The following is a 228399-nucleotide window of genomic DNA, read 5'->3' as shown; positions in this document are numbered from 1 at the left end:
AGGCGTACAACCTCTTCCGCCGCACGAAGCTGGGCCGCGCGCTGGAGCCGGTCTGGTCGAACATGGCGCTGCACCGCCCCGCCGAGTTCAACCGCTCGCACATCCCGGCCTTCCTCGCCGACGAGACGCCCCGCGCCTACGTGAGCGTCTACCCCTTCGTGCGCTCCTACGACTGGTACCTGCTGCCCGACGAGGACCGCCGCCGCATGCTCGCCGACCACGGCAAGATGGCCCGCGGCTACCCGGACGTGCGTGCCAACACCGTCGCGTCGTTCTCCCTCGGCGACTACGAGTGGATCCTCGCCTTCGAGGCCGACGAGCTGTACCGCATCGTCGACCTCATGCGCCACCTGCGCGGCTCGGAGGCCCGGATGCACGTCCGCGAGGAGGTCCCGTTCTACACGGGCCGCCGCAAGGACGTCGCCGAGCTGGTCGCCGGTCTGGCCTGATCAGCGGAGCCGTCCGGCGCTCCCGGGCCCGCCCGGGGCCGCCGGACGCTCGGCGCGTGCGGCCGGCTGCGCGGGGGCGCGCGGCTCGGGTTCGGCGTGCGGCGCGCAGTCCGCGCGCCGCCCCGGCAGCCGCCCCTCCAGGAGGTACGCCTCCAGGTGACCGTTGACGCAGGGGTTCGGCCCGCCCGCGAGGCCGTGCGCCCCGGCGCCGCGTTCGGTGACCAGCACCGAGCCGGCGAGCCGGTCGCGCAGTTCCAGGGCCCCGCGGTACGGCGTGGCCGCGTCCCGCTCGGCGGCCAGGATCAGCGTCGGCGGCAGCTCGCCCGGCCCGGCCCCCACGTCGAGCGGCCGCTGCCGGGGCGCCGGCCAGTAGGCGCAGGGCAGGTTCGCCCACACGTTGTCCCAGGTCTCGAAGGGCGCCACCCGCGCGAGCCGTGTGTTGTCCCGGTCCCACACCCGCCAGTCGGTGGGCCACGGGGCGTCGTTGCACTCCACGGCCAGGTACACCGCCCGCGTGTTCTCCGCCTCGGCGGCCGCCTCCGGGTACTGCTGCGCCTGCTCGACCAGCGGCCCGGGATCGCCCCTGAGGTACGCCGACAGCGCGTGCGCCCGGTGCGGCCACTGGTCGTCGTAGTACCCGGCCTGCAGGAACGCCCCCTGCAGCTGGCCCGGGCCGACCTTCCCGCCGGCCGGTTCGGCGGCCAGCCGCGCGCTCGCCCGCTCGTAGCCGCGCTGCACCTCCCGGGCGGTCCTGCCCAGCCCGTACACGCGGTGGTGCCGGGCGATCCACTCCTTCACGTCCCGCCAGCGGCCCTCGAACGCGGCCGACTGGGCGAGGTTGTTGCGGTACCAGAGCCGCCCCGGGCGGGGGTCGACCACCGAGTCGAACACCATCCGCCGCACGTGCGAGGGGAACAGCGTCGCGTACAGGGCGCCGAAGTAGGTGCCGTAGGACGAGCCCAGGAACGTCAGCCGCTCCTCGCCGAGCGCGGCGCGCACCACGTCGAGGTCGCGGGCGTTGTTGAGCGAGTGGTAGTGCCGCAGCGCGTCCCCGGCCCGCTCGGCGCAGCCGCGCGCGTACGCCTTCGCCTGCGCGATGCGCTGCCTCTTGTACGCCTCCGAGGGGTGTGTGGGCGCCTGCGAGGGTCCCTGGAAGAACTGCTTCGGGTCCTTGCACGACAGCGGCGCCGACGGGCTCACCCCGCGCGGGGCGTAGCCGACGAGGTCGTAGGCGGCGGCGATCCGCTTCCACTCGGGGAGCAGGCCGATGAGCGGGAAGTACAGCCCGGTGGCGCCGGGGCCGCCGGGGTTGTGGACCAGGGCGCCCTGCCGGCGGACCTCCCGCCGGGTGCCGCCCGGGTCCTTGCGCGTGGCCAGGGCCCTGCTGACGGTGAGGCGGATCTGCTCGCCGTCCGGGCGGGCGTAGTCCAGCGGGACGCGCACGGTGCCGCACCGCATGCTGCCGGGCAGGTCCTGCGCGTCGGGGCACGGGCCGAAGTCGATCCCGGCGGCCCTGGCCCGGGCGGCGGCCAGCGCGGTACCACGCGTCTCCGCGGCCTCGGTCCCGGTTTCGGCGTCCGGGACGGCGGTGAGGGTGCCCAGCAGCAGGGTCCCCGCGGCCGAACAGAGCAGGGCGGCGGTTCTCATCGGGTGTCCCTTCGGTGCACGGTGGCGACCCAAGGGATGTTTCGTGCGGGGGCGGGGGAAGACAAGGACCGTCCGCCGGTGTCGCCGCGGGAGCCCCCGCGCGCCCCCGGTCGGTCAGTCGTGCCCCTCGCGGTGCGTGAACGCGGCGCGCAGGTCGGGTTCGCCGATCGCGCGGACCCCGCGCACGGCCACGGAGGTGAGGTACGTACGGTCGTCGGCGGTGCCGTCCGCGCTCCGGGTCAGCGCGCCGAGCAGCCGCCGCCCGGCCGGGGAGGCCCAGCGCGAGTACGGGTGCACCTCGATGCGCGCGATGGCCAGACAGCTCAGGGTCAGGGCCAGCGGCAGCGCGAACCAGAGCGCCACCAGGTGCCTCGGCATGTCCGGCGGGACCGGTGCCAGCAGCGCGACGACGCCCAGGCCGGACACGGCCACGGCCGCCCAGCGCACCTGCCGGACGGCCGCCGCGACCGTCGTGCGGTCGCTGTCGGGCACCGCCAGCCCCGCGCGCACCAGCCCGTCGGCGATCCCGCGCACCGCGTCCGCCGCCGCGGCGGAGGCCCGCACCGGCGCGATCCGGGACTGGCCCCCGGGCCCGATCGCCCCTATGACCGACCGCTCCATCTCGTCCCGCCCGCGCGGGTCGACGACCGTCGCCCAGCCGGTGTGGGCCAGCAGCAGGCGCCGCTGGCGCGCCATGGCGACGAGGGTCACGTCGGCCACCCGCCGGGGGCCGCCGGAGAGGAACGCGGCCTCGTACACCGTGAGTTCGCGGACCCGGCCACCGTCCGTGTCGCTGCCCGCGGCGCGCACGGCGGCCAGGCACAGGCGGGTGCACGCCGTGCCGGCCACGGCCCAGGCCGCCAGCAGGAAAAGAACCCAGAGCATATGTTGTTTGTATGTGACACGGTTGCGAAAGCACCATGCCCTGTTCACAACTTCGACGGAGTGTTGTCGGTATGTGACGTTCCGTTTACTGCCCCGGTGGCGGGCGGTAGGCGGGCGGCGGGAGCGTGAAGGTGGCGGAGGGCATGGGGGCCGGGGCGGCCGGGGGTGGGGCGTCGCCGGCGCCGGCCGTGTCGCGCGCCACCGCGTCGTAGTCGACGTACCCCGTGGCCTCCAGGACCTTGATGTGGTCGAGGACGGTCGCGTTGGCGTCGTCGGCGAGGGCGCGCACCAGGGAGTTGCGGGTGCTCGCGCGGACCTGGGCGACGACGGGGAACACCCTGCCGTGCGCCACGCGCAGGAGGGTGGCGAACTGCCGGTCGTACTCCGCGCCCCGGGCCGCGTCGAGCGTGGCCAGCCACTGCTTCTGCTGGGCGCTGGGCTCGTCGGGCAGGTCGAGGTTCAGCCGGGACGCCGTCTGAAGGACCCGCTCGTCCAGGTGCCGGTGCCCCTCGACGAGATGCCGGCCCGCCGTCCGGACCGCGGGCGTGGTCCCCTTCGTCCGGGCCTGCCGTCCCGCCGGTCCCTCCCACAGTCCGGCCAGCCGGACCTTGACGAGGAAGTCCTGGTCGAGGGCGGACAGGGGTCCGTAGCTCGTCTGCAGGGTCTGGGCGCTCAGTGTGTTCGCCGCCGTCCCGGGCCGGCCGGCGAACGACCAGAGCGGGATGAGCAGCGCGGCGAGCGTCGCGGCCAGGCACGTGACGATGAGCCCCGTGCCGCTGATGACGCCTCGGCCCTGGACAGGGGGTCGCGGTCGCATGGTGGTGTCTCCTGGTACGGCACCGCACGCCAGTGCGCTTCGGGTGCGGGGTCGACATCGTACTGCGCGGTCCGTGTCAACTGCCGTAAGGGGACGAATGGTTGCATCTGGGGCAGGCGTGGGCCGCGGTTCAGCGGCGCAGCAGCACCCTGCGGGTGGCGCGGGCCAGCCGCTGGGCGGGGCGGCGCGAGCGGGGCGCGGGGCCCGACCGCTCCAGCCACCACCGCCGCAGCTCCCGCAGGGCGGCGGCGTCCGCGGGCCGCGCCCCCGACAGCAGGTGCTCGGCGAAGGTGAGCGCGTCGCGCCGGTAGCCGCCGGTCATCGGCCGGGTCTGGGCGTAGTCGAGGAAGGCCGACCGGTACTCCCGCCCGAGGATCACCGGCAGCTCGGGCGCGACCTTCGCCACGACGTCCGCCCGCTTCGCGGCCAGCGCCCGCACCTGCACGCCGAGCCGCACCCGGTCGAACCCCTCGGGCGCCGGGGTGCCCGCGACCAGTGCCGACAGCAGCGCGGCCTGGGCGAGCCCCAGCCGCTCCCGTGCCTCCCCGGCGCGACCGGGGTGGGGCAGGCCGAAGACGCCCCGTGTCGCCTCGGCCGCCCCGGTCTCGGTGTCCCGCGACGAGGGGCTGCCCGCTGCGGGCCGCTCGCCGTCGTCGCCGCGGGTCTCGCTGTGCCGCCCGTGCGCCGGCCGCGCCCCGGACCCGTCTCGCGCGGACGCGTCGCCACGCTCCGGTCCCCGGCCGCCGGTCGCGGTCCCCGCCCGCAGCGCGGCGGCGCTCCCCGCCGCGCGGAGCCCGGTCTTCACCCGCTCCACCGCCCCGGCCTCCACGGCCCGGCGGATCGAGGCCAACTCGCCCTCCAGCTCGGCCGGTTCCGGGAAGTTCTCGTCCCGTTCCAGCAGGACGCCCGGAGGCGCCACGCGCGAGGCCAGATCGGTCAGGACGTCCAGGACCGGCCGGGGGACCGGGTGGGCGTGGCTGTCGTGCCAGACGCCGTCGCGTTCGAAACCGCCGGCGACATGGACGTAGGCGATGGCCTCCAGGGGGAGTTCGGCGAGGGCCTTCGCCGGGTCCTCGCCGCGGTTGACGTGGTTGGTGTGCAGGTTGGCCACGTCGATGAGGAGCCGGACGCCCGTGCGGTCGGCCAGCTCGTACAGGAACTGACCCTCCGTCATCTCCTCCCCGGGCCAGGAGAACAGCGCGGCGATGTTCTCGACGGCCAGCGGCACCGGCAGCGCCCGCTGTGCGATGCGCACGTTCTCGCAAAGCACGTCGAGGGCGTCCCGGGTGCGGGGCACGGGCAGCAGATGGCCCGCCTCCAGGTGCGGGGACGCCGTCAGGGCGCCGCCCGCCCGTACGAACGCGATGTGCTCGGTGACCAGCGGCGAACCGAGCGCCTCCACCCGCTCGGCCAGCGCGGCCAGACGGCCCTCGTCGGGCCGGTCCGCGCCCCCGAGGCCCAGGGAGACGCCGTGCGGCACCACGGTGACGCCGCGTTCGCGCAGCCGCTGCAGCGACTCGGGCAGATGTCCGGGGCAGACGTTCTCGGCCACGGCCTCGACCCAGTCGATCCCCGGCATGCGCTCCACGGCGTCCGCGATCTCCGGCCGCCACCCGATGCCCGTCCCCAGTCGCTCCATCGTCCCCCTCCTCCGCCCGTCCGGATCCTCGAACGTGAGGGGGGTATGGCCCAGCCGTCCGGCGGCCAACCCCGACCGGCCCGGCTTCAGAGCAAGATTTGAGGTTCGGCGCTTCCGCGGCCGGCTACAGCGGGCGCGCGGAGCGGTAGCTGAACAGCGACCAGAGGACGAACAGGCCGGTCACGATCATGATGATCGACCAGAACGGCTGGTACGGCAGCCACATGAAGTTCGCGATCAGCGCCAGACCGACCACGACCGCGCCCGCCACCCGGGCCCAGGGGGAGCCGGTGAACAGGGCGAACCCGGCCGCCACCACGAGCACGCCGACGATCAGGTGGATCCAGCCCCACGCGGTCAGGTCGAACTCGAAGACGTAGTCGCCGAAGCTCGTGTACACCTCGTCGTCGGCGATCGCCGCGATGCCCTGCAGCACCCCGAAGAGACCGAAGACGATCATCAGGGTGCCGCCGAGCGCGAGTCCCCCGGCCGCCCACGCGTCGCCGGCACCGCCGGAGTCCGGGCCGCCGGGCCGCCGGTCGCCGGGCGCGGGCGGAGCGGGGGGAGGGGGCGCGGCGCTGGTCATGGCTGCCTCCAGGGTCAGGGTGTCCGGTAACCCCACTGGAGCACCCGTCCGCCGCCGCCGCGCCCGCGACTGCTCCGAAAGGGTGACCGGGGAGCCGCCCCGCCCGGGGACCTACCGGCGCAGTGCCGGGTGGTCGGCGACCACGGTGCACGAGCCGGGTGCGATCTCCGTGAAACCGGCGTCGCGCACCAACGGCAGTCCGCTCGACGTCAGTTCGTCCCAGCGCGCCGGGTCGGCCGTCCGTACCGAGAGGGGGAAGCCCGCGTCGCGCCAGGCGGCCCGCTCCTCACCGGACAGCTCCCACCAGGCCAGCTGGGCGGCGTGACCGGCCTGGGCCATCGCCTTGCCGGCCGACATGCCGAGGCCCGGGTTCAGCCACAGCACCGGCGCGGCCGGGTCGGCGGCCACCGGGGGTTCCGGGTCGTCCAGGTCGGTGCCGGAGACCTGGAGCCGGGCCAGGTCCTTGGGCCAGCCGTCCAGCGGGACCGGCGGGAAGACCCGCACCTCGGCCGCCTTGCCGGTGACGGTGATGCCGGGCAGTGCGCCGGCCCGCCGCCACTCGGCGCCGCGGGCCCGCCGCACCACCTTGCGGATCCGGGCGTCCTGCCAGTCCCGCATGACCTGCGCCCACGCGCCGTCGCCCGCCGACCGCTCGTCGGCGAGGATCGTCAGCACGGCGCGGGCCGCGGTCTCCAGCGCGTCGGTGCGCGCCGGCGGGTCCGTCCGCTCGATCCGCACGACCAGCGGCAGCACGAACTGCGGTGCCGCGTCGCGCGCCGAGGGGTCGGACCGGAAGGGGCTGTCGCTCACGGGGGCCGGGTCTTCGCTCACGCGTCCCAGTGTGCCAGCCGGAAGATCGTGCGGACCGGGGCCCGCATCACCCAGCCCGGGCCGGGTGACCGGCGGGCGCTCGCCTCCCGTGCCTCACCTCGAGCAGTGCGCGTTGCCTCCTGTGCCTCCCCCTCCGAGCAATGCGCGTTCACCCGGAGCAGGCCGTGCGCTGCGCCTCCTGCCACTCGCAGACGGGGCACAGGGTGATGCCCTTGTAGGACTCCGGGTACTCCGTGGGTTCCCGGCACAGCACACACTCCGCGTACGGCGGCCCGTCCGCCTTGGGCGGCCTGGTCGCGTCGATCAGGCAGTAGTCGTCCTCGCTCATGCTTCCAGCGTAGGCCGGGCGCGGGGCGCCACCGGGCGGTCAGATGTCCCGGCGCTCCAGCGGCTTGGTCGCCGGTCCCTGGATCACCTTGCCGTCCGTGTCGAAACGGGAACCGTGGCAGGGGCACTCCCAGGCGCGCTCGGCGGCGTTGAAGTCGACCAGGCAGCCCAGGTGCGTGCAGCGGGCGGAGACCGCGTGGAGGGCCCCGTCGTCGTCCCGGTACACGGCGACGCGGTGACCGCCGGCGCGGACCACGGCACCCTCGCCCGGCGGCAGGGACTCCACCGGCGGCGAGGGCCGCAGCCGGTCGCCCACGAAGTGCCCGGCGACCTTGGCCTGGGTCTTGAGGAACGACGGCGCCTCCCGCAGGGCCGGCTTCACCCGGCGCGGGTCGTACAGCGCGCTCCACGCGCACTCCTCGCCGGTGATCTGCGCGGCGAGGAGACGGCCCGCCATCATGCCGCCGCTCATGCCCCAGCCGCCGAAGCCGGTGGCCACGTACGCGTGCCGGGCTCCCGCGTGCAGCGGGCCGACCATCGGCACGGTGTCCGTGGGGTCGATGTCCTGGGTGGCCCAGCGGTGGGTCACCTCCAGGTCAGGGAAGCGCTCGGTGGCCCAGGAGGTGAGGCGTTCGAACCGGGCCCGCGGGTCGCCGGTGCCGGGCGTGAAGTGCTCGCCGGTGACGATGAGCAGCCGCCGGCCCGCGCTCGCGTGGGGCGCCGTGCGCACCGAGCGGGTGCCCTCCTCGGGCGTGATGAACATGCCGTCCGGGTCCCGCTCCGCGGGGATCGTCCCGGCGACGACCAGTTCGCGGCGCGGGGAGAGGCGGGCGAAGAGCAGGGCGCGGTCGAAGATCGGGTAGTGCGTCGCGACGACCACGTCACGGGCCCGGACCGTCGCCCCGGTCGTGGTCGACAGCCGGCACGGCTCGCCCTCTTCCAGACCGAGGACGGTGGTGTCCTCGAAGATCCGCCCGCCGCGCCCGGCCAGGTCGGCGGCGAGGGCCAGCAGGTACTTGCGCGGGTGGAACTGGGCCTGGCCGGTGACCCGGACCGCGCCCGCCACCGGGAAGGGCAGCCCGGTCTCCGTCACGAACGAGGCGGGCAGCCCGGCCTCCGCCGCCGCCCGCGCCTCGGCGCGCAGCTCCTCGGTCCTGCCCTCGTCCGTCGCGTACGTGTACGCGTCCCTGGTCTCCCAGTCGCAGTCGACGCCGAGTTCCGCGGCGATCCCGGCGGCCCGCTCGATCGCCTCGGACTGGGAGCGGGCGTACAGCCGCGCCCCGTCGGGGCCGCGGGTGCGGCGGAGCTTGTCGTAGACGAGTGAGTGCAGGGCGGTGACCTTGGCGGTGGTGTGCCCGGTGACCCCGGCCGCCACCCGTCCGGCCTCCAGGACCGCCACGCTCCGCCCGGCCCGGGTCAGCTCCCACGCCGTGCACAGTCCGGCGATCCCGCCGCCGATCACCGCCACGTCGACGTCCAGGTCCTCGGACAGCGCCGGATGGCGGCCGTCCGGTGCCGTATCGAGCCAGTACGAGCTGCTGACCTGCTGCTTCTCGCTCATGCGGCACCGAGTACCCCGGCCGGCCGGCTTCAGTGTCGGGCGCGCCGCTTTACAGACGGAGCGGGCGGGACTAACGTACAACCAAATGGTTGTAGATGAGCTGAGCGACGAGACGGTGGACCGGCTGTTCCACGCCCTGGCCGACACCACGCGCCGGGACATACTGCGCCGCTGCGTGCGCGGGCGGCTGTCGGTGTCGCGGCTGGCCGAGGCCTATCCGATGAGCTTCGCGGCGGTGCAGAAGCACGTCGCGGTGCTGGAGCGGGCCGGCCTGGTCACCAAGCAGCGCAGCGGACGGGAGCAGCTCGTGCGCACCGACCCCGAAGCGGTGGGCCGCGCACGCCGGGCCCTCGACGAACTCGAGTCGGCATGGCGCGGACGGGTGGACCGGATGGCCCGGCTGCTGGCCGAGGACACCGGAGCCGGAGTCGAAGCCGAAGACCAAGTCCGAGCCCCGGAGAACGACATGACGGAAGGAACCGAGCGATGAGTGTCACCAGTGTCGACAAGGACCTCGACCGCCTCACCCTCACGGTGGTCGCCGACTTCGCCGCCCCGGTCGAGCGGGTGTGGCGGCTGTGGGCCGACCCCCGGCAGCTGGAGCGCTGGTGGGGTCCGCCGACCTACCCGGCGACGGTGGAGGAGCACGATCTGACGCCCGGCGGCGCGGTCACCTACTTCATGACCGGCCCCGAGGGCGACCGGCACCGCGGCTGGTGGCGGATCACCTCGGTCTCCGAGCCGACGTCGCTGGAGTTCACCGACGGCTTCGCCGACGACGACGGCAAGCCCAAGGACGACATGCCGACGATGTCCGTCACGGTGCGCCTGAGCGAGCACGGCGACGGCACGCGCATGGAGATGCGCTCCCTGTTCGACTCGCGCGAGCAGATGGAGCAGCTGGTCGCCATGGGCATGGAGGAAGGACTGAAGGAGGCCCTCGGCCAGATCGACGCCCTGCTGGCGGCCTGAACCACCCGGCCGCCCGACGGTCCCGGCCGGTCCCGGTCGGTCCTGGTCGGTCCCGTGACCGGGCCCTCTTCCGTCCCGTGTCTTCTCCGCGGCGGGGCACCGACCGGTGCTCCGACCGGTGCCCCGCCGCGGACGGGCCCGCACTACCGGTGCCAGGGGCCGGTCACCGCGAACGTGGTGCCGGGCGCGTAGCAGTTGACGTACATCGTGTCGCCGTCGGGCGAGAAGGTCACCCCGGCGAACTCACCCCACTCGGGCTCCTCCGGGGTGCCGGTGTTCTGCCGGTTGCGGGCCATCGCGTAGACCTCGCCGCGCCTGGTCACGCCGTACACGTGCTGGGCGCCGCCGCCGTCCTCGCAGACCATGAGGCCGCCGCTGGGCGCCAGGCAGATGTTGTCCGGGGACTCGCCCGGCAGCTGCACGTCGGTGTCCGCGCCGAAGACGATCACCAGGGTCAGCCGGCGGCGGTCCGGGTCGTAGCGCCAGATCTGCCCGTAGTGGTCGCCCGCCGAGCCCTCCGCGGAGCGCGCGAAGGACGACACGAAGTACACCGACCGGCCGCCCCAGTAGCAGCCCTCCAGCTTCTGGGCGTGGGTGATGCCCCCGCGGCCGAAGTCCTGGAGGCGGATCGGGGTCTGCGCGGCCTGCGGATCCGGTACGTCCACCCACTCGACGCGGTCGAACGAGGTGCCGGTCTCCTGGATCGAGGACAGGTCCGGCACGCCGGGCACGCGCATGGCCTGGAGCCGGCCGCCCGCGCGCAGCGAACCCCGGCCGCCCAGCGGCCGGTCCGGCAGGAAGCGGTAGAAGAGGCCGAAGGGCTTCTCGAAGGCGTCCTCGGTCTCGTACACCACGCCCCGCCGCGGGTCGACGGCGATCGCCTCGTGCTGGAAGCGGCCCATCGCGGTCAGCGGTACGGCTCCCGTGCGGTGCGGGTCGACCGGATCGACCTCGAAGATGAAGCCGTGGTCCTTGGTGTAGCCGTTGGTGCCCGCCTTGTCCTCGGTCTCCTCGCAGGTCAGCCAGGTGCCCCAAGGGGTGGGCCCGCCCGCGCAGTTGACCGCCGTACCGGCGATCGCGACGCGCTCCGACAGGACGCGGTTGCGCGCGTCCAGCGTCAGCGCCGTACAGCCGCCCTTGCCGGCCGGGTCGTAGGTGAGGCCCTCCACCGCGGGGACCGGGACCCGGCCACTGACCCGGTTCTCGTGGTTGCGGACCAGGTGGACCCGGCCGCCGCGGCCCCCGAAGGCCGCCATGCCGTCGTGGTTGGAGGGGACCGCGCCCTCGCCGGAGCGGAGCTGGTCGCCCTCGCGGGAGAGCACCCGGTAGCTGAAACCTTTCGGCAGGTCGAGCAGACCTCGGGGGTCGGGGAGGAGCGGGCCGTAGCCGTGGTGGCCGAGGCCCTGGGCGGCGGCCGTGCCGGCGAAGAGTTCCGGCAGGGCACCGGAGAACGCGATCCCGAGGCCCAGGGCGCCCGCACCGGCGAGCATCTGACGTCGTGTCGCGGAGGGAGCGGTTTCGGTCATGGGACAACCTTCCTGCTGGCGGACAGGGACGGTGATCCCGCTGTGTCTATCACCTGGTGCGGGCCACGGGAACCACGCGCGTAGCACGCGTCACTGCTCGACCGCGTGCCGCAGCGCCTCCATGGCCTTCCTCGCCTCTTCCGTGGCGCCCAGGGCGTCGTCGGCGGATGCCTGCGCGTCCTCCGGCGTCCGCGCGGCCTCCGCTGCCGCCGCTCCCTCCAGCGCCTCCGCACTCTCCAGTGCGTCTCCCTTTGCCAGTTCCTGCGCGCCCTCCAACTCCTGCGTGGCCTCCGCGCCTTCCGGCGCCCGCGCGTCGTCCCCGGCCGACGCCCGCGGGCCCGTCTCGCGGCCCCGCTCCAGGAAGCGCAGCAGCTCCACCGGGATGGGCAGCACCAGCGTGGAGTTCTTCTCCGCCGCCACGGCCATCACCGTCTGCAGCAGCCGGAGCTGGAGCGCCGAGGGCGTGTCCGCCATCTGGTGGGCGGCCTGGGCCAGCTTCTTCGAGGCCTGGTACTCGGCGTCCGCGTTGATCAGCCGGGCGCGCCGCTCGCGGTCCGCCTCCGCCTGGCGGGCCATGGAGCGCTTCATCGTGTCCGGCAGGGAGACGTCCTTGATCTCCACGCGGTCGATGGTGACGCCCCACTCCACGGCCGGGCTGTCGATCATCAGCTCCAGGCCCTGGTTGAGCTTCTCCCGGTTGGACAGCAGGTCGTCCAGCTCGCTCTTGCCGATGATCGAGCGAAGCGAGGTCTGGGCCATCTGCGAGACGGCGAAACGGTAGTCCTCGACGTTGACGACCGCCGCCGCCGGGTCGACGACCTTGAAGTACACCACCGCGTCCACCCGCACGGTCACGTTGTCGCGGGTGATGCCCTCCTGGGCCGGGACCGGCATGGTCACGATCTGCATGTTGACCTTGCGCATCCGGTCCACACCCGGGATGACGGTGGTGAATCCGGGCCGCCGCACGTCCCCGTACAGGCGCCCCAGCCGGAAGACGACCCCGCGTTCGTACTGCTTGACGACCCGGGCCGCCGCGGCCAGATACACCAGACCGCCGGCGCAGACCGCCGCCACCGCCCCGATCAGCTCTGCGACCATGCCGACCTCCTCTGCAGAGGTCTCGTTTCGTCTACTTCTGTAACGATATGCCCCGGATCGGGCTGGCGGCCATGCCTCCGGGACCGGGGCCGGACACGCGTGATCCGGGGCGCGCCGGCTGCGCGCCCCGGACCGGGGACCTCGGGGAGCGTCCTAGGGCGCCGAGACCGTCTCGCCGTCCGGTGCCGCCTGGGCCTGCGTGACCTTCACCGGTTCGGTGCCGGTCGCGCTGTGGCGTTCGGCCCAGCTCTCCAGAGCCGTGCGGCAGGCGTGGTCGAGGTGGTGCAGGCCCTTCAGGTCCAGCTCGACCGGGCGGTCCTGCGGCAGGCTCTCCAGGGCGTCCAGGATCTTGGGCAGCCGCAGGAAGGTCGCGTTGCCCGACAGGTACGCCTGGATGGGGCCGGCGCCCTTGTCTATGATCTCCAGCTTGACGTGCGAGGCCTCCCAGGCGGTCTTCACCACCGACAGGGCCAGACCGATCAGCACGCCCTCGAACATGTTCACCGCGACGATCGACACGGCGGTGACGACCAGGATGAGCGCCTCGCCCTTGTGGCCGCGCCACAGCGCCACCACCTGGCGGAAGGGGATCAGCTTCCAGCCCGCGTGCACCAGGATGCCGGCGAGGGCGGGAATCGGGATCAGGGCCAGCGCCCACGGCATCGCGGCGGCGAACAGCAGCAGCCACACACCGTGCAGCACCCTCGACGCCTTGGTCTTGGCGCCCGCGTTGACGTTGGCCGAGCTGCGGACGATCACCGCGGTCATCGGCAGCGCGCCGAGCAGCCCGCACACGGTGTTGCCCGCGCCCTGGGCGATCATCTCCTTGTCGTACTGGGTGCGCGGACCGTTGTGCAGCCGGTCCACGGCCGCCGCGCTGAACAGGCTCTCCGCGGAGGCGATCAGCGCGAACGCGATGATCGTGCCCCAGATGGCCGGGCCGGCCAGCTCGCCGAAGGCCCCGGCCCCGGGCGGCTGGATGACGCCGAGCAGGCCCTCCACCTCGACCGTGGCCACCTGAAGCCCGAAGACGAGCGTGGCGACCGTGGCCAGCACCACCGCCGCGAGGGCGCCCGGCACGGACCGCACCGCCTTCGGCATCCTCGCCCACAGCACGATGACGGCGATGGTGCCCGCGCCGATCGCCAGCGAGGTCAGGGCCCCGGTGTCGGTCAGGGCGTCGGCGAGGGCGCCCGGCAGTCCCGCGATCTTGCCGATGCCGCTCTCGGGGGCCTTCAGGCCGGCCGCCGCGTAGATCTGCCCGGCGATGATCACCAGACCGATGCCGCAGAGCATGCCCTCGACCACCGAGACGGAGATCGCCCTGAACCAGCGGCCTATCCCGAAGAAGCCCATGGCGAGCTGGAGGAGGCCGGCGAACAGCACGATCACCCCGAGCGCGGCGACGCCGAACTCGCTGACCGCCTCGAAGACCAGCACGGTCAGACCCGCGGCGGGCCCGGACACCTGGAGGCTGCTGCCCGGCATGAGACCGGTGAGGATGCCGCCCACGATGCCCGTGATCAGGCCGAGTTCGGCCGGGACGCCGGAGGCGACGGCCACCCCGACGCAGAGCGGCACGGCGACCAGGAAGACGACTATGGAGGCGAGGAAGTCCTGCCTCAGGTAGGGGAACTTCGACAGCACGGTCACCAGCCCCTTCAGAGCGTCTCGAACGTGTCGGACGCGGCGCGGTGTTCGCGCACGATGCCGGTGTGGACCTCGTAGTACCAGCCGTGCAGGCGCAGTCCGCCCGCGTCGAGGCGCTTCTCGACACACGGGTACGAGCGCAGCCGCAGCAGCTGGGTGAGGACGTGGTTCTGCACGGCCTCGGCGACCGTCGGGTCGGCCGGGTCCGAGCAGGCGGGCTGGTCGGCGGCGTGCGCGAGCCAGTCGCGCACGGCCGGTACGGAGGCGAGGTCGTCGCCGCGCACCACCGCGCCCACGGCGCCGCAGTGCGAGTGGCCGCAGACCACGATGTCCCGCACGCCGAGGACCTCCACGGCGTACTCGATCGTGGCCGCCTCGGAGGTGGGGTGGTCGAGGGTGTAGGGGGGAACGACGTTGCCCGCGGTGCGCAGCTCGAAGAGCTCGCCGGGGCGGGCACCGGTGATCAGGGCCGGGACGACCCTGGAGTCGGAGCAGGTGATGAACAGGACGTCGGGGGACTGGCCCTCGGCGAGGCGGGCGAACTCCTCAGGGCGCTGTCCGAACATGCGGGCGTTGTCGATGAGGGGCTGCATGAGTGTGTGACTCCTCCTGGCGCGCGTGGGGGCGCGTCGGACGGGCATGACAGAGGGTGGGGGGCTGCTCTGCTGCTCAGCAGCGGAAGACCTGCAGCGCCGCCGGGGTGTGCGAGGCCGGGGATCTCGGTGTGCCTCGGTGCGCGGCGCCGGGCCGGGCCGGTTCGTCCGCCGTCGGCTGGATGTGCCTCGGCAGCGGCCGATCGGGCGCGGAGGGCGCGAAGTCGGCGCTGTGGGACCGGTTCCGGTTCCGCGCGGGACCGGTCGGGTCCCCGCGGTGGCCGGCGCGGCAGGTGACGATCTCGTCGCGGAGCACTGTGCCGGAGATCGTGGTTCCGGAGCGCGCGGACGTCCCGGAGGGCTTGGTTCCGGGCTGGGCCTTGGCCTCGACTTGACTGGGCGTGTGCGCGGTTGCGAAGGAAGCCGTCGGTGCGAAGAACTGAAGGGCGAGCAGGAGGGCGGCGAGGAAGGTGAGCACGGTCCGTGCCGTCGCACCTCGGTACATGCGCCCCCCTTCAGCCGGCTCGCAGGTCTGGCGAAGACCAACAGTTGGTCAACGGCTGGTCAAGAAACACGTTAACCCTGCAACGTCGTTTGCAGGGTTAACTTAACGTTTCAAGCTGAAGAGAGCCTGAAAACCGTGGGTGGCTCGGCTGGAACCGGCCCCTTCCTCACGGCAGTTGGCGCGGTGTCGGGCCGATGTTCACGCCCGGTTCGCCAGGGCCCCCGCGTCGCGGGCGAGGGCGGTGAGCCGGGAGATCGCCCGGAAGTACTTCTTGCGGTAACCGCCCTTCAGCATCTCCTCGCTGAACAACCGGTCGAAGGGCAGACCCGAGGCCATCACGGGCACCTCGCGGTCGTAGAGCCGGTCGGCCAGCACGACCAGCCGGAGCGCCGTCGACTGGTCGGGAACCGCCCGCACCCCGGTGAGGCAGACGGCCCTGACCCCGTCGGTCAGCGCGCCGTACCGGCTGGGGTGGACCCGGGCCAGGTGCTCCAGCAGGGCCGGGAACGTGTCGAGGGAGGCGCCCTCGGTGGCGTGCGCCGTCTTGGTCACCAGCTCGTCGGAGTACGGCGGCGGAGCCTCCGGCAGGCCGCGGTGGCGGTAGTCCTCGCCGTCGATGCGCAGCGCGCGGAAGTGGGCCGACAGGCCCTGGATCTCGCGCAGGAAGTCGGCCGCCGCGAACCGGCCCTCGCCGAGCTTGCCGGGCAGCGTGTTGGAGGTGGCGGCGAGTGCGACGCCCGCGTCCACGAGCTTGCCCAGCAGGGTGGAGACGAGGACGGTGTCGCCGGGGTCGTCGAGCTCGAACTCGTCGATGCACAGCAGACGGTGGCCGGACAGGGTCTGCACCGTCTGCTGGAACCCGAGGGCGCCGACCAGGTTGGTCAGCTCCACGAAGGTGCCGAACGCCTTCAGCTCGGGCTCGGCCGGGGTGGCGTGCCAGAGGGAGGCCAGCAGGTGGGTCTTGCCGACGCCGTAGCCGCCGTCGAGGTAGACGCCGCGCGGTCCGGCGGGGGTCTTCTTCGCCGGTTTGCCGAAGCCGAACAGGCGCCGCCTGCCCGGGCCGGTGCCCGCGCCCAGGCCCCCGGCGAAGTCCTCCAGGACCCGGACGGCCTCCGACTGACTCGGCTGGCCAGCGTCCGGTATGTACGTGCCGAACCGTACGGAGTCGAACCGAGGGGGCGGCACCATCTCGGCGACGAGCCGGTCCGCGGGGACGTGCGGCTCGCGGGCGCACAGGGAGAGCGGGGCCGGGTCGGTCACCGGGCCGGTTCCGGAGGCGGCGGGGGAAGAGGACACGGTTCACCATGCTACGGGGCGTGGAACACTGCACGGCATGCGACGCCTGTTCCCTGTGACCGACGAAACAGCAGCTCCGGCCCCGGGCGGCACCCCCGCCGAGGCGGCCGGGGAGTGGAGCCTGGCCGGGCTGGCCGCCGCGTACGCCTATCCCGGGCCCGGTCCCGGGGGGCCGGTGCCGTGGCTGCGGGCGAACATGGTGTCCACCCTGGACGGCGCCGCCCAGCACGAGGGGCGTTCGCAGCCCATCTCCTGCGCCGCCGACATGCGCGTCTTCGGCACGCTGCGGGCGCTGGCCGACGTCGTGGTCGTCGGGGCGGAGACCGTGCGGCAGGAGGGGTACCGGCCGGCCCGGGCGCGCGCGGAGTTCGCGGCGATGCGGGAAGCGGCCGGGCAGCCGCCCGCGCCCGCGATCGCGGTGGTCACGGCCGGCCTGGACCTGGACTTCTCGCTCCCGCTGTTCACCTCGCCCCTGGTGCCCACCCTGATCCTCACCGGCGCCGGGGCCGACCCCGGCCGGGTCGCCGCCGCCGAGCGGGCCGGCGCGCGGGTGGTCACCGCCGGCGACGGCCTCGGCGTGGACCCCGCGAGGGCGGTCCGGGCCCTGGCCGGTCTCGGCCACACCCGGCTGCTGACCGAGGGCGGGCCCCGGCTGCTGGGGCAGATGGTCGCGGCCGGCGTCCTGGACGAACTGTGCCTCACGGTCTCGCCGATGCTCACGGCCGGCGACGCCCAGCGCATCGCCGGCGGCCCGGCCGTCCGGGTCCCGCAGCGCTTCTCGCTGCTGTCCGTGATCGAGGAGGACGGATTCCTGTTCACGCGGTACGGGCGGACCTGAGGTACTGAAGCGCGGGACCCGGGGTACAAGGTGTCGGCGGCCGGACGGCCGACCGGCCGGTACGTCCGGAAACGGGAGCGATGGTCGCCGTCGGCCCGTTCATCGACGGAATATGCCGTTCCGTTTGGGTCGCGGAGGGCACACTGGATCCGGCAGTACCCGTGCGAGCACGGGGCAGGACGGATTCCGCGGGGCCCCACGGCCCACGGAGGAGTGGGGCCGCGAGCCCCCGGAGCAGAAGGGGCGCCTGGTGTTCACAAGCGTTTTGATGATCGAGAAGGCCCTGACGTCCGCCGACGTGGAGTTCGTCACGACCTTGCACGGGGAGGAGGAGGTCTCCTTCCAGGTGCTGCTCCAGCCGCGCGGAGAGCAGGCCGACCGCCTGCTGCGGGCCATCGACGACGTCGCGCTCGGAGAACTCGACGAGGCCGTGCGGGAGGGGGAGACCCCGGAGGGCGAGGAGGCGCTGAGCGTGGGGCAGCGGGCGCTGGAGGTCTCGCTCGCGGCGCTGCGCGCGTCGGGCAGCGCGGCGGAGGGGCGCCTGATCGAGGACCATCCGCTGGACGCGCTGAAGTCCCTGGTGGAGGAGGTCGGCGCGGACGAGGTCATCGTGCTGACCGACCCCCACTACGTGGAGGAGTTCTTCCACCGCGACTGGGCCTCCAGAGCCCGGCACAAGGTGGGGGTGCCCGTGCTGAAGCTGTTCTCGCACAGCAAGGCGTAGCCCCGGGCCGCCGTGGCACGGCCCCGCGCGCTCCTGAAATAGGGTGGGGGCGCTACCTTTCGTCACCCGACCTTGGAGACACGCATGGCACCCGGCCTCCCTACCGCCATGGACCGACCGCACTTCATCGGGATCGGCGGGGCCGGGATGTCGGGGATCGCGAAGATCCTCGCACAGCGCGGGGCCGCGGTGGCGGGCAGTGACGCCAAGGAGTCGGCCACGGCCGAGGCGCTGCGGGCGCTGGGCGTGACCGTGCACATCGGGCACGCCGCCGGGCACCTGGCCGACGACGCCAGCTGCGTGGTCGTGTCCTCGGCGATCCGGCAGGACAACCCCGAGCTGGCCCGTGCCGCCGAGCTGGGCATCCCGGTCGTGCACCGGTCCGACGCGCTCGCCGCGCTGATGGACGGGCTGCGGCCCATCGCCGTCGCGGGGACGCACGGCAAGACCACCACGACCTCCATGCTGGCCGTGGCGCTGAGCGAGCTGGGCCTGCAGCCGTCCTACGCGATCGGCGGCGACCTGGACGCGCCCGGCTCCAACGCGCTGCACGGCGAGGGCGAGATCTTCGTCGCCGAGGCCGACGAGTCGGACCGCAGCTTCCACACGTACGCCCCCGAGGTCGCGATCGTCCTCAACGTGGAGCTGGACCACCACGCCAACTACGCCTCCATGGACGAGATCTACGAGTCCTTCGAGACGTTCGTGGACCGCGTGACCGAGGGCGGCACGCTGGTGATCTCCGCCGACCACGAGGGCGCGCGCGAGCTGACCCGGCGGGTCGCCGGACGCGGGGTGCGGGTGGTGACCTACGGCGAGGCCGAGGACGCCGGCGTGCGCGTCCTGTCGGTCGTGCCGCAGGGGCTGAAGAGCGAGGTCACCGTGGTGCTGGAGGGGCAGGAGCTGACCTTCGCGGTCTCCGTCCCCGGGCGGCACTACGCGCACAACGCGGTCGCGGCCCTGGCGGCGGGCGTGGCGCTCGGTGTCCCGGCGGCCGGGCTGGCCCGGGCGATCGCGGCGTACACCGGCGTGAAGCGGCGGCTGCAGCTGAAGGGCGAGGCCGCGGGTGTGCAGGTCATCGACTCCTACGCGCACCACCCCACCGAGATGACCGCCGACCTGGAGGCGATGCGCGCGGCCGCGGGCGAGTCGCGGATCCTGGTCGTCTTCCAGCCGCACCTGTTCTCGCGGACACAGGAGCTCGGCAAGGAGATGGGCCAGTCGCTGGCCCTCGCCGACGCCTCGGTCGTGCTGGACATCTACCCGGCCCGCGAGGACCCGATCCCGGGCGTCACGAGCGAGCTGATCATCGAGGCGGCCCGGGCGGCCGGCGCCGACGTGACGCCCGTGCACGACAAGGCGGACGTCCCCGCGGCCGTCGCGGGAATGGCGAAGCCCGGTGATCTCGTTCTCACCATGGGAGCGGGCGACGTCACCGACCTCGGCCCGCTGATCCTGGACCGTCTGTCGAACTGAGGGGCTGGAGGGCCATGCCGTACGACGTCGAGAAGCCGGACGAGCAGTGGCGCGCGGAGCTGACGCCGGGCGAGTACGCCGTGCTGCGGCAGGCGGCCACGGAGCCCGCCTTCACCGGTGAGTACACGGACACCAAGACCCGGGGCGTCTACTCCTGCCGTGCCTGCGGAGCGGAGCTGTTCACCTCGGACACGAAGTTCGAGTCCCACTGCGGCTGGCCGTCCTTCTTCGACCCGAAGGACACCGACGCGGTGGAGCTGATCGAGGACCGCTCGCACGGCATGGTGCGCACCGAGGTGCGGTGCGCACGCTGCGGCTCCCACCTCGGGCACGTCTTCGAGGGCGAGGGGTATCCGACGCCCACGGACCAGCGCTACTGCATCAACAGCATCGCGCTGCGGCTGACGCCCCGGGAGGGCTGACGAGGGCCGGGCGGCTCAGCGGACCGGGCACTCCTTCCGGGTGAGGGGCCTGGTGTCGCCCGCGGTGCGGCTGCACACCACACGCGGCTCGGAGGTGCCGTCGCCGGTGCGGCGGACCTCCTTGAGGACGATGCTGTGGCCGGTGCGGTCCCCGTACAGCGGGGCGCGGGTGAAGTCGATGGTGCCGGTGGCCATGCCCTCGATCGTGACGTTGCGCAGGTTCACCCAGGTCGAGGCGCGGCTCTGCGGCCGGTCGTCGCGGGTGGCCGCCCAGAACAGCGCCCGGGTCGCGTCATGGGCCAGGGCGGTCTGGCCGCTCGCCAGGGCGGGACTGTCGTAGCGCAGCCGGTGGCCCCGCAGTCCCGGCAGGTGCCGGGCCGCGTCCAGGTAGAAGGAGGTTCTGGTCGCGGCCGTGCGCAGTTCGGCCAGGGCCGCGTGGTAGAGGGTGACCTTCGGGGCGACGGAGTGGCCGCCGCCGGCGAAGTCCGCCTTGGACAGGTCGTCGCCCGTGAGGATCGCCAAGGGCTTTCCCGCGCAGCCGGGTTCGGTGCCCAGCCGGGTCATCAGGGGGTCGACGTCCTCCACCCGGCCCGCGAAGTAGATCACCGACGGCACCTCGCCGCCCCGGCAGATCTCCTGGGCGTGCGAGCGCAGTTCCGGTTTGCCGCCGCTGAGGGTGTAGCGGCGCTGCTTCAGCAGGGTGAAGCCCTGCCGTTGCAGCATCCGCTGGCCGTAGCGGGCCTGTTCGTCGGTGTAGAGGTCGTCGGTCCGCGCCGTGTCACGGGCCAGGACGAGCGCGTACTGCCGCCGCCCCGGTGTGCGCAACTGGGCGGCTATCAGGCCGAGTTGCCGCGTCTGCCATTCGTCCGTCGCGGCCAGGCTGAACCAGTTGGCGAACTCGCGGGGCAGATAGGTGGCGGAGTTGGTGCCGGAGACGACCGGCAGGCCCGCCTCCATCAGGATGCGCGTGGTCGCCCGGCTGGACTTCAGGTCGCGGCCGGTGCCGACGACCCCCACCACGGTCGGGTCGTGGGCGGCGTACGCGGCGATCGCCTCGGCCATCTGCTCCTGGTGGCCCAGGTCCACGCCGCCGTTGGCGAGCAGGACGCGCAGCTTCACGCCGGAGCTCTCGTTGATGACGGCCTGCGCCAGGTACACGCCGGCCAGTTCCTCGGCGCCCTTCACCAGTGAGGAGCCGGCCGCCGCGTCGGCGCTGAGCGGTCCGGCGTAGACGACGGTGACGTACTTGCCGGGGTGACGGGTGAGGACCTCCTCGTTCTGCCGGGCGATCCGGTCCTCCAGGCCGGTCACCGTCCAGGGCGTCCCGTCGCCGGCGGTGACGGCCGCGACCTCCTGCTCAGGCCTGGTCGCGGGCAGCCAGTCGGAGAAGCGGAGGCCACCGGTCGCTATGCCGATGCACTCCGTGCCGCCGCCGGACGTCTCCATGCGCCGGGTGTCCCGGTTTGCGGTCAGCAGGGACGCCGAGCAGTAACGGTCCTGCAGGGCGTCCGCCCGCATGACGGTCCCGGCGGTCAGCAGCGCGATCACCAGCACCAGGGTGTGCAGCGCCCACACCAGCCGGGCGAACGTCGGACGGGCCGAGGCCCGCCGGTGCGGGTGCCCCTCCTCGACCGGCCCGAGCTGGTCGGACGGCAGCGGGACCTTCATCACCCAGGGCAGCACGGACCGCTCCCGGCTGGGCGACTGCTCGGCCCGCAGGTTGTGCGCCCACTCCCGGTACCAGGTGCGCAGCCGCTCGCCGAACTTGGGCGGCTCGGCCTCCGGCACGGGCGCGGCCCGCACCACGCTGCGCTCCAGCCGCGGTACGTCCTGTGCGGGCACGGCGGCGACCACGAGCAGCGGGTCCAGCTCGCTGCGCCGGCTGCGGACGTCGCTGATCGCCCGGATCAGCTCGATACCGCCGTTGCGGGCGTCCGCGTGCGGCAGGAACAGCACCGGCGGCCGCGGCCGCTTGAAGCCGCGCAGGTCCCAGCTCCAGCGGCGGTGGTTGTCGCGCAGGTCCTCGCGCAGCGCCAGCACGCACAGCTGCAGGTGGAAGTCGCCGCCCGCCTTGAGCGCCTCGGCCACGCCGTACGCCCGGGCCGCGATCGCCTTCCAGGAGCGCACCGGCCGCAGCAGGGACACCTCGGTGGGCTGGTCCTGGTCCGCCGCCCTGAGGAAGGTCGTCGTCATGAACCAGCGGCTCTCCCGGCGCAGCCACAGGAAGATCGGCGCCCGCCCGGGCAGCACGTAGTTCAGGACGGTCAGCAGCAGCAGGAAGACGAGACCGGCCGACACGGCCACGTACCACTCGCTGCGCGCCAGGAGCGCGGCGAGCACGGTCACCAGGCTCGCCGGGAGGATGTGCGCCATGTCGAACAGCGGCAGGCCGGAGCGCCAGCGCGCGGTGTCGCTGGGCCGCCAGCGCTGCTCGGCCAGCTGGTTCAGCAGCCGCTGCCGCTGGTCCTGCCCGGCCTCGGGGCTGCCCTGGACGGGCGCCGGCCAGGTGTCGCCGAGGGCGGCGACCGCGTCCTCGACGGCGTGCACCAGCCGCAGCCGCGGGAAGGCGTAGCGCCGGTAGACCGCCTTCGGGCCGCCCCACTTCTTCGGGTCGCTCAGCGCCCGCACCATGGCCGCGGCCCGGCGCACCTCCGTGGCCCCCTCGTAGGCGTCCTGCGCCACCGCGCAGCGCGTGCCGTGCGCCTCCTGGCCCGTGTACAGCCGCCGTACCAGCCCGGCCACCGCGTCGTCGTCCTCGCCGCGCAGCGCGTGCACGACGAACACCGGCATGGGCGGTTCGGTGCTGGTCCGGAAGTCCTGGATGAGGACCTCCAGCTGGTTCTGCAGGTGCACCCCGGCGCCGGTGTCCGGCGCCCCGTCGTGCCCCCCGGGGCAGTTCGGCGGCATGCGATCGGTGCTCACCATGGGCAACCCCCGTTCACCTTCGGTGACTTACGAGGTTATCCGGTGCCGGTGAGGTGGGAGTGGGCGACGGACGAAGTTCCCGGAGCCGAGACCGAACCGGGACCCGGCGCGGCGGAGGGCCGTCCGCCGTCCCGGGCGGCCGGGGTGACGTACGACGAGTGCGGCAGTCCGCGCGAGCCGCCTCCCGGCACCGGCACGGATCCGCTCCCCGCGCCGCCGGACGCGCACGCCCCGCACCGGGCGGACGCGGTGCGGCCGACGGGCGGTTCGCCTACGCCGACGCGGTGCCGCCCGGGCCGTCGGCTGTCAAGGTGCCTCAGGGGGTGGCCGAGGAGCAACCGAGCGCCCCCGTACGGGAGTTCAGGGCTCCCGCGTGCTGGGCAGGGTCTCAGGGGCGTGGGCCGCGCCGCCCCGGAGGGGGAGCGGGCGGGGCCGTGCCGGCCGGCGAAGGGATGGGAAGCCATGACGTCACCGCTGCCCTCTGGGGAGACGCCGCCGCAGCCGGTGCCGAACCCTCCGGCATCGGTCGCGGTGTTCCTGGTCGTCACGATCGATCCCGGCGGGGAGAGCGCGGTACGGGAGCTGCTGGGCTCCCTCGCGGGCCTGGTGCGCTCCGTCGGCTTCCCCTGCCCCGACGGCGGCCTCGGCTGTGCCGCCGGGGTGGGATCCCGGGCGTGGGACCGGGTGCTCGGCGGCCCGCGACCCGCCGGACTGCATCCGTTCCGGGAACTGGCCGGGCCCCGGCACCACGCCCCCGCCACCCCCGGCGACCTGTTCTTCCACCTCAGGGCGGCCCGCCCGGACCTGTGCTTCGCCCTGGCCGCGGAACTGGTGCGGCGGCTGCGCGGCGGGGTCACCGTGCGGGACGAGACGCAGGCGTTCTCGTACTTCGACTCGCGCAACCTCCTCGGCTTCGTCGACGGCACCGAGAACCCCGTCGGGCAGGCCGCCGTCGACGCGGCACTCGTCGGGGACGAGGATCCGGCCTTCCGCGGCGGCAGTTACGCGCTCGTGCAGAAGTACCTGCACGACGTGGACTCCTGGGACGCGGTCGCCGTCGAGGCCCAGGAGAAGGTGATGGGCCGCACCAAGCTCACCAACCTCGAACTCGACGCGCCCGGCTCCCACAAGGACGTCAACACCGTCCTCGGACCGGACGGGACCGAGCAGCGGATCCTGCGCTCGGCGATGCCGTTCGGCAGGCCCGGGCACGGGGAGTTCGGCACCTACTTCGTCGCCTACGCGCGTACGCCGGAGGTCCCGGAGACGATGCTGCGCAGGATGTACCTGGGCGGCCCGGACTCGGGCCCCGACCCGCTGCTCGACTACTCACGGGCCGTCACCGGCGGCCTGTTCTTCGTACCGCCGGCGGACCTCCTGGCGGCCCTGCCCGGCAACTGACGTGCCGCAGGCAGCCCTTGAGGCACCGGCTCCGCCACGGGCGGCCCCTGAGGCGTCACTTCCGCCACGGGAAAGCCCGGGCTGCGCAGCACCCGTCTGCCCGCGTCCACCGCGAACACCTCGCACCGCTCCCGGCCCGCCGCCCACGGCACGCCCTCGGCGCCCAGCGCGAACGCCGCCGTCGCCACGGTGTCCGCCTCCGTCAGGGTGGGGGACACGACCGTCACGCTGAGCAGGCCCGTGGCGGGACGGCCGGTGCGGGCGTCGAGGATGTGGTCGCCGCGCTCGTAGCGCGCGGACGTCGCGACGGCCCGGTCCGTGAGGTCCACGACCGCGCACAGCCGGTCGGCGCGGTCGGGGTGCCGGACGCCGACGCGCCAGGGACCGCCGACGGCGATCACGTCGCCGCCCGCGTTGAGGCAGAAGCGGCGGGCCCCGGCCGCGGACAGCAGCTCCGCGCCCTTCTGCGCCGCCCAGCCCTTCACCACCGCGCACGGGTCGAGGCCGCGGCCGGGCCGGCGGACGTCGAACGCGCCGCCCGTCGCGATCCGGTACTCCTCGGCCAGGTCCAGGATCTCCCGCAGGTCCGGGCCAGGACCGGCGAGTTCGCCCCGGTCCAGCCGGGACACCTCGCTTTCCGCCCGGAACGGGCTGAACCGCGCGTCGGCCTCGCGCAGCCAGGCGAACAGGTCGTCCACCGGTGCCCCGGGGAAGTCCTCGTCGTCGACGCGGACCGACACGGGGAAGCCCATCACGTGCTCGACGCGCCGCATCCGCTCAGCTCTTCGCGTCGAGGGCGGCCTGGAGCGACTCCCGGTAGCCGTCGCTGGTGACCGTGGCGCCGGAGACCGTGTCGATGTCGGCGCTCTGCGCCCGCAGCGTCTCCTCGATCAGCCGCGGCACGGCCGCCGTGGTCTGCGGGTGGCCGGGCTGCCGGAGCATCCGCACCGAGGCGATCCGGTCGCCCTCGAAGGTGACCTCGACCTGCACCGGGCCCTTCTCGGTGTCGACCGCGGACCCCCGCACGACCGTGGCCGCCGTACCGCCCGACCCCGTGGACGACGAGGCCGAGGGCGTCGGCGCCACGGCCGCGGCCTCGGCGGGGGAGGACGGCGCACCGGCGCCGGGCGAGGGCGCGTACCGCCAGACCGGGATCAGACCCGCGGCGCTCAGCACCAGCACGGGCAGGGCTCGTTTCACGGCAGTCTCCTCGTCATCCGGCCAGGCTGAAGCGTTCGAAATGGATCTGCGACCGGGGCACCCCCAGCTCGCGCAGGCTGCGCAGCACGGCGTTCATCATCGGCGGCGGACCGCACAGGTAGACGTCCCGCTCGGCGATGTCCGGCACCAGCCGGGCCAGTTCCCCGGGCGCCAGCCGGTCCGGCACCGGCGGGCCCGTGACCAGGTGCAGCCCGGCGCCCCTGGCGAGGGCGAGGTCGCGCAGTTCGCCGTGCAGGACGGCGTCCCGCTCGGTGGCGACCCGGTGAATGACGACCGCGTGGCCGTCCAGCTCCTCCAGCAGGGCCCGGACCGGCGTGACACCGACGCCGCCCGCGATGAGCACGGCGTCCGGGCGGGTGCGGTGCAGGGCGGTGAAGGCACCGTAGGGGCCCTCGGCGAAGACGCGCGTGCCGGGCTTCAGGTGCCGCAGGGCCGCGCTGCCGTCGCCCGCGGCCTTGACGGTCAGCCGCAGGGTGCGGCCGTCCGGCGCGGCGGACAGCGAGAACGGGTTGGCCTGCCACCAGCGGTCCCTGGTCAGGAACCGCCACAGGAAGAACTGCCCGGCCCGGGCCGGGAGCCTGTCGAGGTCGCGGCCGGTGACGTGGACCGACACGACGTCGTCGTTCTCGGGGACGACCGCCGTCACACGGAGCCGGTGCCGGGCGTTGCGCCACAGCGGCAGCACCAGCCGGCCCGTGGCCACGCACGCGAGGGCCCCGCCCCACAGGGCGTACCAGTACGCCGTCGCCACGGGCGAGGAGGTGAACGTCGTCCCCGCCGCGACCTGGTGTGTGAACGCCAGCACCACCGCCACGTAGGTGTACAGGTGGACGAAGTGCCAGGTCTCGTAGGCCAGCCGGCGCCGGGCGGCGCGCGCCGAGAGCGCGCCGGTGACGACGACGATCGCCAGCGCGACGATCGCCCGCAGCACCCCCTCCACCGTCCCGGCGAGGTCCACCAGCTGGTCGACCGGGTCCAGGGACGAGGAGGCGGCGTAGCCGAAGACCAGGAACACGGCGTGGGCCAGCAGCAGCCAGAGCACCGCGAAGCCGTTCCAGCGGTGCCAGGACGTCAGCCGGTCCATGCCGATCCGCCGGTCGAACCACGGCAGCCGGGCCACCAGCAGCAGCTGGAACGCCATGAGCAGCGCCGCGTACAGCCCGGCCAGCCGGCCCAGCACGACGAGCGCGTTCGAGGCGAAACCGGCCTGCGCGAAGAACACGGCCACCACGGCCGCGTTGGCGAGCAGGACCGCGTACAGTCCGGTGCGGCCCACCACGCGGGGGCGCACCGCGGGGCGGGCCGCCGTGGGGGGAGGCGGGAGGGTCGTCACGGTCGGCAGCTCCTTGATCGGCTCCTGGGACACCGAGCTTGGCGCGGGGGAGCTGTCGGGAAGCTGTCACCGGACTTTCAAGTGGTTATCGATCCGGCGGGGAAGCGGTGGGCGGCCGGTGCGGCGCGGGAGCCGTGGCGCACTATGAGGGCGTGGAGAAAGTACGACTTCTCGTCGTCGACGACGATCCGCCCATCGCCGACCTCGTCGCGACCGTCGCCCGCTACGAAGGCTGGGAGGCGGTCACGGCGTACACCGGCGAGGACGCGCTGCGGCGGGCCGCCGAGTTCCACCCGGACATCGTGGTGCTCGACCTGATGCTGCCCGGCGTGGACGGCTTCGGCGTCCTGGACCGGCTGCGGGCCTCCGGCACGATGGTGCCGGTGGTGTTCCTCACCGCGCGCGACGGCGTCGCCGACCGGGTCGCCGGGCTCACCCGTGGCGGCGACGACTACCTCGTCAAGCCGTTCGCCGTGGAGGAGCTGATGGCCCGGCTGCGCACCGTGCTGCGGCGCAGCGCCGGACCGTCCTTCCAGCGGTCCGTGCTGCGGGTCGGCGACCTCACCATGGACGAGGACACCCGCGAGGTCCGGCGCGGCGGGACACTGCTGTCGCTGACCCCGACCGAGTACGAGGTGCTGCGCTACCTGATGCGCAAGTCGCCCACCGTGCTCACCAAGGCGCAGATCCTCGACCACGTGTGGGAGTACGGCTTCGGCGGCCGCTCCAACGTCGTCGAACTGGTCGTCAGCCGGCTGCGCCGCAAGCTCGACGACACCGGCGACGGCGCCGCGCCCCTCATCCACACCGTGCGCGGCTTCGGGTACGTGCTGCGACAGGCCTCCGGGTGATCACCCGGCTGAGGCGGGCCTACCGCAGGATGCGCCTGGGCACCCGGCTGGCCCTCGGCCTGGGCGCCCTGTCCCTGGTCGTGTTCGCCGTCGTCGGCACGGCCCTCACCACCGCCATGCGCGACTACCTGTCCGCCCAGCTCGACACCCAGCTCGCGCAGGCCCAGATCGCCCAGTCCAAGAGCATCGCCGACCACGGCACCCTCACCGGCAAGAAGTACTACAGCTGGTTCTACGCCGTGTACGACGTCTCCGGCGGCACGCCCGAGCTGCGCAGACCCGAGGACCCCGCCGATCTGCCCCGGGACGTCGACGACTTCACCGCCCTGGCCCGGGCGCAGACCACCGCGCGGACCGAGCTGCTGCGCACCGAGCACCTCAAAGGCGCCGGCACCTACCGGCTGCGCGCCTGCGAGGTCGAGCCCGGCGTGATCCTGGTCAGCGCGGCGCCCATGGACGACATCGAGGACACGGTCGGGCGGCTCGTCACCCTCCAGGCCGTCACGTTCGCGCTCGCCCTGCTCGCCCTGGTGGTCTTCGGCCGCCGGATGCTGCGCCGCGGCCTGAAACCGCTCAGCGACATGGCGTCCACCGCGCACGGCATCGCCTCCCACGACCTGACCGAGTCGGCGGCCCGGCTGCCGCTGCGCGCCGACGGCCGGGACGGCGGACCGGAGGTGGACGAACTGCGCACCGCCTTCAACACCATGCTGGAGCACATCGACGACTCCCTCGCCGTGCGCGCGGAGGCCGAGCAGCGGCTGCGCCGGTTCGTCGCCGACGCCTCCCACGAACTGCGCACCCCGCTGATGTCGGTGCGCGGCTACGCCGACCTCTTCCAGTACGCCGCCGCCAACGCTCCCGGGGAACGCGACCGGCACCTGGCCCGGCTGCGCGCCGAGGCCGCCCGCATGGGTGTCCTCCTGGACGACCTGCTGCTGCTCGCCCGGCTGGACGCGGCCGAGGTGGAGACCCCGCTGCGGCTGGAGGACGCCGACCTGGTGGAGCTGGTGCACCGGGCCGCGGACGCCTTCCGGGCCGGCCGCCCGGGCCATCCGCTGACGGTGGCGGCCGGTCCGCTTCCGGTGCGGCTGCGCATGGACCCGCTGCGCATCCGGCAGGTCGTCGACAACCTCCTCACCAACGCCGCCGTGCACACGCCCGCCGGCACGAAGGTGTCCGTGGAGGTGAGCACCGGGCCCGGCGTCGCCGAGGTGCGGGTCGCCGACACCGGCCCGGGCATCCCGCCGGGCGACCGGGACCGCGTCTTCGACCGCTTCTACCGTGTCGACAAGGCCCGCAGCCGCGACCGCGGCGGCAGCGGACTCGGCCTCGCGGTGGCGCGGTCCCTGGTCCGTGCGCACGGCGGCCGGATCGCACTCGACAGCGCACCCGGGGCGACGGTGTTCACCGTGCGCCTGCCGCTGAAGGACACGGGCCCCGCGGCCCGGTGACGTGCGCCCTCTAGACTCGACCGGCAACCGCCCGTACGACCACGGCCAACCTTTTCCGCCAACCCGAAGGGCTCCGGCGTCTTGATACGGATGGAATCAGTCACCAAGCGGTACCCGGACGGCACGGTGGCGGTCGACCGGCTCTCGCTGGAGATACCCGACCGCTCGATCACCGTCCTCGTCGGACCGTCGGGCTGCGGCAAGACGACCACCCTCCGGATGATCAACCGCATGATCGAACCCAGTGAGGGAACGATCCTCCTCGACGGCGAGGACATCCAGTCCCAGCCCGTCACCACCCTGCGCCGCTCCATGGGTTACGTCATCCAGAACGCGGGCCTCTTCCAGCACCGCACGATCGTCGACAACATCGCGACCGTGCCCCGCATGCTCGGCTGGGGCAAGCGCAAGGCGCGGGCCCGGGCCGCGGAGCTGATGGAGCGGGTGGGCCTCGACACGGCACTGGCCGAGCGGTACCCGTACCAGCTCTCCGGCGGCCAGCAGCAGCGCGTCGGCGTGGCCCGGGCGCTGGCCGCCGACCCGCCGGTGCTGCTCATGGACGAGCCGTTCTCGGCCGTCGACCCGGTGGTGCGCAAGGGCCTGCAGGACGAACTGCTGCGCCTGCAGGGCGAGCTGGGCAAGACGGTCGTCTTCGTCACCCACGACATCGACGAGGCGATCACACTCGGCACCACGGTCGCCGTGATGCGCGAAGGCGGCCACCTCGCCCAGTACGCACCGCCCGCCGAGCTGCTGTCCCGCCCGGCCGACGCCTTCGTCGAGGACTTCCTCGGCGCCGACCGCGGCATCCGCCGGCTGTCGTTCTTCCCGTCCGCCGGGCTCGAGTTGACCACCGGCCCGGTCGTCCCGGCCGACGCCACCGCCGAGCAGCTCACCGCCCCCGGCGTCCCCTGGCTCCTGGTCACCGACGCGGACGGCAGGCCCCTCGGCTGGGGCGAACCGCGCGACCTGACGGCGGGGGACATCAGGCCGTCCCGACTCCTGCCCCACGGGCGGCCGTTCGTGCCCGGCACCGACTCGCTGCGGACCGCACTGGACAGCGCCGTGCTCTCGCCGTCCGGCCACGCCGTCGCCGTCGACGCCGACGGGCGCGTGCGCGGGGTGGTCTCCCAGCAGACCATCGGCGAGGCCATCCGCAGCGCCCACGCGGCCCGGCGCGACGAGGACCGCCACGACGGTCGCCACGACGAGGACCGCGAAGGCGGTCGCGACGACGACCGCGACGACGAGAAGGTCGCCCGATGAGCGACTACCTCCACGACTTCTTCGACATCCCGAGCGACCTCCAGCACAGCTGGTTCGGCCTGATCGGGCTGCATCTGAGGGAGGCCCTGCTGCCGGTCGCGGCCGGACTGCTCCTCGCGCTGCCGCTCGCCCAGCTCTGCGTGCGCTTCCGCTGGCTGTACCCGCCGGTCCTCGGCATCACGACCGTGCTCTACGCCATCCCCTCCCTGGCGTTCTTCGTCGTCCTCATCGACTACACCGGGCAGACCGAACTGACGGTGATGATCCCGCTGGCCGTGTACAGCCTGGTGGTGCTCGTCCCGGCGATCGTCGACGGGGTGCGCTCGGTGCCGGAGGAGACCCTGGCCGCCGCCACCGCCATGGGCTTCGGGCCCGTACGCCGCTACTTCCAGGTGCAGTTGCCCATCGCGGTCCCGGCCATCATCGCCGGGCTGCGCGTGGCGACCGTGTCGAGCATCTCCCTGGTCAGCGTCGGCATGCTGATCGGCAACCAGGGCGCGCTCGGCAACCTGCTCCACGACGCGCAGATCTACAACCGGCCCGAACTCACCTGGAACTCCGTCCTCACCACCGCGCTCCTGGCGATCCTCGTCGACGCGCTGCTGGTCCTGCTCCGTCTGACCCTGACGCCCTGGATGCCGAGCGGCCGCCGCGAGCGGACCGCTCCGGGCGCACCCGCCCTCGAGGACGCGGCCCGGTGAACGTACTGAACTTCGTCCACGCCTTCTTCAGCGACAGCGCCCACTGGCACGGCTACGACGGCATCCCGGCCCGCCTCGGCGAGCATGTGCGCTACACCCTGCAGGCGCTGCTCCTGGCCGCCGCCATCGGCCTGCCGATCGGCCTGGTCACCGGGCACTACGGGCGCGGCGGCAACGCCCTGTCGCTGGTCGCCACCGCTGGGCGGGCGCTGCCCAGTTTCGGCCTGCTGGTGCTGATGACGACCCTGCTGGGCTTCGGCATGCTCCCGGTGATGATCCCGCTGGTCGTCCTCGCCGTCCCGCCGATCCTCGTCACCACCTACGAGGCGATGCGCTCGGTCGACCCCTCGCCGGTGGACGCCGCCCGCGGCATGGGCCTGCACGAGTCACGGATCCTGTTCCAGGTGGAACTCCCGGTCGCGCTGCCGCTGATCCTGAGCGGGCTGCGCTCGGCGGCCATCCAGATCGTGTCCACGGCGACCATCGCCGCGTACGTCAGCCTGGGCGGCCTCGGACGGTACATCGTCGACGGGCTCTACCAGCGCGACTACGAGAAGGTGGTGGGCGGGGCGACCCTCGTCGCCGTGCTCGCGCTGGTCACGCTCGCGCTGTTCTGGGCGGTGGGGCGGGCCGCCGTGTCGCCCGGCGTGCGCCGGCGATGACCCCCGGAGCGCCACAATCCGCAAAGGATCGAAGCCGATTGGTGACCAGGGCGGACTTGACTGATCGAGAAGGCGCTGGCTTGGATCGGTGGGTGATGACTACCGCGAAGAGCACCAGCAGGTCCAGTACCAGGCATCCCGGCGCGGCGGCGGTCGCGCTCGCCGCGGCGACGGCGCTCCTCGCGGGCTGTTCCTCCGGCGGCACCTCCGAGGACCCGCTCCAGGGCGGCGGCGCCGCGAAGGGCACCATCGTCGTCGGCTCCAACAACTTCGCCGAGAGCATCCTGCTCGCCGACATCTACGGCGAGGCCCTGAAGGCCAAGGGCATCGAGGTCGAGTACAAGCCCAACATCGGCAGCCGCGAGACCACGTACGGCCTGATGAAGAACGGCACGATCACCGTGCTGCCGGAGTACAACGGCTCCCTGCTGGCGTACCTCGACGCCAAGGCCAAGCCGAAGACGGTCGAGGAGACCACGAGCGCGATCAACGCCAAGCTGGACGCGAAGCTGGAGCTGCTGGAGCCGTCGGCCGCGCAGAACAAGGACTCCGTCACCCTGAACGCGCAGACCGCGAAGAAGTACGGCCTCACCGCGCAGTCCTCCATAGCGGACCTCGAGGACGTCGCCGGGGACCTGGTCTTCGGCGGTTCGCCGGAGTTCCAGACCCGCCACCAGGGCCTGGTGGGCCTGAAGTCGGTGTACGGGCTGGAGTTCAAGTCCTTCAAGTCCCTCGACGCGGGCGGGCCGCTGACCCAGGCCGCGCTGAAGCGGAACACCGTGCAGGCCGCCGACGTCTTCACGACCGACCCGACCATCGCCCGCGAGAAGTTCGTCGTCCTGAAGGACCCGGAGAACCTCTTCGGCTTCCAGAACGTGCAGCCGCTGGTCCGCAAGGGCGAGCTGCCCGAGAAGGGCGCCGAGGCGCTCGACGCGGTCTCCGCCAAGCTCGACACGGCCGCGCTGCGGGAACTGGACGCGCAGGTGCAGCTGGAGAAGAAGGACCCGCTGGACGTCGCCAGGGCGTGGCTGAAGTCGGCCGGCCTGGCCTGACCCGGCCGGCCCGCTCTGCTGCGCCCCGGCCGTAGGGAGTGCGGCGGTGCGGTTCTCCGTGGGGGGGAACCGCACCGCCGCGGACGCGGGTCAGCCCGACAGGACGTCGCCGAAGTACGCCAGGCCCGACGGTCCGCCCAGCGTCGCGCTGCCGAAGGACTTCGCGCCGGTGGCCGTGACGCCGGTGGAGGTGCCGCGCAGGACCCACACGGAGCCCGCGCCGTCGTTCTCGCCGCGGGCGCCGCTGATCAACTCGGCCCGGCCGTCCTTGTTGGTGTCGGTGAGGAAGACGGAGTGGCCGAAGTGGTCGTAGGACTCGGCGGTGCCGGGTATGCCGCTGGTGTCCTGCGAGAACGCCTTGGCGGCGCTGCCGGTCAGGCCGCCGGCCGAGCCGCGCAGGACCACCACCGACCCGGCGTCCGTCCTGCCGCTCAGGTCCTCGTTCGCCACGCCGGCCGCGATGTCGGCGTAGCCGTCGCCGTTGGTGTCGCCGGCGGCGAGGCTCCAGCCGAAGGCGTCGTTCTTCTCGGACGCGCCCGGCACGCCGGTCGTGTCCTGGGTGATGCGGACCGGAGTGCGGCTCGACAGGCCCGTCGAGGCGCCGTACGTCACCGTGATCGCGCCGCCGGGGCCGCCGTTGGGTTCGCCGGTCGACTTCTCCATGAAGTTGCCGGTGACGATGTCGCCGTGGCCGTCCTTGTCGACGTCGGCGATGACCGCGGCGTAGCCGCCGGCGACCTTGGGGCCTGCCGTCAGGCCGGAGGCGGAGCCCTTGTAGAGGACACCGCGGGTGCGTACGCCGCCGGTGATCTCCTCCTGGCCCAGTACGAGCAGGTCGGACCTGCCGTCGCCGGTGACGTCGCCCGCGGTGATCTGCTCGGTTCCGACGCCGGTCTGGTCCTGGGTGTCGATGCCGCTGAGGCCCGCGGCCACGCCGGTACGGGAGATCGGTCCCTTGAAGACGTTCAGGCCGGGAGCGGCGAGGTTCACCGCGGCCAGGTCGGTCGCCCCGTCGCCGTCGAAGTCGCCGGCGGCGACGGACCAGCCGAGCTCGTAGCGGTTCTCGGGGAGCGGCGAGCTGACGTCGGTGCCGCTCTTGACACCGGTCGCCCCGCCCCACAGCACCGTCAGCACGCCGTACTCGTCGGTCGAGCCGATCCGCTCGGCGTGGACGCCGACGACGATGTCCGTGTAGCCGTCGCCGTCCAGGTCGCCGGTGGTGACGCGGTCGCCGAAGTAGTCGCCGTTTTCCGGGACTCCGGGGATGCCGGCGGTGTCCTGGCTGATGATCTGCCGCTTGGTGGTGTCCAGGCCGCTCGCGGTGCCGTAGACCACGGCGACGTAGCCGGCGTTGCTCCGGCCGGCGACCTTGGCGAGGGGCGCGGTGATGACGGCGTCACGGTAGCCGTCGCCGTTGAAGTCGCCGGACAGGCCCGAGGGCGCGGCGGCCGCCGGGGTGGCGGGCAGGGCGGTGAGCAGGCCGGTGGTGAGGGTGGCGGCCAGCAGGAGGGTACGTCTGCGCAAGGCGGGTGCTCCAGGGAAGAGAGGCGTGCGGCCGTGCCGGCCATGGGCTCACCGGACGGCCGGTGATCACAGAGACCCGCGACGGCCCGCAAGGGTTGTACTGGGGTGCGGCCTGCGCAGCGGCTGGGTGCGGGGCTGCCCGGGCGTCGCGCCAGGTGCGGGCCGCGTCGGCTCGGGCCGTTACGGGGCGATCGCCCAGCCGAAGTCGGCGTTGCCCTGCAGGGACACGTCGGCGGCCGTGATGTTCTTGGCGCCCTGGGTGGTCAGGCCGGTGGAAGTGCCGCGCAGGTGGGTGACCATGCCGTAGCCGTTCTCGTAGGCGGTGCCCGCGACGAGGTCGGCCTTGCCGTTGCGGTCGAGGTCGACCAGGCGGACGGCCTTGCCGAAGGCGTCGCCGGCCTCCGCGGTGCCGGGCACGCCGGAGGTGTTCTGGCTGTAGCCCTTGGCGCCACTCGTGGTCAGGCCCGAGGCCGAGCCGAACAGCACGGTCACCATGCCCGCGTGGTGGGTCGAGCCGAGGGCCTCACCCGGAGCTCCCACCACGACGTCGGCGTACCGGTCACCGTTGATGTCGCCCACGCCGACCGCCGAGCCGAAGGCGTCGCCGCTCTCGCCCTCACCGGGGACGCCCGCGGTGTCCTGGTGGACGACGGTCGGCTTCTGCGCGGGGTCGGGGCCGTTCGGGCCGCCGTACCAGACGGTGATCTGGCCGCCCTTGTGGCCGCCGGGCTTGTCGGCGGAGGGGTCGGTGGGGTCGCCGAGGACGAGGTCGCCGTAGCCGTCGCCGTCGATGTCGGCGATCGCGCCGGGGAAGCCGTCGGCGCTCGGCAGTTCCGTCATGGTGTGCGTCATGCCGGTCCAGCGGAAGTAGTAGACCTTGCCGCCGGGGTCGCCGTCCACGGCGTGCGGGTAGACGCGCTCGGCAGCCCCGTCGCCCGTCAGGTCGCCTGCCGTCACGTCGTACAGAGTGCCGACCTCGCCGACGCGGGTGTTGCTGAGGGGGCCGCCCGCGCGGGTGAAGGGGCCGTTGTAGAGGCGGGTGTGCGTCCGGCCGGTGACCGTCACGTCGGTGTCGCCGTCACCGTCGAAGTCCCCGGTGGCGACGCCGTTGCCGAAGTTGGTGAACTCGGACAGCGTGGACGGCTGGGGCAGGCCCTTGCCGCCGTACAGGCCTGAGGGGCCGCCCCACAGCACGGTGGCCGAGCCGACACCGTCCCGGTCGCCGATGGCCTCGTTCGAAGCGCCGACGACCAGGTCGGAGTAGCCGTCGCGGTCGAGGTCGCCGGCGGCCAGGTTGGACCCGAACAGGTCGCCGCTCTCGGCCGCCCCCGGGACGGAGGCGGAGTTCTGGTGGATGACGGTCCTGCGGGTGGCCGACACGCCGGACGACGAGCCGTACAGGACGACGACGGCGCCCGCTTGCGCCTGCCCGCTCACCGTGGCGCTCGCGGCGCCGATCGCGACGTCGCGGTAGCCGTCGCCGTTGAAGTCGCCCTCCAGGCCGGAGACGGCCGCAGCGGAACCGGCCACGGCGACGAGCAGGCCGCCGGTGAGCGCGCCCACTGTCGCGGTCGCCAGGGTCGTACGGAGGTGTCTGCGCATGGAATCTCCTGCTGAGGGCGGGTGACCGCGGTGGTGGCCCTGGTGTTCCCATGGGCCTGAAGGGGTGACTGCGGTGCGGAGACTCGCGGGGAGAGGAGATGGTTGTAGGGCGACACGAAAAATTCGGCAGGCCCCGGTGGCACGGGGCGACGAGCGGCTGCGACCGGCACTTTCACGACAGACCCTAGGCCTGGACGGCCGAGGCGATCAGCTGGTCGATCAGGGCGATCAGTACGTCACGGCAGGACTCCCGGTCCCGCGCGTCGCACAGCAGCACCTGCACGTGCTCCGGTACCGCGAGCGCGTCCCGGATGTCCTCGGCCGGGTACGGGTGTTCGCCGTGGAAGCCGTTGACCCCGACGACGAACGGGATGCCCCGGCGTTCGAAGAAGTCGATCGCGGCGAAGCTGGACTCGGGTCTGCGGACGTCGACCAGCACCACGGCACCGAGCGCGCCGAGGGCCAGGTCGTTCCACATGAACCAGAACCGCTGCTGCCCCGGCGTACCGAACAGGTACAGCACCAGTTCCCGGCTGATGGTGATCCGGCCGAAGTCCAGGGCCACGGTCGTGGCCCGCTTCTCCTCGATGCCGTCGAGGTCGTCGACCCCCAGACCGGCCATGGTCAGGGGTTCCTCGGTGCGCAACGGAACGATCTCGCTCACCGACCCGACCATGGTGGTCTTGCCGACGCCGAAACCTCCGGCGATGAGGATCTTGACCGTGTCGGGTGCCGAAGACGCGTCCGTGGCAAGGTCAGAGCCGGCCAAGGCCGTCCCTCACTTTCTGCAGCAGGTCCAGGTCCGGGGTGGTACGGGAGACGAGGCGCGGCGGGCGGACGGTGATCCGGCCGGCCTCCAGCAGGTCGCAGAGCAGGATGACGACGACGCTGACCGGCAGGTCGAGCCGGGCGGCCAGTTCCGCCACGGCCACCGGTTCGGCGCACATCCGCAGGATCCGGGTGTGCTCGGGCTGCGGGCGGGCCGCGTCGGCGGGCGGCGGATCGACCGCGGTGACCGTCGAGATGAGAGTGAAGTCGGCACGGCTGGGCCGGGTCCGGCCGCCGGTCAGAGCGAACGGCCGGACGAGGCGGCCCGCCGAATCGCCTCCCCCCACCTCACACGCCTGGATCGACGGCGGGCCCGGCCGTGCCCCGCGGCGCCGCGCTGAGGTGCTCGCCGATCTTCTTCACCAGCATGTTCATCTGGTAGGCCACCACCCCCACGTCCGCGCCCGGCCCGGTCAGCACGACCAGATGGGCGCCGGGTCCGGCGGAGGTCAGGATCAGGTAGCTGTTGGCCATCTCGATGAGCGCCTGGCGCACCGGCCCGCCCCGGAAGTCCATGCTGACGCCCTTGCTGAGGCTCATCAGCCCGGACGCGGTCGCCGCCAGCCGTTCGGCGTCGTCGCGCAGGAAGCCGGTGGACTTGCTGACCACCAGGCCGTCCTCGGAGAGCACCACGGCCTGGTTCACGTCGGCGACCCGCTCCACGAGTCCGGTCAGCAGCTGGTCGAGCTGGGTGTGCGTGGCGGGGATGGGGCGTGTCATTGCGGTGTCCTTCGTCGGCGGTCGGCGGTCGGCGGTCAGCGGTCGGCGGGCGGAGTCGAGGGGACGGGGTCGGCGGCGTCCCGCCGTGGTGCGGCCGCCTCCTCGTCGTGCGGCGGCTCGGCGTCGTCGTCACGGGCCCGGAGCGTGCCGCGCTGGAAGCCGGCCAGGGAGGAGGCGGCGGCCTCGGCGGTGAAGTTGTCGGGGGAGCCGTCGTCGTGCGCGGGCGGAGCCTCCTCGCGCAGCTCCTCCACGAGGCTGGTCTGCGGCACGCGGCGGGGGAGCGGGGCGAGACCGTCCCGGCGGGGGGCGACCTCGCGCGCGGGAGCCGTGCGGGCCGCGAGGAGGGGGCGGGGCTCCCGGACGGAGCCGGCGGGGCGGTCGGCCGCGTCCTGCGCGCCGGACCGCCCGGCGTCCACCGCCGCGGACCCGTTCACCGGAGCCTGCCCGGACCCGGGGCCCGTGCCGTTCTTCGCGCCCGTGCCCGTGCCCGTGCCCGTGATGTCCGAACCGGCCGGGGTCATCGAGCCGTTGGCGCCGGCTCTGGCCTTCGCGTCCCGCGTCTCCCGGGCGCCCGGCGCCTCGCCGCCCGGGCTGTCCCGGACCACGATCTCGTGCGGTATCAGCACGATCGCCGTCGTCCCGCCGTACGGCGACGAGCGCAGGGTGACGGCGATGCCGTGCCGGTGGGCGAGCTGGGCGACGACGAACATGCCGAGGCGCAGGTCGTCGGCGAGCGCCACCACGTCGAACTGCGGCGGCACGGCGAGCTGCTGGTTGAAGGACTCGTAGTCCTCCTCCGACATGCCCAGGCCGCGGTCCTCGATCTCGACGGCCAGGCCCTTGGCCACCATCGCGGCCCGTACGGTGACGGGGCTCGGCGCGGGGGAGTACGCGGTCGCGTTGTCGATCAGCTCGGCCAGCAGGTGGATGACGTCGGCCACCGCGGGCGGGGCGACGTACACCTCGTCCTCGGTCTGCACGTCCACACGCTGGTACTCGGCGACCTCCCCGACCGCGCCGCGCAGGATGTCGATCAGCGCGACCGGCTCGCTCCAGCTGCGGCCGGGCCGTTCGCCGCTGACGATCACGAGGTTCTCCTCGTAGCGGCGCAACTGGCTGGCCGTGGAGTCCAGTTCGTACAGGCCCTTGAGGATGTCGGGGTCGGTGTGCTCGCGCTCCAGCGTGTCCAGCTTGCTGAGCTGGAGGTTGACCAGGTTCTGGCTCTGCCGGGCGATGCCCAGGATGACCTTCTGGAAACCGCGCCGGGTGTCGGCGAGTTCGACCGCGGTGTGCACGGCGGTGCGCTGGGCGGTGTTGAACGCCCGTGCCACCTGGCCGAGTTCGTCGTGGCCGTAGTCCAGCTCGGGCGTCGCCGACTCCGGGTCGACCTTCTCGCCCCGCTCCAGCCGCGCCACCACGTCGGGCAGCCGCTCCTGGGCGAGGCTCACGGCGGCCCGGCGCAGGCCGCGCAGCCGCCGGGACAGCGAGCGGGTGATCCGCCAGGACATGCCGACGCACAGCAGCAGCGCGAGCAGCCCGCCGGCGCTCAGCAGCGCCGCCTTCAGCAGCAGGGCGTCGGCCTTGTCGGCGCTGCGCTGCAGCAGGGCCGTCGTCTGCTGCTCGATGAGGTCCGTGTACTGCACGGACAGCTTGTCCATGGCGCTGTCCCAGCGCTGCCGCGACTCCGGCAGGGTGATCCGGTCGGCGTCGGCGCCGCCGCCCGCGTTGCGGGCGGCGAGCACCTGGTCCTCGACCGACTGCAGCGTCCGCCACTGCGGGCTCGCCAGGATCCGCTCGGTCTCCGCCTTGGCGTCGCCGGTCAGCTGGGGCACCACCTGGTCCTTCACCAGCCAGCGCCGGGTGTTCACGAGCTCCGTGAACTGCGTCCAGGCCGCGTCGTCCAGATGCCCGGACGGCCAGGCCAGGGTCAGCTGCGCGTCCTCACGGGAGACCAGCTCGGCCGCGTGCTCCAGCCCGATCAGCGGCCCGGCCTGCGAGGTGAGGTCGCCGTCGTCGACCTGGGACAGCTCCTGGAAGGCGTGGATCTGGTCGTCGATGATCGAGGAGTAGTGGTCCAGCGCCTGCTGCGCGGTGATGTCGGTGAGGTTGTCGACCTGGTCCCGGTAGTACTCCAGGCTGCCCACCGAGCCCAGCACCGAGTACATCCGGTCGGAGATCCGGGAGGGCGCCCTGTCGATCGCGTCCGCCTGCCCGACCAGCTTCGCGACGGCCTTGTCGGTCTCCTCGCGCTGGGCGTCGAGGGCGGCCCGGGAACCGCGCGGCGAGGCCAGCCAGGCCGCCGACAGGCTGCGCTCGCGCTGCAGGGCGAGCGCAGCGTCGGTTCCCATGGCGCCGGTCGACCGGCTCAGCTCGGTCTGGTCGCGCAGCCGCAGCCCCTCCGAGAACATCTGGATCGTCGTCACGCCCCACATGGCGGCGAGGGTGACGCTGGGCACCAGGGCCAGCAGCACCAGGGAGAGGCGGATGGATCCGAGACGGCGCCGGGCACCTGTCCGTCGAGACATCGTCGTCCTAGGGCGATCAGCGGGGGGCGAGGAACGGGGAGGGGGAGCGGTCGGGGAGGGCGGGGGACGGGCGCGGAAGGGGGGACGTGCCGGCCGCGGCACCTGGGATGCGCAGGATGTTATCCGTACAAGTGGACGTACGGGCCGGGCCCGGCCGAAACTTTGACGACACCGTCACGGCAAGGGTCCGTCACCGGGTCCCGGCGGCGGCGAACCGTGCCACGGCGGACACGTTCGCCTTGGTGACGAAGGCGGGCCCGGTCAGCACCGGGGCCGTTCCGCCGCCGCTGACGTTGCCGTTGGTGCGGTACAGCCACAGGGCGTCGACCGCGAGGTAGCCCTGCAGCCACGGCTGCTGGTCCACGGCGAACTGCACGTCCCCGCGCTGGACGGCCTTGACCAGGTCCTTGTTGAGGTCGAACGTGGCGACCTCGGCCTTGCTGCCGGCCTGCCCCACGGCCTTGACGGCGCTGAGCGCGAACTGGGCGCCGTTGGTCACGACTTCGTCGATGCTGGAGTCCTGCCGCAGCCGGGAGGCGACCGCGGCCGTCACCGCGTCCTGGTCGGTACCGTCCACGTACAGGTTCTCGGTGTCGCCGCCGAAGGTCTTCTTCACACCGGCGCAGCGGGCCTCCAGCGCGACGTTCCCGCGCTCGTGGACCACGCACAGGGCGTGCTTGGCCTTGAGGTCGTCCAGCTTGTCGCCGACGGCCCGGCCCGCGACGGACTCGTCCTGGCCGAAGTACTCCAGCAGCCCGCTCGGGCGCCAGGCGTCGATGCCGGAGTTGAGGCCGACGACGGGGATGCCGGCGGCCTTGGCCTGGGCGATCGGGCCGCGCATCGCCGCCGGTTTGGCCAGCGTCACCGCGATGCCGTCGACCTTGTCGCGGACCGCGTCGCGCACCAGGCCGGCCTGGGCGGCCGGGTCGGCGTCGCTGGTGTAGGTCAGGTCGATGCCGTCCTTGGCGGCCGCCGCCTCGGCGCCCTTGCGCACCAGGTCCCAGAAGGCGTCTCCCTGGCCGCCGTGGGTGACCAGGGCGACCCGCATCCCGCCTCCCGACCCGTCGGCCGCGTCCGCATCGTCCCCGGCCGTGCCGAGGGCGGAGCAGCCGGACACCAGCAGACACACGGCGGCGGCCAGGGCCGGGACCCGGGTGAGTCTCGCGGGGGTGTGCGACGGGACGGGAGTGTTCATGAGGAGCGGACCTCGCTGTGCGGCCGAGCAAGAGCAGGGTGAGAGTGCAGGCGGGGCCGCAGGACGTGCGCCGACCCGATGACTCTCGCTGGCCCGGAGCCAACCCTGTGTGACCACCGGTCGTCAAGTGAGCGGCCACTTGCCGTGAGTTGATGCTGCCGCATCGTGATGATCTGTCCGACCCGTCGAACAGCGGGCCGGAGGGGACGGGCCGCGCGTCGCCGTCCCGTCCCCTCCCGGATGCGCTGACCTCCGTGTTCCGTACCGTCCGCGCGGTTCGGCGGCGACACGGCGGACCCGCCGAAGCGGTGCTGCCGCGGGGCCGGTCAGGGCCGGTGCACCAGCGTGCCGGTCAGGGCCGGTGCACCGGTGTGCCGGCCGGGGCCGTCGCCGCCCTGGCCTCCTTCCGGCGCCGTCTGCGGCCGACCCGCGGCTCCTGGTCCGGGAGCCAGCCGAAGGCGAGGCAGCTGCCGGTGACGCCCAGGAGCATGCCGGCGAAGAAGCCGCCGAGGTTCGAGGTCAGCCAGGTGCCCAGCGAGACCAGCACCCCGATGACCGAATAGAACAGGCGTTGCGAGGGGTTGAAGAGGATCAGCAGGCCGCACAGCAGCATCACCACCGGGAGCAGGTAGCCCGCCAGGCCCTGCATGCCGACGTGCAGGACGACGTCCAGTGACGCCCTCAGGGTGAGCAGGACCTCCGCCCCGCCCAGGGTGAGCAGCAGCCCGCCCCAGAAGGGGCGACCGGCCCGCCACGCGCGGAAGGCGGGCCGCGGGCCGCGTCCGCCGCCGGGCATCAGCAACCCGACCCGCTGAAGCCCAGTTTCAGCCCGGGCAGCTTGAACACGCCCGCTGTCGTGGCGTAGTTGGTCTGCCGCAGGTCGGCGATGTGCACGGTGTCGGACTGCTGGCTGAACACGCCCTTCGGCCCGCGGCCCAGCGGCCCGGCCTTGTCGAGCGTGCCGGCGTCGTTGCCGATCTCGATGCCGGTGAACGCGGCGTCGCCGGACAGCTGCGTCGAGTCGGTCGTCAGATCGCTGGCGGTGACCTTCTGCGCGCCGCCGCCGGCCCTGATGACCAGGTTGGTGCCGCCGAGGTCGACGCTCTGGCACAGCTTGGTGAGGGTGGCGTTCTTGATCACGGAGGTGACGACCAGCACCTGGCCGCCGGTGTCCCCCGCGTTCGGACTGCCCTCGGCCATCTCGTCGAGGCCGCCGAACTGGGCGAAGCCGGTGCCGTCCAGCTCGGTGGCGGTGACCGTGAAGGGCATGCCGGAGATGGCGAACTGCACACCCAGTGCCCCCTGGGCGGTGAGGACCGCGAGGCCCGCGGCGGCCAGGGCGGCCGGCACCGCCATCACCGCGGCCCGGCGCGCCCGGACCCGCCCGCGCCGGGCGGGAGCGCCGCCGGGGTCCGGGGCGCCGGTGCCGTCCGGTCTCTCGGAGGTGTGCTCGGCGGAAGAGGCCATGTCTGCTCCCGATGCGGGTCAGTGCCTGTCGGTGCCTGTCGGTGCCTGTCGGTGCCTGTCGGTGCCTGTCGGTGCGGGTCGGTGCGGGTCGGTGCAGGTCGGTGCCTGTCGGTGCGGGGCGATGCCTGTCGGGGCGTGTCGGCGTGGATCGGAAGGCGATGGCCCGTTGCCCTGGCGCGGGCACCGGCCGCGTGCGCACGACGCCCCGCAACTCCCGGCGGTTGCAAGGGCTTTCTCATGACGCCGCAGTAGCCGACGAGGAAGTTACCGGGGGTTACATGAAGGGTCAAGGGAAGTGTGGACAAGAGGTGTCGATGGTGTGCCGAAGGTGAGCGGCCGCCGCGCGGAAACACTCAGCTCGCTCACAACTCCCGCGTACAGCCTTGACGTTGGCGGAACGCCGGCTCTACAACTCTCCTCGGTCCCCACCGGATCCGTGGCGCCGGATCCGCCCCGCGGCACGTCCGCGGACCCCGGACCGCCCGACCCGCAGGGGCGTCTCGGCACCCTCTGCGTCCGCACGCGCTTTCCCTCGCTCCGGGTACCACTCCGCACGGCTCGGCCGTACGTCCCGCAACCGCGCAACCGCGCAACCGCGCAACCGCGCAACCGCGCAACCGCGCGACTGCGCGACCGCCCGACCGCGCCACCAGCCACCCCCGCCCGGCCCGGCCGGAGGCCTGCCCCCTGCACGCCCCCGGCCGGTCACCGGCCTGCCGTCGCCGGCCCGTCACGTACGGAGAAGGCGTGCCGGGCAGGCGACGGCGGACACCGGGCGGCCCTCCCCCCCACCAGTGAAAGAGGTACACCCGCATGCGTACTCGCACCCTTCTCGGTCTCACCGCCGCCGTCGCCGCGCTGGGCCTCGCCGCCCCCGCCTCGGCGGCCGACACCCCCGTCCTGACCACCGCCGACGGCGCGGCCGTCGCGGTCGGCGACGTCCTCGACGCCTCCCTCGCCGACGGCACCGCCGCCACCTTCTACTCCAGCGCGACCGGCACCAGCGGCATCTCCTGCACCTCGTCGGCGTTCTCCGCCACCGTCACCGGCAACCCCGCCGCTCCCGGCACCGCCACCGAGTCCCTGACCTCGCACAGCTTCGACACCGCCGGCTGCAGCGCCAACGTCGTCGGAGTGACCGGCGTCAGCGGCATCACCGTCGACAACCTGCCGTACTCCACCAGCGTGTCCTCCGACGGCACCGTCTCCGTGACCCCGGCCGCCGGCTCCACCGTCCAGTCCACGGTCAAGCTGCGCACCCTGCTCGGCTCGATCACCTGCGTCTACCAGGCGCCCGGCCTGACCGGCACCGCGAGCAACGCCGACAACAGCATCTCCTTCACCAACCAGCAGTTCACCAAGGTGTCCGGCTCGTCGCTCTGCTTCGGCAGCGCCTTCTTCACCGCCAAGTACTCCCCGGTGACGAAGGGCGGCGTCCCGGTCCACGTCAACTGATGTCGTCCGACGCGTAGTTCAGCGCCGCCGCAGCCGAAGGAACAGGGCGGCGCCGCCGGTGAGCAGCAGCACCGCGGCGGCGCCGCCCGCGAGCAGCGGCGTGGACGGCCCGGAGGCGGGCGCGGACGTGGAGGCCAGGGGCGTGTGGTCGTCCCGCGGCCGCGCAGCCGGGGTACCCGGGACCCCGGTGGCCGTGCCCGGGGCCGCGCTGTCCGCGGCGGAGGGCGCCGGTGCGGCCTCCTCCTTCTCCGCGGTCCGCTGCTCCTTCCGGGCGGGCCGCTCACGCTCCGCGGGTTGCTCCTTCTCCGCGGGCTCCCGCTCCGGGAAGACCACGTCCGAACACGAGTAGTAGGTGTCCGGCGTACTGCTGTTCTGCCACACCGTGTAGAGCACGTGCCGCCCGGTGCGGTCGGAGGGCAGCGTCATCCGCAGCCGGTACGCCCCGTCCGTCAGCGCGGGGTCCGTCACCTCGGCGAACGGCTTCGTGGGCAGATCGGACCAGGACAGCGGCCCGGCCGGGTCGTAGCCGGGCTTCGTCAGATACATCCGGAACGTGCCCGTGTGCGGGATCGTCGAGACGTACCGCATGGTCAGCGTGGCGCCGGGCGACAGCCGGGTCGCGGGCCAGTCCGCCCGGGCGAGGTCCAGGCCCCGGTAGGCGGGCAGCCCCCCGCTGCACAGCTCCCCGTCAGGGACGGCCTGCCGGTCCCGGCCGTTGACGTTCGCCACCCGCAGGTTGTCCCAGGCCGTGAACGGCGTGCCGTTCGCCGCGACGGCGGCCCGGCACGCCGCCGAGCCCGCGCGCTCGCCGCCCTCGGGGGAGCAGGCCACCACCCGGCTCACCGGGTCCGTCGGGGCCCCGTGCGCCCGTGCCGGCCCGGCCGCCCACAGCGGCAGCAGCAGCGGCGTGACGAGGGCGGCCGCGAGTGCGGCGCGGTGTGCGGTCGTTCGAGGCATCGGCTCGCGTCTCCTCGGCCCGGCAGGGAGCGTTCGGTCATGCAGTACGGGAAACCGGGCCGGTGCGTTCACCCCGCCACGAGCCGTTCGAAAAGGGGGTATTCACGCCCGGCCCGCACGGTCATAGAGGGTGACCCCCCGGCTGGATCGAGGGTTTCCCCCGTATCCCCGTGACCTTGCCTTTGCCTATCGTTCGAGCACCGCTGACCCACCGGTAACCCCGAACGGGCCGGCGCCTGTTGTCCCGCGCCTGGCCGGCCACCGCGTCGCTCCTCGCTTTTCGAACCGCCCCCCTCCGCTTCGACGACGAAGCGACCCCACCGCCGCTCCTCCCAGCCCGGAGCGGCTACGAAAGGCAACGACCGTGCGTATCTCCCCAGAGTTCAGACGGAAGCTGATATCCGTCGCCGCCGTCTCCGCCGCCCTGCTGACCGCCGCCCCCGCCTCGGTCGCCGTCGCGCAGGAGACCGCCGACAGCCCCGCCGTGCCGGCCGCGCAGACCGAGGCCGCCCCGGGCGCCCCCGCCGAGCGGCTCATCGTCGGCTACAAGTCCGGCGCCAGCGAGGCGAAGTCCAACAAGGCGGCCGCCGCCGACGCCGCGTCCAAGGCCGCCAAGACCGGGGAGGACGTCGACTTCCAGCGCCGCCTCGGCACCGGTGCCGCCCTCGTCGAGCTGGGCTCCGACCCCACCCGGGCGTCCGTCTCCGACGTCGTCGCCGCGTACCAGGCCGACCCGCAGGTCGCCTACGTCGTGCCGGACCGCCTCAACAAGCCGACGGCCGTCACCCCCAACGACACCGAGTACAGCAAGCAGTGGGACCTGTTCGAGTCCACCGCGGGCATGAACGTCCCGGCCGCCTGGGACACCACGACCGGCACCGGCGTCACCGTCGCCGTCATCGACACCGGTTACGTCGCCCACTCCGACCTGGCCGCGAACATCGTCGGCGGCTACGACTTCATCTCCGACACCGCCGTCTCCGTCGACGGCAACGGCCGCGACAGCAACCCGGCCGACCCGGGCGACTGGTACAACACCGACGAGTGCGGCGCGGGCATCCCGGCGTCCGGCTCCTCCTGGCACGGCACGCACGTGGCCGGCACCATCGCCGCCGCCACCAACAACGGCAAGGGCGTCGCCGGCGTCGCCCACGGCGCGAAGATCTCCCCGGTCCGCGTGCTCGGCAAGTGCGGCGGCTACGACTCCGACATCATCGACGCCATCACCTGGGCCTCCGGCGGCACCGTCTCCGGCGTGCCCGCCAACAGCAACGTCGCCAAGGTCATCAACATGAGCCTCGGCGGGGGCGGCGCCTGCTCCACCGCCACCCAGAGCGCCATCAACGGCGCCGTGAACCGCGGCACCACGGTCGTCGTCGCGGCCGGCAACGAGAACCAGAACGCCTCCAACTCGTCCCCGGCGAACTGCGGCAACGTCATCACCGTCGCCGCGACCAACCGCGCGGGCAGCCGGGCCTCGTACTCCAACTACGGCTCGATCGTGGACATCTCCGCCCCCGGCGGCGAGACCCGCACCTCCACCGCCAACGGCATCCTCTCCACGCTGAACTCCGGCACGAAGACGCCGTCCACCGAGAACTACGCCTACTACCAGGGCACCAGCATGGCCACCCCGCACGTCGCGGGCCTCGCCGCGCTGATGAAGTCGGCCGACTCCGCCCTCACCCCGGCGCAGATCGAGTCGGCCATCAAGGCCAACGCCCGTCCCCTGCCCGGCACCTGCTCCGGCGGCTGCGGCGCCGGTCTCGCGGACGCCGCCAAGACGGTCCAGGCCGTGAAGGGCGGCTCGTCCACCGGCACGACCTTCTCCAGCACCGGCGCCGTCGCCATCCCGGACAACGGCGCCGCGATCGAGTCGCCGATCAGCGTCACCGGCCGCAGCGGCAACGCCCCCTCGGCCCTCCAGGTCGGCGTCGACATCACCCACACCTACCGCGGTGACCTCGTCATCGACCTGGTCGCGCCGGACGGTTCCACGTACCGCCTGAAGTCGGCCGGGTCCGACTCCGCCGACGACGTGAGGACCACCTACACGGTGAACGCCTCCAGCGAGGTCGCCAACGGCACCTGGAAGCTGCGCGTCCGCGACACCGCGGCGCTGGACACGGGCACGCTCAACAGCTGGAAGCTGACCTTCTGATCCTCTCGGACTCTCCAGCGGAGAACTGAACAGGGCAGGCCACGAACGGGCGGGCCGGCCGGTGCGGATGGGGCACCGGCCGGCCCGCCTTCACGTGTGCCCCGCACAACTCCCACCGTTAGATACCGAACGCGCTGTTTTCTTTCACCGGTTGCGCTGGTTTTGCCGGATGTGCGCCCGCACTCCGGCGCACCGGGGTGGCGAGCGCCGTCTGAGGGTGAGTTATCGTGTACGCGGGGTAAAAACAAACGGCATGACCCGTTCATTTCCGTCCCGGGAGAGTTCAGTCGATGGCGAGGCAGTTGCGAGCCGAGCAGACCCGCTCGACGATCATCACGGCCGCCGCCGACCTGTTCGACCGTCGCGGCTACGAATCGACCAGTCTCAGTGACATCGTGGAGCACGCCCACGTCACCAAGGGCGCCCTCTACTTCCACTTCGCGGCGAAGGAGGATCTCGCCCACGCGATCCTCGAACTGCAGTCACACACGGCCCGCCGGCTGGCCGCGGAGACCGACAGCCGCGGTCACACCTCCCTCGAGGCGCTGATGCGCCTCACCTTCGGCATCACCCGCATGTCCGTGGAGGACCCGGTCCTGCGCGCCGGCCTGCGGCTCGCCACCGGCGGGATCCGGCCCCGCCCGCCGCTGAGCCACCCCTTCACGGAGTGGCTGGACATCGTCACGGCCCGGCTCGTCGGCGCGGTCAAGGAGTCCGACGTCCACCCCGACGTCGACATCGACGTCGTGGCCCACTCCCTGGTCTGCTTCTTCGTCGGCACCCGGGTGGTGGGCCGCTCCCGCGAGCCCGTCGCCCGCCAGCCCCGCCGGACCGCCGAGATGTGGAACATACTCATCCGCGGCCTGGTCCCGGTCACCCGCCGCGCCCGCTACCTGAGCCTCGCGGCCCGTCTGGAGCGGGAGATCGCCCCGGTGTGACCGCTGCGCCGGGCCGCTCGGCCGGCGCGCGGGGCACGGGCGTTACCGTGAGGCCCATGCCCGACACCCCCTCCGCACCCGTCCTCCTCGGCGACCAGCCGGGCTCGTTCCCCCACAGCGTGCTGGCCGAGCGGCACCCCGCGATCATCCGGCAGGTGCGCGAGGCCTTCCCCTACGGACCCGCGCAGCAGCGCGCGCTCGACGGACTGCTCGCCGAATGCACCCGGGGCGTGATCGAGCCCCTCCCCGCCGGCGCGCACGACCGGGACCGCTGGGACGCCTGGGGGATGCGCGAGTACGCCGGCCGGTCCTGGTTCGAGGTGCCGTGGCTGTGGTCCGAGAGCTGGTTCTACCGCCGGCTGCTGCAGGCCGTCGGCTACTTCGGCCCCGGCCCCTGGCAGGGCATCGACCCGTTCCGCCCGTTCAAACTGGCCGAACTCGACTCCGCCGAGACCGACGGGGAACTGGCCGCGCTCGACGACCTCGCCGGGCTGCCCGACGGTGAACAGGCCCGGGCCCTGCTGCACGGCTCCCTCTGGGGCAACCGCGCCGACCTCGGCTTCCGCCTGTCCGCCGAGGGGGCCCGGCCGGCCGACGCCGCACCCGGGCTGGTCGCCGACGACAGCGAGCGGCTGTGGGCCCTGCTCGACGCCCCGGGCGAGGGGGCCGGGGCGCCGACGGTGTGCGTGGTCGCCGACAACGCCGGACGCGAACTCGTCCCCGACCTCCTGCTGATCGACCACCTCCTGACCAGCGGCCGCGTCGGGCAGGCGGTCCTGCACGTCAAGCCGTACCCGTACTACGTCTCCGACGCCACCACCGCCGACGTCCTCGACGCGCTGCGCCGCCTGACCGGTGCCGGGAAAGCGGCCGCCGGGTACGGGCGGCGGCTGTGGTCCGCCCTGGCCGACGGCCGGCTCGTGCTGCGCGCCCACCCGTTCTCCAGCGCCCCGCTGCCCTACGGGCGGATGCCGGACGACCTGCGCGCCGAGTTCGCCTCCGCCGCCCTGACCGTCGTCAAGGGAGACCTCAACTACCGCCGTCTGGTGGGCGACCGGCTCTGGCCGGCGACCACGCCGTTCGCCGACGTCACCGCGTACTTCCCCGGGCCGGTGGCGGCCCTGCGCACCCTGAAGTCCGAGGTGATCACCGGCCTGGACCCCCGGGTCGAGGCGGAACTGGTCGCGGCGGAGGACCAGCGCTGGCGCACCAGCGGCACACACGCGCTGATCCAGGTGCGGGACCCGCACCGGGGCGCCCGTCCGGCGCCCCGCTGAACCGGCGCAGGCGCGCCGGGACTTGGGCGTTCCTCCCGGTTCACGCGATGGTGTGATCATGTCCGGGCCCGCGGATGCCGCCGGAAGGCGCCGGGTAGGGCCGGGCCATGACGCAGCCGTTCGAACTCCCGCACTTCTACCTGCCGCACCCCGCGCGGCTGAACCCCCATCTCGACCAGGCCCGGGCCCACTCGGCCCGGTGGGCGCGCGAGATGGGCATGCTGGAGGGATCAGGCGTCTGGGAACGGGCCGACCTCGACGCGCACGACTACGGTCTGCTGTGCGCCTACACCCACCCCGACTGCGACGGCCCGGCCCTGTCCCTCATCACCGACTGGTACGTGTGGGTCTTCTTCTTCGACGACCACTTCCTGGAGAAGTACAAGCGCGGTCAGGACCGCGCCGCCGGCAAGGCGCACCTGGACCGGCTGCCGCTGTTCATGCCGCTGGACCCCGCCGCGGCCGTCCCCGAGCCGGAGAACCCGGTCGAGGCGGGCCTCGCCGACCTGTGGGCGCGTACGGTGCCGGCGATGTCGCGGGACTGGCGCCGCCGCTTCGCCGTGTCCACCGAGCACCTGCTGAACGAGTCGATGTGGGAGCTGTCCAACATCAACGAGGGGCGGATCGCCAACCCCGTCGAGTACATCGAGATGCGCCGCAAGGTCGGCGGCGCCCCCTGGTCGGCCGGGCTCGTGGAGTACGCCACGGCCGAAGTGCCCGCCGCCGTCGCCGGGTCCCGGCCGCTGAGGGTGCTGATGGAGACCTTCTCCGACGCCGTGCACCTGCGCAACGACCTGTTCTCCTACCAGCGCGAGGTCGAGGACGAGGGGGAGAACAGCAACGGCGTGCTCGTCCTGGAGACGTTCTTCGGCTGCACCACCCAGCAGGCCGCCGACACCGTCAACGACGTCCTCACCTCCCGCCTCCAGCAGTTCGAGCACACCGCCCTCACCGAAGTGCCCGCGCTGGCCCTGGAGAAGGGGCTGCGGCCGGACGAGGTCGCCGCCGTCGCGGCGTACACCAAGGGGCTGCAGGACTGGCAGTCCGGCGGCCACGAGTGGCACCTGCGCTCCAGCCGCTACATGAACGCCGGCGCCGCGCGCACCGACCGGCCCTGGCCGGGCTGTACCGGCCTCGGCACCTCCGCCGCCGACGTACGCGCCCTGCTCGCCCCGGCCGGGACCACGTCGGCGCCGCCCGGGCCTTCCGGGCCGTGGCGCAGACTGCGTGCGCACACACACGTGCCGTACCAGAAGGCCGGGCCCTCGCGGATCCCCGACATCCGCATGCCGTTCCCGCTGGAGCTCAGCCCGCACCTCGACGCCGCCCGCCGCAATCTGCGCGCCTGGGCGGCCCGGACGGGCCTCCTCGCCGAGGGCGTCTGGGACGAGGACAAGCTCCGGGCCTACGACCTCGCGCTCTGCTCGGCCGGAATCGACCCGGACGCGGACCCCGAGGCCCTGGACCTCAGCGCGCAGTGGCTCGCCTGGGGCACCTACGGCGACGACTACTACCCGCTGGTCCACGGTCACCGCCGCGACCTGGCCGCCGCCCGGCTGACCACCGCCCGCCTGTCCGCCTGCATGCCCGTCGCCGGGGAGGAGCCGCCGGTCCCGGTGAACGCCATGGAGCGCGGCCTCGCCGACCTGTGGCGGCGCACCACCCGGGACATGGGGCCCGGGGCGCGGCGCACGCTCAAGGAGGCGATCGACGCCATGACCGAGAGCTGGGTGTGGGAGCTGTCCAACCAGCTGCAGCACCGCATCCCCGACCCGGTCGACTACCTGGAGATGCGCCGGGCGACCTTCGGCTCCGACCTCACGCTGAGCCTGTGCCGGATGGGCCACGGCCCGGCCGTCCCGCCCGAGGTGTACCGCAGCGGCCCGGTCCGGTCCATGGAGAACGCCGCCGTCGACTTCGCCTGCCTGCTCAACGACGTCTTCTCGTACCAGAAGGAGATCGAGTACGAGGGCGAGATCCACAACGCGATCCTCGTCGTGCAGTCCTTCTTCGGCTGCGACCACCCGACCGGGCTCGGCATCGTGCACGACCTGATGAGCCGGCGCCTGCGGCAGTTCGAGCACGTCGTCGCGCACGAACTGCCCGTCCTGTACGACGACTTCCGGCTCACCGCCGAGGCGCGCGCCGCCATGGGGACGTACGTGGCCGACCTGCGCAACTGGATGTCCGGGATCCTGCACTGGCACCGGGAGGTGGACCGCTACAAGGACGCCTGGCTGTCCCGGCGCGCCCACGGCTTCCTGCCGGGCCGGGCGCCGGCCGTGCCCGTGCCCGCCCGGGGCTGAAGGGACCTTTTCCAGGGGCTGAAGGGGCCTTTTCCAGTCGGATCCACGCGGATCGTGACATCGCGGAACCTCCGGCGGCCCGCCGGGGCTCTTCCCGGGTGAGGGGAACGGACACCGCACGGAACAGACGACGCACCACACGCAGCACACGGGGGATTCCGCTCGCACCGCACCCGGTGGGCGACGGCCGGGCGCGGTGCGGGCCGCGCCCGCGTCCGCCCGCGTCCGCCCGCCCGGCCTCCGAGGCAGGTCCTGGCCCGCTCGGCCCGGCGTCAGTCTCACTCGTTCGTGGATCGTCGGGCGCCGGAGCGCCGGGTAGAGCACCTGCCGTGATCAGTTCCGCATCCGCCGGAGACGATCGGCACCACCCGGAGGCGAGCCATGGAACAGACCGCGCTGCGACCCAAGCCGATGCCGGGCCGGGAGCCCGACGGGGCGTCACCGGCCCCGGCCCCGCGGCCCTGCTCCCCGCGGCCCCGCCCGCACGCCGCCCGGCGGCGCGGCCGGCGCCTGGTCAACCTGCTGTTCGCCGCCTTCGTGGGCGTGGTCCTGATGCTGTCCGGGATCGGCCTCGGGGCGATGGGCGCCACGGTGATCGGACCCGGCGCGGTCGTCGACCCCCGCGGACGGCCGGCGCCGCCGTCCCGCCCCGCACCGCCTGCCACGCCGCCGGCGCCCGCCGCGACCCTCGGGGTGCAGGTCATGGACGCCGGGAAGCCGGGCGCCCTGGTGGTCGGGCTGCACGTGCCCGGGCCGGCGCAGGCGGCGGGGCTGGTGCGCGGCGACGTGCTGCTCGTCTTCGGCACGACCCGGATCGACACCGCGGCCGACCTGGTGCGCGCCGTCGCCCGTGCCCGCCCCGGCGCCGAGGTCCGGCTGACGGTGCGGCACCGCAGCGGCGGCTTCGAGCAGGTGACGGTCGTCCCGGCCGTCGCCGCGTGACCGGCGCCCGTCACCGCCTGCCGGGGACACGGGAGCACCGCCTCACGAGGCCACCCGGAAGTGGCTCGTCAGCCGCCCCGCGTCGTCCAGGACGTGGAAGGCGAACCCGGGCGGCGCGTCCCGGTCCGCGGCCCGGTCGCCCTCCCAGGGCAGCCGCAGCGTCCACGTGACCGCGGGGCCGACGGCCAGCGGCCGCCCGGCGAACGTGGTCACGGCGGGCGTGTGCGCGTGACCGGTGAGCAGACCGGCGATCTCGGGCCGCCGGGCCAGCAGCCCGGCCAGCCGCCCGGTGTCCCTCAGCCGGCAGGAGTCGGGCAGCGGGTGGTGCAGCGCCACCGGCGGGTGGTGGAAGGCGAGCAGGACCGGCAGGGTGCCGTCGAGTTCGTCGAGGGTCGCCTCGATCCAGGCGTGGGTCTCCTCGTCCAGCTCCCCGTCGTCGCTGCCCGGGACGCTGGAGTCGCACATCAGCACGGCCGCGTCGTCGAAGACGTGGGCGCTGTTGACCGGCCCCCCGGGCCCGGGCCGGCCCAGCAGCGCCTTGCGGTAGGGGCCGCGGCTGTCGTGGTTGCCCGGGCAGGTGAGCACCGGGAACGGGAGGTCGCCGTCACGCAGCCCCAGGACGCGGGCGGCCTCCTCGTACTCGGCCTCCGTGCCGTGGTCCGCGATGTCCCCGGTCACGAGCAGCGCGTCCACCCGGCCCGGCAGCTCCCGGAGCCGGTCGCACACCCGCCCGGCGCGCTCCGCCGCCCGCGCGCTCCCGTCCAGATGCAGATCGCTGATGTGCGCGAGTACGAGCACGGTCGTACGCCCTCTCGTTCGAACGGCTAATGGATGAAAAGCATCCAAGCATTAGCCCTGATGTCCGGGCAACTCTTCTCCATGAGCCGGGAGATGCGGGGAAAGCCCGCAGACGGCTCGCGCCGCCCCCTCCGGCCGGGCAGGATGCTGCCCGTAGCCCCTTCGTCCTGGGAGGCCCGGATGACCGGAAGCACGGCCGCGACCTTCACCGCCGACGACTACCGGGCCCGCATGGAGCGCGCCGCGCGGACCGCCGCCGAGGCCGGCCTCGCCGGACTGCTCGTGGCCCCGGGACCGGACCTGGTGTGGCTCACCGGCTACACGCCCCCCGCGGTCACCGAACGGCTCACCCTGCTGGTGCTGGCCGCGGGCCAGGACCCCGTCCTCGTCGTCCCCGCCCTGGAGGCCGCGGACGCGCGGCGGGCCGCCGGGGCGCCCGCCCTGACCCTGCGGGACTGGACCGACGGCAAGGACCCCTACGCCGCCACCGCCGCACTCCTCCATCCCGAGGGCCGCTTCGGCATCAGCGACAACGCCTGGGCCCTGCACCTGCTGGCCCTGGGCCAGGCCCTCCCCGGCAGCTCCTACGCCTCCCTCACCGAGTCCCTGCCGATGCTGCGGGCCGTCAAGGACGCGGCCGAACTGGACCTCATGGCGGCCGCGGGCGCCGCCGCCGACGCCACGTTCGAGGAGGTCCGCGCCCTGCCCTTCGCCGGCCGCCGCGAGCGCGAGGTCGCCGCCGACCTCGACCGGTGCCTGCGCCGGCACGGCCACGAGCAGGTCGACTTCACCATCGTCGCCTCCGGCCCCCACGGCGCCGACCCGCACCACGAGGCGGGCGACCGCGTCATCGAACGCGGCGACATGGTCGTCCTCGACTTCGGCGGGCTGAAGGACGGCTACGGATCCGACACCTCCCGCACCGTCCACGTCGGCGAACCCACCGACGAGGAGCGCCGCGTGCACGACGTGGTGCGCGCCGCCCAGGAGGCCGGCTTCCGCGCCGTACGGCCGGGCGCCGCCTGCCAGGACGTCGACCGGGCCGCCCGCCGGGTCGTCGCCGACGCCGGCTACGGCGAGTACTTCATCCACCGCACCGGACACGGCATCGGCGTCACCACCCACGAACCGCCCTACATGGTCGAGGGCGAGGAGCAGCCCCTCGTGCCCGGCATGTGCTTCTCCGTGGAACCCGGCATCTACCTGCCCGGCCGTTTCGGCGTGCGCATCGAGGACATCGTGACCGTCACCGAGGACGGCGGCCGGCGCCTGAACACCACGCCCCGCGAACTGGTCATAGTGGAGTGACGCCTCCGATGTCCCCACCACGCCTCCCGAACGGCAACGGCGCGACCATGACCCAGGCACCCACACCCACCCCCACCCCGACCGCGGACACCGTCCGCCGGCTGGTCCGATCCCTCCTGAAGGACGGCAGGGGCGGCGGCGACGGCAAGGACGCCGGAGCCGGCCGGGCGACCAGGCAGGGCACCGGCCCCGACGTCCGCCCCGCCGGCGAGGGATCCGCCACCTGGTGGGTCGGCACCCGCCATGTGCTGCGCCTCGCCCCCGACCGCGACGCCACCGTCCGCCAGCGCCGCGAGCTGCGGCTGCGCGACCTGGTCCGCCCGCACGTGCCGGTGGCGGTGCCGGCGAGCGTCGCCACCGGCGAGTGGGCGGCCGGGCTGGGCTACACGCTGGACACCAGGCTGCCCGGCGGCTCCGGCGAGCGCCACGACGTGTCCGCCGTCGGCGAGGCCGACCTGGCCGCACTGCTCACCGGCCTGCGCGAGGTGCCCGTCCGGCAGGCCGAGACCCTCGGCGTGCCGCGCGCCGCGCCGCGCTCCCTGGAGGCACTGCGCCGGGCCGCCGTACGGGCCGCCGAACGCCTCGCGGACGCCGACGAGTTCGACGCCGCCCGCATGAACCAGCTCACCCCGCCCGCCGCCTCGCAACTCGCCGCCCAGCCCGGCTCGGCGGTCCTCACCCATCACGCCCTCACCGCGGGCCACCTCGTCGTCAGCGCCGACGGGCGGGTGCGCGGCGTCCTCGGCTGGGGCGGCGCGGTCGTCGGCGACCCGGCCGAGGACATCGCGGGTCTCGCCCTCGCCGTCGGCTCACCCGCCGCCGTCCGCGCCGCCACCCTCGCCGGCTACGGCGCCCGCCCCTGCCTGCGCGGTCTGTGGCTCGCCCGCTGCGACACCGTCGTCCGCCTCGCCGAGGCGCTCCCGGGCCGGGACGCCGAACGGCTCACCCGGCTGCGGACCGGGCTGCGGCACGCCTGGGAGCCGATCCTGCTGGAGCGGGTGACGGACCTCGGCACCACCGACGAGCCCTTCTAGACGGCGCACCGGGCGCGCCTCACTCCTGCAGCAGCACCACTCCCGACTCCCCGGGCAGACGCACCACCCCGTCCGCCCCCGGTGCCCCCACCGGCTCCCACGCCGCCAGCACGCGCGCGTGCGGCACGCCCAGCGACAACTCGGCCGTGTCCTTGCCCAGGTTCACCGCCACCAGGACGTCCCCGCGCCGGTAGGCCAGCCAGCGGCCCTCCTCGTCGTAGGCGACCTTGGTGTCCGCGAGGTCCGGATCCGTCAGGTCGGGCTGCTGGTGGCGCAGGGCGAGCAGCGCGCGGTACCAGGCCAGCACGCGCGCGTGCGGCTCGCGTTCCGGTTCGGACCAGTCCAGGCAGGAGCGGTCCCGGGTCGCCGGGTCCTGCGGGTCGGGCACGTCCTCCTCCCGCCAGCCGTGCGCCGCGAACTCCCGCCGCCTGCCCCGCCGTACGGCGTCGGCCAGCTCCGGGTCGGTGTGGTCGGTGAAGAACTGCCAGGGCGTGCCCGCCGCCCACTCCTCGCCCATGAACAGCATCGGCGTGAAGGGCGCCGTCAGGACCAGGGTGGCCGCGCACGCCAGCAGCCCGGGGGAGACCAGGGCCGAAAGACGGTCCCCCTGGGCGCGGTTGCCGACCTGGTCGTGCGTCTGGCTGTAGCCGAGCAGCCGGTGCCCGGCGACCCGCGTACGGTCCAGGGGGCGTCCGTGGTGGCGTTCGCGGAAGCTGGAGTACGACCCGTCGTGGAAGTAGCCGCCCGTCAGCGTCTTGGCGAGGCCGCCCAGGGACGCGCGCGCGAAGTCGGCGTAGTAGCCCTGCGACTCGCCCGTCAGCACGGTGTGCAGGGCGTGGTGGAAGTCGTCGTTCCACTGCGCGTGCAGCCCGAGGCCGCCCTCGCCGCGGGCGGTGATGAGCCGCGGGTCGTTCAGATCCGACTCGGCGACCAGGAACAGCGGCCGGTCCACCTCGGCGGCCAGCGCGTCCACGGCCGTCGACAGCTCCTCCAGGAAGTGCAGCGCGCGGGTGTCCACCAGCGCGTGCACCGCGTCCAGGCGCAGCCCGTCGAGCCGGTAGTCCCGCAGCCACGCCAGCGCGCTGCCGATCAGGAACGCGCGCACCTCGTCCGAGCCGGGCGCGTCCAGGTTGACCGCCGCGCCCCAGGGCGTGTGGTGGGTGTCCGTGAGGTACGGCCCGAAGACGGGCAGGTAGTTGCCGGACGGCCCGAAGTGGTTGTGCACCACGTCGAGCACCACGCCCAGGCCGAGTCCGTGCGCCCGGTCGACGAAGCGTTTCAGCGCCTCGGGCCCGCCGTACGGCTCGTGCACCGCCCACAGCGATACGCCCTCGTAGCCCCAGCCGTGCGTGCCCGGGAACGGGCACACCGGCATCAACTGCACGTGCGTGACGCCCAGTTCGGCGAGATGGCCGAGCCGTTCGGCGGCCGCGTCCAGGGTGCCCTCGGGCGTGTACGTCCCCACGTGCAGTTCGTACAGCACCGCCCCGGGCAGCGGACGCCCCTGCCACGACGCGCGCCACGCGTACCGCTCGTGGTCGACGACCGCGCTCAGCCCGTCCGGGCCGTCCGGCTGCCGCCGCGAGCGCGGATCGGGCAGCACCGGGCCGTCGTCCAGCGCGAATCCGTACCGGGACCCGTCGTGCGCGTCCGCCTCACCCCACCACCACCCCGCCCGCTGCGGATCGCGCTCCAACGCGTGCGTGACGCCGTCGCACTGGAGCGTCACACGGCCGGCCTGTGGTGCCCACACCTCGAACTGCACGGACGGTTCCCCTTCGTCTGTTCACCGTGAGGTAGCTCGTCCATGGTGCGCCAAACGAGATCAATCCGCTGGAGCATCCACCCTTTTGCGGCGGGTGTCGCCGGGTACGCGCGCGTGGCGGCCGTTCTCCCGTTTTCTGGACAGCCCGGCCGCGCTGTCCGACAATCACCAGCGTGACGTCGTCCTTCGAGTTCAACACGTACCCCGCGCGGCTCTCCGACGCGGAGCGCGACAAGGTGCTGAAGGTCCTCCGCGACGGCGTCGCCCTGGGCCGCCTGTCCCACGACACGTTCGTCCACCGCATGGAACTGGCGCTCGCCGCGCGCCGGCCGGACGAACTCGCCGTGCTGACCGCCGACCTGCCCACGGAGAACCGCCTCTCCCGCCTGGTGTTCGGCACCGTCGAGGCCGTCTCCGGCTTCACCGTACGGCTGCGCCGGGCCTGGCAGGCCGAGCGGCTGCCCAAGCTGCTCCTGCCCCACGCGGCACAGGGCCACCCGCTGCGCATAGGCCGCGACCCCGCCAGCGGGCTGCGCCTCAACCACGAGACGGTTTCCCGCGTGCACGCCGAACTGCGCCACCAGGGCGGCCTGTGGGTCCTGCGCGACCTCGGCTCCACCAACGGCACCACGGTCAACGGACGGCGGGTCGTCGGCGCGGCCGTGGTCCGCGAGGGCGACCAGGTGGGTTTTGGGCGGATGCTGTTCCGGCTGTCGGCCGGCTGACCGGAAACCGATCCGCGCCTCGGCCCTGGCCTGCGGCTTACCGGAAGCCATGCGCCGCGAGGTGGCTCAAATGCCGTTGCCGCCCATGGTGTTGACGTAGCCCAGAAGTCGTGACTGACTGTGCGTACGCCATGCACTCCTGGTGAAGCGACGGCACCGCATTTCGGGGAGGTGTGCCCTGCCGCCCCTGCTCCGCTACCCGACCGTCGACGAACTGGGCGCCCGCGCCGCCGCGCTCGTCGCCCGCCGTCCCCGCGACGCCCGGCTGCGCCGGGTCGGCACGTCCCGCGCCGGCACCCCGCTGTGGCTGCTGTCCGTCGGGCACGGCACCCGTCAGGCCCTCGTGGTGGCCGGACCCCACGCCAACGAACCCGTCGGCGGTGCCACCGTGCTGCGCCTGGCCGAGCGTGCCCTGGCCGACCCGCGGCTCACCGAGGGCGCCGACGCCACCTGGAACCTGCTGCTGTGCCTCGACCCGGACGGGCTGCGCCGCAACGAGGGCTGGCTGAGCGGCCCGTACACCCTCGGCCAGTACTTCCGGAACTTCTTCCGGCCCGGCTTCCTGGAGCAGCCCGAGTGGCTGCCCGACGGAGCGGCCGCCGCCGCCCTGCCGGAGACCCGGGCCCTGCTCGCCGTCCAGGACGAACTGCGGCCGTTCCTCCAGTGCTCCCTGCACGGCGTCGACGTCGGCGGCGGCTTCGTGGAGCTCACCGACGACCTGCCCGGGATCGCGCCGCGCCTCGCGCACATCGCCGCCCGGCTCGGCATCCCCCGCGAACTCGGCGCCTACGACGCCCTGTACTGGCCCGTCCTCGGACCGGCCGTCTACCGCATCCCGCCGCCGCGCCGGGCCGACCTGGCCGCCGCCATCACGGAGGCCGCCGTCGAGTCGACGTGGTTCCACCCGTACCGGCACGGCACCGTCACCGCGGTCGTCGAGGCGCCCATGTGGGGCGTGGCGGCCGTCTCGGACGGCTCCCCGCCCGCCGACCGGGAGGCGGCGCTCCGGGCCGTCAGCCGCACCCTGCGCCACGACACGGGCCTGCTGCGGCACCTGCTGGCCCGGATCCGCCCGCAACTGGCCGCCGCGCCGGATGCGGCGCGCCTGCTCGCCCCGGTCGACGACTATTTACTGGTCTGCCCCGGCCTCGCCGACGCCTGGGACCCCGACGTCGTCGACGGCGCGGGCCACTCCCTGCCGGCGCTGAGCACCGGCCACCTGGCCGCGCTGCGCGTCTCCGGGCGGCGGCTGGCGCTGCGCACCGCGGGACTGCTGCACCAGCTCGTGCGGGCCGCCGGACCCGCCACCGCCGGGGCGCTGCCGGAGCTGGACCGGCTGATCGACGAGTGGTGCGCCGACTACCGCGACGGCTGCGGGGCGCGCTGGATCCCGGTGGCCCGGCAGGCCGAGTACCAGGCGCGGGTGGTGCTCTCCGCGTTCGAGCTGGCGCTGCGGCACACCCCGGAGCGCGCGCCGTCCGGCGATCCGGGGCGGGGCCCCGGGGCGGCCGTGCCGTAGCGGGGCGCGGGCGCTACTGGGTCTCCTCCCGCGCGTGCAGCGCCGCCGCGACGACCGTGCGGGACTGGTGCTCGACCTGGTTCTCCAACGGCACCCAGCGCGCGCGGAAACGCTGCGCGAAGGCGTCGCTCCAGGTCGCCACGAGTTCCTCCAGCTGCTTCGCCGCCCGGTCGTCGGTCCCGCGCAGCACCCGCCGCAGCATCGCCGCCGCCCGCAGCGGCACCCGCCGCGCGAACGCGTCCACGCTGCCGACGTACGCCATGGTGCGGTCGGCGGGCGGTGTGTGGACCAGGTCGGCGGCCAGCCCCGGCACCAGTTCGAGCCCCCACCGGGCCGCCCGCAGCAGCGGCCCGTCCAGGTCCGCGAGCCGGGGCAGCACCCGGTCGAGCACGCGTGTCACCTCCAGCGCGTCGCGCTGCAGCCGGCGCGCCAGCCGCCCGATCGCCGCCGCCGGAGCCGGATGCGGGGCCGGGTCGTCCACCAGGTCGCTCGCCCACATCGGCACCTCGACCACCGCGGTCAGGCCGCCGTAGCGGTGGGCGTGGAACCACGTGCTGTGCCGCGCGTCGTCCGGCAGGCTCGGGTAGGCCGGGCCGATCCCCGGCGCCGGCATGACGTGCACGCCCGGCCCGGACGCGGGCCAGCCCGCGGCGTCCGAGGCGCCGGTCTCGACCGGGATGTGCAGCTCGGCCGCGGACTTGGCGAACGGCTCGGCCAGGCCCGGCACGTCCTTGGTGAGCTGCACCCAGCTGCCGCCCAGGTCCGTGCCGTGCAGGGTCACCTGGAGGTAGGGCCGCAGCTCGTCGATGACGCCGGTCAGGGCGCGCGTCTCGGGCGGCAGCCGGTCCGGCGGCAGCACCGAGGGGGCCCACTCGGGCTGCTCCGGGCCCGCGGGCCGGAAGAAGCCCAGGTGGTAGTCGTACAGGCTGCGGGGCGCCGGCGTGACGTGCAGGCTCGCCCCGTCCGGGTCCGCGCACAGCAGGAAGTGCCAGGAGATGCCGTCGCGCAGCTCGCGCTGCTCCAGCACCCGCCGGGCGACGGCGAGCAGGGTGCAGGAGCCGGTCGGCTCGTTGGCGTGGGCGCCCGCGACCACCAGCACGGCGCGGCGGGCGCGGCCCACGGACAACAGGTGCAGCGGTCTGCCCGCCCGCGAGGCACCCACCTGCCGCAGGGTGCACACGCCGGGTCGCTGGGCGGTCAGCGCCCGGGCAGCGGCGACCTGCTCGGTCACCGTCGGGTAGCGCAGCTCCGGCAGGACACTCACCCCCGTCACATCCGCCCGAGTTCGCCTTCGCAGTACCCCACGGCCATGGTGCGGTGTCAAGGGCACGGCGGGGGAGGCGCCCGGGGGCGCCCGGAAGCACTGCCCGCCCGAGCGCCGCCGTCGCGGCCCCGACCGCCCGGGGGGACCCCCTGTTTGGGAGTGGGCCTTGTCCGGCAGGAGGTACGCCTGAGAGCCGGGGCTGCGCACCCGACCGCGAGGACCGCCCCCAGCCGGGCATCGGCCCCGCCTCCGCGAGGCGCAGCGCCCAGCAGCCGGGAGCTGGTCGTCTCCGGCGGTTGGTGCTGCCGCGCGCCGGGACCCGTGCGCGCGGCGGCGAGCACCGCCCCAGCGGTCGCTCGCCCTCGCGGCCGCTCACCCGCTCCGGCCTCACCTGCCTGGGAGGGACGCGGAGCAGCGGCTCGCGTCTGGGCAGCGGCCCTGTCCGGGAGGCGGTGTGCTCGCGCCCCCGGGTCGTGGACCGCCAGCGGTCGCTCGGCCTCAGGTGTCCCCCTCCAGTCTCTTCGGCTCCTGGCTCCCGGACAGTGCCCGGCAGCCAGGAGCTGGTCGTCTCCGAGGGCTGGTGCTGCCGCGCGCCGGGGACCCGTGCGCGCGCGGCGACGCGGACCGCCCCAGCGGTCGCTCGCCCTCTCGGCCGCCCGCCCGCTCTCCCCACACCGGCCCAGTGAACGCGGGGCAGTGCCCGGAGTCCGGGCACCGGCCCTCTCCGGAAGGCGGCGCGCCCGCGCGCCAGGGGGCGGTGCCCCGGACGTGGGGCAGGGCCGGGCCGCTCCAGCCTCGCCGGCCCGGGCGAAGCAAGGCGGTGCCCGGCCGCCAGCCCCCTCCGGTCAGCCAGGGTCCCGTGTCCCGCGCGCCGGGACCGTCCGCGCGGCCCGCCTCAGTCGCCCACCCTCTCCAGCAGAGCCACCGGCAGCCGCTCGAACAGGTCCTCCACGCGTGCGTGCCCCGTGAACTCCCGGGCCGGTTCCCGTACGTCCGCCCAGCGTCCCGGGGGCAGGGGCAGGCGGGTGTCCTGCCAGCCGCCCGTCTCCGTGAGGCGCAGGGACAGGCGGGTCACGGCCGTGATCACCTCGCCGGACCGGGCGAACGCCAGGCAGTGTGCGGCCGCCGGTCCCTGGGCCGGCAGAGGCTGGTACGTCGCCGTGTCGCCGAAGGCCCCCGGCCGGCGTGCTCGCAGCCCGAGCGCCGCCCGGGTCACCGCCGCCTTCTCCGCGGAGAGGCCGCCGGTCCGCTCGGGCGGGAAACCCACCGCCCGCCGGTTGTCCGGGTCGACCAGGGCCCGGGACTCGGCCTCCGTGCCCTGGTAGACGTCCGGGACGCCCGGCATCGTCAGCTGCACCAGGGCCGTGCCCAGCACGTTGGCCCGGATGTACGGCTCCAGCGACTCCCGGAACGTGGCGATCCGCTCACCCGGCGCCCCGCACGGCCCGGCCGCCACGAACCGCGCCACCGCCTCCTCGTACGGCGGCTCCTGCTCGGTCCAGCTCGTGTACATGCCCGCCTCGCGGACGTGCTTCAGCAGTGCTCCCTGCACCCGCTCCGCGTCCGCCGGGCCCAGCCCGAACACGGTCTGCCAGGCGGCCCACGCCAGCTGCCCGTCCGGCACGTCCTCGCCGGTGCGCGTCACCTCCGCGAGCACCTCGGCCCAGCGGTCCGGGCACTCGGTCAGCACGTGCAGCGCGGCCCGGACGTCGGCACTGCGCTTGGTGTCGTGCGTCGAGGCGACCGTGCCGGTGCCCGGCCAGTCACGCTGCAGGCGCGCGCAGTACGCGTGGAACTCCTCCGGCGGCAGCGCGGGGCCGCCCGGGTTACCGCCCACCTCGGTCGCCGACAGCAGCGGCACGTAGCGGTAGAACGCGGTGTCCTCCACCGACTTCGCGCGCAGCGCCGAGGAGGTCTGCGCGAACCGCGTGCGGAACTCCCGCTGCGCGGGCCCGTCCCCGTACCGCCCCAGCACCAGGTCCCGTACGACGTCCACCGCACCGGCCTCCTCGGGCACCGCGAACGCGAGCCGGGCCTCGGCGGCGGCCTCCTCGGTGACCACGGACGCGGCGTCGGTGGACTCGTAGGGCCGGTAGACCTCCAAGCGGACCAGCAGCTCCGTCAGCGCCGTGCGCAGCGCCCAGGGCGCGCGGTCGCGCAGGGCCGGCTCCGGCGAGGTCGCGCACAGCCGGGCCGCCACCCGCGTGAGCCGGTCGGTCTCGGTGGCCAGCTCGTGCGTGAGGACCATGTACGCGGCCCGCCGGACCGTGGCCTCCCACTGCCCGCCCCGGTCCGTCTGCGGGGCCGCGAAACGCCGGTAGCGGTCCACGAGGTCCGCGAACCCGGCCGGGTCCGTGAAGACCCCGTCCACGTGCCGCAGGGCGTCGTAGCCCGTGGTGCCCGCGACGGGCCAGGAGGCCGGCAGGTGCTCGCCGTCGGCGAGGATCTTCTCCACGACCGTCCAGCGGCCGCCGGTCGCCTCGTGCAGCCGCCGCAGATAGCCGTCGGGGTCGGCGAGCCCGTCCGGGTGGTCGACGCGCAGCCCGTCGATCACGCCCTCGTGCAGCAGCTCGAGGATCTTGTCGTGGGTGGCCTCGAACACCTCGGGGTCCTCCACCCGCACCCCGATCAGCTCGGAGATGCTGAAGAACCGCCGGTAGTTCAGCTCGGTCCGGGCCAGCCGCCACCACACCGGGCGGTACCACTGCGCGTCCAGCAGGTGCGGCAGCGGCAGGTCCTCGGTGCCCTCGCGCAGCGGGAAGGCGTGGTCGTGGTAGCGCAGCACGTCCCCGTCGACCCGCAGGTCGTCGAGGACCTCGCCCAGCGGCCCGCCGAGGACCGGCAGCAGCACCTGGCCGTCCTGGGCCTCCCAGTCGATGTCGAACCAGCGCGCGTACGGCGACTTGGGGCCCTCGCGCAGCGCCTCCCACAGGGCGCGGTTGTGCCGCGGTGACATGGCCATGTGGTTGGGGACGATGTCCACCACCAGGCCGAGCCCGTGCTCGCGCGCGGTGCGCGCCAGCGCCCGCAGCCCCTCCTCGCCGCCCAGCTCCTCGCGCACGCGCGCGTGGTCGACGACGTCGTAGCCGTGCGCCGAGCCCGGCACCGCCTCCAGCACGGGGGACAGGTGCAGGTGCGAGACGCCGAGCGAGGCCAGGTACGGCACGGCGGCGCCGGCTGCTGCGAACGGGAAGTCGGGCTGCAGCTGCAGCCGGTACGTGGCCGTGGGCACCACCGGGTCAGGACGCTCAGGTGTCATGGAGACGTACGTACCCGCCCCGTCGCCGTTCGTGCCCCTCGCGGCGTCCGGGTGCGCCGCGCGTCGCCCGGACGGGTGGCGCTGTCCGGACGACGCGGCGACGGCTCACCGGGGGAGGACCCCCGGGGCCCCCGGGGACCCGGGCACGGTCACACGGGCCGCTGGAGCACGGTCAGGCTCCGGTCCGTGAGGGTCAGCCGGGCTCCGGCCTGCAGTTTCGGGCCGGTGCCCGGCGGCACCCCGTCCTCGCGGGCGGTGTCGACGACGACCTGCCACTGCCGCCCGTGGTCGACCGGGACCACGAACTCCAGCGGCTTGGGCGAGGCGTTGAACATCAGCAGGAACGAGTCGTCCGTGATGCGCTCCCCGCGTGCGCCCGGCTCGGAGATCGCGTTGCCGTTGAGGAACACCGTCAGCGCCGAGGCCTGCGCCGAGTCCCAGTCGCGCTGGGTCATCTCCCGGCCCTCCGGTGTGAACCAGGCGATGTCGGAGAGGTCGTCGTGGGTGCCCTCCACGGGCCGACCGTGGAAGAAGCGCCGGCGGCGGAAGACCGGGTGGTCCCGGCGCAGCCACACCATCGCGCGCGTGAAGGCCAGCAGCTCCCGGCTCGGACCTCCCCCGGCACCCTCGGCGCCCACGTCCGGCTCCGGCCACTCCACCCAGGCCAGCTCGTTGTCCTGGCAGTAGGCGTTGTTGTTGCCGTGCTGGGTGCGGGCGAACTCGTCGCCGTGGCTCAGCATGGGCACGCCCTGGGACAGCATCAGCGTGGCGATGAAGTTGCGCATCTGCCGGGCGCGCAGCCGCAGCACGTCCGGGTCGTCGGTCTCGCCCTCGGCGCCGCAGTTCCACGACCGGTTGTGGCTCTCGCCGTCCCGGTTGTCCTCGCCGTTGGCCTCGTTGTGCTTCTCGTTGTAGGCCACCAGGTCGTGCATCGTGAAGCCGTCGTGGCAGGTCACGAAGTTGATCGAGGCCAGCGGGCGGCGCCCGTCGTCCTGGTAGAGGTCCGACGAGCCGGTCAGCCGCGAGGCGAACTCCGCGAGGGTGCGCTGCTCGCCGCGCCACAGGTCGCGCACGGTGTCCCGGTACTTGCCGTTCCACTCCGTCCACAGCGGCGGGAAGTTTCCCACCTGGTAGCCGCCCTCGCCCACGTCCCACGGCTCGGCGATCAGCTTCACCTGGGAGACCACCGGGTCCTGCTGCACCAGGTCGAAGAACGACGACAGCCGGTCCACCTCGTGGAACTGCCGGGCCAGCGTCGCGGCCAGGTCGAAGCGGAACCCGTCGACGTGCATGTCCGTGACCCAGTACCGCAGCGAGTCCATGATCAGCTGGAGCACGTGCGGGGACCGCATGAGCAGGGAGTTCCCGGTCCCTGTCGTGTCCATGTAGTAGCGGGGGTCCTCCGTCAGCCGGTAGTAGCGCTGGTTGTCCAGGCCCTTGAAGGACAGGGTCGGACCCAGGTGGTTGCCCTCGGCGGTGTGGTTGTAGACCACGTCGAGGATCACCTCGATCCCGGCCTCGTGCAGCGCCTTCACGGCCGACTTGAACTCCAGCACCTGCTGGCCCCGGTCGCCCCAGGACGCGTAGGCGTTGTGCGGGGCGAAGAAGCCGATGGTGTTGTAGCCCCAGTAGTTGTTCAGGCCCATGTCGACCAGGCGGTGGTCGTTCACGAACTGGTGTACGGGCATCAGCTCCAGCGCCGTGACCCCCAGCTCCGTGAGGTGCTCGATGATCGCCGGGTGCGCCAGGGCCGCGTAGGTGCCGCGCAGCTCCTCCGGAAGCCCGGGATGGCGCATGGTGAGGCCCTTGACGTGGGCCTCGTAGATCACCGTGTGGTGGTACTCGGTGCGCGGCCGCCGGTCGTCGCCCCAGTCGAAGTAGGGGTTGACCACGACCGACGTCATGGTGTGCGGCGCCGAGTCGAGATCGTTGCGCCGGTCGGGATCGTCGAAGTGGTAGCCGTAGACCTCCTCCCCCCAGCGGATCGAGCCGCTGATCGCACGCGCGTACGGGTCGAGCAGCAGCTTCGCGGAGTTGCAGCGCAGTCCGTGCTCCGGCGCGTACGGGCCGTGCACCCGGAGCCCGTACCGCTGTCCCGGCATGATGCCCGGCACGTACGCGTGCCGCACGAACGCGTCGCTCTCCCGGAGCTCGATCGCGGTCTCCGAGCCGTCGTCGTGCAGCAGACACAGCTCTACTCGGTCCGCGGCCTCCGTGAAGACCGCGAAGTTGGTACCGGCGCCGTCGTACGTGGCACCGAGTGGATACGCCTCTCCAGGCCAGACCTGCATGGATACGACTCTTTCAGGTGTACGGCGCCGGTGGGGACGCCTAGGTCCCGAGTCTCCCCGAAAGTGAGGGAACCTCCTATGACTTATCTCCCTCCTGCCGCAGGGCCAGTGCCTACGCGGTGTGCCGAAAATCCTGGGGCACCTACATCTTCCCGGGGCCGGTGGGGCGGCGGGGGAAAGACGTGCACGACACGGGGAGCGAGGCGGAGCGGTCCGCGCGGCCCGGGGACGGCGAGGACCGCTCGCGGTCGGCGGTCCTGCCGGGCCGGCGAGAGCCGCCGACGGGTACCCGGGCCCGCCGGCGGAGACCGGGGCCCGTCGGCGGAGACCGGGGGCCCGTCGGCGCCCCGGCGCGCCGATGCTGCGTTCCGTGACCGCCGGGGCGACACCCTCGCCACCCGGACGGTCACCCACCGTCGCGCCCGGCTCCTCCCGAAGATCATGAACATGACGTGGCTCGGCACCCGGCCGCCGGTGACCGACCCGAGCGCCCGCACGGCCGCCCGGCTCGGCCCCTGACCCGCCCTCCGCGTTCACCTGCCCACCTCGCTCCTCCCGCAGACAGTCATCTCGTCATGCCCGTGAACAGCGCAAGCAAGCCTCGCCCCCGCGTGGCGGCCCGCCGCCGTCCCGCCCGCCGCCTCGAACGGCAGCCGTCCGGCTCCCTCGCGCCCGGCGACCTCACCTCCCTGAATCCGCTGCCCCCGGCCGGGCCCGGGAGGCGGAACGGGCAGTGGCGGCGCCGCAGTTGAGAACGATGCTGTCCATCCGGCTGCACCGCCGACCGCTCCCGGAGTACCCTTCCTTGATCGTTGACAAGGGGAGTGCTCGGGGGAGTGGAAGGCGGTGCGCAGGTGGGCTCGGGAGGGCTGGAGCTGCCTCCTGGTGACGAGGGTCACGAGGGGAACTCCACAGACGTCCCGACCGGAGCCGTGTCACTGGCGCGGCCGATGGACGCGTCGGGCTCGATCGGTCCGGAGCTGGACTGGGACGCCGACGCCTGGCGCGAGGTGCGCACCCGCGCCCAGCGGGCCGGCCGGGCCTACATCTGGCTGAACCTGGTCGAGCAGCGGCTGCGCGCCTGCGTCGCCGCCGTGCTGCGCCCCGTCTACGAGCCCGTCCACGGCGAGGACTGGGTGGTGGCCGCCGCCGGACCGGCGGGCCAGGAGTGGGTCCAGCGCGCGGTCGCCGTCCGCGAGGTCAGCCGCCGCAAGGGCTACCTCCTCGACCCGGCCGACGACAACGTCCTGTCCTTCCTCACGCTGCCCCAGCTGCGCGAGCTGATGGTGCAGCACTGGCCCTGCTTCGAGCCCTACCTCGAAGACCGCCGGGACGTCGAACTCGCCCTGGACGAGCTGGAGGTGACCCGGAACGTCGTCTCCCGCAACCGGGCTCTGTCCGAGGCCGTGCTGAACCAGGCCGAGCGCGCCTCGGCCCGGCTGCTGGAGATGCTCGGCGCCGGCGGCGACGTGCCGTCCGCGCGCCGGCTGCCCGTGGACGCGGTCGAGGACCTGGTCGGCGACCGGTACGCCGACGTGGTCGCCGTCCACCCGGACCGGGTGCGGCTGATGCGGCAGTTCCCGGCCGAGGACATCTTCGGCGGCGCCCGCCGCCTGGACGCCATCGGCATCGGCCTGAACCTGCTCGTGCAGAACTTCTCCGGCCGCCGGCTGGTCCGGCTCGCCGAGTCCGGCTGCCGGGTCAGGCTGCTGTTCCTCAACCCCGCCTCCAGCGCGGTCAAACGGCGCGAGCGCGAACTCGGCATCAAACGCGGCGAACTCAGCCGCGCCGTGGAGATGAACATCCTCCACATGCGCCGGGTCCGCGCCCGGCTGCGCGATCCGGACGCCTTCGAGATCCAGGTCTTCGACGAGACGCCCCGCTTCACGGCGTACCTGGTCGACGGGGACGGCGCGGACGGCATCGCGGTCGTGCAGAACTACCTGCGCCGCACCCGGGGCATGGAGGCACCGGTCTTCGTGCTGCGCAACGGCAGCAAGGTGGTCAAGTCGGGCGAGGTCGACGAAAGCGGCCTCTTCCCCACGTATCGCGAGGAGTTCGAGGTGATGTGGGCGGATTCGCGCCCGGTGTCGTGAAGTGCGCCCCGGTGAGCGGCGGTTCCCGCGCCGCCGCGGGCACGAGCGGAACGCGGTCCTCTGGTTGTCAGTGGTGCGTGGGAAGGTGGAGACCACTGGGGGAACGCACCACGAGGAGGGGGACCGCCCATGAGCTGGCACCGGGAGCTGCTGATCGGCTTCGACCTGGAGACGACGGGCACGGATCCGCGCGAGGCGCGCATCGTCACGGGGGCCGTGATCGAGGTCAGGGGCGGGGAGCCGATGGGGCGCCGGGAGTGGCTGGCCGACCCCGGGGTGCCGATCCCCGAGGAAGCGGTGGCGGTGCACGGCATCAGCAACGAACGCGCGGCGGCGGAGGGCAGACCGGCCGACCAGGTGGCGGACGCCCTCGCGGACGTCCTCACCTCGTACTGGAAGGCGGGCGTGCCGGTCGTCGCCTACAACGCGACCTTCGACCTGACGCTCCTGACCGCCGAGCTGCGGCGCCACGGCCTGCCGTCCCTGCGGGACCGCCTGGGCGGCGCGGACCCGGCCCCGGTCATCGACCCGTACACGATCGACCGCTGGGTCGACCGCTACCGCCGCGGCAAGCGCAACCTGGAGGCGGTCTGCGCCGAGTACGGCTTCGTCCTCGACTCCGCCCACGACGCCATGGCCGACGCCCTCGCGGCGGCCCGCCTGGCCTGTGCGATAGCCGACCGCCACCCCAAGATCGCGAGCCTCGGCCCGGCGGCCCTGCACCACCGCCAGATCGAGTGGTACGCGCAGTGGGCGGCGGACTTCCAGAGCTTCCTGCGCGGCAAGGGCGACGCGACGGCCCTGGTCGACGGGGCGTGGCCGCTGCGGGAGTGGGCGGACCAGCGGATCTGACGGGCTGGAGGGAGCGGTCCCGGGCTTGCACCCCGACGTCGGTTGAGGCCCGGCGCACCACAGGGGGAGGGACGCCGCTCGCCCGGCTGCGGCAGCACCGGGCGGTGTCCTCCGTGACGGGCCGGTGTCCCCGGCCGCGGGTGCCGGTGGTCCCGCCTGCGGGTGCCGGTGTGCCCGGTCCCGCTTTCCCGTGCCCCTGGCCCCGTGTGCCGGTGCCCCACCCGCGTCCACGACCAGTTCGCCGCCGCACGGACGGCCGTGCGTGCCGCGTGCCGGTGTCCCCGCTGCCGACACCTACGCCGGTGCAGGCACCACTGAGGGTCGGAGTCCGGGAGGCACTGGTCGTGGCTCCCACCGGTTCCGGCAAGACGCTGGCCCGGCCGCGCCGCCCCGCCCCCGACCCGAACGGCCTCACCGAGCCGCCGCCGTACTTCCCGGCCCTCACGGGCCGGTCCTCGGCCCCCGCGTGCCGAGATCCCCGGCCCTCGCGCGCGGGTGCCCCCGGGCACACGTCCCCGTCCGCCCCGCCCTCACTCGCCCCCGTCCGCCCCGCCACCAGCCGGTTCGCGTCCGCCGCCGCCCTGCTCACGTACGCCGTCGCCCTGCCCCGTTCCGCCGCCGTTCATCATCAGTGCCAGCTCCACCCGCGAGCGCACGCCCAGCCGGCTGAAGATGTTCCGCAGGTGGTGGTCCACGGTGCGTGGGCTGAGCGACAGGCGCGTGGCCACCTCGCGGTTGGTGGCGCCCGACGCCACCAGCCCCGCCACGCTCTGCTGTTGAGGCGTCAGCCGCTCGAGAGCGCCGAGGTCGTCGCGGGCCGCGCTGTCCCCGGCGGCCCGCAGCTCGGACCGTGTCCGCTTCTCCCACAGCACCGCGCCGCAGCGCTCGAAGCCGACCAGGGCGGCCCGCAGCCGCCGCCGGGCCTCCAGGGGCCTGCGCCGGCGACGCAGCCACATACCGTAGGACAGCAGCGTGCGGGCGTGCTCGAACTGGCCCTCGGCCGCCTCGTGTTCCGCCAGGGCCCGCAGGTACAGCGCGTCGCAGTCCTCGTCCCGTGCGGTCAGGGCCCGGCAGCGGGTCAGCAGGGCCGGGGCCTGCGGATCGGCGCCCAGGGCGGCCCAGCCGGCGTACAGGTCCACCATGTCGGTGACGTCCTCGTCCAGCCCCGCCAGGACCGTCGCCTCCACGAGGCACGGCACCGCCAGCATCCACAGGCCGAAGTGCCCGCGCCTCGGGCCCGGCCGGAGCAGTGGGGCGAGACGGCTCGCGGCCTGTTCGGCCCGGCCGTGTCCCAGGTCGGCGCGGGCGCGCGCCCACTCCGCCAGGGTGCTGACCTGGACCAGCCCGTGCGGCCGGGCGACCGACAGGGCGGCGTCGGCGTGGTGCTCCGTGGCGGAGTCGGTGCCCACGAGGGAGAAGACCAGGGCCAGCAGGGCGTGGTGCTGCGCGGCGAGGTTGCGCCGGCCGAGCCGACGGGCGGCGCGCAGCCCCTCCTCGGCGTGGGCCCGGGCCTGCTGGTGGTAGCCGGCGCGCAGTTCGGCGTAGGCGAGGAACTCCAGGATGCGGTCGGCCGGCCCGGACGCGCCCCGGGTTCCGGCGGCCGCCAGGCCACGGCCGAGCAGGCGCCGCGCAGCGGTGATGTCACCCAGCACCAGCGCAGCCCGGCCCGCGAGCAGCAGGTCGTCCGGCTGCTGCAGGTGCGCCGCGGCGGTGAGCAGCGGCCGCAACTCCCCTGCCGCGCCGGCGAAGTCACCCAGCACGACATGGCGCATGCCCGCCCGGAAGAGGCTCCACGAGGCCGGCGCGGTGCCCGGGGCCGCGGCGCGTCCGGTCGGCGGCGTCTCGTCCGCGGGGCCTGCGGCGCAGCGCTGCACCGTCTGGAGGTAGGCCGTGAAGTCGCCCGCCGCCCAGGCGGCTTCGGCCGCCGCGGCGAGGGCGTGCTGCGTGCCCTCGGCGTCGTACGGCGCCGCCGACTCGGCCGCGAGGAGCAGGGTCTGGTGCGCGTCGGCCACCGGCCCGTCGCCCAACAGAAGCAGACCGCGCAGCAGTTCCGCCCTTGCGCGCAGTGGCGCGTCGTCACCGGCGGCGCCCCGGGCGGCCGCGGCCAGGGCGAGAGCCCGGCGGGTCCGCCCGCCGCGCCGGGCGCGCTCGGCGGCGTCCAGCAGCTGTGCGGCCCGGTCGGTGACCGTGCCGGCTGTCCGGTCGTACAGGTTCAACGCCACTTTCTGCCCTGCTTTTCGGGAGGTGACGGACGGTTCGGAGACATCACGCGGAGAATCGGATGGTCCTGGTGCAGAGGAGTACGCAGCCGGCGCGGCCGCTTCTCAACCGCTTTCTGTGCGTGAGCCGTGAGACCGGTGATTCCACCGATGCGCAGGAGAGGCCCGGGCTCCTACGCTGAGCGCGGCCGATCGCCCCGGGAGGGCCCGGGAGCCGGCCGCACGGTGTCCGTCCCGGAGACCCCCACGCTCCTGCCGCCGTACACGGCCCGGACCCCGGCACGATCCACGAACCACCGTCCTCCTCGGTCTCCAGACGACACGGTTCACCACCGGCGACACGTGTCACCGGCCGGCGGACCCGGCCTCGGGCCCGCCCGCGGTCCCGCCGTCGTCGGGGGAGACGAGGTGAGAGGAAACCGCTCATGCAGGCATCTCCCCAGCCGGTCACGCCCGCCCCCCGCAGCGGCCCCGTGCGGCACCGCCGCCGGTCCCGCGGCCCGCTCCTGGGCGCCCTCGCGTCCGCTGCGGCGCTGGCCGGCCTGGCGACCACGCTCACCGGCGGTGCGAACGCCGCCCCGAACCCCTTCGAGCGGGGCCCGGCCCCCACCGAGGCGAGCGTGACCGCCCCGCGCGGCCCCTTCGCCGTCTCCGAGACCAGGGTCTCCCGGGCCGCCGCGTCCGGATTCGGCGGCGGCACCGTCTACTTCCCGACCAGCACCGAGGAAGGCACGTTCGGCGCCGTGGCGATCGCCCCGGGATTCACCGCGCGCCAGTCCTCGATCGCCTGGCTGGGACCGCGGCTCGCCTCGCAGGGCTTCGTGGTGTTCACCATCGACACCAACACCACCTCCGACCGGCCGGCCTCCCGCGGCGACCAGTTGCTGGCGGCGCTCGACTTCCTCACGAGGACCAGCAGCGTCCGCGACCGGGTGGACGGCGACCGGCTCGCGGTGATGGGCCACTCGATGGGCGGCGGCGGCGCGCTGGAGGCGGCCAAGGACCGGCCCTCGCTCCAGGCGGCCATCCCGCTCACCGCCTGGAACCTCGACAAGAGCTGGCCGGAGGTCCGCACGCCCACCCTGCTCATCGGGGCGGACGGCGACACCATCGCCCCGGTCCGCTCGCACTCCGAGCCGTTCTTCGAGAGCCTGCCGTCCTCGCTGGACCGGGCGTACCTGGAGCTGAACAACGCCGGCCACTTCGCGCCGAACACGCCGAACACCACGATCGCGCGGAACAGCATCAGCTGGCTGAAGCGGTTCGTCGACGACGACACCCGCTACGAGCGGTTCCTGTGCCCGGCGCCGAGCGCGTCCGTCGCGGAGTTCCGGGGCGACTGCCCGAACACCGGCTGACCCCGGCCGCCGCCCCGTGCCCGACCCGGCCGGGCGCGGGGCGGCGGGCGGCGCAGCGCGCCGTGCGGCCCGGCCCGGCGCGACCGCTCAGAACGGATACCACCGCACCGTCTCGTCCCCGTCCCGCAGGGACGCCACGCGCCGCTCGAACTCGCCCCTCGCCTTCGGGTTGCCCGGGGCATGCTGCGCGACCCACGCGCAACTGGCCGTCTCCCGGGCGCCCCGCAGCACCGAGCAGCCCTCCCAGGTGCGCACGTCCCAGCCGTACGCCTCGACGAAGGAGGCGTACGACTCCTCGGGGAGCCCGTAGCGGTCCCGGGAGAGGGCCATGACCACCAGGTCGTGCTCGCGCAGGTCGGCGGAGAAGGTCTCCAGGTCCACCAGGACCGGCCCGCCCGGGCCGACGTGCACGTTGCGGGGCAGCGCGTCGCCGTGGATGACGCCCGGTGTCAGACGGGGCGTCAGCGCGGCCGCCCGGGCGGCGAAACCGTCACGGCGCTCCCGCAGGTACGCCGCGTCCGCCGGGTCGACGGCGTCGCCCGCCAGCCGCAGCCACCGCTCCACCCCGCCGAGCAGATCCCGCGGCGGCAGCGCGAAGGGAGGCGGGGGCGTGGCGTGCACCACCCGGAGCAGTTCGGCCAGATCCCGCGGGCCGGCGGGCCGTACGGCATCCGGCAGCCGGTGCCACAGCGTCACCGGGTGCCCCTCCACCAGCAGCGCCTTCGGCTCGGCCGCCCGCACCGCCGGCACGCCCACCTCCGCCAGCCACACCGCCACCTCCAGCTCACGGCGCGCCCGCTGGAGGAGCTCGGCGTCGCGGCCCACCTTGACGACCAGGTCACCGGCGGCGAACACCGCGTTCTCGCCCAGGGCGAGCAGCCGTGCCTCGCGTGCGGCGCCCGGCAGCACACCTGCCGCCGCCAGTACCTCCCGCGCCCGTGCCTCGTCCATCGTCCGCCTCCGTCGTCCGCGCCCTGGCCGTCGGGTTCCGGCCATCCGCTGGTCAGTGTCGCATCGGCACAGGCCGGGCGGCGTGCGCGGTGCCTTGACGCGGTACGGGGCCTTCACGAGCATGACCTGGCCACCCGAGCTGTGCGAAGGGGCTGATGCCGTGACCGTGGTGACCGAGGCCCCGCCCCCTTCGCCGCCGCCGGAACCGGCCGGGCGCGGAGCCGGCGGGGACCGGCCCCGGCGGCCCGTCGGCGGCCGCGGCGGATGGTTTCTGGTCCTGCCCGCCCTCCTGCCCATCCTCGTCCTCAGCGTGGGCCCGCTGCTCCACGGCGTCCTGCTGGCCTTCACCGACGCCCAGTCGGGCCGCACCGAGCCCACCCGGTGGATCGGCGCCCTCAACTTCCGTGACCTGCTGCACGACACGCTGTTCTGGGAGTCGTTCCGCATCGGGCTGGTGTGGGCCCTCGCGGTGACCGTGCCGCAGTTCCTGCTCGCGCTCGGCCTCGCCCTGCTGCTCGACCAGGACCTGCGGCTGCGCCTTCCGGCCCGCGTCCTGGCGATCGTCCCCTGGGCCATGCCCGAGGTCGTCGTCGGCATCATGTGGCGGCTCGTCTACCACCCCGACGCGGGCATCCTGAACGAGACGCTGCGCGAGGTGGGCCTCGGCGGCGGCCGGGACTGGCTCAGCGGGCTCGCCACCGCGCTGCCCGCCGTGATCGTCGTCGGCGTCTGGGCGGGCCTGCCCCAGACGACGGTCGCGCTGCTCGCCGGGCTGCAGAACACCCCGCGCGAACTGCACGAGGCGGCGGCCGTCGACGGCGCGGGCGCCTGGCGCCGCTTCCGCACGGTCACCTGGCCCGCCCTGAGACCCATCGCCCTCGCCCTCACGGCGCTCAACCTGATCTGGAACTTCAACGCCTTCGCCCTGGTCTACGTGCTCACCAGCGGCGGCCCCGGCGGCCGGACCCGGCTGCCGATGCTCTTCGCCTACGAAGAGGCCTTCCGCTACGGCCAGTTCGGCTACGCGGCGGCGATGGGCTGCGTGATGGTGGCCGTCGTCTCGATCGCTCTGGCCGTGTTCCTCGCCGGCCGCCTCAGGGGAGGTGAGCGCACATGAGGACCGGCACCCCGGCCCGCGTCGGCCAGTACACCGCGCTGCTCGCGTACCTCGTCTTCCTCGCCTTCCCGCTGCTGTGGCTGCTCTCCACCGCGTTCAAGCCGCCCCGCGAACTCGCCGCGCCGCACCCGGACTGGATCCCCCAGGACCCCACCCTCGACAACTTCCGCCGGGCCTTCGACGAACAGCCGCTGCCGCAGGCGGCCTTCAACTCCCTGCTCGCCGCACTCGCGGCGGCGGTCCTCGCCGTGCTGATCGCCACGCCGGCCGCCTACGCCGTCGCCCGGCGCCGCACCCGCCTCGGCCGGGCGGTGACGGGCTGGGTCGTGGTCAGCCAGGCGTTCCCGTTCGTGCTGCTGATCATCCCGCTGTTCCTCGTGCTGAAGCACCTCCGCATGATCGACTCCATCGGGGGACTGGTGCTGGTGTACGTGGTGTGGGCGCTGCCCTTCGCGCTGTGGATGCTCGCCGGGTACGTACGGGCCGTGCCGCGCGAGCTGGAGGAGGCCGCGGCGGTCGACGGGGCGGGCCGGGTGCGCACACTGGTGTCGGTGATCGCGCCGCTGCTCGCGCCGGGCATCGTGGCGACGGGACTGTTCGCGTTCATCACCGCCTGGAACGAGTTCTTCTTCGCGCTCGTGCTGCTCAAGTCGCCGGAGAAGCAGACCCTCCCGGTCGTGCTCACCCACTTCATCGGCGCCGAGGGCGTCGCCGACCTGGGACCGCTCGCCGCCGCGGCCCTCCTCGCGACCCTGCCCTCCCTCGTCGTCTTCGCGCTCATCCAGCGGCGTATCACCGGCGGCATGCTCACCGGGGCGGTGAAGGGCTGATGCGCGCCCGTCTGCTGGCCCTGGTCCTGCTGCTGCTCGTCGCCGGGTGCTCCTCCCAGGGCACGCGTGACGACGGCCGCGTCACCCTGCGCTTCCAGTCGCTGGCCTGGCAGAAGGAGTCCGTCGACGTCACCAGGGCCCTGGTGCGGGAGTGGAACGCCACCCACCCGGACGTCCGCGTCGAGTACGTGCAGGGCAGCTGGGACAGCGTCCACGACCAGCTCCTGACCGCCTTCGAGGGCGGTGAGGCGCCCGACATCATCCACGACGCCTCCGACGACCTCGCGGACTTCGCCTACGGCGGCCACCTCGCCGACCTCACCCCCCTGCTGCCGGCCCGCCTCAAAGCCGCCATCCCGCGGCGCAGCTGGGAGACGACCACCTTCGGGGACGGCGTCTACGGCGTGCCGTTCCTCCAGGAACCACGCGTGCTGATCGCCAACGCGACCTGGCTGAGACGGGCCGGCGTCCGGATCCCCACGCCCGGGGAGCCGTGGAGCTGGGCCGAGTTCCGCCGTATCACCGAACGCCTCAGCGGCCCGGGCCGGTACGGCGTGGCCTGGCCGCTGAAGGAACCCGTCTCGGCGACGCTCAACCTCTCCCTGTCGACGGGCGGGCGGCTCTTCCACCGCGGGACGGACGGCAAGGTGACCGTCCGGTTCCGGGCGGCCGACCAGGTGGTGCCGCGCACCCTCCACGACCAGGTGAACACCGACCGCAGCGCCTCGCCCACCACCCTGGGCAGCGGCGGCTCCGACACCCTGCCCGGCTTCTTCGGCGGCCGGTACGCCATGGTCCCGCTCGGCTTCTCCTACCGCCAGCAGATCGTGCAGCAGGCCCCGGAGGGCTTCGCGTGGCAGGTGCTGCCCGCGCCCGCCGGCACCGCGGGACTCACGCAGGGCGTCAGCCCGCAGACCCTCTCGATCGCCGAGGACTGCCCCCACAAGGAACAGGCCGCCGCCTTCCTCGACTTCCTGCTGCGGCCGCGGAACATGGTCCGCCTCGCCCTCGGCGACTGGATGCTGCCCACCGGCACCGAGGCCCTCCGGGACCCCGCCCTGCGCACCGCGCGGCACGGCTGGGCCACCGGCACGGCCCTCGCCGGGCACCTCCGCCCGGCCCCCGCGCAGTCGGTGCGCGGCTACCCCGAGTGGAAGGACAAGGTGGCGACACCGGCCCTGCAGGAGTACTACAGCGGGGCCATCGGCCTGAGCGAACTGCGCACCCGGCTGGAGCAGGACGGCAACCTGGTGCTCGCGCGCTACCAGCGCTGACCGCCGCGAAAACCGTTTGCCGGCCCCCACCGGCGGCGCCTAGCGTGCCGCCCGTGGGTATCAACGCCATTCACCTCTCCGGTCACGGCCGGGGCTGCGCGCACAGCATCAGGAAGCGCCGCCGCCCCGCCGCCCTGACCGGCCCGGGGAACCACGCCCGCTGAGCCACCGAGCCCGGCGTCCCACCCCCTGCTTCCTCCTGTCTTCCGGTCAGGGCCTTCGGCTGCCCTTCCCGCCTCTCACCGAAGACAAGGACCGCAGGCCATGGCCCGCCCTCCCGCGCCCTCCCGTGCGCTCTCGCAGCACTTCCTCGCCGACCGCGCCACCGCCGAACGCTTCGCCCGGCTCGCCGTCCCGCGTGGCCGCCCCGTCCCGCTGCTGCTCGAAGTCGGAGCGGGCACCGGCGCGTTGACCGCGCCGCTCGCCCGCCGCAGCCGCGAGCTGCGCGCCTACGAGATCGACCCCCGGCTGGTTCCGGGGCTGCGCAGCCGCTTCTCCGGAACGCCCCATGTGCGGGTCGTCGGCGGGGACTTCCTGGCCGCGCGCCCGCCGGGCACCCCCTTCTCGGTCGCCGGGAACGTGCCGTTCTCCCGGACGGCGGCCGTCGTCGGCTGGTGCCTGCGCGCCCCCGCCCTCACCGACGCCACCCTCCTCACCCAGCTCGAGTACGCCCGCAAGCGCACCGGCGACTACGGCGGCTGGACGCTGCTGACGGTCCGCACCTGGCCGCGCTACGAGTGGCGGCTGCTGGGCCGGGTGGGGCGGCGCAGCTTCCGGCCCGTGCCGCGGGTGGACGCCGGTGTGCTGCGCGTGGAGCGGCGGGACACCCCGCTGCTGGATCCGGCCGCGTACCGCAGCTGGTGCGCCCTGGTCGAGCTCGGGTTCTCCGGCGTGGGCGGCTCACTGCACGCCTCGCTGCGCGGGGCGCACCCGAGGCGGCGCGTGGACGCCGCGTTCCGGGCGGCGCGCCTGGACCCGGCCGTGCTGGTGGGCGGGGTGACGCCGGGGGAGTGGCTGCGGCTGCACGAGGTCCTGACCTCGTAGAACGCAATGGGGTTGCACGAGACGTATCGTCTCGTCTAGGGTCGCCGCATGACCCGTCGCACCCACATCGCCATGTTCTCCATCGCCGCCCACGGCCACGTGAACCCGAACCTGGAGGTGATCCGGGAACTCGTCGCCCGCGGCCACCGCGTGACCTACGCGATCCCGCCGGTCTTCACGGCGAAGGTCGCGGCCACGGGCGCCGAGGTGAAGCCCTGGAACTCGACCCTGCCCTCGCCCGACGACGACCCGGAGGCGTGGGGGAGCACGCTGCTGGACAACGTGGAGCCGTTCCTCGACGACGCCGTCCAGGCCCTCCCGCAACTGATCGAGGCCTACCGGGGCGACGAGCCGGACCTCGTGCTGCACGACATCGCCTCCTACCCGGGCCGCGTGCTCGCCCACCGCTGGGGCGTGCCCGCGATCTCCCTGTCGCCGGCCATGGTCGCCTGGGAGGGGTACGAGCAGGAGGTCGCCGAGCCGATGTGGGCGGAGCCGAGGAAGACCGAGCGGGGCCGGGCCTACTACGCCCGCTTCCAGGCCTGGCTGGAGGAGAACGGCATCGGCCTGCACCCCGACGACTTCGCGGGCCGGCCCGACCGCTCCGTCGTCCTGATCCCCAAGGCGCTCCAGCCGCACGCGGACCGGGTCGACGAGAGCGTGTACTCCTTCGTCGGCACCTGCCAGGGCGACCGCACCGCCGACGGCGACTGGCAGCGGCCGGCCGGCGCCGAGAAGGTCGTCCTCGTCTCGCTGGGCTCGGCCTTCACCAAGCAGCCCGGCTTCTACCGGGAGTGCGTCAAGGCGTTCGGCGACCTGCCCGGCTGGCACCTGGTGCTCTCGATCGGCAAGCACGTCGCCCCGTCCGAGATCGGCGAGGTCCCCGCGGGCGTCGAGGTGCGCTCCTGGGTGCCGCAGCAGGCGATTCTCGGGCAGGCCGACCTGTTCGTCACGCACGCCGGCGCGGGCGGCAGCCAGGAGGGCCTCGCCACGGCCACGCCGATGATCGCCGTACCGCAGGCCGCCGACCAGTTCGCCAACGCGGAGGTGCTGCAAGGCCACGGTGTGGCACGGACGTTGCTCACCGAGGAGGCCACCGCCGAGGCCCTGCGCGAGGCGGCCCTCGCCCTGGTCGACGACCCGGAGGTCGCCCGCCGTCTGAAGGAGATCCAGGCGCAGACGGTCCAGGAGGGCGGCGCACGCCGGGCGGCCGACCTCATCGAGGCCGAACTGGCCGCCCACCGCGCCTAGGAGGCACCCGCGCCCGCCGGGCCGTCGTCACACCGCGACGGCCTGGCGGGTGAGGGGAAGCCGGGCGTTGTCGAGGGTGGCGTCCATGCGTGCCGACTGCCCCTTGGTGAACATGTACATCGCGGCGTCGTCGGTGTAGTCCATGTAGTTCATGAACATGTCGCCGTCGGGCCCGTTGCCGCACGTCACATGGGGAAAGCCGGGCGAACCGACGTTGGCTCCGGCCTGGTTGGGCGTGTCCGCCACGAAGTCACTGCCGCTGCACCCCTCGTCGTCGTCGCCCCAGATGTGCCGCAGGTTCAGCCAGTGCCCGATCTCGTGCACGGCCGTGCGGCCGCCGTCGAAGGGGGCCGTGGCGGTGCCGGTGGTCCCGAGGGCGGAGTGCGTGACGACCACGCCGTCCGTGGAGGCGGCGCCGCCCGGGAACTGCGCGTAGCCCAGCAGCCCGCGGCGCAACTGGCAGACCCAGAGGTTCAGGTAGATGTCCGCCGGCCAGGCGTCGTGGCCGCCGCTCAGGCTGAACTTGACCAGGTCGTCGGTGTCCCAGTCGGCCTGCGCGCTCCGGCTGCGCGTGATGCCGCCCGTGGGGCGGCCCAGCGGGTCGGTCCGGGCCAGGTGGAACTGCAGGCGCGCGTCGGCCACCAGGTCCTTCCACACCGCGGGCACCTTGCTCACGTCCGGGTTGGCCGCGCGGAAGTCCCGGTTCAGCACGTCGATCTGACTGTGGATCTGGGCGTCGCTCACGTCCTGCTCGGGCGTGCTGTGCACGACGTGCACGACGACGGGGATGTCGAGCACGTTCTGGCGGCCGGTGACCTGCTCCATCGACTCGTAGGCGAACGCGGTGTTCTCGATCAGGGCCCGGTTCTCGGCGTACTCCGGGTTGAGGCTGAGGAGTCTGCGGTGCACCTCCATGGCGCCGCACCAGCGGCTGTAGTCGGGCGAGGTGGCGCGAAGGAATGCCTGCGCATCGGACATGACGGGACTCTCGGGGGAGCTGAGGAGGTGCCGCGCACGCGGCTGTGGAACTGCGCGTCTACACGCGCCGCGAGGGCCGGGCGGCGCCGGGTGGAACGGCCGGTTGCCCGTTCCCTCCGAACCCATACACTGATAATCCTAGTCACTGTGGTATAGGACCGGCAATTCGGATGACCTGCGACGAGTGAGGTGGCCTGGTCATGGCAGAGCCCCCTGCGGGCCTGTTCCGCACGTGGTTCCACTCCTACGAGGAGGATCACGACGACGTGCGGGTGTACCGGCCGGAGGATTTCCCCTTCCCGCCGGCGCGCGGGCGCCGCGGCATGGAGTTCGCACCCGACGGCGGCTTCGTCGACCACCCGCTGGGACGCGGCGACGCCCCCGGGGCCGTGCCCGGCCGCTGGCGACTCGTGTCGGACCGTCACCTCGTGCTGACCTTCGAAGGAGCCCGCCCGGACCGGGAACTGGAGATCGTGCGCTGTGACGACCAGGTGCTCCAGGTGCGGCGGCTGACCTGACCTGACCTGATCGGAGCGGACCTCCGGCTCCCCGGGTGTGTGGATCCTGAGCAGAAGGTTGTGCCCAGCACCGACCGGTGAGTAATTTACGGGGCCGGGCACCTGCCCGCGCGGCCGTCGTGCCCACCCCCACGGGGCACGACGGCCGCCTTATGGTGTGCGGATGACGACGTATGCGGCACTGCTGCGCGGTATCAACGTGGGCGGCGGCAAGAAGGTCCCCATGGCCGACCTGCGCACGCTCCTGACCGGGCTCGGCTACGACGACGTACGCACCTACCTGCAGAGCGGCCAGGCGGTGTTCTCCCGCGAAGGGGGCGACGACGAGTCGCTGGCCCGGGAGATCGCCGGAGCCGTCGAGCAGCGCTTCGGCTTCCGCGTCGAGGTGATCGTGCGCGACCACGCCTATCTGCGGGCGATCGTCGACGCCTGCCCGTACCCGGCCGCCGAGCTGGAGCCCAAGCAGCTCCACGTCACCTACTTCTCCGCCCCCGTCACCCCCGACCGCTTCGCGGAGATCGACCAGGACGCCTGTCTGCCCGAGGAGTTCCGCCTCGGCGACCGCGCCCTGTACCTGTACGCCCCGAACGGCCTGGGCCGCTCCAAGCTCGCCGAGCACCTGTCGAAGCCCCGCCTCACCAAGGGCGTCGTCGCCACGAGCCGCAACTGGAACACCGTCGTGAAGCTGGCGGAGATGACCGGTGCGTGAACGCGTCCCGGAGGTCGAGGCCGTCATCGAACGGGAACTGGCCCTCCTCACCCCGAGGATCCGCAGCTCGCCCGAGCAGGTCGGCGCGCTGCTGCACCCCGAGTTCCACGAGTTCGGCGCCTCCGGGCGGCACTGGAGCAGGGCCGCCATCATCGCCTCCCTGGCCGCCACCACCGACCCCGAGGGCCGCCCGGTCACCGTCTCCGCGATGACAGGCGTACGGCTCGCCCCCGACCTGGTCCACCTCACCTACGACACGGAGTACGACGGCAGCCGCGCGCACCGCAGTTCGCTGTGGCGACGGACCGAGGCCGGATGGCTGCTCTGGTTCCACCAGGCGACCCCGTTCACCCGCGATCAGCCGGCCGCCCGGTGAACACCGCCGCCACCCCGCCCGTACCTACGAAGGGACCACACGAGAACGGAGTCTCGCGAGAGGGATCGCACGGCCACCGACAGGAGCCCGCAGCCATGACCGACCCGCACCTCGTCCACGCCTACGCGGTCCTGCGCCGCACCCCCGAGGCCACGGCGGCGGCGTCCCGCCTGCGCGGTCTCGCCGGAGAGCCGATCCACCTGCTCGACCCGGCGGTCACCGGCTCCCGGCTCGCCTTCGCCGTCGGCCACGTCCCGCCCGGCGCCCTCGACCTCGACGACCTGGACCGGCTGGAGTCCACGGTCCGCTCCCACCACGCCGTGGTGGCCGCCCTGGTCGCCACCGGCGCCGCCGTCCTGCCGCTGCGCCTCGCCACCGTCTACCCCGACGAGGACGGCGCCCGGCGGGCCCTCGACACCCGCCGCGCCTACTTCCTCTCCCTGCTGGACCGCCTCACCGGCCACGTCGAACTCGGCGTCAAGATCTACGCCGCCCCGGACCTCGCCCCGCCCGAAGCGGACACCGGCACCGCGCAGGACCCGGCCACGGGCCTCGGGGTCGGCCGGGCCTACCAGATGATCCGCCGCCGCCGTCAGCGCCGCGGCGAAGAGGCCTGGCGCACGGTCGCCCGGGCCGCCGCGCGCCTCACCGAGACCGCCGGCACCCTCGCCGCCGACCGCGTCACCCACACCCCCGAACGCGGCAGCCTCGCGGGCTCGGCGCCCGGCACCAACGTCGGCAACGACGCCTACCTCGTCCCCGCCGACCGCGTCGTCGCCTTCCGCGCGTCCGTCCTCGCCGCCGCCGAGGGCGTCCCCGGCCTCCGCGTGGAGATCACCGGCCCGTGGGCCCCGTACTCCTTCGCCCTCCAGCCCGAACCCCATGAGGAACCGGCCGCCTGAGCCCGCGCGCCGGCCGGCACCGGGCCCTCAGGCGCTCACGGCCCGCGACAGAGGCACCCGCGCCGCCTCGTACCGCTCCAGCACCACCCGCGCCACCTCCGGTGCCGGGCCCAGCACGTCCGCGAGGACGTCCGCCTCCGCCGCGCCCCGCGCGATGCGGTCCGGGAGGCGGCCGGGGGCCAGCACGTAGGGGGACACGGCGACGCGGGCGCAGCCGAGGGCGCGGAGTTCGCGGACGGCGTCCCGCGTGCGCGGAAGGGATGCGGAGGCGAACGCAGGCCGCACGGCGCACCAACCGGTGTGCCGCCACTCCCGCGCGATGTCTGCGATCACTGCGATCGCCTCCGGGTCGGTGGACCCCGCCGAGGCCAGCACGACCCCGGTCGAGGACTTGTCGGCGGGCGTCAGGCCCGCCTCGTACAGGCGCCGCTCCAGGGCCCCGAGCAGCAGCGGGGAGGGGCCGAGGACGTCCGCCTGGTGGATGCGCAGCTGCGGGGGCGCCTCCGCGAGGACCGCCGGGATGTCCGCCTTCGCGTGGAACGCCCGGGTCAGCAGCAGCGGGAGGGCCACCACGTCGCGGACGCCCTGCACGGCCAGGGACTCCAGAACCCCCCGCACCGACGGCACGTTGAAGTCCAGAAAGCCCGTCTCCACATGGAGGCCGGGGCGCAGCGAGCGCACCCGGCGGACCAGGGCGTGCACCGTCGCGGCATGGCGCGGGTCGCGGCTGCCGTGGGCGATGACCAGGAGAACGGGCGTGTTCGTCATGGGACTCAGCTCTTCACCAGCAGGCCGCGGCTGCGCAGCACCCACCGCTCCAGCGGGCTGAAGATCAGCAGGTCGATGGCGATGCCGACGATCAGGATCAGCAGGATGGCCTCGAACACCATGGCCATGTCGCTGGCGTTGCGGCCGTTCTCCAGCAACTGGCCGAGGCCGACGCCGAGATCGGGGAAGGAGGCGATGATCTCCGCGGCCATCAGCGAGCGCCAGGAGAAGGCCCAGCCCTGCTTCAGGCCCGCCACGTACCCGGGCAGGGCGGCCGGCAGGACGATGTGCCAGGTGCCCTTCAGGCCCGTCGCGCCCAGCGTGCGGCCCGCGCGCAGGAACAGCGGCGGCACCTGGTCGACGCCCGACACCAGGCCGTTGGCGATCGACGGGACCGCGCCGAGCAGGATCACCGCGTACATCATCGAGTTGTTCAGGCCCAGCCAGATCACCGCGGGCGGCACCCAGGCGACCGAGGGCAGCGACTGCAGCCCGGACAGGATCGGGCCGATCGCCGCCCGCACGAACTTCACCCGGGCCACGATCAGGCCCAGCGGCGTGCCGATCAGCAGCGCGAGGCAGAAACCGAGCAGGCCGCGCGAGACGCTGGTCCAGATGTAGCCGAGCAGTTCGCCCTGGAGCCACGCGGTGTGCACGACGGCCCAGACGTCCGACGGCGCGGGCAGCTTGGTCGGGTCGTCGACGATCCGGAACGAGACGAGCGCCTGCCACACCGCCAGCACCAGCGCGACGGCGATCACGGGCGGCAGGATCTTCTCCGTGAAGGTCTGCCGGAACGGCCTGCGGCTGGTCTGCACCGTCTCCAGCGCGTCGAGGCCCGCCTCCAGACCGGCGAGATCGCTGCCGTCCTTGGCGACGGTCGTCGTCGAATCAGTGCTGCCCATGACGGCGGATCTCCCCACGAAGTTCTTCGGTGATCTCGACGGACAGTTCCGCCACGGCGGTGTCCTCGATACGGCGCGGATGCGGGATGTCCACCCGCCACTCGCGGGCGATCCGCCCCGGCCGGGACGACAGCAGCACCACGCGCTGCGCGAGCCGCACCGCCTCGCGCACGTTGTGCGTGACGAACAGCACGGACAGCTGCGTCTCGCGCCAGATGCGGGTCAGCTCGTCGTGCAGCACGTCCCGCGTGATGGCGTCCAGCGCCGCGAACGGCTCGTCCATCAGCAGCAGCTTGCTCTCCTGGGCGAGCGCCCGGGCCAGCGCGACCCGCTGGCGCATACCGCCCGACAGCTCGTGCACCCGCTTGCCGTACGCGCCCTTCAGCCGCACCAGCTCCAGCAGTTCCTCGGCCTTGCCGCGCCGCTCGGCCTTGGCGACGCCCCGCAGCTTCAGGGCGAGTTCGATGTTCTTGCCCGCGGTCAGCCACGGGAACAGCGCGTGCTCCTGGAACATCAGCGCCGGACGGCCGTCCGTGGTGATGTCGCCGGCGCTGGGCCGGTCCAGGCCCGCCACCAGGTTCAGCAGCGTGGACTTGCCGCAGCCCGACGCCCCCAGGAGGGTGACGAACTCGCCGGGCGCGACATCGAGGGTGATGTCGTCCAGGACGAGCTGCTGCCCCGCGGGGCCCGGATACGACTTCGAGACGTGCGCGATGCGAGCGGCGTGCGTGGCCGTCTCGGTGCCGTCGGCGGCCTTGGCGAGGGTCGTGGCCATGGTCGTCACCTCCTGGGAACTCATCGGGATCAGGGCTTACTTCGCGCCGAGACCGGCGTCGTCGACCGCGGGTTCGCCCTCGGCCTGGAGGATCTTGTTCAGCGGGGCGAGGTCGTAGATGCCGGTCAGGTCCGGCTTCTCCAGCAGCCCCGCCTGCACCGCGTGCTCCGCCTCGGTGCGCAGGGTGGAGGCCAGCGGATCGTCGGTGAAGCGGATCGACTTCCACGCCGGGTCGAGGACCTCGGCGGGCAGCGCCTTGCCGGAGTCCTGCTCCAGGCGCTCGTTCGCCGCCCGCTTCGCCGCGTCCGGGTGGGCGTTGATCCACTTGTTGGTCTCGACCGAACCCCTCAGGACGGCCTCGACGACCTTCGGGTGCTCCTTCAGGAACGCCTGTCGCACGACGATGTTCGTGATCACGAACTTGCCGTCCGGCCACAGCGCCGACTCGTCGAGCAGCTCCTTGCCGCCCTCCGCGACCAGCTTCGAGGCGGTCGGCTCCGGCACCCACGCGCCGTCGACCGACCCGGACCTGAAGGCGTCCGGGGTGACCTTGTTGTCGCTGCGGACGACCGTGACGTCGCCCCGGCCGGTCAGCGGGTCGACCTTCCAGCCCTGCTCCGCGACCCAGTTGAGGAACGCCACGTCCTGGGTGTTGCCGAGCTGCGGGGTCGCGATCCGCTTGCCCTTGACGTCCTTAAGCGACGTGATCCGGTCCGGGTCGACCACGAGCTTCACACCGCCCGAGGCCGAACCGCCGATGATGCGCAGGTTCTCGCCCCGGGCCTTGGCGTAGCCGTTGACCGCGGGGGACGGGCCGATCCAGGCGATGTCGAGGGAACCGGAGTTGAGCGCCTCGATCGCGGAGGGACCGGCGTTGAAGACGGCCGGCGCGGCCCGGGTGGCGCCGAGCTCCTTCTGGAAGAAGCCCTTCTCCATGCCCACCAGCGCGGTGCCGTGGGTGAGGTTGCCGAAGTAGCCGATCCTGACCCTGTCGAGACCGTCGATCTTCTTCGCGCCGGCGGCGATCCGGGCGGCCCCGTCGTCCTTGGCCTGGGAGCCGTAGCCGCACGCGGTGAGCGTGAGCAGCGGCAGCGCTGCCAAGGCCGCGAGGCCGCGGCGCAGAGCGGATGAAGCAGGCACGGGAGGTGGTCCTCTCACAGGCCCGGCGGTCACGGTCCGATCAGGTCGTGGCCGGGGGGTCGGCAGGTTTTCGTCTACGGCGCCGGTGGGCGAGGGCGCGCGGGCGGTGCGCGTACGTCAGCGCGCACATCGCGCCACTCCGCCCTGCCCGCTGCCCAGCGCGCCGCTGCCGACGCGGCCGCCCTCCTTGGCGAACATCGAGAAGAAGTCGGCGTGGGTCATGTCAGAAGTCCCACCCGTCGTCCTCGGAGTCGTCCTTGACGGGCTCCGGCGCGGCGAAGGACTCGCCGACCATGCCGGCGGTCAGGGTGGTGCCGTCGTTCGGGTCGATCAGGATGAACGAGCCGGTGCGGCGCGAGTCGGCGTAGGAGTCGACCGGCAGCGGCTCGGCGGTGCGGACCTTCACCCGGCCGATGTCGTTGGCGACGAGCTGTCCGGGGTGCGGGTGCAGGGACAGGTCGTCGAGCGTGAGCCGGGACGGGATGTCCTTGACGATCGCCTTGACGGTGCGCGTGCCGTGCTTGAGCAGCACCCGGTGGCCGACGGTCAGCGGGGCGTCCGCGACGTGGCAGACGGTCGCCTCGATGTCCTGCGTGGTGGCCGGGGCGTCCTTGCTCGGCACGATCAGGTCGCCGCGCGAGATGTCGATGTCGTCCTCCAGCAGGAGCGTCACCGACTGCGTCGTCCAGGCCACGTCGACCGGCTCGCCCAGCAGGTCGATGCCGGAGATCCTGGAGGCGCGGCCCGAGGGCAGCACCGTGACGGCCTCGCCGACGCGGAAGGAACCGGCCGCGATCTGGCCGGCGTAGCCCCGGTAGTCGGGGTGGTCCGCGCTCTGCGGCCGGATCACGTACTGCACCGGCAGCCGGGCGTGGCAGTGGCTCAGGTCGTGCGCGACCGGGACCGTCTCCAGGTGCTCCAGCACGGTCGGGCCGCCGTACCAGTCCATGTTCGCGGACGGCTCCACCACGTTGTCCCCGACGAGCGCCGAGATCGGGATGGCGGTGACCTCGGGGACGCCCAGCTCGGTCGCGTACGCCGTGAACTCCTCGGCGATGGCGGCGAAGACCTTCTCGTCGTAGCCGACGAGGTCCATCTTGTTGACCGCGAGGACCGCGTGCGGGACGCGCAGCAGGGCGGCGATGGCGGCGTGCCGGCGGGTCTGCTCCACGACGCCGTTGCGGGCGTCGACCAGGATGACCGTCAGCTCGGCCGTGGAGGCGCCGGTGACCATGTTGCGCGTGTACTGCACGTGGCCGGGGGTGTCGGCGAGGATGAACCGGCGCCGGGGCGTGGCGAAGTAGCGGTAGGCCACGTCGATGGTGATGCCCTGCTCCCGCTCGGCGCGCAGGCCGTCCGTGAGCAGCGCGAGGTCCGGCGCGTCCTGGCCCCGGCTGGCGGAGGCGCGCTCCACGGCCTCCAGCTGGTCGGTGAGGACCGACTTGGAGTCGTGCAGCAGCCGGCCCACCAGGGTGGACTTGCCGTCGTCGACGGAGCCGGCGGTGGCGAACCGCAGCAGGGTGGTGGCCGAGAGCTCCTCGGTCGTGATCGTGCTCATCTCTAGAAGTACCCCTCGCGCTTGCGGTCTTCCATCGCGGCCTCGGAGAGCTTGTCGTCGGCGCGGGTGGCGCCGCGCTCGGTGAGCCGGGAGGCGGCGATCTCGACGATCACCTTCTCGATCGTGTCGGCGTCGGAGTCCACCGCGCCGGTGCAGGACATGTCACCCACGGTCCGGTAGCGCACCAGCCGCTTCTCGACGGTCTCGCCGTCCTTCGGCCCGCCCCACTCGCCGGCGGTCAGCCACATGCCGCCGCGCCGGAAGACCTCGCGCTCGTGCGCGTAGTAGATCTCCGGCAGTTTGATGCCCTCGCGGGCGATGTACTGCCAGACGTCCAGCTCGGTCCAGTTGGACAGCGGGAACACGCGGACGTGCTCACCGGGGGCGTGCCGGCCGTTGTACAGGTTCCACAGCTCGGGGCGCTGGCGGCGCGGGTCCCACTGGGAGAACTCGTCGCGCAGCGAGAACACCCGCTCCTTGGCGCGGGCCTTCTCCTCGTCGCGGCGCCCGCCGCCGAAGACCGCGTCGAACCTCTCGGCCTGGATCTTCTCGGTGAGCGGCAGCGTCTGCAGCGGGTTGCGGGTGCCGTCGGGGCGCTCCTTGAGCACGCCGCGGTCGATGTAGTCCTGCACGGAGGCCACGTGCAGCCGCAGCCCGTGCCGCGCGACGGTGCGGTCGCGGTAGTCGAGGACCTCGGGGAAGTTGTGCCCGGTGTCCACGTGCAGCAGCGAGAACGGCACCGCCGCCGGGCGGAACGCCTTCAGCGCCAGGTGCAGCATGACGATGGAGTCCTTGCCGCCGGAGAACAGGATCACCGGCCGCTCGAACTCGCCCGCCACCTCGCGGAAGATGTGCACCGCCTCGGACTCCAGGGCGTCGAGGTGCGACAGCGCGTACGGGCTGCCGGTCTCCTCGGACACGGTGGCGACGGTCGTCATGCCAGTCCCCTTTCGGTCAGCAGGGCGTACACGGACGCCGCGGACTCCTGCACGGTCTGGTTCTGCGACTCGATGCGCAACTCGGGCGTCTCGGGCGCCTCGTAGGGGTCGTCGACACCGGTCAGCCCGGTCAGCTCGCCCGCGGCCTGCTTGGCGTACAGGCCCTTGACGTCGCGCTCGCTGCACACCTCGACCGGGGTCGCGACGTGCACCTCGACGTACGCCGTGCCGTTCGCCTGGTGACGCTTGCGGACCGCCTCGCGGCTGTCCTGGTAGGGCGCGATCACCGGGACGAGCGCCAGCACGCCGTTGCGGGCGAGCAGTTCGGCGACGAAGCCGATGCGCTGCACGTTGGTGTGCCGGTCCTCGCGGCTGAAGCCGAGGCCCGCGGAGAGGAACTCGCGGATCTCGTCGCCGTCGAGCACCTCGACGGTGCGGCCCTCGGCGCGCAGCCGTCCGGCCAGCTCGTGGGCGATGGTGGTCTTGCCGGCGCTCGGCAGACCCGTGAGCCAGACGGTGGCTCCGGTCGTCACGTCGGTCTCCTGAATCGTCTGAGTCGTCATCCGTGCAGCCCGCACTCGGTCTTGGCCCGCCCCGCCCAGCGGCCGGCCCGGGCGTCCTCGCCCTCGAGGACCCGGCGGGTGCAGGGGGCGCAGCCGACGGAGGCGTAGCCGTCCGTCAGCAGCGGGTTGGTCAGCACGCCGTGCTCGGTGACGTAGGCGTCCACGTCGTCCTGGGTCCAGCGGGCGATGGGGGAGATCTTGACCTTCTGCCGCTTCTCGTCCCAGCCGACCACCGGGGTGTTCGCCCGGGTCGGGGACTCGTCGCGGCGCAGGCCCGTCGCCCAGGCCTGGTAGTCCTTCAGGCCCTCCTCCAGCGGCCGGACCTTGCGCAGCCTGCAGCACAGGTCGGGGTCGCGGTCGTGCAGCTTCGGCCCGTACTCGGCGTCCTGCTCGGCGACGGTCTGGCGCGGCGTGAGCGTGATGACGTTGACGTCCATCACGGCGTCGACCGCGTCGCGGGTGCCGATGGTCTCCTCGAAGTGGTAGCCGGTGTCGAGGAAGACGACGTCGACGCCGGGCATCGCGCGGGAGGCGAGGTGGGCGACCACCGCGTCCTCCATCGAGGAGGTCACACAGAACCGCTTGCCGAACGTCCCGGCCGCCCACTGGAGGATCTCCAGCGCGGAGGCGTCCTCCAGGTCGCGGCCCGCCTGCTCGGCGAGTGCCTTCAGCTCCTCTGCCGTGCGCTCCTGCTGAACGGTCGTCATATCCCTGCCCCTCCCGTGTCCGGTCGCTTCTGCCCCTGGGACAGCAGCCCGAGGAACTTCAGCCGGAAGGCCCGGCTGCACGCCGCGCATTCCCACGCGCCGTGCCCCTCCTCGCTCGGCCGCAGGTCCTCGTCCCCGCAGTAGGGGCAGTAGAACGGGGCCATCCGCTCGCTCACGACAGGGCCTCCTCGCCGGCCCGGGCCGCCCACGCGGCGAACCGCTCGCCGTCCTCGCGCTCCGCCTGGAACCGCTTCAGCACGCGCTCGATGTAGTCCGGCAGCTCGTCGGAGGTGACCTTCAGGCCGCGCACCTTGCGGCCGAACCCGGCCTCCAGGCCGAGCGCGCCGCCCAGGTGCACCTGGTAGCCCTCGACCTGCTCGCCCTGGTCGTTCAGCACCAGCTGGCCCTTGAGACCGATGTCCGCGACCTGGATACGGGCGCAGGCGTTCGGGCAGCCGTTGAGGTTGATGGTGATCGGCTCCTCGAACTCCGGCAGGCGGCGCTCCAGTTCGTCGATGAGCTGCGCGCCGCGCTGCTTGGTCTCGACGATGGCGAGCTTGCAGAACTCGATGCCGGTGCAGGCCATGGTGCCGCGCCGGAACGAGGACGGCCGGGCGGTCAGGTCGAGCGCCTCCAGGCCCTCGACGAGCGAGTCGACCTGGTCCTCCTCGACGTCGAGGACGATCATCTTCTGCTCGACGGTGGTGCGCACCCGGCCCGAGCCGTGGGCCTCGGCGAGGTCGGCGATCTTCGTCAGCGTCGCGCCGTCGACGCGTCCCACGCGCGGGGCGAAACCGACGTAGAAGCGGCCGTCCTTCTGCCGGTGCACCCCGATGTGGTCGCGCCACTGGCTGGACGGCTGCTCGGGGGCGGGACCGTCGGTCAGCTTGCGCTTCAGGTACTCGTCCTCCAGCACCTGCCGGAACTTCTCCGCGCCCCAGTCGGCGACGAGGAACTTCAGGCGGGCGCGGTTGCGCAGCCGGCGGTAGCCGTAGTCGCGGAAGATGGAGATGACGCCCTCGTAGACGTCCGGGACGTCGTCGATCGACACCCAGGTGCCCAGCCGCACGCCCAGCTTGGGGTTGGTGGACAGGCCGCCGCCGACCCACACGTCGAAGCCGGGGCCGTGCTCGGGGTGGCGGACGCCGACGAACGCGACGTCGTTGATCTCGTGCACCACGTCCAGCAGCGGCGAGCCCGAGATGGCCGTCTTGAACTTGCGGGGGAGGTTCGAGTACGCCGGGTTGTTCAGCACCCGGCGCTTCATCTCCTCCAGGGCCGGGGTGGCGTCGATGATCTCGTCCTCGGCGATGCCCGCCACCGGGGAGCCGATCATCACGCGCGGGGTGTCGCCGCAGGCGGTGACGGTGGACAGGCCCACGCCCTCCAGCCGGTTCCAGATCTCGGGCACGTCCTCGATGCGGATCCAGTGGTACTGGACGTTCTGCCGGTCGGTGATGTCGGCCGTGCCGCGCGCGAACTCCTGCGAGACCTCGCCGATGACCCGAAGCTGACGGGTGGTCAGCGCCCCGCCGTCGATGCGGACGCGCAGCATGAAGAACTCGTCGTCCAGCTCCTCCGGCTCCAGGATCGCCGTCTTGCCGCCGTCGATCCCGGGCTTGCGCTGGGTGTACAGACCCCACCAGCGCATCCGGCCGCGCAGGTCGTTCGGGTCGATCGAGTCGAAGCCGCGCTTGGAGTAGATCGTCTCAATGCGTGTCCGCACATTGAGACCGTCGTCGTCCTTCTTGAACTGCTCGTTGCCGTTCAGCGGGGTGAAGTGCCCCGCGGCCCACTGGCCTTCACCGCGGTGACGGCTCACCTTGCGGCGGGGAGTCGCGGCGGCAGGCTTCGGCGGGGTGGCGGCCATGGTGGATACGTCCTTCGGACAGGCGGGAATGCGGCTCTGACCTGCGCGATGACGCGCACGGGCATACGTGCGCGTCATCGCGCGGGAGAAAAGCTAAAAGGGGGAAGTCGGGCGCGTGCTGAGTGCTCTCAGTGCGCCGGACAGATGGCGCTGGACATGCGGCCGAGGTCGACGTGCCGTCGACTCACCAAGGCGATTCCAGTTCCAGACATGACGGAAGCGTGTCACGGCGATCTGGACACAGTCCAGCTTAATCCAGAATGTGGACACCCTTGTCTCGTACTGCGAGACAAGGGTGTCCTTGGTCACATCGGGCCGTTCCGAGGTGTCCGGGCAGGTCAGGCGGGGAACGCCCCAGGCCACGGTCCCGGAGTCACGACGTCCGCTTCCTCCTCGACCTTGGTGTCGAACAGCTTGAAGCCGCGCCGCAGGTAGTTGTCCATCGCGTGCTCGCCGTCCTTGCTGCAGGTGTGCAGCCAGACCCGCTTGGTCGGGGTCAGTCCCGCCCAGCGGTCCGCGAGGTCCCAGGCCCGGGCCGCGCCGTACGACAGCAGGTGCCCGCCGATGCGCCGGCCCCGGAACGCGGGGAGCAGCCCGAAGTAGACGATCTCCACGACCGCGTCGTCCTGCGCCTCCAACTCCACGTAACCCGCGGGCGTGCCCCGGTCGTAGGCCACCCACGTCTCCACCCCGGGCCGCTCCAGGTGCTCCTGCCAGCGGGCGTACGGCCAGCTCAGCCGGTCCGTCCAGCGGATGTCGCCGCCCACCGAGGCGTACAGGAACCGGCTGAACTCGGGCGAGGGAACCTCGGAGCGGACGATGCGGACGTCTCCGCCCGGCGCGGCGGCCGGCAGCAGGTCGGTCGGAGCGGTCTGCTCCAGGGACCAGGTGGTCACGGCGATGGTGGTCATGCGGGCCAGAAAACCATCCGGCCCACGCGTCTGTCGATCGCCCCCCTGCCCGCCGGGCCCGGGATCCGGCGCCGACCGGCCCGGTGGGCCGCCGCCCGGGTCAGCCCAGCGCCCGGTCGATCGACGCCAGCGGCAGCGCGAACAGCATCCGCCCGGACTGCGACCAGACCTCCCCGGTCTCCTCCCAGTAGGACAGCGAGCCCGGCCGGGTGCTCCAGCACTGCCGGGTCCCGTCCGTGCCGCACTCCGTCGCCCGCGCGCCCTCGGCGTCCTGGCGCCACAGCGTCCCGTGCCCGCCCGGGCCGCCCGCGGCGCGGTCCAGGTACCAGCCCGAGCCGCGCGCCAGCACCCCCCGCACGCCGGTCGTCTTCGTCTCGTACGCCTCGACCGGGTCCGCGCGCCCCGCGGAGTCGGTGGCCAGCAGACCGGACCGGGCCGGGTCCCGGCTCAGCGGGTAGCGCCACAGCCGGGTGCCCCGGTCGCCGTCCGCCGGCACCCACTCGCCCGCCACCAGACTGTCGGGCGAGGTGCTGCGGTCCAGGGAGACGGTGGCCGGACGCGGATCGTCGCCACCGGGCAGGGCGTACGAGCCCACGGCGGGCAGCACGTACCGCGAGCCGTGCGCCGCCCAGCCGCCGCGCACCCGGCCGATCGCGCCGGAGTCGACGGTGGCGCGCTGGATGCGGTCCAGGTCGTACACGTACAGCGCGTCCCGGTCGCCGTCCCGGGTCGTCACCAGCAGCTTGTCCTGGTACCAGACCATCCCGGACAGCGGGGAGGACAGCCCCCGGTAGTCCCGCCCGCCGTCCACCGGGACGGCCAGCAGGGCCCAGGTGTAGCGCAGCCGGGCGGAGTCGTTCGCGTCGACGAAGGCGACCCGGGCCAGACCCCGCTCCGGGGCGGGGCCGTCCAGGGAGCCGCCCCCGGCGCCGCCGCGGGTCCAGCCGGAGAGGATCACACGGTTGCCGCCCCAGCGTCCGTCGTCGTCCGCGTCGCCGGAGGTGGTGACCGCGCCGGGCCGCCAGCCCCGGGTGTCGGAACCGGCGAAGCAGTACGCGCGCGTGGCCGCCGGCTCGACCGGCAGGTCGTGCTTCTCGGCGGCCGGGCAGTCGGACGCGTTGCGCACGGCCCGGTCGGCGCCGTCCAGCACCGCCGAGACCCCGACGGGCCGCCCCATCTCCGAGGCGAGCCGGTCCAGCCACGCCTCGGGCACCCGGCGCTCGGCCAGCGGCAGCCGCCCGGCCTGGGTGGACACGCCGACCGGCGCCAGCGCTCCGGGGGCGTCGGGGGCGGTGGCCTGCGAGGCGCTGATCATGGTGGCGGCGGCGGTGAGCGCGAGGGCCGTCCCGGCCAGCGTCGCGCGCAGCGCCCTGCCCCGCCTGCGCCGCCGGTGTCTGCCGCGATGCTTCATAACGTCCTCCCGAGGCGGGCCAACTGCGCCTTGAGCTCCGTACGTTGACGGAGGAGCAGGTGGGGTGGCCCGTACCGCATGCTACGGCAGGTGAGGGGGCCGGCGGACGAAGACCCTGCAAATATGCGAAAGACGCACCGTCCCGGGCGCCTCGCGGCACACGCCGAGTGAACCTCAGGGCCCCGGTGCGCGCGTGTGCCGCCTGCGCACCGCGGGCGCGGCCGAGTGGGGCAGCAGATCGCGCGGGTCGTCCGGGAGCACCACCTCGACCTCGGCGTCCTCGGCGAACCGGTACGGCCGGTGCTCCAGCAACGCCCCCAGATACCGCCGCACCCGCGACATCTCGGCCCGCACCGTCACCCTGCGCGCCGGGTCCCCGAACACGTCCGCCGCCAGCCCCGCGGCACTGCGGCCGGAGCGGTGGACGGCGAGGAGGTACAGCAACTCCGCGTGCCGCGGACTCAGTTCCCGGGTCCAGGAGCCCGCGCCGCCGGTCACCTCCACCGACCAGCGGCGCGGCCGGCTCAGGTCGAGCACGATCCTGCTGCTGCCGCGCGGCGCCCGCTCGTCGTCGGCCACCCGCAGCAGCCAGCCCCCGGCCAGCGGCTCCACCGCGCACAGCCCGAGCGCCGGCAGCCGGCACGCCCCCGCGGACAGCGACTTCGGCAGGAACACGCGGCGCACGTACGGCATCCCGCTCACCGCGGCGGTCCAGCCGTCCGCGTCGACGGCCAGGGCACGCCCGCCGAGCCGGGCCAGCACCGGCGCCGCGACCGCCCGCAGCCGCTCCAGCGCCTCCGTGTGCATCTCCCGCAGCCGCGCCTCGGCGAGCTTGGCCACCGAGCCGACCCAGGCCAGCGTCGCCGGGTGCATCGTCTCCAGCGGCCCGCTGACGTCCACCACGCCGAGCAGCCGGCCGTCGCGCGGGTCCGTCAGGGGAGCGCCGGCGCAGGTCCACCCGGCCTGGGAGCGCACGAAGTGCTCGGAGGCGAAGACCTGCACGGGCCGGCGCACCACCGCCGGGGTGCCCACGCCGTTGGTGCCGACGACGTCCTCCCGCCAGTCCGCGCCCAGTTCGAAGCCCAGACCGTCGGCCCTGCGCAGCACCGCCGCGCTGCCCTCCCGCCACAGCACCCGGCCGTCCTCGTCGGCGACGACCATGATGTGGTGCGCGACGTCCGCCGTCGCCAGCAGCCCCTCCCGCAGCACCGGCAGCACGTGCCGCAGCGCCGACCTCTCGCGCCGCCGCTGCACCTCCTCGCGGGAGAGCGGATCCGCCCGCACGTCGTGGTCGGGATCGACGCCGCTGCGCAGCATGCGTTCCCAGGACTGCTCGATCACGGGGCGCGGCGCCACGGCGGAGGGCTGCCCGGAGAGCCGGGCGGAGCGGATCTCGCCGAGCACACGGGCCGCACGCGTGGTGTCGACGGCGGCCAGGTGCGTGACGTCCATGCGCGTGCGCCCCCCAGGTGTCGTTCTCCGACGGTGTGTCCCACCCTGACTGTGCGTCTCATAGTGCCGTCTGCCCCCGGAGGGCGCGCACAGTCCGCACACAGTCAGCAGCAAGTTGCAACCCCCTGCAACCCTGGTGGACACCCCTGCCGTGTCTGACACTTGAGCCGCGCCGTCCCGAGCGGCGTTCAGCGGCTCGAACGGGCCGGACGGCGGGGGTGGTGCCGTGTCGGCGCAGCACCACCCCCGCTCTCGCGTTCCCGGGCCGTCCGCGGCGCGCGGTGTGCAGCCGGGGCGAGCCCGGTACGGCACCCCGCTACGGCACCGCCCGGCACGCCTAGCTCATCGCGCCGGCGCCCGCCGCCCGGCACGCGGCCGGCCGACGCCGCCGCGCGCCGCGTAGGGCACCCGGTCCGGCCACGCGCGGTGCGCCGCCGGCCGCGGGACCGCCGCGGCCACCGGCGTGCCGGCTCAGGCTCAGGCCACCGGCCGGGCGCGCTCCACCACCGACGCCAGATCCAGCGTGTGCGGCAGCGTCCCGAACACCGCGCCCCCGTCGCCGCCCAGCCGTGCCGCGCAGAACGCGTCGGCGACCTGCGGCGGCGCGAACCGCACCAGCAGCGACCCCTGCAGCACGAGCGCCAGCCGCTCCGCCAGCCGCCGCGCCCGGCCCTCCACGCCCTCCAGATCCGCCAGGTCGGTCAGCAGGTTCTTGATCGCCGCGTCGAGCCGGTGATCCGCGCCGCGCGCCTGCCCGACCTCCCGCAGATACGCGTCCAGCGCCCCCGGCTCCCGCTGCAACGCCCGCAGCACGTCGAGCGCCTGGACGTTGCCCGCGCCCTCCCAGACCGAGTTCAGCGGCGACTCCCGCACCAGCCGGGGCATGCCGGACTCCTCGACGTACCCGTTGCCGCCGAGGCACTCCGCCGCCTCCACCGCGACCGCCGGGCAGCGCTTGGTCACCCAGTACTTGGCGGCCGGCACCGCGATCCGCAGCAGCGCCCGCTCCTGCTCGCCGCCGTCGTCGCAGGCCGCCGCGAGCCTGAGCGCCAGGGCCGTCGCCGCCTCCGACTCCAGGGCGAGATCGGCCAGGACGTTGCGCATCAGCGGCTTGTCGGCGAGCTTCCCGCCGAACGCTTCCCGGTGCTCGCAGTGGTGCACCGCCTGCGCCACGGCCTGGCGCATCAACCCGGCGGAGCCCAGCACGCAGTCGAGCCGGGTCGCGGCGACCATCTCGATGATGGTGCGCACCCCCAGCCCCTCCTCGCCGACCCGGCGGGCCCACGTCCCGTCGAACTCGACCTCCGCTGAGGCGTTCGACCGGTTGCCCAGCTTGTCCTTGAGCCGCTGGAGCAGGAACACGTTGCGCGTGCCGTCCTCGAGGACCCGCGGCACCAGGAAGCAGGTCAGCCCGCCCGGGGCCTGCGCCAGCACCAGGAAACCGTCGGACATCGGCGCCGAGCAGAACCACTTGTGCCCGGTCAGCTCGTACGTCCCGTCCTCGGCGAGCGGCCGCGCGGACGTGGTGTTGGCCCGGACGTCGCTGCCGCCCTGCTTCTCCGTCATGGCCATCCCGAACAGCGCCCCGGCCTTGAGCCGGGCCGGGCGCAGGTCACGGTCGTAGATCATGGACGTCAGCCGCGGCTCCCACTCGGCGGCCAGGGCCGGGTCGGCGCGCAGGGCGGGGACCGCCGCGTGCGTCATCGACAGCGGGCAGCCGTTGCCGGCCTCCACCTGTGTCCACACCACGAACGCGGCGGCCCGGCGCAGGTGCCCGGCCGGCCGGTCCCAGGCCGCGGTGAGACCGGCGGAGACGCCCTTGCCGAGCAGCCGGTGCCAGGACGGGTGGAACTCCACCTCGTCGACGCGGTTGCCGTACCGGTCGTGGGTCCGCAGCCGCGGCGGGTTCTCGTTGGCGTGCCTGCCCCACTCCTGCACCTGCGCGGAGCCGGAGGTCCGCCCGAGCGCGGACAGCTCGCCGAGCACCTCCTCGCGCAGGTCCGGATCGAGGTGCCGTTCGACCGCGGCGGCCAGGGCCCGGTCGGCGGAGAAGACGTCGTACCCGACCAGCGGGGGGACCTGGTTCGTCACGGAGTGCGTGCTGCCTGCCATGGTGCGAACGTACCCCGCGGTACCACCTTGGTCACCCACGAACCCGGCCGGTGCGCTGCGGACCGGCCGGTGGGTGAGTGGGGCGGGGCGCGACGGATACCGTTAGGGGGTGCAGCCAGCAAGCGAAACCCCCGACACACCCTCCGGGCGCCTCCACCGGGCCCGCGCCCTGTACCGGAACGTCTCCAAGCGCAGGACCGCCTGGCTGTTGCTCAAGGACACCGTCAACTCCTGCATCGAGTACCGCATCCTGGGCCTCGCCGCCGAGGCCGCGTTCTTCACGCTGCTGTCGGTGCCGCCGCTGCTGCTGAGCATGATCGGACTGCTCGGGTACGTCGACGCGTGGACCGGCGCCGACACCATCCAGAGCCTGGAGAACAACCTGCTGGAGGCGGCCCGCACCATCCTGTCCGACCAGGGCGTGCGCGAGATCGCCGAGCCGATCCTGAACGACGTGATGAAGGGCGGCCGGCCCGACGTCATCTCCCTCGGCTTCCTGTTCGCCCTGTGGTCCGGCTCCCGCGCGGTGAACGTCTTCATCGACACCATCACCGTCATGTACGGCCTCGACGGGGTCCGGGGCATCGTCAAGACCCGCCTGCTGGCGTTCCTGCTGTTCATCGTGGCCCTGCTGATCGGCTCGGTCGCGCTGCCGCTGATGGTGGCCGGGCCGGACGCTGTGGTGGAGATCGTGCCGTGGTCCGCGACGCTCGTGCAGGTCCTGTACTGGCCGGTGGTGATACTGCTGTCGATCGCGTTCCTGACGACGCTGTACCACGTGTCCGTCCCCGTCCGCTCCCCGTGGATCGAGGACGTGCCCGGGGCACTGGTCGCCCTCGGCATGTGGGTGCTGGGCAGCTTCCTGCTGCGGATCTACCTGACCAGCACGGTCGAGGGCCCCACGATCTACGGTTCCCTCGCCGCGCCCGTCGCCGTGCTGCTGTGGATCGGTGTGTCCGCGTTCGCCGTGCTCGTCGGGGCCGCGGTCAACGCCGCCATCGACCGGGTCTGGCCGGCCGCCGCGACGGCCGCGGCCCGCGAGGCCAACGAGCGGCTGCGGCAGGCGCAGGTCGCCGAGTACGTGGCCCGCGCCGCCGCCCGGGGCGAGGCCGACCCCGACATGCCCTCGGAGTTCCCCGAGCGCTGGTCCCGCTTCCTGCCCCCGGAGGACGTCTCCGCCCGGCTGCGCACCCATGTGCGGTCCGCCCATGTCAAGAGCGGCCCCGCCAACGGGGAGACCCACCGGCCCGAGGAGAAGTGAGCGGGGGCGGGGCCGCCGGCGCCGGGCTCAGGCCGTCCAGGTCCCGGCCGCGGCCTCCTCGCGCACGAAGTCGCAGAAGGCGCGCGGCTCGCGGCCCAGCACCTGACGCACCCCGTCCGACAGGTGGGCGTTGCGGCCGTCCAGGAGGGTGCCGAAGATCGCGGTCAGGGCCTCGGCCTCCTGCGGCGGCACCCCGAACCCGGCCAGGGCCTCGGCGTAGTCCCGCGTCGAGACCGCCCGGTACGTCAGCGGCCGCCCCGTCGCCCCGGCGATCTCCGCGACCGCCTCCCCGAAGGTCAGCAGCCGCCCGCCGGACACGGCGAGCGTCCTCCCCACGTACCGGTCGCCGGCCGTCAGCGCCGCCACCACCACGTCCGCGACGTCCCGCACGTCGACGAACGGCTCGCCCACCTCGCCGCCCGGGAACACCAGCTCACCGCGCTCGCGCAGCTCCGCCACCAGCGGGCCCTCACTGAAGTTCTGCGCGAACCACGCGGCCCGGACGACCGTCCACCGCGCACCCGACGCCCGCAGCGCCTCCTCGGTGGGCAGGGCCTGCTCCTCGCCCCGCGCGGACAGCAGCACCAGCCGCCCCACCCCGAGCCGCACCGCCTCCCGCGCGAGCGCGCCGACCGCGTCCGCGGCCCCCGGTGCGCCCACGTCCGACGGGACGGCGAGATAGGCCGCGTCGGCGCCGCGCAGCGCGTCCGCCCAGGTCGCGGGCTCCCACCAGTCGAAGCCGGTCGTCCGTGACGCCGCCCGCACGGTGAGCCCGGCGGCCCCCGCGGCCCGCGCCACCCGGCTGCCGGTACGCCCCGAGGCGCCCGTCACCACGACCGTCATGCCCCGCGCGTGCCGTGCCGCGCGCTCCGCGTGCCGCGCGTCTTCCGCCGCGCTCGCCGCGTCGTCCCTCGTGTTCCCTGCCAGGTCATGCGTTGTGTTCGTCATACCGGGAAGTCAACTGCCGCTCACCGCCCGGCACCATCGCCGAACGGCTCGTCGCCATGCGCCCGCGTCTACGCTGACCGTATGGACGCTCTCGCAGGCCTGCTGGAAGGCCCCCGTGCGCGGGGCGCGTTCATGATCAGGGCGTGCTTCGACCCGCCCTGGGCCGTCCGCGTGGAGGACCGGGCGCCGCTCACCGTGATGCTGGTCGTCCGCGGTGAGGCCTGGGTGCTGCCCGACCGGGGCGAGCGGACGCGGCTGCGGGCCGGGGACCTCGCGATCGCCCGCGGCCCCGACCCCTACACCTGCGCCGACGCCCCCGGCACGGCACCGCAGGCGGTCATCCTGCCGCACCAGGAGTGCCGCTACCCCGACGGCCGGCCCCTCAACGGCTCCATGGACCTCGGCGTCCGCACCTGGGGCGACCGGCCCGACGGCGCCACCGTCCTGCTCATCGGCACGTACCCGATGCCCGGCGAGATCGGCGGGCGGCTGCTGGACGCGCTGCCCCCGCTGCTCACCCTCACCCCCGACGTGTGGGACTGCCCGCTCACCCCGTACCTCGCCACGGAGATCACCCAGGACCGGCCCGGGCAGGAGGTCGTCCTGGACCGGCTGCTCGACCTGCTGCTCATCGCCGCGCTGCGGGCCTGGTTCGCCCGCCCCGAGGCACGGGCGCCCGCCTGGTACCGGGCCCTCGCCGACCCGGTCGTCGGCCCGGTCCTGCGGCTGCTCCAGGACGATCCCGCCCACCCGTGGACGGTCGCCGCGCTCGCCGCGAAGGCCGGGGTGTCCCGGGCGGCCCTCGCCCGCCGCTTCACCGGCCTGGTCGGCGAGCCCCCGATGACGTACCTCACCGGCTGGCGGCTGGCCCTGGCCGCCGACCGCCTGCGCTCGTCCGACGACACCCTCGACGCGGTGGCCCGCCGGGTCGGCTACGGCAGCGGGTTCGCCCTGTCGACGGCGTTCAAGCGGAGGTACGGGGTGAGCCCGGCGCAGTACCGGGGCGGGACGGGCCAGGCACCCCCGCCCTCGCCCCCGCCGTCGGCGTAGCCTGGCTCACGTGTACGCGGAACGGGTGTCGCGGCTGGCCGGGGCGGTCGTGTGGAGCAACACCCCGGAGCGGTCCGGGGCGGGGCGCGTGCTGCCCGACGGGTGCATGGACCTGCTGTGGCACGACGGGCGGCTGCTGGTCGCCGGGCCCGACACCCGGGCCTACCGCACGGACGGCGAGCCCGGGCCCTGGTGGGGCCTGCGCTTCTACCCGGGGACGGCCCCGGCGCTCCTGGGGGTGCCGGCGCACGAGCTGCGTGACCGCCGGGTCGAGCTCACCGACCTGTGGCCGGCCGCGCGGGTGCGGCGCCTGGCCGACGCCGTGCACGCGGCCCCCGACCCGGAGAGCGGCCTGGAGGAGCTGGCCCTGCGGCGGGCCGCCGACACCGCACCCCCGGACCCGCTGCTGCGCCGGATCGTCACCGCCCTCGACGCGGGCCGTCCCGTCGCCGCGACCGCCGACCGACTGGGGCTCGGCGCACGGCAGTTGCACCGCCGCTCGCTCGCCGCGTTCGGCTACGGACCCAAGACCCTGGCCCGCATCCTGCGGCTGCGCCGCGCCCTCGCGCTCGCCCGGGACGGCGTGCCCTTCGCGGAGACGGCCGCCCGGGCCGGGTACGCCGACCAGGCGCATCTCGCCCGGGACGTAAAGGAGTTCGCGGGGCTGCCGCTGGGCGAGCTACTCGCCGGCGGCGGGTAGCGGGGCGAACAGGTCCACCCCGTTGCCGTCCGGGTCGAGCACGACGGCGTACCGCTGCCCCCAGAAGGCGTCCCAGGGCGCGAGTTCGCCACGGCACCCGGCGCCGACCAGCTCCTCGTACAGCGCGTCCACCTCCCGCGGGGAGTCGCACCGCAGGGCCAGCGAGGCCCGGCTCCCGCCGCCGGGCGGCCGCCACGCGGGATGGAAGGAACGGACCGTCTCCTCGGTGTCGAGCAGCAGCCGCAGCCCGCCCGGGAGCCCGGCCTCCGCGTGCGGCTCGTCCTCGGCGCCCGGCGGGAAGGCGAAGCCGAGCCGGCGGTAGAAGGCGACGGAGGCGGCCATGTCGGAGACGACCAGGCCGATGGCATCGAATCGTGCGGTCATGGAGCCACCGTAGGCAGGGCCGCGCCGCCCGGTCTTGAAGGAAACGGACAGCGTCCCGGGGCGCGGCCCGCCGGTGTCCGATCCGTTCAAGACGCCCCCGCGAGCAGGCCCGTACCGTCGCGGTCATGACGATCACGACCACACGCTCCCGGCACCTCGCCGTCTCCGTCGGCCGCCCGGCCCCGGAGGTCTACGCGTACGTCTCGAACCCCGTCAACATCCCCTGCTGGGCCCCCGGCCTGGCCCGCTCCCTGGAACGGGTGGACGGCCGGTGGGTGGGGGAGTCCCCGATGGGGCGGATCGAGGTGGCCTTCACACCGGACAACGACTTCGGTGTGCTCGACCACGACGTCACCCTGCCCTCGGGGCGGACCGTGCACAACCCGATGCGGGTGATCGCCGACGGCCCCGGCTGCGAGGTGGTGTTCACCCTGCGGCGGCAGCCGTGGATGAGCGACGAGGACGTCCGCCGCGACGCCGAGGCGGTGTCCGCCGACCTGACCAGGCTGAAGCGGCTGATGGAACAGGGCTGACCGCGCGCACCGCCCGCAGCGGCGAAAACCTCCGGCGCCCGGGCACGCCCGCACGCGCTCCTGATCTCGTAGGTTCGGATGTCATGGCACCCCGACTGCTCGTGTACACCCGGACCACCGGCTACCGGCACGACTCCATCCCGGCCGGCGTCGCCGCGCTGCGCACGCTCGACGGCTTCGAGACCGACGCCACCGAGGACCCGGCGGCCCTCGAACAGCCCCTCGACGCCTACGCGGCCGTCGTCTTCCTCTCCACCAGCGGCGAGGTCCTGACCCCGGCCGGACGCGAACGGCTCGCGGCGTACGTGGAGTCGGGCGGCGGTTTCGTGGGCGTGCACGCGGCGGCCTGCACGGAGGAGGACTGGCCGTACTACGGGGGCCTGCTGGGCGCCCGGTTCGCCCGGCACCCCCGCCACCAGCCCGGCAGGGCCGTCGTCGAGGACCACGACCACCCGGCGACCCGGCACCTGCCGGCCGTCTGGCACTTCACCGACGAGTGGTACGACTTCAGCGGCAATCCGCGCGGAGCGGTCCGGGTCCTGGTGACCGCGGACGAGTCGTCCTACGAGGGCGGCGGCATGGGCGACGACCACCCCCTGTCCTGGTGCCACCACCACGGCACGGGCCGGGTCTTCTACACGGCCTTCGGCCACGCCCCGGAGGCCTACGAGGACCCGGCCTTCCGTACCCACCTCTTCGGCGGCGTCGCCTGGGCGGCCGGGGTGCCCGGGCCCGGGCCGCACGGGCCGTCGGACGACCCGGCCCGGTAGGGACGACTCCGACCCGTCTACCTCCGCGGCGGCGCCGTGCTCGCCCGCTCCACCAGCCGTGTCGACAGTTCCGTGCGCGTGCTCTCCGGCTGGTGGCCGTCCATCATCCGCAGCAGGGACCGCAGGGCCGTCGCCGCCATCTCCGACAGCGGCTGGCGGACCGTGGTCAGCCCGGGGGAGGCCCAGCGCGCCTCGGGCAGGTCGTCGAAGCCGACCACGCTGATGTCGTCCGGGACGCTCAACCCCCGTTCGGCCAGCGCCTCGTACACCCCCAGCGCCATCCGGTCCGAGCAGACGAAGACGGCCGTCGGCGGCTCGGGCAGGTCGAGCAGTTCCCGCATGTGGCGACGGGCCAGGCCCTCGTCGAAACCGGCGTACCGGACGTGCTCGGCACGCTGCCGCACACCGGCCGCCGCGAGCGCCGAGCGGTACCCGGCGACCCGCGCGCTGCTGCACAGCGTGCGCCGGGGACCGGCGATGACGGCGATCCGCTCGTGCCCCAGGGACAGCAGGTGCTCGGTGGCCGTCAGACCGCCCTGCCAGTTCGCCGCGCCCACCGAGGCCACGCCCTCCGGCGGCTCCTGCACCGGGTCGATCATCACGAACGGGATGCGGTGCTGCTCCAGCCAGGCGTACTGCGACGCGCTCAGCTCGGCCAGGTTGAACAGCACCCCGGAGGAGCCGCGGGCGACCAGCTTGTCCAGCCAGCCGCGCTCCGGGCGTCCGGCCCGCGAGCGGGTCAGCGCCGCCGACACCACGACCTCGAGGCCCGCGTCGTGCGCCGCCTCCTCCACCCCGTGCAGCACCGCCCCCGACCAGGAACTCTCCAGCGAGTGCACCACCAGATCGACCAGCCGGGGCGGCTTCGCCGCGTCGAAGCGGGGTCTGCGCACATAGCCGAGCCGGTCGAGCGCCTCGGTCACCCGGCGGCGGGTCTCGGGCGCCACGTCCTCCCGGCCGTTGACCACCTTCGACGCGGTCGGCACCGACACCCCCGCCTCGCGCGCCACGACCGCCAGCGTCGGACCGGCGGCCGCGCTCGCACTCGCCGTACGGACCATGGGGAACCCACCTCTCCGGCCCGCCCGAGGGCCGTGGACAGCTGCAACCGACTCTGCACACGGCGGTTCACGGTCCGGGCCGGGCAGAAAGCGCTTCCTACTCTAGGTGGGCCGCCGGGCGGCGGGTAGACGGAGGAATCGAATGCGGGCCGAACACCGGCCCGGGCCAGGGGCCTTGGACGACGCCCCGTGCCTCGGCCCGAGGGGTGCCGGCGTGCCGAGGTGCCGGGGTGCCGGGGTGCCGGGGTGCCGGGGTGCCGGGGTGCCGGCGTGCCGGCGTGCCGGGGTGCCGGGGTGTCTCAGCCGGCGGGCGGCATGTCCGTGGGGCGGGAGTCGAGGCCGGGCCTGTCGTCCGCCCAGCCCCCGCGGGTGAAGTCCGGGAACTCGACCGGGCGCCCGTTCCGCGCCAGGGACGCGGCGCTCAGCGGGACCGCCGCGCACCAGGCCGCCGAGTCGTACACGTCGATGTCGGGCACCAGCCCGGCGCGCATCGACTGGACGGTGCGCCACTGCAGGACGTAGTCCATGCCGCCGTGGCCGCCGTTGTTCGCGGCGTCGTCGCCCACCTTGCGCCACAGCCAGTGGTCGTACTCCTTGCGGTAGTCGGCGAAGTCCCGCCAGGTGTGGCCGCCGTGGTCCGGTTCGAGGTAGACGCGCGCACCGGTCGGGGCGGGCCCGGCGTAGTCCTCGACGATGCCCCGGCTGCCGGCGAGGGTGTTGATGCGGCTGTAGGGGCGGGGCGCGCTGACGTCGTGCTCGGCCCGGATCGTCCTGCCCTTCGCCGTCTCGATCAGGCAGGTGACCAGGTCGCCGTTGACGTAGGTCTCCTTCCAGGACGGGTGGTCCCGCGGCACGAAGCGCTCGCGGTAGTCGGCCAGCCCTCGCGGGGCGGTGGCGGTGGCGCGCAGCGTGGTCATCCGGTCGCCGCGGTGGACGTCCATGGCCGCCGCGATCGGGGCGAGCCCGTGCATGGGGTACAGCGACGCGGTGCTGCGGGTGTGCCACAACCGCCGCCAGGAGTCGGTGTAGTAGGTGTCGGAGAAGAGCAGTTCCCGCAGGTCGTGGAGGTAGCCGCCGTGGCCGTGGGTGAGGTCGCCGAGGAGCCCGGCGTGCGCCATCCGCAGCATGGCCAGCTCGTTGCGGCCGTAACTGCAGTTCTCGGCGAGCAGCAGGTGCCTGCGGGTGCGCTCGGAGGTGTCGACCAGGTCCCACAGCTGGCGCAGTTCGGTCGCCACGGGGAGCTCCACCATCGCGTGCCGGCCGCTGAGCAGCGCGGCTCTGCCGTGCTCGTGGTGGAACTCCCACGGCGTGGCGACGTACACGAGGTCGATGTCGTCGCGCCGCAGCATCCGCGCGTAGGAGTCCGCCGATCCGCCGTACTCGGCGGGGCGCGGGCTGCCCTTGCCCTCCAGCCGGTCGGCGGCGCGCCGCGCGCGGTCGGCGCGGATGTCGCAGACGGCCGTCACGGTGCAGCCGGGCACGGCGGCCCAGCCGGTGATCATGCCCGCGCCGCGGTTGCCCAGGCCGATGACCGCGACGCGCACGGTGCGGTGGACCTCGAACGGCACACCGATCATCGACTTCTGCCCGGGCCGCCGGCGCGGTGCCCGCGCGGTCGCTGCGGTGGCGTCGGGGGCCGCGGCGGTCATCCCGGCCGTGAGCGCCCCGGTGGCGACGGCTCCGCCAAGGAGCCGTCGGCGGGAGACAGCGGGTGTTCTGGACATGACGGCAACACTCCTCGGTGGGGTGGCTTGCATCACTTCCGTTGCACTGTCGGTTCGGGGCATGACTCTGGGGGTCTGGGCAGGCGCATGTCAATATGTGCTCGGTAGAGGGCTGTTTCGAGCAAGATCGAGCACGAGGTTCGAGCAGGCGGTGATGGTGTCCGCACGCCGGCGTACGCCGAACGGGCCCACGCCGGCGCGGGGGTCCACCGAACGGCGGTCACGCCGCCCCCTGCGCCGGAATACCGGCGAACGCTGTGGTGCTCTGGAGATACCGGTGGGGTTACCGGTGGGTTTCGCCGGTGCCCGGCGCCGGCGCAGGTACGCGGCGAAAGGCTGGTGGCACATGACGGCAGACCAGACGGACCCCGTGGTCAGGAGCCCGTACGGAGCGGTGCGCGGGCGCTACGAGCGCGGCGTCGCGGTCTTCCGCGGCATCCCGTACGCGGCCCCGCCCTTCGGGCCTCGTCGCTTCCGCCCGCCCGTGCCCCTGCCCCGGTGGGACGGCGTCCGCGACGCCGTCGCCTTCGGCCCCACCTCGCCGAAACCCCCCTACTCCGACGCCTTCGCCCGCTACCTGTCCGACCCGCTCATCCCCGGCGACGACTGCCTCAACCTCAACGTCTGGACCCCCGACCCGAGCCCCACGGCCCGCCTCCCCGTCCTGCTCTGGCTGCACGGCGGCGCCCTGACCAGGGGCTCCTCGGCCGTCCCCGTCTACGACGGCCACACCTTCGCCCGCGACGGCGTGGTCTGCGTGTCGATCAACTACCGGCTGGGTGTCGAGGGCTACGGACTGTTCCCGGACACGCCCCCGAACCCGGGCCTGCGCGACCAGCTGGCCGCACTGATCTGGGTGCACGAGGCCATCGAGGCGTTCGGCGGCGACCCGGCCCGCATCACCGTCGCCGGCCAGTCCGCCGGGGCCATCAGCATCGGCGCGCTCCTCGCCGCCCCGCAGTCCCAGGGACTGGTCCGCCGCGCGATCCTGCAGAGCGGGCCGCCCGAGGCGTCCGAGCGGGCCAAGGTCCGCCGCATGGTGCGCCGGATGGCGTCCCGGCTGAAGATCCCCGCCACCGCCGAGGCCTTCGCCGCCGTCGACCGCGACCTGCTGCTGCGCACCCAGGCGGAGGTCGGCCGGCTCAGCAGCCCCGTGGTCGGCGGCCCCGCCTTCGGCATCGTCACCGACGGCGACCTCGTCCCCCGCGACCCGCTGGAGGCCCTCACCGACGGCGCCGCGCCCGGCGTGGAGATCCTGACGGGCTGGACCCGCGACGAGCACCGGCTGTGGCTGGTCCCCGGCGGCCTCCTGGACCGCGTCGACCGCCTCGGGGCCGTCGCCCTGGCCGGGGCCATGGCCCGCTGCCACTGCGGCAGCGAGGTGCCGCGCGGCTACCGCGCCCTGCACCCCGAGGCCGGCACGGCGGACATCGTCGGCCAGCTGGTCACCGACCACCTCCTGCGGATCCCGCTGCACCACCTGGCCGACGCCCGTACGGAACCGTCGTACGTCTACGAGTTCGCCTGGCCCTCCGGCCTCCCCGGCCTGGGCGCCTGCCACGCCCTGGAGCTCGGCTTCGTCTTCGACACCGGCGAGGTGCCCGAGTCCCGGAAACTCGCCGGGGAGGACGCCCCGCAGGAACTGGCCGACGCGATGCACACGGCGTGGGTCCGCTTCGCCGCCGACGGCGACCCGGGCTGGCAGCGCTGGGACGAGACCCACCCGGTACGCGTCTTCGGCGACCGCGCCCCGGACGCCGAGAACGGCCTCGCCTACACGGCGTTCGGCCCGCGGGACCGCGAACTCGCCCTCTGGACAGCCCCGCAAACCGTCACGCCCTCACCCTCTCCTGCCGAAGAGCCTGCGCGCACCAGGGAGTTGAGGTCGGTGGTACGCCGACTCCGCCACACCGGCGCCCTCCGCCGTCAGTGACGTCACGCCGCCCAGCGGGACAGGAACGCGTTCCAGGCGGCGGGGGTGACGGTGAGGTGGGGTGTGGTGGGGGTCTTGCTGTCGCGGATGTGGACGGCGGTGGGGTGGGTGGCGACTTCGAGGCAGGCGCCGCCTTCGCTGCCGCTGTAGCTGGACTTGCCCCAGGGGTAGGCGACTTCGATGCAGTTGCCGCCCTCGTCGCCGCTGTAGCTGGACTTGCGCCAGTGGTAGGCGACTTCGATGCAGTTGCCGCCCTCGCTGCCGCTGTGGCTGGACTTGAACCATTCAAGCGCGGTGCCGCTCATGCCTCTCCCGGAAGACGGTCCAGCAGGCCCCTCGTGTCCTCGGGCGTGAGGGCCTGTGACCGCAGCATCGCACACTTCTGAGTAAGGATCGCCACCTCATCCGGGTCGGCGATGAGCTGGCTGCCGCGCTGATTCTCCGTATAGGCGAGCCGCTGGTGTTCGGGTGTCTCCAGCAGGACGAACGGGCCGTTGAGGCCCGCGTGGCTGGTGCGGTTCAGCGGCAGAACCTGAAGCATGAGCCCAGGCAGCTCCGAGCACGCACGCAGGTGCCGCAACTGCTCGGCCCAGACCTCCCGGCCGCCGATGGGGGCCCGTACCACCGGCTCCCAGATGACGAAGCAGCTGATGGGCGCGCTCTTCGCCCGCAAGATCCGCTGGCGTTCGATGCGAGCCGCCGTCAACTGGGCGATCTTCTCCTCGTCGTAGCACGGCACGCGACTGCGGAACACAGCGCGCGCGTACGCCTCCGTCTGGAGCAGCCCCGGGACCACCTGGTTCTCGTACGAGGAGATCGCGATGGCCTCCTGCTCACGGTCCAGGAACTCCTCCGCCCAGAGCGGTACGAGATCCACCTCCGGCATCTCCGCCAGCGCCGCCGCCAACGCCCCCTTCGTGTCGAGGAGCCGGTCGAGCTGCTCGGCGAGGTCCGGCTTGAGGGGTCTTCTGCCCTGCTCGATGGAGGCGATCTGCTGCTCGCCGACGACGAAGATCTCCCCGAGGGACCTCTGCGTGTGCCCGGCGGCCTCCCGGAAGACGGCGAGCAGGGCGCCCACCATCCTCATCGCCGAGGCGTTCCTGCGGGACCGTCGGGACCGTGTCGTGGTGCTCATGGCGGCGAACTCCCCACCCGTGCGCGTACTTTCACCGGCGCCCGCCCGTACGGAGCAGCTGTACGGGTGCGCGCACTGTTCCATGATGACCACGGAGTGTGACTGTCGTCCCGTGAACGACGAAACTCCACCCTTGCCCCACCCCCCGTCCCCGCGCGAGCGGTTCTACCGCCGGGAGCGCCGGTCCGTACCGGCGGCAAGGGCGTTCGCGCGGGAGGCGCTACGGGACTGGGGAGCGCACGGGCGGGCGGACGACGTGCTGTTGTGTGTGAGCGAGCTGGCGACGAACGCCCTGGTGCACGGCGTGCCGCCCGGCCGGGGCTTCCTGCTCAGGCTGGTGCCGTACGGCGAGGGCGGTGGCGTCCGGGTCGAGGTGCACGACAGCGGCGACGGCGTACCGGCCGCGCCGCAGCAGGACGTCCGGGAGCCCGGCGAGGGAGGCCGGGGGCTGCTGCTGGTGTCGGAGCTGGCGGACAAGTGGGGGGTGGGGGAGAGGTGCCCGGGGAAGGTGGTGTGGTGCGAGTTCGAATCGCCTGATCGCCGCTCAGGTCCCCATTCCCCGGCCTGCGCTTTCGGGACGCACGCGACGAGCCGTGTCCAGTCAGCAGATCTCGCGGTCTCGAAGGCCGTGCTCGGTCCCGGTGATCGCCAGCCGGGCGAGTTCTCGTCTGGGGTTCGCCCGCCGGAGCCCGGTCACGCAGGTGTTTCGCCGAGCTGATTGCGCCGGGCGATCAGGTAGGCGTGTTCTGCCTGGTTGCTGGTGAGTGAGGCTGCGGTGTCGAACGCTTGCCGGGCCTCGCCGATCCGCCCGAGGCGGGCGAGGAGGTCGCCGCGGACTGCGTGGAACAGGTGGAAGGCTGTGAGGTCCAGGTCGTCCACCAGCCGAAGCGCCGCCGCGGGTCCTTCGATCTCGGCGAGGGCGACCGCGCGGTTGAGCGCGACCACCGGACTCGGGTCACGTTGTACGAGTTGGTCGTAGAGCGCGACGATCTGAGTCCAGTCGGTGACCGGGTCGGTGTGCACGGCGTTTATCGCGGCGAGCAACTGGAAGCGGCCGGGCTGGTTGCGGCGCAGGCAGGCGCGCACGGTCGCCCTGCCCTGGGCGATCAAGTCGGCGTCCCACTGGGAGCGGTCCTGGTCGGCGAGTCGCACGAGAGCGCCGTCGGCGTCGGTGCGAGCGGGGCGGCGCGCCTCGGTCAGCAGCATCAGCGCGAGCAGTCCGGCCGCCTCCGGCTCGTCGGGCATGAGCTCCACCAGAAGGCGGCCCAGTCGGATCGCTTCGACGCACAGTTCGCCACGGGCGAGCTCTGTGCCGGACGTGGCGACATAGCCCTCGTTGAAGATCAGGAAGATCACCGCGAGCACCGCGTCGAGGCGTTCAGGCAGGTCGGCCTCGTACGGCACCCGGTACGGAATGCGCGCGTCGCGGATCTTCGCCTTCGCCCGCACAAGCCGCTGCGCCATCGTGGCTTCGGGCACGAGGAAGGCGCGGGCGATCTCGGGCGTAGTGAGCCCGCCGAGCAGGCGCAGGGTGAGCGCCACTTGGGCGGGGCGGGCCAGGGCCGGGTGGCAGCAGGTGAATACGAGCCGCAGACGGTCGTCCGGCACGGCGCTCTCCTCGGCGGGTTCGGCTGCCGGGGCGGTGAGGAGTGCGGCCTCGGCGTGCTTGTCCGCGCGGGCACTCTCGCGGCGAAGGTGGTCGATGGCCCGGTTGCGGGCGGTGGTGATGATCCAGCCGGCCGGGCGGGGCGGGGCGCCGTCGACCGGCCATCTGACCAGCGCGGTCTCGAAGGCGTCGGCGACCGCGTCCTCGGCCAGGCCGATGTCGCCGAGCCTGCGCACGAGTACGGCAACGGCCTTGCCGTACTCGGCGCGGAAGACGGCCGCGATCTCCTGCGGCGTCATCGAGGTAGGGCTCAAAACGGTTCGACGTCCTGGAACGGGCGGACCTCGATCGGCAGCGTGGTGGCGGCCGCCGCCTTGCGGCCCCAGGACAGCGCCGCGTCCAGGTCGGGCGCGGTGATCACCCAGATACCGCCGATGTGCTCCTTGCCTTCGACGTACGGACCGTCGGTGAACATGCCGTCGGCCCGCACCACCGTCGCGGTGCCAGGCGCGTGCAGGCCGCCGGTGAACACCCATGAGCCGCTCTCTCGCAGCTCCTCGTTCAATTGGTGAAGGTCGGCGGCGATCTGGGTCATGGTCTCGGCGTCGGGCGATGGGCCGTCCGGCTGGTAGATCGAGAGCAGGTACTGAGGCATAGCCCCTCCCTCATCGGCGAGAGCAACGGGCGACGATCACGCCCTTGGTGGTGGTGACGGCGGGTTCGGTGAGCTCGAACTCGGTGAGCGGCGCGGGACCCTCGAACAAGCACGTGCCGCCGCCCAGGGTCAGCGGGTGGATCAGCAACCGGTCGTGGCCGACCAGGCCGGCGGCGTGCAGGTAGCGGATGAGCGAGGCGCTGCCGATGATCGACAGATCGTTGCCGGGGCCGGCCTCGGGGTCGGCCACCGTCTGGTCCATGACCTGGTCGTTGTACTGCCCGCCCCAGCCCCGTGGGTGAATCCGCCGCGGGTGTCCTCGTCCGGGCGGCCAAGGCCCTGGACAACTCCATCGAGGGTGACGCGACATCGTCGCCATGATCGACCGCATGATCCGCTCCTGCCCTCCGCGGACCGCTCTTCCGCGGCCCGGCTCACCTCCTACACGAACGGCCCCTGGCGAAATCGACACCGTCCATGTCACCAATTTCCCGCCCAGCCACCACCGGAGCCGCCGATACGCACGATCATCGCTCTGACCTGCATCGAAAGGCCGGAAACAGGCTCTGAGCTTGTCTCTCAACCTCGGCGTGAGACGAGACGGGCGAGTGACTCTGTGGGCCCGCCCCACGGCGAAGGCCACCCCAGAGGTGCAGACGCTAGCGACCGCCTTCGTCCGGGCCTCCGCCGCACACCACACCCCGGAAGAGGATCCCGCACCCGCCCCACCCCTACGCCACCCCCAGCACCCCCGCGATCCCCGAGATCGCCCCCGGCCCCACCCGGCAGCACCCGCCGATCAGCCGTGCTCCCGCCTGCTGCCAGCCCTTGACCTGGTCGGACGTGAAGGAGGAGCTGCCGGTCCAGGTGCGGGTCGTGGCGTTCCAGGTCTCGCCGCTGTTGGGGTAGACGACCACCGGCTTGCCGGTCACCCGGGACGCGACCGACGCCGCGGCGTCCACGTCCTCGGGGGCGCAGCAGTTCACGCCGACGGCGATGATCTCGTCCGCGTCCGAGGCCGGTGCGAAGGCCTCCTCCAAGGGCTGTCCGGCCCTCGTGCGGCCTCCGGCCACCGAGTACGTCAGCCAGGCCGGGACCCCGAGCCCGCGCACCGCCCGCAGCAGCGCCGCCGCCTCGTCCGCGTCGGGCACCGTCTCCAGCGCGAGGACGTCCGGGCAGGCCGCGGCCAGCACCTCCAGGCGCGGCCGGTGGAAACGCTCCAGTTCGTCCACGGTCAGCCCGTAGCGGCCCCGGTACTCCGAACCGTCCGCCAGCATCGCCCCGTACGGACCGGCCGAGGCCGCCACCCACAGCGGCCGGGGGACGCGCGCCCGGCGGGCCGCTTCACGGGCCAGCTCCACGCTCAGCGCCATGAGTTCGGCCGCCCGGTCGTGGTCGATGCCGCGCCGCGCGAACCCCTCGAACGTGGCCTGGTAACTGGCGGTGATCGCCACGTCCGCACCCGCCCGGAAGTAGGCCAGGTGCGCCTCGGTGACCGCCTCGGGCCGCTCGGCGAGCAGCCGCGCCGACCACAGCTCGTCGCTCAGGTCGTGCCCGGCCGACTCCAGCTGGTTGGACAGGCCGCCGTCGAGCACGACCGTCCCGGCGGTGAGGGCTCCGGCGAGGGTGAGGGTGCTGGTCATGCCGACGACGGTAGTCGACGTACCGGGCGGACCCCGGCGGTCGATGTCCGGGAAGTGGGCGGGGTGACCAGGATGTGGGACGGCGCGGTTGTGATCCAGAACCCCAGCAGAGGTCGGACCGGAACGTGTGGCTGCGGGGGCGCGAGGACACCGCGGAGGCGTCCGCGTCGGCATAGCATCGGGGGATGCCCGAGGTCCCTGCCCCCGCCCCCACCGCTGTCGCCGCAGCAGCAGCCGTCGCCGTCGCACGAGCCGAGGTCCGTGAGGTCCTGGGAGTCCCGGCGGGCCGGGCGAGGTTCGAGCCGCTCACGCACAATCCGCGCAACGGCGTCACGGCCGGGGTGTGGCGGGTGACCGGCGCAGGGCGTTCCGCCGTGCTGAAGGTGCTGACGCGGACCAAGGAGAGCGCCGTCTCCTGGGCGGCCTCCAACGACCCCCGGCACTGGAACTTCTGGCGCCGCGAGGCGTACGTCTACCGCTCCGGGCTCGCCGGGGTCTGGCAGCGGCACGGCATCCGGGCGCCCCGGCTGCTGGAGTGCGTCGAACGCCCCGACGGCGACGTGGCGTTGTGGCTGGAGGACGTGCCGGGCGAACCGGCCACGGCCTGGCCGCTGGAGCGCCACGTCGAGTACGCCCGGCGCCTCGGCGCGGCCCAGGGCGCGGTCGGCGCGGGGGAGGACCACCCGTGGCTGTCGCACCGCTTCCTGCGCGACTACACGGCCGACCGGGCGCCGGGCCAGGACCTGCTGGCCGACGACGGCGCCTGGCAACACCCCCTGATCCGCTCGCACTTCCCGCCCGGCCTGCGCGAGGACATGGTCCGCCTCCGCCACGACCGCGAGTGGTTCCTCACGCTCATGGAGTCGCTCCCGCGCGCCTTCTGCCACCTCGACCAGTGGCCGGCGAACCTCCGCTCCGACGGCTCCGGCTCCGGCGTCCTGCTCGACTGGGCCTTCGCCGGTGACGGCGCCCTCGGCGAGGACCTCGGCAACTACCTCCCCGACACCGTCCTCGACCACTTCGTCCCCGCCGCCGACCTGCACGGCCTCGCCAAGCAGGCCTACGACGCGTACGTCCACGGCCTGCGCGGGAGCGGCTGGCACGGCGACGAGCACCTCGTACGGCTCGCCGTGTGCGCCTCGGCGGTGAAGTACGACTGGCTCACGGCACTGATGCTGGCCAGGGCGGACGACGAGCCCGTGGGATACGGCGGCGCGGGCACCGTCCCCGCCGCCCTCCGCTACCGCGAACGCGGTCTCGTCCTGGCGTTCCTCGCCGAGTGGGCGGCCGAGGCACGGCTGCTCGCACCCCGGCTCGGCTTCCCCGAGGCCCCGAGCGGCCGCTGAGCCGCGGAAACCCGCCTGGCCCTCGTCCGCCCGGCCGTCACGGACGACGGCGGCCACCTCACGCTCACCGCGCCCGGGACCGGGCCACTCCGCCTCCGGGTGGACACGCCGATGCCCGTCGGACCATCGATCTGTTCGGCACCGCCTATCAGGGCATCGACCAGGGCGACGCGGTCGCCGAGTGACTCTCGGACGTGCTGGGCCTGCGTCGTTTCGTTGGACTGGTGACCTGGGCACCCTCCCCTCGTTCGGCATCTGTGCCGGTCAAAGCCCTGAGGGCTGGTGGAACGGTGGCCGACAGATGTCGTGCATGAAAAGGACCCGATGTCACTCGGCACGGCCGGATTTCCCGGTACCCGGACAGCACCGCCCCAGCCGGACAACTGGCGCCGTGCGGCGGCTCCTGACGGGCGCACGGGAGATCATGGTCGCGGACCAATCGGAGAAGACACAGGGGTAGGGGAACCATGGTGACGTTCCACGCGTCCGCGCTGGACGGAGTCGCCCGAAATCCGGCACTGCCGACACGGCTGCTACTGCGCCTGCTCGCCTTCGAGGGGGACGGTGACGGTCCGCCCCGTGACGCCCTTCAGCGGGCCGGACTCCCTGAGCCGGCCGTCGTGGCGATCCTGGCCCACCCGAACCCGGGCGCCCGGATCGACTTCGCCATGAGCGCCAGGGCGGAGTCCGCACAGCGGGCCCGGCTCGCGGACGATCCTTCTCCGAAGGTGCGGGCAGCTCTTGCATATGGACCCCATGTGTACGATCCGCGCACAAAGGTCGCACCGCTCCCGGACGCCGTGTGTGTCCGCCTGCTCGACGACCCCGCGCCTTCCGTCCGCTCGGCACTTCTGGGCTCGCCCCATCTGGCGCCGTCGTTCGTGGCCTCGATGGCCACTCATCACCGTGCGGCAGCGCGCCGGGAAGCGGTGCGTGCATGGGAGATCCTGCCGCCGGGCGAGCGGTCGGCACTGCTGGCCGATCCCGACCCCGAGGTGCGACGGGCCGCCGCGCTGCGGGAGTGCCGGCGGGACGCACGCCTCACCGCCGAACTCCTCCGCGACCCGAAGTCCGCCGCCGAGGCGCTGCGCCGTGGGCTCCTTCTTCGTGCCGACGCCGAGCGGTGCGTCGCCGAGCGGACGCACCTGGCGGCTCTGGCCGGGAACCCGTCGCTGCCCGCCGACCTCGTGGAGCGGCTCGCCGTCGACCCCGACGAGGCCGTACGGCTCGCGGTCTCCCTCAGGCCCGAGCTGGATGAGGCACGGCGCATGGCGATCGACTTCACGGTCGGGGGCCTCGACAGGGGCGACGACGTGCAGTGGGTACGGGACGGGCTCGCCGACCCCGAGGTGCTGCGCCGGGCCGCGGCCTCCGCCCACCCGCTGCTCCGTCGAGCCGCCGCCCGGAGCCCTCATCTACCGCCCGACCTGCTGCGCCTGCTCGCGCGCGTCGAGGACCCGGTGGTGGAGAACCGCCTGGGCATTCACCACCCCGACACCCCGGAGGAGGTTCTCATGCGTGTGTACGCGAGGCTTGGCGGGACGTTCTCCGCCTGGATGGCGGAGACGCACCCTCGCTTCCCCCGCGAGGGCCTTGCCGCGCGCTACGCGGACCACCCGGACGGGAAGTACCGTCGGCTGGCTGTCCGGGACCCGGCCGCCACGCCCGCGCTGATCGAACAGCTCAGCCATGACCCCGAGGTCTGGACGCGTCAGGCGGCGGTCCGTGACCCGCGCCTGCCGCTGCACCGGCTTCGCGAGGCGCTTCATGTCCCTGAACTGGCCTCCAGCGCGGGTGCCAACCCGGCGCTGCCCGAGGATGAGATGGCCGCCGTCCTGGACCGGGCTGGTGTTCCTGCCTGACCGGCGAGCAGAATCGACTTGCTCGCATCCCCGGTGCAAGTCGAGCTGCGAGCCGCTCGGGGCGAGCCGGAGCCGTGTGCCGTGTGCGGTCCGGTCCCCGCCGGTGGGAATTCCGTGGCCGCCCCCGCGCCGGGTCGCGAGAATGCCGGGGTCCGGCTGCCTGGGGGAGGGAGACGTGCGTGGCGGTCTTCGCGTGCGCGCGGTGCGACGCCGAACTGACCGTGCCCGTCTCGCGCGTGGCCCTGCCCGTCCACGCTCACCAGTACGTCGGACACGAGCTGCTCCCCGTGCTCATGGAGCCGGGCACGTACGCCGTGGACCCCGAGCCCTCCGGTCCGCCCTGGCGGACGTGGAGCGAGACCGGGGCGGACGAGGCAGCGGCCCGGGGCGTCCACGCTCCCGTTCCGGTCCTGTCCTGCGGGCCGGCGGGCGCGGTGGTCGTGGCGCCGGGGGACGTGCGCGGCACGAGGCTCGTCCCCGGGCGGTGCGACGGGTACTGCATGGGGCTCGACGGGCGGGACGGCCCCAATCTGGCCTGCGTCCGCTGCGGGCAGCCGGTGGCGACGCGCCTCGACGACTGCACGTTGTGGCAGGCCGTGTGGTTCGACCCGGACGCCGTGCGTGCCCTCGCCGCCGACGACCCCGCCCCTGCGGCCGACTGGGACGCGCTGCGGCACGAGTACGAGGGCGTCCCGCCCCTGGAGCAGCCCGGGTGGTGGAACCCCCGGTGGGAGGCGGCTGTCGGGGCGGCGCTCGCCTGCGTGCTGGCCGCCTCGGGCGGATCCGCGGTGGAGGTCCCCGGCGGCCTCCTCGCCGAGACGTTCGGCCGCGCGCTGGACCTCCTGCTCCCGCCTGGGCGTGGACCGGGGAAGCTGCTGGCCCCGTCCGGCCCCGGCCTTCACGGCCCCGCCCCCGACATCGCCCTCGTCCCGCGGCACCCGCGGACCGGGGAGGTCTGGCAGCCGCCGCCCGGCGTCGCGCACGCCGTGCCGGTCCATGCCGGGGTGTGGATCGGGCTGGCCTTTCCCCGGGCGCATCTGCCCGTCCCCGTGAGCGGCGGCCTGCCCGACGGTGTGGAGCGCGACGATCCCCTGCCGCTGCGCCCGCGGAGCCTGTTCCAGCCCGATCACCGGCTGTTCCTGCACACGCTGGCCCGGCTGCCCGCCGTCCGTGAGCCGTGGCTGCGCGGTGTCTACGACCGGGTGAGCCGGGACCCCTACCGGCGTCCCTTCTGACGTCACATCAGGCAGCTGAATTCGGTAACTGGTCTGACGCCCGGCCGGGTTCGTCCCGTCAGACCCGTTGACCTCCCCGTGCCACCCCCTTACCTTTCCAGCGTTCGTAATCACAGATGGCGTTCGAGATTTCAGACGGCGTGGCCGGATCGCGACGCCGCGTGTCCCCCACGGAGAGGCAGGCCCCCCGCATGAGCCGCGACAGCGACCACGCTCTGCCCCAATCCCCCAGCCGCAGGCGACTGTTGATGGGTGCCGCAGCCGCCGGTGCCCTGGCCGCAGTCCCCGCCCTTCCCGGCACCGCCGCTGCCGCCACCCCCCAGACGGCCGCCGCCCCGGCCGGGCGCCGCGCGCAGGACCCCTTCGTCAACCCGCTGGTCCGCAACCGCGCCGACCCGCACGTCCACCGCCACGGGGACGGCTTCTACTACTTCACCGCCACCGTGCCCGAGTACGACCGCATCATCCTGCGCCGCTCCCGCACCCTCAACGGACTGGGCGCGGCCGCCGAGTCCGTCATCTGGCGCGCCCACCCCACCGGCCCGATGGGCGCGCACATCTGGGCGCCCGAACTGCACCGCATCGGCGGCAAGTGGTACATCTACTTCGCCTCGGCGCCCGCAGAGGACGTCTGGGCGATCCGCATCTGGGTGCTGGAGAACGCCCACTCCGACCCCTTCCAGGGCACCTGGGTGGAGAAAGGCCAGGTGAAGACGGCCTGGGAGACCTTCTCCCTGGACGCCACCACCTTCACCCACCGCGGCAAGCGCTACCTCGCCTGGGCGCAGCACGAGCCCGGCATGGACAACAACACCGGCCTCTTCCTCTCCGAGATGGCGAACCCCTGGACCCTCAAGGGCCCTCAAGTACGGCTCTCCACCCCGGAGTACGACTGGGAGTGCATCGGCTTCAAGGTCAACGAGGGTCCCTACGTGCTGAAGCGCAACGGCCGCCTGTTCATGACCTACTCGGCCAGCGCCACCGACGCCAACTACTGCGTGGGCCTGCTGACCGCCGACGCCGACAGCCACCTCCTGGACCCCCTGAGCTGGACCAAGTCGCCGACCCCGGTCTTCACCAGCAACGACACCACCCGGCAGTACGGCCCCGGCCACAACTGCTTCACCGTCGCCGAGGACGGCCGCACCGACGTCCTCGTCTACCACGCCCGCCAGTACAAGGAGATCGACGGCGACCCGCTGCACGACCCCAACCGCCACACCCGCGTCCAGAAGCTCGGCTGGAAGGCGGACGGCACCCCCGACTTCGGCGTCCCCGTCGCCGACACGGCCCCGGCGGGTGACTGACGTGAGACGACTCCACGCCGCCCTCCTCGCCCTGTGCCTCGGCCTGTTCGGCGCCCTCGCCACCGCCGGACCCGCCCAGGCCGCGCCGCAGACGATCACCAACGGCACCCAGTTCACGGACACGTCCGGCAACCCCGTCCACGCGCACGGTGGCGGGGTGATCAAGGTCGGCTCGTACTACTACTGGTTCGGCGAGCACCGCAACGCCGACAACACCTTCCGGTACGTCGACGCCTACCGCTCGACCGACCTGAAGAACTGGGAGTTCCGCAACCACGTCCTCACCGAGGCGAGCGACCCCGAACTCGCGACGGCCAACATCGAGCGTCCCAAGGTCATGTACAACGCGTCCACCGGCCAGTTCGTGATGTGGATGCACAAGGAGAACGGCACCGACTACAGCGAGGCCCGCGCCGCCGTCGCCGTCTCCGACACCGTCGACGGGAACTACACCTGGAAAGGCAGCTTCCGGCCGCTCGACCGGCACATGTCCCGTGACATCACGGTCTTCGTCGACACCGACGGCGCCGGCTACATGATCTCCGCCGCCCGCGAGAACTACGACCTCCACATCTACCGCCTCACCGCCGACTACACCGGCGTCGCGAGCCTGGTCGCCAACCCCTGGCCCGGCGGCCACCGCGAGGCCCCCGCCCTGTTCCAGCGCAACGGCGTGTACTTCATGCTGACCTCGGGGGCCACGGGCTGGAACCCCAACCAGCAGCAGTACGCAACCGCCACGAACCTCGCCGGACCCTGGTCGGCCATGAGGAACATCGGCGACTCGACGGCGTACGGCTCGCAGACCGCGTTCGTCCTGCCGGTGCAGGGCACCTCGGGCACCTCGTACCTGTACATGGGTGACCGCTGGGGCAACTCGTTCGGCGGCACGGTCAACGACTCGCGGTACGTGTGGCTGCCGCTGGCCTTCTCCGGCTCGACCACGATGTCCATGTCCTGGTCGCCCGAGGTCACCCTCGACACGGCCGCCGGGACCGTCAGCGGGACGAACGCCACGTACCAGACGCTCGTCGCCCGCCACTCCGCCAGGTGCGCGGACGTCACCAGCCAGTCGCTTCGGACGGGCGCCCAGCTCAAGCAGTACGACTGCAACGGCGGTGCCCACCAGAAGTTCTGGTTCAAGCCCGTCGGAAGCGGTTACCACCAGCTGTCGGTCCGCAGCAGCAGCCTGTGCGTGCAGGAGAACGCCGCCACGGTCACCCAGGAGAACTGCGACGCCTCGGCGGCCGGCCAGCAGTGGTCGGTCACCACCACCGGCTCGTACGTGATCGTCCGCTCCCGCGCCACCGGCGAGTGCCTCGACGTCAGCGGCGGGTCCACCGCCAACTCCGCCGCCCTCATCACGTACACCTGCAACGGCGGGACCAACCAGCAGTGGACGCGCGGGACCTGAGCGATCCCGGGAATGCCGCTCCCGGTATCTAGAAAGCGCTTGCCGGGAGCGGTACGGTCCAGCCCCAGGTCGTGTCGTCCGCGGGGAGGAACCCGGAGTGAGACGTTTCAGCATCGCCGCCGTCGCGGCGGTGACCCTGGCAGCCGCGTTGTCGTCCCCACTGGCCCAGGCCCAGGCCCAGGCCCAGGCCCAGGAGCGGGACCGGGCCCAGGAGCGGGCTCGGTCCCAGGAGGGGGCTCAGCCGGACCGGCCGTCCGCGGGCCTCGCCCACTGCGCCGACGGCCTCTGCCACTTCGACGTCCCGCCCGGCACCTACGACGTGCGGGTCACACTCGGCGCCCGGGACGCGTCCCGCACCAGCGTGAGCGGCGAGAGCCGCCGCTCCCTGCTGCCGGAGACGGCCGTCGCCGCCGGGGAGCGCGTCACCCGCGGCTTCACCGTGAACGTCCGTACCCCGGAGGGCGAGCCCACCGGACCCGAGGGCAGCCCCGGCCTCGACCTGCGCATCGGCGGCAGCGCGCCCGCCCTGGCCGGCATCCGCGTCACCCCGGCCCGGCACGTCCGCCAGATCCTCCTGATCGGCGACTCCACCGTCTGCGACCAGCCCGGCGACCCCTACTCCGGCTGGGGCCAGCAACTGCCCCGGTACCTCCGCGCGGGCCTGTCCGTCGCCAACTACGCCGATTCCGGGGAGAGTACGGTCTCGTATCTGGGGAACCCGCGACTGTGGGCCACCGTACGGCCCCTGATCCGCCCCGGCGACCTGGTCCTCGTCCAGCTCGCGCACAACGACAAGACCACGGACGAGGCCACCTACCGGGCCAACCTGGAGACCCTGGTGGCGGGCGTCCGGGAACGGGGCGGACAGCCGGTCCTTGTCACTCCGATCGTGCGCCGCTGGTTCAGCCCCGACGGCACGCTCAACAACGGAACCGCGCTCCTGGTCAACGGACTCGGTGTCGACCACCCGGCCGTCATCCGCTCCGTCGCCGCCGCCCTGGACGTCCCGCTGATCGACCTCACGGCGAGGACCAAGGCGCTCGTGGAGTCCCTGGGCGCCGAAGCGTCCAAGGCGCTGTACCTCACCGACGAGGCGCGGGACAACACGCACACCTCCGTGCGCGGTGCGGCCGTCTACGCGGGCCTGGTCCGCGACGAACTCGTCACCCGGCATCTGGTGCCGAAAGGCAGGGTGCGGGTGGGATGAACCCCTGGGGCGCCCCGACCGGAACCGGGGCGCTCCAGGCTCCACCCGTTCCGGCCGCACCGAGCGTCCCGAGCGCACCAAAGTCCCGAGCGCACCGAGCGTCCTGAGCGCACCGAGCGTCCCGAGCGCACCGAGGGCCCCTAGGGACCCGGCCGTCCTGAGCGCCCCGGGCGTTCCGAGCACGAGAGAGAACGAATGCAGCTGCCGCCCGCCGACCGCACGACGTCCCCGTTCACCGGCTACGGCCGCGCGCACTGGGAGGCCGCGGCCGACGCCCTGCTCACCGCCGTCGAGCCGTACGCGACCGACGACCGCGCGCTGTACCACCTGCCCGGCGACCGCACCAGCTGGTCGGGCCGTCTCTCCGACGGCCTGGAGGGCTACGCCCGCACCCTGCTGCTGGCCGCCTTCCGCCGCGACGAGAAGGCCCTGGAGCGCTACGCCACCGGCCTCGCCGCCGGAGTCTCGGGCGTCTGGCCGCGCATCGAGGACCGTGGCCAGCCCCTCGTGGAGGCGGCGTCCATCGCCCTGGCCCTGCGCCTGACCCGGGACCTGCTCTGGGACCGGCTGGACGACGGCGTACGGCAGCGGACGGCGCGATGGCTGGCCGGCGCGCTCACCGCCGAGCCGTGGCCCTGCAACTGGGAGCTGTTCCCGGTCACCGTGGGCGGATTCCTCGCCGACATCGGCCACGAGCCGGAGGCGTCCCGCGCGGCGATCGACCGCGGCCTGGAACGCGTCGAGCAGTGGTACGCCGGCGACGGCTGGTACACCGACGGCGACGGCCGCAAGTACGACTACTACAACGGCTGGGCGATGCACCTCTACCCGGTGCTGCACGCCTGGCTGGAGCGCGACGAGACGCTGCTGGCGCGGTACGGCGACCGCCTCGCGCGCCACCTCGCCGACTACGCCCGCCTGTTCGGAGGCGACGGCGCCCCCCTGCGCCAGGGCCGCTCCCTGACCTACCGCTTCGCCACGACCGCCCCCCTGTGGCTCGGCGCCCTGACGGGCCGCACCCCCCTGCGGCCCGGGGAGACCCGGCGCCTGGCCTCCGGCGCCCTGAAGTACTTCCTCGACCGGGGAGCGGTGGACGACCGGGGCCTGCTGACCCTCGGCTGGCACGGCCCCGACGCGTCCGTGCTCCAGGGCTACTCCGGCCCGGCCTCCCCGTACTGGGCGAGCAAGGGCTTCCTCGGTCTGCTCCTGCCTCCCGGGCACGAGGTGTGGACGGCGCCGGAGGAACCGGGCCCCACCGAACGCGCCGACGCCGTCACACCGGTCGGCCCGCCCAACTGGCTGCTCCAGTCGACCCGTTCGGACGGCATCGTCCGCCTCCACAACCACGGCAGCGAGGACGTCCGCTACGACCCGTACTACACGCGGCTCGCCTACTCCACGGTGACGGCCCCCGCCCCGTCCCACGACAACAGCGTGGTCGTGGACGGCGACCCGAGCCGTACGGGCATCGAACCGCTGGGCACGGGCGAGGGCTGGGCGGCGTCCCGGCACACGGCGGGCGGGGGAGCGCGGGTGACGAGCGCGGTGCTGGCCCGCGGCGCGGTGGAGGTCCGCGCCCACCTGGTCGAGGGCGCCGCGCCCGGCACACAGGTCCGGGTGACCGGCTGGAGCGCCCCGGACGGCATCCGGGCCGAGCTCCTGCCCGTCCTCCACCTCGACGACGACCTCACCGGCGTCACCGCCGGGGACGCCACCCTGTTCGTCGCCCTGGCCCGGCTCACCGGCGAGCCGGATCCGGTACCGCTGGAACGGGCGGCGGCCGTCGGCGTCGCCGGGGACGGCACGGTGACGGTGCGCTGGAGCGACGGGACCGAGGCGCGGTTCCGGCTGGACGGGTCCGGTGCGCACCTCGCCTGACCCGCTCCGGCAGCGACGGTTCGGCCGGCGCCGAACGGACCCGGGTCTAGCGTGGCGCCATGACCGCGAACCCCGGGCCGACCCCGCCCGTCACCGCCTTCGCCGCGCTCCACCACGCCGAGGAGCCGCTGCTGCTGCCCAACGCCTGGGACTGCGCGTCGGCCCTGGCCCTCGCGGGACAGGGGTTCCGGGCGGTCGCGACGACCAGCCTGGGCGTGTCGGCGGTCGCCGGGCTGCCCGACGCGGCGGCGGCCACGCGCGAGGAGACACTGCGGCTGGCCCTCGCCCTCGGCTCGGCGCCGCTGCTGCTCTCCGTCGACGCCGAGGGCGGCTTCAGCGAGGACCCGGACGAGGTGGCGGAGTTCGCCCGGGAGCTGTACGCCGCCGGAGCCGTCGGCATCAACCTGGAGGACGGACTCGGGCCCGCCGCCCGGCTCGCCGCGAAGATCGCCGCGGTGAAGCGTGCCGTCCCCGCGCTCTTCGTCAACGCCCGCACCGACACGCACTGGCTCGGCGACGGCGACAGCGCGGACACCCTCTCGCGTCTCGACGCCTACCAACAGGCGGGCGCCGACGGCGTGTTCGTGCCCGGGCTGACCGACCCGCACCGGATCGCCGCCCTGGTGCGCCGCCTGGACGTCCCCCTCAACGTCCTCTACACGCCCACCGGCCCACCCGTCGCCCACCTCGCCGACGCCGGCGCGCGTCGCGTCAGCCTCGGCTCCCTGCTGTACCGGCGGGCCCTGGGCGCGGCCCTGGAAGCGGCCGCGGACATCAGGGCGGGCCGCACACCGACGGGCCCGGCACCGTCCTACGCCGACGTGGCGGGACTGCTGCCGTCCACGGACGGGGCGCCGAAGCGGGCAGGCGAGCGGGCCCGGTGATGTTCAGCCGCCGGGAGTCCTGCCCTCGCGGGGCCAGTTGAGGAGCAGGACGTGCAGGGCGTCGATCGACTTGTCCCAGGACTCCTGCGCGTCGCGGGGTGCGCCGAAGGCGCCGGTGGACTCCAGAGCGCAGTACCCGTGGAAGGTGCTGCGCAGCAGGCGTACGGCGTCGGTGAGGTCGGGCTCCTCCAGGCCGTAGGCGCGGAGCATGCCGTAGGTGACCTCGGCGGTGCGGCGCAGGACGGGGGAGTCGGTGACCAGGGCCTGGTCGAGGGGGATCTGGGCCGCCGCGTACCGGCCGGGGTGTTCCAGGGCGTAGGCCCGGTAGGCGCCGGCGAAGGCGGCGAGCGCGTCCCGGCCGGTCCGGCCCGCGACCGCCGCCGCGATCCGGTCGACCAGCTCGCCGCCCGCCAGCAGGGCCATGCGCGTCCGCAGATCCGCGAGGCTGCGGACGTGCGAGTACAGGCTGGCGTCCTTCACCCCGAAGCGCCGCGCCAGTGCGGACAGGGTCACGTGTTCGTAGCCGGCCTCGTCGGCGAGGTCGGCTGCCGCCGCGACGAGGCGCTCGGGGCTGAGGCCGGCTCTGGGCATGGACGGACGGGCCTACCTCTCCGACGGGGCTCGGACGGTTCCGACAGGGGGCGGACGTTCCGACAGGGCTCGGGCGGTGCGATCGTAGCCTGCGGTGCGTACCCGGGGGCCTCCGCCGAGACCTCTCGTGCCGGGACCGGCGGCCGAGGTGCCGGGCCCGGTCAGCGGACGGGCGCGTACAGCACTCCCAGCTTGTCGATCTCCTCGCCCGCCCGGCCCGTGAAGCCCACGATCTGCCAGCCCGCGGGGGCCGTGAAGGTCTTCGCGTCGGACGTGGCGGTACCGGCGGACAGGGTGCGGCCCCGGTCCGTGGCGAAGGACGCCGAGAAGATCCGTGTCCGGCCGTCCTTCCGGCCCTGCGTCAGCCGCACCGACGTCAGGTGCTCACCGGACGCCAGGGTCAGGGACCTCGCCGTGCCGCCCGTGCCGCCGTGGGTGAGGACCGTACCGCCGTCGTGCGTGAGGGACACGGCGTCCAGGCGGGCGTCGCCGCGCAGCGTGAGGGTGCGCGGGGCCGGGGTCGCCGGGAGGTCGTCGGCGTCGTTGAACGCCGTGCCGTGCGGGCCGCCGAAGAAGTCGCCGGCGCGCAGCGCGGAGTCGAGGGTGTAGGAGAAGCCGACCGCGTGCGGGAAGTGGTCGGAGAGGTGCTTGCCGTCGGAGCGGAGGAAGGACGCCCAGTCGTTGGCGTACCGCGTGGCGGTGAGGTCCACGAGTTCGCTGCCCCGGTAGAGGACCTTGTCGACCACCTCGCAGTCGTCCGCCGGCGCCGCCGCGTCGCAGACCAGCGCGTCGCCGCCCTGGGCCGGCGGTGTGCCGCCCCTGACCAGCCGCACCCACGCGTCCGTCAGGCCGTTCTCCGACAGCAGGGTGCGGATGTTGTCGCCGGCGCGGGTGTAGCGCGTGTTCGTGTCGCCCATGACGATCACCGCGTTGCCCGAGGAGTTCGCCTGGATGAAGTCGGAGAGCTGCTCGATGTTGGCCCGGCGGGCCGCCAGCGCGTCGTCCGTCGCGTCGGCGTTGGTGTGGACGTTGTACAGGTCGACGTAGACGCCCTCGGCCAGCCGGACCCGGGCGAGCGAGAAGCCCTTCGGGGTCAGGCAGTTGGTGCCGGTGCAGTCGTTCCACCGCACCCGCTCGAAGTCCTCGAAGGGATGGTCCGAGAGGGTGTTGAGGCCGTCGCCGAAGCCCGCGCCGCCGCTGGTCGCCGTGCGGTACGGGTGCGTGTCGTGGGCGTAGAGCGCCGCGTGGTAGTTGAAGTCCTCCTGCACGTTCACGATGTCGTACGGCCCGAGCCGCGCGCCGATCAGCGGGGTGTTCGTCTCCGGGTCGCTGTCGCCCAGGCCGAGCGGAAGCCCGGCGATGTTGTACGTCAGCACGCTGAACGAGCCGGTCGTGGCCGCCGCCGCGGGCGTCCCGGAGGCGGCGGTGAGTCCGGTGAGGGTCAAGGCGGCGGCGGTGAGGGTGCCGAGGAGTCGTCTCATGGCGGGGGAGTCTCCGGTCGGTGGGGGCGCGGGAAACATGAGCAACGTTCAGGTTCGAGGTCAAACCCGTTGAGCACAAGGGGAGTTCGGGAAACAGTGGAGGAAGGCGTGACGGGCGGGACGTCGGGGGAGGCGGTTAGGACGCACGAGGCGGCGCGACGCGAGGACGGACCGGACGGTGGGACCCCCTCGGACGGCGACGGCGGCGGCTCACGGCCCGGCCGGCCCCTGTGGCGGCAGCGCGACTTCGGGGTCTTCTGGGCCGCGCAGACCCTCTCCGTGCTCGGCGACTCCTTCGCGCTGATCGCCCTGCCGCTGCTGGTCCTCCAGGCCACGGGCTCGGTCGCGCGGATGGGTCTGCTGACCGCGGTGGGCGGGGCGGCGTCGGTCGTGGCGGCCGTGTTCGCCGGGGCGGTGGTGGACCGCGTGGACCGGCGCCGGCTGCTCATCGCCTGCGACCTGGTCCGCATGGTGCTGTACGGGCTGATCCCGCTGGTGTGGCTGTCCGGCGCGCACATCTGGCTGCTGTACGCGGTGCTGCCGCTGTGCGAGGCCGTCGGCATGCTGTTCGCGGTCGGCTACGTCACCGTCCTGCTGTGCGGGTTCAGCTTCCTCACCCTCGGCCTGCACGACCTGGTCATCTACCACCTCAAGCACGACCTCGGCCACGACGACGGCACGGTCGGCACCGTCCTGGCGGTCGGCGCGCTCGGCACCATCACCGGAGCGCTGCTGGTGGCCCGGATCCGCCGCCGCCTCGGCTTCGGCCCGACCTGGACCGGCTCGGTCGCGGTGTGCGGCCTCGCCTTCGCCGGTCTCGGCTGGGCCCGTGACGTCCCCGCCGTCGCGGCCCTCAGCGCCGCCTTCCTGGCCTGCGCGGGCATGGCGGGCACCTGCTCGATGTCCCTGCGGCAGGAGGTCACCCCCGAGCCGCTCCTGGGCCGTGTGACCGCCGCGTTCTGGACCCTGCAGTACGCGGCGGCCCCCGCCGGCGCGGCCGTCCTCACCTGGGCCGCGGAACGCCGGGGCACGGCCCCGGTCGCCCTGGCGGCCGGCACGGCCTGCGTCCTGCTCGCCGCGACCGTCCTGCTCACCCCCATCAGGGCCCACCGGGACAAGGGCTGAGGCGGCCTCCGGGCCGCCGGAACGCCGGATCACCTGTACGGGGTGAGTCCCCGGGGCGCGCGAGGGCGGAGCATCGCAGGGGAGGAGACGGAGCCGACCCCCGCAGGCCGCCCGCAGGAGAACGCCATGCGCTACGAGATCCGCGTCGACGGGCTGATGTCGAAGACCCTGACCAGGGCCTTTCCCGAGCTGGAACACGTGGTGATGTCCGGTCGGACGGTCCTCTACGGCCCCGTCGTGGACGAGGCGCACCTGTACGGGCTGCTGGCCCGCCTCCAGTCGTTCGGGCTGCGGGTGGTGGAGATGCGCCGGCTGCCGGAGTGAGGCGGCCGCCGGATCACCGGCGCGGGGCCGGGATGACTCCACGGCAGGGGCCGGGCGCGTGTGGCCCGCGGCGGCTCGCCGGACCGGGCGTGACGGCCGGACACGCGTGAGGGTCACCCACCCGGCCGGGGCACCCACCCGGGCGGGTCACCCAACGGGCCGGGACGCCGAGGCGGTGAGGGCCTGCCCGGCGGACGCTTCGGCGGGCGGGCGCGCGAGGACCTCGAAGACCCCCGCCAGTCCGGCGCCCCGAAGGGTGCGCCGGACACAGGCGCTGTCGGTGACCAGGCGCAGCCGCCCCTTCCGGGCCAGCACCCGGTTGCGCGCCCGGCACAGCACCCCCAGCCCCGCGCAGTCGATGAAGGACACCGGGCGCAGGTCCAGCACCAGGTCGGGGCAGGGCACGGCGGTCAGCGAGTCGAGGCGCGACCGGAGCTCCGGTGCCGTGAGCAGGTCGATCTCACCGCGCAGGGTCACGACGGCGGGCCCGCCGCCGGCCCGGGCGGCCGGGCGCGGCGCGGGGGGCGGAGTGGACCTGCCGGGGGTGTGCTCGGACATGATCCGAGCACACCGCGTCACCGAGGGAGCACGCTAGGGCCGATAGGCCCCATTGGGCCGGGCGCAGGGCGCGACCGTCGGCCGCTCACGCCCGTGCGCCGCCCCGGGCTCCGTCTCCCCGGCCCGCGCGCCCTCGGAGAGCCCGGACGGTCCGGACGGCCCCGGAGGGCCTGGACGGTCCGGACGGACCCGGAGAGCCCGGACGGTCCGGACGGCCCCGGAGAGCGCGCGTCCTCACCCGGCGGCCGAGAACACGAACGAGAACTCCGCCGGCTCGGCCCTCAGGAAGTACTGCGGCAGCGGCCCCGGGCCGCAGGACTGCGAGCCGATACCGTGCTGCCCGTGGTCGAGGTTGACCCAGACCGTGTCGCCGGGCACCAGGTCGCTGCGGTGCGTCGCCGCGTCCAGCTGCTCGGTCGTCCAGCGCCGCGCCGTGAACCAGAACTCCGGATCGCCCTCGACGCGCAGCCCGCCGATCTCCACCCAGCGGACGTCGGCCCGGGCGCCGTTCTCCTGCGGACGCACGTACGGCGTCTGCAGCCGGTCCACCGAGGACCGCCAGCGGCCCACCCGGGACGCCTTCGCGGTGTCCGGGTACGCCTCGCCGGGACCGCCACCGAACCACTCCACCGCGTCGGCCTCCGCCAGGCCCAGGCGCACCCCGAGCCGGGGCAGCGGCAGCGTCCAGTCGCCCTCCGGCGTCACGGACACCGTCAGCCGCAGCCGCTCGCCGTCGGACGTCCAGCGGTACACCGTGTCCAGGCCGACCTCCCGGGCGGCGGGCGCCACCCGGGTGCGCACCGTCAGCGCGTCCTCGCCCGCCTCGACCGCGACCAGGCGGTGCCGCATGCGGTGCAGGCCGAGCGTGCGCCACAGCACGCCGTAGCGGGTGTCGCTCTGCCACTCGGCGCCGTCGTCGTTGTCGGTCGTCGCCCGCCACACGTCCAGCCGCGGTGCCGCGCCGACCTCCACCGCGCCGACCGAGAGCAGCGCCCCGGTCCGGGCGTCGAAGGCGGCCGGGCCGAGCGTGATCCGGTCCCCGTCGCGCACGGGCCGGTCCGAGGCGGGGAGCACCGGCAGCGGGCGCGCGCCGACGGCGAACTGCCCCCAGGCCACCTCGTGGTCCTTCGCGGCCCAGGGCGTGTCGTCCGCGAGCAGCGCCCGCACCGTCCACTGCCGCTCGCCGCCCCGGCCGTCCGCGGGCGGCTCCGGCAGCTTCAGCTCGGCGCTCTCGCCCGGCGCGAGTGCCGGCACCGCGAGCGCACCCGCCTCGACGGTCTCGCCGTCCACCTGGCAGGACCATTCGAAGGCCAGCGCGGACAGGTCCGCGAAGTCGTGCTTGTTGGTGATGCGCACCGTGCCGTCGGTCCCGTCGCCCTCGATCAGGACGGGCTCGATGACCTTCTTGTACTCCACCAGGCCCGGCGACGGCGTACGGTCCGGGAAGACCAGCCCGTCGCAGACGAAGTTGCCGTCGTGCAGCTCCTCGCCGAAGTCGCCGCCGTAGGCGTAGCCCAGCTCGGGGTGCCGCACGCCGTGGTCGATCCACTCCCAGACGAATCCGCCCTGGAGCCGGTCGTACCTCTCGAACAGCTCCTGGTAGTCGGCCAGCCCGCCCGGGCCGTTGCCCATGGCGTGCGCGTACTCGCACTGGATGAAGGGCAGTTCGCGGCGCTTGTGCGTGCCCCCGTCGAGGTTGCGGCCGATCTTCTCGACCTCGTCGTGGAAGGCGTACATCCGCGAGTAGACGTCGGTGTCGCGGCAGTTCCAGTCGCCCTCGTAGTGCACCAGCCGCTCGGGGTCGCGGGCGCGGATCCACTCGGCCATGGCGGTGAGGCCGCGGCCCGTGCCGGCCTCGTTGCCCAGGGACCAGAACACGACCGACGGGTGGTTCTTGTCCCGTTCGACCATCCGCGCGGCACGGTCCAGCAGGGCCGGGGTCCAGCGGTCGTCGTCGACCGGGTTGTCCCGCCAGTCCTGCTCGGTGAAGCCGTGCGTCTCCAGGTCGCACTCGTCGATGACCCACAGCCCGTACTCGTCGCACAGGTCGAGGAAGGCCGGGTGCGGCGGGTAGTGCGAGGTGCGCACGGCGTTGAGGTTGTGCCGCTTCATCAGCAGCACGTCCTCGCGCATGGTCTCCAGGTCCAGGGCGCGGCCCTTCTCCGGGTGCCACTCGTGCCGGTTGACGCCCTTGAACAGCACCGCCCGGCCGTTGACCTTGACCAGCCCGTCCTCCAGCACGACCGTCCGGAAACCGATGCGCAGCGGCACCCGCTCGCCCTCGGTGGCCAGCACCCCGTCGTACAGCTTCGGCGTCTCGGCGGTCCACGGCTCGACGGCGACCGTCACCGGCTCGCCGGTGGCGACGTCGATGTCCAGGGCCGGGACGGTCACCCGCCCGTCGACGTCGGAGTCGACGCGCAGGGTGCCCTCGCCGGTGGTGTGGTCGTACGAGGCGTGCACGAAGAAGTCGCCGACGCCGCCCGCCGGGCGGTGCAGCAGCGTCACGTCACGGAAGATGCCCGGCAGCCACCACTGGTCCTGGTCCTCCAGGTACGACCCCGCCGACCACTGGTGCACGCGCACGGCCAGCACGTTGCCGCCGGGCTTCAGCAGGTGCCCGACGGCGAACTCGTGCGGCAGCCGGGAGCCCTTGAACTCGCCCAGCTCCGTGCCGTTCAGCCAGACGCGGGCGCAGGACTCGACGCCGTCGAAGCGCAGCACCGCCGAGCCGTCCGCCGGCCAGTCGTGCGGCAGGTCGAAGAGGCGCAGATGGTCACCGGTCGGGTTCTCCGTCGGCACGTGCGGCGGGTCCACCGGGAAGGGGTAGAGGTGGTTGGTGTAGATCGGGGAGCCGAACGCGCCGTCGCCCTGGAGGACCCAGTGCCCGGGGACCGTGACCTCGGCCCAGGTCCCGGCGTCGTGTCCCTCCTCGGCGAACGAGTCGTCCTCGGCGTCGGCGGTCGCCGACAGCCGGAAGCGCCAGGTGCCGTTCAGCGACAGGGACCGGGCGTCCGAGGACGCGTACCAGGCGCGGGGCGGCAGGGCCCCGCGGCCCGGGGAGACGTCCTCGACGTAGTCGGCGGGGGTGCGGAAAGACATCGGTCTCCTAGCTCAGCCCTTGATGCCGGTCTGCGCGATCCCCTGCACCAGCCAGCGCTGGAGGAAGAGGAAGACGAACACCAGGGGCAGGATGGATATGGCGGTGGCCATGAAGATCAGGTGGTAGTTGACGGTCTGGTTCGTCATGTACGACGACAGCGCCACCTGGACGGTCCAGGCGCTCGGGTCCTGTCCGATGACCAGGGGCCACAGGAAGGCGTTCCAGCCGTTGATGAAGGTGATCGTGGCGATGGCGGCGAAGAAGTTCAGCGAGTTCGGCACGACGACGCGCCAGTACGCGCCCCAGTAGCCGAGCCCGTCCACGCGTGCCGCCTCCTCCAGCTCCTTGGGGAACCCCAGGAAGTACTGCCGGAAGAGGAAGCACGTGAAACCACTGAAGAGGCCCGGGATGATGAGTCCCCGGTAACTGTCGACCCAGCCGAGGGACGACACCAGCACGAAGCTCGGCACGAAGGTGACCGCCGTGGGCACCATCAGGGTGACCAGGACGGCGTAGAAGACCTTGTCGGCGTGCTTGTAGGGGATCCGGGCCAGGCCGTACCCGGCGAGCGAGCAGACCAGCAGGATGCCGGCGGTGTGCAGGACGGCGACGACCACCGAGTTCCACAGGGACCGGGCGAAGTCGACGGTGACGTCGTCGAACGGCTCGGTGATGTTGCCCCACTGCACGGTGGTGGGGAACCACTTCCACTCCTCGCCCGTGATCTCCGGGTCCGTCATGAACGCGTTGCGGACGATCAGGTAGAAGGGGATCAGGAACAGGACGGCGGCGACGCCGGTCGCGAGGTACAGGCCGGTGTTGCCCATGACGCCGCCACGCCTGACCTCGCCCGGTTCGGCGGTCTTCCTGATGTCGGGTGCTGTGGTGGTCACTTGGACTCCTCACCCCTTCCGAAGCCCATGATCCTGCCCTGGAGCAGGGTGACGACGCAGATGAGCAGGGTCAGGACGACCGCGCCCGCGCTGCCCGCGCCGTAGTTCTGGTTCTCGCCGAGGGCCATCTTGTACAGCTCGACCAGCGGGGGCTGGCCCCAGGTGGCCTTGCTCAGCAGGTTGAAGAACTCGTCGAAGGCCTGGTAGGCGGCGATCAGCAGGAGCAGGATCACCGCGGTGGAGGTGGCCCGCAGCTGCGGCAGCGTGATGTACCGGAAGGTCTGCCAGCCGGGCTTGGCGCCGTCGATGGCGGCGGCCTCGTACAGCTCCCGCGGGATGTTCTGCAGCGCCGCGAGGAACAGGATCATGAAGAAGCCCGACTGGAGCCACAGGCGCACGGTCACGATGACCAGCCAGTACCAGGGCGGGTCCGGGCTCGCCAGCCAGGCGATGTTGTCCACGCCGAACCAGCTCAGCACGGTGTTGGCCAGACCGAAGCGCACCCCGTTGAACAGGGACATCTTCCAGATCAGCGAGGCGGCGACGTAGCTCACCGCGGTCGGCAGGAAGAACACCGACCGGAAGAACGCCCGCATGAACCGCAGCCGGTTCACCAGCAGCGCCAGGCCGAGCGACAGGGCCCAGGTGGCGGGCACGATGAACGCGGCGAACACCGTGAAGGTGACCAGGGAGTTGAGGAAGTCCTCGTCCGTCAGGACCTGCCGGTAGTTGGCGAGGCCGACGAACTCGCTCGGTGTGACGGTGAAGCGCGCCTCGAAGAAGCTGAGCCAGACGCTCCAGCCGATCGGCACGAAGACGAAGACGACCAGGCCGATCAGGAACGGCCCGGTGAACAGCCAGAAGTTGAAGGTGCTGCTCGCCCGCAGGCTGCGCCGCGGCCGGTGCCCGGAGGCCTCGGCCGGGGCGGGCCGGGCGAGGCCGCGTGTGGTGGTGGTCGACATGTCGCGATCCGTCCGGCGGCTTATCCGAAGAGCTTCTTGAGCTCGGCGCCGACCTTCTTCTCGCAGGCCGCGAGCTGCGCCTTCGGGTCGCCGTTCTTGCGGACGGCGTTGGCCATCACGTCGTTGAACGCGGCGATCATGGCCTGCGTCCAGCCGATGTTGTCGAAGTGGCCGAACTCGTTGAAGAGCTTGACGCCTTCGGCGGGCAGACCGGACTTCAGCTTGTCCGCGGACTCGGCGAGGGAGGTGCGCGGCGGGATGTGGAAGCCGTAGGAGGTGGCGAAGTCCTCCTGGTACTGCTTCTGGTCGATCCACAGCCACTTGACGTATTCCTTGGCCGCCTCGACGTTCTTGCCCTTGGCGTTGACGAACATCGACCAGCCGCCGTTGTAGACGGATTCCTTGCCCGCCGAACCGACCTTCGGGAAGGGGAAGACGCCGATGTCGTCGCCGAGCGCCTGCTGCATGGCCGGCATGGCCCACATGCCGCACCACTGGATCGCGGTCAGGCCCTGGGTGAAGGCCGACGGGTCCCACCAGTCGGCGGGGGCGCCGAGCAGCAGGTCCCCGCTGGTGAACAGGGAGCGCAGCTGCTTGAGGCCGTCGGCGACCGCGTCGGTGTTGAAGGCGGGCTGGTTGTCGGCGGTGAGGGTGTCCGCGCCGGCCGACCAGATCAGGTTGTGCTGCACGGGCGTGAGGTCGTTGCCGAGGTAGGCGCCCTTGACCTTGCTGGTCCTGAGCTTGGCGGCGGCCTCGACGAGCTCCTCCAGCGTCGTCGGCACCTCGACCCCCGCCTTCTCGAACATCGAGGGGCGGTAGAAGAAGAACTGCGGGTCGTCGATCATCCGGACGCCGTATATCTTGCCGTCGACCGTGTGCGACGTGATGTCGGCCTGGTTGAAGTCGCTCTTGACCGGCTCGATGATGTCGGTCAGGTCGGCGACCTGACCGCTCTTGATGAGCTGGATCTGCGGGTGGAACTCGAAGACGTCCGGCGCGTTGTCGGTGAGGAGCGCGGCGAACAGCTTCTGCTCGAAGTTGTTGCCGGTGATCCACCGCGTGGTCACGTTGGCGTCCTTGTAGGCCTTGGCGTACTTCTTGACGGCCTGCTCGACGCCGGCCTCGCCGTAGGCGTGGAAGTACTGGACCAGGTTCTCGCCCGACCCGGACCCGCCGCCCCGTCCGGTGTTGCTGCCGCACGCGGCCAGTCCGCCGGCGGCGGCCAGGCCCATCGCGGCGCGCAGTACGGTTCGGCGGTCCCAGGTGCTGTTGCTCGATGCCGACATGCTGACGTCCTTGTCTCGAGTGCGGCTGCGGCTCTGCGGCTCACTGCCTGACGGCTCACGGCTCGGTGGCTGTTGGCTCAAAGGGAGGTGCGGTGCGGGACGCTAGAGCTTCTGCTAAGGCTTCGGCAAGGGGTTGGACGAAGTCGGTTCGAAGCGTTGTCTCCGGTTCGCGATGTCGAACGCCCGGGGCGCGGGAAGGTGCCGCTCCCGCAGCTACGCCGGTGGCGTCGCGGTGCGCGTCCGCACGGGGGAAGCGCCGGGGGAGGCGCCGGGGGACGCGCGCTTGCCGTTCTTCTGCCCGACGGTCCGGAGCGCGCCCTCCAGCGCGAACGTGGCCGCCCCGAGGCACACCGGGTCGGTGGGGATCGGGGAGAGGACGATCTCCGTGGCGGCCAGCGGCCGCGGCAGCGCGTGCCGGGCCACCGCCTCGCGCACCTCGCGCAGCAGCGGCTCGCCCAGGGCCAGGGCGACCCAGCTGCTCAGCACGACGATCTCGGGGTTGAACAGGTTCACCAGGTCGGCGACCCCGGCGCCCAGGTAGCGGGCGGTCTCGTGGACCGTCCGGCACGCCACCGGGTCGCCCTCGGCGACCCCGCGGGCCAGCGCGTCGATGGTCGCGGTCTGGTCCTCGGGGTGCAGCAGCGGGCTGTCCGGGGCGAGTTCGCGCAGGTTCGTCATGATGCCGCGCGCGCCGACGTACGCCTCCACGCAGCCCTGGTTGCCGCAGCGGCACGGCCGCCCGTCCAGCACCATCGTGGTGTGTCCCCACTCGCCGGCGCTGTTGCTGACGCCGCGGTGCAGCCCGCCGCCCAGGACGAGCCCCGCGCCCACCCCGGTCCCGAGGTTGACCACCACGGCGTTCCGGGCGCCGCGTGCCGCCCCGAACCACAGCTCGGCCACCGCGCTGGCGCGCAGCGGGTTGTCCAGGTACAGCGGATAGGCGATGTGCTCGGTGAGCAGGTCGAGCAGCGGCACCTCGTGCCAGTCCCAGTTGGGCGCGTACTCGGAGATGCCGGTGGCCCGGTCGACCTGCCCCGGGACGCTCACCCCGACCCCGAGCACCCGGGCGCCCTCGATCCCGGCCTGGGCGACCACCGAGCCGACGGCGGTGGCCACGTGGGCGACCACCTGCCCGGGCAGGCTCTCGCCGGCCCGGACGTCCTCCTCGGCGCGGGCCAGGACGTTCAGCCCCAGGTCGAACAGCTCGACGTGGACGTAGGTCTCGGCGATGTCGACGCCGATCAGCGCGCCGCCCGAGGCGTTGACCGCGACCAGCCCCCGGGGGCGGCCGCCGGCCGAGTCCTCGAACCCGACCTCCGTGATCATGCGCAGATCGAGCAGCTCACCGACGAGGGTGGCGACCGTGGCGAGGCTGAGGCCCGTGGCGGCCGCCAGCTCCTGCCGGGAGGTGGGTGACTCCGCGATGATCTGGCGCAGCACCTCGTAGCGGTTCGCGGTGCGGATGTCGCGTGATGTGCGCTTCACCGGGGTGCCCATCCCTTCCCAGACCGGCTCGGGCCGGGTCGACGTCGGCACCGGCGCGGCGCAAGGCTATGGGCTGCCGGGGACTTTCGACAAGGGGTTAGGAAAGGGGCTTTATAAAGTGCGCCGCCGGTAGCGGCCGGTGGTGGCCGGGAGGCGTCCGCTCATCATGCCTCACGGGACGGAGTCCGCCGGTTCCGGGGCACGTCCGGCGCCCCGGCTCAGCCCCGCTCGGCGACCGCTCCGCTCACGGGACGCCTCGCCGCCTCCGGCCGGGCGGCGTCCGTGCCGGAGGCCGCCACCGCGAGCCGCCGCCGCGCCCGGCCCGGCAGCGTGCCCCCGTGCGCGGCGCCCGCCGGGACGGTCACGCCCGGCTCCGCGAACAGCTCCCGCGTGCCCGTCAGGTCGAGCAGGCGCTCCACCGCCCGGCCGACCGAGCGGATCACGACCGTCTTGCCCTGGTCGAGGGCGCGGCCGCGCAGGTCCAGCAGCATGTTGACGCCGGAGCAGTCGCAGAACCCGACCGCGTCCAGGTACAGGTCGATCCCGCCGCCGGACAGCGCGAGGGCGTCGTAGAGGCAGGGCAGGAGCTGCCGGCTGCCGAGGTCCAGTTCGCCCCGCACCGTCACGCCCACGCGGTCGCCGTCCGCGGTGACGTCCAGGGTCGCCATGCAGGGCGGGACCGCCCTCCGCGCACCGTCGCTCGCCGTGGGTGCGGCGCCCTGCTGGGTGTGAGACCGCGCGTACGCAGACTCAGGCATGGCTCTGTTCTCCCTGTCTGTTCGCTCTGTCCCCGCATCAACTGTGCGTCTCTACCCCACATACGTCAACCGATACGTGAAACGCAGTACGTGTTTCTGCGTGCATGAATTCCAGGTCGTTAAAGTGGAGGCATGGATGGAGTGCCCGAGCCACACACCGGATGGACGTTCCTCACCAACCACGCACGCGTGCTGGCGGCCATCGCCGACAACCACAGCGCCCGCATCCGGGACATCGCGGCCCACTGCCGGCTCACCGAACGCGCCGTGCAGAAGATCATCGCGGACCTGGAGCAGGACGGATACCTCTCCCACACCCGGGAGGGGCGCTCCAACACGTACCGGATCGACCCCGCCAAGGTGCTGCGGCACCCGGCCGAGGCCGGTCTGACCGTGGCGTCCCTGCTGTCCCTGCTCGCCCAGGACGAGGCCGACCGCGCGACGACCCCGGGCCCCGGCCCCCGGCCGCACGCGGCGACCTGACGGGGCGGATGCCGTGACGCGACCGGCCGGATGCCGTGACGCGACGCGACCGGGCGGGCGGGCGCCGGGACTGACCGGCCGATGGCTCGCCGTGACCACAGGCTCGCCGTGGCCACAGGCTCAACGTGACCGCCGGCACGCGGTGACCGCCGGCTCGCCCCGGCGGTCACCCGAAGCCGTCCGCTTCCGTGGGCCGTTCCCGTGGTCTCGTTCCCGCGGTCCGCTCCCGCAGCCCCGCCCGCGCTCTACGCCTCCCCCACGACGTCCCGCACGAAGGTGTTGGCGAACTTCCCCGTCGGGTCCAGTTCGCGCGTCAGCGCCCTGAAGTCCCCCAGCCGCGGATACAGCCCGCGCAGCGCGGACCCGGGCACGGTGAACACCTTCCCCCAGTGCGGCCGGGCCTCGAACGGGGCCAGCGCCTCCTCCACGCGCCGCACCACCGGCAGCACCGCCGCCGTGTCCTCGATCCAGGTGAAGTGCGCCGCCACCGTGTCCCGGCCGTGGCAGGGGCTCAGCCACTGGTCGTCACCGGCGACGGTGCGCACCTCGCAGGTCTGCAGCACCGGGGCGATCGTCTCCCGGATCGCGTCCAGCGCCCGCAGCATGCCCACGGCGTGCCCGCGCGGCAGCAGGTACTCCGACTGCAGTTCCACCCCGCTGCTCGGCACGAACTCCGCCCGGAAGTGCGGCAGTCGCTCGTGCCAGGGGCCCGGCACTCCGAACTGCTCGGTGCAGTTGACCGCCGGCATGCCCGGCACCGGGTGCATCTTCTCCCTGGCCTCGGCGGCCCAGGGGAAGGCGGGCAGCGGCTGGTCGGTGCGCCGCTTCAGCCACACCTGGCGAAAGCCCGGCTCCCGCCAGTCCGTGAACAGGCTGACGCTGTACGCCGTAGCCATCACCGTCTCGAACGTCCCGGTGTCCAGCCCTTCGAGGGGCAGTTCGGTGAAGACGTGCTGCTCGACCTCGTAGGCCGGCTCCAGGTCGAGGGTGAGCGCGGTGACGACGCCGAGCGCGCCCAGCGAGGTGACGGCCCCGCCGAACCGCTCCTCGTCCCGCCCCACGGTCACCGTCGCACCGTCCGCCGTGACCAGCTCCACCTCGCGCACCGACACCGACAGCGGCCCGTTGAGCACCCCCGAGCCGTGGGTGCCGGTCGCGACCGACCCGGCCACCGAGATGTGCGGCAGGGACGCCATGTTGGGCAGCGCGAGTCCGTGCCCGTGCACCCGGCGGGCCAGCTCCGCGTAGCGCACGCCGCCGCCGACCCGGACCGTACGGGCAGCCGTGTCGACGTCCACCTCCTCGGGCAGACCGGCCAGCGACAGCAGGACGCCCGCAGGGCCCGGCTCGGCGATCTCGTTGAAGGAGTGCCCGCTGCCCAGCACCCGCACCCGGTCGCTGTCCGCGACGAGCGCCCGCAACGCGCCGAGCGAGCCCGGCCGGTGCAGTTCCTTGGCCGCGTACGTGACGTTGCCCGCCCAGTTGGTCACGGTGCCGTTCATCGCGTCGTCCTTCCCCGAGGCAGCGGGAGCCGTAAAAGCCCTTGCCGGAACCTACCCCGGCCGCGTGTCCGTTGCCGTCGCCGCCCGTCCCGGCATACCGTGGGCCCTCGTAGAGAGCGGTTTCTGCGCGGTTGCCCGGAAGGGCCGGGCGGGGCCGCCGAGCCGGAAGGTCACCGCCTTGAGCCAGCGTCCCCAGGCACTGTTCGCCCTGGCCGCCGAGCACGTGCCGCAGGTCTTCCCGCCCGAGGTGCTCGCCCGGCTGCGGGAGTCGGTGGACATCGACCCCGGCCTCGTGGCGCACGACCTCACGAGCCCCGGCGTCCGCGAGGTGCTCGCCCGCACCGAGATCCTGGTCACCGGATGGGGCTGCCCCCGGCTCGACGATGCGGTCCTCGACGCGGCCCCCCGGCTGCGCGCGGTGCTGCACTCGGCCGGCTCGGTCAAGTCCTTCGTCACGCCCGCCCTGCGCGAGCGGAAGATCGCCGTCTCCTCGGCGGCGGCCGCCAACGCGCTGCCCGTCGCCGAGTACACCCTCGCCATGATCCTGCTCGCCGGGAAGGACGTCCTCGCCGCCCGCGAGCGCCTGCGCACCACCCGCACCTCCGCCGGCTGGGGTCTCGTCCCCGGCATCGGCAACCACGGCCGCCGCGTCGGCGTCGTCGGAGCCTCCCGCATCGGCCGCCGCGTCCTGGAACTGCTCCGCCCCTTCGACCTGCGCCCCGTCCTCACGGACCCCTATGTCGACGAGCGGGAGGCCGCCGCGCTGGGCGTCCCGCTGCTGCCGCTGGACGAGCTGCTGCGCACCTCCGGCATCGTCACCGTGCACGCCCCCGAGACCCCCCGCACCCACCGCATGATCGGCCGCCGCGAGCTGGCCCTGATGCCCGACGGCGCGGTCCTGATCAACACCGCGCGAGGCTCCCTCATCGACCACGACGCCCTCGTGGCGGAACTGCGCACCGGGCGCCTCACCGCGATCCTCGACGTCACCGACCCCGAGCCGCTCCCCGCCGACTCGCCCCTGTACGACCTGCCCGGCGCCTTCGTCACCCCGCACCTCGCCGGCTCCCAGGGCAACGAGCTGGCCCGGCTCGGACTGGCCGTCGCACAGGAGGCGGAGCGCCTGGTCACCGGCGCGGAGCTGGCCCACGCGGTCGATCTGGCGGACCTGGACCGCGTGGCCTGACGGCCCGGGCGCGGCAGGCCGGAACGGCAGGCCGGCTGCTCCGGGACCGTCCCGGGGGGACCCGGTACCGGGCACGCGCAGCCATGGGCATACCGTGAGGAGTCGTACGTCCGAACCGGGAGGAGACACGGGATGGGCAGCCGAACCGCGCTGGTCGAGGATCTGATGGAGCGCTTCCCGCACGTTCCGCGGGAAGCGGTCTTCAAGGAGGACCTGCTCCGGGGCGGCGTCGCCTTCGACGCGTCCGCGCTCAGCGACAACGAGGGCGGTGAGGTCAAGCCGAAGTCCTACTTCATCTTCTCCTTCGACCACGGCACCCTGCCCGAGCTCGGCGAGGCCGCGCTGCGCCGCCCGCCCGAGGAGATCATCCTCACCGGCGGCCCGTACGACCTGCGCCGTACGGTCGTCTCGGTCCGGGTGAACCCCTCCTCGCCGTACCGCGTCGCCGCGAACGAGGACGGCGTGCTCGGCCTCTACCTCGACGGCAGGCGGATCTCCGACGTCGGCGTGCCGCCGATGCCCGAGTACTACCGGCACACCCTCTCCAACGGGAAGTCGGTCATGGAGGTCGCCCCGACCATCCAGTGGGGCTACCTGATCTACCTGACCGTCTTCCGGGTCTGCCAGTACTTCGGCGCCAAGGAGGAGTGCCAGTACTGCGACATCAACCACAACTGGCGCCAGCACAAGGCCGCCGGCCGTCCGTACACGGGTGTGAAGGACGTCGAGGAGGTGCTGGAGGCCCTGGAGATCATCGACCGCTACGACACCGCGAAGACCTCCACCGCCTACACCCTCACCGGCGGCGCCATCACCAAGACGGTCTCCGGCCGCGACGAGGCCGACTTCTACGGCCACTACGCCAAGGCCATCGAGGAGCGCTTCCCCGGCCGCTGGATCGGCAAGGTCGTCGCCCAGGCGCTGCCGCGCGACGACGTGCAGCGCTTCAAGGACTACGGCGTGCAGATCTACCACCCCAACTACGAGGTGTGGGACGAGTACCTGTTCAAGATGTACTGCCCCGGCAAGGAGCGGTACGTCGGCCGTGACGAGTGGCACAAGCGCATCCTGGACTCCGCCGAGGTCTTCGGCGCACGCAACGTCATCCCCAACTTCGTGGCGGGCGTGGAGATGGCCGAGCCCTTCGGCTTCAAGACGGTCGACGAGGCCATCGACTCCACCACCGAGGGCCTGCGCTTCTTCATGTCGCACGGCATCACGCCCCGCTTCACCACCTGGTGCCCGGAGCCCACGACCCCGCTCGGCAAGGCCAACCCGCAGGGCGCGCCTCTGGAGTACCACATCCGCCTGCTCCAGGCGTACCGGCAGACGATGGAGGACTTCGGCCTCTCCTCGCCCCCCGGCTACGGCCCGCCCGGCGCCGGCAACGCGGTCTTCTCCGTCAGCTCCTTCATGGACAGCCTCCCGGCGGACGAACCCGTCGAGGTCTGACCCGCGAACCCGTCGAGATCTGACCCGCGAACCCGCCGAGACCTGACCCGGCCCGGTCGACCGGACCCCGCGCCCGGTCGACCGGACCCCGCGCCCGGTCGACCGGGTCACGCGCCCGGTCGACCGGGTCACGCGCCCGTCCGGATCCCGCGCTCGTCCGATCGAGACGAACGGGCCTGCCGTCGATCGAGACGAACGGGCCTGCCGTACGTATCACCTCCCGGAGCCGGCCGGGAGCAGCGCGGGCGGGACCAGGCAGCGGGACCGGTGCGCGGCCGGACGGCCTTGGTCCGGCCGCGCGCCCGGAGCCCGGAATTTGAATACGCCGCTTGTCAGTTGTGTCAGAAGCGTGAAAAGCTCGTCCCCTGCCCCGAGGTTCCCCCAACTCCATTGATGACGTGGTGAGTTGACCTCGCTTGTGGATGCAGGAGACTCATGCCCGACCTGCCGACACCTCAGGACGCCACCGAGGCCGCGCTGTTCTCCGAGTGCTGGGACGCGGTCCTCGCCTACGCCGACCTGTGCACGTCCGGCTCCACCGCCGCCGCACAGCTGGGCCGCGAGGCGTTCGCACACGGCATGCGCGAGGTCCGCGCCGCCGAAGCCGGCCCGGTCCGCGGCACCGGCCGCCGCCCCGCCCGGCTGCCGCGCATCCCCCTGCTGCTGACCGCCGTACGCACCACGGCCGCCGCCTGGGAGGAGGAGGGGCAGGGCCACAAACTCGACCCCGATCTGCGGCTGTGGCTCAACTCGGACAAGGCCGCACGCTACACCGGACCGCCCCTGCAGCGCCCGCTCGCGCTGCGCGGCCTGCGCGACCTGCAGCAGGCGGACGCGGAACTGCTGTGGCTGGCCGAGGTGGAGGCGCTGCCGCTGTCGCTGGTCGCCCGCCGCCTGGGCCTCGACCCGGCCTCCGCCGGCGAGGAACTCCAGCAGGTGCGCACCCTGTTCCGGGACCGCTGCCACCGCAACCACCTCGACACGCCGATGGACGCGCAGTGCCGCAGCTACGCACGGCTGCTGGACGCCGTCACCCGCGCGGCCGACGCCGACGCCCCCGGCGACCTCTCCCGGCACCTCGCCACCTGCGTGCAGTGCGCCGAGGCCGCCGCCTGCCTGCGTCTGCACGGCGGAGGACTGCCGGGCGCGCTGGCCGGCGGCGTGATCGGCTGGGGCGGGCTCGCCTACCTGGAGCGGCGCCGCCGCGCGGCCGAGGTACGGCTCGGCGCCGGCCGGCCCGGCTCGGCGGGCGGGACGGCCGACGACCCGGAGGCCGGGGCACAGAAGACGCGCGTCGCCCGCAACGGACTGCTCGTCGCCGCGGTCCTGGTCTCCGTGCTGGCACTCGGCGTCACCCTGCTGCCCTCCGGCGGCTCCGGCGACGGATTCGAGGCGCGCGGCGACGCCGACCGCCAGCCGGTCGCCGACCCCGGCCCCTCGCTGCCGGACGCCCCTTCCCTGCCGCCCGCCACCTCGAAGCCGGCCGGCCACGCCTCCGAGGGCACGAAGGAGCCCGGCAAGACCGGCAAGCCCGGCGAGTCCGGGGGCGAGAACCGGCACACCGAACCGCAGGGCACGTCCTCGCCCACCGAGGACCGGACCGAGCCGGAGGAGAGCAAGGACCCGTCCTGCCGCGTCGAGTACGACCTGGTCAACCAGTGGCCCGACGGCTTCCAGGCCGCCGTCACCGTGACCACCGCCGAACCCCTCGACTCCTGGCGCGTGTCGTGGTCCTTCCGGGACGGCCAGCAGGTCGGCCAGATGTGGGACGCCTCCGTCTCCCAGGACGGCTCCCGCGTCACCGCCACCGCCGCCGACTACAACAAGTCCGTCGCCGCGGGCGGTGACCTGTCGTTCGGCTTCCTCGCCTCCTGGCGGGGCAGGAACACGCCGCCGTACGACTTCGAGCTGAACGGACGCGCCTGCGCGAAAAGCAGTTGACGCGGCTCCGCCGTGACGGGATACCGTTACGGCGTTCTGCGAAGAGCAGGGCACAGAAGCTCACAGCCGAAAGCCGAAAGCCGAAAGCCGAAAGCTGAACGCTGCAGAAGCACAGAAGACGAGAAGGACGAGGAGGTGTCGACCGATGGCTGTCACCGCGACGAGCGCTGCGCGCATCCAGATCATCACGTCCACCTCCATGGCCGCCGGCTGATCCGACCGACTGTCGCGCCGGGGCCGACCTTGGAAAGGGTCACCCTTGTCTTCCACCAGCTCTGCCTCCTCCGTCTTCTCCGCGCTCGCCCCCTACGGCTGGGACGACGCGTGGGCGGACGCGTTCACCCCCTACGCCGGCGAAGGACTGCTGCCCGGACGCGTCGTCCGGGTGGACCGCGGGCAGTGCGACGTCGCCACCGCCGGCGGAGTGCTGCGCGCCGACACCGCGTTCGTCACCCCGCACGACCCGATGCGGGTCGTCTGCACCGGTGACTGGGTCGCCGTCGAACCCGGCGGCAACCCGCGCTACGTCCGCGCGTACCTGCCGCGCCGCACCGCCTTCGTCCGCTCCACCTCCTCCAAGCGGTCCGAGGGACAGATCCTCGCGGCCAACGTCGACCACGCCGTCGTCGCCGTCTCCCTCGCCGTCGAACTCGACCTCGGCCGCATCGAGCGGTTCGTCGCGCTCGCCTGGGAGTCCGGCGCGCAGCCCGTCGTCGTCCTGACCAAGGCCGACCTCGTGCCCGACGCCGTGACCCGCGCCCACCTCGTCCAGGACGTGGAGACCAGCGCGCCCGGCGTGCCGGTGCTGCCGGTCAGCTCCCACGACGGGGAGGGACTCGACGTCGTCGCGGCGACCGTCGGCGGCGGTACGACCGTGCTGCTCGGCCAGTCCGGCGCGGGCAAGTCCACTCTCGCCAACGCACTGCTCGGCGAGGACGCCATGGCCGTCCAGGCCACCCGGGACGTCGACGGCAAGGGCCGCCACACCACGACGACCCGCAACCTGCTCCTCCTGCCCGGCGGGGGCGTCCTCATCGACACGCCGGGGCTGCGGGGCGTGGGCCTGTGGGACGCCGAGACCGGCGTCGGGCAGGTCTTCTCCGAGATCGAGGAACTGGCCGGGCGCTGCCGCTTCCACGACTGCGCCCACGAGGCCGAGCCGGGCTGCGCGGTCCTGGCCGCCGTCGAGGACGGCGAACTGCCGGAACGGCGGCTGCACAGTTACCGCAAGCTCCTGCGGGAGAACCAGCGCATCGTCGCCAAGACCGACGCGCGCCTGCGCGCGGAGATCCGCAAGGACTGGAAGCGGAAGGGAGCGATCGGCAAGGCGGCGATGGAGGCGAAGCGGGGGGCGCACTGGCGCGGATAGCGCGGATAGCGCGGATGGCGCGGATGGCGCGGGACCGGGGGGCCGGGACGGAGCGCACCGGCCCCGCCGGCCCACCCGCCACGCATCCTGCCCTCACGCCTCCGAATGCCGTGTCCGATTTCCGCCAGCGGGGACCGGCGCGGCAGCCGAGACTGGAGTCGTGATGGAGGAGAGAACCGACGAGGACACCAGGTACGAGGCCGTGCGCAGTCGTGACGCACGGTTCGACGGGGTGTTCTTCTTCGCCGTCGAGACGACCGGGATCTACTGCCGGCCGAGCTGCCCCGCGGTCACCCCGAAGCGGGCCAACGTGCGGTTCTTCGCCACGGCCGCCGCCGCGCAGGGCTCCGGTTTCCGGGCCTGCCGGCGGTGCCGTCCGGACGCCGTGCCGGGCTCCGCCGAGTGGAACGTCCGCGCCGACGTGGTGGCCCGCGCCGTACGGCTGATCTCCGACGGCGTGGTCGACCGGGAGGGCGTCGCCGGGCTCGCCGTCCGCCTCGGTTACAGCGCACGGCAGGTGCAGCGCCAGCTCACCGCCGAGCTCGGCGCCGGACCGGTCGCCCTCGCACGGGCCCAGCGGGCCCACACCGCGCGCGTGCTCGTGCAGACGACCGGGCTGCCCATCACCGAGATCGCGTTCGCCTCGGGCTTCGCCAGCGTGCGGCAGTTCAACGACACGATCCGGGCCGTCTACGCGGCGACCCCGAGCGAGCTGCGTGCCGCCGCCGCGCCGAAGGGCGGCCGGGCCCGGCGCACCCCCACCCCGGACGCCGGCATCCCGCTCCGGCTCGCCCACCGCGGCCCCTACCAGGCCGGACCCGTCTTCGACCTGCTGGAACGCGAGGCCGTGCCCGGCGTCGAGGAGGTGAACGGCCCGCCCGGAGGGCGCACGTACCGGCGCACGCTCCGCCTGCCCTACGGCACCGGCATCGCCGCCGTCCACGAACGCCCCGGCACCGCCCGCACCGGGCTCGGCGCCCACCCGGGCGGCTGGCTCGACGCCCGGCTGCACCTCACCGACCTCCGCGACCTGACCACCGCCGTGCAGCGGCTGCGGCGGCTGTTCGACCTCGACGCCGACCCGTACGCCGTCGACGAGCGCCTCGGCGCCGACCCCCGGCTCGCGCCCCTGGTCGCCGCCCGGCCCGGCCTGCGCTCGCCGGGCACCGCGGACCCGGAGGAACTCGCCGTGCGCGCACTGGCCGGGCCCGTGGAGGCGGAGCGGCTGGTACGCCGGTACGGCAAGGCCCTGGACGCCCCCTGCGGCAGCCTCACCCACCTCTTCCCCGAGCCGTCCGTCCTCGCCGGGGCCGAACCCGGCGGCACCCTCGGCGCGCTCACCGCCGCCCTGGCCGACCGGGCCGTGCGCCTGGACCCGGGCGCCGACCGGGACGACGCCCAGGACGCCCTGCGGGCCGTGCCCGGGCTCGACGCCCGTACCGTCGCCGAGATCCGCACCCGCGCCCTCGGCGACCCGGACGTGGCCCCGCCCGGCCCCGACGTCCCCGACAGCTGGCGCCCCTGGCGCTCGTACGCCCTGAACCACCTGCGCGCAGCGGGGGAGTGGGAGATTTGATGACCGACCCGACCTACTGGACCAGTGTCAGCTCCCCGCTCGGGCCGCTGCTCCTGACCGCCGCCCCCACGGGAGCGCTGACCTCGCTGTCCGTGCCCGGGCAGAAGGGCGGGCGCGCGCCGCTGGACGACTGGCGGCGGGACCCCGGGCCCTTCCGCGCGGCTCAGGAGCAGCTGCAGGCGTACTTCGCCGGGGACCTGAAGGAGTTCCGGCTGCGGTGGCACGCCGAGGGCACCGCGTTCCGGAAGAGGGTGTGGGCCGCGCTCGACGACATCCCCTTCGGCTCGACCGTGACGTACGGGGAGATCGCCGCGCGGATCGGGGCGCCCCGGGCGGCCGTACGGGCCGTCGGCGGGGCGATCGGGGCGAACCCGCTGCTGGTGGTCCGGCCGTGCCATCGGGTGATCGGGGCGGGCGGCGCTCTGACGGGGTACGCGGGCGGGCTGGACCGCAAGGTGCGGCTGCTGACGCACGAGGGGGTGCTGCCCGCCTGAAGGGATCGGGTCCGGGCCGGACGCCGGGACCGGGGTCAGCCCCAGAACACCGCGCCCACCCAGGCCGCGGCTATCAGCTGGCAGGTGAACAGCTCGGCCAGGACGCTGGAGCCGCCCGAGCGCATCACGGTGCGCACGGCGGCCGCCGCCCCGGCGCGGCGGCCCAGGCGGTGCCGTTCGAAGAGGTAGATACCGGCCAGAAAACCGGGGATCGCGCCGAGTACGGGGAGCAGGACGAAACCGGCGGTGGACGCGGCACCGGCGTAGAACAGCATGCGGTGGTTGGTGCCGTCCGCGCGCAGCCGGCGCGGCGGCAGCGCCCAGCGCACGGCCTGCGAGACGAGCAGCAGGACGGTGGCGCCCACCAGGACCCACCAGGCGACGGGCTGCGGGTCCTTCAGGGCCCACCACAGGACCGCGGCCCACACCAGCCATGACCCGGGCACCGCGGGCAGCAGCACTCCGCACAGTCCGAGCAGGATGACCAGCCCGACCAGCAGGAGGTCCCACACTCCCATCTGACCAGACTGCCGGAACACCGGAGAAGGCGCAGGTCAGGGCCGTAGCCGTGCGTGAGACCCCCAGGTCAGCGTGGCGGGGTCGCCGGTACGGCCCGTGAATCGCACGGCCGTTCCCTCCCTCACCCGAGGCGCGGTTCGTGGCGGGGCGGGGGCCGGTTTTTCCACAAGCCCCGTTTTCAACCGGCCCGTGCGGTGGACAATTACGGGCATGAGCCAGCAGGGGGGAAGGCCCACCGGTCACGAGGACGACTGGTGGGGGCAGTTGTACGACGACTCCACCGGCGACACGGGCCCCGCACCGGCCCCCGATTCCCTGGACGACCGCTTCGCCTCGGCGGCGGGGACGGTGGGTGTGCCGGAGGAGGGTTCGGACGGAGTGCGGGATCAGCGGTCCGCGTCCGGTTCGGCGGGCGCGGGTCCCGACCGGCGGCCGGGCCCTTCGCAGCCGGTGGTCCCCGCGCCCCGGGCCGGAGCCGACGACGTACCGGACGCCCCGCGCCGCGCCCCCTGGGAGCCGCCGCCGGTCCGGCCTCCCGGGCCCGTCCCCCTCCCGGCCGCCGCGCGGCCACCCGTGCCGCCGCCCCCGGCCACGGACCCTCCCGGGTCGCACGGCCCGCGGGACACCGCGGCCACCGCGACGGACCGGCCCTGGAACCCCGCGCCCCCGGCAGCCGCCGACGAGCCCTCCGCTCCCGTCGACCCCCGCACCGCGCCTCCGCCCGCGGCCCCCGCCGATCCGCCACCCGCACCCCGGGCACCGGCCGACGCGCGGCCCACGTCACCGGCCGCCGGCCGGCCGTGGACCGCGCCCCCGCCCCCGCCTCCGGCCCCGGCCGACGAGCCGCCCGCCGCACCGGGTCCGGCCGTCCACCCGCCGGCGTCCCGGGCTCCCGGCAACCCGCCGGCCCCGGCCGATCCACCGTCCGCCGCACCGGACCCGGCCGTCCGGTCACCGGCGTCCCGGAGCCACGACAACCCACCGATCCCCGCCGACCCGCCACGGTCCTCACCGCCACCGTCCTCACCCGCTCCCGCCCCACCGCCTCCGGCCACCCCGCCATCTGCCTCACCCGTGCCCGCCCCACCGCCTGCAGCCGCCCCGCCATCCGCCTCACCCGCGCCCGCCCCACCCCCTCCAGCCACCCCGCCCCCCGCCTCACCCACCTCCACCGCCCTCTCCGCCACGCCGTTCCCCGCACCGCCGCACCCCTTCACCCCCGGCCCCGGTGACGATGTCGACGGCGATGACGACGGCGACGGCGACCCGGGACCCCGCGTAGAACCGCTCGCGCCCGCCCCCGGGGCCCGGGCCCACGTCGGGTCCCGGCCGCCCACCTACGACGCCGAACCCACCGCGCTGCCGGCCGCCGACCCGGAGGCGCTGGACGATCTCGTCCCGGACACCGTGCTCGACGGGGCGCGGCACGGAGCCTGCACGCTGCGGGCCGCGTCCGTGCGGGGGGACTCCGCGCGGTACCGCGGGGAGCCCCGGCGGGACGCGCTGCTCACCGCACGGTTCGGCACCGGGGAGCGCGCGCTGCTGCTCGTGGCGATGGCGACCGGGGCCCGGGCCGCGCCGGGGGCGCACCGGGCCGCCGCCGAGGCCTGCCACTGGATCGGGCGGGCCGTGGGCCGCAGCCACGCGCGGCTGGTGGAGGACATACGAGGCGGCCGGCGCGGTGACCTCAAGTCGGGGCTGCACCGCCTCACCGACCGCAGCCTCGGCAAGCTCCGCGCCAGCGCCGCCGAACAGGGCGTCGATCCGGAGGAGTACGCGGCGAGCCTGCGCTGCCTGCTGCTGCCGGGCGACCCCGCGTGCCGTACCCGGGTGTTCTTCGGCGTCGGACCGGGCGGGCTGTTCCGGCTGCGGGAGGGGGAGTGGCAGGACATCGAGCCGCGGGTCACCGAGGTCAAGGGCGAAGCGGTCGTGGGCTTCGGGTCGCCGCCGTCCGAGACGCCCGGGGGCGACCGGCTCACCATGGACCTCGGCATCCCGACCCCGCCCAGCCCCTACGAACCGGCCCCCGAGCCGCCCCGCGAACCCTTCCGCTTCCGCACCTCCATCGCCCGCCCGGGTGACACGCTCCTGCTGTGCAGCGGCGGCCTCGCCGACCCGCTGCGCGGCGAACCCGAACTGGGCGAGCACCTCGCCGACCGGTGGTCCGGGCCCGAACCGCCCGGCCTCGCCGCGTTCCTCGCCGACTCCCAGGTGCGGGTCAAGGGGTACGCGGACGACCGGACGGTGGCCGCGGTGTGGGAGGCGTGAGCGCGTGCCGTGTGACTTGATGGACCTCGGAGGGATCTCAGGAGACCGAAGGGGCAGACGAGAACCATGGCCAAACAGAACGTCGCGGAACAGTTCGTCGACATCCTGACCCGTGCCGGGGTCAAACGCCTCTACGGAGTCGTCGGCGACAGCCTCAACCCCGTGGTCGACGCCGTCCGCCGCAACCCCGCCATCGACTGGATCCACGTACGGCACGAGGAGACCGCCGCGTTCGCCGCGAGTGCGGAGGCGCAGATCACCGGAGGGCTCGCGGCCTGCGCCGGCTCCTGCGGTCCCGGCAACCTCCACCTCATCAACGGCCTCTACGACGCCCACCGCTCGATGGCCCCGGTCCTCGCCCTCGCCTCGCACATCCCCTCCAGCGAGATCGGCCTCGGCTACTTCCAGGAGACCCACCCCGACCGCCTGTTCGCCGAGTGCAGCCACTACAGCGAGATGATCTCCAGTCCGCGGCAGATGCCCCGGCTGCTGCAGACCGCCATCCAGAACGCCGTCGGCCGCAGCGGCGTCAGCGTCGTCACCCTGCCCGGCGACATCGCCGACCTGCCCGCCCCCGAGCAGGCCGCCGAGACCGCCCTCGTCACCTCCCGGCCGACCGTCCGCCCCGGTGACGCCGAGATCGACAAGCTCGCGGACATGATCGACCGGGCCGAGAAGGTCACCCTGTTCTGCGGCAGCGGCACCGCAGGCGCGCACGCCGAGGTCATGGAGTTCGCCGGGAAGATCAAGTCCCCGGTGGGGCACGCCCTGCGCGGCAAGGAGTGGATCCAGTACGACAATCCGTACGACGTCGGCATGAGCGGCCTCCTCGGGTACGGCGCCGCCTACGAGGCCACCCACGAGTGCGACCTGCTGATCCTGCTCGGCACCGACTTCCCGTACAACGCCTTCCTCCCCGACGACGTCAAGATCGCGCAGGTCGACGTCCGGCCCGAACACCTCGGCCGCCGCTCGAAGCTGGACCTCGCGGTGTGGGGCGACGTACGGGAGACGCTGCGCTGCCTGATCCCGCGGGTGAAGGAGAAGAAGAACCGGCGCTTCCTCGACCGGATGCTGAAGAAGCACGCCGACGCGCTGGAGGGGGTGGTGAAGGCCTACACCCGCAAGGTGGAGAAGCACGTGCCGATCCACCCCGAGTACGTGGCGGCCGTGCTCGACGAAGTCGCCTCCGACGACGCCGTGTTCACCGTCGACACCGGCATGTGCAACGTCTGGGCCGCCCGTTACCTCTCACCCAACGGCCGCCGTCGCGTGATCGGTTCCTTCTCCCACGGCTCCATGGCGAACGCCCTGCCCATGGCGATCGGCGCGCAGTTCACCGACCGCGACCGGCAGGTCGTGTCGATGTCCGGCGACGGCGGGTTCTCCATGCTGATGGGCGACTTCCTGACGCTCGTGCAGTACGACCTCCCCGTCAAGGTCGTCCTCTTCAACAACTCCTCCCTCGGCATGGTCGAGTTGGAGATGCTGGTCGCGGGCCTGCCCTCGTACGGGACGGCCAACAAGAACCCCGACTTCGCCGCCGTCGCCCGCGCCTGCGGTGCCTACGGCGTACGCGTCGAGAAGCCCAAGGACCTCGCCGGGGCGCTGAAGGACGCGTTCAGGCACAAGGGCCCGGCCCTCGTCGACGTCGTCACCGACCCCAACGCGCTGTCCATCCCGCCGAAGATCAAGGCGGAGATGGTGACCGGGTTCGCCCTGTCCGCGTCCAAGATCGTGCTGGACGGCGGGGTCGGCCGGATGCTGCAGATGGCCCGCTCCAACCTGCGCAACGTGCCGAGGCCTTAGCCGGTGCCTCGGCGGTGCGGCGGGGCTAGCCGTACGGGGTCCACTGCCGGGCCGAGGTGTCGTACATGTACCGGGGCAGGCCCTTGAGGGCGCTGGTGCGGAACGGGCTGCCGCCGTCGTCGACGCGGACCGTGCCCCGGCGGCCCTGGGAGGACCAGTCAAGCTCCAGGTACCAGCGGCAGTCGCACCCCTGCGTCCGGGCGGTGACCAGCAGCACCTCGGGGTCCCGCGCCGAGACGCGGTACGGCAGGCTCACCGCCGGGATCGGCGTGCCGGCGTCGCTCCCGGCGACCGGGCGGGCGAGCGGGCGGTCCTTGTCCAGGTCCACGTCGAAGTAGCGCGGGGTGAGCGCGCCGCCGCAGCCCTGGTCCATGGCGTAGGCGTTGCCCCGCGCGGGTTCCTGCCGCCCGGCCACCCGCACGCGCAGGGCCTCCAGCACGACGGCCGTGTCGCTCAGCCCCTGCACCGTCAGCCGCACGACCGTCTCGCCCGCGTGCACCGCGCCCTGCGTCGCGGCCCAGGTCCCGGCGTCCTGCGGGGCCGGGGGCGGCGGCACCTGACCCGGCGGCTTGGCGATCACGTAGTCGTGCCCGCAACCGGCCTTCCAGGCCTGGGAGTCGGCCGACCAGGCCAGGGGCGGGGTGGCGGCCGTGCCGCGGTCCGGTGGGGCGGTGGTGCCGCGGACCGAGGGCGAGGGGGCGGCCTTCTCCTCCGGCGGGGTGGCGGAGGGCGAAGGCCGCCCGGAAGCGGGGGAGCCGCCCGGGGTGGGGGAGGCGGAGCGCCCGGCGGATGCCTCGGCGCGTGCCGTACCGGTCGCCGCGGGGCCGGACGCCGTACCGGCACGGTCCCCGGCGGACGCGCGCCGCCCGTCGGGCAGCGCGGCCAGACTCCCGAGCGTGGCCAGCACCGCGCAGGCGGCGGCCAGTCCGACGGTGACCCGCCTGCGGCGGTACCCGGGTCGGGCGGGCGCCCCGCCCGGGGCGTCCGCGGGTCCGTCCGGGGCGTCTACCGGTCCGTCCGGGGCCTCCGCCGGTCCGTCCGGGGCCTCCGCCGGTCCGTCCGGGGCCTCCGCCGGTCCGGCCGGGGCGTCCGCGGGCCCGGCCGCCGAGCCGGGCGCGTCCCGTCCCTGCTCCTGTCCCGGCTCTCGCCCGTGCTCCCCGTGCTCCTGTCCCGGCTTCTGTCCCGGCTCCTGCCGGTCGTCCTGCCCCGGTTTCCGCCCGTGCTCCTGTCCCGGCTTCTGCCCCGACTCCCGCCCGTGCTCCTCGGCACCCGGTGCCTCGTCGCTCGCGCTGTCCGTGACCGGCTCCTCCCCGGGCGTGCCCGCGGCGGCCGCCGTGCGGGGTCTCTGCCGTGCCGCCACCGCCGCGAGCCAGCGGCGGTGGACCTCCAGGCGTTCCTCCGGGCTCGCCCCGCACAGGGCCGCGAAGCGCTCGACGGGGGCGAAGTCGACGGGGACCGCGTCGCCCGCGCAGTAGCGGTGCAGGGTCGAGGTGTTCATCGCCAGACGGCGGGCCAGGGAGCCGTAGCTGCGGTCCGTGCGGTCCTTCAGCGACCGCAGCAGCGCCGCGAACTCGCCGACGTCGCCGAGGTCCTCGTGTGCCGACACCGTTCCCCCGTCTCCTGGGTCCGACCCGGCCCGGGACGGCATCCCAGGCACCCATGTACCTGCACGTCACAGGGGCTGGGATGGTTCCACCCCCGCCGGCCGGGCGCGGGCCGTTGCGCCGGGCCGCCGTGACCGCCGATGCTTCTGGTGCCGCACCGGACGGGCCCGGGCCGACCGGGCCGAGCCGTGACGGCAACCGACATCCACGCACTCACCCACGGGGGGACACCCATGCCCATGCGCACCCGGACCGGCGCGCTCACCGCACTCACCGCCGCGGCCCTCGCGGCCGGCGCGGTCCTCACGGCCCCGGCGGCCGGCGCCGCTCCGAAGGCCGTCCAGCCGAAGTTCCTGTCGGCGTCCCAGCTGCCGCCGCACCCGTCCTCGGCCTGGACCGCCGGCCCGGTCACCGACGGCTTCCCGGAGGAACTCGCCGCCTGCCTGGGCCAGGAGGGGCTGCCCGGCTACGACTACCGGCACCGCGCGTTCTGGACGGAGCTGGAGACAAGCGCCGTCCAGGTCACCGTCGTCACGGGCTCCACCGCCAAGGCCAAGGCGCTCGCGAAGGCACTGGACGACAGGATCCGCACCTGCGCCGACCGCATCGAGGAGTCCGACCCGGACACCCGGGCCGAGGGCCGGTACTACGGCACGCTGCCGGTGGAGGAGGGCGCCCGCGTCCGCGGACTGCACACCGAGACGTCCTGGGGCGCCACCGACGTCTCCCTGCTGTCGGTCGGCCGCGACGGCAAGACCGTCACCGTCGTCGAGTGGGGCCAGATGGGCGACTTCGGCGACGCCCCGGTGGGCGCCTTCAAGAAGACGACCACGACCGCCGTCAACAAGCTGTACTGACGGCCGGACCCGGGGCCGTCCTCCCGCCACGGGGGTGGGGAGGACGGCCCCGTACCGGTCGGTGCCCCGGAAAGACCGTCGTAGTTCGGCCAACTTCCCCGGACCCCCGCGGAAGGTGATCAGCCGCCCCGGCCCGTCACGGCGTACGCCCGGATCGGCAGACGGCCCTCGGCCCATCGTCCGATCTCCGGCGGTCAGCATCCACTTGAGGACTCCTGGCCGTTACCCTCTTGTCCCCCACCCCGCCCCCGCGGTAGCGCTCAAGCGCTCTGAGCATGTGCCATCCGCCCCGTCCGTGTGGCCGAACACCGGTTGTCGACGATCCGGGATGACTGCCGCGTGTGCGACGGGGCATGGATCCCCGTGAACGTGTTCGAGCTGGGGGAACCGACATCGGCGCGCGGGCGGGGGTCATGGAGAGGCAGGTACGAGGGGGCGGTCCCATAGCGGTGGAGGCCCACCCGGCCAAGACCGTGGAGGACAGGGCCGACGACATCGCGGAGCGGGCGCCGGAGCCTCAGCTGAGGCGCAGACTCGGGCGGGCGGACCTGCGGGCCGTGCCGGAGGCGCGCAGGGCGCTGCGGGAACTGCTCGGGCACTGGGGAAGACCGGAGCGGTCGGACCTCACCGACGTGGCGGAGCTGCTCACCAGCGAACTCGTCACCAACGCGATCGTCCACACCGACCACGACGCGCTCCTGACGGCCACCGTCGGACCGCGCGGACTGCGCGTGGAGGTGAGGGACTTCGTGGCCCGCAGGCCGCGGCTGCGCGTACCGGTCGCCGACGAGGGCACGAACGGCAGAGGGCTGTTCCTGGTGCAGTCCCTCGCGGACGCCTGGGGAGTGCGGCCGCACGGCGTGGGCAAGGCCGTGTGGTTCGAACTGGGCGCCGAGGCGGCGTGAACACCGAGGGGGCGCGGCCCGCAGGCCACGCCCCCTCGCCGTTCCGGTGCGGCTCGGTCAGCCGAACTGCTGCTCCAGGTCCTTGAGCTTGCGCTCCAGGGAGTCCAGCCGCGGCAGCGCCATCGTGTCGTCCTCCGCGGTGAGGTCGACGGTCACCGGGTCAGACCCTTTGCGGACCGGCTGAAGGGAGGGACGCGAGCGGACGGGCAGGGGCTCCGGCGCCGATATGGCAGGCTCCGAGGAGACCTGCGCGGGGGCGCGCTCCACCTGGACCTCCAGCTCCCGGCCGCCGCCACCGCGGCCGAGGTAGCCGCGGTGACCGCGGCTGATCGCCTTGAGCTGGGCCCGCTCCACCCGCTGCTGGTCGCGGCGCCGCTGCCGGGCCTCGTCCTTCTTGCGCTTGTCGTCGCGCACCTCGTCGACCGCTTCGTCCAGGCTGCGTACGTTCTCCAGCAGCATCAGCGACCAGGCCCTGTACGTCTCCCGGGGGGCCCGCAGCCAGCGCACGATACGGATCTGCGGCAGCGGACGCGGCACCAGGCCCTGCTCGCGCAGGGCGGCCCGGCGGGTCTGCTTCAGCGCGCGGTCGAACAGCACGGCGGCCGACAGGGACATGCCGGCGAAGAAGTGGGGGGCTCCGTCGTGGCCGATCCCCCTGGGCGCGTGCACCCAGTTGAACCAGGCCGCGGCGAAGGCGAACGTCCAGACCAGTATCCGGGAGCCGAGCGCGGCGTCACCGTGGCTGGCCTCGCGCACCGCGAGCACGGAACAGAACATCGCCGCGCCGTCCAGACCGAACGGGACGAGGTACTGCCAGCCGCCGGTCAGGCCGAGGTTCTGCTCGCCGAAGCCGACCAGGCCGTGGAAGGAGAGGGCGGCGGCCACGGCCGCGCAGCAGAACAGCAGGACATAGGAAACAGTGCCGTAGACGGCTTCCTTGCGTCTGCGGCGCTCCTCGCTGCGCTCCCAGGAATCGTCCGCGCTCGTGTCCTTGACCGAGGAGCGCTTGCCGCGCGCGAGCACCGCCACCGCCGCCAGCATGCCCAGGAGAAGCACGGCGCCCGGTAGCAGCCAGTTCAGCGATATGTCGGTCAGTCTCATCTGGGTGGTCCCTTGCATTGGGATAGGGCGTAACGCCCGCCATAGTGGCCCAATCCCGACGGCCCTCAGGGGGTTTCGGGGCAAGAGGCCGCCAAGGAAGTGCAAGGGGATGCCCAGGGCGGCGTTCTGCTCGAACTGCCGCGTGAGGGGCGGGAGTTGAGTTCGAATAAGACTACCTGTACGAGTGGTTCCGCGGAAAGTTCCCGTGACAGGTGAGGAAGATGTGAAGCGTCTGTGGGAGTGCGTGGCCGGGAGCGGGGGGTGCCTGGGGTGCCTGGGGTGTCGGGGTGCCGTGCGGCGGCAGCGGGAGCGGCGTGGGCACGGGGTGCGGCGATCTTACGGCACGGCCGGGGTCCGCGTTGTTCGACGGTCCGTCAACTCGCCGTCGCCAGCAGCTTGGTGACCCGGTCCGCGTCGCAGGTGCGCGGGCAGGTGGCGCAGGTGTCCTGCGGGCGCAGCGTGTAGAACATGCAGCAGCTCACGCGGTCCCGGGTGCGCAGCGGCTCGCCGGCCGGGCCGGTCAGCTCGCGGAACGCCGCCGTGCCGACGTAGGGCTTGGTCGCGCCCGGCAGGAGCAGCTCCAGCTCGCGCATCGCGCGCCGCTCCTCGATCTCGCCGAACAACTGGGCGACGTACCACAGGCCTTCGACGATCTCGTCCGTCGCCATGCCCCACAGGGCCCGGCCGCGGCGCCGCATCCGGGGGCCGAAGCCGGTCAGGACGGGCTCGAGGTGCTCGGCCACCGCCGACCGCACCTCCGCCCGGAGCGCCTCCTCGTCGGGGACGACCCGGGCGCCGGGCAGCGCGGCCGCCTCGTCGCCGGGCAGGCAGGCGAAGCCGGACGGGCGGACGGCCAGGTGCCCGAGCGGGCGGCCCGGGGCGGTGCGGTCGTACGACACGTGCGTCAGGGGGTAGCGGGGGACCCGGCGCTCCAGGAACCACGGCACCGTGAACAGCAGGCACGCGGGCCAGGAGTAGCGGTGCAGCCCGAAGCTCGCGACGACGTCGGGGCGGGCCGGCTGGGCGTAGTCCCGCTGGATCTGCGCCTCGTCCCAGGCCAGGAACGCGTCGAGCGCGGGGCCGGCGGCGGCGAGGTCCGCCGCGGTGACGCGGTGGCCGCCGCCCGGGGCCTGTTCCCCGGGGGCCAGTTCGGTGACGGCGAGCCCCGGCAGGACCTCGGCCAGGCGGGCGTAGGCGCCGGAGACGGCCGAACGGGGCACGGGCATGCGATCACCGATCCACGTCTGGGTGGGAGGCCACCGGGAAGGGGCTTTCTAAAGGTAAGCCTAACCTAACCGATGATCGCCGGGATTTGAACTGGTGGCCGAGGCGCTTATCGTGCTTGGCGGGCGAGTAACAACCCGCCGTAATGACCTCAAGTGCCGTAAGTGCCGACACGTCCCCGGGAGGACCCTTGAAGCAGGGCGCACAGGGCTCCGCCGGGAGGGAGGCCGAGCAGCTCCGGGAGTCCGAGCAGCCCCGGGGGGCCGAGCAGCTCCGGGGGGCCGCCGCCGGGCGGGCCCGGGTGCCGCGGCAGGCCGGGGCGGCCGGGGCGTTCGCGGCGAGCGGGGAGGCCGGTGGGGCCGGTGGGGCCGGGGCGGTGCGGGGTGAGCACACGCACTCCGAGCCGGCCGCCCCGCGGGTGCGGCCGGTCGTCCAGCGGGCCTCGGTACGCGGGCAGATCCTCGACGCGCTGCGGGCCGCGCTGGTGGCGGGGGACCTGCGGCCCGGGGAGGTGTACTCGGCGCCGGTGCTGGGGGAACGCTTCGGGGTGTCGGCGACGCCGGTGCGCGAGGCGATGCAGCAGCTGGCGCTGGAGGGCGCGGTCGAGGTGGTGCCCAACCGGGGGTTCCGGGTCGTCGAGCGGGGGGCCCGGGAACTGGCCGAGCTGGCCGAGGTGCGGGCGCTGATCGAGGTGCCGGTGATGCTGCGGCTGGCCCGGACGGTGCCCGCCGAGCGGTGGGCCGAACTGCGCCCGCTGGCCGAGGCGACGGTCCGCGCGGCGTCCTCCGGCTGCCGCGCGACGTACGCGGAGGCGGACCGGGGCTTCCACCGGGCGGTGCTGTCCCTGTCGGGGAACGGGCAGCTGGTCCAGATCGCGGAGGACCTGCACCGGCGGGCCCAGTGGCCGCTGGTCGGGGCCGGGCCGGGGGTGCGGGGGCGGGCCGAACTGGTGGCGGACGCGCATGAGCACACGGCGCTGCTGGACGCGTTGATCGCGCGGGATCTGGACGTGGTGCGGGTGCTGGTGGGGGAGCATTTCTCGGGGGCGGCGGGCGCGGGCTGAGCGGGACCGGCGTGCGTGGTGATGCCTGCGGCGGCCTGTGGCTGTTTCGGTGGGGGTGCGCGTCGCGCCTTCCGGCGGTGGTGGGGCGGGGCCGCGCCGGGGGGTGTCCGTCCTCGGATCGGCGCGATGGAGTTCCTTACGGCTGACTGTTCTTTGACGCGCCGACCGCTGCGGGCGGACACCCCCCGGCACGTCCCCTTCCGTGCGTGCGCGGGTGCGGGTCCGCCGCGTCGCGTGCTCAGCCGCGGCGTCCTCTCACGCCGTCGCGGCCGGTGGTGCCGGGGCCAGGTGCCGGGCCAGCCAGGTCGGGACGCCGCCGAGGAGGCGGAACAGGCGGCGGGCCTCCTCGCGGAGCCGGGAGGCCTCCGGTTCCGTCTCCGTGTCGGCCAGGGAGACGAGGGCCGGGGCCGTGCCCACGAGGTAGCCCAGTTCCTCGCGGATGCGGAGGGACTCGGCGAAGCCGTGCCGGGCCTCGGCCAACTCGCCGTCGCGCAGGGCGAGTCCGGCGAGGTGGCGCCAGGTGAAGGAGAGCAGCAGCGGGTCGGAGTGGGCCGTGGCGCCCGCGTGGGCGCGGCGGTAGGCGGCCCGGGCGGCCTGGGGCGCGCTCGTCAGGTTCTCCGCCAGCAGGCCCCGGCGGAAGTCCAGCAGGGCCCGCTGCGGGGCACCCGGAGGGACCAGTGCCGCCGCCCTGCCCAGTGCGGCCCGTGCCTCGTCGGCCCGGTCCCGCACCGCGAGGATCGTCGACGCGTAGGCCAAGTACCCGCGTTCACAAGCGGCCGCGCCGCGCTCGTCGTCGCTGTGGGCCAGTGCCTCGGCCGTGCGCAGCGCGTCCTCGGCCTCCTCCCAGCCCTGCTCGGTGTACAGGCATCGTTCGACCAGCAACGACGCGCGTTGCAGCGCCGCCGCGGGAGTGGCCGGCAGCAGCAGTGCGGCCGCGTCGGCCCAGCATCCGCGGGAGCGCAGCCGCCATACCGCGGTCTGGAGGGGATCGTCACCTGCGGTCGTTCCGTTACCAGACATGGCGGTATGCGCCACGTTGCCCTCCCCGAGCACGCCATCGAGCTGTTGAGTGGTGGCGGCATCTCAGCACGAATCGCGGCGCCGGGCCAAGAGGGTGGGTGAAGTATTTCACAAAGTCGTCGGCCTGAAAGGCGCCCCGGGTCCGGACCGGTGCGCCCCTTGTCTCAGCTCATCCGCAGGGCCAGGAAGAAGTCGAGCTTGTCCTCCAGGCGCGACAGGTCACGGCTCGTCAACTGCTCGATTCGGCCGACCCGGTAGCGCAGCGTGTTGACGTGCAGGTGCAGTCGGGTGGCGCAGCGGGTCCAGGAGCCGTCGCAGTCGAGGAAGGCCTCCAGGGTGGGGATCAGTTCGGCGCGGTGCCGGCGGTCGTAGTCGCGCAGGGGGTCCAGGAGGCGGGCCGTGAAGGCGCGGCGCACGTCGTCGGGCACGAAGGGGAGCAGCAGGACGTGGGAGGCCAGCTCCTGGTGGCCCGCGGCGCAGACCCGTCCCGGGCGGGCCGCGGCGACGCGCCGGGCGTGCCGGGCCTCCTCCAGCGCGCCGCGCAGGCCCTCCGCCGAATGGACCGCCGCGCTGACGCCCAGGGTGAGGCGGCCGTCGTCGAGGCCGGCCGTGAGCGGGTCCCGTACCGACTCCAGCAGCGCGTCCGCGAGGACGCCGGTCTCCGAGCCGTCGTGCTCCGCCGCGACCGCCGGGAGCGGGACCAGGGCGATCGCCTCGTCGCCGGTGTGCGCGACGGCGATGCGGTCCGAGTGCTCCGGGCCCGACGACAGCGGGTCGACCAGGATCTCCTCCAGGAGGGCCTGGGCGACCGGGCCCGTCTCGATCCCGGGCCCGTCCCAGTCGACCCGGGCCACGACCACCTGCCAGTGCGGCGCCGCGCCCAGGCCGGGCAGCAGGACCGGGGCGGCCACCCGCAGGCGGGCGGCGATCTCGCCGGGGGCCGCGCCCGTCTGGACCAGCTCCAGGACCTCCTGGGCGAGGCGGCGGCGGACCGTGCGGGCGGCGTCGCGGCGGTCCCGTTCGACGGCGATCAGCTGGGTGACGCCGTGCAGCAGGTCGAGCCGCTCCTCGGCCCAGTCCCCGGCGTCCGCCTCGACGGCCAGCAGCCAGTCGGACAGCACGGTCTCGCGGACGTCCCGGACGGTCTGCGGGGAGCGGCCCGTCGAGCGGATCGGGAAGAGCGAGTAGGTGGTGGAGCCCAGGATGACACGGTGGGGGCCGCGGCGGCCGGTGCGGGTGGCCGCCAGGTGCTCGCCCGCGAGCCGGGCGCAGGCCTCGGCGGGCAGGGCGGGCCCGGCGGACTTCGAGCCGGCGATCAGGCGGCCGGTGGGGGAGAGCACCCAGGCGCGCAGGTCCAGGTCCGAGCCGAGCAGGTCCAGGACCACGTCCGGGCCGCCGCCCGCCGGGCCCGACGTCATCATCCGGCGGTGCCGGTCCACCACCGCCGCGAGGTCGCCGGCCCGCTCGCCGGAGACCTGCCGCACCACGTGCTCGGTGATCGTCGCGAACGCCACCGACTCGTGCACCGCGAACAGCGGCAGACGATGGCGGGCGCAGGCCGCGACCAGGTCCTCCGGCACGTCGCCCAGCTCGGCCTCGCCCGCGGCCAGGGCCGCCACCCCGGCCTGCACCAGGATCCGGACGAACGGCTCCGAGTCCGCGGCGTCCCGGCGCCAGGCCAGGCCCGTGAGGACCAGCTCGCCGCCCGAGAGGTAGCGGCTGGGGTCGCGCAGATCGGTGGTCATCACGCCGCGCACGGTGCGGTCCAGCTCGTCCTCGCCGCCAAGCAGCTTGAGGCCCAGCGCGTCCGTGTCCAGCAGTGCGCGCAGCCGCATTCTCGTCGCCGCCGTTCTGTGTCTCGAAATATGAGGTGGATCGGGTAGGGGTACGGAGGGATCACCTGATCGGCCGGCCGGTGGGCGGCACGCGCCGCCCCGGAGCCGGATCCCGACTGTGTCCCAGGTCACGCGGCTGTGTCGCGCGTTTCCACAGGAAAACGAGGAGGTTTCCGAGGGCCTCCGTTCATACGAATCTACAAGATGCCCGTCCTGGCCAGCCAACTCCTTCATGGTTTCCGTGACTGACCCCGTCGGAGCACCGCGCTGTGTACTGAGGCCATTACGCGTCAACACCACAGGAACGAGCCGGGACCGCCGCACACGGATTGGCTCAATCTGAACGCCCCACGAGAAGACGAAGAAGAGAGCCGGTCATGGACTTCCTTCGCCCCGCCAGCTGGGAGGAGGCGCTCGCCGCGAAAGCCGAGCACCCCACCGCTGTGCCGATTGCGGGTGGCACCGACGTGATGGTCGAGATCAACTTCGATCACCGCCGGCCCGAGTACCTCCTGGACCTGAACCGCATCGGCGACCTCTCCGAGTGGGAGGTCGGTGAGGAGAGCGTGCGGCTCGGTGCCTCCGTGCCCTACACGAAGATCATGGAGCACCTGCGCGCCGAGCTGCCGGGCCTCGCCCTCGCCTCGCACACGGTCGCCTCCCCGCAGATCCGCAACCGCGGCGGCGTCGGCGGCAACCTCGGCACCGCCTCCCCGGCCGGAGACGCCCACCCCGCCCTGCTCGCCGCGGGCGCCGAGGTGGAGGCCGAGTCGGTGCGCGGGTCCCGCCGCATCCCGATCGACGCGTTCTACACGGGCGTGAAGCGCAACGCGCTCGAGCCCGACGAGCTGATCCGCGCCGTGCACATCAAGAAGGCCGACGGGCCGCAGCAGTTCTCCAAGGTCGGCACCCGCAACGCCATGGTCATCGCCGTGTGCGCCTTCGGCCTCGCGCTGCACCCCGGGACCCGGACCGTGCGCACCGGCATCGGCTCCGCCGCCCCGACGCCCGTGCGGGCGAAGGCCGCCGAGGAGTTCCTGAACGCGGCCCTGGAGGAGGGCGGTTTCTGGGACAACGGGAAGATCGTCACCCCGTCGGTCGCCAAGCAGTTCGCGGACCTGTGCTCCGCCGCCTGCAACCCCATCGACGACGTCCGGGGCACCGCGAGCTACCGCCGCCACGCGGTCGGCGTGATGGCCCGCCGGACGCTGACCTGGACCTGGGAGTCCTACCGCGGTACCCGCCGCGCCACCGAGGGAGCTGCGTGATGCGCGTCAACTTCACCGTGAACGGACGTCCGCAGGAAGCGGACGACGTGTGGGAGGGCGAGTCCCTGCTGTACGTGCTGCGGGAGCGGCTCGGGCTGCCCGGGTCGAAGAACGCCTGCGAGCAGGGCGAGTGCGGCTCGTGCACGGTCCGGCTGGACGGCGTGCCGGTGTGTGCCTGCCTGGTCGCCGCCGGGCAGGCGGAGGGCCGCGAGGTCGTCACCGTCGAGGGCCTCGCCGACTACGCCAGGCAGCGCGACGAGGGCGGCTGCGCCTCAGGCGCCTGCGGAACCTCGCTGCAGGACGCCCGGACGTGGCAGGCCGAGGGCACCGACTCGCAGACCGGCGAGGGCGCCGGACTCTCCCCGATCCAGCAGGCGTTCATCGACGCCGGCGCCGTCCAGTGCGGCTTCTGCACGCCCGGCCTGCTGGTCGCCGCCGACGAGATGCTGGAGCGCAACCCGAACCCGACCGACGCGGACATCCGCGAGGCCCTGTCGGGCAACCTGTGCCGCTGCACCGGCTACGAGAAGATCATGGACGCGGTCCGCCTCGCGGCCGCCCGGCAGGGAGAGGCGGTCTGACCATGTCCTCACCCAGCGGAACGCCCACGAAGATCACCCAGGGCTCCCGGACCAAGGGCGGCATCGGCGAGTCCACGCTCCGGCCGGACGGCGTCCTCAAGGTCACCGGCGAGTTCGCGTACTCGTCCGACATGTGGCACGAGGACATGCTGTGGGGCCAGATCCTGCGCTCCACCGTCGCGCACGCCGAGATCGTCTCCATCGACACCGGCGAGGCGCTCGCGACGCCGGGCGTCTACGCCGTGCTGACGTACGACGACCTGCCGACCGACGTGAAGAACTACGGGCTGGAGATCCAGGACACCCCGGTCCTCGCCCACGGCAAGGTCCGCCACCACGGCGAGCCCGTCGCGATCGTCGCCGCCGACCACCCGGAGACCGCCCGCCGCGCCGCCGCGAAGATCAAGGTGGAGTACAAGGAGCTGCCCGTCATCACCGACGAGGCCTCCGCCACCGCCCCGGACGCGATCCTCGTCCACGAGAACCGCGACGACCACCACAGCGGTCACGTCCCGCACCCGAACATCGTGCACCGCCAGCCGATCGTGCGCGGCGACGTGGCGAAGGCCCGTGAGCGGGCCGACGTCATCGTCGAGGGCGAGTACACCTTCGGCATGCAGGACCAGGCCTTCCTCGGCCCCGAGTCCGGGCTCGCCGTACCCGAGGAGGACGGCGGCGTCCACCTCTACATCGCCACCCAGTGGCTGCACAGCGACCTGCGCCAGATCGCGCCGGTGCTCGGCCTGCCCGAGGACAAGGTGCGGATGACGCTGTCCGGCGTGGGCGGCGCGTTCGGCGGCCGCGAGGACCTGTCGATGCAGATCCACGCCTGCCTGCTCGCGCTGCGCACCGGCAAGCCCGTCAAGATCGTCTACAACCGCTTCGAGTCCTTCTTCGGGCACGTCCACCGCCACCCCGCCAAGCTGTACTACGAGCACGGGGCCACCAGGGACGGCAAGCTCACCCACATGAAGTGCCGGATCGTCCTGGACGGCGGCGCCTACGCCTCCGCCTCCCCGGCGGTCGTCGGCAACGCCTCCTCCCTGTCGGTCGGCCCGTACGTCATCGACGACGTGGACATCGAGGCCATCGCCCTCTACACCAACAACCCGCCCTGCGGCGCGATGCGCGGCTTCGGCGCGGTCCAGGCGTGCTTCGCCTACGAGGCGCAGATGGACAAGCTGGCCGCGAGGCTGGGCATGGACCCGGTGGAGTTCCGGCAGCTCAACGCCATGGAGCAGGGCACGCTCATGCCCACCGGCCAGCCCGTCGACTCCCCGGCCCCGGTCGCCGAACTGCTGCGCCGCGTCAAGGCGATGCCCATGCCGCCGGAGCGCCAGTGGGAGTCCAGCGAGGGCGCCGACGTACGGCAGCTGCCCGGTGGCCTGTCCAACACCACGCACGGCGAAGGCGTCGTCCGCGGCGTCGGCTACGCCGTCGGCATCAAGAACGTCGGCTTCTCCGAGGGCTTCGACGACTACTCCACCGCCAAGGTCCGCATGGAGGTCCGGGGCGGGGAACCGGTGGCCACCGTCCACACCGCCATGGCGGAGGTCGGGCAGGGCGGCGTCACCGTCCACGCGCAGATCGCCCGCACCGAGCTGGGCGTCACGCAGGTGACCATCCACCCGGCCGACACCCAGGTGGGCAGCGCCGGTTCGACGTCGGCCTCCCGGCAGACGTACGTCACCGGCGGCGCCGTGAAGAACGCCTGCGAACTCGTCCGCGAGAAGGTCCTGGAGATCGGCCGCCGCAAGTTCGGCTCCTACCACCCCGCCTGGGCGACGGCCGAACTGCTCCTGGAGGGCGGCAAGGTCGTCACCGACGGCGGCGAGGTCCTCGGCGACCTGGCCGACGTCCTGCAGGGCGAGGTCGTGGAGGTCGAGGAGGAGTGGCGGCACCGGCCGACCGAGCCCTTCGACCTGCGCACCGGCCAGGGCAACGGGCACGTGCAGTACTCCTTCGCCGCGCACCGGGCCGTCGTCGAGGTCGACACCGAACTCGGCCTGGTCAAGGTCATCGAGCTGGCCTGCGCCCAGGACGTCGGCAAGGCCCTGAACCCGCTGTCCGTCATCGGCCAGATCCAGGGCGGCACCGTCCAGGGCCTGGGCATCGCGGTGATGGAGGAGATCGTCGTCGATCCCCGCACCGCGAAGGTCAGGAACCCCTCCTTCACGGACTACCTGCTGCCGACCATCCTCGACACGCCGACCATCCCGGTCGACGTCCTCGAACTCGCCGACGACCACGCCCCGTACGGGCTGCGCGGCATCGGCGAGGCGCCCACCCTGTCCTCGACGCCGGCGGTCCTCGCGGCCGTCCGGAACGCGACCGGGCTCGAGCTGAACCGGACCCCGGTACGGCCCGAGCACCTCACGGGACAGGGCTAGCACCCAGACCCTCCGGGCGGCGCAACGGAACGTCACACCCTCCGCGCCGCCCGGAGCACCCGGGCACCGCACCGCTCGCGGTCCCCGCAGGAAAGATCCGCTCATCGTTCGTCTCGGGCCGTCCCCCGGGTCGTGCGGCCGCAGCACCATCCCAAATCCCGCACAACGCCCAGAGCCACCGCGGGTGCCCCTTTGAACCTTGGGAGTAGGCCCACATGACCCAGCAGTCAGTAGAGCCGAGGACCACAGCCGACGACGCGGGCGAAGGCACCCGCGTCCCGGCCGGACGGTCCTGGCTCGACCGGTACTTCCACATCTCCCACCGGGGGTCGACCGTCGCGCGCGAGGTGCGCGGCGGCATCACGACCTTCATGGCGATGGCGTACATCCTCCTGCTCAACCCCCTGATCCTGTCCGGCGAGGACGCGGCAGGGAACACCCTCGCGCAGCAGCCCCTGATCACCGCGACCGCGTTCGCGGCGGCGCTCACCACGCTCCTGATGGGCTTCGTCGGCAAGGTGCCCCTCGCCCTCGCGGCGGGCCTGTCCGTCTCCGGGGTCCTCGCCGCCCAGGTCGCGCCCGAGATGACCTGGCCGCAGGCCATGGGCATGTGCGTGATGTACGGCGTGATCATCATGCTGCTGGTCGTCACCGGCCTGCGCGAGATGATCATGAACGCGATCCCGCTCGCGCTCAAGCACGGCATCACCATGGGCATCGGCCTGTTCATCGCCCTCATCGGCTTCTACAAGTCCGGGTTCGTGCACCAGGGCAAGGCCACACCGGTCACCCTGGGCCCGGCGGGCGAACTGGCCGGCTGGCCGGTCCTGCTCTTCGCCGGCACCCTGCTGCTGATCTTCATGCTGCAGGCCCGGAACATCCCGGGCGCCATCCTCATCGGCATCGTCAGCGGCACGCTCGTGGCCGCGGTGCTCAACACGGCCGGTGTCGTCGACCCCAAGCAGTGGGCGGCCGGCGCCCCCGAACTGCACGGCGGCGCCGTGTCGATGCCCGACTTCTCGCTCTTCGGCGACGTCGAGTTCGGCGGCTGGGGCGAGGTCGGCGCGATGACCGTCGGCATGATCGTCTTCACGCTGGTGCTCGCCGGGTTCTTCGACGCGATGGCCACCATCATCGGCGTCGGCACCGAGGCGAAACTGGCCGACGACAAGGGCCGGATGCCGGGCCTGTCCAAGGCGCTGTTCATCGACGGCGCCGGCGGCGCGATCGGCGGTGTGTCGGGCGGCTCCGGCCAGACCGTGTTCATCGAGTCCGCGACGGGCGTCGGCGAGGGCGCCCGCACGGGCCTCGCCTCCGTGGTCACCGGCCTGTTCTTCGCGGCCTGCCTGTTCTTCACCCCGCTCACCGCGATCGTGCCGCAGGAGGTCGCCTCCGCCGCCCTCGTCGTCATCGGCGCGATGATGCTGATGAACGCCCGGCACGTGGACTGGGCCGACCGGGCCACCGCCATCCCGGTGTTCCTCACGGTCGTGCTGATGCCCTTCACGTACACCATCACCACCGGTGTCGCCGCGGGCGTCATCTCCTACGCCGCCATCAAGACCGCCCAGGGCAAGTGGCGCGAGATCGGCGCCTTCATGTGGATCCTCACGGCGGTGTTCGTCGTGTACTTCGCCCTCAACCCGATCGAGGGCTGGCTGGGCGTCCACTGACCCCCGCCGCAGCCCGCACGCCGCAGCCTCAAGGAGACCGAGACAGATGCTGGACATCGCCGAGGAACTCGACCGGTGGGTCGGGCAGGGCCGTGACTTCGCCGTGGCCACCGTGGTGGCCGTCGGCGGCAGCGCCCCCCGGCAACCCGGCGCCGCGCTCGCGGTGGACGCCGAGGGAACGGCCGTCGGCTCGGTCTCCGGCGGCTGCGTCGAGGGCGCGGTCTACGAGCTGTGCGAGCAGGCGCTGCGGGACGGCGAGACCGTCCTGGAGCGCTTCGGCTACAGCGACGACGACGCCTTCGCCGTGGGCCTGACCTGCGGCGGCGTCATCGACATCCTGGTCACCCCGGTACGGGCCGCCGACCCGGTCCGCCCGGTGGCGGCGGCCGCGTTCGCCGCCGCCGCCCGGGGGGAGGCGGCGGCGGTGGCCCGGATCGTCTCGGGTCCGCGGGAGCTGACGGGCCGGGCCCTGCTGGTCCGCCCCGACGGCTCCCGCGCGGGCGGCTTCGGCGCCCACCCGGAACTGGACCGCACGGTCGCCGCCGAGGCGGGCGCCTTCCTCGACGCCGGCCGCACCGGCACCCTGGAGATCGGCGAGCAGGGCTCGCGCTGCGGGGCCCCGCTGACGGTCCTGGTCGAGTCCTCGGTCCCGCCGCCCCGCATGATCGTCTTCGGTGCGATCGACTTCGCCTCCGCCCTGGTGCGCGTCGGCAGGTTCCTCGGCTACCACGTCACGGTGTGCGACGCCCGGCCCGTCTTCGCTACCCGCGCCCGCTTCCCCGACGCCGACGAGATCGTCGTCGAGTGGCCGCACCGCTACCTGGAGCGCACGGACGTCGACGCCCGCACGGTCCTGTGCGTGCTCACCCACGACGCCAAGTTCGACGTCCCGCTGCTGGAACGGGCGCTGCGCCTGCCGGTGGCGTACGTCGGTGCCATGGGCTCCCGGCGCACCCACCTGGACCGCGCCGCCCGTCTGCGCGAAGCCGGCCTCGGCGAACTGGAGTTGAACCGCCTGCACTCGCCGATCGGCCTGGACCTGGGCGCCCGGACGCCCGAGGAGACGGCGTTGTCGATCGCCGCGGAGATCGTCGCCGTGCGGCGCGGGGGCAGCGGGGTCCCGCTGACCGGGGCGCACACGCCGATCCACCACGAGCCGGGGGCGACGCCGGCGGGGCGGATCGGGTCGGTGGCCTGAGAGCCGGCCGAGCCGCCGGTGGCGCGGGCCGGGATCAGGGCCGCCTGAGCAGGTGGTTCAGCGCGCGCCCGAACACGTGCCGCGCCGAGGTCCGCACCAGGCCGTCGAGGACCGACGGCACGAGGGGGACCCGGATCTCCTCCCGCCAGAGCACCCGGGTACGGCCTCCCGGTCCGGGCAGCACCTCCAGCTCCGCCCAGCCCCGCACGATTCTGCCCCGCTTCTCCAGCCGGCACATCCCCGGTTCTCCGTCCCGCGGAGGCCGCCACACGGTGACCTCCATCGGGTCGTCGAAGGCGAGCGGCCCGACCCCCGACCGGGCCACGACGCGGGTCCCCTCGCGGGTCGGCGCGGACGGTTCCACGCGGACCCGCGTCAACGGCACGGTGTCGCCGTGCCGTTCCCAGTGCGTGATCCGCCGCCAGGCCTCGTCGAGGGGGAGCGGAGCGGTGCGTTCGAGCAGGATGTTCGCCACGGGACGATCGTAGGGAATCCCCGCAGTTCAGCAGCCGTTCCGTGCAAGGCTCACCCACTCGGCCCAGCCTCGCCCCGCCCCAACTCCCCCTCGGGGAACGGGGTTACCGGTATACCTCACCCGGTTCCGCCGTGCCGGGTGCCAGCAGCTGAGGCACCGTCACGAACACGTAGCCGCGTTCCTTCAGCGCGTCGATGATCCCCGGCACGGCCGGCACGGTGCCGTCGTAGAGGTCGTGCAGCAGGATGATGCCGTCCCGGTCCGCCCCGGCGAGGACACGGCGGGTGATCAGGTCCGAGTCGGTGGTCTGGTAGTCCTTCGCCGTCACGCTCCACAGCACCTCGGCCAGGCCCAGTTCGCGGCAGATGTCGTGCACGGTGGCGTCGGTGCGGCCCTGCGGCGGGCGCATCAGGGTGGGGCGGCGGCCGGTCAGGCGCTCTATCTCCTCGTTCGGGCGCTCCAGCTCCTCGCGTATCTCCTGCGGTCTCAGCCCGGTGAGGATCTTGTGGTCCCAGGTGTGGCTGGCCACCTCGTGCCCTTCGCGGGCCATGCGCCGCACCAGCTCCGGGTACTTCTCGATGTGCCGCTTGCCGAGCAGGAAGAAGGTCGCCGGGACCTGCTTCTCCTTCAGGATGTCCAGCAGCCGCGCGGAGTGTTCGCTGGGTCCGGCGTCGAAGGTGAGCGCGATGCACTTGGTCTCGCGGCAGTCGACGGTGCCGAACCGGGCCGCCTGCGGTCCGGCGGCCCCTTCGGCGCGGACGGCGCTGGGTGCGGTGGTGGCGGTGCCGGCGCAGCCGCTCAGGGCGATCGTGAGGGCGGCGGCCGCCGCGAGCGTTCCGGCGGCGCGGAACGAGGTCCCCGTTTTCTTCATCTTCTTGGTCCGAGAAGGCATGCGGGGACTATACACAGCGTGTATACGCACCGTTCATAGTTTTCCGCCGTCCGCCTGGTCACCCGCGCCTCCGCGTGAGCGAGAGCCGAACGAGGGGAGGAGAAGGCCGTGAACGGACCTGCCTGGCGTGCGCCGGCCCTGGTGACCGGCGGTGCCGGATTCGCGGGATCCCACCTGTCTGGGCCCCCGCACGCCTAGAGCTACCGAAAGTTACATATCGCCACCGAAGCCGCCAGTTGGCATCAAGTGTTTGAGGCAACTGCAACACGGCACTCGCCAGCACCAGAGTCCCCACCCCCACACGGGACGGAGCACCACCCTCATGCGCATCCTCGGTATCGACGCCCTGTTCCACGACCCGGCCGCAGCCCTCGTCATCGACGGCCGGACGGTGGCGGCCGAGGAGGAACGCTTCAGCCGGCGCAAGCACGGCAAGCGCCCCCTGCCGTTCTCCGCCTGGGAACCGCCCGAGCCCTCCGCCCGCTGGTGCCCGGAGCGGGCCGGACGGCGCCCCGCTGACCGGGACGCCGTCACCTGCTCCATCAACCCGTCGCTCGCCCGGCCCACGCGCGAGATGGGCCTGGACGACCCCTGGGACCCGCTGCGCCTGGAGTGCGCCCGCCGCGCCCCCGAGTTCCTCGCCGAGGCCCTGCCCGGTCTGGACCCCGCTCGGGTCGTCTTCGTCCCCCACGCCGCCTGCGCAGGGCCCGCCTCCCCCCACCCCGACGGCGCCGTCCTGGTCTCCGACGGCCGCGGCGAGGCGGCCTCCGACCTGCTGGCCATCGGGCCGTTCGCGGTCCGCCGGGGGCAGGTGTTCACCCCGGGGAGGGCCGCCGCATGACCCCGTACGCCGTCGTGGTCCCCACCCTCGTCCGGGACACCCTCGCCGACTGCCTGGCGTCGCTCGCCGCCGCGACCGGGCCGCGCCCCGAGCAGATCGTCCTCGTCGACGACCGGCCCGACGGCGACCCCGGGAAGCTGGAGCACCCGCTGAGCGTCCTCGGCGACCTGCGGGAGCGCACCACGGTGCTGGGCGGCGGCGGTCGTGGGCCCGCCGCCGCCCGCAACACCGGCCTGCGGGCGGTGACCGCGCCGTGGACCGCCTTCCTCGACGACGACGTCCAGGTCGGGCCCCACTGGTGCGCCCAGCTGGCCGAGGACCTCGCCGACGCGCCCGCCGACACCGCAGGCGTCCAGGGCGTGATCGCCGTGCCCCTGCCCGGCGAACGCCGCCCCACCGACTGGGAGCGCGGCACCGCCGGACTCGCCCGCGCCCGCTGGATCACCGCCGACATGGCCTACCGCACCGAGGCGCTGCGGCAGGTCGGCGGCTTCGACGAACGCTTCGAGCGGGCCTTCCGCGAGGACGCCGACCTGGCCCTGCGCCTGCTCGACGCGGGCTGGCGCATCCGGCAGGGCCGCCGCACCACCCGCCATCCCGTACGCCCCGCCTCCCGCTGGGTCTCGGTGCGCCAGCAGCGCGGCAACGCCGACGACGCCCTGATGCGGCACCTGCACGGACCCGACTGGTGGGACAAGGCGGTCGCCCCGCGCGGCCGGATCCGCCGCCACGCGGCGATCACCTCGGCGGGCCTGGCCGCCTGCGCCCTCGCCGCCGCCGGACGCCCCCGCGCCGCCGCGGCCTGCGCGCTCGGCTGGGCCGCCGGTACCGCCGAGTTCGCCCGGGCCCGCATCGGCCCCGGCCCGCGCACCCGCCACGAGGTGACGACCATGCTCGCCACCAGCGTGCTCATCCCGCCCGCCGCGACCTGGCACCGCCTGTCCGGAGCCTGGCGTCACCGCCACGCCCCCGCCTGGGAGGAGGAGAGGACCCAGTGAGCCCGGTGAACCCCGTGAAGGCCGTGCTGTTCGACCGCGACGGCACCCTCGTCGAGGACGTCCCCTACAACGGCGACCCCGACCGCGTACGCCCCGTCCCGGGCGCCCGCGAGGCCCTCGGCCTGCTGCGCGACCGCGGCGTGCGCACCGGAGTCGTCACCAACCAGTCCGGCGTCGCCCGCGGCCTGATCACCGAGGCCGACGTCCGCCGCGTCCACCACCGTCTCGACGAACTCCTCGGCCCTTTCGACGTGTTCGCCGTCTGCCCGCACGGCCCCGGCGACGCCTGCCGGTGCCGCAAACCCGAGCCCGGCATGGTGCTGTGGGCGGCCGGGCGGCTGTGCGCCGACCCCGGCGCCCTCGTCGTCATCGGAGACATCGGCGCCGACATGGAGGCCGCCCGCCGGGCCGGCGCCCACGGCGTCCTCGTCCCCAACGCCGTGACCCGCCCCGAGGAGACCGCGGCGGCCGACCACGTCGCCCCCGACCTGCTGACCGCCGTCCGCGCGCTGCTGGACGGGGTGCCGCGCGGCCGGGTCCTGGTCGACGAACGGCCCATCCGGCAGGCCTACACCGGCGGCCCACCGCAGGAGGTGGGCTCATGAAGGCCCTCGTCACCCGCCTCGACAGCTTCGGCGACGTGCTGCTGGCCGGGCCCGCGATCCGGGCGGTCGCCGCCCGCGCCGACACCGTCACCCTGCTGTGCGGACCACGCGGCGCCCCCGCCGCCCGGCTGCTGCCCGGTGTCGACGACATCCTCGTCTGGGACGCGCCCTGGGTGGGCTTCGCACCGCCGCCCGTCGGCCGCGGCGAGGTCGAGCAGCTCATCGACACCATCGACGCCGACGCCGCGCTCGTCCTCACCTCCTTCCACCAGTCCCCGCTGCCCGCCGCCCTGCTGCTGCGCCTGGCCGGCGTCGGCTTCCTCGCCGCCGACAGCGAGGACTACCCCGGCTCCCTCCTCGACGTGCGCCACCAGCGCGCCCCCCACGCCCACGAGGCCGAGGCCGCCCTCCACCTCGCCGAAGCCGCCGGCTTCCCGCCCGTCGACGACGGACGCCTGCAGGTGCTCCCGCCGCCCGTCACCACCGGGCTCACCGGCCCGGGGCCCTACGTCGTCCTGCACCCCGGCGCCAGCGTCCCCGCCCGCGCCTGGAACCCGGAGCGCTGCGCCGAGGCGGTGCGCGAACTGGCCGCCGCCAGGCACCGGGTGGTCGTCACCGGCAGCGCGGGGGAACGGGACCTGACCGCGGCCGTCGCGGGCGCGCACGCCCTCGACCTCGGCGGCCGCACCGGCGCCGCGGAGCTGTCCGGCGTCCTCGCGGGCGCCGACGCCGTCGTCACCGGCAACACCGGCCCCGCCCACCTGGCCGCCGCCGTCGGCACCCCCGTCGTGTCCCTGTTCGCACCGGTCGTCCCCGCCGAACGCTGGCGGCCGTACGGCGTGCCGTACGTGCTGCTCGGCGACCAGGACGCGCCCTGCGCCGGCAGCAGGGCCAGGGAGTGCCCCGTGCCCGGCCACCCCTGCCTGGACACCGTCACCGCGCACGACGTGGTGACCGCCGTCGAGAAGCTGAGGGGCGAGACATGAGGATCCTCTTGTGGCACGTGCACGGGTCGTGGACCACGGCCTTCGTGCAGGGCCCGCACACCTGCGCCGTCCCCGTCACCCCCCGGCCGCGGCCCCGACGGCCTCGGCCGCGCCCGCACCCGGGACTGGCCGGGCAGCGTCGTCGAGGTGCCGCCCGAGCTGCTGCGCGGGGAGCACATCGACGTCGTCGTCCTGCAACGCCCGCACGAACTCGCCCTGGTCGACCGCTGGCTGGGCCGCCGCCGTCGCCGTGACGCTCGGCGTCCGCGGCGCCCTGCTGTCCTACGGCGAGCACCCGCTGCTCGTCCCCGCGCCCGCCGACCACCCCGGCGACAGCTGTGTGGCGGGGGACCGGTTCGCCGCCGCGGCCGCGGGCCTGCTCGCCGACGGCGTCCTGGTCGCCGAGGCGGTCGAGGGGGCCGTGGCGGCGGCGACCGGCTTCGTCGCGGCGGGCGGCGCCGCCGCCGTACCGGACGCGGAAACCGCGCCGGGGCCGGTGCCGGGGCCGGGGCCCGACGGCGACGACCCGTACGCGCCGGCCGCGCGGGTGCGGGCCGCGCACGGCTCGGTCGTCGCGGCGGGCGGCGGCGTCGACCTGCTGCACGTCGGCCACGTCGGCCTCCTCCAGGCCGCCCGGCGGCTCGGCGACTGCCTCGTGGTGTGCGTCAACTCCGACGCGTCGGTCACCCGCCGCAAGGGCGACGGCCGCCCGGTCAACCCGCCGCAAGGGCGACGGCCGCCCGGTCAACCCGCTCGCCGACCGCGTCCGCGTCCTGAACGTCCTCGCCTGCGTCGACGCCGTCGCTGTCTTCGACGAGGACACCCCCGAGCGGCTCCTGGTCGGCCTGCGCCCCGACGTCTGGGTCAAGGGCGGCGACTACGCGGCGGCGGACCTCCCGGAAGCCGCCCTCCCGCAGCGCTGGGGCGGCCAGGCGATCCTGCTGCCCTACCTCGACGGCCCCTCCTCGACGGCCCTCATGGAACGGGCCGCGGAAGGAGCCCGACGACCCACCCGTCGAGCCGGTCAACGGCGGCGAATCCGGAGCACACGGGGCAGGCTGCGGACATGACGTCGCACACCCGAATGACACCGACACCGACGCCACTGCCGACGCCGCCGCCGGTCCCGACCCCGGCGACAGCACCGGGCGCGGCGCGGGGCGCGGTACTGCCGTGGGCCTCGGCTCCGGCGACAGCACCCGGCGCGGTGCCGCCGCTGGCCTCGACCTCGGCGACAGTCCCGGGCGCGGTACCAGGCGCGGCACCGCCGTCGGCCTCCGCCCCGGCGCCAGCACCGGGGGCGGTGTCCGGCGCGGCACCACCGTCGGCCCCGCCCCCGGCGACAGAGCCCGGTGCGGCGCCCGGCACGGCACCCGGCCCGGTACGGCCGTCGACCCCGCCCCCGGCGGCAGCCCCGGGCGCGGCGTCCGGCGCGGCGTCCGGCATCACCCCCGCACGCCCCCGTCTCCTTGTCCTGCGGGCCCTCGGGCTCGGGGATCTCCTTGCCGGGGTGCCTGCGCTGCGCGCGCTGCGGCGGGGCTTTCCGGGGTACGAGATCGTGCTGGCCGCACCCGGCGAACTGGAACCGGTCGTGGCGATGACGGGGGCCGTGGACCGGCTGCTGCCCGCCGCCGCACCGGGCCGGGAGGTGCCGCGGTCGCTCGACTGGACCGAGCCGCCCCCGGACGTCGCCGTCGACCTGCACGGCAACGGACCGCCCAGTCACCGGCTGCTCCAAGCGCTGCGCCCGCGCCAACTGCTCGCCTTCGCCCACCCGGAGACACCGGAGGTCGACGGCCCGCCCTGGTACGCGCGGGAGCACGAGCGCGACCGCTGGTGCCGGTTGCTGCGGTCCTACGGCATCGACGCCGACCCGCACGACGTGTACCTGCCCCGCCCGCAGACCGCCTCCCCGGCGCCCGGCGCGGCCGTACTGCACCCCGGCGCGGGATCACCTGCCCGCTGCTGGCCCGTCGAACGCCACGCCGCCGTCGCGACGGAGCTGCGCGCCCGGGGCATGCGGGTCGTCGTCACCGGCGGCGCGGGCGAGGGCGACCTCGTGGCCCGGCTCGCCAAGGAGGCCGGGCTGGACGACGCCGACGTGTTCGGCGGCGGCCTGCCCTTCGGCCGGCTCGCCGCCCTCGTCGCCGACGCGCAGGTCGTGATCAGCGGCGACACCGGCATCGCCCACCTCGCCGTCGCCTATGCCACCCGCTCGGTCACCCTCTTCGGCCCGGTCCCGCCGAGCCTGTGGGGCCCGCCGGACAGCCCCCGCCACCGCGCGCTGTGGTACGGCCCGGAGGGCGACCCGCACGGCCGCCGTCCCGACCCCGCACTGCTGCGCATCACCCCCGGCGACGTCCTGCGGGCCGTGGACGAACTGCCCGGAATCCGACACCCGTGAGGAGGTCCGAGCCGTGAGGAACGTCCGGTCACGGCCCGGATCGTCGTCGAACCGGGCGGCACCGACGACCCCGTGGTCGAGGAACTGCGCAACTCGCCCGTCCCGGGCCCCGGTTGGCTGCCCGGACCGGCCCTCGGGTCGTTCCTGGCCGCCGCGACCGTGCTGCGCACCGCCGCCTTCCGGGCCGCGGGCGGTTTCCACCCGCGGCTGTGGCTGGGCGGCGAGGAGGAGCTGCTCGCCGCGGACCTCGCGGCGGACGGCTGGTGGCTGACGTACGCCGACCACCTCGCGGTGCACCACCACCCGTCCGTGGCCCGGGACGCCACGCTGCGCCGCACCCACGGCATCCGCAACACCCTGTGGTTCACCTGGCTGCGCCGCCCGGCCGGCCCGGCCCTGCGCCGGACGGTGTACCTGGCCCGCACGGTCCCGCGCGACGCCGCGTCGCTGCGCGCCTTCGCAGAGGCGGCGGCCGCCCTGCCGTGGGTGCTGCGCGAACGCCGCGTCCTGCCCCACGAGGTGGAGTCCCGGCTGCGCCTGCTGGAACCGGCCCAGCGCTCCTCGAAGGCGCGCCGCTACACCGGCTGACGCCCGCCTGCGGCGGCGGGCCGTGCCGTTCAGCCGCCGTACCGCCCGGCCAGCAGGCGGAACCCGGCGAACAGCGTCAGCGGCCACAGGAAGGCGAACGCCCAGATCAGGCCCGGCGCGGAGGTCACGGCACCGGCCACCAGCAGCCCGGCGGACACCGCGAGCAGGAGCGCCACGGTCCGCACCCGGGGACGGTACGAGGCCATCCGGGCCAGCGCCCGGGCGGGATCGGGGCGCCGGTTCAGCCGCAGCGTGCGCAGCCGCCGGTCCAGGCGGCGGTCGCGGCGCAGGACGCGCTCCATCTCGTCGAGGATGCGCTGCTCGTGATCGGGGAGCCGGCCGATGGACACGCGGTTCTCCTTCCGGGCGGCCGACCGTCTCTCCGCCCGGGGCGACGGCGCCCGGGGGGACGTGCGGCGGGACGGGAAGCGGGGACTGCACAGCGGGTGCCCCGCGGCGTCGCGGAGCTAACCGGCAACGGGCCGCGCCAGCGCCTCGACGAGCCGGTCCGCGCTGTCGGGGACGGTGCCCTCGCGGAAGCCGTCGCGGATCTGCCGCGCGGTCACCCGGCCACCGGTCAGGCACCAGTCCCACCAGCGGTCCAACTGCCGTACGTCCAGCCGCTCGGCGGGGACCAGCGCGGGCCAGCCGCAGGCCCGGGCCTGCGCGGTCATCTTGGCGCCGCCGGAGACCGGGTCGACGGCCAGCACCGGGGTGCCGACCCGCAGCGCGATCACCAGCCCGTGCAGCCGGTCAGTGACCACGAGGTCCAGCCGGGCCAGCACGGACTGCAGCTGCGCGGGCGTGGCGCTCAGGTGCCAGTCGTGGGTGTCGAGCCGCGTCTCCAGCTCCAGCCGGGCGCAGTCCTTCCCCGCCAGCCAGCGCGTCACCTCCTCGGCGACCTGCCCGTGCCGCCGCAGCGGTCCGTACTCCTCCTGCCCGTGGGTGAGGATCACGCCGACGACCGGCCGGGCGGGCACGTCCGGGGCGCGGGCCGCCAGGTCCTCCACCGGCTCGCTGTCGGGCCCGTCCCGGGGCAGCACCCGGTGGAAACCGGTGACGGCGGCGCTGCCGGGGTCGATCACCGAGGTGCCGACGGCGATCCGCACACAGTGCGCGAACCGCCGGTGCAGCTCCTCGACCTGCGGCCCGTGCAGGGGGCCGCACACGAACACCAGGTGGGTGTAGTCCTCGGGCCACAGCCGGTCCAGATGCAGGGCCTCCGGACGGAAGCCGGGGCTCCAGGCGACCTCGTAGGGGATCCCCGTCCCCCGCAGCACGTCCTCCACCCGGCGCAGGGCCAGCACGTCCCCGGCGGTCGCCTCCCCGTCCCGGAAGCTGAACCATCCGGTGAGCAGCACCCTGCGCGGTCGCTTGCCTTCTTGAATGCGCACACGCCCTGAGTGCCCTCCCCACAGGGGGAGCAATCAGGGCGTCACAGGCGCCTGCCGGCCGGTCACGGGGCGTGAGAACGGCGGCCCCCGCCCCGGCCCGTCAGGCCGTGAAGCGGGCGGTGCCCATCACGACGCGCGCGTCGAGGTCGGTGACGCCGTCCGCCGTGAGCCGGGCGGTGAACTCGGCGCGCACCCGCTCCACCGCCTCCGGCGACAGCCCGTCGAGCATCCGGCGCGTCCCGCTGCCCACGGCCAGGACCCACGCCGTCTCGGGGCTCAGCGGTACCTCGAACCGCCGCCGGGCGACCTGCGGCGCGCTCCCGCCCAGCCCGGTCAGCCAGGCCGCGAGGGCGTCGGTGGTGTCGATCCGCGCCAGTTGGTCCATCTGCGGCGGCCGGGGCAGGGCGCGCTCCGTCTCGACCGCGCCGCGCAGCGCCGACTGCCAGCCGCTCAGCGCACCCTTCTCCCAGACCGTCACCACGAACCGGCCACCGGGACGCAGCTTGCGTGTCAGCGCGGCGGTGTCCCGGTCCATGTCCGGGAAGAAGAACACGCCGAGCGCGCACTGCACGACGTCGTAACCGTCCCCCGGAGCGGGCCACGAGGTGACGTCGTGCGCGTGGAAGCGGATGTTCTCCAGCCCCTCCTCCCGCGCCCGGCGTTCCCCGATCGCCAGCAGCCCCTGCGCGAGGTCCACGGCGTCCACCCGGCCCGCCGGCCCGACGGCCCGCGCGGCGGGCAGAGCCGACGCCCCGGCCCCGCAACAGGCGTCCAGCACCGACTCACCGACGACCGGCGCGGCCAGGGCGGCGGTGGCCGCACCGACCCGGTCCCACAGCCCGGGCGACCAACGATGGAACTCCTCCGCGCCCGCGCTGAAGACGTCCCCGACGGTGTTCTGCTCCGCGGCCATACGCACATGCCCCCTCGTTTCCGGCGAGTCTAGGTTCGGGACGGGCGGAGCACATGCTGATTCCGTCGCCCCGGGGCGGCCGGGCTTTCCACTGCGGCGGCCGGGACTCCTGCCAGGGCGCTCGGGTGTCCCGTCGAGCGACTGCCCGGGCTCCCGCACGGCGTGCCGGTTTCTGCGGGCCGGCTTCGCCCGCAGACGGCCTCCAGATCACATCCCGCCCGTCACCGCCCGCCCCTACGCTGGACGTATGGCTCGTATGGCTCGTATGGCTCGTATGGCTCGTACGGCGGAGACGGCGGCCACGGCGGAGACGGCGGCCACGGCGGAAGAGGACGAGGCGACCGTCGCCGTCACCGTGCGGCCCTCGGCCGAAGGGCGGCTCGGGGCGCTGGTCGGGGCGTTCGGTTACGTCGAGGGCCGGTTCGCTCACGGGGTCGAGCTGGCCCTGCCGACGGGCGGGGCGCAGCTGCTGGTGAACCTCGACGGGGACGTCCTGTCGTCGTCCCCGCTGCGCGGCGCGGACCTGCGGACCGGGGGAGCGGCCCTGCAGGGGCCGCACAGCGTGCCCGCCCTGATCGACCCGGCGCAGCAGCGCGCCGTGGCGTGGGTGGCCTTCCGGCCCGCGGGGGCGTACCCGTTCCTCGCCGCCCCCGTCTCGGCGGTCCGTGACGCACTGGTCGGGCTGGACGACCTGTGGGGCGCGGACGGGGCGGTGCTGCGCGAGCGGCTGCTGGAGGCCATGGCGGCGGGCGGCCCCGCGGCCTGTGTGCGGGAGCTGGAGAGGGCCCTGCTGCGGCGGGCCGAGCGGCACCCGGGGCCCGATCCGGCCGTGCGCCGCGCCGCGGTGCTGCTGGACCGGGGGACGCCCGTGGCCGAGGTGGCCGACCGGCTCGGCTGGACCTCCCGCCGGCTGGCCCGCCGCTGCACCGAGCAGCTCGGCCTCACACCCAAGCGCTACGCCCGGGTGCGGCGCTTCCAGCGGCTGCTGGGGCGGGTGAACGCCGGGCGGACGGCGCCGGACTGGGCCGTCCTCGCCGCGGACTGCGGCTACCACGACCAGGCCCATCTGATCCACGAGTTCCGCGCGCTGGCCGGGATCACCCCGACCGCGTACGCGCCGCGCTCGCCGCTCGCACGCAACCACGTACCGCTCGGCGGGTGACGGACCCGGCCCGGCCGGTCGTTTTCTACAATCCCCGGCCGCCGGGACGCGCGATCGTGAACGCATGACCCACACACATGTCACCCCCGCCGTCACCCGCCTCTACGCCCGGCTCGTGGTCTCCGACGGGCCCCGGGCGATCGACTTCTACCGGACCGCGCTCGGCGCCGAGGAGGTCGAGCGCTACACCGGCCCCGAGGGCCGGATCGTGCACGCCCTGCTGCGTCTCGGGGGCACGGTCCTCGCCGTCAAGGACGCCGACGAGGGCGATCCGGCACCGCCCGCCCTCGGCGGCAGCCCCGTCGTCATGGCCCTGGACGTCGAGGACGCCGACGCCGTCGCCGAGGCCATGCTGCGGGGCGGGGCGAAGATCGTGTACCCCGTGTCCGACCAGCCCTACGGCCAGCGCGCCGGCCGTCTCGCCGACCCCTTCGGGCACCTGTGGATGATCTCCCAGACGATCGAGGACCTGACGCCGGAGGACATCCAGCGGCGCACCGACGAGATGTTCACGTCCTGACGGGCCATCAGGTCCCAGCGCCCGCCTCCGCGGTGTCAGAAGACACAGCGCTACTCCTGAACCCGGCTCCTGGCAAGCCCTGTGCGGTGTGAGTACTGCCTCTCGGCCCATGTGACCGTGGTCCGCCACCGATGCCGCGTCGACCGTGCAGGATGCGGGCACCAAGGAGGACAGGCACACGAACAGACGAGAGAGGCAGACGATGGTCCAAGCGGAACCCGAACCCCAGGGGATCGGCATCCCGGCCGAGTCCGCTGCGGGCGAGACCAGGGTGGCGGCGACCCCCGCCACCGTGGGGAGACTTGTCGCGCTCGGGTACGACGTCGTGGTCGAACCGGGAGCGGGAGCCTCGTCCCGCTTCTCCGACGCGGCCTACCAGGAGGCGGGCGCCCGGCTGGGCGACCCGTGGCAGGCGGAGATCGTGCTCAAGGTGAACGGCCCCTCCAGCGAGGAGATCGGCCGGCTGCGCGACGGGGCGACCCTGATCGCGCTGATCAGCCCGGCCCTCAACCCGGAGCTGGTCGAGGAGCTGGCCCGGCGGCCGATCACCGTGCTCGCCATGGACGCGGTACCCCGCATCTCCCGGGCCCAGTCCCTGGACGTGCTCAGCTCGATGGCGAACATCGCCGGTTACCGGGCCGTCGTGGAGGCGGCGCACGCCTTCGGCCGCTTCTTCACCGGCCAGGTGACCGCCGCCGGCAAGGTGCCGCCCGCCAAGGTCCTGGTGGCCGGGGCCGGGGTCGCCGGCCTCGCGGCGGTCGGCGCGGCCCGCAGCCTCGGTGCCGTGGTCCGCGCCACCGACCCCAGGCCCGAGGTCGCCGAGCAGGTGCGGTCCCTCGGCGGCGAGTTCCTCACGGTCTCCGCCGAGCAGGAGGTCAGCACCGACGGCTACGCCAAGGCCACCTCGGAGGACTACAACCGGCTCGCCGCGCGGCTGTACGCCGAGCAGGCCGCCGACGTCGACATCATCATCACCACCGCGCTCATCCCGGGCCGCCCGGCACCGCGGCTCATCACCGCCGAGGACGTCGCGCGGATGAAGCCCGGCAGCGTCATCGTCGACATGGCGGCGGCCCAGGGCGGCAACGTCGAGGGCACCGTCGCCGGGAAGGCCGTCGTCACCGACAACGACGTGACGATCATCGGCTACACCGACCTGCCCGGCCGCCTCCCCGCCCAGGCCTCGCAGCTGTACGGCACCAACGTCGTCAACCTGATGAAGCTGCTCACGCCCGGCAAGGACGGCCGGCTCGTCCTCGACTTCGACGACGTGGTGCAGCGCTCGATGACCGTGGTCCGCGACGGCGAGAAGACCTGGCCGCCGCCCCCGGTCCAGGTGTCCGCCACGCCCGTCCCCGCGGCGAAGGAGACCGCACCGCCCGCCGACCGGGCACCGGCGAAGCCCGCCCGCCCCGCGTGGGCCTCCTACGCCCTCGTCGCGGCGGGGGCGCTCGCGCTGTTCCTGGTGACCGCCTTCTCCCCGAGCGAACTGCTCGGCCACTTCACGGTGTTCGTCCTGGCGATCGTCATCGGCTTCTACGTCATCGGCAACGTGCACCACGCGCTGCACACGCCGCTGATGTCGGTCACCAACGCCATCTCCGGGATCGTCGTGGTCGGTGCGCTGCTGCAGATCGGGCACGGGAACACCGCCGTGACCGTGCTGTCGTTCGCCGCGATCCTGCTGGCGAGCATCAACATCTTCGGCGGATTCGCCGTCACCCGCCGCATGCTCGGCATGTTCTCGAAGGGCTGATCAGGGATGACCACAGTCTCGGCCACACAGGCCGCCTACGTCGTCGCGGCGCTGTTGTTCATCCTCAGCCTCGCCGGTCTCTCCCAGCACCGGACCTCCCGTTCGGGCGTCGTCTGGGGCATCGCGGGCATGGTCGTCGCGCTGGCCGCCACGGTCGGTCTCGCCTCCCGCAGCATCACCGCCACGTCCCTGGTGCTGATCGCCGTCGCCACGGCCGTCGGCGCGGGCATCGGGCTCTGGCGGGCCCGGGTCGTCGAGATGACCGGCATGCCCGAGCTGATCGCCATCATGCACAGCCTGGTCGGCCTGGCCGCCGCGTTCGTCGGCTGGAACGGCTACCTGGAGGTCGACGACGAGCTGAGCGGTTCGCTGCTCGGCATCCACCACGCCGAGGTGTTCATCGGGGTGTTCATCGGCGCGGTCACCTTCACCGGGTCCGTCGTCGCCTACCTGAAGCTGTCGGCGCGCATCGACTCCCGCCCGCTGACGCTGCCCGGCAAGCACGTCCTCAACATCGGCGCCCTGGTCGCGTTCGTCGCGCTCACCGTCGCCTTCGTGGCCAGCCCCAACATGGGCCTGCTCGTCGCCGTCACCGTGATCGCCCTCGCCCTCGGCGCGCACCTGGTGGCCTCCATCGGCGGCGGTGACATGCCGGTGGTCGTCTCCATGCTGAACAGCTACTCGGGCTGGGCCGCGGCCGCCTCGGGCTTCCTGCTCGCCAACAACCTGCTCATCGTCACCGGCGCGCTGGTCGGCTCCTCCGGTGCCTACCTGTCGTACATCATGTGCAGGGCGATGAACCGCTCGTTCATCTCGGTCATCGCGGGCGGCTTCGGCACCCCGGCGGCGGCCGCCGAGGACGGCGAGCAGGGCGAGCACCGGGAGATCAGCGCCGAGGAGACCGCGGAACTGCTGCGCGACGCCTCCTCGGTGATCATCACCCCGGGCTACGGCATGGCCGTCGCCCAGGCCCAGTACCCGGTCGCCGAACTCGCGCGCAAGCTGCGCGAGCGGGGTGTGGAGGTGCGGTTCGGCATCCACCCGGTCGCCGGCAGGCTGCCCGGGCACATGAACGTGCTGCTCGCCGAGGCGAACGTGCCGTACGACATCGTCCTGGAGATGGACGAGATCAACGACGACTTCGCCGCCACCTCCGTCGTCCTGGTCATCGGCGCCAACGACACGGTCAACCCGGCCGCCACGGACAACCCGACCAGCCCCATCGCGGGCATGCCGGTGCTGCACGTGTGGGAGGCGGCGAACGTGGTCGTCTTCAAGCGGTCCATGGCCGCCGGGTACGCGGGCGTGCAGAACCCGCTGTTCTTCCGCGAGAACACCCAGATGCTGTTCGGCGACGCCAAGCAGCGGGTGGAGGACATCCTGCGCGGCCTGGACGCCCTGGACGCCCCGGTCCCGGAGATGGCGGGCTCGTCCCGCTGAAACGGCGTAGCCCGCCCGGGAGGGACGGGCGGGCGGGACAGGACCCGCCGTGCTGATCGGCCCCGGCCGGTGCTCCCACCGGCCGGGGCCGAGGCGTTCGAGCGGACGGTCCGGCCGCCCGGCCGCCTCGGCGCGCGGGCGCGCTCGCCGGGCAACGCGCGAGGGCGTGCGCCGTCGCCGCACTCCCGCGCCCGCACCCGTCACGCGAAGGGCCGGCTCACCACGTCAGTGGCGAGCCGGCCCTTCGCGTGTGTACCGGGTCGGTCAGTCCGTGCCGGACTCCATGGCCGCGCGGTCCAGCCAGGCGTCCTCCTCGGAGACCTCGCCACGGGACGCGATCGCCTCGGCGCCGCCCTGCGGCAGCTCCGGCATGGTGCCGATCAGGCCCGTCGCGGCGGCCTGGGAGGCGCCGATGGTCGGGCTGCCGGTGCCGATGAGGCCGATGCCGGCGTACTGCTCCAGCTTGGCGCGCGAGTCGGCGATGTCGAGGTTGCGCATGGTGAGCTGGCCGATCCGGTCGACCGGGCCGAACGCCGAGTCCTCGGTGCGCTCCATGGACAGCTTGTCCGGGTGGTAGCTGAACGCCGGGCCGGTGGTGTCGAGGATCGAGTAGTCCTCACCGCGGCGCAGCCGCAGCGTCACCTCGCCGGTGACGGCGGCGCCGACCCACCGCTGCAGCGACTCGCGGATCATCAGCGCCTGCGGGTCCAGCCAGCGGCCCTCGTACATCAGCCGCCCGAGGCGCCGTCCCTCGGTGTGGTACTGGGCGACGGTGTCCTCGTTGTGGATCGCGTTGACCAGCCGCTCGTAGGCGGCGTGCAGCAGGGCCATGCCCGGGGCCTCGTAGATGCCGCGGCTCTTGGCCTCGATGATGCGGTTCTCGATCTGGTCCGACATGCCGAGGCCGTGCCGGCCGCCGATGGCGTTGGCCTCCATGACCAGGTCGACGGGGGAGGCGAACTCCTTGCCGTTGATCGTCGCCGGGCGGCCCTGGTCGAAGCCGATCGTCACGTCCTCGGTGGCGATCTCGACCGAGGGGTCCCAGAACTTGACGCCCATGATGGGCTCGACCGTCTCGATGCCGGTGTCCAGGTGCTCCAGGGTCTTGGCCTCGTGGGTGGCGCCCCAGATGTTGGCGTCGGTGGAGTACGCCTTCTCCGTGCTGTCCCGGTAGGGCAGCCCGTGGGCGAGCAGCCACTCCGACATCTCCTTGCGGCCGCCCAGCTCGGTCACGAACGCCGCGTCCAGCCAGGGCTTGTAGATCCTGAGGTGCGGGTTGGCGAGCAGGCCGTAGCGGTAGAACCGCTCGATGTCGTTGCCCTTGAAGGTCGAGCCGTCGCCCCAGATCTGGACGTCGTCCTCCAGCATCGCCCGCACCAGCAGCGTGCCGGTGACGGCGCGGCCCAGCGGCGTGGTGTTGAAGTACGCCCGCCCGCCCGAGCGGATGTGGAACGCGCCGCAGGTCAGCGCGGCCAGGCCCTCCTCGACGAGCGCCGCTCGGCAGTCGACCAGGCGCGCGATCTCGGCACCGTAGGTCTTGGCACGGCCGGGCACCGAGGCGATGTCGGGCTCGTCGTACTGGCCGATGTCGGCGGTGTAGGTGCACGGGACGGCGCCCTTGTCGCGCATCCACGCGACCGCGACGGAGGTGTCGAGACCGCCGGAGAAGGCGATGCCGACGCGCTCGCCGGCGGGCAGGGAGGTGAGGACCTTGGACATAGAAAGAGTATGTCTCACTTTGCATAGTCATGCAAGCGGGGTATGCGCAATCGCGACCCCGCCGGGTCCTGCTCAGCCGTCCGCCGCCCCGGAACCCCCGAGCGCGCCCAGGATCCGCTCGGCGGCCAGGGTCGGGGTCAGCCCGCCCTCCCGTACCTGCTGCTCCAGGACCGGCGCCAGCGCCCGCACCGCGGGGTCGGCGTGCAGGCGGCCCAGGAGTTCGTCGCGGACCATGGTCCAGGTCCAGTCGACCTGCTGGTCGCGCCGCTTGGCGCTCAGGCGGCCGGTGGAGTCCAGCCGGGTGCGGTGCTCCTCCAGGCGCTCCCACACCGCGTCCAGACCCGCCGACTCGCGGGCGCTGCAGTGCAGCACCGGCGGCGTCCAGAAGGCGTCCTTGCCGTGCATCAGCCGCAGCGCGCCCGCCAGTTCGCGTGCGGCCGCCCGGGCGTCGCGCTCGTGCGGACCGTCCGCCTTGTTCACGGCGATCACGTCGGCCAGCTCCAGCACGCCCTTCTTGATGCCCTGGAGCTGGTCGCCGGTCCGGGCGAGGGTGAGCAGCAGGAAGGAATCGACCATGTTCGCCACGGCCGTCTCCGACTGGCCGACCCCGACCGTCTCGACCAGGACCACGTCGTAGCCGGCCGCCTCCATCACCACGATCGACTCGCGGGTGGCCTTGGCGACCCCGCCGAGCGTGCCCGCGGTGGGGGAGGGGCGCACGAACGCCGCCGGGTCCACCGCCAAGCGCTCCATCCGGGTCTTGTCGCCGAGGATGGAGCCGCCCGTACGGCTGGAGGACGGGTCGACGGCGAGGACCGCGACCCGGTGCCCGAGCCCGGTGAGCATCGTGCCGAACGCGTCGATGAACGTCGACTTGCCCACCCCGGGCACCCCGCTGATCCCGATGCGCCGCGCCCGGCCGCTGTGCGGCAGCAGCGCCGTCAGCAACTCCTGGGCCAGCGCGCGGTGCTGCGGCCGGGTCGACTCGACGAGCGTGATGGCGCGGGCGACCAGCGCCCGCTTCCCGTCGAGCACGCCCTTCACATACGCGTCGACATCGATCACAGGTCGTGCCCGAGGCCGTCCGACAGCCGCTTCACCAGGTCGTACGCCGCGTCCGGGATCACCGTCCCGGGCGGGAAGACGGCCGCCGCGCCCATCTCGAGCAGCGTCGGCACGTCCTGCGGCGGGATCACACCGCCGACCACGACCATGATGTCCTCGCGGCCCTCCTCGGCCAGCGCCTCGCGCAGCGCCGGGACGAGGGTGAGGTGACCGGCCGCCAGCGACGAGACGCCGACGATGTGCACGTCCGCCTCGACCGCCTGCCGGGCCACCTCGGCGGGCGTCTGGAACAGCGGGCCGACGTCCACGTCGAAGCCCAGGTCGGCGAAGGCGGTGGCGATCACCTTCTGGCCGCGGTCGTGGCCGTCCTGGCCCATCTTCGCGACCAGGATGCGCGGCCGGCGTCCCTCGGCCTCCTCGAAGGCGGACACCAGGGTGCGGGTGCGGTCCACGCTCGGGGACTCTCCGGTTTCGTTGCGGTACACGCCGGTGATCGTACGGATCTGGCTCGCGTGCCTGCCGTACACCTTCTCCAGGGCGTCGGAGATCTCCCCGACGGTGGCCTTCGACCGGGCCGCGTGCACGGCCAGCTCCAGCAGGTTGCCCTCGCCGGCGGCGGCCCGGGTCAGCGCGTCCAGCGCGTCCCGGCAGGCCGTCTCGTCCCGCTCGGCGCGCAGCCGCCGCAGCTTCTCGATCTGCTGGGCCCGCACGGAGGAGTTGTCGACCTTGAGCACGTCGATCTGCTCGTCGGTCTCCACCCGGTACTTGTTGACGCCGATCACCGGCTGACGGCCCGAGTCGATCCGGGCCTGGGTGCGGGCCGCGGCCTCCTCGATGCGCAGCTTCGGGATGCCCGCGTCGATGGCCTTGGCCATGCCGCCCGCCTGCTCGACCTCCTGGATGTGCTGCCAGGCGCGCCGGGCCAGGTCGTACGTCAGCTTCTCCACGTACGCGCTGCCGCCCCACGGGTCGATCACGCGGGTGGTGCCGGACTCCTGCTGCAGCAGCAGCTGCGTGTTGCGGGCGATGCGCGCCGAGAAGTCCGTCGGCAGGGCGAGCGCCTCGTCGAGGGCGTTGGTGTGCAGCGACTGGGTGTGGCCTTGCGTGGCCGCCATCGCCTCGACACACGTGCGCGTGACGTTGTTGAACACGTCCTGCGCGGTCAGCGACCAGCCCGAGGTCTGCGAATGGGTGCGCAGCGACAGGGACTTGGCGTTCTGCGGGTCGAACTGCCTCACCAGCTTCGCCCACAGCAGGCGCGCCGCCCGCAGCTTGGCGACCTCCATGAAGAAGTTCATGCCGATCGCCCAGAAGAACGACAGCCGCGGCGCGAACGCGTCCACGTCCAGGCCGGCTTCACGGCCCGCCCGGATGTACTCCACGCCGTCCGCGAGCGTGTACGCCAGCTCCAGGTCGGCCGTCGCGCCCGCCTCCTGGATGTGGTAGCCGGAGATGGAAATGGAGTTGTAGCGCGGCATCCGCTGCGAGGTGAAGGCGAAGATGTCGGAGATGATCCGCATCGACGGCTTCGGCGGGTAGATGTAGGTGTTGCGGACCATGAACTCCTTCAGAATGTCGTTCTGAATGGTTCCGGCCAGCTTCTCGGGCGGTACGCCCTGCTCCTCGGCGGCGACGATGTACAGCGCCAGCACCGGCAGCACCGCGCCGTTCATCGTCATCGACACCGTCATCTTGTCCAGCGGGATCCCGTCGAACAGCTGCCGCATGTCGTAGATCGAGTCGATGGCCACGCCCGCCATGCCGACGTCACCGGTCACCCGCGGGTGGTCGCTGTCGTAGCCGCGGTGCGTCGGCAGGTCGAAGGCGACCGACAGGCCCTTCTGCCCGGCCGCGAGGTTGCGCCGGTAGAAGGCGTTGGACTCCTCGGCCGTGGAGAAACCGGCGTACTGGCGGATCGTCCAGGGCTGGTTGACGTACATCGTCGGGTACGGGCCGCGCAGGTACGGCGCCGCGCCCGGGTACGTCTCCAGGAAGTCCAGGCCCTCCAGGTCACGTCCGGTGTACAGCGGCTTGACCGCGATGCCCTCCGGGGTCTCCCACAGCAGGTCGTCGCCGCCGGAGGCGTTCTTGACCGCCGCACGCCACTCGTCGGGGCCGCCGTCGGGGGCCGGGGTGCCCAGCTCGATCCCGGAGAAGTCGGGGATGCTGAAGGGGGCGGTCATCAGGACACTCCCATGCGGTCGAGGGTCGCGGACAGCACGGCCACGGCGTCGCAGCCCGCGAAGACGTACGCGTCGACACCCGGGTACGCACCGGGCCGCCCGGCGAGGAACACGTGCGAGGCGCCGGCCGCGCGCAGCTCCGCGGCCTGGTCGGCCGCCTGCTCCGCGTACAGGGCGTCGCTGGAGCACAGCACGGCCTCCGTCGCGCCGCTCTCCTCGAAGGAGCCCTCGGTGACCGGCTCGATGCCGCCGGCCTGGAAGAGGTTCGAGGCGAAGGTGAGGCGCGCGGTGTGCGCGGCGGCCGGGCCGAGCGCGGCGAGGTAGATCCGCGGCCGGGAGCCGGTCGCGGCGAGATGCGCGTCGCTGCGGGCGCGCAGCGCCTCGTACGCCTCGTCGCGCCGCACCCGCGGCAGCCCGCCGGACGGCTGCTCGGGCGCGCTCTCGCGCACGACCGGCTTCTCCGCCAGGTGCGGGAACTCGCTGACACCCGTGACGGGTTCGCGCCGCTTGGCCAGCCGCGCCGTCCGCGCCTGCCAGGTCCCGGCGAGGTCCCGCTCGACGTCCCCCGAGCGCAGGGCCGCCGCCATGCCGCCGAGCCCTTCGATCCGCTGGAAGAACTCCCAGCCCGCGTGGGCGAGTTCGTCGGTGAGCCGCTCGACGTACCAGGAGCCGCCCGCCGGGTCGATCACCCGGGCCAGATGCGACTCCTCGATGAGGATCGTGGAGGTGTTGCGGGCGATCCGGCGCGCGAAGGCGTCCGGCAGGCCCAGGGCGTGGTCGAAGGGCAGCACGGTGACCGCGTCGGCCCCGCCCGTCCCCGCGGCCAGTGTCGCGATGGTCGTGCGCAGCATGTTCACCCACGGGTCGCGGCGCGTCATCATCACCGGCGAGGTCACCGCGTGCTGGCGCTGCGCCCCGGCGGCCGGGGCACCGCAGACCTCGGCCACCCGCGCCCACAGGCGCCGCGCGGCCCGCAGCTTGGCGATCGTCAGGAACTGGTCGGCGGTCGCGGCGTAGCGGAACTCCAGCTGCCCGCAGGCCTGTTCGACGCTCAGCCCGGCCCCGGTCAGCTCCCGCAGGTACGCCACCGCCGTGGCCAGCGAGGCTCCCAGCTCCTGGGCGGCCGAACCGCCGGCCTCGTGGTACGGCAGCGCGTCCACGGTCAGCGCCCGCAGCCCCGGGTACCGCCCGGCGCACAGCCGCGCGAGCTCGGCGGCCGGCGCGACGTCACCGGGCTGTCCCGTCCGGGCCTGGAACCCGAGCGGATCCGCGCCCAGGTTGCCGCGCGCCGCGTCCGGGGACACCCCGCGCTCCTCGTACAGCCGCAGCAGCGCCCGCGCGGCCGGTTCGGTGTCGCGCCCGGCGTCCAGGACGACCGGGGCGAGGTCCAGATAGACGCCGTCGAGGACCGTGCCGAGGGAGGACACCGGGATGCCGCCGTCGCCCACGGCCAGCCACAGCGAGGTGACGCCGTTCTCCAGGTCCGCCAGGACGGTGTCCCGGTCGGCCGTGGTGTGCCGCTGCCGTACGTCCCAGCCGCCGACCGTGTTCCCCTCGGCGCGGCCGCCGCGCACAAAGGGCGCGAATCCCGGGAGACCAGGTGCGGGCGAGGCATCGCGCGCGGTGTAGAGGGGGCGCGTGCGCACCCCGTCCTCCAGCGCGGTGGAGAGGGCTTCCTCGGCCTCGGCGCCCTCGACGTCCTTGCCCGATTTGCGCAGCACACCCGCCACAAGGCGCTGCCACTGCTCATGGGACACGTCAGGGAACTCGCCGGCCAGCTCAAGCCCGTCGTCAGGCAGGACCGTCATGCTCGGATGCTAGGACACGAGCACGAAAGAGCAGCAGAGGGCAAGGCTGTGACCTTTCCCTCGCCCGTCCTGTGATCTCCCTCTCCCCGCCCCCGCGCGAGCTCCCGACGGGCCCGGCCGGGATCGTCGCCCACGCCGGCACCGGGCGTCAATCACCCCGCACCGGACGGCCGTTGCCCGGCGGCACCGGGGCGGGCCGGCGGCCGCGCCCGGTACCGGAACCCGCCGGCTGATCCTTGCCGTGCGCGGGTACCCGTCAGCCGCGGAGGCGGGCACGAGGCGACCGGGCCCGCGCGGACGTGAGGAGGCACGGATGCGATGGCGTGATCAGGTGGTGGTGGTGACCGGGGCGTCCAGCGGGATCGGACGGGCCACGGCGGAGGCCTTCGCCCGCAAGGGATGCGCCGTGGTGCTGGCCGCGCGGCGCGAGGAGGCGCTGCGGGCGGCGGCCCGCGCGTGCGAGGAGCACCGAGGGGCCCGGACCCTGGTGGTGCCGACCGACATGACGGACCCCAAGGCGGTCGACGAACTGGCACGGCGCGCGGTGGAGGAGTTCGGCCGTATCGACGTCTGGGTCAACAACGCGGCCGTCAACGCCTTCGGCCGGTTCGAGGACGTGCCCCTGGAGGACTTCCGCAAGGTCCTGGACGTCAACGTCATGGGCTGTGTGCACGGGACCCGGGCGGCGCTGCCCGTGATGCGGGAGCAGGGCACCGGCACACTGATCAACATCTCGTCGATCGTGGGGGCGGTCGCCCAGCCATACAGCCACCCGTACGGCATGTCCAAGCACGCCGTCCGCGGGCTCGGGTCGAGCCTCAGGCAGCAACTGCGGGTGGAGGGGGTCAACGGCATCCGGATGTGCACGGTGCTGCCCGCCACCATCGACACGCCGCACTTCCAGCACGCGGCCAACCACACCGGGCGCCGGGTCGTGGCCATGCCGCCCGTCTACACGCCCGAACGCGTCGCCCGGGCGGTCGTGGCCCTGGTCCGCCGGCCGCGCCGCGAAGTCGTGGTCGGCCCCGCGGGCCGCGCCCTGGTGCGCCAGTCCCGGATGGCCCCGGCACTGGCCGAACGGGCCATGGCACGCCAGACGGACCGGGCCCACCTCGCCGACGAGGAGTCCCCGGCCACCCACGGGGCGCTGCACGTCCCGGCACCCGGCGAGGGCGCGGTGCACGGCGGCTGGGGCGGCAAACGCCGCACGGCCCTGCGCCGGGTGGCCGTCACCGCCGTCCTGGTGGGAGCGGCCGTGACGGCCGGGCGGCGGTTCGTTCGTGGACCGGTGGGTGTGTGAGGCGGGGGTGCCGGGCACCGGCGCGGCGGCCCGTCGTCCCGTGGCGGGCCGCCGTGGGACGTGGGTCTCGGCGCGCCCCGGTCAGCGGGCCGCGAGTCCCGCCGGCAGCGGGACCCGGACGTCCTCCAGGACGAAGCCGCTGCGCACCCGGGCCGGCATCCGGGTCAGTGGGATCCTCAGGTCCTGTTCGGGGACCTCGTACTCCAGCCGTGCCAGGCGCGGGCCGAGGGCGGCCAGGAGCGCGACCGTGATGTCCTCGCCGGGGCAGCGGTGCCCGGCGGCGGGGTCGCCGCCGCCCTGCGGGATCAGTTCGTCGCGTGCGGGCGGCCGCCCGGCGAAGCGCTCCGGCTGGAAGGCATAGGGATCGTCGAAGTGCGCGGGGTCGTGGTTCTGCCCGTACACGTCGAGCAGGACCATCGTGCCGGCGGGGATCGGCTCGCCGTGCCAGTCGAGGTCGGTCACGGCCCGCCCGCCGACGAACGGGGCGAAGGGGTAGAAGCGCCGCAGTTCGTGGGCGAACGCCACGGCGTACGCGGCGTCGTCCCCGCGCAGGCGCTCCCGGACGTCCGGCCGGCGCAGCGCGTGCCCGGCGTAGGTGAGGAACCAGCACACCGCGACCGTCGGCCGGACCACGTTGAGCAGTTCGACCGCGGCGGTGCGCGGATCGAGGAGCCGGCCGTCGGCGTCGCGGTGCCGGGCCACCCCGTCCAGCACCGACCCCTGCGGCGCGGTGGCGGACCCCGCGCGTACGTCGTCGACCAGGCCCGCCAGCCACGCCTCGCTGCGGGCGCGGGCCCGGCGGGCCCGCCAGTGGCGCGGTCCGGCGGTGGCGAAGCCGTCGACCATGGCGACCATGTCCCGCGCCACCGCGTCGGGATCATGCAGCGGGATCCCCGCCCACCGGCACACCCCGCGGGTGAGCACCCGGCTCGCCTCGTCGAACAGCACCACCCGGCGCCCGGGCCACGACGCGACCGTCTCGTCCCACTCCGCGCAGACGCCGTCCACGAGCCCGCCGACCGCCTCCGGGCCGGTGAGCAGGGAGAGGAACATGCCCTTGCGCACCCGGTGGAGCTGCCCGTCCAGGGTGTGCACGGCCCCGTGCCCGAACAGCGTGCTCAGCACCGGTCCGGGCAGCGCCGTGCCGCGCTCGATGTGCTGTTCGTCGTAGAAGAACCGCACCGCCTCCGGGCCGTGCAGGGCGACGGCGTGCTGTCCCATCAGCCGGGTCCGCACCAGGGGAGCCGTGGTGCGGCGCAGACGGCCGGGCAGCCAGGTGTACCCCTGGGCCAGCAGGGCGAGCGAGCTGTCCGCGAGCGGTGGGCGGCGACTGTGATCCATGGCGCGGCGGGTGCCCCGGGCCCCACCGCGGAAACGCGGCCCGCCGGGCCCCCGCCGGTACCGGCACGATTGCGCCGCGTGACAGGGGTACCCGCCGCGCACCGGGCGCTCACCGTGACGCGCCCCCGCGCCGGAAGGCCGTCGACGATGACCACACGCACTGAGCCGGCACGCGGTGCCCGCACCCCCGTCCAGCAGGCCGCCCTGCTCGTGGGAGCGGTGTTCCTGCTCGTCGGGATCCTGGGCTTCATCCCGGGGATCACCACGAACTACGACACCATGGAGTTCGCCTCGCACGACTCCGGCGCCGAACTCCTCGGCGTCTTCCAGGTGTCCGTCCTGCACAACCTCGTGCACCTGGCGTTCGGCGTCGCGGGCCTGGCCCTGTCGCGCACCGCCTCCGGTGCCCGCACCTACCTCCTGGCGGGCGGTGCCGTCTACCTCGTCCTGTGGCTGTACGGCCTGATCATCGGCCACGACACGGCCGCCAACTTCGTCCCGCTGAACACGGCCGACGACTGGCTGCACTTCTTCCTCGGCATCGGCATGATCGCCCTGGGCGTCCTGCTCACGCGCCGCCCGGCCGGCGCCCCGAGGACGTGACCGGCGATGGCGAAAGCCAAGGCACTCTGGACGGCCGCCGCGACAGTGACCGCCGGTGCCGTGCTCGCCCAACAGCGCGCGGCCGCACGACCCGCCGACCGGCGGCCGGTGAACGCTGGCTGACGGTGACGGTCAACGTCGACCCGGCCGCGATCCACGAGAAGCTGCCCGCGCCCCTGTGCGAGTACGGCGACAGCATCGAGACCCGGATCCTGCCCGCCCCCGGGGACCGCGGCACGGAACTGTGGTTCGGCTCAGGGAACCGCAGCCGCAGGTCACACACTCCGTGCCGGCCCGGATCGCCGGTCAGGACCCGCGCGCGCCCTGCGCGACGCCAAGTCGCTGCTGGAGGTGGGCGAGGTGCTCGAACCCGACACACCGCCCACCACCCGAGACACCCCGGGCGGAAAGCCACTCGGTCCGCTCGGCCGCCGCGCCGGCGGGGAGGGAGTGCTGTGAAAGCCTTGTCCTCGGCGTCTTCGCCGGCGCCGTCGACAAGTTCTCCCTCGGCGCGGTGATCAACAAGGGCCTTACCCTCCGGGGCGCCCAGCAGCACGGCCGGCGCTACATCCCGATGCTGCTGGGCCGGCTGGCGGCCGGGGAGCTGAGCACGTCCCACCTGGCGACCCACACCGTCTCCCTGGACGAGGCACCCCGGGCCTACGAGATGTTCAAGGACAAGAGCGACGGCTGCGTCCGCGCGGTCATCCGGCCGGGCGGCTGACCACGGCTCGGCCGCATTCCGGCCGTTTGGCGCCCGGACCGGTGGAAACCCGGTCGCGCATGAGCGAAACGCCACGCCGCCGCCCGCTGCGGCAGAACCGGGTCCTGTGGCTGCTGGACGGCCTGGAGCGCGATCCCCGGGCCGACGCGGTGATCGGCACCCTCCGCGAGAGGGTCCGGTCCCTGCCGCTGGGACGCGGCAGGGACCTGCTGCACGGCCGGTGGCTCGGGCACCCGGTGCACCCGCTGCTGGTGCAGGTGCCGACCGGGTGCTGGATGTCGGCGGCCGTCCTCGACCTGCGCCCCGGCCGCTCCCGCGAGTCCCGGCTGCTGATCGGGGTCGGACTGGCCGCCGCCGCGCCCGCGGCCCTGGCCGGCTGGACGGACTGGGCGGAACTGCACCGCCGGCAGCAGCGCGTGGGGCTCGTGCACGCCCTGTCGAACACGGCGGCCGTCGGCCTCTACGCCGCCTCGCTCGCCGCCCGCGCCCGGGGACGCGAGGCGGCGGGCCGGTCCCTCGGCTTCCTCGGCCTGACGGCGGTCGGGATCGGCGGCATGCTGGGCGGCCACCTCGCCTACCGGCAGGCCTCCGGCGCCAACCACGCCGAAGAGGTCCCGCACGTCGTCTCCGAGGGCTGGCACCGCATCGGCACCGTCGACGAGTTCCCGGCCGGTGAACCGGTACGGCGCACCGTCGACGACGTCCCGGTGCTGGTGGTGCGCGAGACCGGCGGGCAGATCCACGCACTCGCCGAGCGCTGCAGCCACCTGGCCGGACCGCTCGCCGAGGGCACCGTCGCCGACGGCTGCGTCCGCTGCCCCTGGCACGGCAGCGTCTTCCGCCTCTCCGACGGCTGGAACGTACGCGGCCCCGCCACCGCACCGCAGCCCTCCTTCGAGACCCGCATCACCGACGACGGCTCGGTCGAGGTCCGGCTGCGCCACCAGAACGGGGGACAGCGTGCGCGGCACCGCAGGGAACCCGCCGGGCGGACCGGCGCCGCGCGGGCGGGCGGCACCGAGGGGCGGAACGCCCGTGACTGACGACCGCCCGGCACACGGCCTGCGGGCGCTGCTGCGGCGCGCCGGACGGAGCTACTCGGCGGGCCACGACCGCCCGCTCGGCGGCTATCTCGCCGCCATGGCCGGCTTCGCCACGTTCACGACCGCCTGGACCACCGCCGTACGGCGCAGCGGCCGCCCGCTGCCCGACCGCCCTGAGCCCTGGGACGTCGCCCTCACGTCGGTGGCCACCTTCCGGCTCAGCCGGCTGCTCAGCAAGGCCTCGGTGACCAGCCCCCTGCGGGCCCCCTTCACCCGGTACGTCGGACCCCAGGGGCCCGCAGAGCTGCACGAGGAGGCACAGCCCGAGCCCGGCCGGCACACCGTGGGCGAACTCGCGACCTGTCCCTTCTGCATGAGCGTCTGGGTCGCCTCCGGCCTGACCGCCGGCCAGCTCCTGTGGCCCCGCGCGACCCGCACCGCCATGGGCGCCCTGACCGCCCTGGCCGGGGCGGACGCCCTGCAACTGGCGTACGGCGCGCTGGTACAGCGCACGACCGGCGACTGAACGGGGTGGAGCCCGGGCCCCCGGGTACCCGACCGGACATGTTCAGGCGCGCACTGTGGCAAGGGCTCATCGCCGGCACCGCCGGAGGGGTCGTGATGACCCTCGGTGAGAAGATCGAGCAGGCCGTCACCGCACGGCCGGACTCCCACGTGCCGGCCCGGGTGCTGCAGCGCCTGACCGGCCGGCCCGAGCGCCCCGGCACCCAGCCGCTCACGGCCAACTGGGCCATGCACTTCGGCCAGGCCGCCGTCCTCGGTGTCCTGCGCTCGGTCATGGCCCAGTCCGGGCTGCGCGGACCGCTCGCCTCCGCCAAGTTCACCGTCGTACGCCTCACCAACGACCAGATCCTCGAGAACGCGACCGGTGTCGGCGCCCCGCCCTCGACCTGGCCCCGCCGCGAATTCGCCGTGGACGTCCTGCACAAGGCCGTCTACGGCTTCGTCACCGGCGCCGTGGCCGACGCGCTGGCGGCGCGCGGCGGCCCGGGGCCCGGCGAACGCCACGCGGCGCGCCGCCCCGGCCGCCACGCCGACGCCGGACCGCTGCCCCGCGGCGAGGCGTACGCCCGCTGAGCCGGGACGCCGCCGGACCGGGGCCCGCGCTCCGGTCCGGCCTGCCGGCACGACCGGGCGGACACGCCGGGGCTCAGCGCCGCCGGCGCAGCCCGGCGACGGCCGCCGCGCCGATCAGCAGCCCGGCCAGCACCTTCCCGAGCAGGGCCACGGGGACGCCCGCGCCCGACGCGTCGCGCACCCGGTCCCAGAGACTCAGCGGCACGCCCAGCAGGGCGTTGCCCGGCGGCCGCCGTGGAACGACCGGGTGGGGGTGCGTGGGGGCGTTCCTGCGGACCGTCTCCCACGCGGTGCCCAGCCGGCGCAGCCGCGTGCCTCCCAGCGCCTCCTGCAGCCGGGGCAGCACGAGGTCCTCCTCGTCGCGGATGTCCTGCCGCACCAGGGCGAAGACCCGGCGTACCGCGTCCTCCCGCTCCGGCGCGCCCGGTTCGAGGCGTTCGACGTCGGCGACGAGATCGTTGATCTGCTGGTGTTCCTCCTCGACCCGGGAGGTCAGCTCCTCCCCGTCCGGCACCGAGCGCCGCACGGCCGGCCACAGCACGGTCTCCTCGGCGAAGGCGTGGCTGAACACGAGCCGGACGACCTCCGTCAGCACCCGTTCGCGCTCCTCGCCGCCCTCCAGCGCCCCGTACCGGTCCATCAACCGGTCCATCTCCGCGTGATCACGGCGCTGCCGCGCCAGAACACTGCCCGGACCGCCCAGCTGCTCCACCGTCTGGTCCTCGATGGTCGTTCCCATGCCCCGCTCCCTTCCGCGCACCGGCGCAGCCGCCGGGCCCGCGCCGCCCCGGCCGGTGCCGGAGCCGCCGGCGGCCGGGTACCCCGGGCCGCGCGGCCAACGACGACCGTGCCTCCACCCGCGCACACGGCACCTGCCGGGCGGAAGCGGACACCGGGCTGACCCGCCAGGGGGAACCGGCTCATCGTCGGGACGTGAGCGGTGGCTGGGCCCGACGGCACCGCCCTCGCCTCCATGGCCAAGGCGCTCAAGGCAGCCGGGGCCATGGCCCCGACCCGGCCGCATCCGGGCGTCGAGTCCGGCGCTGCCGACGTGGCGCTCCATCCCGTCGCCGCGCTGATGGACCGCACCGAGGACGCGGTCCGCAAGGCCATGGCCCGCGACGACGGCTGAGCCGCCCAGACCCCCGGGCAGTACGTTCGGCCCCATGACGGACACGAGGCGCTTCCAGGGGTACGGGGTTCTGGTCACCGGCGGGGCACGCGGCATCGGTGCCGCCGTCGCCCGCCGGTTCGCGCGGGAGGGGGCCCGGGTCCTGGTGGCCGACCGGGACCCGGAGGCGGCGGCACGTACCGCGCGGGCACTGCGGGACGAAGGGCCGGCGGCCGAGGGGGTCGGGTGCGACGTGGCCGACCGGGACGCGGTCGAGGCGGCCGTCGCGCACGCCGCGGGCACCTTCGGCTCGCTCGACGTGCTGGTCAACTGCGCCGCCCACTGCTCGCCCGACCTGCCCCGCTTCGAGGACCAGCCGGACGGGTCCTGGGCGCGCGACCTCGACGTCACCCTGACCGGCGCCTACCGCTGCTGCCGTGCCGCCCTGCCGCACCTGGCGGCCTCCGGCCGGGGCGCCGTCGTCTCCATCGGCTCGGTCAACGGGCTGCAGGACTTCGGCAACCACGCCTACAGCGCCGCCAAGGCCGGACTCGGCTCCCTCACCCGCACCCTCGCCGGGCACGCCGCCCCCCGCGGCGTCCGCGTCAACCTCGTGGTGCCGGGCACCGTGCGCACCACCGCCTGGGAGGGCCGCGACGACGACCTGGAGGCGGTGCGCCGGCTGTACCCGCTGGGCCGGGTCGGCGAACCGGAGGACATCGCCGCGGCCGTCACCTTCCTCGCCTCCCGCGACGCGTCCTGGATCACCGGCACCGCGCTGGTCGTCGACGGCGGCCTCACCGCCGTGAACACGGGCTTCCACCAGGCGCTGGGCACCTAGGCGGGCGGCGGGAACGCACGTCCGCGAGCCCGGACAGAGCCCCGGACAGAGCCCTGGACAGAGCCCGTCACAGAGCCCATGACCGTCCGGCCGATGACTTCGGGCCGCGGCCGGGGTCGGTACCTGTATGACACGCATCATCGCCGACATCTCGGTATCCCTCGACGGCTTCGTCACCGGCCCCGACCCAGGCCCCGGCAACGGCCTGGGCACCGGCGGCGAGGCCCTGCACACCTGGGCGTTCTCCGACGCTCCGGAGGACCGCCGCATCGTGCGCGAGGCGACCGCCCGCTCGGGCGCCGTCGTCCTCGGCCGGCGCCTCTTCGACCTGGTCGACGGGCCGGACGGCTGGAACGACGAGACCGGCTACGGCGCCCGCGAGGTCGGCAAGCCCGCGTTCGTCGTGGTGACGAGCACACCGCCGGAGTCGGTGCGGCTCACCGACCTCGACTGGACGTTCGTCACCACCGGACTGCCCGACGCCGTCACCGCCGCGCGCGAGCGGGCCCTGGCGGCGTCCGCGCGCAGCGGCGAGGACCTCGGCGTCGTCCTGATGGGCGGCGGCGCCACGGTCGGTTCCGCGCTCGCCGCCGGACTGGTCGACACCCTGGTGCTCCACCTCGCCCCCGTCCTGCTGGGCGCCGGCACGCCCCTGTTCACCGGCGGCACCCCGCGCACCCTGGTGCGGCGAGGCGTGACCGCGACCTCCACCGCGACCCACCTCACCTACGACGTCCTCTGACGCCCCTGCTCACCACCCCGTCCACAGCAGGTGGTTCAGGGTCAGGGCGAGTGCCGCCTGAGCGGCCAGCCAGGCACGCCGGCGGGGCAGCAGCGCGCACGCGGGCAGCAGCCACAGTGCGAACGGCAGCCAGATCCGTTCCGTCTCCGCCTTGCTCATGCCGGACAGGTCGGCGACCAGCAGGGCCGCCAGGGCGGCGGCCACGAGACACGCCAGCCGCAGCGCACCGCGAGACGCACCGGGGGGCCCGGTGCGCGGTCCGGTGCGTGCCCCGGTGCGCGCTCGCACCAGCACCGCGCCCGCCCGCCGCAGCCCCGCCGCCGTCGCCGGTCCGGTGATGAGCGCCGCGCAGGCCAGGTTGGCCCACACCCAGTAGCCGTAGGGGCGGACACCGCCCGCGCCCTGGTGGTACCGGGTGACCAGCAGCCGGTAGGCCTCCCACCAGTCGAAGCCCGCGAACGTGAACGCCACCGGCACCACCGCCAGTCCGGCGGTCAGCGGCACCAGCAGAGCCGGGCGCTGCCGGACGCCGTCCCGGCCGAGCACGAGCACCGCCCCCGCGATCAGCGCGACGAGCGTGAGGCCGTACGACAGGTAGCAGGTCAGGCCGAACAGCAGCCCGGACGCCCCGGCCCACACCGGGGAACGGGTGGTGAGGGCGAGCGCCAGGCAGGCCACCGCCCACGCCGCCACCGCCGCGAAGTACGCGTCGGCCGACGTGCCCATCCACACCGCCGCCGGCGCCGCCACCAGGAAGGGCGCCGCCCGGCGCGCCCGCTCCTCACCGGCCAGGGCCCGCACGGTGACCAGGACGGCCACACAGGCCGTCGCCCCCACGGTCACACACCACAGCCCCGCCCAGCCCCCGCCCCGCAGCCCCACCCGGTCGAGCAGCACGAAGGTCAGTGTGGCGGCGGGCGGGTGACCGGCCACATGGGCGGGCCAGTTGTCGGGGGAGTCGAGCAGGATGTGCCCGGTGAAGCCGCGCAGGGCCGCGGGGACGTCGTGGAAGCGCTCGACGACCTGCAGGTACTCGTGGCGGGTGGTGAGCCTGCGGGCGACGCCGTGCTGCCATCCGTCGACCAGGGCGAGCGAGAGGATCCACGCCGTCGCCGTGCCCCAGACCACCGGCGGCAGCGCCCGCCAGGGCAGCCGGGCCGCGAGCGGGGGGCCGTACGCCACCGTGGCGATCGCCACCAGCAGGGCCGCCGGGGTGCCCGGGCCCGCGTGCGGTCCCCAGGACGCCAGCAGCGGCGGCCAGTCGACGAACAGGGTGCGGCGGGTCCCCTGGAGGTGCCGGCCGACCGCCACGGCCGCTCCCACGAGCAGCACGGCGGTCCCGGCGGCGTACAGGTCCCGGCGCGGACCGCGGGACGTACGGGCCGATGCGGTGGGCGGTGCGGTGGAGGCCGGTGTGCGGATCACCCTCGCACGCTAGGCCGCGCGGCCCGCCCCGGACCGCCGCCCGGACCCGACGTCAGCGTTTCGTCATCGGTCACGCACCCTGTCGCGGGGCGCCTGCGGCCTACGGTCGGCTCATGCGAGACGACCCACGCGAAGGTTCCCGCGATCCGCGGCTCCCCTCGTCCCCCGGTTTCTGGCGCAGCCCCCTGCGCGGCCCCCGGTTCACCTCCGTGCTGGGCCTGGTCCTGCTGGTCGGCATCCCCGTGCTGTTCGTGACGGGGCTGCTCTCGTACGCCGCGTACAACCCGGGCCTGTCGCCGGTGAACGACAAGACACCGGACAAGGGGATCCTCGGCCTCTACCTCTTCGCCTGGCCGACGCACCCGCGCTGGCTGTACCGGCTCAACCAGGGCGTCCACGTCACCCTCGGCGTCACCCTGATCCCCGTCCTGCTCGCCAAGCTGTGGTCGGTGATCCCACGGCTGTTCGCCATGCCGCCGGTCCGCTCGCTCGCGCACGCCCTGGAGCGGCTCTCGCTGCTGCTCCTGGTCGGCTCCGGGCTGTTCGAGTTCGTGACCGGCGTGCTCAACGTCCAGCTCGACTACGTCTTCCCGGGTTCCTTCTACCCCCTGCACTTCTACGGCGCCTGGGTGTTCCTGGCCGCCTTCGTGGCGCACGCGCTGCTGAAGACGCCGGTCGCACTGCGCAATCTGCGGCGGCTGCGGGAGGAGGGCAGCGACCTGGTGCCGACCCGCCCCGCCGAACCGACCGTCTCCCGGCGCGGCGCCCTGTGGTTCGTCGGGAGCGGCTCGCTGCTGCTGTTCGCGACCACGGCCGGGCAGAGCTTCGACGGCCTGCCGCGGCGCACCGCCCTGCTCGCGCCGCACGGCGGGGCGGACCCCGGCAGCGGCCCGAACGGCTTCCAGATCAACAAGACCGCCGCGTACGCCGGGATCGACGCCGCCCGCACGAGCGAGGAGGCGTGGCGGCTCGTCGTCACGGGACGCACGGGGACGGTCCGCCTCAGCCGTGCCCAGCTCTCCGCATTGCCTCTGCACAGCGCGGCGTTGCCCATCGCCTGCGTGGAGGGCTGGTCCACGTCCGACCAGAGGTGGCGCGGGGTGCGCCTGCGTGACCTGGCGGCCCTCGTCGGGTACGAGGACGACCCGCCGGACGTGCTCGTGGAGTCCCTGCAGCAGCACGGCGCCTTCCGCAGGGCCGCCCTGCGCGCCAACCAGGTGGCCGACCCCCGGTCCCTGCTCGCCCTCCAGGTCAACGGCGAGGCCCTGTCCCCCGACCACGGATATCCGGCGCGGGTCATCGTGCCGGCGGCGCCCGGTGTGCTGAACACCAAGTGGGTGGCCCGGATGACGTTCGGAGCCCTGTGATGACGCCCGCCCGCCCCGCCCTCGGCAGCCCGCCGCACCTTCTGCTCCTGGCCTGCTCGTTCGCCCTCGCCGCCTACGCGGGCGTACGCCTGCTCGCCGGCGACTGGTTCGGCGTGGCGCTGTGGGTCGTGGGCGCGGCGCTGCTGCACGACCTGGTCCTGCTGCCGCTGTACGCCGCCCTGGACCGGACGGTCGTACGAGGGCTGGGCGCGGTCCGCCGCCGCGGGTGGGTGATGTACGTGCGCGTACCGGCGGCCCTGTCCGGGCTCCTGCTGCTCGTCTGGTTCCCCCTGATCACCGGCAGGACGGAACAGCGCTACCGCAACGCCACGGCCCTGCCCCCGGAAGCTTTCCGGGCCCGCTGGCTCCTGATCACCGCCCTCCTCTTCGGCGGCTCCGCGCTGGTGCTGGGGCTGCGGTTGCTGTGGGGGCGGGGGCGGGGAAGGGGCTTTCGCCGGGGACGCGTTGAGAGGGTGCTCTCTTCATGGGCGCGTGGGCGGGGGCGGTTTGCGTGGCCGGTGGCGGTGCGCGACGGGCCGCGTGGCCGGTTGTCCGCCACTGGCCGCCGGTTTCGCGGCAGCGTCACACGTCGACCTTCCAGGTCCGCGACAGCGGCGGCGGTCCGGCCGCACAAAGCGGTCAGACCGCACAAAGCGGTCCGGCCGCACAAAGGGGAGGACGCGTGCGCGTGCTCAGGTGTCCCTGGTCCGCGGGCCGCCGATCACCGCGCCCCGGTCCGGCGGCTCGGCGCCGTGGCCGGGGCGCGTGCGCAGGGCCGCGAAACGGCGGCCGTCGGCCGTCCACCGGGCGGCCGGGTCCCAGCCCCGGGCGTGAGCGAGCAGCGCGCGCGTGCCGAGCCGGGCCCAGGGGAAGGGGGCACCGGCACCGGCCCGGCCGTCGGTGATGCGGACCGGCACGCGTTCGTCGACCTCCACCGGGGCCGTCTCGGCGATCAGCAGACCGCCGGGGCGCAGCAGGCGCGCCACCCGGTCCAGCAGGGCGCGCGGGTCGCCGCCGATGCCGATGTTGCCGTCCATGAGCAGAACCGTGCCCCAGCGGCCCTCACCGGGCAGCGGCTCGAACACCGACCGCCGCAGCGCCCGCCCCCCGAGCCGTACGGTGTGCTCCACGGCGGCCTCGCTGACGTCGATGCCGAGGACGGACCGCCCCCGGGAGGCGAGTTCCACGACCAGCCGTCCGGGCCCGCAGCCCACGTCCAGCACCGTCCCCTCGCACCGGTCCAGCACGTCCCGGTCGACCGCGTCGGCCCGCGCGCACCAGCGTTCCACCTCCAGCGGCAGCAGCCAGCCGTCGGCGCGGCGCAGGAACAGCGGTCCGCGTCCCGCGCGCAGGGCCGCGGCGTAGGGGTCGGCGCCGGCCCAGGCGACGGCGGTGGCGGCCGGGGCGCTCATCGGGAGGCGCCCGGGTCCGCAGCCGCCGCGCCGGCCACCGCGCCATCCGCCGAACAGCGCGCGAGGCGCGCCGCGAAGGCGCTCCGCGGGGCGAGCGCGGCGACCGCCTGGGCGTCGGCGGCCGTGTCGACGTCGCGCAGCCGCGGCAGGTCGCGCACCCGCAGGCCGGCCGCGACCAGGCGCTCCCGCTGCACGGCTCCCGTACGCGGCGTCGACATGGGCACGCCCCGCAGCAGCGCGGGATCGGGGCGCGCCAGGCCGAGCGCCCAGAAGCCGCCGTCCTCCGCCGGGCCGAACCAGGCGTCGCAGCCGTCGAGGTCCACGCCCAGCAGACCCGGTGTCACCTGCGGGGTGTCCATGCCGATGAGCAGGGCGGGACCGGCGCACCGGGCGAAGGCGTCCGCCAGCCGCTCGTCCAGTCCGCCCGCGCACTGCGGTACGACGTCGAAGCCGGGCGGCAGCCACGGCCCGGGGGCGCCGTCGAGGACGAGGACGCGCCGGGCGGCGGGCGTCGCGGCCACCGCGCGCAGGGTGTCCGCGAGGGCCGCCTCGGCCAGTCCGGCCGCCTGCGCGGGCGTGAACGGCGGCGTCAGACGGGTCTTGACCCGGCCCGGCCGCGGCTCCTTGGCGATGACGACAAGCGTGGTCAACGGACCCTCCCCCCTTCCCGCGCGGGCGCTTCGCCCAGCACGCGGCTCATGTCCCGTACGGCCTGCCAGGTGCCGCGCCAGGTGCCCGTCACCTTCGACGCTCCGGTGCGCGGCAGATACGGCACGTCGTGCTCGGCGATCCGCCAGCCGGCGTCGGCCGCGCGGACCACCATCTGCAGCGGATAGCCGCTGCGCCGGTCGCTGAGGCCGAGCGCGAGCAGCGGCTCACGGCGGGCGGCGCGCAGCGGCCCCAGGTCGTGCAGACGCAGTCCGGTGCGGCGGCGCAGCATCCGCGCCAGGGCGAGGTTCCCGGCCCGGGCGTGCGCGGGCCACGCGCCCCGGCCCCGCGGCCGCCGCCGCCCGAGCACCAGATCGGCCGCCCCCTCGCGCACCTCGCGCACGAACGGCACCAGGAGGGAGGGGTCCAGAGAGGCGTCGCAGTCGCAGAAGCACACCACGTCGGCGGTGGCGGCGGTCAGCCCGGCGTGGCAGGCCGCGCCGAAACCCCGCCGGGGCTCGTGCACCACCGTCGCGCCCCACGCCCGCGCGACCTCGGCCGAGCCGTCCGTGGAACCGTTGTCGACGACCAGTGCGCGCCAGCCCGGCGGAATCCGCTCGAGCACCCAGGGCAGGGCGGCGGCCTCGTTCAGGCAGGGGAGCACCACGTCGACGGGGGAAGGTGTCGTCGTCACGGTCCTCACCCTACGAACGCGAAACGGGCATACCGGTCAGCCGCTCCTTACGAAACACGGACGCCGGCGGCCGGGACGCCGCCCGGGCCCCCGCGCGCGGCGGCGCGGTGCCAGGCTGGGGGCATGCAGCAGCCCAACGAGCCCACCGGGCCGTCCGACGGGTCCCCCCGGATCCTCGTCGTCGACGACGACCCCACCGTCGCCGAGGTCGTCGCCGGGTACCTGGACCGCGCCGGTTACACCGTCGACCGCGCCGACGACGGCCCCACCGCCCTCACCCGGGCCGCCGAGCGCCGGCCGGACCTGGTGGTGCTCGACCTGATGCTGCCCGGCATGGACGGCCTGGAGGTGTGCCGGCGCATCCGCGGCCAGGGCCCGGTACCGGTCATCATGCTCACCGCCCGCGGCGACGAGGACGACCGCATCCTGGGACTGGAGGTCGGCGCCGACGACTACGTCACCAAACCCTTCAGCCCGCGCGAACTGGTCCTGCGCGTCGAGTCGGTGCTGCGCCGCAGCCGGCCCGCCGCCACCGGGCGGCGGCTGGGCGCGGGCGGCCTGACCGTCGACCCGCAGGCCCGCCGTGCCACCAAGAACGGCGGCGAACTCGCCCTCACCCTGCGGGAGTTCGACCTGCTCACCTTCTTCCTGCGGCACCCGGGGCGGGCGTTCGCCCGCGAGGACCTGATGCGCGAGGTGTGGGGCTGGGACTTCGGCGACCTGTCGACCGTCACCGTCCACGTCCGCCGCCTGCGCGGCAAGGTCGAGGACGACCCGGCCCGGCCCCGCCTGATCCAGACCGTGTGGGGCGTCGGCTACCGCTTCGACCCCGCGGGCGCGGAGGACTGAACCGTGCGCGACACCCTGCTCATCGCTCTGTACGCCTTCGCCGGGGCCGCCGGCACCGGGCTGGCCGGGGCGGGCGCGCTGCGCCTGACCCGCCGCCGCTCACTGACCGCCTCGCTCGCCGTGGTCGCGGCGGTCGGCGTCGTCGCGATGCTCGCCGGCACCCTCGCCGTCGCCTGGGCGATGTTCCTGTCGCCGCACGACCTGACCGTCGTCACCACCGTCGTCGCCATGGCGGCCGTCGTCTCGCTGGCCACCGCGCTGCTGCTGGGCCGCTGGGTCGTCGCCCGCAGTCACGCGCTCGCGGCGGCCGCGCGTTCCTTCGGCGACGGCGGCGACTTCGCCGCCCCCGACGGCCCGGCCACCGCCGAACTGGAGTTCCTCAGCCGCGAACTGGCGGCCACCAGCGCCCGGCTCGCCGAGTCCCGCGAGCGGGAACGCGCCCTGGAGACCTCCCGGCGCGAGCTCGTCGCCTGGATCTCGCACGACCTGCGCACGCCGCTGGCCGGACTGCGCGCCATGTCGGAGGCCCTGGAGGACGGCGTCGCCGCCGACCCCGACCGCTATCTGCGGCAGATGCGCACCGAGGTGGAACGCCTCAACGACATGGTCGGCGACCTCTTCGAGCTCTCCCGCATCCACGCCGGCGCGCTGTCCCTGATGCCGACCCGGATGTCCCTGTACGACCTGGTGGGCGACGCGCTGGCGGGAGCCGACCCGCTGGCCCGGGAACACGGGGTGCGGCTGGTGGGCGGCCGTATCGAGCCGGTGCCGGTGGAGGTGGACGGCAGGGAGATGAGCCGTGTGCTGGGCAACCTGCTCGTCAACGCCATCCGCCGGACCCCGGCCGACGGCACGGTCGCGATCGCCGCGGAGCGTTCCCCCGAGGGGGTGGTGCTGTCGGTGACCGACGCCTGCGGAGGCATCCCCGAGGAGGACCTGCCGCGCGTCTTCGACACCGGCTGGCGCGGCACCCACGCCCGCACGCCCCCGGCCGGCGCGGGCCTGGGCCTGGCCATCGTCCGGGGCATCGTGGAGGCGCACCAGGGCCGGGCCGCCGTCCGCAACGTCCCCGGCGGATGCCGCTTCGAGGTGGTGCTGCCCGCCGCCGCTTCTCCCTGATCACGGGCAGCACCACCGGTCTCCGAAGAACCCTCGCGCGGTCCGACTCTGTGTGGGGCCCGGCTCCGTGTGAGGCCCGACTCCCTATGGGCCCGGCTCCGTGTGGGGTCCGAGTCTGTGTGGGGCCCGGTCCGTGTGGAGTCCGAGCCCGTGTGGGGCCCGGCTCCGTGTGAGGCCCGACTCCCCATCGGGCCCGACTCCGTGCGGAGCCCGCCCCGCGGAGCCCGCCCTCCCCGTGCGGAGCCCGCCCCCTGTGCGGAGCCCGCCCCCTGTGCGGAGCCCGCCCCGCGGAGCCCGCCCCCCGTGCGGAGCCCGCCCCGCGGCGCCCACCCCCGTGGGCAGCGGTAGTCCGCGGTGAGCCCCAGCCCGACAAGGCTCACCCACCGCGCATCCCCGCCCGGGCGAACTCCCGCATGCCTTCCTCGAAGGCGACCTCCGGCTTCCAGCCCAGTGCCGTGCGCAGCAGTGAGGAGTCCGCGGTGATGTGCCGGACGTCCCCGAGCCGGTACCCGCCGGTGACGACCGGCTCGGGACCGCCGCAGGCGGCGGCGAGCGCCCGCGCCATCTCGCCGACGGTGTGCGGGGTGCCGCTGCCGGTGTTGTACGCCGTGAGCGCCCCCGGCGCGGCCTCCGCCTCCAGCGCCACCACGTTGGCCGCGGCCACGTCCCGGACGTGCACGAAGTCCCGCCGCTGCCGCCCGTCCTCGAACACGCGCGGTGCCTCGCCGCGGGCGAGCGCCGAGCGGAAGAAGGAGGCGACCCCGGCGTACGGGGTGTCGCGGGGCATGCCGGGCCCGTACACGTTGTGGTAGCGCAGCGACACCGCCGATCCGCCGGTGCAGCGGGCCCAGGCCGCCGCCAGGTGCTCCTGGGCGAGTTTCGTCGTCGCGTACACGTTGCGGGGATCGGCCGGCGCGTCCTCGCCGACCAGGCCGGGGGAGAGGTCCTGACCGCACACCGGGCAGACCGGCTCGAACCGGCCCGCGTCCAGGTCCGCGACCGCGCGCGGCCCGGGCCGGACCACGCCGTGCCGGGCGCACGCGTAGCGCCCCTCCCCGTAGACGACCATCGAGCCGGCGAGCACCAGGCGGCGCACGCCCGACTCCGCCATGGCGGCGAGCAGCACGGCGGTTCCCAGGTCGTTGCGGGAGACGTACTCCGCCGCGTCCGCGACCCCGTCGCCGAGCCCGACCCGCGCCGCCTGGTGGCAGACGGCGTCCACCCCGGCCAGGGCCCGCCCGACGGCCGGAGGATCGCGCACGTCGGCGCGCGGATCGTCCCGCACGTCGAACACGACCGCCTCGTGGCCGCGCCCGCGCAGGGCGCGCACGACCTCGGACCCGATGAACCCGGCACCGCCGGTGACCAGTACGCGCATACGGCCACGCTAGGCGCGCCGCACCGCCCGGCCACCGGACCGCGCCCGCACGTCATGACTCCGTAAGGCGTAAGGCCGACAGCGAAAAGGGACAAAGCGGACCGCATGCGGGACGCTGCCTCCATGACGACCTCGCCCGCCACCGGGACCCCGTACCGCTACGACGATCTGACCGCCCTCTACGTCAACTGCACGCTCAAGCCGTCCCCGCAGCTCAGCCACACCCAGGGCCTGATCGACAAGAGCCGGTCGATCATGGAGTCCGCCGGCGTGACCACCGAGGAGATCCGCGCCGTCGACCACGACATCGCGCCCGGCGTGTACCCGGACATGACCGAGCACGGCTTCGCCACGGACGCCTGGCCCGCGCTGTACGAGAAGGTGATGGCGGCCGACATCCTGGTCCTGGCGGGACCGATCTGGCTCGGCGACAACAGCTCGGTCACCAAGAAGGTCATCGAGCGCCTCTACGCCTGCTCCTCCCTGCTCAACTCCCAGGGCCAGTACGCCTACTACGGCCGCGCGGGCGGCTGTCTCATCACCGGCAACGAGGACGGCGTCAAGCACTGCGCGATGAACGTCCTCTACAGCCTCCAGCACCTCGGCTACACCATCCCGCCCCAGGCGGACGCCGGCTGGATCGGCGCCGCCGGCCCCGGACCGTCGTACCTCGACCCGGGCTCCGGCGGCCCGGAGAACGACTTCACCAACCGCAACACCAGCTTCATGACCTGGAACCTGATGCACGTCGCGGCCCTGCTGAAGCGCGCCGGCGGCGTCCCCGCCCACGGCAACCAGCGCTCGCAGTGGGACGCCGGCTGCCGCCCGGGCGCCGACAACCCCGAGCACCGCTGAGCGGCGGACGCGTGGCCGAGGTGCGCCCGTGACACCCCCCGAACGGCAGGCCGACCTCACCGGCCTGAGCGACCTGCTCGCGCACCTCGCCGAGCTGCTGATCCGCACCAGCGGCGAGGGCGCCGAGATGATCGCCTGGACCCTGTCCGAGGTGGCCCGGGCCTACGGCGGCAGCGCCGAGAGCCAGCTCGTGCCCGACGCCGCCACGGTCACCGTCGCGCTGGGCGGGCGGACGCACACCTTCGTGGTGACCGCCCGCCCGGACGTCGCCCGGCTGGACCGGGTCGCGGAGGTCAAACGCCTCGTCGAGGCGGTCCGCACGGGGAACGTCACGCTGCCCGACGCCCGGCTGCGCCTGGCCGCCATCGCCGAGTCGCCCGACCCCTACCCGAGATGGCTGCGGCTGGCGGGCATCGTCATGTTCTCCGTCGGGTTCGCCCCCGTGATGCAGGCCACCTGGTACGAGATCGGCACCACCGCCGTCACCGCCTCCCTGGTCGCGCTGCTCGTCGGCGCCGCGGACGTGCTGCCCCGGCTGCGGCTCGTGCTGCCGCTGGTCGCCGCCGTGTGCGTCTCCGCCCTCGTGCTGCTCGTCTTCGCCCGGGACGCCTCACACGGCAGCGCGATCCTGCTGATGCTCCCCGCCCTGTTCTTCTTCGTCCCCGGCGACTACCTCAGCGCGGCCGTCGCGGAGACCGTCGCGGGATACGTGACCACCGGGGCCATCCGTCTCGTCTACGCCGCCGCGCTGCTCCTCCAGCTCTACGTCGGCATCGTCGTCGGAGCGGCCCTCACCGGCACCCCCCTCAGCAGGTTCGACGACTTCGCCGCCGCCGGGGAACTGTCCCGCTGGGTCGTGGCGGGCACCTGGGCCGTCTTCGCCATGGGCACGGTCTTCGCCTTCGGCATCCCCTTCCGGCTGTCCGGCTGGGTGCTGTTCCTCGCCTACCTGACGCTCACCGTGCAGGCCGCCGCCACCAAAGCCGTCGGGGAGGACGGCGGCACCTTCGCCGCCGCCGTCGTGCTCTCGGCGACCGCCGCCCTGGTGGCCCGGCGGCCGGGACGGCCCCCGCGCCTGCCGCTGGTGCTCGCGGGCTTCTTCACCCTCACCGTCGGCTCGCTCGGCCTGCGCGGACTCACCACGCTCATCGGCGGTCACCCGATCGAGGGCTTCCAGGACCTGCTCGACCTGGTCACCACCGTGACGATCATCGCCGCGGGCATGCTGCTCGGCGCGGCGCTCGTCCGCTCACCCGGACACAGGTGACCCGGACCGGCACCCGGCCACCCCGCAAGCGCCCGCGACTCGGGCGGCCGGGCGGCCGACCGCCCCCGCGTCCAGGGCGTCGCGGGGGACCGCGACGCCCACCAATCCGCCGCCCCGCCTGCCTCGGATTACCCCCGGATCCCTGATCACGAAGGGCGGGAGAAGAGGCGATGAGACCGACGTCGAGCAGCCACCGGCACGGCCGGGAGGGCGGCGCGCGCCACGGGCGGCGGACGGCCGTGGTCGGCTCGGGTGTGGCGGGCCTGACCGCCGCGTACGTCCTGGGCCGGGCCGGGCACGTCACGCTGTACGAGGCCGACGACCGGCTCGGCGGGCACGCGCACACCCACGAGCTCACCACACCCCACGACGGCCGCGTGCACCGCGTCGACTCCGGCTTCATCGTGCACAACCGGCGCACCTATCCGCACCTGCTGCGGCTCTTCGCCGAACTCGGCGTCGCCACGCAGGAGTCGGAGATGAGCATGTCCGTCAGGTGCGAGGGCTGCGGCCTGGAGTACGCCGGCGCCCGCGGCCCGGCAGGACTGCTCGCCCGGCCCCGCAACCTGGCGCGCGGCCGCTACCTGCGGATGCTGACCGAGGTGCCCGCCTTCCACCGGGCGGCCCGCGCCCTGCTGGCCTCGGGCGGGCGGCACACCCTCACCCTCGGCCGGTTCCTGGACCGCGAGGGCTTCTCCGCCTACTTCCGCGCCCACTTCATCACCCCGCTCGTGTCGGCTGTGTGGTCCTGCGACGCCGCCACCGCCCAGCGGTACCCGGCCGCCTACCTGTTCCGCTTCCTCGCGCACCACGGGCTGCTGTCGGTCGGCGGCTCGCCGGTGTGGCGCACGGTCACGGGCGGCTCGCACGCCTACGTCGACCGCGTCGCCAAGCACATCGGCGAGATCCGCACCGGCACCCCCGTGCGCGCCGTACGGCGCCACGCCGACGGCGCCGACGTCACCACCGAGGACGGCACCACCGAGTCCTACGACGCCGTGGTGATCGCGACCCACCCCGATCAGGCGCTGCGGCTGCTGGCCGACCCGACCGACCGGGAGCGGCAGGTGCTGGGCGCGTTCCGCTACTCCCGCAACACCACGCTCCTGCACACCGACACCCGGCTGCTGCCGCGCGCCCCGGGCGCCCGCGCGTCCTGGAACTACCTGATGCCCTCGTGCACCGCCGGCGCCGACCGCGTACGGGTCAGCTACGACATGAACCGGCTGCAACGCCTGGACGCCGCCGAGACGTTCGTGGTGACGCTGGGCGGCGAGGACCGCGTCGACCCCGGGCGGGTGCTGGCCCGCATGGTCTACGAACACCCGGTGTACACCCCCGAGTCGGTGGCCGCGCAGCAGCGCCTGCCCGAACTGGCCAGCGACGTCTGCGCGTTCGCGGGCGCCTACCACGGCTGGGGGTTCCACGAGGACGGCTGCCGCTCCGGCGCCGAGGCCGCGGCGGCGCTGGGCGTGCGCTGGTGAGCACCGCACCCGCGCTCTACTCCTGCGCCATCACGCACGTACGGACCGGCCCCCGGCGGTACGCCCTGCGGCACCGCACCTACCTGTGGCTGCTCGACCCCGACCGGCCACCCCGGCTGCCCCGGCCGCTCAGGCCGCTCGCCCGGTTCGACCCCCGTGACCACTTCACCGGCGACCACCCCACGATCCGCGCGGGCCTGGACGCCTTCCTCGCCGCGCACGGCACGCACCTGGACGGCGGGCGGGTGCTGATGCTCACCCACGCCCGCGTCCTCGGGCACGTCTTCAACCCCCTGACCCTGTACTGGTGCCACGGCCCCGCGGGCGACCTGCGCTGCGTGGTCGCCGAGGTGCACAACACCTACGGCGGCCGGCACTGCTACCTGCTGCACCCCGACGCCACGGGCGCCGCGCACACCGGCAAGGAGTTCTACGTCTCCCCGTTCTTCCCCGTCGACGGCGGCTACCGCATGCGGCTGCCCCTGCCGGGGGAACGGCTCGGCCTGACCGTCCACCTGGACCGGGAGGGCCGCCGGGCCTTCACCGCGACCGTGCGCGGCACCCGGCGCGCGGCGAGCTCCGCGGCCCTGCTGCGGCTGGCCCTGCGCCACCCCTGGTCCACCCTCGCCGTGTCGGCCGCGATCCGCGCCCACGGCATACGCCTGTACCTGCGGGGCCTGCCCGTGCAGCCCCGCCCCGGCCATCGCACCCCGGAGAACGCGACATGAGAACAGCCCGCCGCCCCGACACCACCCCCGGCCCTGCGGCCCCCGAGCACCGGCCGGACGGGGAGAGTTCGGACCGCCGGTCCGACGGGGAGGGCCTGGACCGTCGGCTCGACGGGGAGCATCTCGACCGTCGGCCCGGCGCGGAGGGCCGGGAACGTCGGCCAGGCGTGACGGACCGCGAACACCGGCTCGCCCGCCTGGACACCCGGCACCGGCCCGGCGTCGCGGATGCGGAGAGCCGGCCCGGGACCGCGGACCCGGCGCCCCGCCCCACCCCCGCCGACCCCACCCGCTGGCCGGACATCGTCACCGTGCCCCGCGCGTTCCGGCCGCGGACCGCCGTCACCGCCGCCCTCGTGCGGCACGCCCTGCGGGACCTGCCCCTGCGGGTCCGCTTCGCGGGGGCGGGGACCGTCGGACGGGGCGGCCCGCTGCTGGACGTGCGCGACCCGGACGCCTTCCACGCCCGCCTCGGCACCGGGGGACTGGTCGGGTTCGGCGAGTCCTACATGGCCGGGGAATGGGACGCCCCCGACCTCGTCGGCGTCCTCACCGTGCTCGCCGGGCACGCCGCCGAACTGGTCCCGGCCCCGCTGCAACGGCTGCGCGGCCTGTGGGCGCCGCGCCACCCCCGCGAGGAACGCAACACCTCCGACGGCTCCCGCAGGAACATCAGCCGCCACTACGACCTGTCCAACGACCTGTTCGCCCTCTTCCTCGACGACACCCTCAGCTACTCCTCCGCCGTCTTCCGCGGCTTCCCCGCCGACTGGGAGCGGCTCGCCGCGGCCCAGCACCGCAAGATCGACCGGCTGCTCGACCTGGCCGACGTGGGCACCGGCACCCGGCTGCTGGAGATCGGCACCGGATGGGGCGAACTCGCCCTGCGGGCCGCCGCCCGCGGCGCCCGGGTCACCACCCTCACGCTCTCCGGTGAGCAGCAGGCGCTGGCCGGGCAGCGGGTGGCCGAAGCGGGACTCGAAGACCGCGTCTCCGTCGAGCTGTGCGACTACCGGGAGGCGCGCGGGGAGTACGACGCCGTCGTCAGCGTGGAGATGATCGAGGCCGTCGGCGCGGAGTTCTGGCCGGTGTACTTCCGCACCCTGGACGCCCGGCTGGCCCCCGGCGGCCGGGCCGCGCTGCAGGCCATCACCATGCCGCACGACCGGATGCTCGCCACCCGCGACACCTACACGTGGATCCACAAGTACGTCTTCCCCGGCGGCTTCTGCCCGTCCACGCGGGCCATCGAGGAGACGGTCCGCGACCACACCGGGCTGAGCCTCGCCCGCCGCGACGCCTTCGGCGCGCACTACGCGGAGACCCTGCGCCTGTGGCGGGAGCGGTTCACCGGACGCGCCGACGAGGTCGCGGCGCTCGGCTTCGACGAGACCTTCCGCCGCCTGTGGACCTTCTACCTCGCCTACTCCGAGGCCGGGTTCAGGGCCGGATACCTCGACGTCCAGCAGTACCTGTTCACGAAGGAGAACCGCGCCCGATGACCACCGCCCCGCTCACCACCCGGCCCGGCGCCGCCCACCGGCTCGCCGCCCTCGCCGAGGACCTGCTCGGCGGGCCCCTGCCGGTGCGGCTGCGCACCTGGGACGGCAGCGAGACCGGCCCGGACGGCGCGCCCGTGGTCGTCCTGCGCTCCCGACGCGCCCTGCGCCGCCTGCTGTGGCAGCCCGGCGAACTGGGCCTGGCGCAGGCCTACGTCACCGGTGAACTCGACGTCGAGGGCGACCTCGCCGAGGCCCTGCGCACGGTGTGGGCCGCCCAGCGGGACCGGGGCCTGCGCCCGCCCCGGCTCACCCCCGCCGACCGCGCCCGCGCGGTCGCCGCCGCCGCCCGCCTCGGCGTGATCGGCCCCCGCCCGGCCGCCCCCGCCTCCCAGGCCAGACTGCGCGGCGGCCTGCACAGCAAGGCCCGCGACCGGGCCGCCATCAGCCACCACTACGACCTGTCCAACGACTTCTACGCCCTGCTCCTCGACGAGACCATGGCGTACTCCTGCGGCTACTGGACCGGGCCGGACGCCCGTCGCGAGCCCGCCGGCGCGCAGCGGGCGAAGCTGGAACTGATCCGCCGCAAGCTCGCCCTCGAAGCCGGTTCGCGGCTGCTGGACATCGGCTGCGGCTGGGGGTCCCTCACCCTGCACGCGGCCGAACACGGCGTCCGGGTCACCGCGGTGACCCTGGCCGGGGAACAGGCGGCCTACGTCCGCGAGCGGGTGCGCGAACGCAGCCTGGGCGACCGGGTGGAGGTGGTGTGCCTGGACTACCGGGACATCGAGGGCGGCGCGTTCGACGCCGTGGCCACCGTCGAGATGGGCGAGCACGTCGGCGACGCCGAGTACCCGGCGTTCGCCGCCGCCCTGCACCGGCTCGTCAGGCCCCGCGGACGGGTGCTCGTGCAGCAGATGTCGCGCGGGCACGGCGCCCCCGGCGGCGGGCCGTTCATCGAGGCGTACATCGCGCCCGACATGCACATGCGGCCCCTCGGCGAGACGATCTCCCTGCTGGAGTCCGCCGGGCTCGAGGTGCGGCACACCGAGTCCCTGCGCGAGCACTACGTCCGCACGATCGGCGCCTGGCACCGCACCCTGGAGGAGCGCTGGGAGCGGTTCGCCGCCCTGGCCGGGGAGGAGACCGCCCGCGTCTGGCGGCTCTACCTGGCCGGTGCCGCGCTGGCGTTCCAGGAGGGCCGCATGGGCGTCGACCAGATCCTGAGCGTCCGGCCCGGACCCGGAGGAGCGAGCGGCATGCCGGCGACCACCCACCACTGGTACGAGGCGCTGTGAGCGGCTTCCCGTGGAGCGCGTTCGCGCCGAACCTCGCCTGGAGCGCGGCCGCCGCCCTCGCCGTCATGCTCGTCACCTTCGCCGTCGCCCTGCGCGCGGGCCTCCACCGGATCGTGGACGTCGCCTGGGGCCTCGGCTTCACCGCCGTGGCGGCCGTGACGTTCGCCGCCTCCGCCGGGCACGGCGACCCGCTGCGGCGGCTGCTGGTGACGGCGCTGACGGCGGTGTGGGGGCTGCGCCTCGCCGCCCACATCGCCCGCCGCGGACGGGGCCGCGGCGAGGACCCCCGCTACGAGGCCATGCTCGCCAAGGCCCCCGGCAACCGGGACCTGTACGCCCTGCGGATGGTCTATCTGCTGCAAGGAGCCCTGGTCTGGCTGGTGTCCCTGCCCGTCCAGGCCGCGCAGTACGTGCCCGGCCCGCCGTCGGCGCCGTTCTGGGCCGGGGTCGTGCTGTGGGCGGCCGGCCTCGGCTTCGAGGCGGTGGGGGACGCCCAGCTCGCCCGGTTCAAGGCCGATCCCGCCAACCGGGGCCGGATCATGGACCGCGGGCTGTGGGCCTGGACCCGGCACCCCAACTACTTCGGGGACTTCTGCGTGTGGTGGGGTCTGTTCCTGATGGCGTGCGACTCCCCGGCGGCGGCCGCCGTGTCGGTGGTGTCCCCGCTGGTGATGAGTCTGCTGCTGACCCGGGGCAGCGGGAAGCGGCTGCTGGAACGGCACATGGCCGGGCGGCCCGGATGGGCCGCGTACACGGCCCGTACCAGCGGCTTCCTCCCGCGCCCGCCGAAGCGTGAGGGACGTACCTGACATGACGGAACGACACCACGACCCGGTCGCCCGCGACGACGGCGCCCCGGTCACCGCGCCCGTGCCGGCGCTGCTGCCGCTGCGGCGCCCGCCGCGCCCCCGGGCGGCGGTCCTGGTGCTGCACGGCGGGCGGGAGACCAGCGTCAGCGCCGCCCGCCCCTGGCAGTTGGCCGCCCTCAGGATGGACCCCTTCGTCCGCGCGGTCTCCGCAGCGCTCCCGCACGGGGACGTCCTGGTGGCCCGGGTCCGCTACCGGCTGCGCGGCTGGAACGGCGAGCGCGCCGACGCCGCGCGCGACACCCGGCGGGCGCTGACGGAACTCACCGCGCTCGCCGGTCCCGTCCCCGTGGTCCTGCTCGGCCACTCCATGGGCGGCCGGGCGGCCCTCAGCGCCGCCGGCCATCCGCAGGTGCGGGGCGTGGTCGGCCTCGCCCCCTGGTGGCCGGCCGGGGAACCGGTGGACCACCTCGCGGGCCGGCACGTCGTGGCCCTGCACGGCGACCGGGACCGCGTCACCTCGCTCGCCGCGACGGCGGCCTGTGTGCGCCGGGCGCGGGAGGCGGCGGCCCGGGCGGGGATGGCCGTCGTCGGCGGCGGCGACCACGCGATGCTGCGCCGCCCCCGCTGCTGGCACCGCACCGCGGCGGCGGTCACGGCCCATCTGCTCGACCCCGCCGGATCGCCGGACCCGCTGCCCGAGGGCGCCTACGGCACAGGCCGCCTCCCCGTGCTCTGACGCACCGTCACCGGGGTCGCTGCCTTGGCCAGTTCGGCCGCGAACTGGGCCCCGGTGAGCAGGGCCAGGTTCGACAGCCACAGCCACACCAGGAAGACGACGGCACCGGCCAGCGAGCCGTACAGCCTGCTGTAGGCGCCGAGCGTGGAGGCGTACGCGGAGAAGCCCGCGGAGACGATCAGCCACAGCACGGCGGCCAGCGCCCCGCCCGGCAGGCTGTGCCGGCGCCGGCGGGCCGGGACCGGGCCCGTGTGGAAGACCACCACGACCAGCAGGGCCACCAGGCCCAGCAGCACGGGCCAGCGCAGCAGGCTCCACGCCCAGGCCACGGTGGTGTCCACGCCGAGGGCGCGGCCCACGGCCTCCGCCAGCGGGCCGGTCAGCAGCAGCGTCAGCGAACCGACCACGAGCAGCCCGAGCAGCGCGAGCGCGGTGAGCAGGATCCTGTGGGCCTTGCGCCAGGGCGAGCGCTGGTCCGCGACCCGGTGCATGCCGTGCAGGGCGCGGCGGAAGACGGCCAGATAGCTGGACGCCGACCACAGGGAACTGGCCGCACCGGCCGCCATCAGCGACCAGGCCGTGCCGCCCGCGGCCAGCGCCCGGGTCAGGACGGCGTGCAGCTCCGGCCCCGACTGCGCCGGTGCGTACGCGCTGACGTGTGCCACGAATTCCGCCGCCGCGTCCGGGCTGATCACGCCGAACGCCAGGACGGTGGCCGGCAGGGCGGGCAGGACGGCCAGGATCGCGTAGTACGTCAGCGCCGCCGCGTAGTCCGGGACGTCGTCGTTCCACAACGACACCGGCGTCCGCCGCAGCGCCGGCCACCAGGCCGCAGGCACCCGCACCCACCGCGCCCGGCCGTCGCCCGCGAGCGGTGTTCTCATGCCGATCCGCCTCTCACCCGGATGCACCCCTGTCGGCCCTCGTGCCCGGCCGTCGCCGCTCCACGCGGAAACCGGCCGGACACGTGCGCCTTGACGGCCCGTCAGTCTTGGGGTGGGCCCGGAGTCAGTCGACCGTCACGACCACGGAGTGCCGGCCGCTCGCGCCGTCGGGGACCGTCCGGGCGCGCTGCGCGGTCTGCACCTCCCCGGTGCGGTCGGTGGCCCGCACGGTGAGGGTGTGCCCGCCCTTGACGGCCTGCCAGGCGAAGGACCACTGGCGCCAGGTGTCACGGCCGTCCTCGGCCGCGAGCCGGGCTTCCTGCCAGGGGCCGTCGTCGACGCGGATCTCGACCTTGTCGATGCCGCGGTGCTGCGCCCAGGCGACCCCGGCGACCATCACCGTGCCGGCCCGGGGGCGGGCGAACGGCTTGGGCGTGTCGATCCGGGACTGCGTCTTGACCGGGGCCTCACGGGCCCAGCCCCGCTGCACCCAGTAGGGGTCGTAGTCGTCGAACGTGGTGAGTTCGATGTCCTCGATCCACTTGCAGGCGGAGACGAACCCGTACAGGCCAGGCACCACCATGCGGACGGGGAAGCCGTGGGAGAAGGGCAGCGGCTCGCCGTTCATGCCGACGGCGAGGAGCGCGTCGCGGCCGTCCATCAGTTCCTCGACCGGGCTGCCGAGGGTCATGCCGTCCACGGAGCGGGCCACCAGCTGGTCGGCCGGGCCGCCCCGGGAGGGCGGTACGACCCCGCAGTCGGCCAGCAGGTCGGCCAGGCGCACCCCGATCCAGCGGGCGTTGCCCACATAGGGCCCGCCGACCTCGTTGGAGACGCAGGTGAGCGTGATGTCGCGCTCGACGAGATCACGGCGGAGCAGGTCGGCGAAGGAGAGCGTGACCGGGCGGCGGACGCCCTGGCCGTGGATGCGCAGCCGCCAGGCGGTGGCGTCCACCTTCGGCACCACCAAAGCCGTGTCGACCCGGTAGAAGGAGTCGTTCGGCGTGATGAAGGGGCTGATCCCGGGGATCCGCAGCGCGGCGCCCCGGGGCACCGGGTCCGCGGGGGAGGCGGGCGCGGGCAGGACCGCGGCGCGGCGGGAGGCGACCGCGTCGCGGCCGCCGGAACCGGACAGCGACCGGCCCAGCACCCCGGCCCCGGCCGAGGCGGCGGCGGCCGCCGACGCGGCGATCACGAATCCGCGCCGGTCCCACCCCGCCTCGGAGGGCGCCGCCCCCGGCCCGGCGCCGGCCGGACGCCGTGCGGCGAGCCGGCCCGCGAGCACGTACAGCACGACGGCTCCGACGACGGCGCCCACCACCGAGGGCAGGGTGTCGACGAAGCCGGTGGAGTCCGGTCTGCTCGCCGCCGCCAGCGCCCCGACCGCGCCGAAGAGCAGCACGCCCGCCGCCGCGGGGCGCCGGAAACGCGCGGACGCGATGCCCAGCGCCACCGCGAAGAGGGCCAGCACGGTGAGGATGCCGAGCTGCAGAACGAGTTTGTCGTCCGTCCCGAACGTGCGGATCGCCCAGTCCTTGACGGCGGCGGGGGTGCGGTCGATGGCCGCGCCCCCGACCGCCACCACGGGGCCGGCCTGCGGCCGGATCACCCCGGCCGCGGCCTCGGCGAAGGCGAGGGCCGCGCCGCCCGCCAGCACCCCGCTGAGGGCTCCCAGCGCCGTGGTGAGCGGCCGGATCCGGCGTTGTTTCTCTGTCTCGGTCACGTGGGGAATCCGGTCCCCGGGCGGGGCCGGATTGGTCGTACCCGCGATCGGGTTCCTTCTTCTTCCCCGCCGTTCGCCGCGTCAGGCGGGAAAGGTCATCAGGGCGACCGGGGAGGAGGTGGGGTGCTCGGAACCGCCCGCGGGCTCGACGGTGACGCCCATGCCCGAGGCGCCGTCGACAGCGCCCCGCATGAGCACGGTCTGCTCGCTGCGGCCGGGGTCCATCAGACCGGCCGACCGCATGGTGCCGCCGTCGTCGAACCACAGCTGGTAGACCTTGCCGCTCGGCGGCGTGCTCATCCCGGACACGGCGAAGACCGCCTGGTCCCGGCTGCGGGAGACCACCACGGTGCCGGTGCCGCCGCCGTTGAGCCCGGCGACCCGTGTCTCGGCGTCCGGCGCGGCCAGCACGGCGGCGATCGCGTCCGCCGTCCGTGTGGCCCGGCGCGCCTCGTCACGGGCGTCCTGGGCCTCCTGGTGCTGCCACACGGCCGTCCCGCCCAGCGCGACGACCCCCGCGAGGCAGGCCGCAAGCGCCCACCGCGACATCGCCCGGGCCCGCCTCACGGACCGGGCGGGGACGACCCGGGCCGGTCCGCGCGGTGCCTCCTGGCGGACGGTGCCGATCCGCCGCAGCACCCGCTCGCGGACCCCGGGAGCCGGGGCGCTGGCGACGGCCAGGCCCAGACGGGCGGCGGTCGCACGCAGCTCGGCCGTCTCCTGCGCGCACGCCTCGCAGCCCGCGAGATGACGCTCGAACGCGGCGCTCTCCTCGTCGGACAGGGCGTGCAGCGCGTAGGCGCCCGTCAGCCGGTGCAGATCCGTGGTGGTCATGCGGTCACCCCCAGGCAGTCGCGCAGCCGGATGAGACCGTCGCGCAGGCGGGTCTTGACGGTGCCCAGCGGCACCGCCAGGGCCTCCGCCACCTCTCGGTAGGTCAGTCCCCGGTAGTACGCCAGGGTGACGGCCTGGTGCTGGATCTCGGTCAGGGTGCGCAGACAGCGCCGCACCTGTTCCCGCTCCAGCCGGGCCTCGACGTGCTCGACCACCTCGTCGTACTCGGGCACCTGTTCCAGCAGCGCGGCCTTGTGGTCCCGGGCGGTCGCGGCCTCCACCGACCGCACCCGGTCCACGGCCCGGCGGTGCGCCAGGGTGAGGATCCAGTTCATGGCCGAACCCCGCTCGGGCCGGTAGCGCGGAGCGGTCCGCCACACCTCCACCAGCACCTCCTGGGCCACCTCCTCCGACTGCGCCCGGTCCCGCACCACGGCCCGCACGACCCCGAGCACGCCGGGGGCGACGGCGTCGTAGACCCCGGCGAACGCCTCCTCGTCGCCCAGGGCCACCCGGCCCACCAGCTCCTGCAGATCGGGCCCCGCCGATGGATTTCTGCCGATATGTACTGCTTGCTTCACCAAGGGCCTCCGTGGTCAGGACTCGTCCTGGGGTAATCCGTTCCTGACGGGGCCGCGGATTGGTTGCAGCGGGGACGAAAAAGGCAGGTGGCACGGGGCGGGGAGACGGCACGGAAGCCGGGTCGGCGGGTGGGGCGCCCCAGGGATTCCGCACGTACCCTTTCGTATTACTTAGGATGATTTGTAATGTCAGGTGGCCGTCAGGCAGGGACGGGAATGCGGTGACAGGCGGAGAGCAGGTGCCCGAGCTGCCTGGCGCGCGGCGCGCGCAGCGGGCCGACGGGCTGCCGTTCCGCCCGGCCGTCCTCGCCACCGCCCGCGCGACGGCCCGGGTCACCGCCCTGGGGGCGGCTCTGGTGGCCCTGGTGAGCCTGATCGGATGGTTCTCCGACACCGACGAGCTGAAGAGCGTGCTGCCCGGCACCGAGGTGTCCATGAAGGTCAACACCGCCGTGGCGCTCGTCCTGCTGGCCTTCTCCGTGTGGGCGATCGCCCACGAGCGGGCCCGCCCCCGGGCCGTCACCGCCTCCCGCGCGGCCTCGGCCCTGGCCACCCTGATCGGCGCCCTCACCCTCCTGGAGTACGTGGCCGGGGTGAACCTCGGTATCGACGAGCTGCTCTTCGACGACGACACCGCCCGGATCGATACGGGAACGCCCGGGCGGATGGGGCCGAACACGGCGGCCGCGCTGACGCTCGGGGGCGCGGGGGCCCTGTGCGCGAGCGCGCCCCGCATCCCCGCCTGGGTCGCGCAGATCCCGGCCCTGGCCGTCGGCGCACTCGGCATGCTCAGACTGTACGGAGCCGCCTACGAGGTGCCCCAGCTGGAGCGGTTCGGCGCCTACACGGGCATGGCCCTGCACACCGCGATCGCCCTGGTGCTGCTGGCCACCGCCCTGTTCCTGTCCCGCCCGGACGAGGGTCCCGCCGGCCTGCTGATGAACTCGGGGACGACGGGTGCCCTGGGGCGCTGGCTGATGGCGACCGTCGTGGTCGTCCCGCCGCTGCTGGGCTGGGCCGTCCTGGCGGGCGAGGACGCGGAGGTGTTCGGGCCGAGGCTGGGCACCGCGCTGCTGGTGGCCGGGCACGTCGCCGTGTTCACCGCGGTGATCTTCACGACCCTGGCCGTCGGCCGCCGCGTCGAGGTGGCCCACGCCCGCCTGGCCTGGCAGGTGCGCCAGAACGAACTGCTGCAGGCCTTCATGGACCACACCCCGGCGGTGGTGTTCATCAAGGACCTGGACGGCCGCTACCTCGCGGTCAACACGACGTTCGAGCAGAGCCTGGGCCTGACCCGGGACCAGGTCCTGGGCCGCCTGGACAAGGACGTCGTACCGTCCGACATGGCGCGCAAGGCCCGGGCCTCCGACCGCGCCATGCTGGCCGAGGGCAGACCCGTGCAGCGCGAGGAGGTGTTCACCCTGCCGGTCGGCACGCGGGAGTTCCTCTCCAGCCTGTTCCCGATCAACGACGCCTCCGGCAGGCCCTACGCCGTGGGCGGCGTGGTCACCGACATCACCGAGCGCGTCGCCGCGCAGCGTGAGGTCGAGCGGTCCCACCGGCTGTTCACCGCCCTGCTGGAATCCGCCCCCGACGCCACCCTCATCACCGACGGCGACGGCGTCGTCGTCATGGCCAACACGCAGGTGCGGCACCTCTTCGGCTGCCCGCCGGGCGACCTCGTCGGCACCGAGGTGATCGGCCTGGTGCCCCCCGCGCGCCGCCGCCGGCACGGTGCGCTCCTCGGCGCGTACCTGCGGCAGCGCGATCCGCAGCCCATGGTGCTGGACCGGGAGCTGTACGGGATGCGCCGCGACGGCTCCGAGTTCCCCGTCGAGGTCAGCGTCAGCAGCCTCCAGCCGGAGGAGCAGACCCTCGTGGTGCTGACCGTCCGCGACATCACCGAGCGCAGACGGCTGGAGGCCGAGCGCGCCGAGCGCTACGAACAGCAGCGGCACATCGCCTACACCCTGCAGCACAGCCTCATGGGGGAGCCGCCCCGGCTGCCGCACCTGCCCAGCGCGTACCGCTACCTCGCGTCCGTCCAGGACCCCGGAGTCGGCGGCGACTGGTTCGACGTCATCCCCCTCGACCGGTACCGCACCGGCGTCGTCGTCGGCGACGTGATGGGCCGGGGCCTGGAGGCCGCGGCCGTCATGGGGCAGTTGCGCGCCGCCTCCCACGCCCTGGCCCGCACCGGCGCCCGGCCCGGGGCGCTCATGACCGGGCTGGACGCGTTCGTGGCCGACCTGGCGGACCAGCTGGTCACCTGCGTGTACCTGGTGATCGACCAGCAGGCGGACCGGGTCACCCTGTGCTCGGCCGGCCACCTCCCCGTCATCGCCCTGCCCCCGGACGGCCACGCCCGCCGGCTCGGGGCGCCGGTCGGGGTGCCGCTGGGCGTCAACGGCTCGTCCGGCACGGGGCTGCTCTTCGAGGAGGTCACCCACCCGCTGCCGCCGGGCAGCACCCTCGTGCTGTACACCGACGGGCTGGTCGAACGGCCCGGCACCGACATCGAGGCCCAGATCGACGTCCTCGTCCACACCGTCGACCTCGAACTGAAGGACGCCCCCGCGGACCCGGAGACCCTGGACCGGGCCGCGGCCCGGCTGGTCAGGACCCTCATCCCGGACACGGCCGCCCACGACGACGACGTGACGCTGCTCCTGCTCGGAGTGCCGGGCCCGGAAGGGTAGGCGTCCCGGCGCGGCCCGGCCTTCCGGCACGCCTTCCGCACATGCCGCATATCCGGCATTACGGTGCGGAAGGATCGACGTGCCCGAGGACCGAAAGGCAGCGCCCATGACCTTCCGCACCGCCCCGGCAGGGACCGCGGCCCCCGTGGTCCGCCCCCTCGCGACCGGCCCCCGCGTCCGGTGAGGTGGGGCGCGTGGGTGGCCCGCCGCCGGTGGTGGGTCCTGTCCTTCTGGGGCGTGGTGTTCGTCGCGTCGGGCCTCGCCTATCCGCACCTGATCTCGTCGCTCGCCGCGTCCGACTACAGCGTCACCGGGTCTGACTCCCAGCGGGTCACCCAACTGCTCGAGGAGGACTTCCCGGCCGCCGGAGCCGAGCAGGACGTCATCGTCTTCGACTCCGACACCCTGACGATCAAGGACGAGGAGTACGTCCGGGTCGTCGACCGCGTGGTGCGGGCCGTGCGCGACGAGCCCGGAGTCGCGTCCGTGCTGGGTCCCACCGACCCCGGCATGCAGAACGTCCTGTCGAGCGGTTCGGCGGCGGTGGCCTCGCTGGGACTGGCCGGCGACGACCGGCAGCGCGGTGACCGGGCCGCCGACCTCCAGGACGTCGTGCGGGACGCGTCCGAAGGCTCTCCCGTCCGGGCCTACCTGACGGGCTACTCGCCGACGGCCAACGACCTGACCGAGGTCGAGAACTCCGACGTGGAACGCGCCGAGTCGATCGGCATCCCCATCGCGTTCCTCGTCCTGCTGCTGGCGCTGGCCGCCCTGGTCGCCTCCTTCGTCCCCCTGATCACCGCCGTGGTCAGCCTCACGGCCACCTTCGGGGTCCTCGCCGTCCTGACGACGGTGACGGTTTTCGACGCCTTCCTGCTCTCGATCGTCACGATGATCGGCGTCGGCATCGCGATCGACTACTCCCTCTTCGTGCTGTTCCGGTTCCGCGAGGAACTGGCCCGCGTCCGCGGCGAGGGGCGCCCCGACGCCGTCGCCCACTCGGTCGGCAGGGCGATGGCGACCAGCGGCCGGACCATCGCCTACTCCGGTGTCATCGTCGCCATCTCGCTGTGCTCCCTGTTCGTGGTCGACTCGCCGATGTTCCACGGCATCGCGCTGGGTTCCGTGCTGGTCGTGGTCTGCACGCTGCTCGTCGCCTGGACCATGCTGCCCGCGCTGCTGGCGGCGCTCGGGGAGCGCGTCAACCGCGGGGCCCTGCCGCGGCGCATGCAGCCCCGGGAGGACGTCGCGCAGGACTCCGGGCGGCCCGGCGGCTGGGAGCGCTGGGCCCGCACCGTCCTCGCCCGCCCCTGGATCGCCCTGCCCGCCGTGGCCGTGCTGATCCTGTTCACCCTGCCGACGGCCGGCATCAAGCTCGGCATCGACCTCGGCATCTCGGCCATCTACGACAAGCCGTCCGGGAAGGGCGCCGCGATCCTGGCCGAGAAGTTCAGCGCGGGCGCGCTGTCCCCGGTCCAGATCCTGGCCTCCCACGAGGGCTCGGGCCCGCTCGACGCGGACGACCTGAAGACGATCGACACGTTCACCACGACCCTGGAGAAGGACCCCCGCGTCGCGGGCGTGTACTCCGTCGCCACACTGCTGCGGCAGACGACCGGGACCGTCTCCCCCGAGGCGCTGCGGCAGGCGGAGCAGGACCCCGCGGTGAAACCGATCCTCGACCAGACGGTCAACGTCGGCGGCGGAGGCGACCACACGGTCGTCACCGTCGTGCCGAAGGTCCCCGTGGACTCCTCCGCGGCCACCGAGCTCGTGGAGGACCTGCGCGACGACGTGATCCCGGGGCTGACCGCGCGGGCCGGGCCGCGGATGCTGGTGGGCGGGGAGACGGCGCAGTTCGTCGACCTGTCCGACGAGACGCTCGGCAAGCTGCCCGTCGTCATGGCGATGGTGCTGACCCTGTCGTTCTTCTACCTGCTGGTGGTCTTCCGCTCGCTGCTGCTGCCGCTGAAGGCGGTGCTGCTGAACCTGCTCGCGACCTTCGCGGCCTTCGGCATCACGACCTGGGTGTTCCAGAAGGGCCATCTGGAGGGCCTGCTCGACTTCACCAGTGTCGGATTCATCCAGGTCTACCTCCCGATCATGGTCTTCGCGCTGCTGTTCGGCCTCTCCATGGACTACGAGGTGTTCCTCATCGGCCGGATGCGGGAGGAGTACCTGCGCACCGGGGACAACGACGAGGCGGTGGCCAAGGGCCTGGCCCACACCGCCCGGCCGATCGCCGCCGCGGCGGTCATCATGACGGCCGTCTTCGGGTGCTTCCTCGTCGCCGACGTGCTCGAACTCAAGGAGTTCGGGCTCGCCCTGGCCGCCGCCGTGCTGCTCGACGCGACCCTCGTCCGGCTGCTGCTGGTGCCGGCGTTCATGAAGGTCGCCGGCCGGGCCAACTGGTGGCTGCCGCCGTTCCTGGACCGGCACCTGCCCCACACGCGCCTCGACTGACCGCCCGCCCCGCTCTCTGTCACGGTCCGGGCACGCCTCACGCCCGCTTCTGGCCACGCAACCGAGGTGGCCGAAAAATGTGTCCCAGAGTGCGGGGCCGGCCGCTGGGGAGCGGCGGCCCGGGGGGGAATGGCGATGAACACATGGGAAGTGCCCGGATACACCGAGTCCCTGGAACTCGGGGCCGGGGCGAGCGGACGGGTCGTCCTGGCCGTGCACGAGGAGACCGGCGTCCCGGTCGCCGTGAAGTACCTCAGCGAGTCACTGCGCACCCGGCCGGGCTTCGTGCACGACTTCCGGGCGGAGGCGCGGCTGCTCGGCGGGCTGGAGAGCCCGTACGTCGCCGGCCTGTACGAGTACGTGGAGAGCCCGGACGGCGCCGCCATCGTGATGGAGCTGGTCGACGGGGTCTGTCTGCGGGCGCTGCTGAGGCGCGACGGCCCGCTCGACCCGGAGGCCGCGCTGGTCGTCCTCAAGGGATCGCTGCTCGGCCTCGCGGACGCGCACCGCGTGGGCGTCGTGCACCGCGACTACAAGCCGGAGAACGTCCTGGTCGAGCCGGACGGTTCCTCCAAGCTGGTCGACTTCGGCATCGCGGTGGACTCGGGCACCAGCGCGGGCGTGGCCGGGACCCCCTCGTACATGGCCCCGGAGCAGTGGACCGGCGCCCCCGCCTCGCCCGCCGCCGACGTCTACGCGGCGACGGCCACCTTCTTCGAGTGCCTCACGGGCCGCAAGCCGTACCAGGGCGAGAACCTCGCGGAACTCGCCCTCCAGCACGTCGACGCGCCCGTCCCCGCCGAGGAGGTCCCCGAGGCGGTGCGGGACCTGGTGCGCCGGGGCCTGGCCAAGGACCCCGCGGAGCGGCCCACCCGGGCCGAGGACCTCGTCACGGAGCTGGAGGCCGCCGCCCGCGCCGCGTACGGCCCCGACTGGGAGGAACGCGGCCGGGGCCGGCTGGCCGCGCTGGTCGCCCTGCTGCCGCTGCTGCTGCCCTCGTCCCGCGAGACGCCCCGCGGCACCACGGACACCGCGCGCACGGTGCTGCGCACCGAACCGGGCCGCGGCGCGGCCTCCGCCTGGCGGCCCGGCCGGCCCGGACTGCTCGTGTCCGGCGCCGCCCTGCTCCTGGGCGCCGTCCTGACCTACGGGATCCCGTACGACCCGGCGACCGCCGCGCAGCGGGCCGCGCAGGCCCTGGCCACGACCAGTGCCGGGACCGCCGGCCAGGGGCCGGCGGCGTCCCCGGCGGCGACGCCGTCCACCACGCCCACCGCGTCGGCGGGTCCGTCGCCGTCACCCACCCTGTCGCCCTCCCCGTCGGCCTCGGCCTCGGCGAGCACCGGCACGGGTGGACTCCCGACGTCGAGCACCCCGCCCGGCGGCGGGACACCGCCCGGCGGGACGGCGACCGGCGGAACGACCACCACCCCGCCGCCGGCCACCACCCCGGCCTCGCCCACCGGCCCCGTCGCGCCCGCGGTCAAGGACGTCGCGGTGTCGTCCTTCCGGCAGACCGGCCCGTCGACCGCCACGGCGACCCTCGACGTCACCACGGACGGCACCGGGCCGGTGGCGATCACGGTGTCCTGGTCCACGAGCGACAGGGCGGGACAGCCGGGCACCCCGGACGGCGCGTCCCAGACCTTCGAGCGCAGCGGCGCCACCCGGTACACGCTGACCGTCGACCACACCTTCCAGACCCTCGCCTGCTACTGGACGGTCCAGGCCGCCACGACCCCCGCCTCCGCCGACGGCGGCGCCTCCCAGCAACTCCTCACGAGGCGGTGCGACCTCCGATGACCCCCCACGACGACGCCCGGACGCCAACGTCCGACCAGGACGCCCGGACGCCGACGCCCGACCAGAAGAGCCCTGGGGCGCAGCCGCTTGTGCCGGGCGAGAAGCGCCCGGCGGTGTCCGGGCCTGCGCCGGTCGAGGCCACGAGAACCGAGGCGCTGCGGCCGGTGCCGGGCGAGGAGCGCACGGTGGTGCTGGTGCCCGCGCCGGGCCGGGAGGGCGCGGAAGTGCCGCCGCTGGCGTCCGGTGAGGAGCGCACGACCGTGCTGGTGCCTGCGCCCGGCCAGGACGCCACGGTGGTGCTGCCGCCTGCGCCGCGCCAGAAGAGCGCTGAGCCGCTGGCGCCGGCGCCCGGTGAGGAACGCACGGCGGTGCTCGCGCCCGCGCCCGGCCGCGAGCGCACCGAGGTACTGACATCCGCCGTGCCTGGCGAGGGCCCGACCGACGTGCCGGTACCCGTACCCGGCGAGGAACGCACCCAGGCGCTGCCACCGGCACCGGGCGAGGAACGCACCCAGGCGCTGCCACCGGCACCGGGCGAGGAACGCACCCAGGCCCTGCCACCGGCACCGGGCGAGGAGCGCACCGAGGTGCTGGCACCCGCCCCCCGCCAAGAGCCCACCGACCCGGCCGACCCGGCCGACCCGGCCGACCCGGCCGACCCGGCCGACCCGGCCGACCCGGCCGACCCGGCCGACCCGGCCGACCCGGCCGAC

Annotated in this window: 196 protein-coding genes and 9 pseudogenes (1 of these 205 only partly in view); 107 read left to right on the top strand and 98 right to left on the bottom strand. The window is 74.0% G+C overall.

Annotated elements, in window-relative coordinates; translation table 11 throughout:
* Window positions 1-449, top strand: partial view of a hydrogen peroxide-dependent heme synthase gene (gene hemQ, locus ABZY20_RS09970; protein WP_356439211.1) — the 3' portion only. 283 nt of this gene lie to the left of the window's left edge; the window shows 449 of its 732 coding nt (coding positions 284-732); its start codon lies off the left edge, out of view; the stop codon is at window positions 447-449.
* Here hemQ and ABZY20_RS09965 read toward each other — a convergent pair whose 3' ends face one another.
* The 8 genes from ABZY20_RS09965 to ABZY20_RS09930 form a co-directional block, all read right to left on the bottom strand.
* Entirely contained in the window at window positions 450-2096 is a 1647-nt protein-coding gene (locus tag ABZY20_RS09965; protein ID WP_356439208.1) for an alpha/beta hydrolase, read from the bottom strand.
* Window positions 2097-2210: 114 nt separating this feature from the next.
* Window positions 2211-2981, bottom strand: coding sequence for a TIGR04222 domain-containing membrane protein (locus ABZY20_RS09960; RefSeq protein ID WP_356439205.1), 771 nt, complete (start codon window positions 2979-2981; stop codon window positions 2211-2213).
* 85 nt (window positions 2982-3066) lie between these two features.
* On the bottom strand, window positions 3067-3798 hold the full coding sequence (locus tag ABZY20_RS09955) for a DUF4142 domain-containing protein (RefSeq protein ID WP_356439202.1): 732 nt from the start codon (window positions 3796-3798) through the stop codon (window positions 3067-3069).
* Window positions 3799-3928: 130 nt separating this feature from the next.
* Complete coding sequence (locus ABZY20_RS09950) at window positions 3929-5437, bottom strand: DUF692 domain-containing protein (protein ID WP_356439200.1); 1509 nt, start codon at window positions 5435-5437, stop codon at window positions 3929-3931.
* Window positions 5438-5561: 124 nt separating this feature from the next.
* Window positions 5562-6023, bottom strand: a complete 462-nt coding sequence (locus ABZY20_RS09945) for a hypothetical protein (protein ID WP_356439197.1) — start codon at window positions 6021-6023, stop codon at window positions 5562-5564.
* Between the two features lie 111 nt (window positions 6024-6134).
* Window positions 6135-6854, bottom strand: a complete 720-nt coding sequence (locus ABZY20_RS09940; RefSeq protein WP_356439194.1) for an aminoacyl-tRNA hydrolase — start codon at window positions 6852-6854, stop codon at window positions 6135-6137.
* A 148-nt stretch (window positions 6855-7002) separates the two neighbouring features.
* Entirely contained in the window at window positions 7003-7182 is a 180-nt protein-coding gene (locus ABZY20_RS09935; protein WP_210580844.1) for a hypothetical protein, read from the bottom strand.
* Between the two features lie 39 nt (window positions 7183-7221).
* Window positions 7222-8742 (bottom strand): FAD-dependent oxidoreductase, encoded by a 1521-nt coding sequence (locus ABZY20_RS09930; RefSeq protein ID WP_356439191.1) that lies wholly within the window; start codon window positions 8740-8742, stop codon window positions 7222-7224.
* 85 nt (window positions 8743-8827) lie between these two features.
* Between ABZY20_RS09930 and ABZY20_RS09925 the strand changes: the two genes are divergently transcribed.
* Entirely contained in the window at window positions 8828-9232 is a 405-nt protein-coding gene (locus ABZY20_RS09925; RefSeq protein ID WP_356439188.1) for a metalloregulator ArsR/SmtB family transcription factor, read from the top strand.
* A complete protein-coding gene (locus ABZY20_RS09920; protein WP_356439185.1) occupies window positions 9229-9714 on the top strand; it encodes an SRPBCC domain-containing protein in 486 nt (161 codons plus the stop codon). Before ABZY20_RS09925 ends, ABZY20_RS09920 begins: the two co-directional genes overlap by 4 nt.
* A gap of 143 nt (window positions 9715-9857) precedes the next feature.
* Here the strand turns inward: ABZY20_RS09920 and ABZY20_RS09915 are convergent, their stop codons facing one another.
* The 6 genes from ABZY20_RS09915 to zapE all read right to left on the bottom strand — a co-directional run bounded on the left by ABZY20_RS09915 (window position 9858) and on the right by zapE (window position 16385).
* Window positions 9858-11240 (bottom strand): PhoX family protein, encoded by a 1383-nt coding sequence (locus tag ABZY20_RS09915; RefSeq protein ID WP_356439182.1) that lies wholly within the window; start codon window positions 11238-11240, stop codon window positions 9858-9860.
* 90 nt (window positions 11241-11330) lie between these two features.
* Window positions 11331-12341, bottom strand: a complete 1011-nt coding sequence (locus ABZY20_RS09910; RefSeq protein ID WP_356439180.1) for a slipin family protein — start codon at window positions 12339-12341, stop codon at window positions 11331-11333.
* 153 nt (window positions 12342-12494) lie between these two features.
* Window positions 12495-13997 (bottom strand): SulP family inorganic anion transporter, encoded by a 1503-nt coding sequence (locus ABZY20_RS09905; RefSeq protein WP_356439668.1) that lies wholly within the window; start codon window positions 13995-13997, stop codon window positions 12495-12497.
* Window positions 13998-14002: 5 nt separating this feature from the next.
* Window positions 14003-14584: a carbonic anhydrase gene (locus tag ABZY20_RS09900; RefSeq protein WP_356439177.1), complete on the bottom strand. Its 582-nt coding sequence runs from the start codon at window positions 14582-14584 to the stop codon at window positions 14003-14005.
* Window positions 14585-14660: 76 nt separating this feature from the next.
* Window positions 14661-15089 (bottom strand): hypothetical protein, encoded by a 429-nt coding sequence (locus ABZY20_RS09895; protein WP_356439174.1) that lies wholly within the window; start codon window positions 15087-15089, stop codon window positions 14661-14663.
* 198 nt (window positions 15090-15287) lie between these two features.
* A complete protein-coding gene (gene zapE / locus ABZY20_RS09890) occupies window positions 15288-16385 on the bottom strand; it encodes a cell division protein ZapE (RefSeq protein WP_356439171.1) in 1098 nt (365 codons plus the stop codon).
* A 37-nt stretch (window positions 16386-16422) separates the two neighbouring features.
* Between zapE and ABZY20_RS09885 the strand changes: the two genes are divergently transcribed.
* From ABZY20_RS09885 to msrB, 4 genes are all read left to right on the top strand, one after another.
* Complete coding sequence (locus tag ABZY20_RS09885) at window positions 16423-17223, top strand: pyrimidine reductase family protein (protein ID WP_356439168.1); 801 nt, start codon at window positions 16423-16425, stop codon at window positions 17221-17223.
* Between the two features lie 250 nt (window positions 17224-17473).
* Window positions 17474-17947: an indole-3-glycerol phosphate synthase gene (locus ABZY20_RS09880; RefSeq protein ID WP_309094948.1), complete on the top strand. Its 474-nt coding sequence runs from the start codon at window positions 17474-17476 to the stop codon at window positions 17945-17947.
* A gap of 84 nt (window positions 17948-18031) precedes the next feature.
* Complete coding sequence (murC, locus tag ABZY20_RS09875; RefSeq protein ID WP_356439165.1) at window positions 18032-19423, top strand: UDP-N-acetylmuramate--L-alanine ligase; 1392 nt, start codon at window positions 18032-18034, stop codon at window positions 19421-19423.
* A 14-nt stretch (window positions 19424-19437) separates the two neighbouring features.
* Window positions 19438-19845: a peptide-methionine (R)-S-oxide reductase MsrB gene (gene msrB, locus ABZY20_RS09870; RefSeq protein WP_356439162.1), complete on the top strand. Its 408-nt coding sequence runs from the start codon at window positions 19438-19440 to the stop codon at window positions 19843-19845.
* A gap of 15 nt (window positions 19846-19860) precedes the next feature.
* Here the strand turns inward: msrB and ABZY20_RS09865 are convergent, their stop codons facing one another.
* A complete protein-coding gene (locus tag ABZY20_RS09865; RefSeq protein WP_356439159.1) occupies window positions 19861-22770 on the bottom strand; it encodes an ABC transporter substrate-binding protein in 2910 nt (969 codons plus the stop codon).
* A 462-nt stretch (window positions 22771-23232) separates the two neighbouring features.
* On the opposite strand from ABZY20_RS09865, the gene ABZY20_RS09860 reads away from it, so the two are divergent.
* Window positions 23233-24171: a Dyp-type peroxidase gene (locus ABZY20_RS09860; RefSeq protein ID WP_356439156.1), complete on the top strand. Its 939-nt coding sequence runs from the start codon at window positions 23233-23235 to the stop codon at window positions 24169-24171.
* Window positions 24172-24233: 62 nt separating this feature from the next.
* Here the strand turns inward: ABZY20_RS09860 and ABZY20_RS09855 are convergent.
* From ABZY20_RS09855 to ABZY20_RS09845, 3 genes and pseudogenes are all read right to left on the bottom strand, one after another.
* Window positions 24234-24944, bottom strand: a pseudogene (locus ABZY20_RS09855) (FAD:protein FMN transferase); the annotation flags it as partial.
* 4 nt (window positions 24945-24948) lie between these two features.
* Window positions 24949-25371 carry an FMN-binding protein gene (locus ABZY20_RS09850; RefSeq protein ID WP_356439153.1) on the bottom strand — a complete coding sequence of 141 codons (423 nt, stop codon included), beginning with the start codon at window positions 25369-25371 and terminating at the stop codon, window positions 24949-24951.
* A gap of 13 nt (window positions 25372-25384) precedes the next feature.
* Window positions 25385-26725: a ferredoxin reductase family protein gene (locus ABZY20_RS09845; RefSeq protein WP_356439150.1), complete on the bottom strand. Its 1341-nt coding sequence runs from the start codon at window positions 26723-26725 to the stop codon at window positions 25385-25387.
* 152 nt (window positions 26726-26877) lie between these two features.
* On the opposite strand from ABZY20_RS09845, the gene ABZY20_RS09840 reads away from it, so the two are divergent.
* The 6 genes from ABZY20_RS09840 (at window position 26878) to ABZY20_RS09815 (ending at window position 32711) form a co-directional block, all read left to right on the top strand.
* Complete coding sequence (locus ABZY20_RS09840; RefSeq protein ID WP_356439147.1) at window positions 26878-27576, top strand: response regulator transcription factor; 699 nt, start codon at window positions 26878-26880, stop codon at window positions 27574-27576.
* Window positions 27573-29030: a HAMP domain-containing sensor histidine kinase gene (locus tag ABZY20_RS09835; RefSeq protein WP_356439145.1), complete on the top strand. Its 1458-nt coding sequence runs from the start codon at window positions 27573-27575 to the stop codon at window positions 29028-29030. Before ABZY20_RS09840 ends, ABZY20_RS09835 begins: the two co-directional genes overlap by 4 nt.
* Window positions 29031-29111: 81 nt before the next feature.
* Window positions 29112-30296 carry an ABC transporter ATP-binding protein gene (locus ABZY20_RS09830; protein ID WP_356439142.1) on the top strand — a complete coding sequence of 395 codons (1185 nt, stop codon included), beginning with the start codon at window positions 29112-29114 and terminating at the stop codon, window positions 30294-30296.
* A complete protein-coding gene (locus tag ABZY20_RS09825; RefSeq protein ID WP_356439139.1) occupies window positions 30293-30997 on the top strand; it encodes an ABC transporter permease subunit in 705 nt (234 codons plus the stop codon). The genes ABZY20_RS09830 and ABZY20_RS09825 overlap by 4 nt, the downstream gene beginning before the upstream one ends.
* Window positions 30994-31659, top strand: a complete 666-nt coding sequence (locus tag ABZY20_RS09820; protein WP_356439136.1) for an ABC transporter permease — start codon at window positions 30994-30996, stop codon at window positions 31657-31659. Before ABZY20_RS09825 ends, ABZY20_RS09820 begins: the two co-directional genes overlap by 4 nt.
* A 95-nt stretch (window positions 31660-31754) precedes the next feature.
* Window positions 31755-32711, top strand: coding sequence for an ABC transporter substrate-binding protein (locus ABZY20_RS09815; protein ID WP_356439133.1), 957 nt, complete (start codon window positions 31755-31757; stop codon window positions 32709-32711).
* Window positions 32712-32801: 90 nt separating this feature from the next.
* Here the strand turns inward: ABZY20_RS09815 and ABZY20_RS09810 are convergent, their stop codons facing one another.
* From ABZY20_RS09810 to ABZY20_RS09770, 9 genes are all read right to left on the bottom strand, one after another.
* The gene (locus ABZY20_RS09810) at window positions 32802-34235 is read right to left on the bottom strand and encodes an FG-GAP-like repeat-containing protein (protein WP_356439130.1); all 1434 of its coding nucleotides are present in this window, start codon (window positions 34233-34235) and stop codon (window positions 32802-32804) included.
* Between the two features lie 180 nt (window positions 34236-34415).
* Entirely contained in the window at window positions 34416-35837 is a 1422-nt protein-coding gene (locus ABZY20_RS09805) for an FG-GAP-like repeat-containing protein (protein ID WP_356439127.1), read from the bottom strand.
* A 184-nt stretch (window positions 35838-36021) separates the two neighbouring features.
* Complete coding sequence (locus ABZY20_RS09800) at window positions 36022-36606, bottom strand: ATP/GTP-binding protein (protein ID WP_356439124.1); 585 nt, start codon at window positions 36604-36606, stop codon at window positions 36022-36024.
* Complete coding sequence (locus ABZY20_RS09795) at window positions 36593-36952, bottom strand: DUF742 domain-containing protein (RefSeq protein ID WP_356439121.1); 360 nt, start codon at window positions 36950-36952, stop codon at window positions 36593-36595. Before ABZY20_RS09795 ends, ABZY20_RS09800 begins: the two co-directional genes overlap by 14 nt.
* A 1-nt stretch (window position 36953) precedes the next feature.
* The gene (locus ABZY20_RS09790) at window positions 36954-37385 is read right to left on the bottom strand and encodes a roadblock/LC7 domain-containing protein (protein WP_356439118.1); all 432 of its coding nucleotides are present in this window, start codon (window positions 37383-37385) and stop codon (window positions 36954-36956) included.
* Window positions 37386-37420: 35 nt separating this feature from the next.
* Window positions 37421-39910, bottom strand: coding sequence for a nitrate- and nitrite sensing domain-containing protein (locus tag ABZY20_RS09785; protein WP_356439115.1), 2490 nt, complete (start codon window positions 39908-39910; stop codon window positions 37421-37423).
* Between the two features lie 190 nt (window positions 39911-40100).
* Window positions 40101-41105, bottom strand: coding sequence for a substrate-binding domain-containing protein (locus tag ABZY20_RS09780; RefSeq protein ID WP_356439113.1), 1005 nt, complete (start codon window positions 41103-41105; stop codon window positions 40101-40103).
* 352 nt (window positions 41106-41457) lie between these two features.
* Window positions 41458-41901, bottom strand: coding sequence for a DUF6114 domain-containing protein (locus tag ABZY20_RS09775; protein WP_356439111.1), 444 nt, complete (start codon window positions 41899-41901; stop codon window positions 41458-41460).
* Complete coding sequence (locus ABZY20_RS09770) at window positions 41901-42572, bottom strand: DUF6230 family protein (RefSeq protein ID WP_356439108.1); 672 nt, start codon at window positions 42570-42572, stop codon at window positions 41901-41903. Before ABZY20_RS09770 ends, ABZY20_RS09775 begins: the two co-directional genes overlap by 1 nt.
* A gap of 813 nt (window positions 42573-43385) precedes the next feature.
* Here ABZY20_RS09770 and ABZY20_RS09765 point away from each other — a divergent pair.
* The gene (locus tag ABZY20_RS09765; RefSeq protein ID WP_356439105.1) at window positions 43386-44027 is read left to right on the top strand and encodes a Tat pathway signal sequence domain protein; all 642 of its coding nucleotides are present in this window, start codon (window positions 43386-43388) and stop codon (window positions 44025-44027) included.
* Between the two features lie 18 nt (window positions 44028-44045).
* On the opposite strand, the gene ABZY20_RS09760 is transcribed toward ABZY20_RS09765, so the two are convergent.
* Window positions 44046-44984 carry a lytic polysaccharide monooxygenase gene (locus ABZY20_RS09760; RefSeq protein ID WP_356439102.1) on the bottom strand — a complete coding sequence of 313 codons (939 nt, stop codon included), beginning with the start codon at window positions 44982-44984 and terminating at the stop codon, window positions 44046-44048.
* A gap of 364 nt (window positions 44985-45348) precedes the next feature.
* Between ABZY20_RS09760 and ABZY20_RS09755 the strand changes: the two genes are divergently transcribed.
* From ABZY20_RS09755 to ABZY20_RS09735, 5 genes are all read left to right on the top strand, one after another.
* Window positions 45349-47145 carry a S8 family serine peptidase gene (locus ABZY20_RS09755; RefSeq protein WP_356439101.1) on the top strand — a complete coding sequence of 599 codons (1797 nt, stop codon included), beginning with the start codon at window positions 45349-45351 and terminating at the stop codon, window positions 47143-47145.
* Between the two features lie 290 nt (window positions 47146-47435).
* Window positions 47436-48083: a ScbR family autoregulator-binding transcription factor gene (locus tag ABZY20_RS09750; protein ID WP_356439098.1), complete on the top strand. Its 648-nt coding sequence runs from the start codon at window positions 47436-47438 to the stop codon at window positions 48081-48083.
* 56 nt (window positions 48084-48139) lie between these two features.
* The gene (locus ABZY20_RS09745; RefSeq protein ID WP_356439095.1) at window positions 48140-49360 is read left to right on the top strand and encodes a damage-control phosphatase ARMT1 family protein; all 1221 of its coding nucleotides are present in this window, start codon (window positions 48140-48142) and stop codon (window positions 49358-49360) included.
* A 107-nt stretch (window positions 49361-49467) separates the two neighbouring features.
* Window positions 49468-51666, top strand: coding sequence for a germacradienol/geosmin synthase Cyc2 (gene cyc2, locus ABZY20_RS09740; RefSeq protein ID WP_356439093.1), 2199 nt, complete (start codon window positions 49468-49470; stop codon window positions 51664-51666).
* Between the two features lie 381 nt (window positions 51667-52047).
* Window positions 52048-52608, top strand: coding sequence for a PDZ domain-containing protein (locus ABZY20_RS09735; protein ID WP_356439090.1), 561 nt, complete (start codon window positions 52048-52050; stop codon window positions 52606-52608).
* A 42-nt stretch (window positions 52609-52650) separates the two neighbouring features.
* Here the strand turns inward: ABZY20_RS09735 and ABZY20_RS09730 are convergent, their stop codons facing one another.
* Window positions 52651-53406, bottom strand: coding sequence for a metallophosphoesterase (locus ABZY20_RS09730; RefSeq protein WP_356439088.1), 756 nt, complete (start codon window positions 53404-53406; stop codon window positions 52651-52653).
* A 180-nt stretch (window positions 53407-53586) separates the two neighbouring features.
* Between ABZY20_RS09730 and ABZY20_RS09725 the strand changes: the two genes are divergently transcribed.
* Together ABZY20_RS09725 and ABZY20_RS09720 are read left to right on the top strand one after the other, a co-directional pair.
* On the top strand, window positions 53587-54714 hold the full coding sequence (locus ABZY20_RS09725; RefSeq protein WP_356439085.1) for an aminopeptidase P family protein: 1128 nt from the start codon (window positions 53587-53589) through the stop codon (window positions 54712-54714).
* 47 nt (window positions 54715-54761) lie between these two features.
* The gene (locus tag ABZY20_RS09720) at window positions 54762-55748 is read left to right on the top strand and encodes an aminoglycoside phosphotransferase family protein (protein WP_356439665.1); all 987 of its coding nucleotides are present in this window, start codon (window positions 54762-54764) and stop codon (window positions 55746-55748) included.
* A gap of 19 nt (window positions 55749-55767) precedes the next feature.
* Here ABZY20_RS09720 and treZ read toward each other — a convergent pair whose 3' ends face one another.
* On the bottom strand, window positions 55768-57513 hold the full coding sequence (gene treZ / locus ABZY20_RS09715) for a malto-oligosyltrehalose trehalohydrolase (protein ID WP_356439082.1): 1746 nt from the start codon (window positions 57511-57513) through the stop codon (window positions 55768-55770).
* Window positions 57514-57686: 173 nt separating this feature from the next.
* Here treZ and ABZY20_RS09710 point away from each other — a divergent pair, with 173 nt between their 5' ends.
* Complete coding sequence (locus ABZY20_RS09710) at window positions 57687-58238, top strand: DUF1707 and FHA domain-containing protein (RefSeq protein WP_356439079.1); 552 nt, start codon at window positions 57687-57689, stop codon at window positions 58236-58238.
* A 178-nt stretch (window positions 58239-58416) separates the two neighbouring features.
* Window positions 58417-59757 (top strand): M14 family zinc carboxypeptidase, encoded by a 1341-nt coding sequence (locus tag ABZY20_RS09705; RefSeq protein ID WP_356439662.1) that lies wholly within the window; start codon window positions 58417-58419, stop codon window positions 59755-59757.
* 13 nt (window positions 59758-59770) lie between these two features.
* Here ABZY20_RS09705 and ABZY20_RS09700 read toward each other — a convergent pair whose 3' ends face one another.
* The 3 genes from ABZY20_RS09700 to glgX form a co-directional block, all read right to left on the bottom strand.
* Window positions 59771-61021 carry a M14 family zinc carboxypeptidase gene (locus ABZY20_RS09700; protein WP_356439077.1) on the bottom strand — a complete coding sequence of 417 codons (1251 nt, stop codon included), beginning with the start codon at window positions 61019-61021 and terminating at the stop codon, window positions 59771-59773.
* 895 nt (window positions 61022-61916) lie between these two features.
* Window positions 61917-64280 carry a malto-oligosyltrehalose synthase gene (gene treY / locus ABZY20_RS09695; protein WP_356439074.1) on the bottom strand — a complete coding sequence of 788 codons (2364 nt, stop codon included), beginning with the start codon at window positions 64278-64280 and terminating at the stop codon, window positions 61917-61919.
* A 149-nt stretch (window positions 64281-64429) separates the two neighbouring features.
* Complete coding sequence (gene glgX, locus ABZY20_RS09690; protein ID WP_356439071.1) at window positions 64430-66571, bottom strand: glycogen debranching protein GlgX; 2142 nt, start codon at window positions 66569-66571, stop codon at window positions 64430-64432.
* An 824-nt stretch (window positions 66572-67395) separates the two neighbouring features.
* Here glgX and ABZY20_RS09685 point away from each other — a divergent pair.
* Window positions 67396-68667 (top strand): SAV2148 family HEPN domain-containing protein, encoded by a 1272-nt coding sequence (locus ABZY20_RS09685; protein ID WP_356439659.1) that lies wholly within the window; start codon window positions 67396-67398, stop codon window positions 68665-68667.
* A gap of 129 nt (window positions 68668-68796) precedes the next feature.
* A complete protein-coding gene (locus tag ABZY20_RS09680; protein WP_356439068.1) occupies window positions 68797-69519 on the top strand; it encodes a 3'-5' exonuclease in 723 nt (240 codons plus the stop codon).
* A gap of 530 nt (window positions 69520-70049) precedes the next feature.
* Here the strand turns inward: ABZY20_RS09680 and ABZY20_RS09675 are convergent.
* Window positions 70050-71741, bottom strand: coding sequence for a helix-turn-helix transcriptional regulator (locus tag ABZY20_RS09675; protein WP_356439065.1), 1692 nt, complete (start codon window positions 71739-71741; stop codon window positions 70050-70052).
* A 422-nt stretch (window positions 71742-72163) separates the two neighbouring features.
* On the opposite strand from ABZY20_RS09675, the gene ABZY20_RS09670 reads away from it, so the two are divergent.
* Window positions 72164-73096, top strand: a complete 933-nt coding sequence (locus tag ABZY20_RS09670) for an alpha/beta hydrolase (protein WP_356439062.1) — start codon at window positions 72164-72166, stop codon at window positions 73094-73096.
* A gap of 87 nt (window positions 73097-73183) precedes the next feature.
* Here ABZY20_RS09670 and ABZY20_RS09665 read toward each other — a convergent pair whose 3' ends face one another.
* The gene (locus ABZY20_RS09665; protein ID WP_356439059.1) at window positions 73184-74047 is read right to left on the bottom strand and encodes an aminoglycoside phosphotransferase family protein; all 864 of its coding nucleotides are present in this window, start codon (window positions 74045-74047) and stop codon (window positions 73184-73186) included.
* A 160-nt stretch (window positions 74048-74207) separates the two neighbouring features.
* Here ABZY20_RS09665 and ABZY20_RS09660 point away from each other — a divergent pair, with 160 nt between their 5' ends.
* The 5 genes from ABZY20_RS09660 (at window position 74208) to mgt (ending at window position 79563) form a co-directional block, all read left to right on the top strand.
* Window positions 74208-75164 carry a sugar ABC transporter permease gene (locus tag ABZY20_RS09660; RefSeq protein ID WP_356439057.1) on the top strand — a complete coding sequence of 319 codons (957 nt, stop codon included), beginning with the start codon at window positions 74208-74210 and terminating at the stop codon, window positions 75162-75164.
* Window positions 75161-75994: a carbohydrate ABC transporter permease gene (locus ABZY20_RS09655; RefSeq protein ID WP_356439054.1), complete on the top strand. Its 834-nt coding sequence runs from the start codon at window positions 75161-75163 to the stop codon at window positions 75992-75994. Before ABZY20_RS09660 ends, ABZY20_RS09655 begins: the two co-directional genes overlap by 4 nt.
* The gene (locus ABZY20_RS09650; protein WP_356439051.1) at window positions 75994-77268 is read left to right on the top strand and encodes a sugar ABC transporter substrate-binding protein; all 1275 of its coding nucleotides are present in this window, start codon (window positions 75994-75996) and stop codon (window positions 77266-77268) included. The genes ABZY20_RS09655 and ABZY20_RS09650 overlap by 1 nt, the downstream gene beginning before the upstream one ends.
* A 264-nt stretch (window positions 77269-77532) precedes the next feature.
* Entirely contained in the window at window positions 77533-78312 is a 780-nt protein-coding gene (gene erm, locus ABZY20_RS09645) for an ErmE/ErmH/ErmO/ErmR family 23S rRNA (adenine(2058)-N(6))-methyltransferase (protein ID WP_356439049.1), read from the top strand.
* Between the two features lie 48 nt (window positions 78313-78360).
* Complete coding sequence (mgt, locus tag ABZY20_RS09640) at window positions 78361-79563, top strand: macrolide-inactivating glycosyltransferase (protein WP_356439046.1); 1203 nt, start codon at window positions 78361-78363, stop codon at window positions 79561-79563.
* 27 nt (window positions 79564-79590) lie between these two features.
* On the opposite strand, the gene ABZY20_RS09635 is transcribed toward mgt, so the two are convergent.
* Window positions 79591-80541, bottom strand: a complete 951-nt coding sequence (locus tag ABZY20_RS09635) for a zinc metalloprotease (RefSeq protein WP_356439043.1) — start codon at window positions 80539-80541, stop codon at window positions 79591-79593.
* A 200-nt stretch (window positions 80542-80741) separates the two neighbouring features.
* Between ABZY20_RS09635 and ABZY20_RS09630 the strand changes: the two genes are divergently transcribed.
* From ABZY20_RS09630 to ABZY20_RS09615, 4 genes are all read left to right on the top strand, one after another.
* Entirely contained in the window at window positions 80742-81059 is a 318-nt protein-coding gene (locus ABZY20_RS09630; RefSeq protein ID WP_356439040.1) for a hypothetical protein, read from the top strand.
* A 163-nt stretch (window positions 81060-81222) separates the two neighbouring features.
* Entirely contained in the window at window positions 81223-81768 is a 546-nt protein-coding gene (locus ABZY20_RS09625; RefSeq protein WP_356439037.1) for a DUF1697 domain-containing protein, read from the top strand.
* Window positions 81761-82144 (top strand): nuclear transport factor 2 family protein, encoded by a 384-nt coding sequence (locus tag ABZY20_RS09620; RefSeq protein ID WP_356439034.1) that lies wholly within the window; start codon window positions 81761-81763, stop codon window positions 82142-82144. Before ABZY20_RS09625 ends, ABZY20_RS09620 begins: the two co-directional genes overlap by 8 nt.
* Window positions 82145-82239: 95 nt before the next feature.
* Window positions 82240-83046 carry a GvpL/GvpF family gas vesicle protein gene (locus ABZY20_RS09615; protein WP_356439031.1) on the top strand — a complete coding sequence of 269 codons (807 nt, stop codon included), beginning with the start codon at window positions 82240-82242 and terminating at the stop codon, window positions 83044-83046.
* Between the two features lie 27 nt (window positions 83047-83073).
* Here ABZY20_RS09615 and ABZY20_RS09610 read toward each other — a convergent pair whose 3' ends face one another.
* The 15 genes from ABZY20_RS09610 to ABZY20_RS09540 all read right to left on the bottom strand — a co-directional run bounded on the left by ABZY20_RS09610 (window position 83074) and on the right by ABZY20_RS09540 (window position 98156).
* Window positions 83074-83814 (bottom strand): sirohydrochlorin chelatase, encoded by a 741-nt coding sequence (locus ABZY20_RS09610; protein ID WP_356439028.1) that lies wholly within the window; start codon window positions 83812-83814, stop codon window positions 83074-83076.
* Window positions 83815-83819: 5 nt separating this feature from the next.
* Entirely contained in the window at window positions 83820-84719 is a 900-nt protein-coding gene (locus ABZY20_RS09605) for an ABC transporter permease (RefSeq protein ID WP_356439026.1), read from the bottom strand.
* A complete protein-coding gene (locus ABZY20_RS09600; RefSeq protein ID WP_356439656.1) occupies window positions 84706-85494 on the bottom strand; it encodes an ABC transporter ATP-binding protein in 789 nt (262 codons plus the stop codon). Before ABZY20_RS09600 ends, ABZY20_RS09605 begins: the two co-directional genes overlap by 14 nt.
* 36 nt (window positions 85495-85530) lie before the next feature.
* Window positions 85531-86634: an aliphatic sulfonate ABC transporter substrate-binding protein gene (locus tag ABZY20_RS09595; protein ID WP_356439023.1), complete on the bottom strand. Its 1104-nt coding sequence runs from the start codon at window positions 86632-86634 to the stop codon at window positions 85531-85533.
* 223 nt (window positions 86635-86857) lie between these two features.
* Window positions 86858-88192 carry a GTP-binding protein gene (locus tag ABZY20_RS09590; protein WP_356439021.1) on the bottom strand — a complete coding sequence of 445 codons (1335 nt, stop codon included), beginning with the start codon at window positions 88190-88192 and terminating at the stop codon, window positions 86858-86860.
* Window positions 88193-88194: 2 nt separating this feature from the next.
* Window positions 88195-89130 carry a sulfate adenylyltransferase subunit CysD gene (cysD, locus tag ABZY20_RS09585; RefSeq protein ID WP_356439018.1) on the bottom strand — a complete coding sequence of 312 codons (936 nt, stop codon included), beginning with the start codon at window positions 89128-89130 and terminating at the stop codon, window positions 88195-88197.
* The gene (gene cysC, locus ABZY20_RS09580) at window positions 89127-89663 is read right to left on the bottom strand and encodes an adenylyl-sulfate kinase (RefSeq protein WP_356439015.1); all 537 of its coding nucleotides are present in this window, start codon (window positions 89661-89663) and stop codon (window positions 89127-89129) included. The genes cysD and cysC overlap by 4 nt, the downstream gene beginning before the upstream one ends.
* 26 nt (window positions 89664-89689) lie before the next feature.
* The gene (locus tag ABZY20_RS09575; protein WP_356439013.1) at window positions 89690-90400 is read right to left on the bottom strand and encodes a phosphoadenylyl-sulfate reductase; all 711 of its coding nucleotides are present in this window, start codon (window positions 90398-90400) and stop codon (window positions 89690-89692) included.
* The gene (locus ABZY20_RS09570) at window positions 90397-90576 is read right to left on the bottom strand and encodes a hypothetical protein (protein WP_356439010.1); all 180 of its coding nucleotides are present in this window, start codon (window positions 90574-90576) and stop codon (window positions 90397-90399) included. Before ABZY20_RS09570 ends, ABZY20_RS09575 begins: the two co-directional genes overlap by 4 nt.
* Window positions 90573-92270, bottom strand: coding sequence for a nitrite/sulfite reductase (locus tag ABZY20_RS09565; RefSeq protein WP_356439007.1), 1698 nt, complete (start codon window positions 92268-92270; stop codon window positions 90573-90575). Before ABZY20_RS09565 ends, ABZY20_RS09570 begins: the two co-directional genes overlap by 4 nt.
* Before the next feature lie 128 nt (window positions 92271-92398).
* Window positions 92399-92482 carry a putative leader peptide gene (locus ABZY20_RS09560; RefSeq protein ID WP_311241247.1) on the bottom strand — a complete coding sequence of 28 codons (84 nt, stop codon included), beginning with the start codon at window positions 92480-92482 and terminating at the stop codon, window positions 92399-92401.
* Between the two features lie 126 nt (window positions 92483-92608).
* A complete protein-coding gene (locus ABZY20_RS09555; RefSeq protein WP_356439004.1) occupies window positions 92609-93181 on the bottom strand; it encodes a GNAT family N-acetyltransferase in 573 nt (190 codons plus the stop codon).
* A 100-nt stretch (window positions 93182-93281) separates the two neighbouring features.
* Window positions 93282-94592 carry a hypothetical protein gene (locus ABZY20_RS09550; RefSeq protein ID WP_356439001.1) on the bottom strand — a complete coding sequence of 437 codons (1311 nt, stop codon included), beginning with the start codon at window positions 94590-94592 and terminating at the stop codon, window positions 93282-93284.
* A gap of 174 nt (window positions 94593-94766) precedes the next feature.
* Window positions 94767-96044 carry a GAF domain-containing protein gene (locus ABZY20_RS09545; RefSeq protein ID WP_356438998.1) on the bottom strand — a complete coding sequence of 426 codons (1278 nt, stop codon included), beginning with the start codon at window positions 96042-96044 and terminating at the stop codon, window positions 94767-94769.
* Between the two features lie 477 nt (window positions 96045-96521).
* Complete coding sequence (locus ABZY20_RS09540; RefSeq protein WP_356438995.1) at window positions 96522-98156, bottom strand: acyl-CoA dehydrogenase family protein; 1635 nt, start codon at window positions 98154-98156, stop codon at window positions 96522-96524.
* Between the two features lie 109 nt (window positions 98157-98265).
* On the opposite strand from ABZY20_RS09540, the gene ABZY20_RS09535 reads away from it, so the two are divergent.
* On the top strand, window positions 98266-99417 hold the full coding sequence (locus ABZY20_RS09535; RefSeq protein ID WP_356438992.1) for a YihY/virulence factor BrkB family protein: 1152 nt from the start codon (window positions 98266-98268) through the stop codon (window positions 99415-99417).
* Window positions 99418-99444: 27 nt separating this feature from the next.
* Here the strand turns inward: ABZY20_RS09535 and ABZY20_RS09530 are convergent, their stop codons facing one another.
* The gene (locus tag ABZY20_RS09530; RefSeq protein WP_356439653.1) at window positions 99445-100260 is read right to left on the bottom strand and encodes an NmrA family NAD(P)-binding protein; all 816 of its coding nucleotides are present in this window, start codon (window positions 100258-100260) and stop codon (window positions 99445-99447) included.
* Between the two features lie 186 nt (window positions 100261-100446).
* On the opposite strand from ABZY20_RS09530, the gene ABZY20_RS09525 reads away from it, so the two are divergent.
* Window positions 100447-101415, top strand: coding sequence for an AraC family transcriptional regulator (locus ABZY20_RS09525; RefSeq protein ID WP_356438989.1), 969 nt, complete (start codon window positions 100447-100449; stop codon window positions 101413-101415).
* A 10-nt stretch (window positions 101416-101425) separates the two neighbouring features.
* Window positions 101426-102115: a helix-turn-helix domain-containing protein gene (locus ABZY20_RS09520; RefSeq protein WP_356438986.1), complete on the top strand. Its 690-nt coding sequence runs from the start codon at window positions 101426-101428 to the stop codon at window positions 102113-102115.
* Here the strand turns inward: ABZY20_RS09520 and ABZY20_RS09515 are convergent.
* Window positions 102095-102499, bottom strand: coding sequence for a VOC family protein (locus ABZY20_RS09515; RefSeq protein WP_356438983.1), 405 nt, complete (start codon window positions 102497-102499; stop codon window positions 102095-102097). The genes ABZY20_RS09520 and ABZY20_RS09515 overlap by 21 nt on opposite strands.
* 125 nt (window positions 102500-102624) lie before the next feature.
* On the opposite strand from ABZY20_RS09515, the gene ABZY20_RS09510 reads away from it, so the two are divergent.
* Both ABZY20_RS09510 and ABZY20_RS09505 read left to right on the top strand, forming a co-directional pair.
* Window positions 102625-103032, top strand: a complete 408-nt coding sequence (locus ABZY20_RS09510) for an SRPBCC family protein (protein ID WP_356438980.1) — start codon at window positions 102625-102627, stop codon at window positions 103030-103032.
* Window positions 103033-103115: 83 nt separating this feature from the next.
* Window positions 103116-103802: a ThuA domain-containing protein gene (locus ABZY20_RS09505; protein WP_356438977.1), complete on the top strand. Its 687-nt coding sequence runs from the start codon at window positions 103116-103118 to the stop codon at window positions 103800-103802.
* Window positions 103803-103819: 17 nt separating this feature from the next.
* Here the strand turns inward: ABZY20_RS09505 and ABZY20_RS09500 are convergent, their stop codons facing one another.
* Complete coding sequence (locus ABZY20_RS09500; protein WP_356438975.1) at window positions 103820-104863, bottom strand: LacI family DNA-binding transcriptional regulator; 1044 nt, start codon at window positions 104861-104863, stop codon at window positions 103820-103822.
* 299 nt (window positions 104864-105162) lie between these two features.
* Window positions 105163-106587: a Gfo/Idh/MocA family oxidoreductase gene (locus ABZY20_RS09495; RefSeq protein ID WP_356438972.1), complete on the bottom strand. Its 1425-nt coding sequence runs from the start codon at window positions 106585-106587 to the stop codon at window positions 105163-105165.
* Window positions 106588-106933: 346 nt separating this feature from the next.
* On the opposite strand from ABZY20_RS09495, the gene ABZY20_RS09490 reads away from it, so the two are divergent.
* Window positions 106934-108520: a carboxylesterase family protein gene (locus tag ABZY20_RS09490; protein WP_356438969.1), complete on the top strand. Its 1587-nt coding sequence runs from the start codon at window positions 106934-106936 to the stop codon at window positions 108518-108520.
* Window positions 108521-108522: 2 nt separating this feature from the next.
* On the opposite strand, the gene ABZY20_RS09485 is transcribed toward ABZY20_RS09490, so the two are convergent.
* Window positions 108523-108825 (bottom strand): DUF397 domain-containing protein, encoded by a 303-nt coding sequence (locus ABZY20_RS09485; protein ID WP_356438966.1) that lies wholly within the window; start codon window positions 108823-108825, stop codon window positions 108523-108525.
* Window positions 108822-109655, bottom strand: a complete 834-nt coding sequence (locus tag ABZY20_RS09480; RefSeq protein WP_356438963.1) for a helix-turn-helix transcriptional regulator — start codon at window positions 109653-109655, stop codon at window positions 108822-108824. The genes ABZY20_RS09485 and ABZY20_RS09480 overlap by 4 nt, the downstream gene beginning before the upstream one ends.
* A gap of 85 nt (window positions 109656-109740) precedes the next feature.
* On the opposite strand from ABZY20_RS09480, the pseudogene ABZY20_RS09475 reads away from it, so the two are divergent.
* A pseudogene (locus ABZY20_RS09475) lies at window positions 109741-110181 on the top strand (ATP-binding protein); the annotation flags it as partial.
* Between the two features lie 167 nt (window positions 110182-110348).
* Here ABZY20_RS09475 and ABZY20_RS09470 read toward each other — a convergent pair.
* The 4 genes from ABZY20_RS09470 to mmuM all read right to left on the bottom strand — a co-directional run bounded on the left by ABZY20_RS09470 (window position 110349) and on the right by mmuM (window position 113559).
* Window positions 110349-111560 carry a sigma-70 family RNA polymerase sigma factor gene (locus ABZY20_RS09470; RefSeq protein WP_356438960.1) on the bottom strand — a complete coding sequence of 404 codons (1212 nt, stop codon included), beginning with the start codon at window positions 111558-111560 and terminating at the stop codon, window positions 110349-110351.
* Window positions 111561-111571: 11 nt separating this feature from the next.
* Window positions 111572-111916 (bottom strand): YciI family protein, encoded by a 345-nt coding sequence (locus ABZY20_RS09465; protein WP_356438958.1) that lies wholly within the window; start codon window positions 111914-111916, stop codon window positions 111572-111574.
* 10 nt (window positions 111917-111926) lie between these two features.
* A complete protein-coding gene (locus tag ABZY20_RS09460) occupies window positions 111927-112178 on the bottom strand; it encodes a dihydrofolate reductase family protein (protein ID WP_356438955.1) in 252 nt (83 codons plus the stop codon).
* A 469-nt stretch (window positions 112179-112647) separates the two neighbouring features.
* Window positions 112648-113559: a homocysteine S-methyltransferase gene (gene mmuM, locus ABZY20_RS09455; RefSeq protein WP_356438952.1), complete on the bottom strand. Its 912-nt coding sequence runs from the start codon at window positions 113557-113559 to the stop codon at window positions 112648-112650.
* Window positions 113560-113744: 185 nt separating this feature from the next.
* On the opposite strand from mmuM, the gene ABZY20_RS09450 reads away from it, so the two are divergent.
* From ABZY20_RS09450 to ABZY20_RS09415, 8 genes are all read left to right on the top strand, one after another.
* On the top strand, window positions 113745-114905 hold the full coding sequence (locus tag ABZY20_RS09450; RefSeq protein ID WP_356438949.1) for an aminoglycoside phosphotransferase: 1161 nt from the start codon (window positions 113745-113747) through the stop codon (window positions 114903-114905).
* Between the two features lie 467 nt (window positions 114906-115372).
* Entirely contained in the window at window positions 115373-116767 is a 1395-nt protein-coding gene (locus ABZY20_RS09445; protein ID WP_356438946.1) for a Mucin-2, read from the top strand.
* Window positions 116768-116946: 179 nt separating this feature from the next.
* Window positions 116947-118002, top strand: coding sequence for a hypothetical protein (locus ABZY20_RS09440; RefSeq protein WP_356438943.1), 1056 nt, complete (start codon window positions 116947-116949; stop codon window positions 118000-118002).
* 191 nt (window positions 118003-118193) lie between these two features.
* Window positions 118194-119309: a glycoside hydrolase family 43 protein gene (locus tag ABZY20_RS09435; RefSeq protein WP_356438940.1), complete on the top strand. Its 1116-nt coding sequence runs from the start codon at window positions 118194-118196 to the stop codon at window positions 119307-119309.
* Window position 119310: 1 nt separating this feature from the next.
* Complete coding sequence (locus ABZY20_RS09430; protein ID WP_356438938.1) at window positions 119311-120723, top strand: RICIN domain-containing protein; 1413 nt, start codon at window positions 119311-119313, stop codon at window positions 120721-120723.
* A 97-nt stretch (window positions 120724-120820) separates the two neighbouring features.
* Complete coding sequence (locus ABZY20_RS09425; RefSeq protein WP_356438935.1) at window positions 120821-121930, top strand: rhamnogalacturonan acetylesterase; 1110 nt, start codon at window positions 120821-120823, stop codon at window positions 121928-121930.
* A 195-nt stretch (window positions 121931-122125) separates the two neighbouring features.
* The gene (locus tag ABZY20_RS09420; RefSeq protein ID WP_356438933.1) at window positions 122126-123808 is read left to right on the top strand and encodes a DUF2264 domain-containing protein; all 1683 of its coding nucleotides are present in this window, start codon (window positions 122126-122128) and stop codon (window positions 123806-123808) included.
* A 59-nt stretch (window positions 123809-123867) separates the two neighbouring features.
* Window positions 123868-124692: an isocitrate lyase/phosphoenolpyruvate mutase family protein gene (locus ABZY20_RS09415; protein WP_356438930.1), complete on the top strand. Its 825-nt coding sequence runs from the start codon at window positions 123868-123870 to the stop codon at window positions 124690-124692.
* A 3-nt stretch (window positions 124693-124695) separates the two neighbouring features.
* Here the strand turns inward: ABZY20_RS09415 and ABZY20_RS09410 are convergent, their stop codons facing one another.
* Both ABZY20_RS09410 and ABZY20_RS09405 read right to left on the bottom strand, forming a co-directional pair.
* Window positions 124696-125283 carry a TetR-like C-terminal domain-containing protein gene (locus ABZY20_RS09410; RefSeq protein ID WP_356438927.1) on the bottom strand — a complete coding sequence of 196 codons (588 nt, stop codon included), beginning with the start codon at window positions 125281-125283 and terminating at the stop codon, window positions 124696-124698.
* 161 nt (window positions 125284-125444) lie between these two features.
* Complete coding sequence (locus ABZY20_RS09405) at window positions 125445-126764, bottom strand: jacalin-like lectin (RefSeq protein ID WP_356438924.1); 1320 nt, start codon at window positions 126762-126764, stop codon at window positions 125445-125447.
* A 228-nt stretch (window positions 126765-126992) separates the two neighbouring features.
* On the opposite strand from ABZY20_RS09405, the gene ABZY20_RS09400 reads away from it, so the two are divergent.
* Both ABZY20_RS09400 and ABZY20_RS09395 read left to right on the top strand, forming a co-directional pair.
* Window positions 126993-127889 (top strand): MFS transporter, encoded by an 897-nt coding sequence (locus tag ABZY20_RS09400; RefSeq protein WP_356439650.1) that lies wholly within the window; start codon window positions 126993-126995, stop codon window positions 127887-127889.
* A gap of 126 nt (window positions 127890-128015) precedes the next feature.
* The gene (locus ABZY20_RS09395) at window positions 128016-128213 is read left to right on the top strand and encodes a hypothetical protein (RefSeq protein ID WP_356438922.1); all 198 of its coding nucleotides are present in this window, start codon (window positions 128016-128018) and stop codon (window positions 128211-128213) included.
* 147 nt (window positions 128214-128360) lie between these two features.
* On the opposite strand, the gene ABZY20_RS09390 is transcribed toward ABZY20_RS09395, so the two are convergent.
* The 7 genes from ABZY20_RS09390 to ABZY20_RS09360 all read right to left on the bottom strand — a co-directional run bounded on the left by ABZY20_RS09390 (window position 128361) and on the right by ABZY20_RS09360 (window position 137258).
* Window positions 128361-128771 carry an STAS domain-containing protein gene (locus ABZY20_RS09390; RefSeq protein ID WP_356438919.1) on the bottom strand — a complete coding sequence of 137 codons (411 nt, stop codon included), beginning with the start codon at window positions 128769-128771 and terminating at the stop codon, window positions 128361-128363.
* A gap of 234 nt (window positions 128772-129005) precedes the next feature.
* Window positions 129006-131873, bottom strand: coding sequence for a glycoside hydrolase family 2 TIM barrel-domain containing protein (locus tag ABZY20_RS09385; protein WP_356438916.1), 2868 nt, complete (start codon window positions 131871-131873; stop codon window positions 129006-129008).
* Window positions 131874-131885: 12 nt separating this feature from the next.
* The gene (locus ABZY20_RS09380; protein WP_356438914.1) at window positions 131886-132767 is read right to left on the bottom strand and encodes a carbohydrate ABC transporter permease; all 882 of its coding nucleotides are present in this window, start codon (window positions 132765-132767) and stop codon (window positions 131886-131888) included.
* Window positions 132764-133729, bottom strand: a complete 966-nt coding sequence (locus ABZY20_RS09375) for a sugar ABC transporter permease (RefSeq protein WP_356438912.1) — start codon at window positions 133727-133729, stop codon at window positions 132764-132766. Before ABZY20_RS09375 ends, ABZY20_RS09380 begins: the two co-directional genes overlap by 4 nt.
* Before the next feature lie 20 nt (window positions 133730-133749).
* Window positions 133750-135015, bottom strand: coding sequence for a sugar ABC transporter substrate-binding protein (locus ABZY20_RS09370; RefSeq protein ID WP_356438909.1), 1266 nt, complete (start codon window positions 135013-135015; stop codon window positions 133750-133752).
* Between the two features lie 213 nt (window positions 135016-135228).
* Window positions 135229-136500, bottom strand: coding sequence for an ROK family transcriptional regulator (locus ABZY20_RS09365; RefSeq protein ID WP_356438906.1), 1272 nt, complete (start codon window positions 136498-136500; stop codon window positions 135229-135231).
* A 218-nt stretch (window positions 136501-136718) separates the two neighbouring features.
* Window positions 136719-137258 (bottom strand): STAS domain-containing protein, encoded by a 540-nt coding sequence (locus ABZY20_RS09360; RefSeq protein ID WP_356438903.1) that lies wholly within the window; start codon window positions 137256-137258, stop codon window positions 136719-136721.
* A 132-nt stretch (window positions 137259-137390) separates the two neighbouring features.
* Between ABZY20_RS09360 and ABZY20_RS09355 the strand changes: the two genes are divergently transcribed.
* Window positions 137391-137741, top strand: coding sequence for a helix-turn-helix domain-containing protein (locus tag ABZY20_RS09355; protein WP_356438901.1), 351 nt, complete (start codon window positions 137391-137393; stop codon window positions 137739-137741).
* A 245-nt stretch (window positions 137742-137986) separates the two neighbouring features.
* Here ABZY20_RS09355 and ABZY20_RS09350 read toward each other — a convergent pair whose 3' ends face one another.
* The gene (locus tag ABZY20_RS09350; RefSeq protein ID WP_356438898.1) at window positions 137987-139243 is read right to left on the bottom strand and encodes an FAD-binding protein; all 1257 of its coding nucleotides are present in this window, start codon (window positions 139241-139243) and stop codon (window positions 137987-137989) included.
* A 178-nt stretch (window positions 139244-139421) separates the two neighbouring features.
* Between ABZY20_RS09350 and ABZY20_RS09345 the strand changes: the two genes are divergently transcribed.
* The 3 genes from ABZY20_RS09345 (at window position 139422) to ABZY20_RS09335 (ending at window position 143822) form a co-directional block, all read left to right on the top strand.
* The gene (locus ABZY20_RS09345; protein WP_356438895.1) at window positions 139422-140429 is read left to right on the top strand and encodes a hydroxyacid dehydrogenase; all 1008 of its coding nucleotides are present in this window, start codon (window positions 139422-139424) and stop codon (window positions 140427-140429) included.
* Window positions 140430-140561: 132 nt separating this feature from the next.
* A complete protein-coding gene (locus tag ABZY20_RS09340) occupies window positions 140562-141881 on the top strand; it encodes a radical SAM protein (RefSeq protein WP_356438893.1) in 1320 nt (439 codons plus the stop codon).
* A gap of 435 nt (window positions 141882-142316) precedes the next feature.
* Window positions 142317-143822, top strand: coding sequence for a cellulose-binding domain-containing protein (locus ABZY20_RS09335; protein ID WP_356438890.1), 1506 nt, complete (start codon window positions 142317-142319; stop codon window positions 143820-143822).
* Window positions 143823-143882: 60 nt separating this feature from the next.
* Here the strand turns inward: ABZY20_RS09335 and ABZY20_RS09330 are convergent, their stop codons facing one another.
* Entirely contained in the window at window positions 143883-144092 is a 210-nt protein-coding gene (locus tag ABZY20_RS09330) for a hypothetical protein (protein WP_356438888.1), read from the bottom strand.
* Here ABZY20_RS09330 and rsgA point away from each other — a divergent pair.
* The 3 genes from rsgA (at window position 144082) to ABZY20_RS09315 (ending at window position 147261) form a co-directional block, all read left to right on the top strand.
* Window positions 144082-145191 carry a ribosome small subunit-dependent GTPase A gene (gene rsgA, locus ABZY20_RS09325; protein WP_356438886.1) on the top strand — a complete coding sequence of 370 codons (1110 nt, stop codon included), beginning with the start codon at window positions 144082-144084 and terminating at the stop codon, window positions 145189-145191. The genes ABZY20_RS09330 and rsgA overlap by 11 nt on opposite strands.
* Window positions 145192-145354: 163 nt before the next feature.
* Window positions 145355-146767 (top strand): AlkA N-terminal domain-containing protein, encoded by a 1413-nt coding sequence (locus ABZY20_RS09320; RefSeq protein WP_356438883.1) that lies wholly within the window; start codon window positions 145355-145357, stop codon window positions 146765-146767.
* The gene (locus ABZY20_RS09315) at window positions 146767-147261 is read left to right on the top strand and encodes a methylated-DNA--[protein]-cysteine S-methyltransferase (RefSeq protein WP_356438880.1); all 495 of its coding nucleotides are present in this window, start codon (window positions 146767-146769) and stop codon (window positions 147259-147261) included. The genes ABZY20_RS09320 and ABZY20_RS09315 overlap by 1 nt, the downstream gene beginning before the upstream one ends.
* A gap of 35 nt (window positions 147262-147296) precedes the next feature.
* Here the strand turns inward: ABZY20_RS09315 and ABZY20_RS09310 are convergent, their stop codons facing one another.
* Window positions 147297-147779, bottom strand: a complete 483-nt coding sequence (locus ABZY20_RS09310; RefSeq protein WP_356438877.1) for a DUF456 domain-containing protein — start codon at window positions 147777-147779, stop codon at window positions 147297-147299.
* Window positions 147780-147990: 211 nt separating this feature from the next.
* On the opposite strand from ABZY20_RS09310, the gene ABZY20_RS09305 reads away from it, so the two are divergent.
* Together ABZY20_RS09305 and ABZY20_RS09300 are read left to right on the top strand one after the other, a co-directional pair.
* A complete protein-coding gene (locus tag ABZY20_RS09305; RefSeq protein ID WP_356438875.1) occupies window positions 147991-150048 on the top strand; it encodes a protein phosphatase 2C domain-containing protein in 2058 nt (685 codons plus the stop codon).
* A gap of 66 nt (window positions 150049-150114) precedes the next feature.
* A complete protein-coding gene (locus tag ABZY20_RS09300) occupies window positions 150115-151857 on the top strand; it encodes a pyruvate dehydrogenase (RefSeq protein WP_356438872.1) in 1743 nt (580 codons plus the stop codon).
* Between the two features lie 25 nt (window positions 151858-151882).
* Here ABZY20_RS09300 and ABZY20_RS09295 read toward each other — a convergent pair whose 3' ends face one another.
* On the bottom strand, window positions 151883-153463 hold the full coding sequence (locus ABZY20_RS09295; RefSeq protein ID WP_356438869.1) for a helix-turn-helix domain-containing protein: 1581 nt from the start codon (window positions 153461-153463) through the stop codon (window positions 151883-151885).
* Window positions 153464-153694: 231 nt separating this feature from the next.
* On the opposite strand from ABZY20_RS09295, the gene ABZY20_RS09290 reads away from it, so the two are divergent.
* A complete protein-coding gene (locus ABZY20_RS09290; RefSeq protein ID WP_356438866.1) occupies window positions 153695-154318 on the top strand; it encodes a hypothetical protein in 624 nt (207 codons plus the stop codon).
* A gap of 413 nt (window positions 154319-154731) precedes the next feature.
* Window positions 154732-155223 (top strand): ATP-binding protein, encoded by a 492-nt coding sequence (locus tag ABZY20_RS09285; protein WP_356438863.1) that lies wholly within the window; start codon window positions 154732-154734, stop codon window positions 155221-155223.
* A gap of 57 nt (window positions 155224-155280) precedes the next feature.
* On the opposite strand, the gene ABZY20_RS09280 is transcribed toward ABZY20_RS09285, so the two are convergent.
* Entirely contained in the window at window positions 155281-156324 is a 1044-nt protein-coding gene (locus tag ABZY20_RS09280; protein WP_356438860.1) for a DUF2637 domain-containing protein, read from the bottom strand.
* Window positions 156325-156698: 374 nt separating this feature from the next.
* On the bottom strand, window positions 156699-157550 hold the full coding sequence (locus ABZY20_RS09275; RefSeq protein WP_356438857.1) for a (2Fe-2S)-binding protein: 852 nt from the start codon (window positions 157548-157550) through the stop codon (window positions 156699-156701).
* 188 nt (window positions 157551-157738) lie between these two features.
* On the opposite strand from ABZY20_RS09275, the gene ABZY20_RS09270 reads away from it, so the two are divergent.
* Window positions 157739-158611 carry a GntR family transcriptional regulator gene (locus ABZY20_RS09270; RefSeq protein WP_356438854.1) on the top strand — a complete coding sequence of 291 codons (873 nt, stop codon included), beginning with the start codon at window positions 157739-157741 and terminating at the stop codon, window positions 158609-158611.
* 255 nt (window positions 158612-158866) lie between these two features.
* On the opposite strand, the gene ABZY20_RS09265 is transcribed toward ABZY20_RS09270, so the two are convergent.
* Both ABZY20_RS09265 and ABZY20_RS09260 read right to left on the bottom strand, forming a co-directional pair.
* Window positions 158867-159631 (bottom strand): hypothetical protein, encoded by a 765-nt coding sequence (locus tag ABZY20_RS09265; RefSeq protein ID WP_356438852.1) that lies wholly within the window; start codon window positions 159629-159631, stop codon window positions 158867-158869.
* A gap of 164 nt (window positions 159632-159795) precedes the next feature.
* Window positions 159796-161466, bottom strand: coding sequence for a PucR family transcriptional regulator ligand-binding domain-containing protein (locus ABZY20_RS09260; protein WP_356438850.1), 1671 nt, complete (start codon window positions 161464-161466; stop codon window positions 159796-159798).
* Between the two features lie 377 nt (window positions 161467-161843).
* Between ABZY20_RS09260 and ABZY20_RS09255 the strand changes: the two genes are divergently transcribed.
* The 5 genes from ABZY20_RS09255 (at window position 161844) to ABZY20_RS09235 (ending at window position 168576) form a co-directional block, all read left to right on the top strand.
* The gene (locus tag ABZY20_RS09255; protein ID WP_356438847.1) at window positions 161844-162734 is read left to right on the top strand and encodes a xanthine dehydrogenase family protein subunit M; all 891 of its coding nucleotides are present in this window, start codon (window positions 161844-161846) and stop codon (window positions 162732-162734) included.
* A complete protein-coding gene (locus tag ABZY20_RS09250) occupies window positions 162734-163315 on the top strand; it encodes a (2Fe-2S)-binding protein (protein ID WP_356438845.1) in 582 nt (193 codons plus the stop codon). The genes ABZY20_RS09255 and ABZY20_RS09250 overlap by 1 nt, the downstream gene beginning before the upstream one ends.
* A 2-nt stretch (window positions 163316-163317) precedes the next feature.
* Window positions 163318-165705, top strand: coding sequence for a molybdopterin cofactor-binding domain-containing protein (locus tag ABZY20_RS09245; RefSeq protein WP_356438842.1), 2388 nt, complete (start codon window positions 163318-163320; stop codon window positions 165703-165705).
* Window positions 165706-165920: 215 nt separating this feature from the next.
* Window positions 165921-167378, top strand: coding sequence for an NCS2 family permease (locus ABZY20_RS09240; protein ID WP_356438839.1), 1458 nt, complete (start codon window positions 165921-165923; stop codon window positions 167376-167378).
* 46 nt (window positions 167379-167424) lie between these two features.
* On the top strand, window positions 167425-168576 hold the full coding sequence (locus ABZY20_RS09235; protein WP_356438836.1) for an XdhC/CoxI family protein: 1152 nt from the start codon (window positions 167425-167427) through the stop codon (window positions 168574-168576).
* 34 nt (window positions 168577-168610) lie between these two features.
* Here ABZY20_RS09235 and ABZY20_RS09230 read toward each other — a convergent pair whose 3' ends face one another.
* Together ABZY20_RS09230 and ABZY20_RS09225 are read right to left on the bottom strand one after the other, a co-directional pair.
* Window positions 168611-169051 (bottom strand): SRPBCC family protein, encoded by a 441-nt coding sequence (locus tag ABZY20_RS09230; RefSeq protein WP_356438833.1) that lies wholly within the window; start codon window positions 169049-169051, stop codon window positions 168611-168613.
* 103 nt (window positions 169052-169154) lie between these two features.
* Window positions 169155-169922, bottom strand: coding sequence for a polysaccharide deacetylase family protein (locus ABZY20_RS09225; protein ID WP_356439647.1), 768 nt, complete (start codon window positions 169920-169922; stop codon window positions 169155-169157).
* 343 nt (window positions 169923-170265) lie between these two features.
* Between ABZY20_RS09225 and ABZY20_RS09220 the strand changes: the two are divergent.
* The 8 genes and pseudogenes from ABZY20_RS09220 to ABZY20_RS09185 all read left to right on the top strand — a co-directional run.
* A pseudogene (locus tag ABZY20_RS09220) lies at window positions 170266-170718 on the top strand (carbamoyltransferase); the annotation flags it as partial.
* A gap of 62 nt (window positions 170719-170780) precedes the next feature.
* Window positions 170781-171782, top strand: coding sequence for a glycosyltransferase (locus ABZY20_RS09215; protein ID WP_356438830.1), 1002 nt, complete (start codon window positions 170781-170783; stop codon window positions 171780-171782).
* Window positions 171783-171787: 5 nt separating this feature from the next.
* Entirely contained in the window at window positions 171788-172387 is a 600-nt protein-coding gene (locus tag ABZY20_RS09210; protein WP_356439644.1) for an HAD family hydrolase, read from the top strand.
* The gene (locus ABZY20_RS09205) at window positions 172384-173373 is read left to right on the top strand and encodes a glycosyltransferase family 9 protein (protein WP_356438827.1); all 990 of its coding nucleotides are present in this window, start codon (window positions 172384-172386) and stop codon (window positions 173371-173373) included. Before ABZY20_RS09210 ends, ABZY20_RS09205 begins: the two co-directional genes overlap by 4 nt.
* A pseudogene (locus ABZY20_RS09200) lies at window positions 173370-173610 on the top strand (glycosyltransferase family 1 protein); the annotation flags it as partial. The gene ABZY20_RS09205 and the pseudogene ABZY20_RS09200, both read left to right, overlap by 4 nt.
* A 1-nt stretch (window position 173611) precedes the next feature.
* Window positions 173612-174443, top strand: a pseudogene (locus ABZY20_RS09195) (adenylyltransferase/cytidyltransferase family protein); the annotation flags it as partial.
* Between the two features lie 374 nt (window positions 174444-174817).
* Window positions 174818-175777 (top strand): glycosyltransferase family 9 protein, encoded by a 960-nt coding sequence (locus ABZY20_RS09190; protein WP_356439641.1) that lies wholly within the window; start codon window positions 174818-174820, stop codon window positions 175775-175777.
* 27 nt (window positions 175778-175804) lie between these two features.
* Window positions 175805-176365 (top strand): annotated as a pseudogene (locus tag ABZY20_RS09185) (glycosyltransferase family 2 protein); the annotation flags it as partial.
* A gap of 29 nt (window positions 176366-176394) precedes the next feature.
* Here ABZY20_RS09185 and ABZY20_RS09180 read toward each other — a convergent pair.
* From ABZY20_RS09180 to ABZY20_RS09170, 3 genes are all read right to left on the bottom strand, one after another.
* Complete coding sequence (locus ABZY20_RS09180; protein WP_356438825.1) at window positions 176395-176715, bottom strand: hypothetical protein; 321 nt, start codon at window positions 176713-176715, stop codon at window positions 176395-176397.
* A 117-nt stretch (window positions 176716-176832) separates the two neighbouring features.
* Entirely contained in the window at window positions 176833-177753 is a 921-nt protein-coding gene (locus tag ABZY20_RS09175) for a polysaccharide pyruvyl transferase family protein (protein WP_356439638.1), read from the bottom strand.
* 106 nt (window positions 177754-177859) lie between these two features.
* Window positions 177860-178672, bottom strand: coding sequence for a class I SAM-dependent methyltransferase (locus tag ABZY20_RS09170; RefSeq protein ID WP_356438822.1), 813 nt, complete (start codon window positions 178670-178672; stop codon window positions 177860-177862).
* A gap of 247 nt (window positions 178673-178919) precedes the next feature.
* Between ABZY20_RS09170 and ABZY20_RS09165 the strand changes: the two genes are divergently transcribed.
* The 4 genes from ABZY20_RS09165 to pntB all read left to right on the top strand — a co-directional run bounded on the left by ABZY20_RS09165 (window position 178920) and on the right by pntB (window position 183550).
* Window positions 178920-179834, top strand: a complete 915-nt coding sequence (locus ABZY20_RS09165) for an AraC family transcriptional regulator (RefSeq protein ID WP_356438819.1) — start codon at window positions 178920-178922, stop codon at window positions 179832-179834.
* Window positions 179835-179898: 64 nt separating this feature from the next.
* Window positions 179899-180354, top strand: coding sequence for a VOC family protein (locus ABZY20_RS09160; RefSeq protein WP_356438816.1), 456 nt, complete (start codon window positions 179899-179901; stop codon window positions 180352-180354).
* A gap of 202 nt (window positions 180355-180556) precedes the next feature.
* A complete protein-coding gene (locus ABZY20_RS09155) occupies window positions 180557-182110 on the top strand; it encodes a Re/Si-specific NAD(P)(+) transhydrogenase subunit alpha (protein ID WP_356438813.1) in 1554 nt (517 codons plus the stop codon).
* A gap of 6 nt (window positions 182111-182116) precedes the next feature.
* Complete coding sequence (gene pntB, locus ABZY20_RS09150) at window positions 182117-183550, top strand: Re/Si-specific NAD(P)(+) transhydrogenase subunit beta (protein WP_356438811.1); 1434 nt, start codon at window positions 182117-182119, stop codon at window positions 183548-183550.
* Between the two features lie 264 nt (window positions 183551-183814).
* Here the strand turns inward: pntB and argG are convergent, their stop codons facing one another.
* From argG to ABZY20_RS09130, 4 genes are all read right to left on the bottom strand, one after another.
* On the bottom strand, window positions 183815-185269 hold the full coding sequence (gene argG, locus ABZY20_RS09145) for an argininosuccinate synthase (protein WP_356438809.1): 1455 nt from the start codon (window positions 185267-185269) through the stop codon (window positions 183815-183817).
* A gap of 72 nt (window positions 185270-185341) precedes the next feature.
* On the bottom strand, window positions 185342-186334 hold the full coding sequence (gene meaB / locus ABZY20_RS09140; RefSeq protein ID WP_356438806.1) for a methylmalonyl Co-A mutase-associated GTPase MeaB: 993 nt from the start codon (window positions 186332-186334) through the stop codon (window positions 185342-185344).
* Complete coding sequence (scpA, locus tag ABZY20_RS09135; RefSeq protein ID WP_356438803.1) at window positions 186331-188517, bottom strand: methylmalonyl-CoA mutase; 2187 nt, start codon at window positions 188515-188517, stop codon at window positions 186331-186333. The genes meaB and scpA overlap by 4 nt, the downstream gene beginning before the upstream one ends.
* Window positions 188517-190325 carry a methylmalonyl-CoA mutase family protein gene (locus ABZY20_RS09130; protein WP_356438801.1) on the bottom strand — a complete coding sequence of 603 codons (1809 nt, stop codon included), beginning with the start codon at window positions 190323-190325 and terminating at the stop codon, window positions 188517-188519. Before ABZY20_RS09130 ends, scpA begins: the two co-directional genes overlap by 1 nt.
* Window positions 190326-190638: 313 nt before the next feature.
* Here ABZY20_RS09130 and ABZY20_RS09125 point away from each other — a divergent pair, with 313 nt between their 5' ends.
* Window positions 190639-191625: an SDR family oxidoreductase gene (locus ABZY20_RS09125; protein ID WP_356438798.1), complete on the top strand. Its 987-nt coding sequence runs from the start codon at window positions 190639-190641 to the stop codon at window positions 191623-191625.
* A gap of 81 nt (window positions 191626-191706) precedes the next feature.
* Here ABZY20_RS09125 and ABZY20_RS09120 read toward each other — a convergent pair whose 3' ends face one another.
* Entirely contained in the window at window positions 191707-192966 is a 1260-nt protein-coding gene (locus ABZY20_RS09120) for a cytochrome P450 (protein ID WP_356438795.1), read from the bottom strand.
* A gap of 147 nt (window positions 192967-193113) precedes the next feature.
* Here ABZY20_RS09120 and ABZY20_RS09115 point away from each other — a divergent pair, with 147 nt between their 5' ends.
* From ABZY20_RS09115 to ABZY20_RS09095, 5 genes are all read left to right on the top strand, one after another.
* Window positions 193114-193569, top strand: a complete 456-nt coding sequence (locus ABZY20_RS09115; RefSeq protein ID WP_356438793.1) for a DUF4383 domain-containing protein — start codon at window positions 193114-193116, stop codon at window positions 193567-193569.
* Window positions 193570-194083: 514 nt separating this feature from the next.
* On the top strand, window positions 194084-194293 hold the full coding sequence (locus ABZY20_RS09110; RefSeq protein ID WP_356438790.1) for a hypothetical protein: 210 nt from the start codon (window positions 194084-194086) through the stop codon (window positions 194291-194293).
* Window positions 194294-194352: 59 nt separating this feature from the next.
* A complete protein-coding gene (locus ABZY20_RS09105; RefSeq protein ID WP_356438788.1) occupies window positions 194353-195336 on the top strand; it encodes a Rieske (2Fe-2S) protein in 984 nt (327 codons plus the stop codon).
* Window positions 195329-195862 carry a DUF1360 domain-containing protein gene (locus ABZY20_RS09100; RefSeq protein ID WP_356438785.1) on the top strand — a complete coding sequence of 178 codons (534 nt, stop codon included), beginning with the start codon at window positions 195329-195331 and terminating at the stop codon, window positions 195860-195862. The genes ABZY20_RS09105 and ABZY20_RS09100 overlap by 8 nt, the downstream gene beginning before the upstream one ends.
* Before the next feature lie 38 nt (window positions 195863-195900).
* Entirely contained in the window at window positions 195901-196434 is a 534-nt protein-coding gene (locus ABZY20_RS09095) for a hypothetical protein (protein ID WP_356438783.1), read from the top strand.
* A gap of 73 nt (window positions 196435-196507) precedes the next feature.
* Here the strand turns inward: ABZY20_RS09095 and ABZY20_RS09090 are convergent, their stop codons facing one another.
* Window positions 196508-197173 (bottom strand): hemerythrin domain-containing protein, encoded by a 666-nt coding sequence (locus ABZY20_RS09090; RefSeq protein ID WP_356438782.1) that lies wholly within the window; start codon window positions 197171-197173, stop codon window positions 196508-196510.
* A gap of 225 nt (window positions 197174-197398) precedes the next feature.
* On the opposite strand from ABZY20_RS09090, the pseudogene ABZY20_RS09085 reads away from it, so the two are divergent.
* The 3 genes and pseudogenes from ABZY20_RS09085 to ABZY20_RS09075 all read left to right on the top strand — a co-directional run.
* Window positions 197399-197566: pseudogene (locus ABZY20_RS09085) on the top strand (hemerythrin domain-containing protein); the annotation flags it as partial.
* A gap of 34 nt (window positions 197567-197600) precedes the next feature.
* Window positions 197601-198386, top strand: a complete 786-nt coding sequence (locus tag ABZY20_RS09080) for an SDR family oxidoreductase (protein WP_356438780.1) — start codon at window positions 197601-197603, stop codon at window positions 198384-198386.
* A gap of 127 nt (window positions 198387-198513) precedes the next feature.
* Entirely contained in the window at window positions 198514-199128 is a 615-nt protein-coding gene (locus ABZY20_RS09075) for a dihydrofolate reductase family protein (protein ID WP_356438777.1), read from the top strand.
* Window positions 199129-199137: 9 nt separating this feature from the next.
* On the opposite strand, the gene ABZY20_RS09070 is transcribed toward ABZY20_RS09075, so the two are convergent.
* On the bottom strand, window positions 199138-200550 hold the full coding sequence (locus ABZY20_RS09070) for a hypothetical protein (protein WP_356439635.1): 1413 nt from the start codon (window positions 200548-200550) through the stop codon (window positions 199138-199140).
* Window positions 200551-200666: 116 nt separating this feature from the next.
* On the opposite strand from ABZY20_RS09070, the gene ABZY20_RS09065 reads away from it, so the two are divergent.
* A complete protein-coding gene (locus tag ABZY20_RS09065) occupies window positions 200667-201920 on the top strand; it encodes a molybdopterin-dependent oxidoreductase (protein WP_356438774.1) in 1254 nt (417 codons plus the stop codon).
* Window positions 201920-202342, top strand: a pseudogene (locus tag ABZY20_RS09060) (hypothetical protein); the annotation flags it as partial. The gene ABZY20_RS09065 and the pseudogene ABZY20_RS09060, both read left to right, overlap by 1 nt.
* 270 nt (window positions 202343-202612) lie before the next feature.
* Here ABZY20_RS09060 and ABZY20_RS09055 read toward each other — a convergent pair.
* Genes ABZY20_RS09055 through ABZY20_RS09045 form a run of 3 tightly spaced genes read right to left on the bottom strand, consistent with a single transcriptional unit; the run spans window position 202613 to window position 204683 of the window.
* Window positions 202613-203332, bottom strand: coding sequence for a class I SAM-dependent methyltransferase (locus ABZY20_RS09055; protein ID WP_356438771.1), 720 nt, complete (start codon window positions 203330-203332; stop codon window positions 202613-202615).
* The gene (locus tag ABZY20_RS09050) at window positions 203329-203982 is read right to left on the bottom strand and encodes a DUF2064 domain-containing protein (protein ID WP_356438768.1); all 654 of its coding nucleotides are present in this window, start codon (window positions 203980-203982) and stop codon (window positions 203329-203331) included. The genes ABZY20_RS09055 and ABZY20_RS09050 overlap by 4 nt, the downstream gene beginning before the upstream one ends.
* Window positions 203979-204683, bottom strand: a complete 705-nt coding sequence (locus tag ABZY20_RS09045; RefSeq protein WP_356438765.1) for a glycosyltransferase family 2 protein — start codon at window positions 204681-204683, stop codon at window positions 203979-203981. Before ABZY20_RS09045 ends, ABZY20_RS09050 begins: the two co-directional genes overlap by 4 nt.
* A gap of 114 nt (window positions 204684-204797) precedes the next feature.
* Here ABZY20_RS09045 and ABZY20_RS09040 point away from each other — a divergent pair, with 114 nt between their 5' ends.
* Together ABZY20_RS09040 and ABZY20_RS09035 are read left to right on the top strand one after the other, a co-directional pair.
* A complete protein-coding gene (locus ABZY20_RS09040; protein ID WP_356438762.1) occupies window positions 204798-205523 on the top strand; it encodes a response regulator transcription factor in 726 nt (241 codons plus the stop codon).
* Between the two features lie 3 nt (window positions 205524-205526).
* Window positions 205527-206642 (top strand): HAMP domain-containing sensor histidine kinase, encoded by a 1116-nt coding sequence (locus tag ABZY20_RS09035; RefSeq protein WP_356438759.1) that lies wholly within the window; start codon window positions 205527-205529, stop codon window positions 206640-206642.
* A gap of 376 nt (window positions 206643-207018) precedes the next feature.
* Here the strand turns inward: ABZY20_RS09035 and ABZY20_RS09030 are convergent, their stop codons facing one another.
* On the bottom strand, window positions 207019-208020 hold the full coding sequence (locus tag ABZY20_RS09030) for an NAD-dependent epimerase/dehydratase family protein (protein ID WP_356438756.1): 1002 nt from the start codon (window positions 208018-208020) through the stop codon (window positions 207019-207021).
* Window positions 208021-208143: 123 nt separating this feature from the next.
* Here ABZY20_RS09030 and ABZY20_RS09025 point away from each other — a divergent pair, with 123 nt between their 5' ends.
* The 8 genes from ABZY20_RS09025 (at window position 208144) to ABZY20_RS08990 (ending at window position 216699) form a co-directional block, all read left to right on the top strand.
* The gene (locus tag ABZY20_RS09025; RefSeq protein ID WP_356438753.1) at window positions 208144-208875 is read left to right on the top strand and encodes a flavodoxin family protein; all 732 of its coding nucleotides are present in this window, start codon (window positions 208144-208146) and stop codon (window positions 208873-208875) included.
* A 28-nt stretch (window positions 208876-208903) separates the two neighbouring features.
* Complete coding sequence (locus ABZY20_RS09020; RefSeq protein WP_356438750.1) at window positions 208904-210142, top strand: threonine/serine exporter family protein; 1239 nt, start codon at window positions 208904-208906, stop codon at window positions 210140-210142.
* 170 nt (window positions 210143-210312) lie between these two features.
* Window positions 210313-211626, top strand: coding sequence for an FAD-dependent oxidoreductase (locus ABZY20_RS09015; protein WP_356438747.1), 1314 nt, complete (start codon window positions 210313-210315; stop codon window positions 211624-211626).
* On the top strand, window positions 211623-212354 hold the full coding sequence (locus tag ABZY20_RS09010; protein ID WP_356438744.1) for a DUF1365 domain-containing protein: 732 nt from the start codon (window positions 211623-211625) through the stop codon (window positions 212352-212354). Before ABZY20_RS09015 ends, ABZY20_RS09010 begins: the two co-directional genes overlap by 4 nt.
* Window positions 212351-213856, top strand: coding sequence for a cyclopropane-fatty-acyl-phospholipid synthase family protein (locus ABZY20_RS09005; RefSeq protein ID WP_356438741.1), 1506 nt, complete (start codon window positions 212351-212353; stop codon window positions 213854-213856). Before ABZY20_RS09010 ends, ABZY20_RS09005 begins: the two co-directional genes overlap by 4 nt.
* A complete protein-coding gene (locus ABZY20_RS09000) occupies window positions 213853-215154 on the top strand; it encodes a cyclopropane-fatty-acyl-phospholipid synthase family protein (RefSeq protein WP_356438738.1) in 1302 nt (433 codons plus the stop codon). The genes ABZY20_RS09005 and ABZY20_RS09000 overlap by 4 nt, the downstream gene beginning before the upstream one ends.
* Entirely contained in the window at window positions 215151-215963 is an 813-nt protein-coding gene (locus ABZY20_RS08995; protein WP_356438735.1) for a DUF1295 domain-containing protein, read from the top strand. Before ABZY20_RS09000 ends, ABZY20_RS08995 begins: the two co-directional genes overlap by 4 nt.
* A gap of 1 nt (window position 215964) precedes the next feature.
* Complete coding sequence (locus ABZY20_RS08990) at window positions 215965-216699, top strand: alpha/beta family hydrolase (protein WP_356438732.1); 735 nt, start codon at window positions 215965-215967, stop codon at window positions 216697-216699.
* Here ABZY20_RS08990 and ABZY20_RS08985 read toward each other — a convergent pair.
* The 4 genes from ABZY20_RS08985 to ABZY20_RS08970 all read right to left on the bottom strand — a co-directional run bounded on the left by ABZY20_RS08985 (window position 216669) and on the right by ABZY20_RS08970 (window position 220721).
* Window positions 216669-217583: a YihY/virulence factor BrkB family protein gene (locus ABZY20_RS08985; protein WP_356438729.1), complete on the bottom strand. Its 915-nt coding sequence runs from the start codon at window positions 217581-217583 to the stop codon at window positions 216669-216671. The genes ABZY20_RS08990 and ABZY20_RS08985 overlap by 31 nt on opposite strands.
* 124 nt (window positions 217584-217707) lie before the next feature.
* The gene (locus ABZY20_RS08980) at window positions 217708-219306 is read right to left on the bottom strand and encodes a molybdopterin-dependent oxidoreductase (RefSeq protein ID WP_356438727.1); all 1599 of its coding nucleotides are present in this window, start codon (window positions 219304-219306) and stop codon (window positions 217708-217710) included.
* A gap of 81 nt (window positions 219307-219387) precedes the next feature.
* Window positions 219388-220140: an anti-sigma factor gene (locus ABZY20_RS08975; RefSeq protein WP_356438725.1), complete on the bottom strand. Its 753-nt coding sequence runs from the start codon at window positions 220138-220140 to the stop codon at window positions 219388-219390.
* Entirely contained in the window at window positions 220137-220721 is a 585-nt protein-coding gene (locus ABZY20_RS08970; RefSeq protein WP_356438724.1) for a sigma-70 family RNA polymerase sigma factor, read from the bottom strand. Before ABZY20_RS08970 ends, ABZY20_RS08975 begins: the two co-directional genes overlap by 4 nt.
* Window positions 220722-220960: 239 nt before the next feature.
* Here ABZY20_RS08970 and ABZY20_RS08965 point away from each other — a divergent pair, with 239 nt between their 5' ends.
* From ABZY20_RS08965 to ABZY20_RS08950, 4 genes and pseudogenes are all read left to right on the top strand, one after another.
* Window positions 220961-223420 (top strand): SpoIIE family protein phosphatase, encoded by a 2460-nt coding sequence (locus tag ABZY20_RS08965; RefSeq protein WP_356438723.1) that lies wholly within the window; start codon window positions 220961-220963, stop codon window positions 223418-223420.
* A gap of 198 nt (window positions 223421-223618) precedes the next feature.
* Window positions 223619-225883: an efflux RND transporter permease subunit gene (locus tag ABZY20_RS08960; protein ID WP_356438721.1), complete on the top strand. Its 2265-nt coding sequence runs from the start codon at window positions 223619-223621 to the stop codon at window positions 225881-225883.
* Between the two features lie 135 nt (window positions 225884-226018).
* The gene (locus tag ABZY20_RS08955) at window positions 226019-227686 is read left to right on the top strand and encodes a serine/threonine-protein kinase (protein ID WP_356438720.1); all 1668 of its coding nucleotides are present in this window, start codon (window positions 226019-226021) and stop codon (window positions 227684-227686) included.
* A pseudogene (locus ABZY20_RS08950) lies at window positions 227683-228399 on the top strand (hypothetical protein); the annotation flags it as partial. The gene ABZY20_RS08955 and the pseudogene ABZY20_RS08950, both read left to right, overlap by 4 nt.

It is taken from the genome of Streptomyces sp. NPDC006624 (assembly GCF_040611555.1).
GTDB lineage: Bacteria > Actinomycetota > Actinomycetes > Streptomycetales > Streptomycetaceae > Streptomyces.
Note: the sequence above shows the minus strand (reverse complement) of the source record. Positions and strands in the feature narration are given on the sequence as shown.

Bases quoted from the DNA above. Each gene is read 5' to 3' on its own strand.
- ABZY20_RS09655 (WP_356439054.1), top strand. From the start codon at position 75,161: ATGAGGACCGGCACCCCGGCCCGCGTCGGCCAGTACACCGCGCTGCTC.
- ABZY20_RS09375 (WP_356438912.1), bottom strand. From the start codon at position 133,729: ATGTCGACCACCACCACACGCGGCCTCGCCCGGCCCGCCCCGGCCGAG.
- ABZY20_RS09025 (WP_356438753.1), top strand. From the start codon at position 208,144: ATGACGACCTCGCCCGCCACCGGGACCCCGTACCGCTACGACGATCTG.
- cyc2 (WP_356439093.1), top strand. From the start codon at position 49,468: ATGACGCAGCCGTTCGAACTCCCGCACTTCTACCTGCCGCACCCCGCG.
- ABZY20_RS09245 (WP_356438842.1), top strand. From the start codon at position 163,318: ATGTCCTCACCCAGCGGAACGCCCACGAAGATCACCCAGGGCTCCCGG.
- ABZY20_RS09560 (WP_311241247.1), bottom strand. From the start codon at position 92,482: ATGTCTGGAACTGGAATCGCCTTGGTGAGTCGACGGCACGTCGACCTC.
- ABZY20_RS09120 (WP_356438795.1), bottom strand. From the start codon at position 192,966: ATGGATCACAGTCGCCGCCCACCGCTCGCGGACAGCTCGCTCGCCCTG.
- ABZY20_RS08985 (WP_356438729.1), bottom strand. From the start codon at position 217,583: ATGAGAACACCGCTCGCGGGCGACGGCCGGGCGCGGTGGGTGCGGGTG.
- ABZY20_RS09360 (WP_356438903.1), bottom strand. From the start codon at position 137,258: ATGCCTGAGTCTGCGTACGCGCGGTCTCACACCCAGCAGGGCGCCGCA.
- ABZY20_RS09945 (WP_356439197.1), bottom strand. From the start codon at position 6,023: ATGACCAGCGCCGCGCCCCCTCCCCCCGCTCCGCCCGCGCCCGGCGAC.
- ABZY20_RS09290 (WP_356438866.1), top strand. From the start codon at position 153,695: ATGCCCATGCGCACCCGGACCGGCGCGCTCACCGCACTCACCGCCGCG.
- ABZY20_RS09225 (WP_356439647.1), bottom strand. From the start codon at position 169,922: ATGAAGAAAACGGGGACCTCGTTCCGCGCCGCCGGAACGCTCGCGGCG.
- ABZY20_RS09680 (WP_356439068.1), top strand. From the start codon at position 68,797: ATGAGCTGGCACCGGGAGCTGCTGATCGGCTTCGACCTGGAGACGACG.
- ABZY20_RS09495 (WP_356438972.1), bottom strand. From the start codon at position 106,587: ATGTCCAGAACACCCGCTGTCTCCCGCCGACGGCTCCTTGGCGGAGCC.
- ABZY20_RS09015 (WP_356438747.1), top strand. From the start codon at position 210,313: ATGAGACCGACGTCGAGCAGCCACCGGCACGGCCGGGAGGGCGGCGCG.
- ABZY20_RS09805 (WP_356439127.1), bottom strand. From the start codon at position 35,837: ATGCGCAGACACCTCCGTACGACCCTGGCGACCGCGACAGTGGGCGCG.
- ABZY20_RS09320 (WP_356438883.1), top strand. From the start codon at position 145,355: ATGGAGGAGAGAACCGACGAGGACACCAGGTACGAGGCCGTGCGCAGT.
- ABZY20_RS09760 (WP_356439102.1), bottom strand. From the start codon at position 44,984: ATGCCTCGAACGACCGCACACCGCGCCGCACTCGCGGCCGCCCTCGTC.
- ABZY20_RS09130 (WP_356438801.1), bottom strand. From the start codon at position 190,325: ATGACGGTCCTGCCTGACGACGGGCTTGAGCTGGCCGGCGAGTTCCCT.
- ABZY20_RS09490 (WP_356438969.1), top strand. From the start codon at position 106,934: ATGACGGCAGACCAGACGGACCCCGTGGTCAGGAGCCCGTACGGAGCG.
- ABZY20_RS09315 (WP_356438880.1), top strand. From the start codon at position 146,767: ATGACCGACCCGACCTACTGGACCAGTGTCAGCTCCCCGCTCGGGCCG.
- ABZY20_RS09900 (WP_356439177.1), bottom strand. From the start codon at position 14,584: ATGCAGCCCCTCATCGACAACGCCCGCATGTTCGGACAGCGCCCTGAG.
- ABZY20_RS09005 (WP_356438741.1), top strand. From the start codon at position 212,351: ATGAGAACAGCCCGCCGCCCCGACACCACCCCCGGCCCTGCGGCCCCC.
- ABZY20_RS09735 (WP_356439090.1), top strand. From the start codon at position 52,048: ATGGAACAGACCGCGCTGCGACCCAAGCCGATGCCGGGCCGGGAGCCC.
- ABZY20_RS09350 (WP_356438898.1), bottom strand. From the start codon at position 139,243: ATGAACGGCACCGTGACCAACTGGGCGGGCAACGTCACGTACGCGGCC.
- ABZY20_RS09510 (WP_356438980.1), top strand. From the start codon at position 102,625: ATGACGATCACGACCACACGCTCCCGGCACCTCGCCGTCTCCGTCGGC.
- ABZY20_RS09235 (WP_356438836.1), top strand. From the start codon at position 167,425: ATGCTGGACATCGCCGAGGAACTCGACCGGTGGGTCGGGCAGGGCCGT.
- ABZY20_RS09465 (WP_356438958.1), bottom strand. From the start codon at position 111,916: ATGCCTCAGTACCTGCTCTCGATCTACCAGCCGGACGGCCCATCGCCC.
- ABZY20_RS09790 (WP_356439118.1), bottom strand. From the start codon at position 37,385: ATGACACGCCCCATCCCCGCCACGCACACCCAGCTCGACCAGCTGCTG.
- ABZY20_RS09895 (WP_356439174.1), bottom strand. From the start codon at position 15,089: ATGTACCGAGGTGCGACGGCACGGACCGTGCTCACCTTCCTCGCCGCC.
- ABZY20_RS09525 (WP_356438989.1), top strand. From the start codon at position 100,447: ATGGACGCTCTCGCAGGCCTGCTGGAAGGCCCCCGTGCGCGGGGCGCG.
- ABZY20_RS09505 (WP_356438977.1), top strand. From the start codon at position 103,116: ATGGCACCCCGACTGCTCGTGTACACCCGGACCACCGGCTACCGGCAC.
- ABZY20_RS09540 (WP_356438995.1), bottom strand. From the start codon at position 98,156: ATGGCAGGCAGCACGCACTCCGTGACGAACCAGGTCCCCCCGCTGGTC.
- ABZY20_RS09435 (WP_356438940.1), top strand. From the start codon at position 118,194: ATGAGCCGCGACAGCGACCACGCTCTGCCCCAATCCCCCAGCCGCAGG.
- ABZY20_RS09615 (WP_356439031.1), top strand. From the start codon at position 82,240: ATGACCGACCCGCACCTCGTCCACGCCTACGCGGTCCTGCGCCGCACC.
- ABZY20_RS09410 (WP_356438927.1), bottom strand. From the start codon at position 125,283: ATGCCCAGAGCCGGCCTCAGCCCCGAGCGCCTCGTCGCGGCGGCAGCC.
- ABZY20_RS09775 (WP_356439111.1), bottom strand. From the start codon at position 41,901: ATGCCCGGCGGCGGACGCGGCCCGCGGCCCGCCTTCCGCGCGTGGCGG.
- ABZY20_RS09255 (WP_356438847.1), top strand. From the start codon at position 161,844: ATGGACTTCCTTCGCCCCGCCAGCTGGGAGGAGGCGCTCGCCGCGAAA.
- ABZY20_RS09780 (WP_356439113.1), bottom strand. From the start codon at position 41,105: ATGAACACTCCCGTCCCGTCGCACACCCCCGCGAGACTCACCCGGGTC.
- ABZY20_RS09480 (WP_356438963.1), bottom strand. From the start codon at position 109,655: ATGAGCACCACGACACGGTCCCGACGGTCCCGCAGGAACGCCTCGGCG.
- ABZY20_RS09665 (WP_356439059.1), bottom strand. From the start codon at position 74,047: ATGGACGAGGCACGGGCGCGGGAGGTACTGGCGGCGGCAGGTGTGCTG.
- ABZY20_RS09155 (WP_356438813.1), top strand. From the start codon at position 180,557: ATGGTCCAAGCGGAACCCGAACCCCAGGGGATCGGCATCCCGGCCGAG.
- ABZY20_RS09530 (WP_356439653.1), bottom strand. From the start codon at position 100,260: ATGACGGTCGTGGTGACGGGCGCCTCGGGGCGTACCGGCAGCCGGGTG.
- erm (WP_356439049.1), top strand. From the start codon at position 77,533: ATGGCCCGCCCTCCCGCGCCCTCCCGTGCGCTCTCGCAGCACTTCCTC.
- ABZY20_RS09515 (WP_356438983.1), bottom strand. From the start codon at position 102,499: ATGACCGCACGATTCGATGCCATCGGCCTGGTCGTCTCCGACATGGCC.
- ABZY20_RS09095 (WP_356438783.1), top strand. From the start codon at position 195,901: ATGTTCAGGCGCGCACTGTGGCAAGGGCTCATCGCCGGCACCGCCGGA.
- ABZY20_RS09725 (WP_356439085.1), top strand. From the start codon at position 53,587: ATGACCGGAAGCACGGCCGCGACCTTCACCGCCGACGACTACCGGGCC.
- ABZY20_RS09385 (WP_356438916.1), bottom strand. From the start codon at position 131,873: ATGTCTTTCCGCACCCCCGCCGACTACGTCGAGGACGTCTCCCCGGGC.
- glgX (WP_356439071.1), bottom strand. From the start codon at position 66,571: ATGCAGGTCTGGCCTGGAGAGGCGTATCCACTCGGTGCCACGTACGAC.
- ABZY20_RS09575 (WP_356439013.1), bottom strand. From the start codon at position 90,400: ATGACGACCGTTCAGCAGGAGCGCACGGCAGAGGAGCTGAAGGCACTC.
- ABZY20_RS09955 (WP_356439202.1), bottom strand. From the start codon at position 3,798: ATGCGACCGCGACCCCCTGTCCAGGGCCGAGGCGTCATCAGCGGCACG.
- ABZY20_RS09205 (WP_356438827.1), top strand. From the start codon at position 172,384: ATGAAGGCCCTCGTCACCCGCCTCGACAGCTTCGGCGACGTGCTGCTG.
- ABZY20_RS09910 (WP_356439180.1), bottom strand. From the start codon at position 12,341: ATGGTCGCAGAGCTGATCGGGGCGGTGGCGGCGGTCTGCGCCGGCGGT.
- ABZY20_RS09460 (WP_356438955.1), bottom strand. From the start codon at position 112,178: ATGGACCAGACGGTGGCCGACCCCGAGGCCGGCCCCGGCAACGATCTG.
- ABZY20_RS09000 (WP_356438738.1), top strand. From the start codon at position 213,853: ATGACCACCGCCCCGCTCACCACCCGGCCCGGCGCCGCCCACCGGCTC.
- ABZY20_RS09600 (WP_356439656.1), bottom strand. From the start codon at position 85,494: ATGGCCACGACCCTCGCCAAGGCCGCCGACGGCACCGAGACGGCCACG.
- ABZY20_RS09420 (WP_356438933.1), top strand. From the start codon at position 122,126: ATGCAGCTGCCGCCCGCCGACCGCACGACGTCCCCGTTCACCGGCTAC.
- ABZY20_RS09310 (WP_356438877.1), bottom strand. From the start codon at position 147,779: ATGGGAGTGTGGGACCTCCTGCTGGTCGGGCTGGTCATCCTGCTCGGA.
- ABZY20_RS09635 (WP_356439043.1), bottom strand. From the start codon at position 80,541: ATGTCCGATGCGCAGGCATTCCTTCGCGCCACCTCGCCCGACTACAGC.
- ABZY20_RS09630 (WP_356439040.1), top strand. From the start codon at position 80,742: ATGGCAGAGCCCCCTGCGGGCCTGTTCCGCACGTGGTTCCACTCCTAC.
- ABZY20_RS09055 (WP_356438771.1), bottom strand. From the start codon at position 203,332: ATGAGCGCCCCGGCCGCCACCGCCGTCGCCTGGGCCGGCGCCGACCCC.
- ABZY20_RS09885 (WP_356439168.1), top strand. From the start codon at position 16,423: ATGCGACGCCTGTTCCCTGTGACCGACGAAACAGCAGCTCCGGCCCCG.
- ABZY20_RS09935 (WP_210580844.1), bottom strand. From the start codon at position 7,182: ATGAGCGAGGACGACTACTGCCTGATCGACGCGACCAGGCCGCCCAAG.
- ABZY20_RS09670 (WP_356439062.1), top strand. From the start codon at position 72,164: ATGCAGGCATCTCCCCAGCCGGTCACGCCCGCCCCCCGCAGCGGCCCC.
- ABZY20_RS09950 (WP_356439200.1), bottom strand. From the start codon at position 5,437: ATGGAGCGACTGGGGACGGGCATCGGGTGGCGGCCGGAGATCGCGGAC.
- ABZY20_RS09555 (WP_356439004.1), bottom strand. From the start codon at position 93,181: ATGACCACCATCGCCGTGACCACCTGGTCCCTGGAGCAGACCGCTCCG.
- ABZY20_RS09260 (WP_356438850.1), bottom strand. From the start codon at position 161,466: ATGCGGCTGCGCGCACTGCTGGACACGGACGCGCTGGGCCTCAAGCTG.
- cysD (WP_356439018.1), bottom strand. From the start codon at position 89,130: ATGACGACCGTCGCCACCGTGTCCGAGGAGACCGGCAGCCCGTACGCG.
- ABZY20_RS09470 (WP_356438960.1), bottom strand. From the start codon at position 111,560: ATGACGCCGCAGGAGATCGCGGCCGTCTTCCGCGCCGAGTACGGCAAG.
- ABZY20_RS08975 (WP_356438725.1), bottom strand. From the start codon at position 220,140: ATGACCACCACGGATCTGCACCGGCTGACGGGCGCCTACGCGCTGCAC.
- ABZY20_RS09745 (WP_356439095.1), top strand. From the start codon at position 48,140: ATGCCCGACACCCCCTCCGCACCCGTCCTCCTCGGCGACCAGCCGGGC.
- ABZY20_RS09930 (WP_356439191.1), bottom strand. From the start codon at position 8,742: ATGAGCGAGAAGCAGCAGGTCAGCAGCTCGTACTGGCTCGATACGGCA.
- ABZY20_RS09280 (WP_356438860.1), bottom strand. From the start codon at position 156,324: ATGAGACTGACCGACATATCGCTGAACTGGCTGCTACCGGGCGCCGTG.
- ABZY20_RS09445 (WP_356438946.1), top strand. From the start codon at position 115,373: ATGGTGACGTTCCACGCGTCCGCGCTGGACGGAGTCGCCCGAAATCCG.
- ABZY20_RS09785 (WP_356439115.1), bottom strand. From the start codon at position 39,910: ATGTCTCGACGGACAGGTGCCCGGCGCCGTCTCGGATCCATCCGCCTC.
- argG (WP_356438809.1), bottom strand. From the start codon at position 185,269: ATGTCCAAGGTCCTCACCTCCCTGCCCGCCGGCGAGCGCGTCGGCATC.
- ABZY20_RS09750 (WP_356439098.1), top strand. From the start codon at position 47,436: ATGGCGAGGCAGTTGCGAGCCGAGCAGACCCGCTCGACGATCATCACG.
- pntB (WP_356438811.1), top strand. From the start codon at position 182,117: ATGACCACAGTCTCGGCCACACAGGCCGCCTACGTCGTCGCGGCGCTG.
- ABZY20_RS09610 (WP_356439028.1), bottom strand. From the start codon at position 83,814: ATGACGAACACGCCCGTTCTCCTGGTCATCGCCCACGGCAGCCGCGAC.
- mmuM (WP_356438952.1), bottom strand. From the start codon at position 113,559: ATGACCAGCACCCTCACCCTCGCCGGAGCCCTCACCGCCGGGACGGTC.
- ABZY20_RS09860 (WP_356439156.1), top strand. From the start codon at position 23,233: ATGACGTCACCGCTGCCCTCTGGGGAGACGCCGCCGCAGCCGGTGCCG.
- ABZY20_RS09450 (WP_356438949.1), top strand. From the start codon at position 113,745: ATGCCCGAGGTCCCTGCCCCCGCCCCCACCGCTGTCGCCGCAGCAGCA.
- ABZY20_RS09285 (WP_356438863.1), top strand. From the start codon at position 154,732: ATGGAGAGGCAGGTACGAGGGGGCGGTCCCATAGCGGTGGAGGCCCAC.
- ABZY20_RS09865 (WP_356439159.1), bottom strand. From the start codon at position 22,770: ATGGTGAGCACCGATCGCATGCCGCCGAACTGCCCCGGGGGGCACGAC.
- ABZY20_RS09040 (WP_356438762.1), top strand. From the start codon at position 204,798: ATGCAGCAGCCCAACGAGCCCACCGGGCCGTCCGACGGGTCCCCCCGG.
- ABZY20_RS09080 (WP_356438780.1), top strand. From the start codon at position 197,601: ATGACGGACACGAGGCGCTTCCAGGGGTACGGGGTTCTGGTCACCGGC.
- mgt (WP_356439046.1), top strand. From the start codon at position 78,361: ATGACCCGTCGCACCCACATCGCCATGTTCTCCATCGCCGCCCACGGC.
- ABZY20_RS09105 (WP_356438788.1), top strand. From the start codon at position 194,353: ATGAGCGAAACGCCACGCCGCCGCCCGCTGCGGCAGAACCGGGTCCTG.
- ABZY20_RS09485 (WP_356438966.1), bottom strand. From the start codon at position 108,825: ATGAGCGGCACCGCGCTTGAATGGTTCAAGTCCAGCCACAGCGGCAGC.
- ABZY20_RS09920 (WP_356439185.1), top strand. From the start codon at position 9,229: ATGAGTGTCACCAGTGTCGACAAGGACCTCGACCGCCTCACCCTCACG.
- ABZY20_RS09115 (WP_356438793.1), top strand. From the start codon at position 193,114: ATGACCACACGCACTGAGCCGGCACGCGGTGCCCGCACCCCCGTCCAG.
- ABZY20_RS09275 (WP_356438857.1), bottom strand. From the start codon at position 157,550: ATGCCCGTGCCCCGTTCGGCCGTCTCCGGCGCCTACGCCCGCCTGGCC.
- ABZY20_RS09625 (WP_356439037.1), top strand. From the start codon at position 81,223: ATGACGACGTATGCGGCACTGCTGCGCGGTATCAACGTGGGCGGCGGC.
- ABZY20_RS09565 (WP_356439007.1), bottom strand. From the start codon at position 92,270: ATGGCCGCCACCCCGCCGAAGCCTGCCGCCGCGACTCCCCGCCGCAAG.
- ABZY20_RS09590 (WP_356439021.1), bottom strand. From the start codon at position 88,192: ATGAGCACGATCACGACCGAGGAGCTCTCGGCCACCACCCTGCTGCGG.
- ABZY20_RS09165 (WP_356438819.1), top strand. From the start codon at position 178,920: ATGGCTCGTATGGCTCGTATGGCTCGTATGGCTCGTACGGCGGAGACG.
- ABZY20_RS09030 (WP_356438756.1), bottom strand. From the start codon at position 208,020: ATGCGCGTACTGGTCACCGGCGGTGCCGGGTTCATCGGGTCCGAGGTC.
- ABZY20_RS09370 (WP_356438909.1), bottom strand. From the start codon at position 135,015: ATGTCGGCATCGAGCAACAGCACCTGGGACCGCCGAACCGTACTGCGC.
- ABZY20_RS09075 (WP_356438777.1), top strand. From the start codon at position 198,514: ATGACACGCATCATCGCCGACATCTCGGTATCCCTCGACGGCTTCGTC.
- ABZY20_RS09395 (WP_356438922.1), top strand. From the start codon at position 128,016: ATGCGCTACGAGATCCGCGTCGACGGGCTGATGTCGAAGACCCTGACC.
- ABZY20_RS09170 (WP_356438822.1), bottom strand. From the start codon at position 178,672: ATGGCCGCGGAGCAGAACACCGTCGGGGACGTCTTCAGCGCGGGCGCG.
- ABZY20_RS09500 (WP_356438975.1), bottom strand. From the start codon at position 104,863: ATGGTCCGTACGGCGAGTGCGAGCGCGGCCGCCGGTCCGACGCTGGCG.
- ABZY20_RS09925 (WP_356439188.1), top strand. From the start codon at position 8,828: ATGGTTGTAGATGAGCTGAGCGACGAGACGGTGGACCGGCTGTTCCAC.
- ABZY20_RS09300 (WP_356438872.1), top strand. From the start codon at position 150,115: ATGGCCAAACAGAACGTCGCGGAACAGTTCGTCGACATCCTGACCCGT.
- ABZY20_RS09720 (WP_356439665.1), top strand. From the start codon at position 54,762: ATGACCCAGGCACCCACACCCACCCCCACCCCGACCGCGGACACCGTC.
- ABZY20_RS08955 (WP_356438720.1), top strand. From the start codon at position 226,019: ATGAACACATGGGAAGTGCCCGGATACACCGAGTCCCTGGAACTCGGG.
- ABZY20_RS09390 (WP_356438919.1), bottom strand. From the start codon at position 128,771: ATGTCCGAGCACACCCCCGGCAGGTCCACTCCGCCCCCCGCGCCGCGC.
- ABZY20_RS09355 (WP_356438901.1), top strand. From the start codon at position 137,391: ATGGATGGAGTGCCCGAGCCACACACCGGATGGACGTTCCTCACCAAC.
- scpA (WP_356438803.1), bottom strand. From the start codon at position 188,517: ATGACCGCCCCCTTCAGCATCCCCGACTTCTCCGGGATCGAGCTGGGC.
- ABZY20_RS09415 (WP_356438930.1), top strand. From the start codon at position 123,868: ATGACCGCGAACCCCGGGCCGACCCCGCCCGTCACCGCCTTCGCCGCG.
- ABZY20_RS09960 (WP_356439205.1), bottom strand. From the start codon at position 2,981: ATGCTCTGGGTTCTTTTCCTGCTGGCGGCCTGGGCCGTGGCCGGCACG.
- ABZY20_RS09405 (WP_356438924.1), bottom strand. From the start codon at position 126,764: ATGAGACGACTCCTCGGCACCCTCACCGCCGCCGCCTTGACCCTCACC.
- ABZY20_RS09125 (WP_356438798.1), top strand. From the start codon at position 190,639: ATGCGATGGCGTGATCAGGTGGTGGTGGTGACCGGGGCGTCCAGCGGG.
- ABZY20_RS09605 (WP_356439026.1), bottom strand. From the start codon at position 84,719: ATGGGCAGCACTGATTCGACGACGACCGTCGCCAAGGACGGCAGCGAT.
- ABZY20_RS09215 (WP_356438830.1), top strand. From the start codon at position 170,781: ATGACCCCGTACGCCGTCGTGGTCCCCACCCTCGTCCGGGACACCCTC.
- ABZY20_RS09825 (WP_356439139.1), top strand. From the start codon at position 30,293: ATGAGCGACTACCTCCACGACTTCTTCGACATCCCGAGCGACCTCCAG.
- ABZY20_RS09650 (WP_356439051.1), top strand. From the start codon at position 75,994: ATGCGCGCCCGTCTGCTGGCCCTGGTCCTGCTGCTGCTCGTCGCCGGG.
- ABZY20_RS09160 (WP_356438816.1), top strand. From the start codon at position 179,899: ATGACCCACACACATGTCACCCCCGCCGTCACCCGCCTCTACGCCCGG.
- ABZY20_RS09965 (WP_356439208.1), bottom strand. From the start codon at position 2,096: ATGAGAACCGCCGCCCTGCTCTGTTCGGCCGCGGGGACCCTGCTGCTG.
- ABZY20_RS09090 (WP_356438782.1), bottom strand. From the start codon at position 197,173: ATGGGAACGACCATCGAGGACCAGACGGTGGAGCAGCTGGGCGGTCCG.
- ABZY20_RS09770 (WP_356439108.1), bottom strand. From the start codon at position 42,572: ATGGCCTCTTCCGCCGAGCACACCTCCGAGAGACCGGACGGCACCGGC.
- ABZY20_RS09265 (WP_356438852.1), bottom strand. From the start codon at position 159,631: ATGTCTGGTAACGGAACGACCGCAGGTGACGATCCCCTCCAGACCGCG.
- msrB (WP_356439162.1), top strand. From the start codon at position 19,438: ATGCCGTACGACGTCGAGAAGCCGGACGAGCAGTGGCGCGCGGAGCTG.
- ABZY20_RS09550 (WP_356439001.1), bottom strand. From the start codon at position 94,592: ATGAAGCATCGCGGCAGACACCGGCGGCGCAGGCGGGGCAGGGCGCTG.
- ABZY20_RS09915 (WP_356439182.1), bottom strand. From the start codon at position 11,240: ATGACCGAAACCGCTCCCTCCGCGACACGACGTCAGATGCTCGCCGGT.
- treY (WP_356439074.1), bottom strand. From the start codon at position 64,280: ATGACACCTGAGCGTCCTGACCCGGTGGTGCCCACGGCCACGTACCGG.
- ABZY20_RS09335 (WP_356438890.1), top strand. From the start codon at position 142,317: ATGCCCGACCTGCCGACACCTCAGGACGCCACCGAGGCCGCGCTGTTC.
- murC (WP_356439165.1), top strand. From the start codon at position 18,032: ATGGCACCCGGCCTCCCTACCGCCATGGACCGACCGCACTTCATCGGG.
- ABZY20_RS09065 (WP_356438774.1), top strand. From the start codon at position 200,667: ATGCGAGACGACCCACGCGAAGGTTCCCGCGATCCGCGGCTCCCCTCG.
- ABZY20_RS09340 (WP_356438893.1), top strand. From the start codon at position 140,562: ATGGGCAGCCGAACCGCGCTGGTCGAGGATCTGATGGAGCGCTTCCCG.
- ABZY20_RS09545 (WP_356438998.1), bottom strand. From the start codon at position 96,044: ATGGACGTCACGCACCTGGCCGCCGTCGACACCACGCGTGCGGCCCGT.
- ABZY20_RS09240 (WP_356438839.1), top strand. From the start codon at position 165,921: ATGACCCAGCAGTCAGTAGAGCCGAGGACCACAGCCGACGACGCGGGC.
- ABZY20_RS09765 (WP_356439105.1), top strand. From the start codon at position 43,386: ATGCGTACTCGCACCCTTCTCGGTCTCACCGCCGCCGTCGCCGCGCTG.
- ABZY20_RS09305 (WP_356438875.1), top strand. From the start codon at position 147,991: ATGAGCCAGCAGGGGGGAAGGCCCACCGGTCACGAGGACGACTGGTGG.
- ABZY20_RS09815 (WP_356439133.1), top strand. From the start codon at position 31,755: ATGACTACCGCGAAGAGCACCAGCAGGTCCAGTACCAGGCATCCCGGC.
- ABZY20_RS08990 (WP_356438732.1), top strand. From the start codon at position 215,965: ATGACGGAACGACACCACGACCCGGTCGCCCGCGACGACGGCGCCCCG.
- ABZY20_RS09250 (WP_356438845.1), top strand. From the start codon at position 162,734: ATGCGCGTCAACTTCACCGTGAACGGACGTCCGCAGGAAGCGGACGAC.